Below are 226,556 nucleotides of genomic sequence, written 5' to 3' on the forward strand. Positions count from 1 at the left end.
ACCACCACGATCTCCGACGCCACGCCCTTTTCCTTCAGGCGGATCGCCTCTTCGACCGCGATCTCGTCGAACGGGTTCATCGACATCTTCACGTTCGCCAGATCGACCCCCGTGCCGTCGGGCCGCACCCGCACCTTGACGTTGTAATCAATCACCCGCTTCACCGGGACGAGAACCTTCATGTCTCTCTCCTTCAGACACGTTCCACAAGCAGCGCGGCGCCCTGACCGACGCCGACGCACATCGTCGCCAGACCATAGCGCCCGCCGCGGCGTGCCAGTTCGAGCGCCACCGACCCTGCGAGGCGCGTCCCCGACATGCCGAGCGGATGGCCAAGCGCGATCGCGCCGCCGTTCGGGTTCACCCGCGCATCGCCATCGGCAAGACCGAGGCCGCGGGTGACGGCAAGCGCCTGCGCGGCGAAGGCCTCGTTCAGCTCGATCACATCGAGCGCCTCGAGGCCGATCCGGGCGTTGGCCAGAAGCTTGCGCACGGCAGGCACCGGGCCATAGCCCATCACCCGCGGCGCGACACCGGCCGAAGCCGCGCCGACCACCCGCGCGCGCGGTCGCAGCCCGTGCCGGCGCGCCGCCGCGGCCGAGGCGACGATCAGCGCCGCGGCGCCATCGTTCACGCCGGAGGCATTGCCCGCGGTGACCGAGCCGTCGGGCCGGGTGATCGGCCGGAGGCGCGCGAGATCCTCGAGCGTGGTGGCGCGGGGGTGTTCGTCCTGCACCACCTCGACCGTCTTGCCGCGGCCGAGCGGCACGGTGACCGGCACGATCTCGGCGGCAAAGCGGCCGTTTGCCTGCGCCGCCGCGGCGAGGGTCTGCGAGCGCAGTGCGAAAGCGTCCTGATCGGCGCGCGAGAGGCCGTGCTCGTCGGCGAGGGTCTGCGCGGTTTCCGGCATCGAATCGGTGCCGTAAGCCGCCTGCATCTTCGGATTGACGAAGCGCCAGCCGATCGTGGTGTCATGCAGCTCCGTCGCCCGCCCCTAGGGGCTCGCGGATTTCGACATCACGAAAGGGGCGCGGGTCATGCTTTCGACGCCCGCGGCGATGGCCAGTTCCATGTCGCCCGCCTGCACCGCACGCGCCGCGGCCGCCACTGCCTCGAGCCCCGAGCCGCAGAGCCGCAGAGCCGGTTCACGGTGACGCCCGGCACCGTCTCGGGCAGGCCGGCGAGCAGAAGCGCCATGCGCGCCACGTTGCGGTTGTCCTCGCCGGCCTGATTGGCGCAGCCCATCCAGACCTCCTCGATCACGGCCGGATCGAGGCCGGGGGTGCGGGCAAGCAGCGCGGCCAGCGGAATCGCGGCAAGATCGTCGGTGCGCAGATTGGCGAGCACCCCGCCATAGCGGCCAACCGGCGTGCGGATATAGTCGCAGATGAAGGCGTCGGTCATGGTGTCCTCGCAAGGTCGGCGCAAGGCTGCGCCCGGTCTCCGTCGCGCGGCGCAGGAGGTCTGGCAGCGCCCAGGAGAGCGGGTCCCCGGCGGCGAAGGCCTCGATCCGGGCGCGGATCTCGGGCAGGCCCAGCCGTTCGGCATAGTGCATCGGACCGCCGCGCCAGCGCGGGAAGCCGTAGCCATGCACCAGCACCAGATCGATGTCGGCGGGGGTTTCGGCGATGCCCTCCTCGAGGAGACGCGCCCCCTCTTCGATCATCGCCGCCGTGGCGCGCGCGACGATCTCGGCCTCGCCGAAGGCGCGGCGGGGGAGCCCGGCACGCGCGCTTTCGGCCACCACCATCTGCTCGATCGCGGCCGAGGGCACGGGCTTGGCCCCCTCGTAATCATACCAGCCGGCGCACGTCTTGCGGCCAAGCCGGCCCGTCTCCCCGACGATGCGGTCGGCGATGGCGATGTAGCGGATGCCGGGTTTCGTCTTCCAGCCCATGCGCTTGCGGTTCGCATGGGCGATGTCGAGGCCCGACAGATCCTGCACCTCATAGGGCCCCATCGCCATGCCGAAACCGCGCATCGCGGCATCGACCTGCGCGGGCAGCGCGCCCTCGATCAGCATCACGTCGCAGATCTGGCGATAGCGGGTGAGGATGCGGTTGCCGATGAAGCCGTCACAGACGCCCGCCGGCACCGCGATCTTCCCCAGCCGCGCCGTCAGCCGCAGCACGGTCGCCAGCGTCTCGGGTGTGGTCGCGGCGGCGCGGATCACCTCGACCAGCTTCATCACATGGGCGGGCGAGAAGAAATGCAGCCCGAGGAAGCGGCCGGGGTTGCGCAGCCCCGCGGCGATGAGATCGGGGTTCAGATGGGAGGTGTTCGTCGCAAGGATCGCGGTTTCCGGCAGCGCGGCATCAAGCGCGGCAAAGACCTGTTTCTTCACCGCGAGATCCTCGAACACCGCCTCGATCGCGATCTGGGCGGGGGGCAGATCGGCATAGCCCACATGATAGGCGTGGCGCGCGGCCTGGGCAGCCGCGGCCGCCTCGGCGGAGGATTTGCCGCGCGCCACGGCCTCGGCGTAGAGCGTGGCGACATTGGCCCGTGCCCGCTCCGCCCCGGCCGCATCGGTCTCGACCAGCGCGACCGAGATGCCGACGCCGCCGAGCGCATAGGCGATCGCCGCGCCCATCGTGCGGCCGCCGACGACAACGGCGGTCTCGATCGCCGCGCCGCCTGCGCGGCCACGTGCCAGCGCCGCGCGCTCGGCAAAGAAGATGTGACGCAGCGCCGCGGCCTGATCCGAGGTCTTCAGGCTGAGGAAGGTCTCGCGCTCGCACGCCAACCCCTCGGCGAGCGAACGCGTGGCCGAGGCCGCCACAAGGTCGATCGCGAGGCCGGGCGCCACCTGCCCTTTCGCGCGTTTCGCCGCCTGCGCCCGCGCGGCCGCGACCGCCGCCGGATCGGCCGCAGGCGCGGGCCGCGCGTCGGGCAAGGGGCGCGCGGGCAGCGCGAGGGTTTCGGCCACTGCTACCGGATCTTCGGCCAGTGCATCGACAAGGCCAAGGCGCGCCGCCTCGGCGGCACCGATCACCCTGCCCTCGGAAATCAGCGCGAGCGCCGGGGCAAGGCCCACAAGCCGCGGCAGGCGCTGCGTGCCGCCCGCGCCCGGCACCACGCCGAGCGTCACCTCTGGCAGGCCGAGCGTCGCCCCGGGCGCGGCCACGTGCGCGGCACAGGCCAGCGCCAGTTCCAGCCCGCCGCCCAGCGCCGCGCCGTTGATCGCGGCGATCACCGGCACCGGGAAGGCGGCGATCCGCGCCAGCAGATCGGGCAGATGCGGCGCAACGGGGGCGGCATCGAACTCCGTCGCATCGGCACCGGCGACGAAGGTGCGCCCGGCGCCCGTGAGCACCACGCGGGAAACGCCCGCCGCAAGCGCCGCATCGAGCGCCGCACTCAGCCCGGCGCGCACCGGCTGCGCGGTGACATTGACGGGCGGGTTGTCGATGGTGATGCGCGCAATGCCGCGCTGCGCGGTGAAGCGCACCGGATCGGTCATGGGAACCTCTCGGACAGTCTGGAAACTGGGGGGCAAGGCCCCCCGCTCAGGTCATCGCCGCGCGGCTTGCCTCGTATTCGGCCTTCAGCGCGTTGCGCAGCGCGAATTTCCGGATCTTGCCCGAGGCGGTCGCCGGCAGCGTCTCGCGCAGTTCCAGCCGCTCGGGGAAATATTGCTTCGCCAGATGCTGCCCCTCGAGGAAGGCGATCATGCCGGCGAAATCGAGGTTTTGCCCAGGTTTCGGCACGATGAAGGCGCAGGCGCGCTCGCCCAGACGCTCGTCGGGATAGGCGACGATGGCGACCTGATGCACGGCCGGGTGCTTGTAGAGCAGCGCCTCGACCTCGACGACGGGGATGTTCTCGGCGCCGCGGAGGATGACGTCCTTCGAGCGGCCGCAGATCCGGATATAGCCCGCCGCATCCATCCGCGCGATGTCGCCGGTGTCGAACCAGCCCTGCGCGTCGGTAGAATTCCATTGCGGGCGCTGCAGATAGCCCACGAAGTTCGAGCAGCCGCGGACGTAAAGCTCGCCCTCGTGGCCCGGCGGCACCGGCACACCATCGGCGCCGCGGATCTGCAGTTCCATCCCCGGCAGCACGAAGCCGTCGGTATGCACCGAGCGCGCGTCGGGGTCGGTGGGGGCCACCACCGTTACCGCGCCGTTCTCGGTCATCCCCCAGGCGGAAATCACCTTGGCGCCAAGGATCGCATGCGCGCGCTCGACCAGCGGCCCGGGGATCGCGGTGCCGGCGCACAGGAAGATGCGCAGGCTCGACATGTCGGCGCCGCCCGCCTCGACCGCGGTCGCAAGGTCCATCAGGAACGGCGTCGAGGCCATGGTGAAGGTCACCCCTTCGGACGCGATCAGCCGCGCGCCGAGATCCTTGCCCCAGCTGTCCATCAGCACCATCCGCGCACCGAGCATCACCGGCGCCAGGAAGCCATACATGAAGCCCGTCTGGTGCGCCATCGGCGAGGCCATCAGGATCCGGTCCTGCGCCCCGAGCCCCAGCCGCGCCGCATAGGCGACAAGGTTCGAATACATCGTGTTTGCCGTGTGCATCACCCCCTTCGGCTCGCCCGTCGTGCCCGAGGTGTAGATCAGCTGGCACACGTCATTCGCATCGCCGCGCAGCGCGGCCGAGCGGGCGCGCAGCGCGTCATCGACCACAAGCGCCGGGTCGAGCAGAGCCGCCTCGAAACTGTTCGCGCCCTCGCCCCCCGCGACGATCAGGTGCTCGAGCCCGGGCAGGTCGGGGCGCATGCCCTCGGCCATCGCCTCGTGATCGAAATGGCGGAAGGTCTTCGGCACGACGAAAGCCTTCGCCTCGCCATGGCGCAGCATGAACAGCAGCTCGTGTTCGCGGAAGATCGGCATCACCGGGTTGAACACGATGCCGAGCTTGCGGCAGGCGATGTAGAGGACGATGAACTCCCACGAGTTCGACAGCTGGCAGGCCAGCACGTCGTTCTTGCCCAGCCCCGGCCGGTCGAGCCCCGCCGCCGCGCAGCCGCTGCTCGAAGGGCAGCGCGGCGGAACAGGCGGCATGGCCGTGGATCAGAAGACAGGCATGGATCGCCTCATAGGCCAGCAGCGGCGGTCCCCATTTCGCCATCGCCGCCTCGGCCACATGCAGCCGGCCGGTGTCCTTGAGCCAGAGCGCATTGAGGCACATCAGCCGCGCCGCCTCGACCTTGGTGTCGAAATCGGCGAGCTGGTGGATGATGCCCTGGAACGCGGCAAGCGGCTTGCCGAAGGCGTGGCGCTCGCCGATATAGGCCCAGGCCTCGTCCAGCGATTGCCGCGCCGTGCCGAGGCATTGCAACCCGATGAGCGAGCGCGAGAAATCGAAGCCCTGCATCACCTGGACAAAGCCCTTGCCCTCCTCGCCCAGCAGGTTCGCCACCGGCACCCGGACATTGTCGAAGAAGATCGAGCCGCGGCCGATCGCGTGCTGGCCGAGATCGGAGAACCGCGTGGTCGAGATCCCGGGCGTGTCCATCGGCACGAAGATCGCCGAGATGCCGCGGGCGCGGTCCTCGGGCCGGCCGGTGCGGGCAAAGACCACCGCGCCCTTGGCCTGATCGGCCGCCGAGATCGAGGTCTTCTCGCCGTTCAGCACGTAATGCGCGCCCACCCGCTCCATCTTCAGCCCGAGGTTTGCCGCATCCGAGCCGCCGCGCGGCTCGGTCAGCGCGATCGCCAGCATCAGCTCACCCGCGGTCAGCTTCGGCAGCCAGTCACGCCTGATCTCGTCATTGCCGAAACGCGCGAGGATCTGCCCGTTCAGCGAGGCGAGGATGTTGATGTAGCCCATGTTGAAATCGGCACGGGCGATTTCCTCGATGATCACGCCCGAATAGATCGAGCCGGCGCCGAGCCCACCCAACTCCTCGGGCAGTTCCGGCGCGATCAGGCCAAGGCCGCCCATCTCGCGCAGGATGTCGGGGCCGAAGGCGCCGGCGGTCTCGCGCGCCTTGTAGCCGGGGGCGAGTTTCTCGCTGGCGAACTTGCGCGCCATCTGGCGCAGCGCGCTCAGTTCCTCGGTGTCGAAGATCGTGGGGTTCATCGCTTTCCTCCTCAAGCATGGGACGGGTCCGGCCCCCTCAGACCGGACCCGCCAGCCCGCGCCCTCCCCAGGGGGGCGCGGCGCGTCGTCACTTGCCGAACTTGCGGAAGTCGGGCTTGCGCTTCTCGCGGAAGGCGACGCCGCCTTCCTTGCTCTCGTCGGTATCGTAATAGAGGCTGAGCGCGCGCATCCCCAAGGCCGAGATCCCGCGGATGTTCTCGCTGTCGGCGTTGAAGCTGACCTTGGCGAGCGCCAGCGCGGTCGGCGAGCGGTCCATCAGTTCGGCGACCCAGCGGTCGACCTCGGCGTCGAGCTCCTCATGCGGCACCACGGCATTTGCAAGGCCCCAGGCCAGCGCCTCGGCGGCAGAGTAGCGTTTGTTCAGATACCAGATCTCGCGCGCCCCCTTCTCGCCCACGACCCGGGCCAGATAGGCGGTGCCGAAGCCCGGATCGACCGAGCCGACCCTGGGCCCGACCTGACCGAACTGCGCCTTTTCCGACGCGATCGTCAGGTCGCAGATCGTGGCGAGCACGTTGCCGCCGCCGATGGCAAAGCCGTTCACCCGCGCGATCACCGGCTTCGGCACATCGCGAATGAGGCTTTGCAGCTCGTCGATCGGCAGGCCGATCACGCCGCGCCCGTCATACTGCCCGTCATGCGCCGACTGGTCGCCGCCGGTGCGAAACGCCTTGTCGCCCGCGCCGGTCAGCACGATCACGCCCACCTTGCGATCCCAGCCCGCGGTCTGGAAAGCGTGGATCAGCTCGTCGACGATCTGGCCGCGGAAGGCGTTGTACTTGTCGGGGCGGTTGATGGTGATCCAGGCAGCACCGCCGCGGATTTCATAATTTCATAGAGGATATCTTCGTAGGTCATCGGTCGTCCTCAGCCGTGCATGGTCAGGCCGCCAGACACCGAGATGGTCTGGCCAGTGATGAAGGCAGCGTCGTCGCTCGCCAGGAACAGGATCGCGCCGGGCAGATCCTCGGGCTTGCCAAGCCGCCCCATCGGCACCGCCTTGGCAAAGGCCACGCGCAGCTTTTCCTTGTCGCCCGCGGCTTCCATGAAATTCTCGAGCATCGCGGTCTCGGTCACGCCGGGGCAGACGGTGTTGAAGGTGATGCCGTGGCGCGAATGCTCGCGCGCCAGCGTCTTCATCAGCGCGATGACGCCGGCCTTGCAGGCGGAATAGACGCTCTCGCCCGAGGAGCCGCCGCGGCCGGCGTCGGACCCGATCGAGACGACCCTGCCGCCCGCCTTGCGCTCGACCAGTAGTCGGGTTCCGATTTCAGGAAGGGCACGAACAGGTCCCAACCCGCGTTGTTCACCAGCACGTCGATCGGGCCGAACTCGGCCTCGACGCGCGCGACGGCGGCGCAGGTGGCGGCGTAATCGGTCAGGTCGACGACCATCGCCGTGGCCTCGCCGCCCTGCGCCTCGACCGCCGCGGCCGCGGCCGCGGCCGCCGCGCTGATATCGGCGACGATGACCCGGCTGCCCTCCTCCGCGAAGCGCCGGCAGGTCGCCGAGCCGATCCCGCCGCCGCCGCCTGTTACGACAATGGCTTTCCCTTTCAGACCACGCAAGATGTTCTCCTTCCCCTGTGCCAGGCCATGCGGACCCGATGGCGGAATCGGGTTCCCCCGTGATTTCCGCGCCGAATCGCCTTTCCGAATGCCGGATGCCCCCCTGCGCCAAACATGCTCTGCACGGAATTTTATGTCAATATATTTACCTTCATTGCCCGAGACGCCATCGCTTGACCGCGCCCCGGACTGCAGCCATTCTGGCGGGCATGATGCAGAATGGCGAAAAACCCAAAGATCAGGCCCCGCGGCTGAGCAACCGGCTCTTCTTCCGGCTCTACCAATGCGCCAACATGTTGCACAAAACCGGGACGCGGGCGCTTGATGCGCATCACATCACCACGCAGCAATGGGCGGTGCTGGGCGCGTTGACCCGGCCCGCCTTCGAGCCCGGCGTGGCGGTGGGCGACCTCGCCGCTTTCCTGCTCGTCAGCCGGCAGAACCTGACCGGCGTGCTGACCCGGCTCGAGGCGATGGATTACATCGAGCGCACCGTCGACGAGAACGACAACCGCTCGCGGCTGATCCGGCTGACGATGAAGGGCCGCAGCCTGTGGGACGAGGACATGCGGCCGGTGATCTCGGATTTCTATGATGATGCGCTGCGCGGGTTCTCGACTGAGGACCGCATCCACATGATCCATTACATCGACAAGATGCTGCGCAATTTCAAGGACATAGACACCGAAATTCAGACAGGCAAGAAGGCCGCCGAGTAGCCGAGTAACCGGCGACCTTTGGCGCCTCACCGCCCCGCGGCCGCGCGCGCCTCAGACACCAGCGCCTTCGCAATGACGATCTGCTGAATCTGCGTCGTGCCCTCGTAGATCCGGAACAGCCGGGCATCGCGGTAAAGCTGCTCGGCGCGGTAGTCGCGGATATAGCCGTTGCCGCCATGCACCTGCACGTTGCGGTCGGCGATCCGCCCCACCGCCTCGGAGGCGAACATCTTCGCGCAGGAGGCCTCGACCGAGACATTGAGCCCCGCATCGCGCTTGCGCGCCGCGTCGATCACCATGCAGCGCGCCGCATAGGCCTCGGCCTTGCTGTCGGCAAACATCGCCTGGATCAGCTGGAAATCCGCAAGGGTCTTGCCGAATTGCCGCCGCCCGACGGCATAGGCCAGCATGTCGTCGAGGATCCGCTCCGACAGCCCGGCGCAGGCCGCCGCGATATGCAGCCGCCCCTTGTCGAGCACCTTCATCGCGGTCTTGAACCCCTGCCCCTCGACCCCGCCGATCAGCGCCGAGGCGGGCACCCGGCAATCCTTGAGGATCACGTCGCAGACATGCGCGCCCTGCAGGCCCATCTTCTTCTCGGGCTTGCCGAGGCTGAGGCCGGGCGTGCCGCGCTCGACCGCGAAGGCGGACACGCCCGAGGCGCCCTTCTGCGCCGGATCGGTGCGCGCCATCACGGTGAAGAGGCCCGCATGCGGCGCATTGGTGATGAAGCGCTTGGCGCCGTTCAGCACATAGGTGTCCCCCTCGCGCCGCGCTGTGGTGCGCACCGAGCCGGCGTCCGAGCCGACCTCTGGCTCGGTCAGCGCGAAGGAGCCGATCAGCTCGCCCGAGGCCAGCCGCGGCAGGTATTTCGCCTTCTGCTCGGGCGTGCCGTCGATCGCGATACCCTGCATGCCGATGCCGACATTCGTCGCGAACATCGAGCGGAAGGCGGGCGCGGCGCGGCCAAGCTCGAAGATCGCGCGCACCTCCTCCTCCATCGTCAGGCCGAGCCCGCCGAACGCCTCGGGCGCGGTCAGGCCGAACAGGCCGAGTTCGCGCATCTGCGCGACGATGCGCCCGGGGATCGCGTCGGTTTCGGCCACCTCGGCCTCGGCCGGGATCAGCTCTTCGTCGACGAAGCGGCGCAGGGCGGCACAGAGCTGCGCGAGCGCATCGGAATCCAGCGCCATTTCACCCCCCCATTTATGGCAATATATTTACATAAAATGAGGCAAAGCACGTCGAGCAATATGGAACGTGTTATGTCTGACAGGATAAGTCTGACAGGATAACAGGACGACAGTTCTCGATGCCCCTTGCCGATAAATGACAATGAATTTACATTTTACGCAGGGAGCCCCCCGCATGATGGCAATCGTTCCGAGCGAACGCGGGCGCGCCGGTGTCGCGCTGCACGACATGCCCCGGCCGGACTGCCCGCCGGGGGGCGGTGCGGGTGCGGAGGATCGCCGCCTCGGTCAACCGGGTCGATCTTTATCTGCGCGACAGCGGCGCGGGCGCGGATCTGGGTGATCGACACCGTCGGCGCGACGGCCGGGGGCGCATCCGTCCGCCGACATCCGGCGTCTCTTCCTGCGCCAGCCCTCGATCCACGGCTCGACCATGGGCTCGATGGAGGAGTTCCGCCGGCTGATCCGCGTCCGGGAGGCCGGCGACTTCGCCCCGCGCATCGACAGCATCTTCCCGCTTGCCGAGGTGCCCGCCGCCTTCGGGCACCTCGAAGACCCCGCCCGCCTGGGCAAGATCCTGATCCGCATCGCCTGAGGTATCCATGGCTTACGACAATATCCTCGTCACCACCGACGGCGCCGTCGGTCTCATCACCCTGAACCGGCCCGAGGCGCTGAATGCGCTGAACAGCGCGATCACCGCCGGGATCTCGGCCGCCGCCGGCGCCGACATCAAGGAGCTGAAGGACAAGACCTTCGCCGAGGTGTTCGAAGAGAACCTGATCACCGCCACCTGGGAAGGAATCTCGCGGCTGCGCAAGCCGGTGATCGCGGCGGTCTCGGGCCATGCGATCGGCGGCGGCTGCGAACTCGCGCTGATGTGCGACATCCTCATCGCCGCCGAGACCGCCCGCTTCGCCCTGCCCGAGACCGCGATCGGCGTGATCCCGGGGGCGGGCGGCACGCAGCGGCTGACACGGATCGTCGGCAAGACGGTGGCGATGGACATGATCCTGAGCGGCCGGGCGCTGAGCGCGGCCGAGGCGCTGGCGCATGGGCTGGTCAGCCGCGTCGTGCCCGCGGGCACCCAGGTGGCCGAGGCGGTGGCGCTTGCCGCAAGCCTCGCCGCGCGCTCGCGCCCCGTTCTCGCCCTCGCCAAGGAGGCGGTGAACAAGGCCTACGAGACGCATCTGCAGGAAGGCATCTATGTCGAGCGGCGGCTGCTCTATGCCACCTTCGCGCTCGAGGACCGGCGCGAGGGGATGACCGCCTTCGCCGAAAAGCGCCCGCCGGTGTTTCGCGACCGCTGAGCGGCGCCCGGCAGGCGGACGCCCCGTCGCCGCCACTTGACGGGCGGCGGCGGCGGCGCTTCCCTGCACGGACACACCGAAAGGCCCGCCATGCCCCCCTGCCCGCCCCTCCCCGACGCAACCTGGCCCGCCGAGATCGACGATTTGCGCACGGGCTTTGCCGGGCGGCTGAACGTCTATCGGGTGATGGCGCATCACCCGGCGCTGGTTCGGGCCTGGGCGCCGCTGCGCGCCCATGTCGTCACCGACAGCGCGCTTGGCCCCGACCGCTCCGAGGTGGTGATCCTGCGCTGCGCGGTGCGGATGGGGGCAGAGTATGAATGGGCGCATCACGTCACCCGCGCCCGCGCGCTTGGCTTTTCCGACGCGAGGATCGCCGCGATCGGCAGCACGCCTGAAGGCGAGGACGGGCTGATCGCCGCCGCGGTCGATGCGCTCTTCACCGTGCGCCGGCTGCCCGCGCCGCTCGAGGCCACACTCGCCGCGGCGATCGGGCAAAAGGCGGTGCTCGACCTGATTGCCACCGTCGGCTTCTATTCGGTGCTCGGCTATCTGCTGATGACCTATGAGACGCCCGTCGATGCCGATGTCGCCGCCGCGATGGCGTGCGCACCGCTGCCGCTGCCGCTGCCCCGGCCCTAGGCCGAAAGCCCCGCCGCGATCTTGCCGACAAGCTCGACCAGCGGCGCGCCATAGCTGTCGAGCACCTTGCGCGTGCTCATCGCGGTGCGGATCCAGATCATCGAGACGCAGCCCGCCACCGCCCCCTCGATCAGCACCGGCGCGGCGATCGAGGCGGTCTGCGCGCGGAACTCGCCCGCGTCGCGCAGCGCAAACCCGGCCGCCCGGGTCTCGCCCATCATCCGCTCGAGCCGATGGGGTTCGAGGAACAGCATATCCGCCGGGTCGCCCAGCCGGCGCAGGTGGTCAAGGATCAGCTCCCGCTCCTCGGTGCCGCAGAAGCTGAGATAGGCGCGCCCGGCCGAGGTGCGCAGCATCGGCAGCCGATAGCCGATCATCGCCCGGTCGATCGACAGCGGCGAGCGGCCATGCGTCGTCTCCTGGATCACCATCGCGGCGTTGTCGTAGACGGAGAGGTCGAGCGGCCAGACCAGCCGCGCGCCGTAATCGGCGAAAAGCGGTCCGGCGATCTGGCACAGGTCCGAGGTCAGCGCCCCGGCATCGCCGAGCGAGGCCGCAAGCCGCGTCACCCGCACCCGGTTCGAACTGGCGGAAAAGGCGACATAGCCCGCCTCCTCGAGCGTCTCGAGCAGGCGATAGACCGTCGGCCGCGGCAGGCCAAGGGCCGCGGCGATCTCGCCCGGGCGGCAGGCGCCCTCGGCATTCACATGGCGCAAGATCGCAAGCCCGCGGGTCAGGGACCGCACGGACTCGCTTTTCTTCTGGGTGGGGTCACGCATCGTCATCGGCGCACAGTGGCATGGCGCGCGCGGCCCGGAAAGGCTCAGACTTCGTTCGCGACCGGGTTCGACAGCGTGCCGATGCCCGAGATCTCGACCTCGCAGACATCGCCGTCGCGCATCCACAGGGGAGGATTGCGCCGCGCGCCGACCCCGCCCGGCGTGCCCGAGACGATCACGTCGCCCGGCAGCAGCGGCAGGATCGTCGAGCAATAGGCGATCAGCCGCGGGATCGAGGTGATGAGCAGCGACACGTCGGTGTCCTGCACCACCTGCCCGTTCAGCCGCGTCTGCAGGTGCAGCGCCGCGGGATCGGGGATCTCGTCCGCCGTCACCATCCAGGGCCCGAAGGCGCCGGTGCCGGCAAAGGTCTTGCCCGGCATGAACTGATGCGTATGCTTTTGCCAGTCCCGCACCGAAGCGTCATTGTAGCAGGCATAGCCCGCGACATGATCGAGCGCCTCGGCCTCGGGGATGCGCCGGCCCGCCTTGCCGATGATCACCGCAAGCTCGCCCTCATAGTCGAACTGATCGCTTTCCAGCGGCTTCACCAGCGCCGCGCCATGGCCGATCTGGCTGCCGGCGTAGCGCGCGAAAAGCACCGGGTTCGGCGTCTCCTCGCGGCCGGTTTCCTGAATGTGGTCGTGATAGTTCAGCCCGACGCAGATGATCTTGTCGGGGTTCGGGATCACCGGGCCATGGGCGACGGCGTCGAAGGCATAGTCGGCCGGCTCCGCGGCCAGTGCCGCTGCCGCCGCCAGATCGCCCGCGGCGAGGAAGTCGCGCAGCGTCGGCGCGGCGAAGCGGCGGCCGAGATCGACGATGCCGGCCTCGGTGACAAGGCCATAGCTCGCGGTGCCGTCTTTGGTGAAGGAACAAAGTTTCATGGGTCAGACCATCTCCGGTTCAGGAAGGGGGATCGGGTTCGGCAAGATCGCGGCAATCAGCGCCGCAAGCTCTTCGGGGGTATCGGCGCCGCCAAGCGTGTGGCGGTCGGGGCGCAGCACCGCGGCGCGGGCGCCAAGCCGCGCCAGGTGCTCGGCGGCGTTGCTGGTCTCGGTCGTGACCAGACCGACGCCGGGCGGCAGGGCAAGGCCGCGGGCCAGATCGGCCTCGGCCACCACCACCCATTGGTGGCGGAAGGCCTCGTCCATCCGCCGGCCGTCGGCAAGCCGCGGCTGACCGAAGAGCCGGCCGGCCTTCGGCCCGATGCCAAGCCCCGGGCCGATCGGCGGCGCGATGCTTTCCATCCGCGCCGAGCCATTGCCCGCGGGCAAGGCCGCGCGCAGCGCGGCCTCGGTGCCCGCGGTGTTGATGAGGCCGCCAAGCCGCACCGCGGTCTGGATGTATTCGCGGGCATTGGGCTTGCGCTCGCTCTCGTAGCTGTCGAGAAGCGCCTCGGCCGCCGGCCCCGTCACCTTGCCCTGACACAGAAGTGCGAGCTTCCAGTAGAGGTTCGCGACATCGCGCGTGCCCGCGCACATCCCCTGCCCCATGAAGGGCGGGGTCTGGTGGCAGGCGTCGCCCGCCAGCAACAGCCGCCCCTTGCGCCAGTCCTCGGCGACGAGCGAGTGGAAGACATAGACCGCGGTGCGCTCGAGCACCGCCTCGTCCGGGCCGAGCCAGTCGGAGAGCAGCTCCCACACCCGCTCGGGGCGGGCGATCTCGGCGCTGTCTTCGCCGGGCTTCACGGTGATCTCCCACCGCCGCCGCATCCCCGGGCAGCGCACATAGGTCGCCGGCCGGTCGGGCACGCAATACTGGATCGAGTGATCGCCCAGCTCGGGCTTGTCGGCGTTCAGGATCACGTCGACGACCAGCCAGCGCTCGTGGAAGCCGTAATCCTCCATCCCGCTCTCGATGTAGCGACGCACGAGCGAGCGCGCGCCGTCGCAGCCGACGACATATTTCGCCGTGACATGCTCGACCTTGCCGCGCGACATGTCCTCGAAGCGGATCTCGACCCGTTCGCCCTGATCCTCGACGAAGAAGGCCTCGCAGCGGGTGCAGACGGTGACGCCCGGACGCGTCGCCATGTCCTCGCGCAGGATCCGTTCTAGATCGGGCTGGTGGAAGCGGTAATTCGCGCGCCAGCCCTGCGGCCCCTCGCCCTGCGGCCGCGGCCAGTCGAGCAACAGATCGCCCTCGGGCGAGACGAAGCGCATGCCCGGATGCAATGCGGTCAGCGGCTCGATCTTCTCGGCGATGCCGATCCACTGGAACACCCGCATCACCTCGGCATCGAAATGCACCGCGCGCGGCAGGTGATAGGCGGCGCTCTCACGTTCGAGCACCAGAACGCTCAGCCCGCATTGCGCCAGCAGATGGGCGAGCGTGGCGCCCGCCGGCCCGTAACCGATGATGGCAACGTCATAGTCCTGCATCAGCCCCTCCCGTGCTTGGCAAGTTCGCCGTAAAGCCAGGGGCAATCGGCCACCGGCGGCGAGCGGCGCCCGTTCTGTGCCGCCTCGAGCCGCATCTCGCGCAGCGCGATCCGGGCCGGGTCGCCTTCCTCCAGATAGAGCCGGTCATGGCCCCAGAAGCTCGGGCCGACGGTGGTCTCGTGCGGCTCCCAGCTTGCCTGGTCGATCAGCCGCCCGCCCCAGCCGTTCTCGACGAAGAAGCCCGAGGGCGAGTTGGCGTAATAGCTGGTCATGTAATCGTTGGTGTGGCGCCCGAGGGTATAGGCGACGCGCCCCTCCTGCTGCTGGGCAAGGTCATAGCCCTGGCCGAGATCGTCGAGGTTGCAGAACTCGACCATGAAGTGGTGGAAGCCCTCGCGCCCCGAGCCGACCATGGCGAAGGAATGGTGCCGGTCGTTGAGGTGGAAGAAATAGAGCCCATAGGGCACCCGCCCGAAATCCGAGACCCGGAAGTCGAGGATATCGCGGTAGAAGGGCATCATCACCTCGATGTCCTTCACATGCAGCACCGCGTGCCCCATGCCGAGCGGGCCGGTCATGAAGCCGTCGATCGGGCGGCCCGGCACGAAGGGATCGGCGGCGATCATCGGCGCGTGAAAGAGTTCGACGCGGTTGCCCATCGGGTCCTCGAACCAGATCAGATCGCCCACGAGGCGGCGGTCGGCAAGCGCGCCGGTGCCCCAGTGCACCGCGGTGCCGGCGGCATCGAGCCGCGCGGCATAGGTCTCGAGATCGGCGCGATGCGCCACCTCGAAGCCGAGGAAGGCCAGCGTCTCGCCCGGCTCGTCCGAGACCAGAAGCCGCTGCGCCTTGTCGTCCATGCGGAAGGCAAGCGCCTTGCCGCCGCGGTCGATCTTCTGCATTCCCAGAAGCTTGCCGGCGAAATCGCTCCATGCGTCGAGCTTGTCGGAGCGCACGCCAAGATAGCCCAGTGCAATGATTGCCATGGTCACCTCCATCATCGGTCGGGGTTTCCCCCGGTCTGGGCGGCGCGCCGCGCGCGCCCGGGAAAGGGCCCCGCCCCGTCCGGCAAACGGACGGGCCGGGCCCGGCTCATTCGCCCGCGATCGCCTGCGCGCGGCTCAGCGCCGCCTCGGCGGCGGTCTTGTCGGTCTGCTCGGCCAGCCATTTCGCCGGCGCCCCGGCGAGCGCGGCGTCCCACTCGGCCTGCGTCGCGGCGTCGAGTTCGGTGAAGGTCACCTTGCCATCGGCACGGAAGGCCGCCTCGATCTCGGCATCGGTGCCGTCGACCACGGCCGCGATCCATTCCGCCGCGGCGCGCCCCGACATCGCGTCGATCACCGCCCGGTCGGCCTCGGGCAGGCTCGCATAGGTCGCCTTGTTCATCAGGATCGCCATCGGCGAGGCGGTGAAGCGGGTGTCGGTGACATAGGGCGCCACCTCGTTCAGCCGGAAGGTGCGATAGGCGTCCATCACCCAGACCGCGCCCTTCACCACGCCGCGCTCGAGGTTCTCATAGACCTGCGGCGCGGGCACCGAGACGCCCGAGGCGCCGACGAGATCGAAGAGGGTCGAGCCGAATTTCGACGGCGTGCGCAGCTTCAGCCCCTTCAGGTCGGACGGATGCAGCGCCGGCGCCCCGGTCATGAAGACCCGGTAGCCGGGCGTGGTGAACAGCGCGATCACCTTGTAATCGGCATATTCCTTGCCCAGCAGCCCCTCATCCGCGAGGGTGTCGAGGATCTTCGCCCCGCCCGACGCGCTTTGCACAAGGCCCGGCAGCTCGACCACGCTGCTCATCGGGAACAGCCCCGGGGTGTAGGTCGGCACCACCAGCGCAACATCGGCGACGCCCGCCTTCACCAGCTCGGCCTGTGCCGGCGCCGCGCCGAGCATCGCGCCCGGGTAAAGCTTGAAGGCATTGCCCTTCGAGAGCTGCGGATTGATCCGGTCGATCCAGGCCTGCAGGATTTTCGCCGAATAGAAGCCCTGCGGCGGCTCGTGGCTCGACACCCGCATCTCGCGCGCCTCGGCCATCGGTGCGGCCAGCACCAGCGCCAGTGCCGCAGTCTTCAGGAACGTGTTGAACATGGAAATCCCTCCCTTGGATGTCCGGATGTCAGATTGCTGCATGGGGAAGCCAGGTCACGATCGCGGGCACGGCGATGACGATCGCCACGCGCAGCAGATCGGCCAGCACGAAGGGGGTGACGCCGCGCCACAGGTCCATCATGCTCAGCTCGGGGTTCGTCGTCTTCAGCACGAAAAGGTTCATCCCCACCGGCGGCGTGATCAGCCCCATCTCGACCACCATCACCGCGAAGATGCCGAACCAGATCAGATCGATCCCTGCCGCCTGCGCCACCGGCACGAAAAGCGGCACGGTCAGCAGCAGCATCGCCAGGCTGTCCATCAGCGTGCCGAGGCCGAGATAGATCGCCAGCATCAGCAAGATCACCAGCAGCGGGTGGTCGAGCAGCCCCGAGAACAGCCCGGTGAGCGAGAACGGCAGCCCCGAGAGCGCGAGGAAGAAGTTGAAGAGGTTCGCCCCGATCAGCACCAGATAGAGCGCGCCGCAGGTCAGCGCGGTGTCCATCGCCGCGTCGAAGAAGCCGCGTGCGCTCAGCCGGCGCGACAGCACGCCATAGGCCAGCACCACCGCCGCGCCGATCGCCGCGGTCTCGTTCGCAGTGAAGAGGCCGGAATAAAGGCCGCCCATGATCAGCCCGAAGATGCCAAGCGGCGGCACCAGCTCGCGCAGCGCCTCGCGCCGCTCGGCGCCGGTCGCGCGCTCCCGGCTGGGCGCCGAGGACAGGCCGAGCCAGATCGGCACCCAGATCGCGAGGCAATAGAGCGTGATCGCGACGACGATCGGCCCGGCGGTCGCCAGCAGCAGCGAGCGGATCGACTGCTCGGCGATGAAGGCATAGATCACCAGCACCGTCGAGGGCGGGATCAGGATGCCGAGCGTGCCGCCCGCCGCGATCGCGCCCGCCGAAAGCGAGGACGAATAGCCCGCGCTGCGCATCTCGGGCAGCGCGATCCGGCCCATCGTGGCGGTGGTGGCGAGCGACGAGCCCGAGATCATCCCGAAGCCCGCCGAGGCGCCGATCGTGGCCAGCGCCAGCCCGCCGCGGCGGTGCCCGATCAGCACCGACATCGAGCGGTAGAGCTTCGACGACAGCCCGCATTGCGCCGCCAGATTGCCCATCAGCACGAACAGCGGCAGCATCGTCAGGGTATAATTCGTCAGGCTGTCCCAGACCGTGGTGGCGCCGATCGTCATCGCGCCCGAGACGCCGATGATCATCGCCGCGCCGCCAAGCCCGACAAGGCCAAGCGCCACCGCGACCGGCACCTCGAGGAAGATCATCACGATCGCGGCGAGAAAGCCGAGCCCGCCCAGCACCAGCCCGCTCATGCCGCGGCCCCCCGGCGCCATTCCAGCCAGACCCCGACACCGGCGGCGAACAGCGCCGCCGCCAGCGTCACCGCGACGACCGAGAGCATCGCCGGCATCGGCAGGCCCAGATCGGCCGAGGTCTCGGGCGAGCCGAGCTTCGAGACTGCATTGGCGCCGACGATCCACACCATCAGCCCGGCAAAGACCAGCGAGGCCACCGCGCCGAGCCGGCCGAGCGGGCGTAGGAACAGCGTCGGCATCAGCTCGGACAGCAGTTTCGCGGTGACATGGCTGCGCAGCGCATAGCACACCGGCATCGACAGCAGCGCCCCGAAGCCGATCGAATAGGAGGTCAGCTCGATCGCGCCGCGGACGTTGATGCCGCCCAGCTTGCGCAAGATCACATCGGCCACGGTGACCCCGGTGCCAAGCAGGAAACAGCCTGCCGCCGCGCTGAGAAGCGCCACGGAAATCAATGGATTGGTCTTGCGCACCATGCCCCGCGCCCTCCCAAGCGCCGCGCCGCCGCACTGTCGCGGCGCGCTCGTCCCGATGTCTTTGCAGGTGGCCGCCAGTTCTCCCAAACCGCAGGCCATCACTCCCGCCTCCGAGATAGCGGAGGCATGGCGCGGAAACGAAGCCTGATGCCGGAAGTGTCCGCCTGACGGACACGGCGGCGCGGCGCGCCACCGCCCCGGCCTCTCAGCCCCGCGGCACTGCCGAGTCGCAGCGGCCGCTCCGCGGCCGCCACGAGCACGCTCTGCCGCGGTCCCCGCGCGACGATGGCGCCGGTTTGTTCGCCATCCGCACGAAAATTTTCAGAATACGAACAAATATCGCAATGCGCACGAAAGGGCTTCGCCGGGCGGCCGGTCCGCGCCTAGGCTCGCCCGATCCAATCGGAGGAGACCATGGACAAACGCATCGCGACACTGGCCGAGGCGGTGGCGGGCATCGAGGACGGGGCGACGGTGATGATCGGCGGCTTCGGCGGCTCGGGCGCGCCGATCGAGCTCATTCACGCGCTGATCGACCGCTTCATCGCCACCGGCCACCCGAAGAACCTGACCGTCGTCAACAACAACGCCGGCAACGGCCATGTCGGGCTTGCGGCGCTGATCGAACAGGGGATGGTGGCGAAGCTGATCTGCTCCTTCCCGCGCTCGGCCGACCCGAAGGTATTCACCGAGCTTTACCTCGCCGGGCAGATCGAGCTGGAACTGGTGCCGCAGGGCACCTTGGCCGAACGCATCCGCGCCGGCGGCGCCGGCATCCCGGCCTTCTACACGCCGACGAGCTATGGCACCGATCTGGCGCAGGGCAAGCCGGTCGAGGAGTTCGACGGCCGGCCTTACGTGCGCGAACGCTGGCTCAAGGCCGATGTCGCGCTGATCAAGGCGGAACTCGGCGACCATTATGGCAACCTGACCTACCGGATGGCGGCACGCAACTTCAACCCGCTGATGGCGATGGCCGCCGCGCGCACCATCGCGCAGGTCAGCCGCGCCGTCGCGCCGGGCGGGATCGACCCCGAGCAGGTGATCACCCCGGGCATCTTCGTGCAGGGCCTCGTCGAGGTGCCCGCGCCCGCGCAGGAAGAGGTTCTGAACCGCGCCAATGCCCATTACCCGGAGGTGACAGAATGACCGCGAAACTCTCGAACGCGCAGATCGCCTGGCGCGCGGCGCAGGACATCGCCGATGGTGCCTATGTCAACCTCGGCATCGGCTTCCCCGAGATGGTGGCGAAGTTCCAGCCGCCCGGCCGCGAGGCGGTGTTCCATACCGAGAACGGCGTGCTCGGCTTCGGCGCGGCACCCGCGCCCGGCGCGGAGGACTGGGATCTGATCAACGCCGGCAAGAAGGCGATCACGCTGAAGCCCGGCGCCGCCTTCTTCCACCATGCCGACAGCTTCGCGATGGTGCGCGGCGGCCATCTCGACGTGGCGATCCTCGGCGCCTATCAGGTGGCCGAGACCGGCGATCTGGCGAACTGGTCAACCGGGCCGAAGGGCGTGCCCGCCGTCGGCGGCGCGATGGATCTCGTGCATGGCGCGAAGCGCGTCGCCGTCATCACCGACCACGTCACCAAGGACGGCAAGCCGAAGCTGCTTCAGGCCTGCACCCTGCCGCTGACCGGGGTGGGCTGCGTCACCCGGGTCTACACCAGCCTTGCGGTGATCGACATCGAGGACGGCCATTTCGTGCTGCGCGAGAAGCTGCCCGCGCTTTCCTTCGATGACCTTCAGGCCGTCACCGGCGCCACGCTGCACCTTGACGGCGCGGTCGCCGACCTCATCACTCCGGAGCTCTGAGATGACCGACGTTTTCATCTGCGACTACATCCGCACCCCGATCGGCCGCTTCGGCGGATCGCTTGCCATGGTGCGCGCCGACGATCTGGGCGCCGTGCCGCTGCGCGCGCTGAGGACGCGCAACCCGGGCCTCGACTGGGCCGCGGTCGATGACGTGATCTTCGGCTGCGCCAATCAGGCGGGTGAGGACAACCGCAACGTCGCGCGGATGTCGCTGCTGCTTGCGGGCCTGCCGGTCGAGGTGTCGGGAACGACGATCAACCGGCTGTGCGGCTCGGGCATGGACGCTGTGCTGACCGCCGCCCGCGCGATCAAGGCGGGCGAGGCCGATCTGATGATCGCGGGCGGGGTCGAGAGCATGTCGCGCGCCCCCTTCGTGATACCGAAGGCCGAAAGCGCCTTTTCGCGCGCGGCCGAGGTGCATGACACGACGATCGGCTGGCGCTTCGTCAACCCGCTGATGAAGGCGCAATACGGCGTCGACTCCATGCCCGAGACCGCCGAGAACGTCGCCGAGGACTTCGCCATCTCGCGCGCCGATCAGGACGCCTTCGCGCTGCGCAGCCAAGCCAAAGCCGCCGCGGCACAGGAAAACGGCCGGCTCGCGCAGGAGATCACCCCGGTCGAGATCCCGCAACGCAAGGGCGATCCGAAGATCGTCGACCGCGACGAACATCCGCGCGCGACGACGATCGAGGCGCTCTCGGGCCTCAGGGCCATCGTGAAGCAGGGCGGCACGGTCACCGCGGGCAATGCCTCGGGGGTGAACGACGGCGCCGCAGCGCTGATCCTTGCCTCGGAGGCGGCAGCAAAGCGGCACGGGCTGACCCCGATCGCGCGGGTGCTGGGCGGGTCGGCGGCCGGCGTCGCACCGCGGATCATGGGCTTCGGCCCGGCGCCCGCCTCGCAGAAACTGATGGCGCGGCTTGGCCTGACGCAGGCCGATTTCGACGTGATCGAGCTGAACGAGGCCTTCGCGAGCCAGGGCCTTGCGACGCTGCGCGCGCTTGGCATCGCCGATGACGACGCCCGGGTGAACCCGAACGGCGGCGCCATCGCGCTTGGCCATCCGCTTGGCATGTCCGGCGCGCGGATCACCGGCACGGCGGCACTCGAGCTGCTGAAGACCGGCGGCCGGCGCTCGCTCTCCACCATGTGCATCGGCGTCGGTCAGGGCATCGCCATCGCGCTCGAGCGGGTCTGAGGCCCCAAAAGAAAACGGCCGGCCCCGGGACGAGGGGCCGGCCGCGGACGCAGGACGCGGAATGTGGGATCAGTAGCGCGCGTCCTTCGGTTTCGGGTCTTTCGGCCAGTCCTTCACCTTGTCGGGGAAGTCGGGCCGCGGCATGTGGGAGAAGTATTCCGCCACGTCGATCGCGTCCTGATCCGACAGCCCCCCCTGCCCGAGCGGGAACTTTCCATGCGCCGCGATCGGCATGTTCTGCTTGACGAAGGCGGCGGCGGTGAAGGTGCGGGCCATGCCGGCGCCGATGTTGAACGAATGATCGCCCCAGAGCGGCGGGTAGACCATGCGCCCGGCGGCATCGGTCAGCCCCTCGCCATTCTCGCCATGGCAGGCGGCGCATTGCTCGGCATAGATCGTCTTGCCCCGCACCGGATCGGGGATCAGCGAGGTATCGACCTTGCCCACGCCGCGGCCCTCGACCTTGTCCTCGGGCTTGGTCTCGCCCTTCATCCAGTCGAAATAGGCCAGCATCGCCTTCATGTCGGGGCTGTCCTTCGCCAGCGGCTTGCCGTTCATCGAGCGGCGGAAGCAGCCGTTGATGCGGTCCTCCATGTCGATCACCTTGCCCGCCCGCTTCTGGTAGGAGGGGAAGAAGGCGGTGATGCCGACATAGGGCGAGCCGTTCGCCACCGTGCCCGCATTCAGGTGGCACGAGGTGCAGTTCAGCGCGTCGCCGACATGCTCGGGCAGCAGGTCGCGGGTCTCGGCATTCAGCCGCATGCCGCGCACCAGTTGCTCGGCGTTCGGCGCGCCGAGCATCGCGGCGAGCCGCGGCGTCTCGAAGGTCGAGCTGTCGACCGCGGGGCCGATCGCCGCACGGGCCTTGGCCACCGCCTCGGGCGTCACCGGCGCGGCGCCCGCACCGAAGTTCTCGCGCACGAAGCTGAGGATCTGCGCGATCTCGTCATCGCCGAGCTTGGCAAAGCCCGGCATGTGGAAGGCGCGCGGATGGGCCGCGGTCATCGCGCTTTGCCCGCCGGTCAGGGTGATGTGAATGAGCGTCGCGGGATCGTCGGCCGCGATCGTGTGGTTGCCGCCGAAGGGCGGGAAGACGCCGGGCACGCCCTCGCCGTTCGGGCGGTGGCAATCCGAGCAGAACTGCGCATAGCCAAGCCCGCCCGGCGTGGTCCAGGTGGTCTCGGGCACCAGCGCGGCCACCACGTCGGCGGGGCTTGCCGGCTGCTCCGGCCGGTCGGCGGGCAGCGATTTCATGTAGACCGCCATCGCCGTCAGATCGAGATCCGAGAAATGCTGCGTCGAATGCGAGATCACGTCGACCATGCTGCCCGAGACGGTGGCAAAGCGGTTCTGCCCGGTCTTCAGCAGGCGCACCATGTCGGAGACGGTCCACAGGTTGCGCAGGTTGACGGCGTTCCAGTTCTCGACCTGCGCACCCGACAGGAACTTGTCGCCATGCGGCCCGGTGCCGTCCATGGTGACCTCCTGGAAGCCGATGCCGCGGGGCGTGTGGCAGGCGCCGCAATGGCCGAGGCTCTGCACCAGATAGGCGCCACGGTTCCACACCGCATCCTTCGTCGGATCGGGGCTGAAGGGGGCGCTTTGCAGGAAGGCGGTGTTCCAGTAGGCCATGCCCCAGCGCTGGTTGAACGGGAAGCCGAGGTTGGTTTCGGGCGTCACCTGTTTCACCGGCGCAAGGCCCTGGCTGAGATAGGCCCAGAGCGCGCCCATATCCGCCTCGGTCATCTTCGCATAGGAGGGATAGGGCATCGCCGGATAGAGGTGACGGCCATCCGCCGCCACGCCCTTGCGCATCGCGCGGTCGAACGCGGCATAGCTCCAGCCGCCGATGCCGGTCTCGGGATCGGGGGTGATGTTGGTCGAGTAGATCGTGCCCATCGGGCTTTCGAGGGCAAGGCCCCCCGCCATCTCCACCCCGTCCTTCGCGGTGTGGCAGGCGACGCAATCGCCAAGCTCGGCGATGTAGCGGCCGCGCGCGATCAGATCCGCGCTTGCCGCGCCGGTGAAGCCGGGCGTCACCGCCTCGAGTGCCGGCGGCCGGGCGAGGAACAGCGCCGTCCCCCCGGCCAGCACCGCAACCACCCCGACGGCGGCTGCATATTTGCCCTTGCGACTTTTCTTATCCGTAGCCATGGCGATCACTTCCACTCTTCTGCGCTTGCCCGAGGCTAGAAAGAGCCCCCCTTGCGAGCAATCCGGGGTTAGCCCGCAGCCTCTAGGGGTTTACCCGAGGGGGAAGCATGCGGGCGTCAGGGAAAGGCGCTGGCGCCCAGCCGTAATACTGCGCTCAATTAATTGATAATACAATGAATTTATGAAGTTCAGCCGGCCCCGGGTCGCCTGCCCGCCGCAGCCCCGCTTCCGGGCGCGGCACAATGCCACGGGCGCCGCCCCGGTGGATGCGAAAAGGCCCGCGCGACACCTTGCGGCATGACGCGGGCCCGAGGTGGCCACGGGGCGCCCTGCCCCGCCGCCAGGGGATCAGAGCGCGATCATCACATGCCGCACGACCGAGTAATCCTCGAGCGCATAGATCGACATGTCCTTGCCATAGCCCGACTGCTTCAGCCCGCCATGCGGCATCTCGTTGGTCAGCATGAAGTGGGTGTTCACCCAGGTGCAGCCGTATTGCAGCCGCGAGGCGACCGAGAGGCCCTTGCTCACGTCCTTGGTCCAGACCGACGACGCCAGACCATAGTCCGAGTCATTCGCCCAGCCGATCGCCTGTTCCGGCTCGTCGAAGCGGGTGACCGAGACCACCGGGCCGAAGACCTCGCGCCGGACGATCTCGTCCGACTGCAGCGCGCCCGCGATCACGGTGGGCTTGTAGAAGAAGCCCTTGCCCGCGGGGATCTCGCCGCCGGTCGCGACCTCGATGTGGTTTTGCTCGCGGGCGCGGGCGACGAAGGAAGCGACGCGGTCGCGCTGGCGCGGCGAAATCAGCGGCCCCATCTCGTTCAGGCTGTCGTCCTCGTTGCCGAAGCCGATGGTCGAGACCGCCGCGGCCAGTTCCGCCACGAACTTCTCGTAGACCCCGGATTGCGCATAGATCCGGCAGGCCGCGGTGCAGTCCTGCCCGGCATTGTAATAGCCGAAGGCGCGCAGCCCGGCGACGGCGGCCTCGATGTCGGCATCGTCGAACAGGATCACCGGCGCTTTGCCGCCCAGTTCCAGATGGGTGCGCTTGATCGTGCGGGTCGCGGCCTCGAGCATCTTGCGCCCGGTCGCGATGTCGCCGGTGAGCGAGATCATCGCCACCTTCGGGTGGTTGATCAACGCCGACCCCACCGTCTCGCCACGGCCAAGGACGATGTTGACCACCCCCTCGGGCAGCACCTCGGCGAAGATCCGCGCCATCGCGAGCGCCGTGAGCGGCGTCTGTTCCGAGGGCTTGAAGACCACGGTGTTGCCCGCCACGATCGCCGGCGCGATCTTCCACGCCATCATCATCAGCGGATAGTTCCACGGCGCGATCGAGGCGACGACGCCGATCGGGTCGCGCCGGATCATCGAGGTGTGGCCCGGCAGATATTCGCCCGCCACCGGCCCGTGCATGGTGCGCACGGCGCCCGCGAAGAAGCGGAAGCAGTCGATGATCGCCGGCAGCTCATCGCCAAGCGCCATGTGGCCCGGCTTGCCGCAATTGAGCGCCTCGAGCCCCGCGAGCGTCGCCGCCTCGGCCTCGATCTTCTCGGCGATCTTCAGCAGATAGCCCGAGCGGGCGGCCGGCGTGGTGCGCGACCAGGTGGTGAAGGCCGTCGTCGCGGCTGTCACCGCCGCCTCGACCTGCGCCAGCGAGGCCTCGGGAAGGGTGACGATCACCTCGCCGGTGCGGGGGTTGAGGATCTGTTCCTCGGTCTCGGTGCCCGAAACGAGGTCGGCGCCGATCAGCATCTGCGTTTGCATGGAGGTCTCCCAGTCAGTCATTTCTCGGAACCGGCGGTGTTTTCGCCGTCTTTGGTCAGGTAATAGGCGGCAAGGATCGGCAGCACCGTCACCAGCACCACGGCCATGGCGACGACGTTGGTCACCGGGCGCTGGCGCGGGCGGACGAGCTCTTCCAGCATCCAGATCGGCAGGGTCGACTGGTTGCCGGCAGTGAAGGTGGTCACGATCACCTCGTCGAAGGACAGCGCGAAGGCGAGCATCCCGCCGGCCAGAAGCGCCGTGCCGATGTTGGGCAGGATCACCAGACGGAAGGTCTGCACCCCGTCCGCGCCCAGATCCATCGCCGCGTCAATGAGCGCGCCCGAGGTGCGGCGGAACCGCGCCACGGCATTGTTGTAGACGACCACGATGCAGAAGGTCGCGTGGCCCAGCACGATGGTCCAGGTGCTGAACGGGATGTCGAGCAGCGCGAAGGCCGAGCGCAGCGAGATCCCGGTGATGATGCCGGGCAGCGCGATCGGCAGGATCACGAGAAGCGAAATCGCCTCGCGTCCGAAGAAGCGCGAACGGGCGACGGCGGCGGCCGTCAGCGTGCCGAGCACCAGCGCGATCGTGGTCGAGATCGCCGCGACCTTCAGCGACAGGCCAAGCGCCTGCCAGACGTCGCCGCGCCCGAGCGTCACGCCCAGCCACTTCGTGGTCAGCCCCGGCGGCGGGAACTGATAGCTCTTTTCCTCGGTGGTGAAGGCGTAAAGGAAAATCAGCGCGATCGGGGCGAGCAGGAACACGAGCCCGCCGATCGCCGAGAGTTTGAGCGCAAGCGGCGCCTTGGTGTCAGACTGCATCGAAAGCCCCCATCTTGCGCGCGCCCCACAGATAAAAGCCCATGAGCACGATCGGAACCACGGTGAAGGCGGCGGCAAGCGGGATGTTCCCGGCCGTGCCCTGCTGGGTGTAGACCGCCTGGCCGATGAACAGCCGGCCCGAGCCGATGATCTGCGGGATGATGTAATCGCCAAGCGTCAGCGAGAAGGTGAAGATCGAGCCCGCGACGATGCCCGGCAGGGCGAGCGGGAACAGCACCATGCGGAACGACTGCCGCGGCGTCGCGCCAAGGTCCGAGGCGGCCTCGAGCAGCGGCGCCGGCACCCGTTCGAGCGAGGCCTGCACCGGGATGATCATGTAGGGCAGCCAGATATAGACGAAGACGATGAAGGTGCCGAGATAGCTGACCGAGAGCGAGTTGCCGCCGATGACCGGCAGCGACAGCAGGCCGTCGAGCGCCCAGGTCAGGTGCAGCTTGGCAAAGACCCAGTTCAGGATGCCCTCCTTCGCCAGCACCAGCTTCCAAGCGTAGACCTTGACCAGATAGCTCGACCACAGGGGCAGCATCACGCCGATGTAGAAGAGCGCCTTCCATTTCCCCTTCGCATAGCGCGCGGCGAAATAGGCGATCGGGAAGGCCAGCACCGCCGAGGCGAGCGTGACCGAGCCCGCCATCACCACGGTGCGCGCGATGATGTCGAAGTTCGAGGGCCGCAGCAGCTCGGCATAGGTGGCGAGGGTGAATTCGTGCTGCACGACGCCCGAGAACTCGTCGATCGAGAAGAAGCTCTGCAGCAGCAGCGCGATCAGCGCGCCGATGTAGACGATGCCGAGCCAAAGAACGATCGGCAGGATCATCAGGAAGGTGAACATCCGCGGATGGCGGATCACCCAGTCGACGCCCCGCGCGACAAGCCCCGCGCGCGGCGGGAAGATCGCGGCCTCGCTCATGCGCCCGGCTCCATCACATGCACCTTGGCCGGGTCCCAGCCGATGCGGGCGGTCTGGCCGGGTTCGGGCAGGGTCTCGGCGGGCGGGACGAGCGCGGTCAGCGCCTGACCGTCCAGCTCGAGACCGAGCTTCACCACCCGGCCGTGATAGGCGCGCGCGGTGACCCGGGCCTCGCGGCCGGCGGGATCGAGGCGGATGTCCTCGGGGCGCAGGCTGGCCCAGCGGCCGGCGGGGCCGGTGCCGACGAACTCGGCCGGCAGCACGTTCGAGGAGCCGACGAAATCGGCGACGAAGCGGCTTGCCGGGCGGCGGTAGATCTCTTCCGGGGTGCCGACCTGCTGGATCGTGCCCTGCGCAAAGACCGCGACGCGATCGGCCATCGACAGCGCCTCTTCCTGGTCATGGGTGACGAAGACGAAGGTCATGCCAAGGGAGCGCTGCAACCGGCGCAGCTCCTCCTGCATCTGCTCGCGCAGCTTCAGATCGAGCGCGCCGAGCGGCTCGTCCAGCAGCAGCACGCGCGGCTTGTTGACGAGCGCACGCGCAAGCGCCACGCGCTGCCGCTGGCCACCCGAAAGGGCCCCCGCGCGGCGGTCGCCATAGCCCGCGAGTTCCACGAGATCGAGCGCCTCCTCGGCGGCGCGGGTGCGCTCGGCCCGGCCCACGCCCTTCACCCGCAGCCCGAAGGCCACGTTGTCGCGCACGTCCATGTGCGGGAAGAGCGCATAGTTCTGGAACACGGTGTTGACGTTGCGCCGGTAGGGCGGCACGCCCTCGGCGCGCTCGCCATAGATCTCGATATGGCCGGCGGTCGGCTGCTCGAAGCCCGCGATCAGGCGCAGACAGGTGGTCTTGCCGGAACCCGAGGGCCCCAGCATGGCGAAGAACTCGCCATCGGCGATGTCGAGGTCAACACCGTCGACGGCCCGGACGATGCCGAAATGCCGACAGACGCCGCGGAAACTCACAGCTTGGGTCATGCTTGGTCTTTCAGGGGAGGAAGTCAGGAAGGAGGGCCCGGGCGTCACCGCCCGGGCGCCGGACGGATCAGCCGCCCATCACGGCGATGTAGTCGGACACCCAGCGGTGATAGGGCACGCAGCCGCCGGCCTCGCATTTCGAGGTCGGGGTGCGCCAGAACCAGATCTTGTCGAAGTCCTTCAGCCCGTTCGCATCGCAGCCCTCGGCAGTCTGCATGCCCGACTTGTCGGTGCAGGCCTCGGGCACCGAGGGCACGGCGCCGAACCACACCGACAGATCCGACTGCAGGTTCGAGTTCAGCGCATGCTCCATGAAGAGATAGGCGCAGGTCGGGTGCTTGGCGTCCGAATGCAGCATCAGCGTGTCGGCCCAGCCCGAGGCGCCCTCCTTCGGCACCACCGAAGCGACCGGCGCGCCGTCGGCCTTCAGCAGGTTGACCTGGAACGGCCAGGAGGACGAGGCGACGACGCCCTCGTTCTTGAAGTCGTCGATCTGCACCATGGCGTCGTGCCAGTAGCGCGAGACGAGCTTGCGCTGGCCCTTCAGGAGTTCAAGCGCCGCGGCATACTGGTCCTCGTTCAGCTCGAAGGGGTTCTCGATGCCGAGCTCTGGCTTGTGCGCCTTCAGATACATCGCCGCATCGGCAATGTAGATCGGGCCGTCATAGGCCTGCACCCGGCCCTTGTTCGACTTGCCGTCGGGCAGCGTCTGCTCGTTGAACACGACATCCCAGCTGTCGGGCGCGGTCTTGAACACCTCGGTGTTGTACATCAGCACGTTCGGCCCCCACATGAAGGGCACGCCGTAATGGGAGCCGTCGACGGTGTGCCAGGGGGCATCCTTCAGCCGGTCGTCGACGCGCTTCCAGTCGGGGATCAGCTCGATGTTGACCGGCTGCACCTTGCCGCCCGCGATCAGCCGCAGCGAGGCATCGCCCGAAGCGGTGACCAGATCGAAGCCCCCCTGGTTCATCAGCGACACCATCTCGTCCGAGGTGCCCGCGGTCTTCACCTCGACCTTGCAGCCGGTCGTCTGCTCGAACTTGGTGACCCAGTCATAGGCCGGATCGGTCTCGCCGCGCTCGATATAGCCCGGCCAGGCGACGATCGACAGCGCGCCCTCGGGCTTGCTCAGTTCCTTCAGCATCTCGGCCTGTGCCGGCAGCGACAGCGCTGCACCAAGGGCGATCCCCGAGGCGCAGAGGTTCAGAAGCTTTTTCATCAAAGTGTTCCCTGTTGTCGCGGGGCACATTGGGGCCCCTCGCACGGAAGCGTGAGCGAGATGGCACGTTTTCGCAAATTCAATTGTCAGAAGCCCGCTATCGGAAAAGTCGATATCAGAATTTATCGTTGCACCGAATGGCTTTGCGCGGCGCGAATGAATTCCCGCGCGGTCTCGGGAAGGGGCGCGCCCTTGCGCCAGACGACGCCCACCTGCACCACCGGCAGCTTGCCCGAGACATCGCGCGAGACGATCCGGTCGCCTTCAAGCGACCAGCGGCGATAGACAAGCTCGGGCAGAAGGGCGATTCCCGCGCCGGTCGCCACCAGCGAGCGCACCGCCTCCACAGACCGCGTGCGGAAGGCGACGCGCGGGCGCGCGCCAAGGGCGCTCAGCAGGGTGCGGGTCGCCTCCTCGATCTCGTCGAGGCGCAGCATGATCATCGGCTCGCCCACCAGATCCTCGATCGCGACCGAGGTCGCCTCGGTCAGCCGGTGGCCGTTCGGCAGCCACAGCTGATAGGGCGAGACCTCGAGGATCTCGGTCTGCAACGCCATCCGGTCGCGCAGCGCCGAGGTCACCATCACCGCCACGTCCAGCTCGCCGCCGATCAGCAGGTGCTCGAGGTAATCGCCGCTGTCCTCGAGTGCGGTGACCTCGACATTCGGATTGGCCCGGCGGAACCGCGCGAGGATGTCCGACAGCACATAGCCCGCGACCAGCGAGGTCACCCCCACATGCAGCGAACCGCCAAGCTTCTCGGTGTCGGAAACCACCGCCTGCCGGGCGTCGGCGATGCTGGCCAGAATGCCCTGCGCATGGCGCAGGAACTGATGCCCCTTCTGGGTGATCTCGAGCCCGCGCGGGTGGCGGGCGAAGAGCGCGACGCCAAGGTCGGCCTCGAGATCGCGGATCGCCTCGGTCACCGCCGATTGCGAGATCGACAGCGCCAGCGCCGCCCCCGAGACCGTGCCGCTTTCGGCGGCGGCGATGAAATAGCGCAGCTGGCGGATGGTGAAGGCCATGCGGGGGCTCCCTCTCTTGCCCGGGACAAGACCCGCCCGCGCCGGCGCGGTCAAGCCCCGCGGAGGGCGGGCCTCAGGGCAGCTCGGCCGGCTCGCCCCAGTCATAGCCGCGCACCAGATCGAGCCAGGCCTGCGCCGCGGCCGACAGATAGGCGCCGCGGCGCCAGACCATCGCCATCACCCAATCCGTGCCCGGCTCGCTCAGCGGCACGCAGCGCACCGCCTTGCCGGCGCGCTGCAGCGCGATCATCCGCGGCAGGAAGGTGGTGCCCATCCCCGCCGCCACCAGCTTCACCATGAAGTCGATCTGGCTGCTGACCGCGACCACCTTCGGCTCGAGTTCCGCCCGCCGGCAGGCGTCGAGGATCACCCGATGCAGTGCGAAGCCGCTTTCGAACATGATGAAGGGGGTCTCGCGCAGCTCGGCCAGCGCGATCCGCCGCCGCCGCGCCAGCGGATGGCCGGGCGGCAGCAGCGCCACCAGCGGCTCGCGCCGAACGAGCTGCACCTCGAAATCCTCCGAGGTCGGCAAAAGCGCACCGGCAAAGTCGATCTCGCCCGCGCGCAGGCTTTCCTCGAGCCGGTCGCTGCCATGCTCGGTCAGCTGCACCTCGACGCCGGGATAGCGCTGCCGGTAGGTGGCGAAAAGCGGCGCGAAAAGCGTGCTCGACCCGATCGGCGGCAGCCCAAGCCGCAGCACGCCGCGGCCAAGCCCGCGCAGATCGTCGAGCTCGGCCAGCAGGTCGTCACGGTCCGCGAGCAACCGCACGCCGCGGCGATAGACGATCTCGCCCGCCGTGGTCAGCACGCTGCGATGCCCGATCCGGTCAAGCAGCGGCACGCCGATCTCGTCCTCGAGCTGCTTCACCGCCTTGCTGATCGTCGATTGCGTCGCATTCACCTCGCGCGCGGCCTGCGAGAACCCGCCCTGCCGGACAACCTCGACGAACATGCGCAGCGGCCGGAATTCCATCATCATTCTCCATTAGAATAGTTTGCAGTCAATCAATTCATTTCACTCATGGCAAGCCCTTCCCTAGATAAGAGCGATCGAAAGGAGGGCCGCGATGTCGACTCACTATGCTGTTTCAAAGCGGCTGCACCGCAGCACGGTGCTGCAGATCGGGGCGGTGCTTTTCTTCTGGGGCCTCGGCACCACGCTTGCCATCGCCTCGGGCGCGCCGCTGCCGGGGGGCATCCTCGGCCTCGCGCTGCTGCTCGCGCTGCTGCTCAGCCGCCGCCTCAGCGCGCTCAGCCTGCGGCGCGGCACGAACTGGTTCCTGGCCGAGATGCTGCTGTTCTTCGTGCCCGCCGTGCTTGCGGTGCTCGGTCATCGCGAGTTCTTCGGCCTGATCGGGCTGAAGATCCTCGCCGTCATTCTGGTCAGCACGATCTCGGTGATGGTGTCGACCGCGCTCGCCGTCGAGGCCTGCTATCGCTGGATGTCCCGCCATGCCTGATCTGCCCGCCATGCCTGATCTGTCTCTCGCCACGCTCGATCCGATGGCGCTGACCGGCGCGAATGTGCTGCTGTGGTCGGTGCTGACGATCGGCTCCTATGCGATCGCCAAGCGGATCTACCGGCGCTGGCCGCATTGGTGGCTGATGCCGCTTGCGGTGGCCCCCGTGCTGGTCGCCGCGGCGGTGCTGGCGCTGCATGTCAGCTATCGCGACTACATGCGCTGGACGCATTGGCTGGTGCTGCTGCTGGGCCCGGCGACCGTCGCCTTCGCAGTGCCGATCTACGAACAGCGCGTGCTGATCCGCCGGCACTGGCCGGTGCTGCTGGTCGGCATGATCGCCGGCAGCCTGACCGCGATCGTCACCAGCTGGGGCCTCGCCTCGCTCCTCGGCCTTGACGAGGCGCTGCGGCTGAGCCTGGTGCCGCGCTCGATCAGCACCCCCTTCGCGATGGAGGTCTCGGGCGACATCGGCGGCGTGCCGGACCTGACCGCGGTCTTCGTGGTGATCACCGGCATCACCGGCGCGGCGCTTGGCGACATGATCCTCGCCCGCCTGCCCTTCGCCTCGGCGCTGGCACGCGGCGCGCTCTTCGGCATGGGCGCGCATGGTGCGGGCACCGCGCGCGCGCATCAGATCGGCTCGGCCGAGGGCGCGATTGCGGGGCTGGTGATGGTGCTCGTGGGCATCCTCAACGTGCTGATGGCGCCCGTCGTCGCGATGATCCTCGCCTGACAGACACGGCGCGCCGGCCGGCCCTGCGGCGCGCCGCCCGCAGGGGCTGAGCGCGGGGATCCCCGCGCGGGACGACGGAACGCCGGTGTTCCGCCCCGGGCGGCTTGGCACCGCCGCCGCGGCGCTCGCCCTGGCCGGGGCCGGCGCCCCACGGCGCAGCTCGCTTGACAGCGGCGCCCCGGATCCCGCATCTGGGCGCAGGCTTGAGGAGGCCGGAGGACAGGCATGACCCGCATCCCCCGACAGCAGCAGGGCGCCAAGCGCGACCTGGTGCTGTGCTCGTGGCTGCGCTCGCAAGGCGGGCGAGGACTCGACACACGCACCCATGCGCCGAGCGTGGCGCAAGATGAGTTCCGCCGCATCCTCGGTGGCAGCGACCGGCTGCGCGGCGCGGCGGGCGAGCTCTTGCAGCGCACCCGGGCGATGCTCGACACCAGCGACGCGATCGTGCTTTTGTGTGACCCGGGCGGGGTGGTGATGGACGCCGTCGGCGGCGCGCAGGGACAGCGCCGGGGCGAGCGCAACAACCTGCAACCGGGCGGCTGCTGGAGCGAAAGCGCGATCGGCACCAATGCGATCGGCACCGCGCTGCACCTGCGCCGGCCGGTGACGATCAGCGACGACGAGCATTTCTGCGCAGCGATCCGGCACTGGGCCTGCGCCGCCGTGCCGCTGCATGATCCGCTCGACGGCAGGCTTCTGGGCGCGCTCGACATCTCCGGCACACCCGGGGCGGGGTTCGGCAACGCGGGGGCGCTGGCCACGGCACTCGCCGCGCAGATCGAGGCCTCGCTGCGCGACGCCGATCTGCGCGGGCACCGGGCGCTGATCGAGAAATTGCTCGACAGCCGGCCGCGCCGGCAGGGCGACGAGATGATGCTGCTCGACCGCTTCGGCCGGCTGGTCTGGGCGAGCGACGCCTTCGAGCGCTGCGCCGCGCAAAGCGGGCTGCCCGCGCCCGAGGCCCTGCGCCGGCTCGCCGCACAGCGCGAGGGCGATGCCGAGCATGCCGCGACCCTGCTGCGCGACCGGCTGCCCGGCGCCGATGTCGACGTGCTGGGCGGCCCTGGCGCGGCGCTTGGCCTGGTGGTGACGCTGCCGCCCGCGCCGGCGCGGCGCCGCCCCGCGCCGGACGCCGCGGAGGGGCTGACACTCGACGCGATCGCAGCGGCGAGCCCGACCCTTGCGCCGCTCTGCGCCGCAGCCCGCAAATTCCATGACCGCGCCATCGCCCTGACCATCGAGGGCGCGCCGGGGGCCGGCAAAAGCACCTTCGCCCGCGCCCTGCACGCCGCCTGCGGCGGCCCGACCCGGCCATTCGAGACCCTCGATTGCGCGGCGCTCGACGCCGAGACCCTGCGGCGCGACCTGCGCGAGGGAACCGGCCCGTTGCGGCAGGGCACGCGCGGCGGCGCGCTGTGCCTGGGCGAACCCGCACACACCCCGGCCGAAGCGCAACCGCTGCTCGCGCAGCTTCTGGACCGGCTGACGGAGCGCAGCGTGGCGCCGGTGCGGCTGATCGCCCTCGCCAGCGCGCCGCTGGCCGAGGCGGTGCGGCAGGGCAGGCTCTGCCGCGAGCTGCAGCTGCGCTGCGCCGGCGCGGTGATCCGTCTGCCGGCGCTCGCTGAACGGCGCGACGAGATCGGCCCGCTCGTGCAGCACTTCGCCCGGCTCTGCGCCCCGGCCGGGCGGCGCCCGCTGCGCTTCAGCCCCGCCGCGTTCGAGGCGCTGCGCCGCTACGACTGGCCCGGCAACCTGTGGGAGATGCGCGATCTGCTCGCGGCGCTGGAAACCGGGCGGGCCGAGGCGCGCTCGCGGGTGGTCGAGCCGGCCGACCTGCCCGCCGACATCCGCGCCAGCACCGGCCCGACCCCGCTGCGCCTGCACGAGAGCGAAAAGACCGCGATCCTGAACGCCGTGTCCGAGGCGGACGGCAACCTCAGCCGCGCCGCCCGCCGGCTCGGCATCGCGCGCTCGACGCTCTATCTCAAGCTCGAGCAATACGGCCTGCGCCAGCCGCCGCGGCGCTGACCGCCACCCGGCCCCGCCGGACTGTCCGAAAATCGGACAGAAGCCGCGGCCGCGCAGCCCTTCCGGCGCCTCTCGCCCGCCTTCTATGCTTCGGCATGCAATCGCATGCTGCAATCGAGTGAGGAGGCTCCGACATGAAAGCACTGGTGTTCCAGGGTCCCGGCCAGAAGGACTGGATCGAAAAAGACAAGCCGACGATCCAGAAACCGACCGACGTGATCGTGAAGATCAGCAAGACCACGATCTGCGGCACCGATCTGCACATCCTGAAAGGCGACGTGCCCACCGTGACCCCGGGCCGCACGCTCGGCCACGAGGGCGTCGGCATCGTCGAGGAGGTCGGCGACGCGGTGGTGAACTTCAAGACCGGCGACACGGTGTTGATCTCCTGTGTCACCTCCTGCGGCAAATGCGCGAACTGCAAGCGCAGCCTCTATGCCCATTGCGCCGACGGCGGCTGGATTCTCGGCCATACGATCGACGGCACCCAGGCCGAATACGTGCGCATCCCGCATGCCGACCACTCGCTGCACCCGATCCCGGCAGGCGCCGACGAGGAGGCGCTGGTGATGCTGTCCGACATCCTGCCGACCGGCTTCGAGATCGGCGTGCAATACGGCCATGTGAAACCCGGCGACACCATCGCCGTGGTCGGCGCCGGGCCGGTGGGGATGTCGGTGCTGCTGACCTCGCAGTTCCTCTCGCCCGGCCGGATCATCATGATCGACATGGACCCGGCACGGCTCGAGCTCGCACGGCAGTTCGGCGCCACCGACACGATCCAGGTCGGCGCCGAGGACGTGGTGGCCCGGATCATGGAGATGACCCATGGCAAGGGCGTCGACGTGGCGATCGAGGCGGTCGGCGTGCCGGCGACCTTCGACACCTGCCAGAAGATCGTCGCGGCCGGCGGCAACATCGCCAACGTCGGCGTGCACGGCAAGCCGGTCGAGCTGCATATCGAGGAGCTCTGGATCAAGAACATCAACATCTCGATGGGGCTGGTGAACACCAACACCACGCCGATGCTGCTGAAGACGCTCGGCAACGCGCGCGTCGATCCGGCGAAGCTGATCACCCACCGCTTCGCGCTCGACGAGATGATGAAAGCCTATGAGGTGTTCGGCAACGCCGCGCGCGAAAAGGCGATGAAAGTGATCCTGAGCGCCTGAGCGCCTGAGCGCCGTCTGAGCGAAATCCGGCCGGGATGCCCCGGCCGGATCCTGCGCGGCCGCGCGGCTCAGAGGCCCGCGGCCTCGATCCCGGTCAGGAAGTCGGACACGGTGCGCAGGCACAGCTCCTTTTCCTCGACATGCGGCATGTGGGCCGAGTGCTCGAACAGCACCCAGCGGGCGTCGGGGATATTCTCGACCAGCGGCTTCGTCACCAGCGGCGTCGCCTCGTCATATTTGCCCGAGATCACCAGCGCCGGCACATTCACCAGATGCAGCCGGTCCTCGATTGTCCAGTCCTTCATCGTGCCGATGACGTGAAACTCGGTCGGTCCGTTCATCGAACGGTAAACGGTGTTGTCGAGATCCATCAGGTCGAAGGTGCGGGTCACCTCGGGCGGCCAGGGGTCCAGACGGCAGACGTGGCGCAGATAGAAGACGCGCGAGGCAGCCAGATATTCCGGGTCGGTCAGCGTGCCCGCGGCCTCGTGGCGCAAGAGCGCCTGCTGCACCTCGGCCGGCAGTTCGGCGCGCAGCCGGTTCGCCTCGGCGACCCAGGTCGGCATGCTGGCGAGGCTGTTCGCAAAGATGATCGCCTTCAACCCCGCGGGCCGACGCACCGCATGTTCGCCCCCCAGCATCCCGCCCCAGGACTGGCCGAGATAGGCATAGCGGTCGCGGATGCCCAGATGGTCGAGCAGCTGGTCGAGCTCGTCGAGGAACAGATCGACCGTCCAGAACTCCGGCCCCTTCTCGGGCAAGTGGGTGGAATTGCCGTTGCCGAGCTGGTCGTAATGGATCACCGCCCGGCCATCGAGCGCGGTGATTTCCTTGAAGCTGTCGACATAGTCATGCGTGCAGCCCGGCCCGCCATGCGCGATCACCAGCGGCAGCTTGCCGTTTCCGAGATCGCCGGTGACCCGATACCAGGTCTGCCACGCGCGAAACGGCATGAAGCCCTCGCGCGTCGGGATTTCCGCCTGCGTCCGATCCTGCATCTTCGCCCTCCTGTGCCGGTTCCCCGAAACTCTATCGGCGGCGGCAGGCGGCGAGCAGCTATCAAAAATGAGGGGGTCAGATCAGCCCGCGCCGCACCGCCTCGGCAACGGCATGGCTGCGGTTGCGCGCACCAAGCTTGCGCACCGCGGCGTTGAGATGCATCACCACCGTCGGCACCGAGCGCTCGATCAGCCGCGAGGTCTCCTTGGCCGAAAGCCCGCGCGCGGCATGGTCGAGGCATTCGCGCTCGCGCGCGCTCAGCACCGGGCGGGCGGCGGTCAGCCGCCGGCCGGGCGAACCGATCTCGTTCTGGAACGCCTGCGCCATCAGCGCGAAGCCCGGCAGCACCTGCAGCGCGACGCGGCCGAAGGCCTGCCCGGGCCCGTTCCACAGTCCGTTCACCGTGACATAGCCGCCATCGGGCAGATGGATCGGCACGGTGATGCCGTTGACGAAACCGCTCGCCGAGATGAACTCGACCACCGGGCGGGAATGCTTGGTCAGATAGCTCTGGCTCAGCTCGCCCGCCTCGGCGTCATAGCTCCAGATGAAGGGCGCGACCGAGTTCACCGCGACCGCCTGCACCGGATCGTGGCGCGCATAGCCGCGCCCGCACCAGTAATCGATCATCCCCGGGTCGAGGTTGCGCACCACCATCACCGAGGGCGGCATCACCGCCCCGTCCGCCTCGTGCCGCGCGGGTGTGAAATCATAGATCAGCGCCGCCGCACCGAAGCCGCGCGCAACCTCGAAGAAGCGGTCAACCCCGCCCTCGAGCGTCTCCGCCCCGAGCCCGGGCCCGAAGCCTCCGACCAGATGCGAGGCAACCGTCAGCATCGCCGTCCCCCTGAACTGCCCCGGTCGCCGGACCGGACCACTATCATTTTTGATAGGTTACGCGGGACCGAGCCTTGCCACAATATCGACAGGCAGAGCGCCCGGTGCGCCCGAAACGTGAGAAACGATGCCGACCCGTGGCGAATGGCCTGAAATTCGAGCAGTCTTCTTGTGCGATCCGACCTGCTCCGGCCGCCGCCGCGACTCAAAAAACACCGCGCAGCGCCGGGCCCTTCCCCGCCCTGCCCGGACAAGACGATCCAACAAGGAGTTGACGATGAATTCCAGGCTCACCCCCGCGCGCCCCGGACGCTGGGCAGCGACGGTCGCGACGGTCGCCCTGCTTGCCGGGCTCACGCCCGGCTTCGCCACGGCCCAGGACGCGCACCGCGGCGGCACGCTCCGGCTGGTGTCGGTGTCCTCGCAGGGCACGCTCGACCCGCATGTGAACTACACCTCGCAGTTCTGGCAGCTGTACGCCTTCCTCTATGACGGCCTTGTCGGCTTCAAGAAGGTCGGCGGCCCGGAAAGCAAGGAGGTCGTCGCCGATCTCGCCGCGGCCCTGCCCGAGGTGTCGAACGACGGCAAGACCTATACCTTCACCCTGCGCAAGGGGGTGAAGTTCTCGAACGGCAAGGAGATGACCACCGACGACGTGGTGGCCTCGTTCCAGCGCATCTTCAAGGTGCTGGGCCCGACCGCGGGCACCTTCTACAACGGCATCGTCGGCGCCGATCAGTGCCTTGCCGCGCCGGCCGACTGCACGCTTGCGGGTGGCATCGTGGCCGACAAGGCCGCCGGCACGGTGACGATCAACCTCGTCGCGCCCGATCCCGAATTCCTGTTCAAGCTGAGCGCGCCGCATGCCTCGATCCTGCCGGCCGAGACCACCGCCAAGGACAATGGCAACGCGCCGATCCCGGGCACCGGCGCCTACATGGTGAAAAGCTACGATCCGAACAACGCAATGGTGATCGTGCGCAACCCCGCCTTCACCGAATGGAGCAAGGACGCCCAGCCCGAGGGCCATGTCGACGAGATCGACTATACCTTCGGCGGCACCGAGGAAGCCGCGGTGAACGCGATCCTGAACGGCCAGGCCGACTGGATGTTCGACCAGCCGCCGGCCGACCGCCTGGCCGAGCTGAGCACCGCCGCCCCCGACCAGATCCACCTCGCGCCGCTGTCGGCCTGGTGGTACGCGCCGATGAACGTGAACCTCGCGCCCTTCAACGACGTGCGGGTGCGCCAGGCGCTGAACTATGCCATCGACCGCGATGCGCTCGTCTCGCTCTTTGGCGGGCCGGCGCTCGCGCAGCCCGTCTGTCAGGTGCTGCCGCCCGAGTTCCCGGGCCATGTCGATCAGTGCCAATACACGCTCGATCCCGGCGAAAGCTGGAGCGCGCCCGACATGGACAAGGCGAAGCAGCTGGTCGAGGAAAGCGGCACCAAGGGCGAGAAGGTCACCATCGTGACCGAGGACAACGCCGCCTCGCGCGGGATCGGCACCTATCTGCAGTCGGTGCTGTCCGACCTGGGCTACGAGGCCGCGGTGCAGACGATCTCGGGCGACATCCAGTTCACCTATATCCAGAACACCAACAACAAGGTGCAGCTGTCGATCAGCCAGTGGTATGCCGACTATCCGGCCGCCTCGAACTTCCTCAACGTGCTCTTCGGCTGTGACTCGTTCCACCCCGGTTCGGATGCCTCGATCAACATCGCGGGCTTCTGCGACAAGGGCATCGACGACCGGATGAAGGCCGCGATCGCGCTTGGCGCGACCGATCCGGCGGCGGCCGATGCGGAATGGGCGAAGATCGACGGCGCGGTGATGGAGGCCTCGCCGGCGCTGCCGCTCTTCACCCCGAAGCAGGTCGACCTGCTCAGCACCCGGGTCGGCAACTATGCCTTCTCGAACCAGTATCACTGGCTGATCGCGAACGCCTGGGTGCAGTGAGCCGCGGCAAGGACAAGGGCCCGAGATGACGACTGACGAAACCGAAACGGGCTCCCTGCCCCCGGCCGAGCCGGCCGGGGGCGCGCTGCCGCCACCCGCCGGCCCCTGGCGCCGCGCGCTTCAGGGCCTTGCCTCGAGCCGCACCGCGGTGCTCTCGGGGCTGGGCCTTGTGCTCATCGTGCTGGCGACGGTGCTGGCGCCGGTCTATGCGAAACATGTCGCGCAGACCGATCCCTTCCGCTCGGGGCTGAGTGCCAAGATCATGATCGACGGCAAGCGCAGCCCGGTGATGGAGCGCTCGACCGAGGGGCTGGGCCTTGGTGTCACGCCGATCGGGCCGACCTGGGGGGCGAAATACTTCCTCGGTGCCGACAGCCAGGGCCGCGACGTCGCGGCGCGGCTGCTCTATGGCGGGCAGAATTCGCTGATCATCGCCGGGGCGGCGACGCTGCTGTGCCTCGTCTGCGCCGCGGTGATCGGCATCGTCGCGGGCTATGCCGGCGGCAGGGTCGATACCGTGCTGTCGAACCTGATCGACATGATCTGGGCCTTTCCGGTCTATCTGCTGGCGATCTCGCTTTCGATCGTGATGCTTGGCAAGACCTTCGAGATCGGGCCGATCCACATCAGTTCCTCGAGCCTCGTGGTGCCGATCATCATCATCGGGCTGGTCTATGTGCCCTATGTCGCGCGCCCGGTGCGCGGCCGGGTGATCGCCATCACCAACAGCGACTTCGTGCTGGCGGCGCGCGGGCTCGGCATCCGCCCCTCGCGCATCCTGTGGCGCCACATCCTGCCCAATGTCGCGACCACGCTGATCGTCTTTGCGCCGATGCTGATGGCGCTGAACATCGTTACCGAAAGCTCGCTGTCGTTCCTGTCGGTGGGCGTGCAGGCGCCGAATGCCAGCTGGGGCACGATCTTGCAGGACGGTCAGGCGCTGCTCTACTCGCGCCCGGTCGTGTCGATGGCGCCCGGCATCGCGATCATGGTGACGGTGATGCTGCTCAACCTGTTCGGGGACGTGCTGCGCGACATCCTCGACCCGAAATCCGTGCGGGGGCGCTGATGCTGGCCGTGATCCTGTCGCGCCTCGCGCGGATGGTGGTGGTGATGTTCGGCATCAGTGTCATCACCTTCCTGATCTTCTTCGCCACCCCGGGCGCCGACCCGGCGGCGCGCATCGCCGGCCGCAACGCCGCCCCCGAGACGGTCGCCGCCGTGCGCCACGACTTCGGCCTCGATCGGCCGATCTGGGTGCAATACGGGGTGATGATGCGCAAGATGTTCGTCACCGGCGATCTGACCTCCTTCGTCAACCGCGGCCAGAAGATCGTGCCGACGCTGACCGCCGCCGCCCCGGTGACGCTGTCGCTCGTGGCAGGAGCCGCGGTGCTGTGGATGGCGCTTGGCGCCGCCACCGGGATCATCGCCGCCGCCTTCAAGGACCGGCTGCCCGACAAGATCCTGATGGGCGTGTCGATGATGGCCGTCGCCATGCCGGTGTTCTGGGTGGGCGAGATGGTGAACCTTGTCACCCAAAGCCGGCTGCATGACACCTGGGCCTTCTCCTGGGTGCCGCCGCTTGGCTATGTGCCGCTGAGTGAAAGCCCGGTGCGCTGGTTCCTTGCCCTCGTCTTCCCCTGGATCACGCTCTCGTTCCTCTACATCGGGCTTTACGGCCGGATGCTGCGCACCGGCATCATCGAGACCTATCAGGAAGACTATATCCGCACCGCCCGCGCCAAGGGGCTGACGGCGCGCCGGGTGCTGCTCAAGCACGCCACCCGTGCCGCGATCATCCCGGTCGTCATCATGTTCGGCATGGATTTCGGCGTGCTCGTCGGCGGCGCCGCGGTGCTGACCGAGGTGGTCTTCGGCCTGAACGGCGTCGGCCGGCTGACCTATCAGGCGCTGAAGGTGCTCGACCTGCCGATGATCATGGCCGCGGTGCTCTACGCCTCCTTCTTCGTCGTGCTCGCGAATGCGGTCGTCGACCTTCTGTGCATCCTGATCGACCCGAGGCTGCGGCGCAAATGACCGAAAGACCGACCTTCCCCATGCCTGACCTCCCCGCCCCCGGCGCGCCCTCCCCGATCCTGTCGATCCGTGACCTGCGCGTCGCCTTTCAGGGCGCACGCGGCGCCTGGAACGAGGTGGTGCACGGGCTGTCGCTGACCGTCGCGGCGGGCGAGACCGTCGCGCTGGTGGGTGAATCCGGCTCTGGCAAAAGCGTCACCTCGCTCGCGCTGATGCGGCTGCTCGACCCCGCGACCAGCCGGATCACCGGCCAGGTCACGCTCGACGGTGCCGAGGTGCTGTCGCTCTCCGAAGCCGAGATGGTCGCGCGGGTGCGCGGCCGCATTGCCGCGATGATCTTTCAGGAGCCGATGACCAGCCTGCACCCGATCTACACGGTCGGCGACCAGCTGATCGAGGCGCTGACCTGCCACCGCCCGATGCCGCGCGCCGAGGCCCACCGCGCCGCCGTCGCGCTGATGGAGCGGGTGCGCATCCCCGATGCCGCGCGCCGGCTTGACGACTATCCGCACGCCTTCTCGGGCGGGATGCGGCAGCGGGTGATGATCGCGATGGCGCTGGCCTCGCGGCCGAAGCTGCTGATCGCGGACGAGCCGACGACCGCACTCGACGTCACGGTTCAGGGCGAGATCCTGTCGCTTCTCAAGGAGTTGCAGGAAGAATACGGGATGGCGATGCTGTTCATCACGCATGACATGGGGGTGGTGGCCGAGATGGCCGACCGCACCGTGGTGATGCTGCGCGGCGATGTCGTCGAGGAAGGCCCGACGGCGCAGGTGTTCCACGCGCCGCGCGCGCCCTACACCCGCGCGCTGCTCGCAAGCGTGCCGGCGCTCGGCTCGATGCGGGGCGAACCGGTGCCGCTGCGCTTTCCCGCGATCGACGCGGCGAGCGGGGCCGCGACACCGGGCCTGCCCCTCGCCCGCCAGCCTGACCTGAGCGCGCCGCTGCTCGAGGTGCGCGACCTCGTCACCCGCTTCGATGTGCGCGGCGGGCTGCTGCGGCGCAAGGTGGCGCGCGTGCACGCGGTCGAGAACGTCTCTTTCGCCATCCACCCGGCCGAGACGCTGGCGCTGGTGGGCGAGTCGGGCTGCGGCAAGTCGACCACCGGGCGCTCGATCATCCGCCTTGCAGGCGGCACTTCGACGGGTTCGGTGCGGCTCGATGCGACCGAGCTTTTCACCCTGCCGCCCGGCCGGCTGCGCCTGCAGCGGCGCGAGATCCAGATGATCCCGCAGGATCCGCTGGCCAGCCTCAACCCGCGCATGACGATCGGCGAGGCGCTGGTCGAGCCCTTCCTCGAACACCGCATGGGCTCCGCTGCCGAGGCCCGCGCCAAGGCCACACGGCTGATGGAACAGGTCGGGCTGAGCCCCGCCATGCTCGAACGCTTCCCGCATGAATTCTCGGGCGGCCAGCGGCAGCGGCTGTGCATCGCCCGCGCGCTGATGCTCGACCCGCGGGTGATCATCGCCGATGAAAGCGTCTCGGCGCTCGATGTCTCGGTGAAGGCGCAGGTGGTGAACCTGCTGCTTGATATTCAGGAGCGCACCGGCATCGCCTTCCTCTTCATCTCGCATGACATCGCGGTGGTGGAGCGGATCAGCCACCGCATCGCGGTGATGTATCAAGGCGAGATCGTCGAGATCGGGCCGCGCGCTGCGGTGATGGAGACGCCGCAGCACCCCTATACCCGCCGCCTGATCGAGGCAGTCGCCGTGCCCGACCCGGCCCGGCGCCACCTGCGCCGCACGCAGCCGCCCTCCGAGCTGATGAACCCGATCCGCCCGCTCGATTTCGTGCCGCCCGAACGGCGCTACCGCGAGGCCGGCCCCGGCCATTTCGTGCGCGAGGACTGATCCGGGCGGCCAGTCCGGTCGCCCGCCCTTCGTTTTTCCCTGAGGTCTTGATCCCATGCCCGTCACCCTTTCCCCTGTTGCCACCGCCACCCGCACGCTCGTGCTGCCGCTCGATGCGACGCTCGCCCTTGGGCCGCGCGCCGCGGCCCTCGACGCCACGGCGGGCGGTGCGATCACCCGCGCGCTCACCGCCGCCCGCTTCACCGCGGCCGAGGGCGCCTGCCTCGACCTCTTCGCGCTGCCCGGCGCTGACGCTGCGCGCGTCGTGGTGCTGGGCCTTGGGGCACCCGGCGCCGGGGCGCTGGTCCCCGCGCGCGCCGGCGCCGCGCTTGCCCGCCATCTGGAAGCGGCCGGTGAAAGCGCCGCGACGCTCGTCTTCGACGGCACGGATGCCGCGCAGCTCGCGGCGCTGGTGCACGGCGTCCGGCTGGGGAACTACCGCTTCGGGCTGACCGCGCAGGGCGAGAGCCCCTTCGCGCTCGACCTAGCGCTTGCCACCGATCTCGAGCCCGGCGCGGCACTCTCGCGGATGGAGGCGGTGGCCGAGGGCGTGTGCTTCGCCCGCGATCTGGTGAACTATCCCGCCAGCCACCTGAACCCCGACAGCTTCGCCGATTTCCTCGCCCCGCTCGCCGCCGCCGGCATCGCGATCGAGGTGCTCGATGCCGAGGCGCTGGCACGGATGGGGATGAACGCGGTTCTGGCCGTCGGGGCGGGCTCGGCCCGCGCGCCGAAGGTGATCGTGCTGCGCTATCGCCCGACGGGCAGCCCCGCCGCGCCGATCGCCCTGGTCGGCAAGGGGATCTGCTTCGACGCCGGCGGGCTGGCGATCAAGTCGGGCCCGCAGATGTTCGACATGCGTGCCGACATGAGCGGTGCCGCTGCGGTCGCGGGCACGATGCTGGCCCTTGCCCGGCAGGGCAGCCGCGAGCATGTCGTGGGCGTGCTGGGCATCGCCGAGAACCTGCTCTCGGGCACGTCCTACAAGCCCGGCGACATCGTCACCACCTTCGCCGGCAAGACCGTCGAAGTCTATGACACCGATTGCGAGGGGCGCATGGTTCTTGCCGACATCCTCGCCCTTGCCGCGCGCAGCGAGCCGCGGGTGATCGTCGATCTCGCGACGCTGACCTATTCGGTGATGCAGGGGCTGGGCCATGTCTTCGCCGGGCTCTTCGCCACCGACGACGGGTTGGCCGAGGCACTGCTGCGCGCCGGCGAGACGGTGGGCGAGCGGTTCTGGCGGCTGCCGCTCGATCCGGCCTATCAGGAGGCGCTGCGCTCGCCGGTCGCCGATCTGCGCCAGCATGCCGAGGACCTGCACGATGGCGACGCGCCCCATGCGGCGGCGTTCCTGCACGCGTTCACCGGCGGCTTCCCCTGGGCGCATCTCGACATCGCCGGCAAGGAGCTTGCGGCGAAGGAGATGCCCCTTGCCCGCCGCGGCGGCACCGGCTTCGGCGTGCGCCTGCTCGAGGAATGGATCGCCGGCCTCGCCCCCGCCGAGGGCTGATCCCCGACTCCGCCGCGGGCGGGCGCCCCGGACAGGTCCGCCCCCGGCACCGAACGAGATCCGGAATCAGCCCGTTTTCGGATCACTTTCGGGGTAAAGAGATCAAAAAACAGGCTAAAAACCGCGATATCGCAGCGCAGCACCTGTCGATTCAGACCATCGGCCGATTTTGCACTTGTCTCGCCCGACCACCCGATGCCAGCTTCAGGGCACATCGGACACACCCGAACGGCATTCGCGCCTCGCTTCGACACCGCCTCCCGCGGCTCGTCGGCGGGGCGTTTTTGCGTTTCGGGCATCGCACAGGCGACAGCAGACATGACGGCACAGGTCGAACTCGGATTGCTCTATTCCCGCTCGGGCAGCTACGCGCTGATCTCCGAGGCCTGCCGGACCGGAGCGCTGACAGCGATCGCCGAGATCAACGCCGATCCGGCGCGTGCGCTGAACTTCGTCCCGGTCGAGCGCGACCCGTGCGGCAATACCGACGCCTACGGCCCCTTGTGCGAGGAGATCCTGCGCGACAGCTCGGCGCGGCATGTGATCGGCTGCGTCACCTCGTGGAGCCGCAAGGAGGTGATCCCGACGCTCGAGAGGGCGGGCGGCACGCTGTGGTATCCGGTGCCCTACGAGGGGTTCGAGGCCTCGGACCATGTCGTCTACACCCATGCCTGCCCGAACCAGCACCTGTTGCCGCTGCTGGGCTGGGCCTTCGCCCGGCTCGGCCGGCGCGGCTATCTGACCGGCTCGAACTACATCTGGGGCTGGGAGATGAACCGGCTGGCGCGCGAGGTGATCTCGGGCGCTGGCGGCGAGGTGCTGGGCGAGCGCTATCTGCCGCTCGGCTCGGTCGATGTCGGGCGGATGATCGAGGAGATCCGCGCCACCCGCCCGGCCTTCATCCTGAACAACCTGATCGGCCCGTCGCAATACGCCTTCCTCGCCGCCTATCGCCGGCTTGGCGAGGAGATCGCGCATTTCCGCCCCGAGACCTGCCCGATCCTGTCGTGCAACCTCACCGAATGCGAGCTTGCCGCGATCGAGCCCGCCGCGGCCGAGGGGCTGATCGCCGCCGGCCCCTATTTCCGCGGCGCGACCGGCTGGCCCGGGGCGCGGCGCAGCTTCGGCTCCTCGCACGAAGCGGCGGCCTGGTCGGCGGTGCACCGGCTGGCGCGGCTGCTCTCCGGGCACGCGGGGGCCGCGACGGAAAGTCTTGCGCAGCTCCTCGCCCATGCGCCGGGCGGCACCGAGGGCATCGACCCGGCGACCCATCACACCGAGCTGCCGGTGCTGATCGCGCAGATCGAGAACGGCGCCTTCGTCCTGCGCGAACGCTTCGAGGCGCGGATGGGCGACCCCTATCTCTCGCACGGGCGCGAGGCGGTGCTGCCAGCCGCGCCGCGGCTGAAGGTGGTGTGATGAAGCGCAAGGTCCGGATCGCGAACCTCGGCGGCGCACGCGCCTATATCCTGCACCGGCCACACCCGACGGTGCAGGCGCTCGAACGCCAGCTGCGCGCGATCGGGCTCGAGGTGGTGCAATGCTGGCCCGAGCTGCCGGCCGAGGCGATCGCCGCCGATTTCCTGTTCTTCGACGTCGATCAGGGCTTTGACGAGCAATTCCCCTGGCGCCCGGGCGAAAGCCCGATGCCGATGATCGCGCTGATCGGATCGGAGGCGCCGGGCCGGATCGAATGGTCGCTCGAGGCGGGGGCGCATGCGCAACTGCTGAAGCCCGTGGGCGACGGCGGCGCCTATTCGGCGCTGCTGATCGCCCGGCTCGCCTTCGAGGCGCGGCAGTCGCTCTCGGCGCAGATCGCCGATTTGCGCCGCCGCCTCGACGAGCGCCAGACCGTGGTGCGCGCCGTCACCCTGCTGGCCGCGCGCGGCAAGGACGAGGCTGCGGCCTATGACCAGCTGCGGCAGATGGCGATGGCCTGGCAGGTGAATTTCGAGGATGCGGCGCGGCGCGTCGTGGCCAGTCATGACAGGCAGGAGAACGGCAATGACCGACGTGACCTCGGCTGAGGCCGCCGCGCGGCCGCAAGGCGCACTGCGCCGGCTGCTGCAGCGCAAGCTTGCCCTGATCGGGCTGGCGCTGATCGTGGTGGTGACGGCGGGGGCGATCTTTGCCCCCTGGATCGCCCCCTTCGCGCCCGAGGACCAGATGTTCGACGGGCTCACGCTCGAGGGCGCGCCGATGCCGCCCGGTGACAAGTTCTGGCTCGGCACCGACCTGCTCGGCCGCGACCTGTTCTCGCGCATCCTGTTCGGGGCGCGCACCTCGCTGGTGATCGGCGTGGTGGCGAACGGGCTCGCGCTGCTGATCGGCACGCTGATCGGCGTCACCGCGGGCTATTTCCGCGGCTGGATCGGCACCGTGCTGATGCGCTTCACCGACCTGATGATGGCCTTCCCGGCGCTTTTGCTGGCGATCTGCCTCGCGGCGATCTTCACCCCCTCGCTGTGGATCGTGGCGATGGTGATCGCGCTGGTGAACTGGGTGCAGACGGCGCGCGTCGTCTACACCGAGACCTCGGCGCTGGCCGAGCGCGAATTCGTCGCGGCCGAGCGCACGCTCGGCGCCGGCACCGGGCGGATCCTGTTTCGCCACATCCTGCCGCATCTGGTGCCGATGATCATCGTCTGGGGCACGCTCGGGATCTCGACCACGGTGCTGCTCGAGGCGACGCTCAGCTATCTCGGCGTCGGGGTGCAGCCGCCGACGCCGAGCTGGGGCAACATCATCTTCGAGAACCAGACCTATTTCCAGGCCGCGCCGTGGCTTGTCTTCATCCCCGGCGCTGCGATCCTCGCGCTCGCGCTGGCCTTCAACCTTGTGGGCGATGCGCTGCGTGACGTGCTCGACCCGACCCAGCGGGGGCGTGACTGATGCTGGCCTATCTGATCCGCCGCCTCGTGCAATCCGCGCTGATCCTGCTTGGCGTGTCCTTCATCACCTTCCTGCTGCTCTACGTGCTGCCGGCCGACCCGGTGCGCCAGATCGCCGGGCGCTCGGCCACGCCCGAGACGGTCGAGAACATCCGCCGCCAGCTTGGCCTCGATCAGCCCTTCGTCGTGCAATACGGCCGCTACCTTGCCGGGCTGGTCCACGGCGACATGGGGCGCAGCTATCTGCAGAAGACCGAGGTCGCGGCGCTGATCATGGCGCGGCTGCCGGCGACGCTGCTGCTGATGCTGGGCGCGATCGTCGCCGAGCTGGCGATCGGGCTCAGCCTCGGCGTTCTGGCCGCGGTGCGCCGCGGCGGCGCGCTCGACCAGTCGCTGATGATCACCTCCTTCGTCGCGGTCTCGGCGCCGCAATTCGTCGTCGGGCTGCTGCTGCTTTACGTCTTCGCGGTCAAGCTCGGCTGGTTCCCGATCGGCGGCTATGGCCATGCCTCGAACCTCGTGCTGCCGGCAATGACGCTCGGGATCATGGGCTCGGGCTGGTACAGCCGGATGATGCGCTCGTCGATGATCGAGGTCTTGCGTTCGGACTACATCCGCACCGCCCGCGCCAAGGGGCTCGGCCGGGCCCGGGTGCTGGCGCTGCACGCGATGCCGAACGCGATCCTGCCGATCATTGCGATGATCGGCATCGACATCGGCATCTTCATGTCGGGCATCGTCGTCGTCGAGAGCGTCTTCGGCTGGCCCGGCATCGGCCAGCTCGCCTGGCAGGCGATCCAGCGCGTCGACATCCCGATCATCATGGGCGTCACGCTGGTCTCGGCCTGCGCCATCGTGCTCGGCAACCTGCTGGCCGACCTCGTCACCCCCTTCATCGACCCGCGCATCAAGCTGCGCTGAGCCTTTCCCGAAGACCCCGCCTTACGGGGCCCCACTCACGACCACCACCGATCCAACAGACGGAGACGAAGATGAGCCTGATGAACACGCTGCTGGCGACGAGCGCTCTTGCGGTGTCGCTGTCCTTCGCCAGCCTCGCCGCGGCGCAGGACTATACCCCCGATCCGAACGCCAAACCCGGCGGCAACATCGTCATCACCTACAAGGACGACGTCGCCACGCTCGACCCGGCGATCGGCTATGACTGGCAGAACTGGTCGATGATCAAGTCGATCTTCGACGGGCTGATGGATTACGTGCCGGGCACCACCGAGCTGCGCCCGGGGCTTGCCGAAAGCTATGAGATCTCGCCCGACGGCAAGACCTACACCTTCCACCTGCGCAAGGGCGTGAAGTTCCACAACGGCCGCGAGATGACCGCCGAGGACGTGAAATACTCGCTCGACCGCGTCACCACGCCCGCGACGCAATCGCCCGGCGCGGGCTTCTTCGGCTCGATCGCCGGCTATGACGCGATGGCCGATGGCTCGGCCACCAGCCTGTCGGGCGTGACCGTCGTCGACCCTGCCACCGTGAAGATCGAGCTGTCGCGCCCCGACGCCACCTTCCTGCATGTGATGGCACTGAACTTCTCCTCGGTCGTGCCGAAGGAAGAAGTCGAGAAATGGGGCGCCGATTTCGGCAAGCACCCGGTCGGCACCGGCGCCTTCAAGCTGAGCGACTGGACGATCGGGCAGAAGCTGCTGCTGACGAAGAACGCCGACTACTGGCGCGCCGGCCTGCCCTATCTCGACAGCGTGACCTTCGAGGTCGGTCAGGAGCCGATCGTGGCGCTGCTGCGCCTGCAGAAGGGCGAGGTCGACATCCCCGGCGACGGCATCCCGCCGGCGAAGTTCACCGAGGTGATGAACAACCCCGACGAGAAGAAGCAGGTCGTCGTCGGCGGCCAGCTGCAGACCGGCTACATCACGCTGAACGTCGAGATGAAGCCCTTCGACAACGTCGAGGTCCGCCGCGCGATCAACATGGCGATCAACAAGGACCGGATCGTGCAGATGATCAACGGCCGCGCCACCCCCGCGACGCAGCCGCTGCCGCCCTCGATGCCGGGCTATACCAAGGATTACGCGGGCTATGCCTTCGATCCGGCGAAGGCCAAGGCGATGCTCGCCGAGGCGGGCTATCCCGACGGCTTCCAGACCCAGCTTTACGTGATGAACACCGACCCGAACCCGCGCATCGCGCAGGCGATCCAGCAGGATCTGGCGGCGATTGGGGTCAAGGCCGAGATCAAGGCGCTGGCCCAGGCGAATGTGATCGAGGCCGGCGGCACGCCGAAGACCGCGCCGATGATCTGGTCGGGCGGCATGGCCTGGATCGCCGACTTCCCCGATCCGTCGAACTTCTACGGCCCGATCCTCGGCTGTGCCGGCGCGGTCGAGGGCGGCTGGAACTGGTCGTGGTACTGCAACAAGGATCTCGATGCCGAGGCGGCCAAGGCCGATTCCATCGTCGATCCGGCGAAGCAGGACGAGCGGCTGGCGCTGTGGTCGGACGTCTACATGAAGATCATGCAGGACGCCCCCTGGGTGCCGGTGTTCAACGAGAACCGCTACACGATGAAGTCGGCGCGCATGGGCGGCAGCGATGACCTTTACGTCGATCCGGTCTCGATCCCGGTGAACTATGATTATGTCTATGTGACGGAGTGAACGCATATGTGCAAAGCCTGCGGCTACACGATCCACGGCGCGCAGCACCATTTCGGCTGGGACAATTCGCTTGTCCCGGTCGAGACGGTGGCGCCGGGCGCGACCATCCTCTTCCACTGCCTCGACGCCTCGGCGGGCCAGCTGGGACCGTCCTCGACCGTCGAGGGCGTGAAGACCCTCGATTTCGGCAAGATCAACCCGGTCTCCGGCCCCGTCTATATCGACGGGGCGATGCCCGGCGACGTGCTGAAGGTGACGATCGACAGCTTCGCCCCGCGCGAGCAGGAGGGCACCGCATGGGGCTGGACGGCAAACATCCCGGGCTTCGGCCTGCTCGCCGACCAGTTCACCGAACCGGCACTGAACATCTGGAAATATGACGCCGCCGCGCCCGGTCAGGCGCTCTGGGGCCGCCACGGCAAGGTGCCGCTGAAGCCCTTCTGCGGCACCATCGGCGTCGCCCCCGCCGCACCGGGCCCGCAGTCGATCGTGCCGCCGCGCCGGGTCGGCGGCAACCTCGACATCCGCGATCTGGCAGCGGGCACCACGCTCTACCTGCCGGTCGAGGTGGAAGGGGCGTTGTTCTCGGTGGGCGACACCCATGCCGCGCAGGGCGACGGCGAGGTCTGCGGCACCGCGATCGAAAGCCCGATCGACACCGTGCTGACCTTCGACGTGGTGAAGGGCGAAAGCCTGAAGTTCCCCCGCTTCACCACGCCCGGCCCGGTCACCCGCCATCTCGACACCGCGGGCTACGAGGTCACCACCGGCATCGGTCCCGACCTGATGGCCGCGGCGCGCGATGCGGTCGCGGGCATGGTCGACCTGCTTACGGCGCGCCACGGCATGGCGGCGGTCGACGCCTACATGCTGGTCTCGACCTGTGGCGATCTGCGGATCTCGGAAATCGTCGACATACCGAACTGGGTGGTCAGCTTCTACTTCCCGCGCAGCGTGTTCGAATGAGCGCCACAGCGGAACTCCGGTCCGGGGCGGCGACCGCCCCGGATGCCCCGCCCCGCCCGGTGCTGTCGGTCGAGGGGCTGACGATCTCGGTCCGGGCCGAGGGGCGCGAGCGGGCGCTGGTGCGCGATCTCAGCTTCACCCTTGCACCGGGCGAGACCATCGCCATCGCCGGCGAGAGCGGCTCGGGCAAGTCGCTGACCTCGCTCGCGATCATGGGGCTGCTGCCGCCGCCCGCGCTGCGCGTCAGCGCCGGGGCGATCCGCCTTGACGGCGAGGATCTGACCCGCCTGCCCGAGGGCCGGATGCGGGCCATTCGCGGCAACCGCATCGCGATGATCTTCCAGGAGCCGATGACCTCGCTCAACCCGGTGCTGTCGATCGGGCGCCAGCTTTGCGAGGCGATCCGCGCCCATGCGCCGGTCTCGCGCGCCGAGGCCCGCCGCCGCGCCCTCGGGGCGCTGACGGCGGTGCGGATCTCCGAGCCCGAGCGCCGGCTCGGCCAGTTCCCGCACGAGCTGTCGGGCGGTATGCGGCAGCGCGTGATGATCGCGATGGCGCTGGCGCTGCGCCCCGACGTGCTGATCGCCGACGAACCGACCACCGCGCTCGACGTCACCGTGCAGCGCGAGGTGCTCGACCTGCTGCGCGATCTGCAGCGCGAGATGGGCACCGCAATCATCCTCATCACCCATGACATGGGCGTGGTGGCCGAGATGGCCGAGCGGGTGATCGTGATGAAACAGGGTCAGGTGGTCGAGACCGGCCCGGTCGCGCAGATCTTCGCCGCGCCGCAACAGCCCTACACCCGCGACCTGCTGGCCGCGGTGCCGCGGATGGGCGACGGCAGCGGCGCCCCTGCCCCCGCCACCGAGGCCGACCCCGTCGCCCGGCTGCGCGATCTCTGCGTGCGCTTCGACATCCGCGGCGGGCTGCTGTCGCGCGTCACCCACCGCGTCCATGCGGTCGAGGGGGTCAGCTTCGACATCCGCGCCGGCGAGACCTTCTCGCTCGTCGGCGAAAGCGGCTGCGGCAAGTCGACGATCGCCAAGGCGCTGACCGGGCTCGTGCCCCATCAGGGCAGCATCGAGGTGGCGGGGCATCGGCTCGGCGGTCTGTCCCCGCGCGAGATGAAGGCGCTGCGTCGCGACGTGCAGATCGTGTTCCAGGACCCGATGGCGGCACTCGACCCGCGGATGCGGGTGGGCGATCTGGTGAGCGAACCACTCCTCATCCACGGCATCGGCACCCCCGAGACCCGGCGCGCGCATGTCGCGACGCTCTTCGAGCGGGTCGGGCTCGCCCGCGATCAGCTCGACCGCTATCCGCACGAGTTCTCGGGCGGTCAGCGCCAGCGGATCTGCATCGCCCGCGCCCTTGCGCTGCAGCCGAAGCTGATCATCGCCGACGAGAGCGTCTCGGCGCTTGACGTCTCGGTGCAGGCGCGGGTGCTCGACCTGCTTGCCGCGCTGAAGCGCGAATTCGGCATCGCCTATCTCTTCATCAGCCATGACATGGCGGTGGTCGAGAACATCTCGGACCGGGTGGCGGTGATGTTCATGGGCCAGATCGTCGAGATGGGCACCCGCGCGCAGATCTTCGGCACCCCGCAGCACCCCTATACCCGGCGGCTGATGGCGGCGGTGCCGGTGCCCGATCCGGGGGCCGAGCGGCCGCCGCTGCCGCGTCTGGCGGGCGAGGTGCCAAGCCCGGTCTACCCGCTGGGTGCGGCGCCGCAACGCCACCGGCTGCGCGACATCGGGGGCGGACATCTGGTCGCCGAGACGGAGATCACCCCCGCGGGCGGGCGCTGACACCCCGCCCGCGCCGCGCGCTGGCCCTTGCCGGCGGCGGCGGAACTTGCCAGAACTGCGCCCATCATGGCCCTGCCCTCCGCCCCCCGCAGCTATACGGTCGACACGCTCGTGCGGATGCACGGTTTCCGCGACTGTCTGGCCTCGGCGGCCCATGATCTGCTCGAGACGCATCTGGCGCTGCCGCGCGAGGTCCATTACGTCGCCGACCTGCAACGCTGGATGCTGAGCCAGATCACCATCGCGCTGCATTTCGAGCACCGGCGCGATCCGGCCCGCCCGCCGATCTCGCCCGCCAATCTGGTGCGGGCGATCGGCGACAGCGGCATCGCCAGCCGCAACACCGCGCACACCTTCCTGATGGAGATGCGCCGCTATCACTTCGTCACGCCGCTCGCGCGCGCCGACGGCCGGCAGCGCGCCGTCGAGGCGACGGAGATGAGCGAAGGGCTGATCCGGCGCTATTTCGACATCCACCTGCGCGCGCTTGACCGGCTCGATGACGGCGGGCGCGCGGCACTTTCCCGCGCCCGGCCCGATCTGCTGCACGCCGCCCAGCCCCGCTTTGCGCGGAAGCTGGCCGCCCGCCGCGACTGGCACAGGCCGCCCGCCAGCATCGCGAAATTCGTCAGTTCCGATTCCGGCAGCAGCATCCTGCACGACCTGATCGCGGACGTGCCCCCGCCGGCCGAGGACGCGACCGCGCCGATCTGGGTCGGCACCGTCTCGCCCAAGGTGCTGTCGAGCCGCTACCGGATCTCGCGCACCCATGCGGCGCGGCTTTTCGCGCAGGCCCGCGAGGCCGGGCTGATCGGCTGGGCGCGGCCCAGCAACCGCGGTGCATGCTGGATCTCGCCGCAGCTCGTGCGCGACTATCGGCGCTGGCAGGCGATCAAGTTCGCCTGCGCCTCCTCGGCCTTTGCCGAGGCCTGCGCCGGCACCGGCTCTGCCGCGACCGAAGCCATCGGCTGAGACGCCACGGAGGGCCCGAAGGCCCCCCGCGCATCCCTCATTCGTGGATCGTGTACTCGCCCAGCTCGCACAGGTTCTGCGTGTCGGTCGTGGTGTCGAGTTCGTCGCCCTGGAATTCGAAGCGCATGTCGTAGTCGCACACCGAGCGGCCATCGGCGATGGTGATCTCCATTGATTCACCGGGCTCGAGAACCTGGTCGCCGAAGACGTCGTCTTCCCAGGCATTGACGCCCACCGGGGAAGTGTAGAAGTTGTTCAGCACGGAATGGGTGCCGTTTTTCAGCGTGAACACGAGGTCCTCGGCGAGCGCCGGGGTCGACACGCACAGGGCGACGGCCGCAGCGACCAGCGCAGCGTTAAACTTTTTCATTTCTTCAGCCTGTTTTGGGATGGTGGAGCGAAGCTTCGAGGCGAACCCTAACCGAGCGGCACGCGGAACAGAAGCCGCTTCCGGTCCCATATTTGGGTTTAATTTTCCCGCCGTCAGAGCCGGCGACGGCGTGCCATCAGGGCGGCCGGCCCCCTCGCACGCCCCGGCTTCGCCAGGGCCCGCGAGGGGGGCTTGCGTCTTAGGCAATCTTCGCTTATCGACGATCAACGATAATGGAGCCGCCATGCAGATCCGGAGCGACGACGGGCAGACCCGGGACGCGGAGATTGCCGTGCTGGCAAAGGCACTCTCGCATCCGGCGCGGATCCGGATCCTGCGCATGCTGCAGGCGGCGCCGGGCTGCATCGGGGGCGAGATCGTCGAGGCGATCGGCCTCGCCCAGTCCACGGTTTCCGAACATCTGCGCATCCTCAAGGCCGCCGGCGTGATCTCCGGCGAGATCGACGGGCCGCGCATCTGCTATGCGCTGACCCCCGCCGCCCTTGCACCGCTGACCGATCTCATTTCCGGCCTGACGCCGTCGCCGGCCGGCGCCTGCTGCCTGCCTGCCGCGAAGGACATCGCATGAGCCTCTTCGAACGCGGACTGACCCTGTGGGTCGCCCTGTGCATCCTTGCCGGGCTGGTGCTGGGCAGCCTCGCGCCCGGCCTGTTCGGCGCACTGGCCGGGCTCGAATACGCCTCGGTGAACCTCGTCGTCGCGGTGCTGATCTGGGCGATGGTCTATCCGATGATGATCGGCATCGACCTCGGCTCGCTCAAGGATGTCGGGCGGCGCCCGAAAGGTCTGGTTATCACCCTGGTGGTGAACTGGCTGATCAAGCCTTTCACCATGGCCGCGCTGGCGGTGCTGTTCTTCGAGCATCTCTTCGCCGCGCTGATCGCGCCCGACCGGGCGGCCCAATATGTCGCCGGGCTGATCCTGCTCGGTGCGGCGCCCTGCACGGCGATGGTCTTCGTCTGGTCGCAGCTGACGAAGGGGGACCCGAATTACACGCTGGTGCAGGTCTCGGTGAACGATCTGATCATGGTCGTGGCCTTCGCACCGATCGTCGCCTTCCTGCTTGGCGTGACCGAGATCGCGGTGCCGTGGGAGACGCTGATCCTGTCGGTCGTCCTTTATATCGTGATCCCGCTGATCGCCGGCACCGTGACGCGGCACCTGCTGATCGCGCGCGGCGGTGTGGCGGCGGTTTCGGCCTTCACCGCCCGGATCAAGCCCGCCTCCGTCCTCGGGCTGCTGCTGACCGTGGTGCTGCTGTTCGGCTTTCAGGGGCCGGTGATCGTGTCGCAACCCCTGCTGATCGCGCTGATCGCCACCCCGATCGTGCTGCAATCCTATGGCATCTTCGCGCTTGGCTATGTCTGGGCCTGGGCCTGGAAGCTGCCGCACCGGGTGGCGGCGCCCTGTGCGCTGATCGGCACCTCGAACTTCTTCGAGCTGGCGGTCGCCGTCGCCATCGGCCTGTTCGGCCTGAACTCCGGCGCGGCGCTGGCAACCGTGGTCGGCGTGCTGGTCGAGGTGCCGGTGATGCTGTCGCTTGTCGCCATCGCCAATCGCACCCGGGACCGGTTCCCGGCATGAGTGCCCGCATCCGGCCCCCGCAAGGCGCCGCCCCGCCCTCCCCTCCGGCCGGAAAAGACGGCCGGAGGATCCCTGATCCGGAAGGAAACCGCCTTGTCTGAACCTCCGACGGAGACGCCCAACCTCGACGACGCCCTGTTCCCCGGCATCGACCGCGACCGGCTCTTTGCCGCCGCGACCGCGCCGCACCCGCCGCGCATCCTGCTGCTCTACGGCTCGCTGCGGCCACACAGCTTCTCGCGCCTTGCCGCCGAGGAGGCCGGGCGTATCCTCGTCCGTCTCGGTGCCGAGGTGCGGTTCTTCACCCCCTCCGGCCTGCCTCTGGTCGATGACGGCGCCGATGCAAGCCACCCGAAGGTGCGCGAGTTGCGCGACCTGGTGGCCTGGTGCGAGGGCATGGTCTGGTCGAGCCCCGAGCGCCACGGAGCGATGACCGGGCTGATGAAGACGCAGATCGACTGGATCCCGCTTTCCGAGGGCGCGGTGCGGCCGACGCAGGGCAAGACGCTGGCGCTGATCCAGGTCTCGGGCGGCTCGCAAAGCTTCAACGCGGTCAATCAGATGCGCATTCTCGGGCGCTGGATGCGGCTGCTGACGATCCCGAACCAGTCCTCGGTGCCGAAGGCGTTTCAGGAATTCGACGAGGCCGGACGGATGCGCCCCTCGCCGCTTTATGACCGGATCGTCGACGTGATGGAGGAGCTGATGAAATTCACTCTCCTGACCCGGGACCGGGCCGATTACCTCGTGGACCGCTATTCCGAGCGCAAGGAAAGCGCCGCGGCGCTGATCGCGCGGGTGAACCTCTCCGCCGCGACCTGAGGCGCGCGGCACGACCGGCCCGCGCGGGCCGCGCCTTGCGGCAGAAGAAAGGCCCCGGGGGTCCGGCCCGGCCGGAACCGGCCCCGACCCCCGGGCAGGGAGGAAACCTGCCGCGGCGCGCGGCGGGGGGGCGATTTCCCGGCCGCGCCGCCGCCTTGTCAGCGCACCGCCGCCGCCCGCGCCGTCTCGCGCAGCACATGCTTCATCACCTTGCCCGATCCGGTCCGTGGCAGCTCGGGAACGAGGCGGAAATCCTTCGGAACCTTGTAATGGGCGATCAGACTGCGGCAATGCGTGACCAGCTCGGCCGCCTGCGGCGCCTGCCCCGGCGCCGGCACGATATAGGCACAGCCGACCTCGCCCCAGCGTTCATCGGGAATGCCGATCACCGCGACCTCGCGCACCGCATCATGCTGGATCAGCGCCGCCTCGACCTCGACCGGATAGACGTTCTCGCCGCCCGAGATGAACATGTCCTTGCGGCGATCGACGATGGTGATGTAGCCGTCCGCATCGCGCACGCCAATATCGCCCGAGCGCAGGCCGCCCTCGGGGGTAAAGGCCCGGTCGCGCTCTTCCGGCCGGTTCCAGTAGCCCGGCGTGACGTTCAGCCCGAAGATCACCACCTCGCCCGGAACGCCGTCGGGCACTTCCTCGTCGTTCTCGTCGACGATGCTCACGCTGGTCAGCGGCCCTGCCACCCCCACCGCCCCGGCCTTCTCGCGCAGCATCTCGGGCGACAGCGGCATGCCAAGCGTGGTGCCGGTCTCGGTCATGCCGTAGCCGTCGACCATCTTGACGCCGTGATCGAGCCACCAGCGGATCTGCGAGGGCGGGTTCGGCGCGCCGCCGGTGAACAGGGCCTTGAGCCTGCGCCAGCGCGACGGATCGAAATTGCCGGCGTGGCGCAGCGCCTCGGCCATCTGCGGGACGCAGAAGTAATGCGTGACGCCCCAGTCGGGGTGGCCGAGGCGCTCGTTCGTCGCCTCGGGGTCGAAGCCGGGCGACACGATGAAGGTTCCGCCACGCAGGATCGGCGGCCAGATCTGCGTGACGATGCCGATCACATGGAACATCGGGCTGTCGCACAGGAAGACGCAGCCGGTGTCGACCTCGCCCAGAACGTTGAAGTTCACCGCCGTCGCAAGCAGGAACTGCGAGGTCAGCAACGCCCCTTTCGGCACCCCCGAGGTGCCCGAGGTGTACAGGATGATGCAGGTGTCAAAGCCCGAGTGGCGCGGCGGGCGCGGCGCCGGATCGGCGGCGCGGACCTCGTCGATGAAGGTCGAGACCTGTTCCAGCCGGCAGCCATCCGGCAGGACCGGCGCCGCATCGAAATCGGTATAGACCAGCTTCGGCGTGCAATCGGCCAGCAGCCGCGCAAGTTCGGGCCGGGACAGCCGCCAGTTCAGCGGCACGAAGATCGCACCGAGCCGCATCAGCGCCTGCTGCAGCACGATCAGATCGACGCAGTTGCGTGCGATGACGGCGACACGTTCACCGCGCGAAATCCCCTTGCCGGCGAGCACCCCCACGGCGCGCAGGATGTCGGCGTCAAGCGCGCCATAGCTCCAGCGCCGGCCGGTCGCGAGATCGATACAGGCAAGTGCCGCCGGTCGCAGCCGCGCATGCATGGCGACCGGATCCGGTGTGATGAAATCGAGCATGGTCCTCCTCCCGTGCTGTCAGATGTCGCGGCGGCCGGACAAATCTCCCCTGCGCCCGGCCGCCCGATGGGCCTCAGCTCTTGCGGCTCTTGTCGTAGGCGCCGAGCCCCGGCTTGTAGGACTTCTCGTCGATGAACTGGCGGATGCCCTCCTTGCGGCCCTCGTTGTCGTAGGAATTCGCCGCCTCCTGCGCCCGGACGAGGTAATCCTCGGCCTCGTCATAGGTCATCACGCCGACGCGGCGGACCGCGTCCTTCGTGGCCTTGAGCGCGACCGGGTTCTTCTGCAGCAGGGTCTGAGCCACTGCCGTCACCCGGTCCTGCAACGCGGCAAGCGGTATCGACTCGTTCACCAGCCCCCACTCGGCCGCGGTCTTGCCGTCGATCGGCTCGCCCAGCATCGCGTGATACATCGCCTTGCGGAACGGCAGCAGCTCCACCGCCACCTTGGTCGCGCCACCGCCGGGCAGGATGCCCCAGTTGATCTCCGACAGGCCGAACTTCGCCTCGTCGGCGCAGAACGCGAGGTCGCAGGCAAAGAGCGGGCCATAGCCGCCGCCGAAGCACCAGCCGTTGACCATCGCGATCGTCGGCTTCTGATACCAGCGCAGCCGCCGCCACCAGCCGTAGGATTCGCGCTGCGACTTGCGCACGCCCTTCAGCCCGTCCTTTTCGGTCTCGCGGAAATATTCCTTCAGATCCATGCCGGCGGTCCACGAGCTGCCCTCGCCGGTGAGCACGAGCACCCCGACATCCTCGCGGAACTCGAGCGCGTCGAGCGCCTCCATCATCGCGCGGTTCAGCGCGGGCGACATCGCGTTGCGCTTCTCGGGGCGGTTGAACTTCAGCCAGGCGATGCCGTTGCTGACCTCGTAGACAACCGTGTCGTGATCGTTAGCCATGGTCTTCTTCCTTTTGTTTTCCGTAAAGGGGGGCGATGCCGGGGCCGCTTCGGCCCCGCCCGCCACCGCATGTCGCGGGCCCGCTCAGAGCGGGTAATGCCCGGGCTGGGTTTCGAAGGTGATCCAGCGCAGCTCGGTGAATTCCTCGATCCCCGCCTTGCCGCCGAAGCGGCCATAGCCCGAGGCCTTGGTGCCGCCGAAGGGCATCTGCGCCTCGTCATGGACGGTGGCGCCGTTGATGTGGCACATGCCCGAGCGGATCCGCCGGGCGACGGTCAGACCGCGGGCGATATCGGTGGTGAAAACCGCCGCCGACAGGCCGTATTCGGTATCATTCGCCAGCCGGATCTGATCGTCCTCGTCCGTCGCGCGCAGGATCGCGACGACCGGGCCGAAGCTTTCCTCGGCATAAAGGCGCATCTCGGGGGTCACCCGGTCCACCACCTGGGCCGGCATCAAAACGCCCTCCGCCGGCCCGGCGGAATGGATCTCCGCCCCCTTCGCCCGGGCATCCTCGATCAGCTCGCTCACCTTCGCCACGGTCCGGGCGTCGATCACCGCGCCGAGCGGGCAATCCCCGATCGCCGGGTCACCGGCCTTGAGGGTGGCGGCACGGGCGATGAACCGCGCGACGAAGGCGTCGGCGATCTCCGGGGCGAGGATGATCCGCTCGGTCGACATGCAGATCTGTCCCTGATTGAAGAAGGCGCCGAAGATCGCGGCATTCACCGCCTCGTCGAGATCGGCGTCACGCAGCACCAGCAGCGGCGCCTTGCCGCCAAGCTCCAGCAGGCAGGGCTTGAAGTGGCGCGCGGCGCGTTCGGCAATGATCCGGCCGACCTTGGTCGAGCCGGTGAAATTGATGCGGCGGATCGCCGGGTGGTCGATCAGCGCGCCGACGATCTCGGCAGCGTCTTCCGGCGCATTGGTGACGAAACTGACCAGCCCGGCCGGCAGCCCGGCCTCTTCCAGCGCCTCGACGATTAGCGCATGGGTGCGCGGGCACAGCTCGGAGGCCTTGAACACCACGCCGTTGCCGCAGGCGAGCGGCGTCGCCAGCGCCCGCACGCCAAGGATCACCGGCGCGTTCCAGGGCGCGATGCCAAGCACCACCCCCGCCGGCTCACGCAGCCCCATCGACACGCAGCCCGGCTTGTCGGAGGGGATCACCTCGCCGGCAATCTGCGTCGTCAGCGCCGCGGCCTCGCGCAGCATCGAGGCGGCGAGCATCACGTTGAACCGCGCCCACATCTCGGTCGCCCCGGTCTCGGTCGCCATCGCCTCGACGAAGGCATCGCCCTTGGCCGCAAGCGCATCGGCCGCCTTCAGCAGCGCGGCGCGGCGCGCGTTCGGGCCGAGCGCCGCCCAGGCCGGGAACGCCGCATCGGCCGCCTCGGCGGCCGCAACCGCATCCGCGACGCTTGCCGCCGCGGCCTCGGTGGCGACAGCGCCGGAAACCGGATTGTGCCTGCAGTACCGGCGCCCGTCCTGTGCGGCGCGGGACATGCCCGCAATCCTCATGTCAACGACAGTCATTCGCTCCTCCCCAAGATTGCGCCGAGATTCCATCTCCCCCGAATCATCGGCCGCCTGACTGCTATACGATATAGCGATTGACTGTTATGCTGTATAGCATTAATCCTGTTCACGTTCTGGTTGCCGATGACACAGGAGAACTGGCAATGGCTGCCCCCCACAAGACCGCCCCCAAGCCCGAACCCGGGGAGGAACGGCTTGAATTTCTTGCCGATCTGGTGGGGTATCACCTGCGCCGCGCCTCGATCCGCGACATGCAGGGAATGAGCGCCGCGCTCGAATCGCTGTCCCTGCGGGCGGTGCCGCTCAGCGTGCTGCTGATGATCGTCGAGAATCCGGGCATCTCGGCCGCCGACATCTGCCGCGCGATCGGCCTGAAACGGGCGAACATCGTGTCCATCCTCGCCGAGCTGGAACAGCGCGGTCTGTTCCTGCGGGAGGCGGACCCCAACGACAACCGGGTCCAGAAGCTGTTCCCGACCAGGACCGGCAAGGAGCTGACCGCCGAGGCCCTCGAGCGGCTGAAGGACCATGAAGACCACCTTCTTTGCGCGCTTTCCGGGTCGGAGCGGGCAGAGCTGCGGCGCCTGCTGATGAAGGTGTGGCAGGGCGACGAGGGAGACTGACCCAGATCACGACACACGGCGGGGAGGGAGAGAGCCCCGCCCAGGGAGGAAAATCCATGCATAGTTTATCCGACAGCCGCCACGGCGGTCGCCGGGCGCTGACGCTTGTCTGCCTCGCCGCGATCATCGAGGGCTTCGACCTGCAATCGGCAGGCGTCGCAATCCCGAAGATCGTCCCGGAATTCGGGCTCAGCGGTCCGCAGATCGGACTGTTCTTCTCGGCCGCCACCTTCGGGCTGATCTTCGGCTCGTTCCTCGGCGGGCGAAGCTCGGACGCCTGGGGCCGGCGCAATGCGCTGGCGCTCTCGCTCGTCACCTTCGGCATCTTCTCGATCGCCACGGCGATGACCTCGAGCTTCGAGCAGCTTCTGGTGATGCGCTTCCTGACCGGTGTCGGCCTTGGCGGTGCCTTTCCGATCCTGGTGACGATCGCCGCAGAGACCAGCACGCCCGATTTCCGCGGCCGCGCGGTGTCGATCATGTATGCCGGGGTGCCGCTTGGCGGCGCCACCGCGAGCCTCGTCGCGATGCAGGGCTGGCATGGCGGCGGCTGGCGCGAGATCTTCCTCATCGGGGGCATCCTGCCGATCGTGATCACGCCGCTGATCCTTGCGCTGCTGCCGCCGCTCAAGGTCGAGAAGGCCAAGTCGGAAAAGATCTGGGAAGCGATCGGCGACATCCTGGCGCCGTCCTCGCTCGCGCGCACGGTGCTGCTGTGGCTGTCGTTCTTCCTCGGCCTGATCGTCGTCTATGCGCTGCTGAACTGGATGCCGCAGCTGCTGGTCTCGCGCGGGCTGAGCAAGCCGGACGCCTCGCTGGTGCAGGTCCTGTTCAACATCGGCGGCATCCTCGGCAGCCTGATCGGCGGCAAGGTGCTTGACCGCGACAACCCGCTCGCCACGGTGGCACTGTGCTTTGCCGCCGCGGGTCTTGCGCTGCTGATGCTCGCGATGCTGCCGGCGGCGCTCGGCTGGATGCTGCTCGGCGGCTTCATCGTCGGTGCCGGCATCCTGTGCATCCAGGCGATCCTCTATGGCATCGCGCCGCGCTGCTATCCCTTCCAGATCCGCGGCACCGGGGTTGGCGTCGCGGTCGGCGTCGGGCGCCTTGGCTCGATCGCCGGGCCGTTGCTGGCCGGGGCCGTCGTGGCCTCGGGGGCGGGCCCCGAGGGGGTGATGTACACGCTGTTCCCGATCACCCTGCTGGCCGGTGCGGCGGCGGTGGTCCTGTTGCGGCGGCGCGACGCCAGGCCCACGGCGCAGGACTGAGCCGATGATTGCACCAAGCACGGTCCGCGCCATCGACATCCATGTCCACGCCGAGGAGCCCTGCGGCTGCCATGCCGACGACGGCTATGACGCGCTGCAGGCCGAGATGGCGCGGTATTTCCACGCGCCCTGGACACATCCGCCGACCCTGCACGAGACCGCCGCCGCCTATCGCGAGAAGAACATCGCCGCGGTGGTCTTTCCCGTCGATGCCGAACGCGAGACCGGCTATCGGCGCTACCCAAACGAGGAGGTCGCGCAAGCGGCCTCCGACCATGCCGACATCCTGATCCCCTTCGGTTCGATCGACCCGGCGCGCGGCAAGGCCGGCGCCCGCGCGGCGCGGCGGCTGGTCGAGGACTTCGGCATCCGCGGTTTCAAGTTCCATCCGACGATGCAGGGGTTCTTCCCGAACGACCGCGCCGCCTACCCGCTTTATGAGGCGATCGAGGCGGCCGGCGTGCCGGCGCTGTTCCATACCGGCCAGACCGGCGTCGGGGCGGGGATGCGCGGCGGCAACGGGATGCGGCTGAAATACTCGAACCCGATGTTCCTCGATGACGTGGCGGTGGATTTTCCCGACCTGCAGATCATCGCCGCCCATCCGTCCTTTCCGTGGCAGGAAGAGGCGCTCGCGATGGCGGTGCACAAGCCCAATGTCTGGATCGACCTGTCGGGCTGGCGCCCGAAGTACTTCCCGCCGATCCTGATCCACTACGCAAACACCCTGCTGCAGGACCGCGTGCTGTTCGGCTCGGACTGGCCGATGATCCCGCCCGAGGGCTGGCTTGCCGAATTCGACGCGCTGCCGATCCGCGACGCGGTCCGCCCGAAAATCCTGAAAGACAATGCCGCCCGGTTGCTCGGGCTGAAGGAAACGCCATGACCCCGTTCAGCGCCCCCGTCGATGACATTCTTTTCACCCTCGAGCATGTCGCCGGGGCGTCCCGCCTGCCCGGCTGGGACGGCGATCTCGCCCGCGAGATCGTCGCGCAGTTCGGGCGGCTCGCGGCGGCCGAGATCGCCCCCGCGGACGAGGCCGGCGATCTCGAGGGCTGCCGGCTCGAGAACGGCCGCGTGGTCATGCCGGCCGGGTTGCGGGCCGCCTATGGCAGCTTCGTCGCGCAGGGCTGGCACGCGCTCGCGCTGCCTGAAGAAAGCGGCGGCCAGGGCATGCCCGCCGCCCTCGCCGGCGCCGTGACCGAGATCTTCGCCGCCGCCTCGCATGCATTGCAGATGGTCGTCGGGCTGGTGCCCGGCGCGGCGCGCACCATCGCCCGCTTCGGCACCGAGGCGCAGCGCGCCCTGTGGCTGCCGCGGCTGGCCTCGGGCGAGTGGCTCGCGACGATGGCGCTGACCGAACCCGGCGCCGGCTCGGATCTTTCGGGGGTGCGCACGCAGGCGGTCTTGCGTGACGGGCACTGGCAGATCGACGGCGAGAAGATCTTCATCTCCGGCGGCGATCAGGACCTGACGCCGCACATCCTGCATCTGGTGCTGGCGCGCAGCGGCACCGCACAGAGCGGGGTCAAGGGGCTGAGCCTGTTCCTCGTGCCCTCGCATGGCGAGGACGGCCAACGCCTGCCGGTCACCGTCAGCCGGATCGAGGAAAAGATGGGGCTGCACGGCTCGCCCACCTGCCAGATGCTGTTCGACGCCGCCCCGGCGCAGCTTCTCGGCCGCGAGGGCGACGGGCTGCGCGAGATGTTCACGATGATGAACCATGCCCGGCTCGACGTCTCGCTGCAGGGCGTAGGCCATGCCGCGCGGGCGGCCGCGATCGCCCGCAGTTATGCCGCGACGCGCCGGCAAGGCCGCAGCGGGCTGGCGCTGGACGCCCATGCCGACGTGCGCCGGATGCTCGACGAGGCCGAGACCATCGCCCTCGGCCTGCGGGCCCTGGTGCAGATGGCGCTGGTCGAGATGGATCTGGACGAAAGCGCCCCGCTGCTCGATTTCCTGACGCCGGTGTGCAAGTTCGCCGGCACCGAGGGCGGCGTCGCGGCGGCGGATCTCGCGATCCAGGTGCTTGGCGGCTACGGCTACCTGCGCGAATACCGGGTCGAGCAGATCCTGCGCGACGCGCGGATCGCGCCGATCTACGAGGGCGCGAACGGCATTCATGCGATGACCCTGGCCGGGCGACTGCTGCGCCACGACGAAGGCGCCGCGGCCCAGGCTTTCGCCGACTGGCTCGCCCCGGTGCCGGCCACGCAGGCCGCCTGGCAGGCGGCGCGGCACAGGATGCTGGCGACCGAGGATCCCGGCGCCGGCGCGACCGCCTTCATGCGGCTGACGGTGGCCGCCGCATCAAGCCGTGTCTGGGCCTGCCTCGCGGCCGCGGCGCAGCATGCGCCCGATCCCGACCGGCTGCGCCACCTCGCCGCGCGCGCCGCCGCGCAGCTGCCCGCGCAGATCCGCCATCACGCCGAGATGCTCGAGATCGAGCTCGGCTGAGGCGGTCCGGTCGCGGCGGGGCCGGCGCGCCCCTGAAGGAAAAGCGTGTCGTGCCGTCGGGCATCAGCCCCCTGCCCCGGGTGGCGCGCACCGCGACGCAGAGGTTGGTCTTGCCGGACCTGCAGAAGTCGCATGTGCCGCATTCCGCGGTGTAGAGCGGGATCACGTGATCGCCGGGCCGGACCGGGGTCACGCCGTCGCCGACCCCGATCACGATCCCCGCCCCCTCATGCCCGAGCACGACGGGAAAGACGCCCTCCGGATCGTCGCCGGACAGGGGGAAGGCGTCGGTGTGGCACACGCCGGTATCGGTGATCCGGATCAGCACCTCGCGCTTTTGCGGCGGGGCGACGTCGATCTCGACGATTTCAAGCGGCTGGCGGGGCGCGACGGCGACGGCGGCACGGGATTTGATCGGTTTTCTCTCCTTGGTCAGGCCGCACAGCGCGGCAAGCGGGCCCGGGCCGCCGGATCGCAGCGGCACCGGGCGATGTGTCCTTGCGCGGCCTCCGGCGCCGGCCGCCGGTCTCAGCGCTCGGCGCCCGCCAGCAGCGCCTGCCGGAGGTCGAACCCCGCCGCGGCGATCAGCGCGCGCGGCGCGCCGATCAGCCTGCGCGCCGCGACATGCTGCGCCGCAAGCCCCACCGTCTCGACCGCGGCCAGCCGGTCGCCGGCCCAGGCCAGCGCCATGAAGCAGCCCTCGGCCGGCTGCGGCACCGGCTGCACCGCATCCGCCCCGGCGGCAATCCCGGCGATCTGCAACCTCGCCTTGCCCTGATCGCTCCAGAACCACGGCACCATCGCGAAGGCGGTCTCTGCGCCGGTCGTGATCGCGCGCGCGATGTGGCGGGCGTGCTCGACCGCCGCCTGCACCGATTCGAAGCGCACCTGCCCGGTGCCCGGCAGCGGGAAGGCGGCGCAGTCGCCAAGCGCGAAGATCGCCGGATCCGAGCTGCGCAGACAGCCGTCGACGACAATGCCGTTGTCGACCGCCACGCCGGCCTCGGCGGCCAGCTCGACATTCGGCCGAACGCCGGCGGCGACGAGGATCAGATCCGCCGCGACCCGCCCGCCATCGGCCAGTGTCACCGCACAGGCCCTGCCGGCCGCGTCCGTCTCCACCCCGGCCGCAGCGCAGCCAAGCCGGACCTCGGTGCCCATCGCCCGGTGCAGCGCGGCAAACCAGTCCGAGCAGACCGGGCTGACGGCGCGCGCCATCAGCCGCTCCCCGGCCTCGAGCACCGTCACCCCGAGCCCCGCCTGCCGCGCCATCGCCGCGAATTCGAGACCGATGAAGCCGCCCCCGATCACCACCGCAGCACGCGCGTGCACAAGCGCGGCGCGGAGCCGCGCGGCATCGGCGAGGGTGCGCAGTCCGAGCACCCCCGGCGCGTCGAGACCGGGCAGAGGCGGGCGCAGGTTGCGCGCCCCCGTCGCCAGCACCAGCTGCGCATAATCGCGATGCGTGCCGTCGCTCAGCGCGACCCGCCGGGCCGCCCGGTCGATCGCGGTGACGCGCAGCCCCGCCAGCCGCTCGATCCCCGCGCGCTCGAAGAAGGCGGCGGGCTTCAGCACCAGCCGCTCGCCCGCCCCGTCCGCCATATAGGCCTTTGACAGCGGCGGGCGCTGATAGGGCAGGCCCGGCTCCTCGCCGATCAGGGTGACGGGACGGTCGAAACCGTCCTGACGCAGGCTCGCGGCAAGCTGGAACCCGCCCTGCCCCGCGCCCACGATCACCACCCCGGCCGTCACAGCTGCGCCTCGGGAAGATGGATGACCACCCCGTCGAGCTCGGCCGTCATCCGGATCTGGCACGACAGGCGGCTGCCCGGCCTCACCTCGGACACGGCGCAGTCGAGCAGATCGGATTCGCCGTCCTGTTGCGCCCCGACCCGCTCCGCCCAGGCCTCGTCCACATAGCAATGGCAGGTGGCGCACATCATCGAGCCGCCGCATTCGCCGATGATGCCATCGACATCATGGCTCACCGCGGCCTGCATCAGGCTCTGCCCCTCGTCCACCTCGACCTCGGTCGCGGTGCCGTCTGCGGCAATGAAGGTCACTTTCATCTCGTCTGTCCTTTCACTCGGGATCGAAATCAGTTCAGCCGCAGCGGCAGGTTGATCGGGCCGCGGAAGCCGAAGCCGCGCCACTGCACCGCCTCGGGCTCCGGCAGGCTCAGGTTCGGGAACCGCTCGAACACCAGGTCCAGCATCACCTGTCCGACGGTGCGGCGCGCGACATGGGAGCCCGCGCAATGGTGCGGGCCGGAGGCGAAGGACTGGTGCGGGTTCTTCGCCCGGAAGGCGTCGAAGCGCTCGGGATGCTCGAACAGCTCCTCGTCGTGATTGGCCGAGGCCTGGATCGTCATCACCGTGTCGCCCTTCGGAATCAGGCAGCCGCGGATCTCGACATCCTCGGTGGCACGGCGCGACGAGGCCTGGATCGGCGCGACCCATCGCACCCCCTCTTCGAAGGCCGCCCCCCAGCTGCCGCTGCGCCGGATCTCCTCGAGCTGCTCGCGCTCGGTGAGCAGGCCGAAAAGCGTGGTCGAGAGCGCATCGCGCGGTTCGTTGATGCCGCCGCCGATGGCGATCTTGATATTGGCGTAGATCTGGCTCAGCGGGATCGGCGTCTCGGCATTGACCATCACCGAGAAGGCAGAGGCATCGGGCTCGGCCCGCACCCGCTCGACCGCCCGTTCGAACAGCGCGTTCATCTCTGCATTGGCGCGGTCGCAGGCCTCGAACGGGCCCGGCCGCCAGGCGAAATTGCCCGCCCCGTCCATCAGCGTCTGGCTCCAGCGCATCATCTCGGCATCGCTCGCCTCGGGAATGCCGAGGATATGGGCGAGGATGCGCGCCGCGATCGGGCCGGAGATCTCGGTATGGAAATCGACGATCCCGTCCTTCGGCAGGCGGTCGAGATAGGCCTCCGCCAGCTCGCGGTAGAGCGGCTGCCAGACCTTGTGGATGGTGCCGGGCATCAGCGCCGGCGCCATCGCCATGCGTTCGGACAGGTGATCGGGGCCGTCCTTGCGCATCAGCGTATGCGCCTGGAAGGCCGGCTTCATCGGCGTGTTCGGATCGTCCGACGAGAACAGCGCCGGGTTGTCCTTCACGAACTTGGTGTCGGCGGCCCGGGTCAGAAAGGTCCGCCCGATCGAGCGGACCCGCAGCACCGGCGCCTCGGCGCGCAGGCGCCGATAGATCGGGTAAGGGTCGAGGTGAAGCTGGTCGAAGGTGATCTCCTCGTCGAGCGGCGCGAGATCCGGGGTCGTGAGCATGATGATCTCCCTTTCAAATCTGGGTGTCACAGGTGATTTCCGCCGCGCGGTCAGGCCGGCGCGGCCCGGCGCTCGACCACCCCGAGATGGGCTTCGAGCGCCGCGGGATCGGTCAGCAGCGCGGCACTGGTCGCCGCGTGCACGATGGTGCCGCGATCGAGGATCAGCGCACGGTCGGTCACCCGCAGGACCTTGCGCGCGTGCTGTTCGACGATGATCGTGGCGATGCCCTCCTCGCGGTTGATCCGGCGGATCGCGGCAAGAAGCTGTTCGATGATGATCGGCGCCAGCCCCTCGGTCGGCTCGTCGAGAAGCAGCACCTTCGGGTTGAGCATCAGCGCCCGGCCGACGGCCAGCATCTGCTGCTCGCCGCCCGAAAGCTGATTGCCCATGTTCCGCCGCCGCTCCTGCAGCCGCGGAAACAGCGCATAGACCGCGGCGAGGTCCCACCGACCCCGCCGTGCCGTGGCGGTGAGGTTTTCCTCGACAGTGAGCGAGCGGAAGATGTTGCGCTCCTGCGGCACCCAGCCGATCCCCGCGGCGGCGCGCCGCTCGGGGCTGAGACCGGCGAGCTCGCGCCCGGCAAGTCGGAGCGAGCCGCCCCTGTGCCGGGTCACGCCGATGATGCTGTCGAGCAGCGTGGTCTTGCCCACGCCGTTGCGCCCGAGCACCGCCAGCGCCTCGCCCTCGGCCAGCGACATCGACAGGCCGGGGATGACCACCGCCGCGCCATAGCCGGCGCGCAGATCGTCGAGAACCAGCAGCTCAGACATGGTTGTCACTCCCCAGATAGACGTCCTGCACCCGCGGGTCGTTGCGCATCGCCTCGGGCGTGCCCTCGGCGAAAAGGGCACCGTTGACGAGAACCGAGATCCGGTCCGCGAAAGAGAAGACCAGATCCATGTCGTGCTCGATCAGCAGGATCGAGACGTCGCGCGGCAGCGCCGCAAGGGTGTCGAGCAGCTCGCCGCGCTCGGCCTCGGGCACCCCCGCCGCCGGTTCGTCGAGCAGCAGCACCCGCGGCTGCGAGGCCAGCGCCACCGCGATCTCGAGCAGGCGCTGCTTGCCGTAGGGCAGCCGCGCGGTCGGTTCGTCCATCACCTCGATCAGCCGGAACTGCCGCAGCAATTCGACGATCTCGTCGACGATGTCGGTGCGCTTGCCCAGCCGGCGCCAGAACTGGCCGCCGCCGCCCATGCGCTCGGACACCGCGAGCCCCACCGACTCGACCGGCGTCATCGCCCCGAAAAGCTGATTGATCTGGAACGTCCGCCCGAGCCCGCGTCGCGCGCGCTGCTGCTGCGGCATCCGCGTGATGTCCTCGCCCTCGAGCAGGATCGTTCCCTCGTTGGCGCTCAGCACCCCGGTCAGGAGGTTGATGAAGGTGGTCTTGCCCGCCCCGTTCGGCCCGATCAGCGCGTGGCGCGCGCCGTGCCCGAGCGTGAAGGAGACATCGTCGGTCGCGGTGAGCCCGCCGAAGCGCTTGCTCAGCCCGATCGTCTGCAGCGCGGCGCTCATGCCTCGCCCTCCCCGGCCGCGGCCTTGCGGCCGGACAGCCCTGCGCGCAGCCGCACCGGCACCGCCGCCAGCCGGTCGCGGCCGATCAGCACGATCACGACAAGGATCAGCCCGATCCAGAACTGCCAGTATTGCGGCGAAAGCGTCGCCAGCCGGTCCTGCAGCACGGTGAAGATCACCGCACCGATCAGGCCGCCATAAAGATAGCCGACGCCGCCCAGCACCAGCACCAGCAGCACGTCGGCAGAGCGCTCGAAGCCAAGCACGTCGAGCGAGGTGAACATCGTCACCTGAGTCAGCAGCGCCCCTGCCACCCCGGCGATGAAGGCCGAGAAGGCATAGATGCCGACCAGCCGCGCCGCGACCGGGATGCCCATTGCGCGGGCCCGCAGGGCATTGTCCCGGATGGCCCGCAGCGACAGCCCGTAGGGCGAGGTCACCACCCGGCGCGCGGCAAGGAACAGCACGAAGCTGACGACCAGGCAATAGCCATAGCCGGTGGTGCCGATCAGGTCGAACTCGAAGAGGCCGAAGATCGGCGCGACCGTCACCCCGGACAGCCCGTCCGCACCGCCGGTGAGCCAGGTCAGCTGGTTCGCGCCCTCGTGCAGCAGCGTGGCAATCCCAAGCGTCACCATCAGCCGCGACAGATCGGTGGCGCGCATCGTCAGAAGCGGCCCGGTGAGCGCGCCCGCCAGCGCTGCGACCAGCCCACCGAGCACCAGCCCGCTGAGCGGCTCCTCGGTCAGCCGGACCGAGACGATGCCGGCGGTATAGGCGCCAAGGCCGAAGAACGCCCCGTGCCCGAGCGAGACGATCCCGGCATAGCCGATGATCAGGTCCAGCGAGAGCGCGAAGAGGCCGAGGATCGCGGTCTGGCTCAGCAACAGATGGCTGCCGGGCAGGACCAGGAAGCTTGCCAGCGCCGCCCCCCAGAACAGCAGCTCGGCGGGCCTGAGGCGCCCGACGCGCCGCAGGTCGTCAAGCGCGCGCCGGGTGGCGGCATCGCCGTCGTGGCGGGGCTTCGAGGTCGAAAGGAAAATGGATTGATCCGTCATCTCGCGCTCCTTCTCAACGCGCCCGTGCGATCAGGCCCTGCGGACGCAGGACCAGAAGCACGATCATCAGGAGGGTGATCAGGAAGGAACCGAGCTCGGGCAGATAGTATTTCCCGGCCACATCCGCGACGCCGATGATCAGCGCCGCGAGGAACGGGCCGGCCAGCCCGGCGGTGCCGCCGATGGTCACCACGATCAGAAAATAGACCATGTATTTCAATGGGAAGGTCGGATCGAGGCCGAGCATCGGCACGCCGAGGGCGCCGCCCAGACCGCCCAGCCCGGAGCCGACGGCAAAGGTCGCGGCGAAGATCGTCTCGACCCGGATCCCGAGCCCGCGCGCCACGCGGCGATCGTCGACCGCGGCACGCAGTCGGCTGCCGAAGCGGGTCCGGGTCAGCACCAGTTGCAGCGCCACGACCAGCGCCGCGCAGACCACGATCAGGAAGGCGCGATACCGGCCGATGGCGATGCCGAAAAGCTCGAACCGGCCCTCGAGCCAGCCCGGCAGCGAAATCAGCTGCTGCTGCGATCCCATCGCCCAGGTGGTGGCGGACACCGCCATGAAGGTCAGGCCGATCGAGAACAGGACATGGTCGAGATGGCCGCGCTCGTAAAGCGGGGCATAGAGCGTGCGCTCGAGCACCGCCCCGACCAGCGCCGGCACCACGAAGGCGACGGGCAGCGTGACGAGGAAGGGCATGCCATGGCTGTTCATCAGAACCGACGTGACATAGCCCCCCGCCATCGCGAAGGCGCCATGGGCGAGGTTGATGAAGTTCATCAGCCCGAGGGTGACGGCAAGGCCGGACGCCAGCACGAAGAGCAGCATGCCGTAAGCGATCCCGTCGATCAAAATGGGTATCATTCCAGGTCTCCGGAGTGAGCGGTGCCGTTGCCGGAAGGGGCGACCTTCCGGGACGGGACTTGCATTCGGGAAGGGCTCTTCCCGCTGCGGGGAAGAGCGTGGTCGGGACGGTCAGGAGGGCGTCTTGCCCGGGTCCTTCACCGCCTCGAACGTCTCGAATTCGACGTTCCACAACGCACCGTCCACACGCTCGACCTTGCGCATGTAGACGTTCTGCACGATCTCCCGGGTTTCCGGGTCGATCGCGATCGGGCCGCGCGGGCTCTCCCAGGACATCCCCTTCATTGCCCCGATCAGCGCATCGCCATCGCCGCCGCCGCCGGTCTTCTCGAGCGCCTTGTAGATCAGCGCCATCCCGTCATAGCCGCCGACGGCCATGAAATTCGGACGCATGCCGGGATTGGCCGCCATGAACGCCGTCACGAAATCCCGGTTCAGCGCGCTGTCATGTGCCGCCGAATAGTGAAATCCGGTGATCGCCCCGAGCGCCGGATCGCCTTCGGAGTCGAGGATCTCGTCATCGGTGATGCCGCCCTCGGAAATCAGCCTGATCCCGGAGCGGTCGAGCCCGCGTTCGATATATTGCTTCATGAACGGCGCCCCGACCCCGGAGGGCACGAAGACATAGACGCCATCGGGCTTCAGATCCGCCAGCTTCTGCAGGAACGGGGCGAAATCGGGATTTTGCAGCGGCACCCGCAGCGTGCCGAGCATCTTGCCACCGGCCGCCTCGAAGCTCCGGGTGAAGCTCGCCTCGGAATCGAGCCCCGGGCCGTAATCGGAGACCAGCGTGACCATCGTCTTGATGCCGCTGCCCGCCGCCCATCTGGCGATCACCGAGGCCACCTGCGGCGTGGTGTAGCTGGTGCGGGTGACATAGGGGCTTTTCTCGGTGATCGCCGAGGTCGCCGCGGCCATCACCACCATCGGCACCTTCGCCCGCACGGTCAGCGGCGCGGTCGCAAGGGCAAGCGGGGTCAGGCCAAAGCCTGCCAGCACGCTGACCTTGTCATGCACGATCAGTTCCTGCGCGATCCGCTTGGTGGCGTCCGCGACGCCGCCATCGTCCTTCAGGACCACCTCGATCCGGCGCCCGGCGACGGTCTCGCCATGCTGGGCGACATAGAGCCTCACCGCGGCGTCGATCTCCTTGCCGGTCGAGGCGAAGGGCCCGGTCATCGGCAGGATCAACCCGATCCGGAACGGATCGTCGCCCGCAGCGGCAGGCATTGCGGTCAAGCTGGCACACCCCGCCGCAAGCGCGGCCAGGAGCATCTGGCGTCTGTACATCTGTTCTCCTCCCTCAGGGCGCAGTCTCCCCCCGCGCCCGCATGCCGATCCTTCTAGGGTCTCAGGCTCTCCTCCTCGCGGCGGATCAGCGTAGCGCCGCGAATTCCTTTCAGCGCCTCGGCGCCCTCGCCGTCGCGCAAGACGCGACGCAAATTCCGCAGCGACATCCGCGCGTGTTCACGCATCACCGCCTCGGCCCGCGCACTTTCGTGATTGCGGATCGCCTCGAGCACCGCCCGGTGCTGATCTTGCGCGGTGATCAGGTGGCGCTGCACCTCACCCTCCGTCACCCCAAGCTGCACCAGCGCACTCGGCCCGGCGAAGGGATGCTTCCCGGCCCGCTCGACCTCCTGCGCGATGAGCGCACTGCCGTTCGCGACAAGCAGCTGTTCGTGAAACCGGGCGTTCGCGGCAATGTAGACCGGCAGATCGGCGGCGGTGAACACCCGCCCGACGAGAAGATCGTCGATCGCATCGAGCCCGTCCTCCATCTGCGCCAGCAGCGCAGCGGCACAGCCGCGCTCGGCCAGCTGGCGCACGCAGAGCCCCTCGAGCATGCCGCGGATCTCGATCGCCTCGCCGATCTCGCGCAGGGAAAAGCCCCGCACCGCATAGCCGCGCGCCGGCAGCGCCTCGAGCAGCCCCTCCTCATGCAGGCGTTGCAGCGCGGCACGCAGCGGCGTGCGCGACAGGTTCAGCCGGGCCGCCGTCTCGATCTCGGAGACGCGGCCGCCAACCGGAATCTCGCCGCTCACGATCAGATCGCGCAACCCGACAAGCGCCCGCTCCGTCTGCGACGTCGCCGGCCCCTGCCAGTTCAAAGTTGCATCCCGTTGCGGCATGATCCCGTCCTCCCTGACCATTATTGTGTACAACGAATCTGAGTCCGGCAATAAAATCTTGCCTGACTCGCAATAAAATCGCCAAATTTCTGCAACGCACCCCAAACATTGTACACAAAATGCCGGGAAGGCGGCAGGGGCAGAGGCACGTCACCCGGCCCATGCCCGGGATCGTCTGCGCCGTGCCCCCCCGCCGCGGCCCCGTGCGGATGTTGACTTTTGTTCACCGCTTGCAAATGGTCCGGGGCATGGCCACCAAAACCGACATCATCGGCTCTCTGGCGAAAGGGCTGCGCGTTCTCGAGGCCTTCGGCGCCGAGCATCCGCGCCTCAGCATCGCCGAGACCGCCGAGCGCACCGGGCTCGACCGGGCCACCGCGCGGCGCTGCCTGCTGACGCTGCATGCCGAGGGCTATGCCGATTACGACGGCAAGTTCTTCACCCTCACGCCGCGGGTGCTGCGGCTCGGGATGGGGGCGCTTGCCGCGCTGCCGCTGGCGCAGCTGGTGCAGCCCTGGCTCGACCAGCTCTCCGAGCGGATCGGGCAGTCGACCTCGGTGTCGATCCTCGACGAGACCGAGATCGTCTATCTTGCCCGCGCCGCGCAGCGGCGGGTGATGTCGATCGGGTTGCTGCCGGGCTCGCGCCTGCCGGCGCATTGCACCTCGATGGGGCGGGTGCTGCTGGCCGCCCTGCCCGAACCCGAGGCGCGCGCGGTGATCGACGCCTCCGACCTGAGCCCGCGCACGCCGTTCTCGCGCACCGATCCCGAGGAAATCATCGCCGAGATCGGCCGGGTGCGGACGCAGGGCTATGCGCTGATCGACCAGGAAGTGGAGCTTGGCCTGCGCTCGCTCGCGGTGCCGCTGATCTCGGCGCGCGGTCGCGTGGTCGCCGCCCTCAACACCGGGGTTGCCGCCGTCCAGGCCGAGCCCGACGCGCTTGCCGCGCTCTACCTTCCGGCGCTGTTGAAGGTGCAAGACGGGCTGCGCCGGATCCTGCCCTGACCGCAAGACCGCAGCGGCGGCCGGCCCGGCTAGTCCGGGCTGCCGATCCGCACCACCTGCCCGAGCAGCGTCTGCGCCGCCGCAAGCGCGCGCCCGGTGGCCAGCGCCATCTGCGGCAGGATCATCCATTCAAGCGACCAGGCCGCGCCGGAGCGTTCCTGCTCGTGCACCAGCGCCTGATGCAGGCCCGAGACCTGCGTGGCGTTGAAGCGCGCCAGCGTCACCAGCAGTTCGGCAAGGACCGGGTTTTGCTTGTGCGGCATGGCGGAGGAGCCGCCGCCGCCCGACAGGGCAATCTCGTCCAGCCCCTGCTGGGCCATCAGCGCCACGTCCTGCCCGATCTTGCCAAGGCTGCCGGAGACGAGCGACAGGAACGAGCCATACTCCACCACCCCCTCGCGCATCGCATGCCAGGCCTTGCCCGTCGAGCCGAGCCCGAGCTCGCGCGCGACCCGGTCGGTCATCGCCTGCGCCTGCGCGCCAAGCGCGGCGCGGTCGCCCGCGGCACCGCCCACCTGCACCCGCTCGACCACCGGGCGCAGCGCGGCCAGCCGGGCGCGGTGGCCCTCGAGCGGCAGGCGCCAGCTCAGCAGCCGGTCGCGCACGGTGATCCGGGTCGCCGCCTGCATCCGCGTCCGCCCCATCAGCGGCGCCGCCCCGAAGCGCGCCTCGAGCCCCGCCAGGGCCTCGCCAAGCGCCACAAGCCGCCGCTCAAGCAGCCCGGAGCAGTCGCGCAAGGTCAGCGCCAGTGCCGTGTCGAGCACGTCCTGCGAGGTCGCGCCGTGATGGATCGCCCGCGCCACCGGCCCGGGCTGGCCGGCACGCAGCAGCGCGACCAGCGCCACCGTCGGCACGCCGTCGGTGCCCATCCCGGATCGCAGCGCCTCCGGCGCGATCCGCGCCGCGGCAAGGACCGCGCCCGCCCCGGCGGCGGCCTCCGGCGGGGCCAGTCCGCATGCCCCGAGCGCCACGCTCCAGGCACGTTCGAAGGCCAGCATCTGCGCAAGGTGCCGCTCCGGCCCCCAGATCGCCACCATCTCGGGATCGGCAAAAAGCCCCCCGAGCCAGGGATGTTCAAAGACGCTCACCGCCCCGCCTTTCTCCGTCGCACCGGGGGACCGCCCCCTCGGCGCAGACAATCACAGCCCCGCTCAGAGGTCGAGAAACACCGTCTCGCCCGCGCCCTGCAGGCGGATGTCGAAACGGTATTGCCCCGGCCCGAGCTTCTTCGCGATCAGCGTCTCCACCCGCGGGCGCTGCTCGATCCGGGCCAGCAGCGGGTCGGCGGAATTGTCCTCGTCCTCGAAATAGATCCGGGTCTGCAGACCGATGTTGATGCCGCGCGCCACGATCCACAGCGAGATATGCGGCGCCTGCCGCCCCCCCGCCCGATGCGGCACCGGGCCCGGCTTGACGGTGCGCAGGGTGAACTCGCCGCTCACCGCATCGGCGGCGAAGCGGCAATGGCCGGAAACCCCGGGATCGGCGCCCTCCTGTCCCGGAAAGATCCCCGCAGCATCGGCCTGCCAGCTCTCGAGCAGCGCATCGCGCATCGCCCAGCCGGTGCCGTCACAGACCGAGCCGACGATCTCGATGATCTCGCCCCTCGCGCCTGCCGCGATCGGGCTCACGCCGATCTCCTCGTCGTAGATCCCGCCATTGTCGGTATAGGACGGCATCAGCCCGATATGGACATAGGGCCCGGCGGTCTGCGAGGGCGTTTCCTGCAGCATGTCGAGTTTCTGAACCATTCTCACATCCCCTCGAGCTTGTTTTCGAACATGGTCTGGCGACGCCCGCGCAACACGATGTCGAACTTGTAGGCCAGGAAATCGAGCGGTCGCGAATACGCCAGATCGAGCGGCGCCACCAGACGGTCGAGCTGGCCATGGCTCTTGATCGTATGCGCGATCGGGCAATGCGCGATCAGCGGGTCGCCCTCGAAATACATCTGGGTGATCAGCCGCTGCCCGAAGCTGTGACCATAGACCGAGACATGGATGTGCATCGGGCGCCAGTCGTTGCCGCGGTTCGGCCAAGGATAGGCGCCCGGCCGCACCGTCAGGAACTGATAATACCCGTTCTCGTCGGTCAGCGTGCGCCCGCAGCCGCCGAAATTCGGATCGAGCGGCGCAAGGTAGCTGTCCTTCTTGTGCCGGTAGCGGCCGCCGGCATTGGCCTGCCAGATCTCGAGCAGGGTGTTGCGCACCGGCCGCGCAGTCTCGTCAAGGACATGGCCATGCATCAGGATCCGCTCGCCCACCGCCGGCGCGGCGCCCTTGGTCCAGTTCAGGATCAGGTTGTTGTCGAGCGCACCGATGCGGCCATGCCCGAAGACCGGGCCCGTCTCCTCCGACGGGCCGCTCTCCATCGACAACAGCGGCAGGTTCGGCGAACGCGCCACGCTCGTCTTGTAATCGGGATCGTAGGGGACGGGGTGGATCGCGCGGTTGCGCGGGATCAGGGGACCGAGATCAGTCACGTTTGGCTTCCTCCTCCATGTCGGCATAGGTCTGCCGGGCGAGCTTGAGCGCATGGTTCGCGCGCGGCACGCCGGCATAGATCGCCACGTGCTGGAACGCCTCGAGCACGTCGCGCTGGCTCGCCCCGGTGCGCGCGGTGGCGCGGATATGCATCGGGATCTCCTCGAAATTGCCGGTCGCCGCCAGCAGCGCCAGCGTCAGCATCGAGCGCTCGCGGCGCGAGATCCCGTCCGAGGCCCAGACCGTACCCCAGGCCGAGACGGCAATCAGCTCCTGAAACGGCGCGTCGAACCCCGTCTTCGCGGCCTCGGCGCGGTCGACATGGGCATCGCCCAGCACCTCGCGCCGCGTCTTCATGCCCCGTTCATAGCGTGCGTCGGTCAAAGCTCAGGTCCTTTCCAGAAACTCGGCGATCTTGCGCGCCGTCTGCGCCGGCTGCTCGACACAGGGGAGATGGCCCGCCCCCGCGATCAGCGCGAAATCCGCACCGCACAGCGCGGCGGTGGCGCGCACCAGATCGGGCGGGGTCGAACCGTCCTGATCGCCCGCCAGCGCCAGCACCGGCAGGCTCAGCGCGCGGGTGCTCTCGGTCAGATCGGCGCCGGCGATCGCGGCGCAACACCCGAGATAGCCCTCGCGCGGGGTGCGGGTGAGCATGTTGCACCAGAGCCGGAACTCGGGCACCGAGGCGCGATAGGGCGCGGTGAACCAGCGTTCCATGATCGGCCCCTCGAGCGCCGCGATCCCGCCCGCGCGAATGGCCTCGATCCGCTGCGTCCACATCTCGGCCGTGCCGATCTTCGCCGCCGTGTCCATCAGCACCAGCGCGCGCAGCAGCCCCGGCCGCCGCGCCGCCAGTGCCTGCCCGATCAGCCCGCCGATCGACAGGCCGACGAAGGTCACCTCGCGCAGCCCCAGCCCGTCGCAGACCGCCGCCGCGTCGTCGGCCAGATCGGCAAGCGCATAGGGCGCGGGCGGGCAGTCGCTGAGCCCATGGCCACGCTTGTCGAAGCGCACCAGCCGCAGCCCGGCGGGCAGAAGCGGCAACAGCGTATCCCAGACCCGCAGATCGGTCCCGAGCGAGTTCGCGAAGATCACGGCGCGGCCGTCGCGCGGCCCCTCGTCCCTGACATGCAGGGTTACGCCCGTTGTCGTTTTGATGGTGTGCATGGTTCCTCCGGCGGCCAGAGTAGATTGAACTATCCGGCACGGAAATTATAATCTTGCACAGATGTCATAACCTACAGGTTATAGGATGCTGCATCCCCACCTTCGCATGCGCCATTTCCGCTGCTTTCTCGAAACCGCGCGCCTTGGCAGCCTGTCCGCCGCGGCAGCGGCGCTGAACGTGTCGCAGCCCGCCGCCTCGAAGACGATCCGCGACCTCGAGGAGATCGTCGGCACCGCGCTCTTCGACCGCTCGGGCCGCAGCCTCAGCCTGAATGCCGCGGGGCGGGTCTTCCAAAGCCATGTCGGCGCCGCGATGGCCGATCTCGAGCTGGCGCAGCGGCTGGTGCTCGATCCGCCGCAGCCGCGTCCGGTGGTGCGCGCCGGCGTGCTGCCCACCGCCGCAACCGGGCTCGTGCCGCGCGCGGCGCTTGCCTATCACGCCGATTTTCCCGAGGTTCTGCTCGACGTGATGACCGGCCCGAACTGGCTGCTGCTGTCGCTGCTGCGCGAGGGACAGCTCGATCTCGTCGTCGGCCGGATGCCGCCTGCGGGAAGCGCCGACACGCTGCGCTTCCGTTCGCTCTATTGGGAGCGCGTCGTCCCGGTGGTGCGCGCCGATCATCCGCTGCTGCGGCAGGACTGGGACTATGGCGCCCTGACCCATTACCCGCTGATGCTGCCGCCACGCGGCGCACTGATCTCGGCCTCGGTGCGGCAATGGCTGCAATCGGTCGGCATCGGCGATCCGCAGCCCGCCTTCGAGAATGTCTCGCTGGCCTTCGGCCGCGAGGTGGTGCGGCAGTCCGATGTGGTGTGGTTCATCTCCGAGGGGGTCGTGCAGACCGAAGTCGAGGCCGGCACCCTCGCCATCCTGCCGATCCGCAACGAGTTGCTCGGCGGGCCGGTCGGCATCACCTTGCGCGACACCGACGAGCCCTCGGCCCAGACCCGCGCCCTGATCGCGGCGATCGACCGCGCGGCGGAAGGGCTGATCGTCTAGGCCGGCCCGGCCCCGCACGCGGCAGCGGCGGTCAGTCCGGCACCGGCACGCCCCCCGATTTCAGACAGCGCAGCGCGAAGCTCGAGCGGGAATTGCGGATCCCCGGCACCCGGTAAAGACGTTTGTGCAGGAATTCCTCATAGCCGCGCGTGCCGTTCACCGCCACCTTGAGGATGTAGTCGTATTCGCCGGTGACCAGCCAGACCTCGATCACCTCGGGCATCCCCGCCATCTGCCGCCCGAAGGTTTCCAGCACCGCGTCGTCGTGGCGGTCGAGCGTGACCTCGATCAGCACCGTCTCGGGAACGCCAAGCTTCGCGCCGTCGAGCACCGCCGCATAGCCGCGGATATAGCCCTCGGACTCGAGCCGGCGGGTGCGCTGCCAGCACGGGCTTGGCGACAGCCCCACGCGCTCGGCCAGCGCCGCATTCGACAGACGGCCGTCGCGACTCAGCTCGCGCAGGATGCGCCGGTCGATCGCATCAAGCCCCCCTCCGGATGTTTCATCTTTCATTCCGGCTTCCCTCCAGAATTTTCTTTTGACGGGAGGCTAGAATATAAAATCATTGAAAGGAAATTTTTCCGGACTCGGCCCACTCTTTTCCCATCGTATCGGAATTGGGAGAGGCCGATGCACTTCGCGACATTCACCGCAGACACGGCCATCGAGGCGCTGCAGCGCGCCCTCGACGAGCTGGCCCGTGCCGGCTTCGCCCTCGAGGCGATCAGCCTCCGGGCACAGGCGCCGCGGGCCGAGGTCCGGCTCGAATTCCACCCGCGCGGCGGGATTTCCGCCGACACCTATCTGGCGCGGCTGGCCCGGATGCCGGGTGTGGCCGGCGTCGCCGGCGGCCCCGCGGCCGGGGCACAGGCGGAGGAGGTCTGAGCATGGATCCTGCCGCCCCGCCGCTGCGCCTGACCTTCGGTGCCCCGCACGCGCGCCCCGGCACCGCGCCCGATTTCTCGGATTTCCCGGTGCCCGAGGCCGGCGCCATGCGCCGCCCGCCGGTCGACACCCCGGCCGAGGAGATGCGCGATCTCGCCTTCGGCATGATCCGCATCCTCGACGATGCAGGCGCGGCGCGCGGCCCCTGGGCCGAGGCGCTGGCGCTTGACGATGCGGCGCAGCTCGAAGGGCTGCGCCACATGCTCACCCTGCGCGCCTATGACGCGCGGATGCTGCTCGCGCAGCGCCAGCAGAAGACCTCCTTCTACATGCAGCACCTCGGCGAGGAGGCGATTTCCTGTGCCTTCCAGCGCGCGCTGCGCCCGGGCGACATGAACTTCCCCACCTATCGCCAGGCGGGGTTGCTGATCGCCTCGGGCTATCCGATCGGCACGATGATGTGCCAGGTCTACGGCAACGACGGCGATCCGGGGCGCGGCCGCCAGCTGCCGGTGCTCTATTCGTCGAAGGCGCACGGCTTCTTCTCGATCTCGGGCAACCTCGGCACGCAATACATCCAGGCGGTGGGCTGGGCGATGGGCTCGGCGCTTTCGGGCGCAGAGGCGATCGCCGCGGCCTGGATCGGCGACGGCTCGACCGCGGAAAGCGACTTTCACGCCGCACTGGTCTTCGCCTCGAGCTATCGGGTGCCGGTGATCCTCAACATCGTCAACAACCAATGGGCGATCTCGACCTATCAGGAGGTGGCGCGCGGCAGCGTCGGCACCTTCGCCGCACGCGGTCATGGTTTCGGCATTCCCGCCCTGCGCGTCGATGGCAATGACTACCTCGCCGTCGTCGCGGCGGCCCGCTGGGCGGCCGAGCGCGCGCGGCGCAACCTCGGCCCGACACTGATCGAGCATGTGACCTACCGCGCCGCGGGGCATTCGACCTCGGACGATCCCTCGGCCTATCGCCCCTCGGACGAGGGCGCGAGCTGGCCGCTTGGCGATCCGGTCGCGCGGCTGCGCGACCACCTGATCGCGCGCGGGGTCTGGAGTGCCGAGCGCCACGCCCAGGCCGAGGCCGAGATCCTTGCAGGCGTCATCGAGGCGCAAAAGCAGGCCGAGGCGATCGGCACCCTGCACCAGGGCCGCCGGCCGAGCCCGGCCGAGATGTTCGACGACGTCTATGCCGAGATGCCGCCGCATCTGCGGCGCCAGCGCCAGCAAGCGGGGTTCTGAAATGGCCACGATGACGATGATCGAGGCGATCCGCGACGCGCTCGACCTGGCGCTGACCGAGGATCCGCGCGTCACCCTGTTCGGCGAGGATGTGGGCTATTTCGGCGGGGTCTTCCGCTGCACCGCCGGGTTGCAGCAAAAGCACGGCGTCGCGCGCTGCTTCGACACGCCGATTTCCGAGCTGGGCATCGTCGGCGCGGCAATCGGCATGGCCGCCTTCGGCCGCCGCCCGGTGGTCGAGATCCAGTTCGCCGATTACATGTACCCCGCCTATGACCAGATCGTCTCCGAGGCGGCGCGGATGCGCTATCGCACCGCGGGCGAATTCACCTGCCCGCTCGTGGTGCGGATGCCGACCGGCGGCGGCATCTTCGGCGGGCAGACCCACAGCCAGAGCCCCGAGGCGCTGTTCACCCATGTCACCGGGCTGAAGACGGTGGTGCCCTCGACCCCTTACGACGCCAAGGGCCTGCTGCTCGCGGCGATCGACGACCCCGACCCGGTGATCTTCCTCGAGCCGAAGCGGCTCTACAACGGCCCCTTCGACGGGCATCACGACCGCCCGGTGACGCCCTGGCGCGGCCATCCGCTCGCCGAGGTGCCCGAGGGGCGCTATCACCTGCCGCTCGGGCAGGCGGCGATCCGGCGCGCGGGGACGCAGCTCACCGTGCTCGCCTATGGCACGATGGTGCATGTCGCGCTTGCCGCGGTCGCCGAGGCCGGGATCGACGCCGAGGTGATCGACCTGCGCACGCTGCTGCCGCTCGATCTCGAGACGATCACCACCTCGGTGCGCAGGACCGGGCGCTGCGTGATCGTGCACGAGGCGACGCTGACCTCGGGCTTTGGCGCCGAGCTTGCGGCGCAGGTGCAGGCCGAGTGCTTCTGGCATCTCGAGGCCCCGGTCGAACGGGTCGCGGGATGGGACACCCCTTACCCGCATACCGCGGAATGGGATTATTTCCCCGGCCCGGCGCGGGTTGCCGCCGCCTGCCGGCGCGTGATGGAGGCCTGAGCATGGGAGTTTACCTGATCCGGGTGCCCGATATCGGCGAGGGCATCGCCGAAACCGAAATCGCCGAATGGCTCGTTGCGCCGGGGGATCTGGTGGCCGAGGACCAGCCGGTCGCGGCGGTGATGACCGACAAGGCGACGGTCGAGATCCCGGCCCCGGTCGCGGGCCGGGTGATCGCCTGCGCCGCCGCGCCGGGCACGGTGCTTGCGGTCGGCGCCGAGCTGATGCGCCTCGAAGTCGAGGGCGCGGGCAATGCCGACGCGACGCCGCCCGCAACCCGGCCCGAGGCCCCGCCGGCCCCCGCCCCGGCTTCTGCCGCGGCTCCGGCCCGGCCCGAGCCCCCCCCTCCGTCCCGCCCGGCCGCGGCACAGCCCTCCGCCGCCCCGGCACAGCCCTGCGCGATCCCGGACCGGCCGCTCGCCGCGCCCTCGGTGCGTGCCCTCGCCCGCGAGCGCGGCCTCGATCTGCGGCAGATCACCGGCACCGGCCCCGGCGGGCGGATCCTGCGCACTGATGTCGAAAGCTTCGAGCCCGCGGCGGCCAGGGGCGGGCGGCGGCGCAACCTGTCGGTCGAGGAGATCCCGGTGATCGGGCTGCGCCGCAAGATCTCGGACCGGATGCAAGCCGCAACGGCGGTGCCCCATATCACCATCGTCGAGGAGGTCGAGGTCAGCGCGCTCGAAACCCTGCGCGCGCGACTCAATGCCCGCGCCGCTGCCCGCCCCGGCGCGGCGCGGCTGACGCTGCTGCCCTTCCTCGCGCGGGCAATCGTCTGCGCCGTGGCCGATCAGCCCGGGCTGAACGCGCATCACCTGACCGACGCCACACAGGGGCCGGCGCGGTTGCGCCGCTTCGGGGCCGTCCATCTCGGGATCGCAACGCAGACGCCCTCGGGTCTCGTCGTGCCGGTGCTGCGCCATGCCGAGGCGCTCGGGCTCGGCGAGACCGCGGCCGAGATCGCCCGCCTGGCCGAGGCCGCGCGCGGCGGCACCGCCACCCGCGAGGAGCTGAGCGGCTCGACCATCACCATCACCTCGCTCGGGGCGCTTGGCGCGATCGCCACCACCCCGATCCTGAACCTGCCCGAGGTCGCGATCATCGGGGTGAACCGGATCGCCCAGAGGCCGTTCTGGACCGGCACCGGCTTCGAGCCGCGACCGATGATGAACCTGTCGTGCAGCTTCGATCATCGCGTCGTCGACGGCTGGGACGGCGCCGTCTTCGTGCAGCGGCTCAGGGAGCTGCTGGAAACCCCCGCCCTTCTGTTCGCCGAGGTGTGACATGCGCGAGATCTCCTGCAAGCTGCTGGTCGTCGGCGGCGGCCCCGCCGGCTATGTCTGCGCGATCCGGGCCGGGCAGCTCGGGCTCGACACCGTGCTCGTCGAGGAGGCGGCGCTCGGCGGCACCTGTCTGACCGTGGGCTGCATCCCCTCGAAGGCGCTGATCCACGTCGCGGCCGAATACGAACGCGTCGCGCGCCTGTCCGAGACCGCCGTGGCCGGGGTGCGCTGCCACGGCGCCACGCTCGATCTCGGCGCCGCGATGGCCTGGAAGGACGGCATCGTGCAGCAGCTTTCGACGGGCGTCGCCGCCCTGCTGCGCAAGGCCGGGGTGCAGGTGGTGCACGGGGCCGCGCGGCTGCGCGACGGCAAGAGCGCCGATGTCGAGACCGCCGGGGGGCCGGTCTCGATCCGCGCCGAAACGCTGGTGATCGCCACCGGCTCCGAGCCCGTCGCGCTTGCCGCCCTGCCCTTCGGCGGTGACATCCTGTCCTCGAGCGGCGCGCTTGCGCTGACCGAGCTGCCGTACAGCCTCGCCGTCGTCGGCGGCGGCTATATCGGGCTCGAGCTCGGCATGGCCTTCGCGCGGATGGGCAGCCGCGTCACCGTGATCGAGGCGGGCGAGCGGGTCCTGCCGGGCTGGGACGCCGAGCTGACCGCCCCCGTCGTCAGGGCGCTCGGCCGGATCGGCGTGACGGTGCACACCAAGGCACGGGCCGAAGGCTATGCCGCGGGCGTGCTGCGGATCCGCCGCGGTGACAGCACCGAGGAGATCGCGGCGCAGAAGGTTCTCGTCACCGCCGGCCGCCGGCCGCGCGCCACCGGCGCCGGGCTCGACCGGCTCGATCTGGCGATGGCGGGGCCCTTCCTGCGCATCGACGCGGCCTGCCGCACCTCGATGCAGGGGGTCTATGCGATCGGCGACGTCACCGGCGAGCCGATGCTCGCCCATCGCGCGATGGCGCAGGGCGAGATGGTGGCCGAGCTCGTCGCCGGCACCCGGCGGCACTGGGACCACCGGGCGATCCCGGCGGTGTGCTTCACCGATCCCGAGATCGTCTCGGTCGGGCTGTCGCCCGCCGAAGCCGCGGCGCGCGGCCCGATCCGCAGCGCGGTCTTCCCGTTCCAGGCGAATGGCAAGGCGCTGACCGAAGATCGCGACGAGGGCTTCGTGCGGGTCACCGCTGATGCCGCGGCAGGCGAGATCCTCGGCATTCAGGCGGTGGGGGCCGGGGTGGCCGACTTCGCCGGGGAATTCGCCCTGGCGATCGAGATGGGCGCGACGCTCGAGGATATCGCCGCGACGATCCACGCCCACCCGACCCGCGGCGAGGTGTTCCACGAGGCCAGCCTGCGCAGCCTCGGGCGGGCGCTGCACCTCTAGCGCGGCTCAGCCGAGGCGCGCGCAGACCGCCTCGGTGATCTCGGCCGATCCATACCGGCCACCGAGATCGCGGCCGAGGATGCCCTCGGCGATCGCCGCCTCGACCGCCTGCCGCAGCCGGTGCGCCCCCGCCCCGAGCCGGGCATCGGCGTGCCGCGTGGCAAGCCAGTCGAGCATGGCCGCCGCCGAGAGCAGGGTGCCATAGGGATTGGCGATCCCCTTGCCGGCGATATCGGGGGCCGAGCCATGCGAGGCCTGAAACAGCCCCTGCGTCACGCCGATCTCGGCCGAGGGCGCGAGCCCCAGCCCGCCGATCGTCGCCGCCGCAAGATCGGAAAGGATGTCGCCGAACATGTTCTCGGTGACGATCACGTTGTAATGGCCGGGGCGGGTCACGAGATACATCGCCATCGCGTCGATCAGCCCGTGCTCGGCCTCGATCTCCGGATACTCCGCCGCGACCTCGTCGAACACCGCGCGGAAGAAGGCATAGCTGCGCAGCACATTCGCCTTGTCGACGCAGGTCACCCGCCTGACCCCGTCGGCCGGCGCCCCGCGCGAGCTCCGCGCCAGCTCGAAGGCCTGCCGCACGATCCGCTCGACGCCCTTGCGGGTCTGCACCAGCGTGTCGACGGCCAGCTCGCCGCGCAGCTGCGCGCCGGCGCCGCGGGCGGCATAAAGCCCTTCGCTGTTCTCGCGCACGATCACGTAGTCGATCCCACCCGGCGCGACCTCGGCAAGCGGCGAGCGCACCCCGGGATAGAGCCGGATCGGCCGGATATTGGCAAAAAGGTCCAGCTCGAAGCGCAGCCGCAAGGTGAAATCGAGCCCCGCCTCGGTGCCGTCCGGATGCACGATGCCGGGCAGACCCGCCGCGCCGTGCAAGATCGCATCGGCGTCGCGGCAGGCGGCATAGGTCGCCGCGGGAAAGCTCTCGCCGCTGCGGCGATAGAGCTCGGCCCCGGCAGGGTGCTCGCGCAGCACGAGCGGCCCGGCCGGACCGAAAAGCGCGTCGAGGCAGCGCACCGCAGCGGCCGCGACCTCCGGTCCGATGCCGTCGCCCGGCACCACGGCGATCTGGTAGATGTCCTTCATCCCGGCCCCTCCCCGCTCAGATGCAGCGCCCGCCGTCGACTTCCATCGCGACGCCGGTGATCATCGAGGCCTCGTCCGAGCACAGGAAGGCCGCGGCATTGCCCATGTCGGCGGGGGTCGAGAACCGCCCGAGCGGAATCGTCGAGAGGAACTTCGCCCGCGTCTCGGGCGTGTCGGCCCCCATGAAGGTCGCCAGCAGCGGCGTGTCGCCGGCGACCGGATTGATTGCGTTCACCCGGATGCCGAAGGGCGCAAGCTCGACCGCCATCGCCCGCGTCGCGGTGATCACCCAGCCCTTCGAGGCATTGTACCAGGTCAGGTTCGGCCGCGGCGAGACCCCGCCGGTCGAGGCGACATTCAGGATCGCCCCCGATTTCTGCACCTTGAAATGCGGTACGATCACCCGCGCGCCGTGATAGACCGAGCGCATGTTGACAGCGGCGATGCGGTCGAAGGTCGCCTCGTCGAGCGCGTCGAGCGGCGTCGGCACATGGCCGACACCCGCGTTGTTCACCAAGATGTCGAGCCCGCCGAAGGCCGCCAGCGCCAGATCGCGCGCCGCCTCGAAACCCGCCGCCTGCGACACGTCGCCGGTGATCGCCCGCGCCGCCAGACCGACCGCCGCCGCCACGCGCCCGGCCGCCGCACCGTCGCGGTCCATCACCACGACCCGCGCCCCCTCCGCCGCCATCTTGGCCACGATGCCCTCGCCGAACCCAGATCCGCCGCCGGTGACGATCGCCACCTTGCCTTCCAGACGCATGTTTTCCTCCCCTGGCCCCGAAACGGCCCTGCCGCGCAGAATGGCCAAGGGGGCCTGGCGGGACCAGTCGCTTTATCTGAACGCGGGATCAGTTTTCCTTCCTTGAGCCGCGGGGGCCGGGGCGGGCATGATCCGGCCCGAGGGAGGACTTTCAGATGACGGACTGGGCTGCGCGCGCGGGCGCGCTTTATGACGGCGGCTTTCGCCCGATGTTCATCGGCGGGGCCTGGGTGCCGGCGCGCTCGGGGGCGGTGATCGAGGCACGCAACCCCGCGACCGGGGCGCGTCTAGCCACCGTGCCGCGCGGTGCCGCTGCCGATGTCGAGGCCGCGGTCGGCGCCGCGCGCCGTGCCTTCGAGGGGCCGTGGTCGCGCTTCACCCCGTTCGAGCGTCAGGCCCTGCTGCTGCGCATCGCCGAACGCTTCGAGGCGGAATGGGAGACGCTGTGCCTGTCGGACACGCTCGACATGGGCATGCCGATCGTGCGCACCCTTGCCAACCGCCGCCGGGTGATCGGCATGCTGCGCTTCTATGCCGGCCAGGCGGTGGCGCTGCACGGCGCGACGATCCCGAATTCCTTCCCCGGCGAGATCCTGTCGCAGACGGTGAAGGAGCCGGTCGGCGTCGTCGGCGCGATCATCCCCTGGAATGCGCCGATCGCGGGGTCGGTGTGGAAGCTGGCACCGGCGCTCGCCACCGGCTGCACCGTGGTGCTGAAACCCTCCGAGGAGGCCTCGCTCACGGTGCTGCTGATCGCGCGGCTGATGCAGGAGGCGGGCCTGCCCGAGGGCGTGGTGAACATCGTCACCGGCACCGGCGCCGAGGCGGGCGCGGCGCTCGCCGCGCATCCGGGCGTCGACAAGATCGTCTTCACCGGCTCGACCGCGACCGGTCAGGCGATCGCCCGCGCCGCGACCGGCAATCTGAAACGGGTGTCGCTCGAGCTGGGCGGCAAGTCGCCGGTGATCGTGTGCCGCGATGCCGACATCGACAAGGCAGTGCCGGTCGCGGCGATGGCGGTCTTCGCCAATTCCGGGCAGATCTGCATCGCCGGCTCGCGGCTGTTCGTTGCGCGCGAGATCCACGACAGCTTCGTCGCCCGCGTCGCCGACTATGCGCGCGGGCTGCGCATCGGCCATGGTATCGAGCCGGAAACCGAGATCGGTCCGATCATCTCGGCCCGGCAGGCCGACCGGATCGAGGATTTCCTCGCCGCCGGCCCCGACGAAGGCGCCGAGCTGCTTGCCGGCGGCCGCGCGCTGTCGGGCCCGGGCTTCGAGGGCGGCCGCTTCATCGCCCCGACGGTCTTCGGCGGCGTCACCGACGAGATGCGCATCGCGCGCGAGGAGATCTTCGGCCCGGTGATCTCGGCCCTGCCCTTCGACACGCTCGAGGAGGTCGTGGCGCGCGCCAATGCCACGCCCTACGGGCTTGCGGCGGGGGTCTTCACCACCCATCTCGGCACCGCGCACAAGCTGGCGCGACGGCTGCGGGCGGGCTCGGTCTGGGTGAACATGTATCACGCGATCGACCCGGCGGTGCCGTTCGGCGGGGTGAAGATGTCGGGCTACGGGCGCGAGGGCGGCATCGAGCATCTCGACGAATATCTCGACACCAAGGCGATCTGGATCAACACCGACTGAGGCGGCCACCGGCGGCACCGGGCGCGGCGGGGCGGCTCAGCCCTTGCCCAGCTCGGTGCGGATCAGCGCCATCAGCTGCTCGGAATAGCTGTGCTGGACATAGCCGCGCGCCGTCAGGATGCCGACCGCGCGCCCCGCGCTTGCATCGCTGATCGGCACCACGCGGAACTCGGCCGAGGGCAGCATCGGGATCGCGATATTGGGCACCACCGCGACGCCGAGCCCCGCCGCGGCAAGCGCGATCGCGGTATAGGCGTTCTGCACCTCGTACTGGATATTCAGCCGGATCTGCGCCTCGCCCGCGATGCGGTCGACCAGCGTGCGGATCGCGGTCTGCCGGTCGAGCACGATCAGCGGGAACTGCGCCACCTCGGCAAGGGTCAGCGCCGCACCGCCCTCGTCGAAGTCGGCCGGCAGGCAGGCGACGAGCCGGTCCTCGAGGATCGGCTCGAAATTGAACTCGGCAAGGCCCGGGATCTCGGGTCCGATATAGAGCTCGACCTCCTGTTCCTGCAGCAGCGTCAGCGCGCCGCTCGGCGGTGTCTCCCGCACATCGACCACCGAACGCGGATAGCGCAGCTTGAAGGTGGCGAGGATGGTGCCGAGCCGGGTCGAGGCGAGGGTCGGAGCGCAGGCGATCTTGACATGGCCGCGCCGGTTCGCGGTGACCTCGGACAGCCGCAGCAGCGCGGTCTGCACATCCGACATCGCGCGGCTGACCTGCTCGTAAAGCATCTTGCCCTCGGGCGTCAGGTTCGCACGCTGCGGGGTGCGCACGAACAGGCTGATGCCGACCTGTTCCTCGAGGTCGCGGATCTGCATCGACACCGCGGAGGGCGAGCGGTTGCTCTCTTCCGCGGCCTTGCGGAAGCTGCCGTATTCGGCGGCCAGCAGAAAGGTCTGCAGCAGCTTCAGATTGACGTTGTTCGCGGCCATCGGCGGTTTCGGTCCCTCCCCCCTGTCCCGATACGGGGCGACGGGGCCTGCGGCAAGAGCCTCCACGAGTTCAGTGCACCGCAGCGAACATGATCTTTTCCTCGCTCGCCTCGGCCATCGTCATCTCCTCGACGATCTTGCCGCGCTTGGCGACGAGGACACGGTCGGAAACCGCCATGATCTCGGGCAGGTAGGAGGAGATCACCACGACGGCAAGGCCCTGGTCGGCAAGTTCGTGGATCAGCTGGTGGATTTCGACGATGGCGCCGACATCGACGCCGCGCGTGGGCTCGTCGAAGATCACCAGCCTCGGTTTCTGGATCAGCGATTTCGCGATCACCACCTTCTGCTGGTTGCCGCCCGACAGCTCGATCATCCGCGCCCGATCGGAGATCTGCCGCAGTCGCAGCCGCCCGCCCCATTCCCTTGCCAGCTCCGCCGCCCGGCGCAGCGGCACCGGCGTGAGCGGGTTGCGCCCGGTCGAGAGCTCGCCCAGAAGCAGGTTCTGCCCCGCGGTCATGGTCTCGAAGAAGCCGTCGAGCTTGCGGTCCTCGGTGACATAGACGATGCCGTCGCGCATTGCCGGGCGCGGCACGCGGTAGCGCACCGGGCGGCCGTTCAGCCGGATCTCGCCGCCATGCATGAAGTCGCGCTTGAGCACGCCGGCGACGACCTTGGCCATCTCGCTGCGCCCGGCCCCGACCAGACCGAAAATCCCCGTCACCTGCCCGCCGAAGACGGAGAAGGAGGCGTTGCGCACCATCGTGCCGCACGACAGGTTCTCGACGCTCAGCACCTTCTCGCCATAGGGGCGCGGCTCGCGCGGGGCGGCGCCGTGCAGGGTCTCGGTCAGGCTGCGCCCGACCATCGCCTGCACGATCGAGGCGCGGGTGAAGTCGCGCGCCGGGCCGGTCGCCGCCAGCGTGCCGTCGCGCAGCACGGTGATCCGGTCCGACACCTGCAATGCCTCCTCGAGTGCATGGGTGATGAAGACGATCGCCGTGCCCTGCGCCTTCATCCGCTCGAGCAACATGAAGAAATGCTTCTTCTCCTCGGGGGTCAGCGTCGCCGTCGGCTCGTCGAAGATGATCACCCGCGCCTTGTGATGCACCGCGCGGGCGATCTCGACCATCTGCTTCTGCGCCGCGCCGAGGGTCGAGACCTGCGCCGTCGGATCGACCTGAAAGCCCATGCCGACAAGGAACTGCCGGGCCTCGATGTAAAGGCCGCGCAGCCGGTTGAACATCTTCTCGTCGCCGAGATAGATGTTCTGCGCCACAGTCATCGCCGGCACGAGATTGGTCTCCTGAAAGACCATCACGATGCCCTGCGCCAGACCGTCGGCCGGCCCCTTCAGCGTGATGTCCCGGCCGTCGAGCAGCATCTGCCCGCGGCTGAGCCGATAGACCCCCGCCATCACCTTGGTCAGGGTGGACTTGCCCGCGCCATTCTCGCCAAGCAGCGCATGGATCTCGCCCTTGCGCAGGGTGAAGTCGATGTCCCGAAACGCCGGGATGCCGGCAAAGCTCTTGGTCGCGTTGCGAAATTCGATGATCGTGCTCATCCGTGCCTCAGCTTTCCCGGGCCACGCCCCGAAGGCGCAGCAGCTTGCCATTGCCCTTCGCCGCCACGAACAGGTCGTCGCCCCGCTCGCAGGCCGAGACGCAGCCATGCGCCGCGCCATCGGCGCGCGAATGGAAGCTGCGCAGCGGCTGCATCTGCGGCGAGCACTGCACGACGAGCCCGTAGGAGCGGGTTTCCGAGAAGGGTTTCGTCACCCCCATCCGGCGCAGCTGGCTGCCCTGCATCGGCTCGCGGAACGAGGCCCCGGAGACGAGCGCGGGCGCCATCCAGTAAGGTTCCGGCACCTCGGCCAGCATCCGCCGCCGATAGCCGTCCTCGCGCAGGATGAACTCGACGAGCTGGTTGCGGCAGGAATAGAAGCTGAGCCAGAACCCCGCCCCGGTCGCCGGCGCGATCCGTGCCGGATAGGCCGGCAGATGCGGCAGCACGGTCTCGGTCCGGCCGCTGGCCAGATCGACCGCGACGATGCGGTGGCGCCAGCTTTCGGCAAGCCAGACCCGGCGCGAGCCGGTCGCCGCCACCCCCGCGGCCCAGTGCAGCCCGGTGACGATGCGCTCTGCCCTGCCGCTCGCCAGATGCAGTTTCCACAGGCTGCCGCTCGCCCCCTTCTCCATCAGGTCGCGCCGCCAGTCGCGTGCCCGGTTCACCGCCGAGCCCTCGGTGACCAGAAGCGTCTCGGTGTCGAGGAAGGCAAGCGCGGTCGGGTGGCGCGGCCCCGCCCCGTCGTCGCCGAAGCTGCGCCCGTCATGGGCCCCGCCGAGGATCGTCACCCCGGCGCCGTCGAGGCCGATCGCCAGCATGCCCTTGCCGGCGGCCAGCGCGGTGATCTCGCCGGCGCGGGTGGCAATCTCCTCGGCCGGGCGCCCGCTCCAGCTCAGCCGCAGCACCCGCCCGCCCGAGGAGGCGATCAGCCCCTTTTCGGTCGCACAGAGATTGTCGACGCCGCGCAGCGTCGCGAAGACCTCGGCCTCGTCGAGCGCGGCATCGGGCAGCAGCGGCCCGTCGAAGATCGGCACGGTGATCGCGGCCTCGCCGCGGCCGAGGCGGCGGTCGATGAAACGGCGGATGGCGGTGGTCATTTTGCCCTCCAGTAGGTGTCCACGCCGCACCAGCTCTGGTCGGCCTGCGGCAAGGCGAGCCGGCCCATGCGGTTGTTGAAGATGCCGCACAGATAGAGCGCGCCGCGGTGCTCGCGCATCGAGGTGATCATCGGGTGCCGAGTGCCGCCGAGATCCCAGTAGCTTTCGAGGATCTCGCCCTGCTCGTTGAACTTGAGCACGCAGCCGGTGTTCAGGTTCGGCATCAGCCAGGCGTCCTGCGACACCCGCCGCGCCATCCGCCGGCGAAACCCCGGCATCTCGAGCGCGAGGTCGAGCGCGGGCGTGCGCGAGCCCATCAGCGCCAGCCAGTAATTTCCGTCCGAGGCGCGGTTGATGTTGTCGGGATAGCCCGGCAGCCCCTCGATCACCCGCTCCATCCGGCCCTTCTTCGGCCCGGCGTAATAGTAGCGGTTGATCCGGCAGCCCCAGCTTTCGGCGAAAAGCACCGAGACCCCGTCATAGGAGGTGCATACGCCGTTCGGGAAGACGAGGTCGCCGAGCACGGTGCGCGTCGCTTTCGTCTTCGGGTCGTAGATGATGAGCCGGCCGTTGCCGCGGCTTTCGAGCGCGTCGGCGTACCAGTCATGCATCTCGAAGCGCACCGTCGCCTCGGAGAAGATGATCCGGCCGTCGGGCAGGATGTCGCAATCGTCGGCGAGCTTCATCACCGAATCGTCGGCCACCGAGGTCCAGCTGCGGTTGGTCTCGGCGGTGAGCAGGCTGACCTCGCCGCCCGGGGTGACCTGATAAAGCCCCATGCCGCCGACACAGACCGCCATGTTGCCCTCGGCGTCGAAGGCCATCCCCTGCGGTGCGCCGCCGGTATGGGCGAAGATCTCGTGCCGGGTGTAGTCGGGGGCGAACCAGCGCACGATGTCGCCGTCGCGCGAGCCGGTGTAGAGGTTGTCGTCGCGGTCGAAGATCACGTCCTCGGCCCCGTCCATGATGCCGAGCCCGATCGGTTCGGCGGCGCGCAGCCGGTCGTTGGGCTGCATCACCCCGCTGTCGGTCGGGATCGCCTCGGGCAGCTTGGCGAAGGTCGGCGAGATATAGACCGCGCGCAGCAGCTTGTGGCGGTTCTTCACCCAGCGCACATCGAGAAAGACCGCCGCCACCAGCACCAGCCCCAGCAGCAGCTGGTTCACTGGCCCGGGGATCGCAAGGGCGAGCAACGCGCTCGACAGGATCAGCACGAAGACCGTGCCCATCAGCGCCTTCGCCACCGAGCCGCGCCCGCCGCCCAGCGAGATCCCGCCGAGCACCGTCGCGGTCAGCGCCTGCAGCTCGAGCCCGGCGCCGATGTCGGAGGCCGCCGAGCCGATCCGCGCGGCAAACAGGAAGCCGCCGAGCGCCACCAGGACCGAACACAGCACATAGGCCGAGAACACCGTCCGCCGCACATGGATGCCCGCATTATGGGCCGAGCGCCGCGCCCCTCCCACCGCGAGCAGCCGCCAGCCATAGCGGCCGCGCGACAGCACGACATGCAGCGCAAGCGCAATCGCCGCCATCCCCCAGAACGAGATCGGCAGCCCCGCCAGATGCCCCATGCCGAGCAGGTCATAGGCCGGAGAATTCGGCGCGTTCATCACGATGTCGGTCGAGATCTTCGGGAACACGATATCGAAGATCGAGCGGCCGATGATCAGCGTCACGAGCGTGGTGAGGAAGGCGCGCATCCGCAGCACCCCGACCAGGAAGCCGTTCACCGCACCGCAGGCGGCGCCGACGGCCAGCGTCAGCGCAAGCCCTGCGGGCAGGCTCAGCCCGAGCACGTTCATGCCGTAAAGCGCCGCCGTCACCGCCAGCGCATAGGTCGAGCCCACCGAAAGGTCGATCCCGCCGGAGATCATCACCACGGCCAGGCCCAGCACCACGAGCCCGAGTTCGGCCAGCTCGCCCGAGAGGATCGACAGCGTGCCGAATTCGAAGAACCGCGGCACGATCGGGCCGAAGATCGCGATCATCAGCACGAGGGCGAAGAAGGGGATCGCACTGTCGACCCATTTCTTCGTCAGGATCTCGCCGAAGACGTGATCGGGCAGCAGCCGATAGCGCAGTCGGACGAAGGAGTCGGTCAGGCTCATGGTGGCGTCCTTACTTCAGCTGGTCGAGGGTCCAGCAGTTGCGCCCGGTCGCATTGCTCTTGTCGACGCGGGTGATCGGGCCGAAGAACACGGTCTTCTCGGCGCCGGCCTGGCGCTCGGGGTGTTGCAGCAACTCCGAGATCTGCTGCGCCGCGATCTCGGCCTGAATCGGCGCGTTGAAGTTGTAGACGACGTCGAGCAGGCCCTTGCCGATGCTGTCGCAGGCGGTCGCGGCGCCCGCGCCATTGGTCACGATCGTCACCTGATCCTGCTTGCCCGCCGCCAGCACCGCCGCGCCCGCGCCGACCTCGGCATTGTCCCAGATCCCCATGATGCCGCACAGATCGGGGTGCTGCTGCAGCACCGTCTCGGTGATCTGGCGCGCCTTCTCGCTGTCGTAATCGGCGGGCTGGTCGGAGACGAGCTCGAGCCCCGGGTTCTCGGCGAGGATCTGGTTCAGCCCCTCGCGCATGTAGATGTTGGCTGCCCCGGTCTGCACCCCGGCGAGCCAGACGATCTTCTTCGAGGGCGCGCCCGGCGCCATGCAGGTCTTTGCCAGCTCGCCCGCCTCGAGCCGGCCCATCTCGATCCAGTCATTGCCGACATAGCTGTCGGTCTGGGTGATCGACTGCATGTTGATCTGCAAGATCTTGATCCCCGCCTGCTGCGCCTGCTTCAGCGCGCGGGCATAGGTCTGCACGTCGGGGTTCTGCACGATCAGCACATCGGGCTTCTCGGCGATCGCGCCCTGCAGCGCCCGGATCCCCGCCGCGGTGTCCATGTTCGGATCGCGCACCTCGAAGCTGAAGCCGTAGCGCGCGGCGTGGCGCTGCCAGACCGCGGTCCAGGCCTGGTTCAGGTCCATCCCCTGCGACAGCGGCACGAAGATCACCTTCTTGCCCTTCGTCGCCTCGAGATAGGCGGCGCGGCCGACCTGCTCGATCTGTTCGGCCATGAGCGGCTGCGCGCACAGGGCAGCCGTCGCCAGCGCCGCGAAGGCGGCTTTCTTCAGGAACGTCATCGCTTTCCTCCCTTGGATGATCCGGCGATCAGATGTCGCCGCTTTGAGATGTCTGCTCGTCGCGCGGGTTGATCACCGCATCGAGCGCCAGCGCCGCCAGCAAGATCACGCTCTTGATCAGGTTCTGGCTGGTGTAGCTGAAGTTCAGGATGGTCATGCCGTTGATCAGGATGCCGACCAGCACGGTGCCGACCAGCACGTTGCGCACCCCGCCCTGGCCGCCCGACAGGCTGATCCCGCCCAGCACGACGACGAGCAGCACGTCATAGATCAGCGTCGAATTGTAGAGCCGGGTGTTGATGCTCGAGACGAGGCCGGTGAGCAGGATCCCGGCGAGATAGGCGATCAGCGCGGCGACGACATATTGCGCGATCAGCACCGGCCGCGTCGGCAGCCCCATGGTGCGCGCGGCATGGGGGTTGTCGCCGGTCGCATAGACGAAGCGGCCGAAGCGGGTGAGCCGCAGGAAGGCCGCCACCAGCGCCGCGAGCCCGAGAAAGATCGCCACCGAGGCCGGCAGGCCAAGGACGGTGCCCGAGCCGATGAAGCTCAGCCAGGCGACATTCGCCGGCGCATAGAGCACATCCGAGCTGAACGCGACCCGGCCGCCACCATAGATCACCGAGGCCATGGCCAGGGTGGCGAAGATCGGCGGGATCTCGGCCACCGCGATCAGCAGCCCGGTGACCAGTCCGCAGACCGCCACCAGCCCGGCGCCGATCACGATCGCACCGAAAAACCCCTGCCCGAGCGTCGACAGCCAGATCGCGAAGGCGACGCCGACGACCATCACCGCGACCATCGTCAGGTCGATGCCGCGCCCGACGACGATGAAGCCCATCCCGGTCGCGAGCGTGCCCAGGATCGCGACATTCTTCAGCAGCGCAAGGATGTTGCCCTGGGTCAGGAAGTTGTTGAGAAATATCGAAAACACCACGAAGAGAAGCGCGGCGATCGCGGTGACGACGCTTTCTTGCGTGATCTTGACGCGCCGACCGGAACCGGTCGGCTGCGGGGTATCCCCGGCCATGTCTTGTCCTCCCCTGACATCGCCTGCCGCGGCGCGCGCTCCCTCACGCGCCTGCGGCCGGCCTGTCCTCCGGGTCGGATCATCCCGCCTGACCCCGCCGGGCTCAATTGCGTTTTTCTGATGGGCCGTTAAGAAAACGCCGCCCGGCGCCGCAATGCGGATACCCGGCGGCGCAACCTCAGAACCGCAGCGAGCGCAGCCCGACGGTGCGATCGACGATCAGCACCGCGACAAAGGTGACGCCGATGCTCACCGTCGCGATCGCCGCCGCGGTGGGATCGAAGTTGAACCGCAGATAGTCGAAAAGCTCGAGCGGCAGCGTGTTCATCCCCACCGATTTCAGCAGGAGCGAGATGTTGAAGATGTCGAAGGAGATCACGAAGGCGAAGAGGCAGCCGGTGATCAGCCCCGGCTTCACCGCGGGCAGCGTCACCCGGCGGAAGGTCATCCAGCCCCCCGCACCAAGCGAGCGCGCCGCCTCCTCCTGCGAGCGGTCAAAGTTGAACAGCGCCGAGGAGACATTGAGGAAGACATAGGGGAAGGTGACGATGATATGGCCCACCTGGATCGCGAGGCCGTAACTGTTGCCCACGCCGAGCTCGAAGAAATAGAAAAGGAGCGCGATCGCGGTGAGGATCTCGGGCACCAGAAGCGGCGCCGACATCAGCAGACGCAGCGGATTGGCCAGCCGCGGCCCGGCGAAGCGCACGACATAGATCGCGGCAAGCGTGCCGATCACCCCGTTCACCACCGCCGCCACCGCGGCGAGCAGCAGCGATTGCAGCGTCGCGTCGAGGAAGCGGGTGTTGTGGAAGAGCGCCACGAACCAGCGCAGCGACAGCCCCTCGATCGGCAGCGAGAGGAACTCGCCCGAGTTGAAGGACAGGATCACCACAAGGAGGATCGGCGACATCAGGAACAGATAGATCGCCGTCACCAGCAGGGTGAAGAGATGGTCCCAGACGGTCTTGCGCCCGTTCATGGCAGCCTCCGCATCGCGCGCGCCGTCAGGCGCAGGTAGACGACGATGATCGCGAGCGTGATCGCCGACATGAAGATCGCAAGCGCCGCCCCCGCCGGCCAGCGGAAGCTGTCGACGAGATATTGCACGACCAGCACCGACATCGTCCGCCCCTTGGTGCCACCGAGCATCGCCGGCGTCACATAGGCCGAGATCGAGAGCACGAAGACGAGGATCGCCCCGGCCTGAATGCCGGGCAGGCTGAGCGGCAGCGTCACCTTGACGAAGGTGCGCAGCCGCGAGGCGCCAAGCGAGCGCCCGGCGGCGGCAAGATCGGGGCTGATCGCCTGCAGGTTGCCCAAGAGCGGCAGGATCACGAAGGGCAGGAAGACATGGATGAGCGCGATGGTGACGCCAAGCGGCGTGTTGAGCAGCAGGATCGGCCGCTCGATCACGCCCAGCGATTTCAGCGCGCCGTTGATCACCCCGTTGTTCGACAGGATGATCATCCAGGCGAAGGTGCGCACCACCATGCCGACGAGCAGCGGCGAGATCACGAAGATATAAAGCATCGAGGCCCAGCGGCTGCGCAGGTTGGCCAGATGGTAGGCCACCGGATAGCCAAGGAGCAGCGTCACCACGGTGACCGTCAGCCCCATCCGCAGCGAACGCCCGACGATGCCCCAGATGAAGGGATCGGTGACGATCTGCGCGTAATGCGAAAGCGTGAAGCCATCGCCATAGACCGCGCGGGTGTCGGCGGTGCGCAGGCTCATCACCACGATCGAGGCATAGGGCAGCACGAGGAAGCCCACCAGCAGCACGAGCGCCGGCACGATCATCCACCACACCCGCTTGCGTGTCGCCGCGATCATGGCGCGATCACCCAGCCATGGCGCGCGGCAAAGCCGAGCGTCAGCTCCGCCCCCACCGCCACCGCGGCATCCGCGTCGAGCAGCGCCGAGATCTCCTGACCCGAAGGCAGCGCGACCACGACCAGCAGCGCCGAGCCCTGATAGACCGCCTTCGTCACCCGCCCGGTCATCGCGTTCTCGGTCAGCCCCGGACGCAGCTTCTCGGGCCGGATCATCAGATGCACCGCGCCCGAGACCCCTTCGGGTCCGGCCGCGCGCAGCCGCCCCGCGGCGGTCTCGACCACGATCATCGCACCCTCGCGGCCAAGCACGGTGCCCTCGATCACGTCGGAATGGCCGATGAACCCCGCCACCATGCGCGAGGCGGGACGCTCGTAGATTTCCTTCGGGGTGCCGCATTGCGCGACCACGCCCTTTTCCATCACCACGATGCGGTCGGACATCACCAGTGCCTCGCTCTGGTCATGGGTGACGTAGATCGTGGTGATGCCGACGCGCTGTTGCAGGTCGCGGATGAAGAAACGCATGTCATCGCGCAGCGAAGCGTCGAGATTGGCGAGCGGCTCGTCGAGGAGCAGCACCGCCGGTTCGATCACCAGCGCGCGGGCCAGCGCAACGCGCTGCTGCTGCCCGCCGGAAAGTTCGCGCGGGAAGCGCGCCTCGTAGCCCGCAAGCCGCACCATCTCGAGCACCTTGGCGATGCGGGCGGCGCGCTCGGCGGGGGCGACCTTGCGCACCTCGAGCCCGAAGGCGAGGTTTTCCGCCACCGTCATGTGCGGGAAGAGCGCGTAGGACTGGAACACCATGCCGAGGTCGCGATGCTCGGGCGCGACATTGGTCATCTCCCGCGTGCCGAACAGCAGCCGGCCGCGGTCGATCGGCTCGAAGCCCGCGATGCAGCGCAGCGTCGTCGTCTTGCCGCAGCCCGACGGCCCGAGCAGCGAGATGAACTCGCCCTGCCCGACCTCGAGATTGATGTCTTTCAGAATGTGCAGATCGCCATAGAACTTGTCGATCCCGTCGAGGGTCAGGGTCGTCATCTGGATGCCTTGTGTGCATGGGACCGGGCACCAGAGCGGCGCCCGGTGCCTGTGGTGCCCGGCTCAGCCGATCTCGCGGTTCCAGCGGTCGGTCACCGCGGGGGCGAGATCGACATAGCTGTCCCAGTCGAAGCGGATGATCTCGCTCATCTTCGGCCCGTTGATCGGCAGTCGCGCGGCCAGCGCCGGCTCGAGCACCGAGTCCTTGTTGGACGGCGAGGTGTAGAACGCCTGCGCCATGTTGGCCTGCACGTCCTTGTCGATGAGATAGTTGATATAGGCGTGTGCCTCGTCCTTCATCGCGCCGGTCTTGACGATGTTGAAGCTCTGCTCGAAGGCAAGCACGCCCTCCTTCGGCGCGACGATCGCGACCGGGGCGCCCTTGTCCTGCAGCATCATGATCTCGGTCCAGTCGACCGGCGCGACGATCACGTCGCCGCGCATCAGCCCGGCCGCGACCTCGCCCGACCACGACGCCTGGGTGAACGGCACGAGCTCCTGGATCTTCTTGAAGGCGGTGTCGAAATCGGTGTCGCCCGAGCCGAAGAGCTTGCCGGTGAGCCGCAGGAAGAGCTGTGCGCCGGTGTTGCCGATCTGGTAAAGGCCGATGCGCTCCTTGAACTCGGGGTTTTCCCAAAGGTCGGTCCAGGAGGTCGGTGCGTCCTTCACCATGTCGGTGCGATAGGCGAGACCGATCGGCGAGACGATCGCGCGCAGCCCGTTGTTGCCCGTGTTCACCAGCCCGTCGTGCAGCTGCGCGGCATTGGGCAGCTTGGCCATGTCGAGCGGCTCGAAGAAGCCTTCGGCGCGCAGCATGGCGGCGATGTTCTCGTTGCCCATGAAGACGGAATAGGGCGCCTGATCGCCACCGGCGCGGATCTTCGAGACGAAATCCTTGCCAAGACCGATGTCGAGCTGGGTCGGAATGCCGGTGGCCTTGGTCAGGCCCGGCATCAGGGTTTCTTCCCAGAACTTGGCCCAGGTGCCGCCGTAGGTCGGCACCACGAAGGGGGCGTTGGCGAAGGCCCGCGAGCCGAAGGCGGCAGCACCCGCGCATGCTCCGAGAGCCGTCAGGAATTGACGTCGTTCGAGTTTCATTGCTGTCTCCCTGTGCGGCCCGTCGTTGCAGGCCGATTGGTCTTGTTGGTGAACCGATTCGTCCCGGCTCTGAAGGAAGCCTACACCTTCCGGGGCACGGGTCAATATTTTGATATTTAAATACGGAAATCATGGGGCTATGATGGGCCCAACGCGAGGGAGAGAGAAATGCCACCGATCGACCGCAGCCAGGGGCTGGCCCGCCAGATCGCCGACAGCCTGCAGGAGGAGATCATGCAGGGCCGCCTCGGCGTCGAGGACCGCCTGCCGTCGGAACAGGATCTGGCCGAACGGTTCGAGGTGTCGCAGCCGACCGTGCGCGAGGCGATGAAGATCCTCGCAGCGAAAAAGCTCGTGCGTTCGAAGCGCGGGCCGAAGGGCGGGGTCTTCGTCGCCGCGCCGTCCCTTGGCACGGCGTCGCAGACGCTGTTCGAAACCACGAACTGGCTCGTCTCGCTCGGCGTCTTCGGGCTGGGCGACATCGTCGAGACCCGGCGCCTGCTGGGCGCGACCTGCGTGCGACTGGCGGCCGAGCGCGCCACCGAAGAGGACCTCGCCCGGATCGAGGCGGCGTTGCAGGACGTCAATCACAGCGAGGTCTCGGACGAGGAGTTCTGCCGCCTCGACGTCGCCTTCCACCACGCGGTGGCAGAGGCCTGCCACAATGCCGAGCTGAACTTCATCATGGTGATCGTGAACGATTCGCTCATTCCCGCGACCAACATGATCTCCTTCAAGTTCCGCGAGCGCGACAAGGTGATCGCCTTCCACCACGAAATCCACCGCGCGATCGCGGCGCATGACCCGGTGGCGGCCTGTGCCGCCTTCGACGGGCTGATCTCCTATCAGAGCAACGTCTATGACAACGCGCTGCACGCGCGCGATCGCAAGGCCGGGAAATGAGCGCCGGGCTGATCGAGACGCGACGCGAGGACGGGGCGCTCGTGCTGCGCACGCCGGTCGCGCTGTCCGACGATCGGCCCGACATTCTTGACCGGCTCGCGGCCGTCGATCCGCAGCGGGTGCTGATGACTGCGCCCGCGCCCGGGGGGCGCGACAGCATCACCTATGGTGCGGCGCTGGCCGAGGCGCGGCAGCTGCGCGACTGGCTCGTGGCGGCACACGGCCTGCGCCCCGGCGCGCGGGTGGCAACGCTGCTGCCCGCCGGCCTCGCGGCGCTGCGGCTGCGGCTTGCCTGCCTGTGCGGCGGCTTCGTCCATGTCGCGCTGCCGCCCTTTCCGTTCCGCGAACCGGGCGGCGAGGAAGCAGCGCGGCTCCTCGCCATCGCCAGGCCCGATCTGCTGGTGCGCCCGCAGGGGCATCCGGCCGCGGGGCTTGTCCTGCCCGACCGCCTGCCCCCTGCCCCGGCATGCGCCGATGCCCCCGCCCGGCCCGAGGAGCGCAGCGCGATCTTCTTCACCGCCGGCAGCACCGGCGCGGCGAAGGGCGTCGCCGTCACCCGCGGCCAGATCTCCGCCTGCCAGGCCGCCGCGGTCGCGCTCTGGCCCTTCCTTGCCGAGGGGCCGGCGCTGATCGACTGGATGCCCTGGAACCACGTCTTCGGCGGGCTCGACACCCTGTTCAAGGTGATCTGGAACGGCGGCACGCTGCATCTCGACCGGCCGCCGTCGGAGCACACGATCGGCGCCACGCTCGATCTGATGGAGGCGGTGCGCCCGACGCTCTACATCGGTGTGCCGCTCGGGATGAAACTGCTGCTCGCCGCGCTCGAGGCCGCCCCCGGGCGCCAGCCCCGGGCCCTCGCGCGGCTGCGCCACGTCTTCCTTGCGGGGGCGGCGATCGAGCCCGCGCTCTGGGACCGGCTTGCTGCCTTCGCCCGCCGCAGCACGCCACCGATCGCTCTCCTCTCGGGCTATGGCGCCACGGAAACCGGCTCGACCATGTGCCTCAGCCCCGGCGGCGTCGACCGGCCCGGGCTGCTCGGCTGGCCGTTGCCGGGCCACGAGGTCGCGCTCTGCCCGGTCGAGGACCGGACCGAGATCCGCTTCCGCGGCCCGGTGCTCGGCTCCGCCTATCTGACCGAGACCGGCGAGGTGCCGCTGCCCTGCGACGATTTCGGCTTCTACCGCACCGGCGACGCGGGCTTTCTCGACCGCGAGACCGGCTGCCTGCGCTTCGACGGCCGGCTTTCGGAGGATTTCAAGCTTGCGAGCGGGATCAAGGTGCGCACCGGCATGCTGCGCAGCCAGATCGTCCGCGCCTGCGCCCCGGATCTCGAGGACATGGTGCTGGGCGGCGCCGGGCGCGAGGCGCTCTCGGCCGTTCTCTTCGCCGCACCCGGAGCGGGTCGCGACCGGATCCGCGCCGCGCTTGCGCAGTGGAACCGCGAGAACCCCGCCTCCTCGACCCGCATCGCCGCGATCGACTGGGCCGAGGCGCCGCCCGAGGTCGCGCGCGGCGAGGTCTCGGCCAAGGGGCAGATCGTGCAAAGCCGCTTCCTGCGCAATCACGCCGCGCTCTTCGATGCGCTGGCGGAAGGCACGCGGGGCGAACCCCTTCCCCCGGCACGAGGCTGAACGCGCCCCCGCGGGGGCGCGCCCGGGTCAGTCGAGCTCGCGGAAGGGCGCGTCGCGCTCCTCGAGGAAACCACGCAGCGATTTCTCCTTCAGCAGGCGCATCCAGTACTTGCCCTCTTCGGTGCCGTGCAGGATCGCCGTCGTCTCCCGGTTGTAGCTCCACGAGCTGTCAAGTCCGGCAGTCTGCTGCATGTGGTTGAGCGCGGCCTTCGCGTATTTGATCGCCGTGCCCGGCATCCGCGCGCATTTGCGCGCAAGCTTCTCGGCCTCGGCCATCAGCTGCGCCGCCGGCACCGCCTTGTTCGCCAGATGGATCCGCGCCGCCTCGACCCCGTCGATCAGATCGCCGGTGTACATCAGATAGCGCGCATGCAGCATCGGCACCGTCCAGGGCAGCATCAGCGTCGGCGGGGCAGAGACATGGCGCACCTCGGGCTCGCCAAGCTTCGCATCCTCGGCCACCACGATCAGATCGCAGCACATCATCAGCTCGAGCCCGCCCGCAAGCGCAAACCCGTTCACCGCCGCGATGATCGGGATCGGCACCTCGCGGATCACGCCGAAGCGGCGCATGTTCTCGCCGATGTCCTCGCGCCAGCGGTCGGCGTCCATCTCGAAATCCTCGCCACCGAGGTCGAAGCCGGCCGAGAACGCCTTGCCCGCCCCGGTCACGATCACCGCGCGGATCTCCGGGTCCTTCGCCGCGCGCAGGATCGCCGCCTCGAGCGCGTCGCCCAGCTCCTGGTTCATCGCGTTCATCTTGTCCGGACGGTTCAGCGTCAGGGTGACGAAAGCGTCGGTCTCATCCTTGTGCCAAAGCACCACATCTTCGTGCATCACAGCCCCCGTCAGGCGATTTCAATGACCGTGCGGCCGCGGGTCTCGCCCGCGACGATCTTCCGTGCAAGCTCGGGCAGTGCCGAGAACGGCGCCACCGTGGTCAGCTCGGCGAGCTTCGCGCGATCGAGGTTTTCCGCCAGATAGGCCCAGGCGCGGTCGCGCTTTGCCGCCGGCGCCATCACCGAATCGATGCCCAGAAGCGCCACGCCGCGCAGGATGTGCGGCATCACCGAGCCGGGCAGATCCGCCCCGCCGGCCAGCCCGCAAGCCGTCACCGCGCCGCCATAGCAGGTCTGCGCCAGCACATTCGCCAGCGTCGTGCTGCCGACGGTATCGACCGCGCCGCCCCAGCGCTCGGCCTGCAGCATCTTGCCCGGCGCCGCCAGTTCGGCGCGTTCGACAAAGGCGCTCGCCCCGAGATCGCGCAGGAAGTCATGCTGCTCGGGCCGCCCGGTCGCCGCGGTGACACGGTAGCCGCGCTTTGCCAGAAGCGAGACCGCGACCGAGCCGACGCCGCCCGCGGCGCCGGTCACCAGCACCTCGCCTGCCCCCGGAACAATCTGTCCCCAGTCCTCGAGCGCGAGCACGCTCAGCGCCGCGGTATAGCCCGCAGTGCCGATTGCCATCGCCTCGGCCGCGCTGAAGCCCTCGGGCAGGCGCGTCAGATGCCCCGGCTTGATCCGCTGGAACCGGCTGTAGCCGCCCCATTCGGTCTCCGACAGGCCCCAGCCATTCACCACCACCCGGTCGCCCGGCTGCCACTCCGGCACCCGCGACTCGACCACCACCCCGGCGAGGTCGATCCCCGCCACCATCGGCAGGCGACGCGCGATCCGGCCCTTGCCCGAGACCGCGAGCCCGTCCTTGTAGTTCAGGCTCGAATGGCTGATCTCGACCAGCACATCATTGTCGGGCAGATCCGCGAGGGTCAGCTGTTCGAAGCCGCCGCGCGGCTTGCCCTCCACATCGCGGATCACCAATGCGGTGAAACTCTCGGTCATGTCGATCTCCATCCCCGGGGGCCCCGGGTCATCCGGAGCTCATTTTGATATTTAAATATCCAATTGACATTAAGTGCAACAGGAATAGCTTCGAGCCACGCCACTCACGGCTCCCTCCGAAGGCCACCGATGACTGACCCCATCTCCGACACCGGACTTGCCGCACGGCTTCGCCGCCCCGCCACGCCGCAGTATCGCGACGATCAGGCCGGGCTTGGCGGGGCCGAGCCGATTGCCGTCTATGCGCCGCGGGATGCGGCGGAGACGGCGGCGGTGCTGCGCGCCTGCCGGGCGGAAGGGCAGAAACTGGTGGTCCAGGGGGGGCGCACCGGCCTCGCCGGCGGGGCACGTGTCCTGCCCGGCGAGGCGGTGCTGTCACTCGAGCGTTGCACCTTCGCGCCCGAGATCGATCCGGTCGCGGCGACCCTGCTGGTCGGAGCCGGGGTGACGCTCGAGACAGCGCAGGCGGCGGCCCGCGACGCGGGGCTGTTCCTCGCCGCCGATCTCGGCGCGCGTGGCTCGGCGCAGATCGGCGGGCTGATCGCGACCAATGCCGGCGGGCCGCTCGCGCTGCGCTACGGCACCTTCCGCCAGCAGGTTCTGGGCCTCGAGGCGGTGCTGCCCGACGGCCGCGTGATCCGTCGGCTCTCGGGCCTTGCGAAGGACAATTCCGGCTATGATCTGAGCCAGCTGCTGATCGGCAGCGAGGGCACGCTCGGGGTCATCACCCGCGCCTGCCTGCGGCTGCACCCGCAACCGCGGAGCCGCCGCGTCGCGCTGTGCGCGCTGGCCAGGCTCGATGATGCCCTGCCGCTGCTGCAGCGCCTGCGGTGCGAGCTTGGCCCGCTGCTTGCCGCCTGCGAGCTGATCGTCGAGCCGCTGCTGAGCGCGGCCTGCGCGGCGCGCGGGCTGCGCCATCCGCTGCCCGGCGCCGCCGCGCTCGTGCTGATCGAGACCGCCGGGATGAGCCCCGAGGCCGATGATGCGCGGCTCGAGGACACGCTCGGCGCCCTGCTCACCGAGGGCATCGCCACCGATGCCGTACTGTCGCAATCCGAACGCGAGAGCACCGGCCTCTGGGCACTGCGCGAGGGCTGCAGCCATTACCTCTTCGAGATCGGGCCGATCACCAGCCTCGATCTCAGCCTGCCGATCCCGGCGATCCCGCGCTTCGTCGCCGAGGGCGCCGCGCTGCTCGCACGGATCGCGCCCGACACCCGTGCCCATGCCTTCGGCCACCTCGGCGACGGCAACCTGCATTACGTGCTGACCGGCCACCAGCCCGAGCCCGTACTGCGCGCGGTCTTTGCGCTGACCGCCGGAATGGGCGGCGCGATCACCGCCGAGCACGGCATCGGCCTCGACAAGGTGGCCTTTCTGCCGCTCTGCCGCCCGCCGGACGAGATCGCCGCGATGCGCGCGATCAAGGCCGCGCTCGATCCCGACACCCTGCTCAACCCCGGACGCATCCTCGGTTGACCCCCGGAGCCGCCATGACCGAACCGCTTGCCCCCACCCCCTCGCTTGATGACCGCTACCGCCAGCCCGACGGCCGCATCCTCGTCTCCGGCACGCAGGCGCTGATCCGGCTGCTGATCGAGCAGGCCCGGCGCGACCGGGAGGCGGGGCTGAACACCGCCGGCTATGTCTCGGGCTATCGCGGCTCGCCGCTCGCCGGCTTCGACCGCGAGATCGCCAAGGCCGGCCCTGCCCTCGACGGCGCGCAGATCGTGTTCCAGCCCGGGCTGAACGAGGATCTCGCCGCGACCGCGGTCTGGGGCACGCAGCAGACCGGGCTGACCAGGGGGGCGAAATACGACGGCGTCTTTGCGATGTGGTATGGCAAGGGGCCGGGCGTCGACCGCTCGATGGACGCGATCAAGCATGCCAATGCCGCCGGCACCGCGCCGCAGGGCGGCGTTCTGCTGCTGATGGGCGACGATCACGGCGCGGTCTCCTCGACGCTCGCGCATCAGTCGGAACATGACCTGATCTCGGCGATGGTGCCGATCCTTTCCCCCGCCGGGATCGAGGATTACGTCGCGATGGGTCTGGCCGGCATCGCGATGAGCCGCTTTTGCGGGGCCTGGGTCGGCTTCAAGTGCCAGACCGAGATCGTCGAATGCACCGCCTCGCTCACCCTGCCGGGACCGGGGCGCTTCGTGACGCCCGAGATCGCGCTGCCCGAGGGCGGGCTCTCGATCCGCTGGCCCGATGCGCAGCTCGATCAGGAACGGCGGCTCGAACACAAGCTGCGCGCGGCACAGGCCTTTGCCCGCGCGAATGGGCTCGACCGGATCTCGGGCGCGGGCAAGCTCGGCATCGTCTCCACCGGCAAGAGCTGGCGCGACCTGATCGGCGCCTTGCGCAAGCTCGGCCTCACCCCCGAGACAGCCGGGGTGAAACTCCTCAACCTCGGGCTGATCTGGCCGCTGGTGCCCGAGACGCTCGAGCACTTCGCCGAGGGGCTCGAGGCGATCCTCGTCGTCGAGGAGAAGCGCCCGGTGATCGAGGACCAGATCCGCGTGCTCTTCTATGGCCGCGCGGGTGCGCCGCAGCTCTGGGGCAAGACCACGCCCACGGGCGAGCCGCTCCTGCCCGCAACCGGCGAGATCGACCCCGCGATGGTGGCCGAGGTGCTTGCCCGCTTCCTCGCCCCCGCCGGCATCCGGCCAAATCTGCCCACCGCCCCCCTCGCCCCGGTCGCGGCGGTGCCGGACCTGCCGACGCGCGAGCCCTATTTCTGCTCGGGCTGCCCGCATTCGGTCTCCACCCGCCTGCCCGAGGGCAGCCGCGCGATCGCCGGGATCGGCTGCTCGATGCTTGCGCTCGGCATGGATCGCGGCGGCAAGACCTTCACCCAGATGGGCGGCGAGGGCGCGAACTGGATCGGCCACGCCCCCTTCACCGAGGAAAAGCACGTCTTCGTGCACATGGGCGACGGCACCTATTTCCATTCGGGCCTGCTTGCGCTGCGCGCCGCGATCGCGGCGAAGGTGAACGCGACCTACAAGATCCTCTTCAACGACGCGGTCGCGATGACCGGCGGGCAGGCCCACGACGGCGAGCTCTCGGTCCCCGCCGTCGTCGCGCAGGTGCAGGCGGAGGGCGCGCGCGAGGTGGTGGTGATCTCGGAAACGCCCGAGGTCTGGACCAGCCTTCCGGGAGGGCTGCGGGCGCTGCCGCGCGACCGGCTCGAGGCCGAGGAACGTCGGCTGCGCGCGGTCGAGGGCGTCACCGTCCTCATCTACGACCAGCTTTGCGCCGCCGAGAAACGCCGCCGCCGCAAGCGCGGCCTGCATCCGAAGCCGGCGGAGACGGTGCTGATCCACCCCGGCGTCTGCGAGGGCTGCGGCGATTGCTCGGTGCAGTCGAACTGCATCGCGATCGAGCCGGTGGAGACCGATCTTGGCACCAAGCGGCAGATCAACCAGTCCGCCTGCAACGCCGATACGAGCTGCCTCAAGGGTTTCTGCCCGAGCTTCGTCACCGTCTCGGGCGGCACGCGGCGGAAAACACTCGCCCCGCTGCCTGCCGAGATCGACGCACCGCTGCCCGAGCCGGAAACCGGCCTCGGCACCGGTGCCTTCAGCATCCTGATGACCGGCGTCGGCGGCACCGGGGTGATCACCGTCTCGGCGATCCTCGCGCAGGCGGCGCATCTGGCCGGGCTCGCGGTGCAGGCGCTCGACCAGACCGGGCTTGCGCAGAAGAACGGCGCGGTGATGTCGCATCTGCGCATCGCCCGCGATCCGGCCGCGCTCGATGCGCCGCGGATCGGCGCCGGGGAAGCGGACACGCTGCTTGGCTTCGACGTGGTCGTCGCCGCCGCCCCGAAGGCGATCGCGGCGATCGCACCGGGGCGCACGCGCTGCGTGATCGACAGCCATTTCACCCCCACCGCCGGCTTCGTGCGCGCCCCCACAGCGCCGCTGTTCGCCGCGCTGCCGATGGCGAGCCTGCGCCGGCGCGCAGGCGCCGAGGGGATCGCCGAGATCGACGCCTCGACGCTTGCCGAGCGTCATTTCGGCGACACCATCGCGGCGAACATCCTGCTCGCGGGTTTTGCCTTCCAGCGCGGCGCCCTGCCGATCCCGCTTGCGGCGATCGAGGCGGCGATCCGGCTCAACGGCGCCGGGGTCGCGCAGAACCTGCGCGCCTTCCGCCTTGGCCGGCTGGCAGCGGTGCAGCCGCAGATCTGCGCAGAGCCCGCCGCCGCAGGAACCGATCTGGCGGCGCTCAAGGCCCGGCACATCGCGCATCTGAGCGCCTGGCAAAGCCCGCGCTATGCGACGCGCTACAGCCGGCTGATCGCCAAGGCCGAGCTGCGCGGCGAGGCCGGGATGGTCGAGGCGGTGATGCGCGCCGCCCATCAGGTGATGAGCTACAAGGACGAGTACGAGGTCGCGCGGCTGCTGAGCGCACCGGAGTTCCTGGCCGGGATCGCCCGTGACTTCGAGGGCGCGCCCCGGCTTGCCTTCCACCTTGCCCCGCCCTTCCTGCCCGGGCGCGACGCCCGCACAGGCCGCCCCGCAAAGCGCCGGTTCGGGCCCTGGCTGCTGCCGGCGCTGCGCCTGCTCGCCCGGATGAAACCCCTGCGGGGCACGCCCCTCGACCCGTTCGGGCTGAGCGCGGAACGGCGGGCCGAACGCCGGCTGCGGGAGACCGTCCTCGGCCGTCTCGAAGCCCTCCTCGATCGCGGCGCGCCCGCCGCCGAGGTGATCGCGACGGCGCAGAGCGCGCTCGCGGTGCGCGGCTTCGGCCCGGTCAAGGCCGCACGGATGGAGAGCTGTTTCAAGGCGCTCGACAGCTGACCGGCGCCGCGGGGCGGCGCGCCGGGGTCACCGTGACAGCGAGCGTCGGTCCCGGCCCCGCCCCTCGGCGCGCAGGCCCCGCACCGGGCGCGGGCCGGGACCGGCAAGCCCGGGGCCGCCGGCCGAGGCCGCCACCAGCCCGTCACGCAGCGCCTTGCCGCGCGGCCAGGGGCCGAAGCCCGAGGCGACATTGACATGGCCGGCGCGGCCGAGGTCGACGAACCCGCTGCCCCAGGCCGTCGCCAGATCCCGGGCCCGGCCGAACTGCATCCAGGGGTCATTGCGACTGGCGACGACGGTGGTCGGCACCGGCAGCCGGATCTCCGGGATCGGGGAGAAATCTGAGATCCGGCGCGAGAGCCCGGTCTCGGCCGGCGCGACCAGAAGCGCCGCCCGCACCCGCAGCCGCGCCCCGCCGGCCAGAACCCGCGCGATCAGCACCGCGCCGAGCGAATGACCGACGAGGATGCTGTCGGGATGGCGCAGGATCATCCCGGCCAGCTCGGTTTCCCAGTCGGCCGGGTCCGGGCGCGCCGGGGCCGGCAGGTCGACCATCAGCGCGCCGGCCTCGGTCGCGGCCCACCATTGCTGCCAATGGGGGGCGGGCGAGCCGTCCAGCCCCGGCACGATCAGCGTTCTGAGTGCGGTCATCTCTGCCTCCATCCTTGCAAAGATACTCTACCACGCAAGTCGTGATTTTCCGTTTCAAAGACGGGCAGCAGAAGAGAAGGCCGTTCCCCGCACGGCGTCAGCGGTGGGTCGTGTTCACCGGATAGGCGGTGCCGAACTTGATCCGCTCCATCGCGAAGGTCGAGGTGACATTCTTGATCGGCACGGCATCGGTCAGCCGCTTGTAGAGCTGGTCGAAGGCCTCCATGCTGCGCACCGAGACGCGCAGCAGATAGTCGATCTCGCCGGCCATGCGATAGGTTTCCATGATCTCCGGGATGGTGCCGACCGCCGCGGCAAAGGCGTCGCGCCACTGCTGCGAATGATCTGGCGCCACGACCCCGACAAAGACCGTCAGCCCGAAGCCAAGCCGCACCGGATCGGCCAGCGCCACCCGCCCGGTCAGCACCCCGCTCGCATCCAGCCGCTGGATCCGGCGCCAGCACGGGGTCTGCGACAGGCCGACGCGATCGGCGATTTTCGCAATCGGCAAGGTGGCGTCCCGCATCAGTTCGGCGACGATCTTGCGGTCGATCAGGTCGAGCTCGTGCACAGTTTCCTCCTTCCGGCAGCGATCTGGTTGCGGATCAGGGTGTCGATTTTAATCTATTTTGTCTACCGGAAATGTCGTCTTTATTCCGACCCCCTCGCGCCGCGCCGCCACGGCGTCTTCCGGCACCGGGCTGGAACGCGACAGGATCGAGATTCCCGCAGCAGATCCGGAAAAGCATTCCGGAAACCGGGCAAAAAAGAAGAAAGAATTCCGTTGAAAAACTACACCAACAATGTCGTCATTATCGTGTATTGACGAGGCGCCCGCCTCGCCGCCGAAAGCCGAGGAACCGCCGATGCCCGCCCTCCCCGCGACCGGCCCCTCCCCGGCCCCGACAGCAGAAAGGTGACAGCCATGTTCCAGGACCCGTCCATGCCGATTGCGGCCTTCCCGCGCGAACCGGGCTGGCGCGACGTGCTGGTGATCGGCGGCGGCGCCAGCGGCGTGCTGTTCGCCGCCAACCTGCTGCGCCACGACACCGACCTGCGCGTCACGGTGATCGAGGGGCGCCACCTGCTTGGCTGCGGCATCGCCTATTCGACCACTGACCCCGATCACCTGCTCAACACCCGCGTCCATCAGATGAGCGCCTTCCCGGACGATGCGGAGCATTTCCTGCGCTGGCTGCAGACGCAGGCGGACGGCGACCGCTATCGCCGCGACAGTTTCGTCAGCCGCGCCACCTATGGCCGCTATCTCGCCGCGCTGCTGACGCCCTGGGCGGAATCCGGGCGGCTTCTGTGCGTCGCCGGAACCTGCGTCGCGATCCGCGAGCGCGCCAGCGGGGTGAAGGTGACGCTCGCAGACGGGCAGAGTCTCGCCGGCGCCTATGCCGTGCTGGCGACCGGGCATGTGGTGCCGAGGCCGGACCCCGCGGGCCTCGTCACCCGGGCCTGGAGCGCCGGGGCGGTCGCTGCGCCGGGCCGCGCGGTGCTGATCGTCGGCACCGGGCTGTCGATGGTCGATCAGGTGCTGTCGCTCGAGCGCGCCGGGCATACCGGGCCGATCATCGCGATCTCGCGCCGCGGCCTCCTGCCGCGCCCCCATGCCGCCGGCACGCCGCTGCCGACCGCGGGCGAGACGCTGCCGCTCGGCGCCCCGCTCAGTGCAATCCTGTCGTGGCTGCGCGACCGCGCGCGCCAGGCCGAGGCCGCGGGCGGCAGCTGGCGCGATGCCGTCGACGGCATCCGGCCCTGGGTCAGCCTGTTCTGGCAACACATGAGCACCGAGCAGCGGGCCCGATTCCTGCGCCACGGCGCCTCCTGGTGGGAGGTGCACCGCCACCGCATCCCGCCGGCCTCGGCCGACAGGATCGCGGCGGCGCGCGCCCGGGGGCGGCTGCGGATCGTGCGGGCGGCCTTCTTGCGCGCCGAACCGGGCCGCGATGGCGCGATCCGGGCGGTGGTCCGGGCCCGGGGCAGCGCCACGCAGGACAGCATTGAGGTGGGCCGGATCATTGATTGCCGCGGCATCCGCAACGATCCGGAGCGCAATGCCGCCCCGGTCATCGCCGGTCTTCTGGCCCAGGGCGCGGCGCGTGTGGACCCGCTGCGCCTCGGCCTGGAGGTGACGGCCGAAAGCCGGCTGATCGGCGCCGACGGCCGCCCGAGCACGCGGCTGTTCGCACTCGGGCCGGTGGCGCGCGCGACCTTCTGGGAGATCACCGCAATCCCCGACATCCGCAGTCAGGCCGGCCAGGTGGCGCACCGCATCGCCGAGCAGAGCGATGGCCGCGCCGTGTCACACCGGGCGCAGCAAAGCTGAGAGGCGCCGCTGCCTGCGGAAGGCGGGGGGCAGGCTCGTCCGGGGCGGCCGCCCGATCTGCCGCAGCCCGGCGCCTGCCCCGCCCCCGCGCCCCCGCAAAACGCCGCTGGCCAGCCGATGCCCGACAAGTTATACTCAAAATAGATAACATCGGCGGACTTATTGGAAAATGCTGACACTCCGACATTACGAGCTGCTGGTGGTGCTTGCGGAGGAGCTGCACTTCGGCCGCGCCTCGGAGCGGCTGAAGATTTCGCAGCCGCAGCTCACGCTTCAGCTCCAGCAGATGGAGGAACTGGTCGGGGCGCGGCTGTTCGAGCGTACACGACGCAAGGTCAGCCTGTCCACCGCCGGGGCGCTGTTGCTGCCCGAGGCGCGCGCCGTGCTGCGCCACGCCGAGCGCGCGGAAGAGGTCGCGCTGCGCGTGGGCCGGGGCATGATCGGCGAGCTGGCTTTGGGCTATATCGGTGCGGCCGCCTATAACGGCGTGCTGACCAACCTGGTGCGCCGCTACCGCCTGCGCGCGCCACAGACCGCGATGCGGCTGACGCTGATGGACCTCGACCGCTCGATCCCCGAGGTCGCGGCCGGAAATCTGGACGCGGGGATCGTCCGCCTGCCCTACCCGGACCTGCCCGACGACCTGAGCACCCGCACACTGTGCGAGGAGAAACTCTGGATCGCGCTGCCCGACACCCACCCGCTGGCGGTGCAGTCCGATCGGCCGGTGACGCTGCAAGATGTCCGCGACGAGCCCTTCATCGCCACCCACCTGCCCCCCAACACCGGGTTTTCGGCCGCCATGCACCGCGCCTGCGCCGGCGCCGGGATCACCCCAGACATCGTGCAGCGCTCGCCGCAATTCGCCTCGATCGTCAGCCTCGTGGCCGCCGGGCTGGGGGTGGCGCTGGTGCCCGAGGCGGTGAAACACGTGCAGATCGCCGGGGTGAGCTACAGGCCGCTGCCGGACCAGACCGAGACCGCCAATATTTCCCTTGTCTACCGGACCGATCACGAAAGCCCGCCGCTGGCGCTGTTCCTGTCCTGTCTGGATGACGCCCCACTCTAGGAGACCCGCTTGCGACACGAGGAGTTCACCGCCCGAGACGGCATCTTTCACGGCTACCGCCCCGCCCTCGGGGACGCCCCGACCCTAGTCTTTGCCAATTCCCTCGGCACCGACCTGCGGGTCTGGGAGCGGATCGTGGCGCGGCTGCCCGACAGCTGGGGCGTGTTGCGCCATGACAAGCGCGGCCACGGGCTGAGTGCGGCGCGCGCGACGCTCAGCATCGAGACCCTCGCCGACGATGTGGAAACCCTGCTCGACCAGTACCGGGTCGGGGCCTTCGCCGGGGTCGGCCTGTCGGTCGGCGGGCTGGTGATGCAGCGCCTGGCGCTGCGCCGCCCGGCGCAGATGACGCATCTGGTGCTGTCCGATACCGCGGCGAAGATCGGCACGCCCGAGATCTGGAACCCGCGGATCGAGACCGTGCTGCGCGACGGCATCGCCGCGATCGGCGCGGCGATCCTCGAGCGCTGGTTTGCCCCGGCCTATCGCGAGACCGAGGATTTCGCGCTGTGGCAGGCGATGCTCGAACGCACGCCGGCGGCCGGCTATGCGCAGGTCTGCGCCGCGATCCGCGACGCCGATTATACCGCCGATCTGGCGCGGATCGCCCAGCCGACGCTGGTTCTGGCCGGGGCCGAGGACAGCTCGACGCCGCCGGCGCTGGTCCGGGCCATGGCCGCGGGCATCGCCGGGGCGCGGTTCGTCGAGATCGGGGCTGCCGGCCATCTGCCCTGCGTCGAACAGCCCGAGCGCTTCACCGCGGAACTGCTCGGCCATCTGCGGGGCTGACATGCAAAAGCGGGCCCACCGGGCCCGCTTTTCTTCCGGCACCGGGGCGCGCGGGCCTCAGCCCACGGTCACCCCGCCACAGACGAAGAGCGTCTGGCCGGTGACGAACCCCGCCTCGGGGGCGCAGAAGAACGAGACCGCATTGGCGACATCCTCCCCCGTCCCGATGCGCTTCACCGGAATGTTCTCGATGATCTCGCGGGTCGGGGCGGCCTCGGGCGGATTGTTGCGCCAGAACGCCTCGGTTCCGATCGGGCCGGGCGCCACGCAATTCACCGTGATGCCGTGCGGCCCCAGCTCCAGCGCCCAGGTCCGGGCCATGGATTGCGCCGCCCCCTTGCTGGCCGAATAGAGCGTGCGCCGCTCCTTGCCCAGCGTCACCCGGCTGGTGTTCATCACGATGCGACCACCGCCAAGCGCCTTCATCCGCGGCACGAAGGCCTGCGCGCAGAGGATCGAGGGCCGCAGATTCACATGCATCAGCCGGTCGAAATCCGCCACCGCCACCTGCTCGAGCGCGGCCGGCAGAACGATGCCGACGTTGTTGACGAGGCAGGTGATCTCCTCCTCGGCGGCCAGCCGGGCGCACTGCGCCGCAAGCGCCCCGGCATCACTCAGGTCGATCCGTTCGAAACGGTCGACCGGCACCGTCGGTTCGGCAATGTCGAGCACCGCCACCCGGAACCCGTCGGCGGCGAGCCGGGCCGCAATCGCGGCGCCGATCCCGCCCGCCCCGCCGGTCACCAGCGCGGTGCGGCGCAGATAGCCGCTCACCGGTCATCCTCCCGCACCGAGGACGGGTGCCGGCAGAGCGGGGTCACGGAGATGTCCATATGGGGATAGAGCGGCAGCCCGGTCAGCACCTCGTGCAGATGGGCGTTGTCGCGGCAATCGAAGATGCTGACATTCTCGTAAAGCCCTGCCACGCGCCAGATATGGCGCCAGACGCCCTGCTGCTGCAGCGCCTGCGAATAGGCTTTCTCGCGGGCCTTGATCTCGCCCGCCACGGCCGGGTCCATGTCGGCCGGCAGTCGGACGGTCATTGCGACGTGATACAGCATTCAGCCCTCTTTCAATGTGTTGCGGCCGTCGAGATAGGCCTTGCGCCAGCGGGTCACGGTGACCCGCTCGAACAGCTTGCCGCGGAAGAACGGGTCGGCCTCGATGAAGGCCTGCGCCTCGTCCCGGCTTTCCACCGCCAGCAGATAGAGCCCGCCGCTCGCGCTTTGCCCGGCATCGTCGAGCTTGGCGCCACAGGCCAGAAGCAGCGCCTTGTTGGCCTCGAGATAGTCGAGATGCTCCGGGCGAAGGCGGCTGCGCAGCTCTGCGCAGCCGGGGGCATCGAAGGTTTCGATCATGTAGGGCATGGCCGGGTCACACTCCCATGACGCCCCAGATCGCGATGGTTCCTGCGAACACAATGCCAAGGTAGAACAGCACCAGCACCATGTAGCCCATCAGGTGCTTCAGCTTCAGCCCGGAGATGGCGAGCGCCGGCAGAAGCCAGAACGGCTGCACCATGTTGGTCCACTGATCGCCGATCTGCACCGCCAGCGCCGTCGCCGGGATCGAGGCGGCCAGCTTTTGCGCCGCATCCATCATCACCGGGCCCTGAATGACCCACTGCCCGCCGCCCGACGGCACGAACAGATTGACCAGACCGGCGGAGAAGAAGGACCAGATCGGCAGGGTCTCGGCGCTGGAGATCGAGACGAACCAGTTCGAGAAGGTCACGATCAGGCCCGAGCCCGCAAGGATCGCGAGGATACCGGCATAGAACGGGTACTGGATGATGATCCCGCCGACCACCTTCACCCCGTCGTTCAGCGCCGCGAGGAACCGGCTCGGGGTGACGAACAGCGTGATGCCGAGGAACAGGAACAGCAGGTTCACGAAGTTCAGCGTGACGGAGCCGCCCTCGTAGAGATAGAGCCCGGCATAGAACAGGCCGAACAGGCCCATGCCCATCCCGACGATCCGCGAATGGTTCAGCCGCTCGGCGAAGGTGAGTTCCCGGATCTCGGGCTCGGCGATCGGCAGCACCGGCGCGGGATGCGCCTCGATGATCTCGGCGGGGTTCTTCGGGTGCAGCATGGCGTTGAACAGCGGCAGCGTGACCAGCAAGAACAGGTTCATCGCAATGAGATAGGGCGAGAAGATCGTCTCGCTCAGCGGCACGAGGCCGATCGCGCCCTCGAGGAAGTGACCGGGGGTGTTGATGAGCAGCGGCACCGAGCCCGAGAGCCCCACACCGTAGACGGCAAAGCCCGAGTAGCCCGCCGCGATCACCAGCGGATAGTGCAGCCCCGCCACCTTGCGCCCGAGTTTCTGCGCGATCAGCGTGCCCAGCACGAGGCCGAAGCCCCAGTTGAGCCAGCTGCCGACGCCCCCGAACAGGGTGGCGACGATGATCGCCGCGCGCGGCGTGTGGATGCCCATGACCACAAGGTCCATCAGCTTGTCGACCGCCGGGGTGCGCGCAAGGATGTAGCCCGCCAGCAGGATCACCGTCATCTGCATGGTGAAGCTGAGCAGGTTCCAGAACCCCTCGCCCCAGTAGCGGGTGGCGTCGACGATCCCGGTGCCCTGGGTGAGCATCGCGATCAGCACGGTCAGGGCGGTCAGCAGGATCGCCACGACCAGCGGGTCGGGCATGTAGCGGTTCACGACTCGCGTGAAGAAGTTGGCAATCGAGTTCAAAGGTCCCTCCCTTCCGGGCCTCCCGCCCGGATTCGCCTCAATTTATACTGATTGCAAATCAGCAGCACTAACTTATATTGTCAACCAATATGATTGAGGGGGGATGGGCATGACCCGGCTGGTCGTCGTCGGCGCAGGCATCATGGGAACGCGGATCTGCCGGCATTTTCTGCGCGCCGGGCATCGGCTGGCGCTGCTGGATCCGTCGCCGGAAGCCCTTGCAAAAGCGGTCGGAAATCTGCGCGCGGAGGGGTTCGACCCGGTCGGCGCCGCGCGGCCGGAGGTGCTCGCCCCGATCTGGGGCGCGGCGGATCTGGTGATCGAGGCGGTGCCCGAAGACCTTGACCTCAAGCGCGCCGTGATCGCGGAACTGGACAGGGTCTTCCGGCCCGAGACGCTCATCGCCTCGAACACCTCCGGCCTGCGCAGCGCCGATCTGGCCGAGGGCCTGCGCCACCCCGGCCGGTTCCTGATCGCGCATTTCTTCAATCCCGCCGATCTGGTGCCCGCGGTCGAGCTGGTCCCGGGCCCGGCCACCCGGCCCGAAACGCTCGAGCGCGTGGCGGCGCTGCTCACGGCCTCCGGCAAGAAACCCGCGGTGCTGAAGGCCGATGTTCCGGGCTTCATCGCGAACCGGCTGCAGCACGCGATGCTGCGCGAATGCTTTCATCTGCTCGAGCAGGGCGTCGCTGATGCCGAGACCATCGACCGGGTGACCCGCTATTCACTCGGCGTGCGGCTGGCGCTGATCGGTCCGCTCCTGCAACGCGATCTGAACGGGCTCGACACGCATCTGAGCATCGCGCGCTATCTCTACCCGGCACTCGATGCCCGGCAGACGCCGCCGGAAGGGCTTGCCGAAAAGGTGCGGGCGGGGCATCTGGGGCGCAAGAGCGGGCGCGGCTTCTACGACTGGGACAGCGGTCGCGACGCGCAGCTCGACGCCGTGGAACGGCTGCTGCCCGAGGTCATCGCGCTGGCAGACCGGGCCGACAGGACAGAGGATATCTGAACCATGCCGCAATGGAAAAACCGCCCCGAAGGCTCGAACTGGGGCGACTTTGGCGCCGATGACCAGCTTGGCACGCTGAATTACATCGGCCCGGCCGAACGGCGCGCCGCGGCGGCCGAGATCCGCGAGGGGCTGGCCTTCTGCCTGTCGCTGCCGCTCGACCTGCCGGGCAAGCTGGTGCTGAACCCGCGCCGCAAGCCGCCCGTTCTGGCTCCGACCTACCTCGGCGAAACGCCCTACATCAATTTTCCGCTGGCCAATCTGGACCCGATCCTGCGCGACGTCATCAGCGACGATCAGGTGCTGCTGTCGACGCAATATTCCACGCAATGGGATTCGCTTGCCCATGTCGGTGCGCTGTTCGACGCCGATGGCGACGGCGTGGCGGAACGGGTCTATTACAACGGCCACCGCGCCGGGCTCGATGTGCTCGGAGCCGGCGGCGAGGCCGGTCACGGCTGCTATGCGCGCCGCCTTTCGGTCTGCGAGATGGCCAAGACCCCGGTGCAGGGCCGTGGCGTGCTGATCGATTTCGTGCGCCATTACGGCCCGGGGCGCAAGCTCATCGGGCTGGCAGAGCTGCAGGAGGTGCTGAAGGCACAGCGGATCGCGCTTTGCCCGGGCGACATCTTGCTGCTGCGCACCGGCTATGCCGAGGCCCTCGTCGAGATGCAGGACGCCCCCGACCCCGAGCGGCTCGAGCAGACCGGGGCGGTGCTTGATGGCACCGATGCGGCCTTGCACGCCTGGATCACCGAAAGCCGCATCGGTGCCATCGCCGCCGACAATTACGCGGTGGAGAACCCGCATTCGGACCCGCAGGCCTGCTGCCTGCGGTTGCCGCTGCATCACCATTGCCTGTTCAAGCTGGGGCTGCCGCTGGCAGAGCTGTGGTATCTGCGCGACCTCGCCCGGGCGCTCGAACCCCGCGGCCGCTCCGCGGTCTTCCTGACCGCGCCGCCGCTCTATCTGCCCGGCGCGATCGGCTCTCCGGTGACCCCCGTCGCGACGCTCTGAGGCCGGGCTGCCCGGCTCTCAGGCCGCGTCCCCTGCCCCGGCCCCGACCGTGCGCGCAATCGCCTGACCAAGGTTCGCCGCCGCCGCCACGCCGTCGATCACCGGCAGGTCGGTGAGTTCCGCCAGCGCGCCGCGCAGCCCGCACATGCCCGCGCAGCCAAGCGCGATCGCCCCCGCCCCCTCGGCCCGGGCGAGCCGGATCTCCTCGGCCAGCCGCGCGATCACCACCGCGCCGCCCTTCTCGACGGCAAGCACCGGCAGCCCGCTCGGCCGCACCGAGACACAGCCGGTCGCAAGCCCGTAACGGCCAAGGTTGTCCTCGAGCACCGGCACCGAGACGGCCAGCGTCGTGACCACCGAGAACCGCCCGGCCACAAGCGCCGCCATGTGATAGGCGGCCTGGCCGATGCCGATCACCGGGCAATGCGCGGCGGCGCGCAGCTCGCCGAGCCCGGTGTCGTCGAAACAGGCGATCACCAGCACATCGGCGCCTTCCGCGCGCGCCGCGGGCAGCATCGCCAGCAGCCCCGCCACCGCCTGCCGCCCGTGCTCGGGCCCCTCGATCGCCGGCGGCCCGCCGGCATTGGTCCAGCCGAGGATCTCGGCCCCGGGGGCGGCGGCACGCGCCGCCTCGACCACCTGCCGGGTCATCGACTCGGTGGAATTGGGGTTCATGAAGATCAGTTTCATGTCAATCGTCCGTTCTGCGCCCGCGCCTCAGCCCGCCTTCGCAAGGCTCGCCAGCCGCCGCGCCCGCCGCCGCGCGGTAATCCAGACGGCCAGCAGGAAGGCACCGATGATCAGCAGCGAGAACGCCGTGGTCAGCGTGCCGAGCGCATAGATCACTGGCTTCGTCACGTTCGTCGTCATCCCGAAGATCTCGAGCGGCAGGGTGTTGTAGCTGCCCGCGGTCAAGAGCGTGCGGGCGAACTCGTCATAGCTGAGCGAGAAGCCGAACAGCGCCACCCCGACCACCGAGGGGAAGATGATCGGCAGCACGACATGGGCAAAGGTCTGCCAGGCGCTGGCGCCCTGATCGCGCGCCGCCTCCTCGTAGGAGGGGTTGAAGCGGTTGAAGACCGCGAACATCACCAGAAGGCCGAAGGGCAGCGTCCAGGTCAGCTGCGCGCCGAAGCCCGAGGTCGCCCAATGCACCTTCAGCCCGAAGCGGTCGAAGATCAGCCCGACGCCGAGCGAGACGAGGATCGAGGGGATCACCAGCGAGGCGATGGTCAGGTAAAACAGCGCTGCCGAGCCGCGGAAACGCTTGCGGAAGGCGAGCCCCGCCATCACCGAGATCACCACGGTCGCCACCATCACCATCAGCCCGAGCACGAAGGAGCGGCGGAACGAGCCCCAGATATCGCCCACCGCCTGCTGCTCGAACAGGTTGTGGAACCAATAGGTCGAGACCCCGTTCATCGGGAAGGTCAGCCCGCCTTCGGGCCCCTGGAAGGACAGGATCGCGATGGTGATCGTCGGGCCGTAAAGGAAGATCACGAACAGCACGAAGACGGCGGTGAGCACGTAGAAGCTGCGCGGGCGCGGTTCCATGTCAGAGCTCCTTGCGGATGTTCACGAAGCGCATCAGCGCGCCGATGATCAGAAGGACGACCGCCAGAAGCACGATCGAGGTGGCGGAGGCGGAGGGATATTGCAGCAGCGCGATGTCATTCGAGATCAGCCGCCCGACGTTCGCCGATTGCGAGCCCGACATGAACCGCACGGTGATGAAATCGCCCATCACCAGCGCCAGCACGAAGATCGTGCCGATCATGATCCCGGGTTTCGAGAGCGGGATGATGACATGGGTCAGGATCTGCCACCCCGAGGCGCCGTTGTCGCGCGCCGCCTCGACCAGGCTGCGGTCGATACGCATCATCGTGTTGAAAATGGGCGTGATCATGAACAGGGTGTTCAGATGCACGAAGGCCAGCACCACCGAGAAATCGGAGTAAAGCAGCCACTCGACCGGCGCATCGACGATGCCGAGGCTCATCAGCGCCTGGTTCGCCAGCCCGTTGCGCCCGAGGAAGGGAATCCAGGAAATCATCCGGATGATGTTCGAGGTCAGGAAGGGAATGGTGCACAGCAGGAACAGCACCATCCGCGTCGCCTCGGAGCGGATGTGGAAGGCGAGGTAATAGGCCACGGTGAAGCCGATCGCGAGCGTCAGCCCCCAGACCAGCGCGGCATAGATGAAGGTCTTGAAGAACACCTGATAGGTCACCGGCGAGGTCAGCAGGAACTGGTAGTTCTCGAGGCTGAAGGCCGGGATGATCGAGAATTCCGTGGCCTGCCAGAAGCTCACGATGAAGATGGTGAGGATCGGCAGCACCAGAAAGCCCGCCAGCACCGCGGTGAGCGGCGCGGCCAGAAGCCAGCCCTGCAGATTGCGTGAAACCGCCATGACGCGCCCTTTTCCTTGGCCAAATACTCGCGGGGGGTGCGGGGGGCCGCCAGCCCCCCGCGCGGGGTCGTCACGAGGCGATGAACTCGTTCCACTTGCGAACCATGTACTGGTTCTCGTCCATCACCGAGTTCCAGCACGCGACATGGCCCATGCGCTCGTAGAACGAGCCGCCGTCGCGGGTCTCGCCGGCCTTGGCCATGACCTTGCCGAACGGGTCGGCGATGTCCTCGGCCGCGGGCTTGCCCTCGAACCAGTAGCCCCATTCGTTCGCCGTCATGAACTCCTTCGAGGTCTCCGGCACCGCCGAGTAATAGCCCTGGCGCATCAGGAAGGCGCCGACCCAGCCCGAGAGATACCAGTTGATGTATTCGTAAGCCGCCTCGAGCTTCATCCCGGTCAGCGATTTCGACAGGCCCAGACCGCCGCCCCAGGCGCGATAGCCTTCCTTCAGCGGCTGGAACACGCAAGGAATGCCGCGCGCCTTCACCGCGGTAACGGCGGGCGACCACATCGACTGGATCACCACCTCGCCCGAGGCCATCAGGTTCACCGATTCATCGAAGCTCTTCCAGAAGGCGCGGAACTGGCCGGCCTTCTTCGCCTCGGTGAAGATCGCGATGGTCTGGTCGATCTCGGCGCGGGTCATGTTGCCCTTGTCGCCGTATTTGATCTTGCCCGCGGCCTCGCAGACCATCGCCATGTCCATGATCCCGATCGAGGAGATGTCGAGGATCGAGGCCTTGCCCTTGAACTCGGGGTTCAGCAGTTCCGCCCAGCTTTCGATCGGACGGCCGATCAGGTCGGGGCGGATGCCCAGCGTATCGGCGTTGTAGATCGTCGGGATCAGCGTCATCCACTGCGTCTGTTCCTTGGCGAAGGCGGTCGAGCCCGGACCCTCGGCAAAGCCCACGGTGTTCGGCGCGGTGCCCTGCGCGACCACGCTGTCGGGGGTCAGCTTGCCGTCCTTGAAGATGCCGACGATCTTGTCGTAATTCTTGATCTTGGTCGTATCCATCGCCTGCAGGTTGCCGGTCGGCCAGACCTTCTTGCAGATCCAGTATTCGATGTCGGCAATGTCGAAGCTGTCGGGCTGGGTCGCGGCGCGCTGCGTGACGCTGTCACTGTCGAGCGCGGTCATCTCGAGCGAGAAGCCGAGCTCTTCCTTCACCTTCTGGCCGACCTCGTTCAGGTTCGACACGCCGGTGCCGAACTGGCGCAGGGTGATGTCCTTGATCTCCTGCGCCCAGATCATCGGCGCGGGAAGGGCCGAGGCGGCGGCGACGGCGGCGCCCGATTTCAGGATGGAGCGGCGCGAGTAGCGCATCTTCGACATGGGAATTCCTCTCTGTTTTGGGGGAGTGTCAGGCTTCGAGGCGGTGCAGCCGCCCCTCGTCCCAGCCAAGGCGCACGGCCTCACCCGGGTTGATCGGTTGCGCGAAGAAGGCGGCGTCGGGCACCAGCGCGGTGATTTCGTCGCCGCCCTCGAGCACGGCGGTCAGCGCGACGCGGTCGCCCTGGTATTCGACGGCACTCGCGGTGGCGGCGACGCCACCGCTTGCGACAAGGCGCACCTCGTCCGAGCGGATCGCGACGCGCGCGCCGTGCCAGTCGAGCACATTGTGCCCGCCCATGAAGCGGGCGACGAATTCGGTGCGCGGCGCGCCCCAGACCTCGCGCGGCGGGCCGGCCTGCTCGATCACCGCGCGGTTCATCACCACACATTCATCGGCGAGCGCCAGCGCCTCGTCCTGACCGTGGGTGACATGGAGGAAGGTGATGCCCAGCTCGCGCTGCAGCCGCTTCAGCTCGGCCCGCATCCGGATCCTGAGGAACGGATCGAGCGCCGAGAGCGGCTCGTCGAGCAGCAGCACCCGCGGCTCGGTGATCAGCGCGCGGGCCAGCGCCACACGCTGCTGCTGCCCGCCCGAGAGCTGCGCCGGCAGCCGGTCGGCCAGATGCGCCATGTCGACAAGGTCGAGCAGCGCCATCGCCTTCCTGTGCCGCGTCGCCTTGTCGACGCCCTTCATCCGCAGGCTGAAGGCGACGTTGTCGCGCACGGTCAGATGCGGAAAAAGCGCATAGTTCTGGAACATCATCGCGGTGCCGCGCTGCGCCGGCGGCAGGTTCGAGATATCCGCGCCGTGCAGCACGATCCCGCCCGAGCTGACGCTTTCATGCCCCGCGATCATCCGCAGCGTCGAGCTCTTGCCGCAGCCCGAGGGGCCGAGCAGGCACACATAGCTCGCCGGCGCGAAGATATGGCTGATGTCGTCGACGGCGACGGTGTCGCCATAGCGCTTCGTCAGATGCACGAGTTCGAGATCGCCCTGAGTTCTCATCTTCGCTCCTGTCGGCTCAACTGCGCCCACCTTGCGGCGGCCGGTTGCCCAAGCGGGAACGGATTCGATCCGGGCAGACGGGCAAAACACGATCTGCGCAGATTTTATGCAGAAGATGATACGGATTGCCCGATATCCGGCACATTATCGTATACAATCTTGTGTTCGAAGCTCACCCCTTGCCCCGAGGCCGCCCGCCCCCCAAGAATCGCAGGGAAGGAGACACGCATGGACCTGCCGAACCGAGACACCAGTTCCGACACCATCGCCGAGGATATCGCGCTGGCGATTCACGAGCATCGCCTGCCGCCGGGCTCGAAACTGTCGGAAGACGAGGTCGGCGAGATCTTCGGCGTCTCGCGCACCGTGGTGCGCGCGGCGCTGCAGCGGCTGGCGCATGACCGGCTGGTCGAGCTGCGGCGCAACCGCGGCGCCTTCGTCGCGCAGCCGAGCCTGCGCGAGGCGCGCGAGGTGTTCGAGGCCCGCGCCCTGCTCGAGCCGCGCACCGCGCGCTCGGCCGCCGAACGGATCACCGAGGCCGATCTTGCCCTGCTGCAACGCCATATCGACGCCGAGCATGCCGCGCTGGCCGCGGGCGAAGCCGGGCGCGCGCTCTATCTTTCGGGACAGTTCCACATCGAGATCGCCCGCATCGCCGATCAGGACACGATCGCCGAGTTCATCACCCAGCTCGTGGCGCGTTCCTCGCTGATCATCGCCGTCTACTGGCAGCGCCGCGGCGCGCTGTGCGAACGCCACGCCCATCACGCGCTGATGCGCGCGCTTGCCGTCCATGACGGCGCGCTGGCCGAGGAGCTGATGAAAAGCCACCTGCTCGACCTGCTCTCCTCGCTCGACCTGCGCAGCCGCGTGGCCGCCCCCTCGAGCCTGCGCGAGGCACTTGGCGGCTGAGCCCGGCCCATGGCATTTCCCGCCGTTCCCGGCTACTCCGGGGGCGCACCGGATGCGGCGGGATCAACGCCCCCGGGACGCCAGCAGCGGAGAGGAACATGCGCAGCACCAAGGTCATCCACGTCGTCTCGTGCCATGCCGAGGGCGAGGTCGGCGATGTCATCGTCGGCGGCGTCGCCCCACCTCCCGGCAATACCGTCTGGGAGCAGCGGGCCTGGATCGCGCAGGATCAGGGTCTGCGCAATTTCATGCTGAATGAACCCCGCGGCGGCGTCTTCCGGCACGTCAACCTGCTGGTGCCGCCGCGCGCCCCCGAGGCGCAGGCCGCCTGGATCATCATGGAGCCCGAGGACACGCCGCCGATGTCGGGATCGAACTCGATCTGCGTCTCGACGGTGCTGCTCGACAGCGGCATCATCCCGATGCAGGAGCCGGTGACCGAGATGGTGCTCGAGGCGCCGGGCGGGCTCGTGCGGGTGCGGGCCGATTGCGCGAATGGCAAGGCCGAGCGCATCCATGTCGAGAACCTGCCCTCGTTTGCCACCCGGCTCGGCGTGCCGCTCGAGGTGCCGGGGCTCGGCACGATCACCGTCGACACCGCCTTCGGCGGCGACAGTTTCGTGGTGGTCGACCCGGTGGCGCTTGGCGTCACGCTCGAGGCTGACCGGGCGCGCGAGATCGCCGAGCTCGGCATCCGCATCACCAATGCCGCCAATGCCCGCTATCGCTTCGAACATCCGGAAAAGCCCGACTGGGCGCACCATTCCTTCTGCCTGTTCGCCGGCCCGATCACCCGCGAGGGCAACCGGCTGAGCGCGCAATCGGTGGTGGCGATCCAGCCCGGCAAGCTTGACCGCTCGCCCACCGGCACCGCGGTCTCGGCGCGGATGGCGATCCTGCACGCGCGCGGCGAGATGGGAATTGAAGACCGCTTCACCGGGATCTCGATCATCGGTTCGCAATTCGAGGGGCGTATTCTGGGCACCACGCAGGTGGGCGATGTGGCGGCGATCCGGCCCGAGATCAGCGGCCGCGCCTGGATCACCGGCACGCATCAGCACATGCTCGACCCGGCCGATCCCTGGCCCGAGGGCTACCGGATCTCGGACACCTGGCCGCGCCTCTTCTGAGGCACCGGGCCGGGGCGCAGCTGCGTCCCGGCCCGTTTTCTGTCAGGGCCTCAGAACCGCTCGGCCGCGAAGGGCGCAAGCGAGATCGCCGGCGCGCGGCGCGCCACAAGCGCCGCCACCAGCTCCGCCGTGCCCGCCGATTGCGTCAGGCCGAGATGGCCGTGGCCGAAGGCATAGATCACCCGGTCCGACTTCGGCGAACGGCCGATCACCGGCAGGCTGTCGGGCAGTGAGGGGCGGAAGCCCATCCATTGCGTGCCGCCGGTCGGATCAAAGCCCGGCAGGAACTCGACGGTCTTGCGCACCAGGATCTCGGCGCGGCGGTAGTTCGGCGGCAGGTTCAGCCCGCCGAGTTCGACCGCCCCGCCGACCCGCAGCCCCTCGCCGATCTTGCTGACCACGAAGCCGTGGTTCGCGAAGGTCAGATGGGTGCGCAGATCGAAGCTCGCGGTCGGGAAGGTGGTGTTGTAGCCGCGTTCGGTATCGAGCGGGATCCGGTCGCCCAGCGTCCGCGCCAGCCGGTGCGACCAGGCGCCGGCGGCAATCACCACCTGCGCCGCACGCCGCAGCCCCGCGCTTGTGGCCACCTCGACCCCCGCCGCGCCCGGCGTCACCGACTGCACCTCGGCCGTCTCGATCACGCCCCCCGCATCGGTGAAGGCGCGGGCCAGATGCTCGGTCCAGAGCGCCGGATCGACGGTGTTCATCCAGCTCGGCGTGTAACCGCCATGGGTGAAGCGCGGGCTCAGCCCGGGCTGGATCTCGGCCAGCGCACCGGCGCTTTCGATCAGCCGGAAGTCGATGCCGTGGCGACGGCGCTGTTCCCAGGCGGGCAGCGACGCCTCGAACTGGCCGCGCCCCTCATAGACCTGCAGCTGCCCCTCGCGCCGCATCAGCGGCTCGCCCGAAACGCGGCCGATGAGCCGCTCGAGCGCCTGCGACGAAAGCTGCATCATCGCGGATTGTGCCGCCACCGCCGCCTCGTAGCGCGACCGCGAGGTGGCGCGCCAGAAATGCACCATCCAGGGCAGGATCTGCAGCGCATAGGCCGGGCGCAGCGACAAGGGCCCGAGCGGATCGAGCAGCCATTTCGGTGCCTTGCGCATGATGCCCGGGGTGGCAAGCGGCTCGACCTCGGCAAAGGCGAAGGCGCCGGCATTGCCGCGCGAGGTCTCGGCGGCGACGCCCTTGCGGTCAAGCAGGCGCACCCTGTGCCCCTCGCCCACCAGTGCAAGCGCGGCGGCGACGCCGACGATCCCCGCGCCGATGACCAGAATTTCAGTGTTTTCGGACTGCCCCATCTCGGACCTCGATCATGCTCGCAGCTGCAAAAAGAACCGCCGCCCGGCACCACAGGGGCGCCGGGCGGCCGGGATCACAGGACGATCCCGTTTCGGAATGGATCGTTTGGCAGGAAGATCAGCGTGCTTTCCGCCATCACATAGGCCTGGCCGGTGATCGAGGGGATCACCCCCCCGGTCGGCCCCTTGGCGTAGGACAGCCGGTAGCTGCTGCCGATGGTGCTTTCCTGCACGATCTCCTCGCCCTCGGCGAGCAGGCCGCGCGCGGCCAGGCACGACAGCCGCGCCGAGCTGCCGGTGCCGCAGGGCGAGCGGTCGTAATCGTCGTCCGGGCACAGCACGAAGTTACGGCTGTGGCCTTCGGGCGTCTCGGCCGGACCGTAGAAGATGACGTGGTCGATCAGCATCCCCTCGCCGCAGCCGACGCCGCGCGCGCGCAGCGCCTCGCGCACCGCCACCGTCACCTCGGTGAGCTGGCGGATGTTCGAGGAGGCCACCGGGACCGGGCTCGGGTCGACGATGAAGAAGCAGTTGCCGCCATAGGCGACATCGCCCGTCACCGTGCCGATGCCCGGCACCTCGACCGAGACATCGGCCTCGACGCGGCGGCTTTCGATGTTCGTCACCTTGACCGTGTTCGCGTCCTGCACGTCGACGGTCACCACCCCCACCGGGGTCTCGATCCGGCTTTCGCCAAGCCCGATGCGCCCCATGTAGAACAGCGTCACCGCGAGACCGATGGTGCCGTGGCCGCACATGCCCAGAACCGCCTCGGCGTCGAAGTAGATCACCCCGGTGACGCAGCTCGGATCGACCGGCGGCACCAATAGCGCACAGACCATCGCCGCCTGCCCGCGCGGCTCGAGAATGACCGAGCGGTAGAAATCGCGGTGCTCGGTCGCAAGCCGGCGCGCGCGCTCGGCCAGCGGCCCGGACCCGAGGTCCGGACCACCGTCGAGGATCACCCGGGTGGGCTCGCCCCCGGTGTGACTGTCGATCACATGCATTCGGCGATCACCCCGCCCTGCTTCGACCAGTTCGCGAACCAGCGGTTGAACTGGTGGAACTGCGCCTCGCAGAATTTCGCCTGCGAGCGCGACAGCGCGTCGGTCTCGTTGATGTTCAGTTCGTACTCCGTCTCGCCCTTCAGCACCATCAGATGCTTGAAGTAGAGCACGAGATCGACGCCCTCGTCGAACTTCGCCAGAACCGAGAAGGCCTCGGCCAGCTCACGGGCGCGCAGATCGGCCTCGGGGCAGCCCTCGGCGGCACGGCGCGACAGCGCGACCTGCAGCAGCGCCTCCTTAGGGAAGATCGTGCCGATGCCGGTGATCGCGCCGACCGCGCCGCATTTGGCGAAGCCGTGATAGACCTCGGTGTCGACGCCGACCATCAGGATCACCTCGTCGTCCTGCGAGGTGATGTGCTCGGCCGCATAGCTCAGATCGGCCTTGCCGCCGAATTCCTTGAAGCCGATCAGGTTCTTGTGCTCGGCGCGCAGGGCGAAGAACAGGTCCGCCTTGGTCGAGTAGCCATAGTAGGGGCTGTTGTAGATGATCGCCGGCACGTCCGGGGCGGCCTCGAGGATCGCCTTGAAGTGGTTGCGCTGCGCCGCGACCGAGAGGCCGCGCGACAGCACCCGCGGGATCACCATCAGACCGGCGGCGCCGACCTTCTGGGCGTGGGCGGCATGCGCCACGGCCGATTTGGTGTTGATCGCGCCGGTGCCGACGACGACCGGCACGCCGGCCTTGGTCAGGCGCTCGACGCCTTCCATGCGCTGTTCGTCGGTCAGCAGCGGCCAGTCACCGCAGGACCCGCAATAGACCACGCCGGACATGCCGGCCGCCATCATTTCCTGGCCCTTGCGCACCAGCGCGTCGAAGTCGGGCGCGCGGTCGGGGGTGCAGGGGGTGAGCAGCGCCGGGATGGTGCCGAGGAAGACGTCTTTCTTCATGGGAAGCTCCTTTGAATGGTCGTGGTGTCGGGATCGTCGCGCCGCCAGGCGCAGCGCCCGGGTGTCAGGGCGCGCCGCCGGAAATCCAGGCGGGCGGGGTTGCGGGGGCAAGGCCGGTTCGGGCAGCCTCGGCGCAATGGGCGAGCGGGCCGAAGCGGACGGCACGATTGCTCAGCCCCGGCGCGTAATGGGCGTATTTGCCGGAATTGGTCATCAGCACCTGCGCCGCGGGCGGGAAGACGGGCTCGGAGATCGAGCACCAGCACAGATCGGGCACGATCCGCACCCCCGCCGCCTCAAGCGCCGCCTTCACCCCGGTCGCGGTGATGGTGGCAAGCGTGGCGCGGCCGAGGGTGACGATGGCGGTGACGCCCGGTGCGACGCGGCTGCCCGCCATCAGCGCGGCGAAGGCCGCACATTCGGCGGCCGAGAAATGCGGGCTGCCAAGCGCGACAAGGTCGATCTTCTCGCCGCCGCGGTTGAACTCGTCCCAGAGCCGGGCGAAATCCCCGGGCCCGATCGTGACGCGATCGGCGCCCGGTGCGGGCGGCAGATCCGCCTCGGGCGTGTGGCCCGCGACATGCAGCATCGGTGCGGCCGAGGTGGTGCCATAGGCCGCGCAAAGCGCCTTCAGGCCGTCCTCGCCCGGGCGCGCGGCCTCGAGCCCGCGGATCAGCGGGATGCGGTCGGGCGCGGCCTGGCCGACGAGCCAGCCGAGCATCGGCCAGAAGGCATCGTCGGCGCCCGCGGGCATCGTCACCTCGATGATCCGGCGCGGCGCGCGGTTTTCCGTGAGATAGACCCCGGCGCGCGCGGTGCGGCCGGTGAGCGCGATGCACAGGTCCATGAAATCGGCGTGCTTCACCGTGCGCGCGCCCAGCACGCTGTTGGCGTAGATCACCGCATTGCTTTCCGCCCAGGCGATATCCTCGCCCGCGGCGGGACGATCCTCGAGCAGATAGGGCGCGCAGGTGAAGCTTGGCCGCGCCCCCATCTCGACATAGGCATCGGCCAGCCCCGCAGCGCCCGCGCCGAAGGCCGGATCGACGCCTTGCTTGCGCCAGTTCGCATGATCGACCGAGATCGCGTTCATCGTCGTCGGCACCCGCACCCGGGCGCCCTTGTCGGCCATCGCCCGCGCGAAGGTCAGGAAGGCCGGGCTGGCATAGATGCAGCCGTCGATATGCACGCGGCTGACGTCGGTCAGACGGGGTGCGCCCTGCGCCGTGGCCATGGTGACGATGATCTCCATCGCCAGCTGCGCGGCCTCGCCCGCCTCGCCCGCCAGCATCGCGCGGTCGCCATCGCTCAGCTCGATCTCCCCCGCCCCGGCCGGAGCCAGCGGCCAGAGGTGATCGCCCGCGCGCAGATGCGTTGCGCTGATCTCGGCCACCGGCTCGCGGGCGAGCGCGTCATATTCCTCGGCCGTGAGCCGCAGCACGGCGATGTCATGGTCGAACAGCCGCCCGGCGACCAGCGCGCCGAGAGTGAGAATGTCTTCGCCTTCGCGGAAGATCAGCGCCCGCGGCGCGGTGCCGGCGAAGGCAAGGCCGAGCAGCACACCGCTGCCGGTGCACGAGCCGCGACTGGTCGGCATCATCACGATCCGGCCGGCCAGCGACTGGCCGTGCTGCGGGTGATGGGCGTCAATGATCCGGCCGCTCTGCGGGTGCACACCACCCCAGACGCTCAGCCCCTCGTCGCACACGAGGATCGGCCCTTCCACCGAAGCGGACACGATCACGGTCGCCATGACTCACCCCTCCGCAGTCCAAAAATCCAGCAAGTCGAGTGCCCTGCTCCATTCCGGACCGGCACGGCCGACTTTTGGATACCCTTTCCGTTTCGCTGACTGCTAATGTTGCAATCAGCGCAAAAATATGCTTAAACGATCACAACTGGTAAGAAAAGAAAAATATGGCACAAATGGAAAAATCCCCCGGAGATGAGGCCGAGGGCGACGATTGGGAAGCCGAACGGCTGCAATTGCGCTCGGAACTGGGCAGCCGGATGAAGGCGGTGCGCCAGGCCTGCGGTTTCACCCTCGAAGTCGCGGCGCAACGCACCGGGCTCGCGCTCTCGACCATCCACAAGATCGAGAACGGCCGGGTCTCGCCGAGCTATGAGAACCTGGTGCGAATCGCCCGCGCCTACGACATCGGCATGGAACGGCTGTTCTCCTCGGACCACGAGGCGCAGCAGACGACGCGGATGACCGTCACCCGCGCCGGCCAGGGCCGCAAGGTGCGCTCGCGCAACTTCGAATACGAGGTGCTGTGCAACGCGCTGGCCGAGAAGAAGATCATCCCGCTGGTGACGCTCGTCGAGAAACGCGCGCCGCTGAAGCCCGAAGACCTCGAATCGCATGACGGCGAGGAAACGCTTTACGTCATCTCCGGCCGCATCGAGCTGGTGGTCGAGCATTACGAGCCCGTCATCCTCGAACCCGGCGACTGCGCCTATTTCGACAGCACGCTGAAGCACGGCCTGCGCTCGGTCGCCGACGAGGAAGCCAAGATCTTCTGGGCCTGCACCTACGTCGACGTCGACAAATAGGGTCGCCGCCCGCCCCTGATCGCCCCGGGAGCCTGCGGCCCCCGGCCCCAGACTGCCCAGACTGCAAGGAGACTGCCCCGATGACCGACCCGACCCTGATTTCCTTCGAGGCGCTTCTGGCGCGCGTGCAGGGCATTCTCGAACGCTGCGGCGTGCGCCCCGAAAGCGCCGCCGCCGTCGCGCAGGTGATCGTCGCGGGCGAGCGCGATGCGTGCAAGTCGCACGGCATCTACCGGCTCGAGGGCTGCCTGCGGGTGCTCGCCGCAGGCAAGGTCGATCCGCAGGCGGTGCCGCAGATCCATGACGCGGGCCGCGCGGTGATCGAGGTCGACGCCGGCGGCGGCTTCTCGAACCCGGCCTTCTATGCCGCCAAGGACCTGCTTGCCGCGCGGGCGAAGGAGATGGGCCTTGCCGCGCTGGTGATCCGCGACTGCCTGCATTTCTCGGCGCTGTGGCACGATGTCGAGGCGCTGGCCGCCGACGGGCTTGCCGCGCTCTCGATGTGCCCGAGCTATGCCTTCGTGGCGCCCGCTGGCGGGCGCGAGCCGCTTCTGGGCACCAACCCGATCGCCTTCGGCTGGCCGCGGGCGGGGGCGACGCCCTATGTCTTCGACTTCGCGACGAGCGTCGCGGCACGCGGCGAGATCGAGCTGCACCGCCGCGCCGGCACGCCGATCCCCGAGGGCTGGGCCGTCGACCGCGAGGGCAAGCCCACGACCGACCCCGAGGCCGCGCTCGATGGCGCGATGCTGACCTTCGGCGCGCACAAGGGCTCGGCGATCTCGACCATGGTCGAGCTGCTCTCGGGCGCGATGCTGGGCGAGTTCATGAGCCGCGAGGCGCTCGATTTCATGGGCGGCTCGGCGGCACTGCTGCCGCGCCACGGGGCGCTGGTGCTGGCCCTCGATCCGCAGGTCTTTGCCGCCCGCAGCGGCCGCGATCCGATCGCCGAGGGCGAGAAGCTGCTCACCGCGATCGGTGCGCAGGGCGCCCGCCTGCCCTCCGAACGCCGCTTTGCCGCCCGCGCGAAGGCGCTGCGCGACGGCATCCCGCTGAGCGCGGCGGAACTTGCGCAGCTCGAGCGCTTCGAGCGCCTCGGCCTCGCCGCGCTCGACGCCTGAGGCTTTCGCCAGACACGAAAAAGGCGCGGGTTTCGGCCCGCGCCTTTTGTCATTGAAGGGCTCCCGGCGGCCCGAGGCCACCGGGACAGGATCTCAGCGCACGCTGGCGAGGAACTTGCGCGTCTCGGGGTGCTGCGGATCGTTGAACAGCTGATCGGGCACGCCGATCTCGGCCATGATCCCCTTGTGGAAATAGGCGACCCGGTCCGACACGTCGCGCGCGAAGGCCATCTCGTGCGTGACGCAGATCATCGTCATGCCTTCCTCGGCCAGCATCTTCAGCGTCTCGAGCACCTCGCCCACCAGCTGCGGGTCAAGCGCCGAGGTGACCTCATCGAACAGCATGTAATCGGGCGACATGGCAAGCGCGCGGGCAATCGCCATGCGCTGCTGCTGGCCCCCCGACAGCCGGGTCGGATAGGTCGAGAGCTTCTCGCCCAGACCGACGTGCTTGAGCTGCTTCTCGGCGATCGCCTCGGCCTCGGCCTTGCCCATGCCCAGCACCTTGCGCGGCGCGAGGGTGACGTTTTCCAGCACGGTCAGATGCGGGAAGGCGTTCCACTGCTGGAACACGATGCCGATCTTCTGGCGCAGCTTGTTCAGGTTGGTCGACTTCGCATGCACCTCGGTGCCATCGACGAGGATCTTGCCCTTGTCGATCGGCTCGAGCCCGTTGATGCAGGTCAGCAGCGTCGACTTCCCCGAGCCCGAGCCGCCAATCACGGTGACCACCTCGCCCTTCTGCACGGTCAGGTCGATGCCCTTGAGAACCTCGAGCTGGCCAAAGGATTTGTGGACGTTCTGGATCTCAATCATTGGACCACCTTTTTTCGAGATATCCGCCGAACCGCGCAAGCGGGAAGCTGATGATGAAGTAGAAGGCGCCGCAGATCAGGAGCAGGAACAGCGGCTCCTGCAGGCGCGTGATGAGGATCTGGGTCGATTTCAGCAGCTCGGTGACCTGCACGACATAGACGAGCGCCGAGTCCTTCATCACCCCGAGCGCGAGGCCGATCCAGGACGGCAGCGCGATCCGCGTGGCGAGCGGCAGCACGATATAGCGCATGTCCTGCAGCCAGCTCATGCCGAGCGAGCGCGCCGCACGGCGGGTGGTGGCAGGCACGGCATGGATGCCGCCGCGCACGATCTCGGTGCAATAGGCCGCGGTATAGAGCGACAGCACCATGCAGGCGACGGTCAGCCCCGAGATATGCAGCCGCAGCACCATGCCGACGAAGGCATTGGCCAGCACCAGCTGGATCAGCAGCGGCACCGAGCGGAAGATGTCGAGCACGAAGGTCACCGGCGCGAACCAGATCGGGCCGAGCTGGCCGCGCAGCACGCCGAAGACGATGCCGAGGAGCGTGCCGATGCAGACCGAAATCGCGGTGACGAAGATCGTCATCCCCGCGCCCTTGGCGAGGAAGATCAGATCGGCCGAGGTGAGGGCGGTGTGAAACATGATCGGTCCTCCCTCAGTACCGGAACAGGCGCGACGCGATCAGGCGCGCACCGAGCGTGATGATCTTGGTGATGACGTAGAAGATCACCGCCGCGATCGCGAAAAGCTCGAAGGTGCGGAAGGTCAGCGCGTTGAGGTCCTGGGTGACGCCGTAAAGGTCGGTGTTCATCCCCACGGTGACGCCAAGCGAGGTCATCAGCACCGCCCAGACCATCTGGTTGGTCATCGGCAGGAAGGCGATGCGCAGCATCTGCGGCAGGATGATATAGCGGAAGGCCTGCAGCTGCGACATGCCGAGCGACCGGCCGGCGCGGGTCTGGGTGTCGGGAATGGCCTTGAGTGCGCCGCGGAAGTTCTCGGCGAGATAGCCCGCGTTGTTGAAGGTGATGCCGATCAGCAGCGAGGTGAAGGGGCTGAAGTGGATGCCGAAGCTCGCCACGCCGAAATGCGCCATGTAGATCTGAAAGAGCGCCGGCGTGTTGCGGGCGATCTCGACCCAGGTGGTTGCGATCGCCTTGAGCGGGCGCGAGCCGGACAGGCGCAGCAGCGTGAGAAGGATGGCGAGCGCGATGCCGATCAGCATCGACAGCACCGCCACTTCCATCGTCACCGCCGCACCGTCCAGCATCTTCGGAAGCCGGGCGAGCGCCTGGTTCCATTGGAAGGTGTAACCGAACATTGCAGGGTCCTGCCTGTTGGGGAGCGAAAGGAAAGACGGCGCGGAAGGTCCGCGCCGCCGGTATTCCCGTTTCCGCTCAGCGGTAGGCGTTCGGAACGGTCAGCGAGGGCAGCGCGCCGCCGACCCACTTCTCGTAGAGTTCCGCATAGCGGCCGGTGCGGACCTGCTGGTTCACGAAGAGGTTCAGATAGTTGATCAGCCCGTATTCGTCGCGGTTGGTGAACAGCGCGACATAATCGGTGTCGAAGGGCGCCTTGCCGACGACCGAGATGCCCGGGAAGTTGCCGGTCTTCACGTTCGCCATCGCCACGGTCGAGGTCGAGACGGTGGCGTCGATCTGGCCCTGGCTCAGCGCGAGGAAGACGTCGGCCTGGGTCTGGTAGGGACGGAACTCGCCCGTGCCCCATTCCTGCACCTGCTTTTCAAGCGCGATCGCCTCGAAGGTGCCGGCGGTGGCGCCGACGGTGTGGCCCTTCATGTCGTCGAAGGACTTGATGCCCGACTTTTCATTCGCGGTCACCGCCATCTCGAAGGCGAAGTAGGGGACCGAGAAGCCCACGGTCTTCGCGCGTTCGAGCGTGTCCGAGGTCGAGGCGACGCCGACATCGACGCGGCCCGACATCAGCGCCGGGATCCGCTCGGGGAACGGCGTCTCGACGATCTCGGCCTTCACGCCGAGCGCCTTGGCGAGGTCGTTGCAATAGTCGACGTCGAAGCCGATCGGCTCGTTGTTGGCGTCGCGCATGCCCATCGGCGGGAAATCGAGCACGACCGCGCAGCGCAGCGTGCCCGAGGAGATGATGTCATCGAGCTTGTCAGCCTGGGCAACACCGGCAAAGCCGGTCGCGGCGACCAGTGCGGCGGCAAGGGTGATCATTTTCATTGGTTGGGAACCCCTCTGTTGATTCTGGAGTCAAGATGAAGCGTTTTTCCCTTTCTTGCAAGAAATTTTCATATAAGAAAAATACTGGTGTATCGGGAAAATTTTGACTATGAGCAGCTCAAGCGTAATCGCTTGAATTCATGCGCTTGGAACCCGACGATGGCGGCGTTTTCCGCGCCGACATGTCGCCGTGAAGCGCCCGTCGCGGGCCCGCCCCGTCGGACGGCCCACCTGAAAGGACACGCAATGACCTTTACCCCCCATGGCAAGCACCTGATCGCCGGTGACTGGATCGGCACCGAGGAGACCTTCCTCTCCGCCCCCGCCCACGGCACCGCCCATGCCTTCTCGGTCGGCACGCCCGAGCTGGTCGACGCCGCCGCCCGCGCCGCGGAAGAGGCGTTCTGGAGCTATGGCTATACCACCCGCGCCGAGCGCGCCGCCTTCCTGAACGCCATTGCCGACGAGATCGAGGCCCGCGCCGAGGCGATCACCGAGATCGGCACCTCGGAAACCGGCCTGCCCGTCGCCCGCCTGCAGGGCGAGCGCGGCCGCACCACCGGCCAGCTGCGGCTCTTTGCCGAGCACATCCTGAAGGGCGCCTATCTCGACCGTCGCCATGACGTGGCGCTGCCCGACCGCGCCCCCCTGCCGCGCCCGGACCTGCGCATGATGCAGCGCCCGATCGGCCCGGTCGCGGTCTTCGGCGCCTCGAACTTCCCGCTCGCCTTCTCGACCGCGGGCGGCGACACCGCGGCCGCGCTTGCCGCCGGCTGCCCGGTGGTGGTGAAGGGCCATGGCGCGCATCCCGGCACCGGCGAGATCATCGCCGAGGCGATCCATGCCGCGGTGGCGAAATGCGGCATGCCGAAGGGGGTGTTCTCGCTCGTGCAAGGCGGCAACCGTCGCGTCGGCGAGGCGCTGGTGCAGCATCCCCGCATCAAGGCGGTGGGCTTCACCGGCTCGCTCGGCGGCGGCCGCGCCCTCTTCGACCTCTGCGCGCAGCGCCCCGAGCCGATCCCCTTCTTCGGCGAGCTCGGCGCGGTGAACCCGATGTTCATGCTGCCGCAGGCGATCGCGCGGCGCGGGGCCGAGCTGGGCCGGGGCTGGGCGGGCTCGCTCGCCATGGGCGCGGGCCAGTTCTGCACCAACCCGGGCATCGCGGTGGTGATCGCCGGCCCCGAGGCCGACGCCTTCGTCGAGGCCGCCCGTGCGGCGCTGTCGGAAACCGGCGCGCAGGTGATGCTGACCGACGGCATCGCCCAGGCCTATTCCAAGGGCGCATCGGTGATCGGCGAACAGGCCGGGGTGCAGACGCTGATCACCTCGATGTGCGACCGGCGCGAGGCGAAGCCCTTCCTGTTCCGCGTTCAGGCAGAGGACTGGCTTGGCAATCACGCGCTCTCCGAAGAGGTGTTCGGGCCGCTCGGCCTTGTGGTCGTGGCGCGCGACGCCGACGAGATGGACCGCGTCGCGCGCAGCTTCGTCGGCCAGTTGACCACCACGCTGCACATGGATGACGACGACGCCGCCCTCGCCCGCCGGCTGCTGCCGGTGCTCGAGCGGATGGCGGGCCGGGTGCTGGCGAACGGCTTCCCGACCGGTGTCGAGGTCTGCGACGCGATGGTCCATGGCGGGCCCTACCCGGCCTCGACCAATTTCGGCGCGACCTCGGTCGGCACGCTGTCGATCCGCCGCTTCCTGCGGCCGGTGTGCTACCAGAACCTGCCCGAGGCGATCCTGCCCGCCGATCTGGCCTGACCCCCGCGCCTGCGGCCCTGACCGGGGCCGCAGGCCGTCCCTCTTGCCCCGGCGACCCGCGCCCGGCTATAGCGAGAGCATGACAGACACCCTGCCCCCGTGCCCCGAATGCCGTTCCGCCTATACCTATGAGGCGGATTCCCTGCTTGTTTGCCCCGAATGCGGGCATGAGTGGTCGCGCGACGCCGCGCCCGAAGGCGGCCTCGAGGTGCGCGACAGCGTCGGCAATCCGCTCGCCGACGGCGACAGCGTGACGGTGATCAAGGATCTCAAGCTCAAGGGTTCCTCGACCGTCATCAAGGTCGGCACCAAGGTGCGCGGCATCCGTCTGGTCGACGGCGATCACGACATCGACTGCAAGATCCCCGGCATCGGCCAGATCGGCCTGAAGTCGCAATTCGTGAAGAAGGTCACCGACTGAGCCAGCCGGCGCCCGCCCCGGCACCGGGGCGGCATGCGCTGCGGGCGCGCCGGCCGCCTCCCGCCTCTCCTGCCCCTCCCGCCCGCTGACCCGCGCCGGGGGCGGCTCTGCGCTGCGGGGCCCTCCCGGCCTGACCGGGGGCGCCAGCCCCGGCCCCCGCACCCGCACAGATCCCCGCTTCATCGCCGCCCCGATCCGCGCCGAGGCTCCGCCCCCCGGAGGGCCGGGCCGAAACGCAAAAACCGCGACACGGGTGTCGCGGTCGCAGGCGGCCGCCGAAGGCCGCAGAGCAGGTGGCGCGCCGCCCTCGAAGGGGAAGGACGGGGCGGCGCGCCGGGCGGGGCCTCAGTCGGCCTCGTCCATCTCTTCGCCGGCCTCGCCGTGGCGGGCGGCCTGCATCCGGCTGCGCATCACCTTGCCCACCACCATCGGCAGGATGAAGCCGACGATCGCGATGCCCCACAGGATCCAGTCGAGCGGGCTCGAGAGCAGCACGCCCCAGTCGCCGTTCGAGATCGTCACCGCGCGGCGCAGGTTGTTCTCCATCTGGTTGCCGAGCAGCGTGCCGAGAATGACCGGCACCAGCGGCACGTCGAGCTTGCGCAGCGCCCAGCCCATCACCCCGAAGCCGACCATCAGGTAAAGGTCGAAGGGCGAGCCCGAGATGCCGTAGATGCCGACGAAGCTGACCATCGCAACGGCCGGCATCAGGATCCGCGGCGGGATCAGCAGCAGACGCGAGAACAGGCCGACCATCGGGATGTTGAGCGCGAGCAGCATCACGTTCGCGATGAAGAGCGCCGCGATCAGGCCCCAGACGACATCCGGGTTCTTGGTGAAGAGCAGCGGACCGGGGGTGATGTTCAGGCTCAGCAGCACGGCAAGCAGCACCGCCGTGGTGCCCGAGCCCGGCACGCCAAGCGCCAGCATCGGCACCAGCGCGCCACCGGCGGCGGCGTTGTTGCCCGCCTCGGGGGCGGCGACGCCGCGCGGATCGCCCTTGCCGAAGGTGCCCTCGCGGTCGACGAGCTTCTTCTCCATCGAATAGCTGAGGAAGGCCCCGAGCGAGGCCCCTGCCCCCGGCAGCACCCCCGCGATGAAGCCCAGAACCGAGCTGCGCAGCATCGTCGGCGCGGTCTTCATCAGGGTCTTCGCCGAGGGCGTGAGACGGCCGATCACCATCGACTTGTGCGCCGCGTCGCTGTCACCGTGGCGGTGCTCGAGGAAGACGAAGACCTCGGACAGCGCAAAGAGGCCGACGATCGCGACGAGGAAGTCGATGCCGTCATAGAGATGCACCTCGCCGAAGGTGAAGCGCGGCACGCCGGTCTGAGTGTCGACGCCGACCATCGCAAGGCCAAGGCCAAGCGCGGCGGCAAAGGCGGATTTCGCCTGGTTCGAGGCGCTGACGCCACCGAGCGTGGCGAAGGCCAGCGCGAAGAGGGCGAAATACTCGTCCGGCCCGAACAGGAGCGCGATCTTCACCAGCTGCGGGGCGAGCAGGATCAGCCCCCAGGTGGCGATGAAGGAGCCGACGAAGGAGGCGATGCCCGACAGCGACAGCGCCTCGCCGGCGCGGCCGGCCTTGGCCATCGGATAGCCGTCGAGACAGGTCATCACCGCCGGCTCGTCGCCCGGGATGTTGAGCAGGATCGAGCTGATGCGCCCGCCATACATCGCCCCGTAATAGACCGAGGTCAGCAGGATCAGCGCGGGCGTGGCGCCCAGACCGAGGGTGAAGGCGAGCGGAATGAGGATCGCGACGCCGTTCGAGGGCCCAAGCCCCGGCAGCGCGCCCATGACCGTGCCAAGCGCCGCGCCGAGAAGGGCGAGCGCCAGATTCTGCCAGGTGATCGCGATCGCGAAACCGTCGGCAAGGTGGGAAAGCGTGTCCATGATCTCTCCTCAGAAGCCAAGCGGGCCGCGCGCGAGCGACAGCCCGAGCGCGAGGTGGAAGATGGCATAGATGCCAAGCGCGATGCCGACGCCGACGATCGCGCTCTCGAGCGGGCGCGAGCCGAGCCGCCAGGCGAGATAGGCCGAGGCCAGCGCCGTCGCGACGACGAAGCCCAGAACCGGCAGCAGCGTGGCGTAAAGGATCAGCACGACGCTTGCGGCGGCAAGCTCGGCCAGCCGCTTCAGGCCCGGCCAGACCGGGTCGGCATCGGGTTTCAGCGCGATCGCGGCCGAGGCGAGGCCCAGCACCGCAGCGATGATGAGGGGGAAGGCCTTGGGCCCGACCGCATCCGAGAGGAAGCTTTCCTCGATCGAAAGGGCCGAAAGCGCGAAGCCGATGGCGAGCAGGACGCCGAAGATACCGAAGATACGGTCGCTCATGGAAGTCTCCCGAGGCTGGCGGACCCGTCGGGAGAAACGGGCGGCACGATGTGCCGCCCGCCCCCTGCAACGGATCGGATACGGGTTACCGGATCACTTGATGATGCCGATCTGGCGCGAGAGGTCGGCGATCTGGGTCACCGAGTCGGCGACGAACTTGTCGAAGTCGGCGCCCTTGAGGTCGAGCGGCGCGAGGCCGTTCGTCTCCATCACCTTCTTCCACTCGTCCGACGCATAAAGCGTGGCGATCTTGTCGACCCAGGCGTTATAGGCCTCGTCCGACATGCCCTTCGGCGCATAGAAGCCGCGCCAGTTCGCGCCGAGCGCGTCGATGCCCTGCTCCTTGGCGGTCGGGAACTGCGCGAATTCGCCCGGCAGACGCTCGGGCGCGAGCACGGCCAGCACCTTGATGTCGCCCGAATCGACAAAGCCCTTGGCCTCGGAGAGATCGCCGGTGAAGGCCTGCACCGAGCCCGCCAGCAGCTGCGTCACCGCCTCGCCGCCGCCGTCGAAGGCGACATACTTGACGCGCCGCACGTCCTCGACGCCATCGGCGCGGGCCGCGATCAGAACCTTCAGGTGGTCCCAGCCACCGACCGCCGAGCCGCCCGCGAAGGCGACCGAGGTCGGATCGGCCTTCACCTTGTCCAGCAGTTCCGGCAGCGTGTTGATCGGGCTGTTCTTGGCCACGGCGATCACGCCGTAATCGGCACCGACCGAGGCAACCCAGCGGACCTGATCCATGGTGTTGCCCGGATAGGCGTTCTGCGCGAGCCGCGTCGAGGTCGAGGACGAGGCCGCGACGATCAGGTTGTTGTCGTCGCCACGCTTGTTGACGACTTCGGCGAAGGCCACGCCACCGCCGCCGCCGGCCAGGTTCGTCACCTGCATCGTCTTGTTGATCAGCCCCTCGTCCTGCATCACCTTGCCGACCTGACGGCAGGTGAAGTCCCAGCCGCCGCCGGGGTTCGCGGGGGCGATGCATTCGGGGTTCGACGGCATCCAGCCGTCGGCGACGGCGGTCAGCGCGCTCGCACCGAGAAACAGGGCGGCAAGCGAAAGCCGGGTTGCCTTGATCATGGAAGCTCCTCCAGTCGTGTTGAATTCCTCGAACCGGCGCACCGCTCTTTGCGGCCTCCTCGCGCTCGGCTATGAGACAGGACTAGGGGCGAAACCTGTCACGAACCTGTCAGGAGATGTGAGGCCCCCGGGGAGGGAACGATGCGCGTGCTGGTGGTCGAGGATGCACCCGACATGGCGGAGGCGGTGGCCACGCGCCTGCGTCAGGCGGGCATGGTGTGCGACATCGCCGAGACCGCGGACGCCGCCGAGGATTTCCTCGCCGTGCAGCGCTATGACGTGATCGCGCTCGACATCAACCTGCCCGACCGCTCGGGCACCGAGCTGCTTGCCGATCTGCGCCGGCGCGGCGAGCGGGTGCCGGTCCTGATGCTGACCGCCGCCTTCTCGGTCGAGACCCGGGTCAGCGCGCTCGACCTCGGCGCCGACGACTATCTGGTGAAGCCCTTCGATCACCGCGAGCTGGTGGCGCGGCTGCGCGCGCTGCACCGGCGCGACGCCGAGGTGAAGAGCGACGAGATCGCCTTCGGCGCGCTCGTCTTCAACCCCGCCGCGCGCGAGGCGCGGCTCGCTGGCCGCACGCTCGACCTGACGCGGCGCGAGCTCGCCCTGCTTGGCCTGCTGATCCGCCACACCGGGCATGTGATGAGCAAGGAACGGCTTTACGAGGGGCTTTACTCCTTTGCCGAAACCGATGTCGGGCTGAACGCAGTCGAGCTCTATATCGCGCGTCTGCGCAAGAAGCTCGCTGGCTCGGGCGTGGCGATCGAGACGCAGCGCGGCCTCGGCTACCGGCTGGTGCGCGATGACTGAGGCCGGCCCCGCCCTGCCGGCCTCCGTCGCCGCGACGCGCTCGCTGAAATCGCGCGTGGTGCGGGCGGTGCTGTCGCTGCTGGTGGTCGGCGGCATCGTGATGGCACTGGCGGCCTTTGCCTATGGCCGGGTCGCGGCGCGCGCCTCCTATGACCGGCTGCTGCTCGGCGCCGCGAACGAGATTGCCGGCGCGATCACGATCAGCGGCGGCGTGCCGCTCGTCGATCTGCCCACCGCGGCGTTCCAGCTGCTGGCCCTCGCCCCCGACGACCGCATCACCTATTCCGTGCGCAGCCCGGGCGGCCAGGTCATCACCGGCCAGGACACCCCCCTGCCCGAGACCGTCCGTCAGGCCGGCGGCGGCTTTTTCGATGCCGAATTCACCGGGCTTGCCGCGGCCGAGCGGGCGCGCTTCGTCACCGTGCCGCGCCGCTTCGCCGAACGCGACTTCTCCGGCACGATCCTTGTCACCGTTGGCCAGACCCTGCGCGCGCGCAACGCCATGGCACTTGGCCTGACCCGTGACGCGCTGATCGTGCTCGGCTTTGCCGGGGTGCTGCTGATCGTGCTCGGCGCGCTGGTGGTCGAAAGCGCGATGCGCCCGCTCGTCGGCCTTGCCCGCGATCTTGCCGCCCGCGACCCCTACGACCTGACGCCGATCGACACGCCGGTGCCGGCCGAGGTCGCGGGGATGATCGGCGCGCTGAATGACTTCATGCTCCGGCTCGAGCGGCAGATCGCCTCGATGCGCAACCTGATCTCGGACAGCGCGCATCAGCTGCGCACGCCGGTCGCGGCGCTGCGGGTGCAGGCCGAGCTTGCCGCCGAGGAGACCGACCCCGAGATCGCCCGCGCGACGATGGTGCGGATCGTGCGGCGCTCGCGCTCGCTCGGCGATCTGCTCGACCAGATGCTGTCGCGCGCCCTGGTGATCCACCGCACCGCCGAGGCGCGGCGGGTGGCGGTCGACCTGCGCGACGTGGCGCTGGCGGTGATCGAGACGCAGGACCACGCGCTGATCGCCCCCGGACGCGACGTGGCGCTCGAGATCGGCGCGGCGCCGGTGCTGGTGCTGGCCGACGATCTGTCGCTGACCGAGGCGGCGAAGAACCTGCTGGCGAATGCGCTGCGCCACGGCGCCGGGGCGGTGCGGATGGGCGCCGGGATCGAGGACGGCGCGGCGGTGCTGTGGGTGCGCGACGCGGGCCCCGGCCCCGATGCCGCGACGCTTGCCCGCATCGGCGCGCGGTTCGAGCGCAACGCCGCCTCGCGCGGGCGCTCGGCCGGGCTGGGCCTGTCGATCGCGCGGGCGGTGGCCGAGGCCTTTGGCGGCCGGCTGGCGCTCGACCCCCGCCCCGCGGGCTTCCGCGCCGCCCTGATCCTGCCCCTGTCGGAGGAAATGCCATGATCCGTGCCCTGCTCTGCGCGCTTCTTCTTGCCCAGCCGGTGGCGGCTCAGGAGCTGCCTCCCGGGCTCGAGGACATGGCGCAATTCGGCCCCGCGCCCGACCAGCCGGCCGAGGCGGTGCGGCCGCTGCGCCTGCGCTCGACCACCGACATCGACGTGCTGCGCCCGGCGATGCAGGCTTTCGCGGCCCGCCACCCCGAAATGTCGGTGACCTACGAGCAATGGTCCTCGAACGGGCTTTACGAGGTGACGCGGCGCGAATGCGCGGCGGGCACGGCGGGGGCGGACGCGGCCTTTTCCTCGGCCGTCGACCAGCTGGTCGAGCTGGTCGATCTGGGTTGCGCCGAGCCCTACCGCTCGGCACTGACCGCCGCGCTGCCCGACAGCCGGCGCTGGCGCGACGAGATCTGGGGCCTCACCCGCGAGCCCGCCGTCATCATCTACAACGCCCGCCTCGTGCCGCCCGAGGACGTGCCGCGCGACCGCTTCGCGCTGCTCGACCTGATGCGCCGCCCCGATCGCCGCTATGACGGGCGGATCGCCACCTATGACATCTCGCGCTCGGGGCTCGGCTATCTCTTCGCCTTCGCCGACAGTCTCGAGGCCTCGACCTTCGGCGCGCTGCTCGAGGGCTTCGGGCGCTCGCAGGCAGTGGCCACCTGCTGCTCGGCCGAGATCATCGACGCCGTGGCGCGCGGCGAATACCTGATGGCCTACAACGTGCTCGGCTCCTATGTCGAGGAACGCCACCTGCCCGATGTGGCGACGGTCTGGCCCTCGGATTACACGCTGTTCCTGTCGCGCGCCTACATGATCCCGCGCGGCGCGCGCGGCGCCCCTGCGGCGCAGGAGCTGCTTGATTTCCTGCTCTCGACCGAAGGGCAGCAGGTGCTGACCCGGATCGGCCTTGTGGCGCGCGAGGATGCAGCCGAGGCCGGGCGCCACGATTCCGCCGAGCGCCCGATCCGCACCGGCCCGGTGCTGCTGGTCGCGCGCGACACGCACAAGGCCACGGCGCTGCTGCGGCGCTGGCGCGAGACCTTCGTCGAGCGCGGCGCGAGACCCTGAGCCCGCGCCGCCGGGTCAGTGGCCGCCGTCGTGGACCGGCGGCGCTTCCCGGAAGCGCAACAGCCGCAGCGCATTCAGCGTGACGATCGCCGTCGCGCCGGTATCGGCAAGCACTGCAATCCACAGCCCGGTGAGGCCGAGCATGGTGGTGACCAGGAAAAGCCCCTTCAGCCCCAGTGCAAAGGCCACGTTCTGATGGATATTGGCCATCGTCGCGCGCGACAGGGCGACAAGATGGGCGACATCCGTGACCCGGCTGTTCAGCAGCGCGGCATCCGCCGTCTCGATCGCCACATCGGTCCCGCCGCCCATGGCGATGCCGACATCGGCCGTCGCCAGAGCCGGCGCGTCATTGATGCCGTCACCGACCATCGCCACCCGGGAACTCCGCTTCATCTCGCGGATGATGTCGAGCTTGTCTTGCGGCAAAAGCCCGGCGCGGCACTCGAGACCAAGGTCCTCGGCAATCGCCTCGGCCGTGCGCCGGTTGTCGCCGGTCAGCATGACCGAGCGAATCCCCATCGCCGCGAGCCGGGCCACCCCGTCGCGCGCATCCGGCCGCGGCTCGTCGCGCAGGCCGACTAGGCCGATGACCTCCCGCGTCTGCCGATCGAAGAGAACGGCAACCGTGTTGCCGCGCTCTTCGAGCGCCTCGATGGCGGCACGCTCCGCCGCGCCGAGGGCGGCGACCTCGGCGGCATGGGCCGGCGAGCTGACGGCAAGGCGGCGCCCCTCCACCGTGGCATGGACCGCCTTGCCGGCCGTGGCCGAGGCCTCTGTCGCGACCGGAACCACGATCCCGTCGGCAACGGCGCGGCCGAGGATCGCCCTTGCCAGCGGATGCCCCGAACCAGTCTCGACCGCCGCCGCAAGCGCAATCACCTGCGGCGCCGCGACCGCCCCGAAAGCGCGGATTTCGGTGACGCGCGGCCGCCCCTCGGTCAGGGTGCCGGTCTTGTCGAAGGCGATCGCGCGCACCTTGCCGATGGTCTCGAGCGCCTTGCCGCCCTTGATCAGCAGACCGCGGCGCGTGCCGGCGGCCAGTCCCGAGGCGATGGCAGCAGGCGTCGAGAGCACGAGCGCGCAGGGGCAGGCGATCAGCAGCAGCGCAAGGCCGCGGTAGATCCAGGTTTCCCAGTCGGCGCCCGTCGCCAGCGGCGGAACGATGACGGTCAGTGCCGCGATCAGCATCACCGCCGGGGTATAGGAACGGCTGAAGGTCTCGATGAAGCGGGCGGTCGGCGCCTTGGCGGACTGCGCCTGCTCGACGAGCTGGATGATGCGGGCGATGGTGTTGTCGGCCGCGGCCTTCTCGACGCGGACCCGCAGCACGCCGTCGACATTGATCGAGCCGGCAAACACGGGCGCGCCCGGCCCTTTCGCGCGCGGCACGGATTCGCCGGTGATCGGCGACTCATCGAGGCTCGAGCTGCCCTCGAGGATCTCGCCATCGGCGGGCACCCGGTCGCCCGGCCGGACCAGAACGCGATCGTTCACCCGCAACGAGGCGGCCGGAACGCTGCGCAGGCTGCCGTCGGCCGCAAGTCGCAGCGCGGTCTTCGGAACAAGCGAGGCAAGGGCCTTGATGCCGGCCCGCGCCCGCCCCGCCGCCACGCTTTCGAGCAGCTCGCCCACGGCGAAGAGGAACACGACCGCCGCCGCCTCCCCGGCCGCGCCGATCAGCAGCGCACCGAGACATGCGACAACCATCAGCGTTTCGATCGAGAACGGGGAGCCGGACCGGGCAAGGGCCGCCGCCTTGCGGGCAAAGGGCAGCACGCCCGCCAGCACCGCCACGGCGAAGATCCAGTCGGCATGGCGCGGGAGGCCGAGGGCCACGGCATAGGCCACCCCCATCAGCAGGCCGAGGCCGACAACCAGCCGGCCCTTGCGGCTTTGCCACCAGCGCGCAGAGCGCGGCTCCGGCGCCGGCACCGCATCGGCAGGGGAAGCGCCGCCGGCACCGGGGGCGCGCGTGGCCGTGACGCCGAAGCCGAGACCGCGGATCGTCTTCTCGATCTCGGCGACCGCGGTCCTGCCGCCTTCGGCCAGGGTCAGCTCCAGCGTTTCAGCGGCGAAATTCACCCGAATGTCGGAAATGCCGGGCATTCGCGCCAGCGCCGTCTCGATCTTGCCCGCGCAGCTTGCGCAATCCATGCCCTCGACCCGCATCGACACATTGGGCGGCAAGAGCGGAGCGGCGCAGGAAACCGGCGCCGCGTCGGCAGGCTGCTGCCCGCAACAACCGCCGCCGCAACAGTCATGGCCGGCCTCATCGGCGTCATGGTCATGGTCATCGCCATGCGCCGCCCCGCAAGGCGCGCAGCCATGCGCCGGACCGGCCGCGGGCTGCGCGGAGGCCGGCAGCGCCGTCACCTCGAAGCCCAGCGTGCCAATCTTCCGGACGATGTCGGTCGCCGTCGTCTTGCCGGCAAGATCGCGGGACAGCCGCAGCGTCTCGGTGGCGAAACTGACCTCGACATCGGAGATCCCGTCCAGTCGGTTCAGCGCCGTCTCGATCTTGCCGGCGCAGCTCGCGCAATCCATGCCGCCGACATGAAAGCCAAGCCGTTCACCACCCGGTTGCGTCGCATGTTCAGGTGCCATTTCCGATCTCCCGCCCCGCCGGCACGACAGATGCACGGCCGTGACGGCCAACTGTGGCCGCAGAACGAATCTATACAACAGTTGAACACTTATTCAAATGTTTTCCTTTTGGCCGAGGATCACTCGTCGCCGTGCTCTTCTGCAATATGCGTCGCCATATCCTCGAGAACCTGACGGACGTGCTGATCGGCGATCGCATAGAAGATCTGCTTCGCCTGACGCTCGCCCCTCACCAGCCGCGCCCCGCGCAGAAGGCGCAGATGGTGGCTGACCAGCGACACCGACAGATCCAGCCTGCCCGCGATGTCACCGACGGAGATCGGACCGGACATGCAGCTCAGCAGGATCTTCAGCCGGGACGGATCGCCGAGCAGGCGAAAGGTCTCGGCCAGAATCACGATCTCGTTTTGCGCGAGAGCCGCGTGATCCGGCTGACCGGGCGCCGCCCCGTCCGCGCATCCTGCGGTCTCGGTCGGGTTCCCGACCTGCGCTGTCGGCTTCTGAGCAGTCATCTTCGGTCATCACCCGTGCTCGGGACCGCGCCCGCCTCGTTGCCGAAGAGCCGCTGTCCGCATTGATCTGTCGGCGCCAATCTAGCGAAAGAGAGCCGGCGGCGGAAAGCCGAACCGCCGCGGCGCGCGGATTTTCCGCATCGCGGCGGCGGGATGGCGCAAGCGCGGCCCGCCCGGAGAGAGGCCGGCCCCCGAACCGCGGCGCACGGCCGGGGCGCCGGATCGGGCCACGGCGCACCCGATGCCGCTGCCATCGCGATCACGATCACGATCACGATCACGATCACGACCGTGAAGCGCACCAAGACGGCGGCGTTTAGCACTCTTTTAGCAAGCGCGGCGGTGTCCTTCGCATTCTCTTAGCATCCGGATCGGCCCCGTGTGGCCTAGAGTCCGGCCATCAGGACATCCCTGCCCCACGCCTCCTGCCCCACGCCCGGCCCCACCCGCCGCCCGGCAGGACGGGACGGCCCCTGCCCTTTCATGGAGACACAGATGACCCTTCGGATCCTCGCCCTTGCAACACTGTCGCTCGTCATCCCGACGCAGACCGTCCACGCCGAAACCCCCGATCCCGTCGCGCGCGGCGCCTATCTCGCGCGCATCATGGATTGCGCCGGCTGCCACATGCCGCGCGGCCCCGACGGCACTCCGATCGTCGAGAACGGGCTGGCGGGCGGCACCGTCGGCTTCGAACTTCCCGGCCTCGGCACGTTCTGGCCCGGCAACCTGACGCCGGCCAGGACCGGGCTCGGGGACTGGAGCGAGACCGAGATCGCCACCGCGCTTACCACCGGGGTGCGCCCCGACGGGCGGGTGCTGGCCCCGGTCATGCCCTGGGCGAGCTATGCCGGGCTGAGCGCCGAGGACCTTGCCGCGCTGGTCGCCTGGCTGCGCGCGCAACCACCCGTCGAAAACCCGGTGCCGGAACCGGTCGGACCCGGCGCCCCGGCCCCCGCGCCCTTCTACCGGGTGACGATGCCCGCGCCCTGAGCACGTCGGCCGGGCGGCCGCAGGCCGGCCCGGCTCAGGCCTGCCCCTCGCCGGGCGCCTCAGCGACCAGCTCGGGGGCCCCGTCGAGCACCAGCCGGACCTGCCCGCGCCCCGCCGACACCAGCCGGATCGGGGCGGATTTCTCCTCGAGCCGCCGGCGCAGCAGGATCAGCCGGGTCTCCAGATTGTCGCGATAGCCCGGCAGCCGCAGCGACGCGGCCAGGCGGATCTCGCGGTTGCTGAAGACGTCGCGGCCCTCGGCCAGATGGCTGCCGATCAGGAAGGCGAGGATGCGGCCGGCGACGCCCTTGATGATATAGGCATCGTCGAGGAAGATGCTGTCGTCATAGCCGTAATGGCGCACGCGGATGGGGCGGCCGCCATCGCCCGGCGTGGCGGCGGGCAACGGCTGTTCGACCGCCGGGACCGGGCCCTGTTCCGGGGCCCGCATCGCCGCGGCGAGCAGCCGGGCTAGGATCATCGCCGCGGCTTCCTGCTCGCGGCCGAAGGCAAGGCGCCGGCGCGCCTCGACGAACAGCACCCCCGCCAGCGTGCCGCCGCTGCACAGCGGCACCGCCATGTGGCTCAGCGCCCCGCCAAGGCCGGGCAGGCGGATGCGGCGGCTGCGCGCCTCGGGCTCGGAACTCGCCTCGATCGCCGCGCTCAGCCGCCGCACCCGGCCGAGATCGCCACCCCGGATCACCTGCCGCGTCGCCGCCGCAATGCCGATGGCGCCGATGCCGAAGGGCACCTCGGCCCCGGCGCCGCCGGTCTCGTAGCCGCGGCTCAGCACCGTCATCAGCACCTCGCGCGGGTGGTCGCGCATCAGGATCATCGCGGCCTCGGCGCCAAGCAGCGCCGTCGCGGCATCGAGCGCCGCCTCGCAGGCGCCGCCCAGATCGGGCGCGACGTCGATCGCCGCCACCGCCCGGGCCAGAGCGCTCAGCTCGGGGCGGATGGCGCGATCGGCGGGCGGCACTGGGGCCTGCGTCGGCGTTGCCTGCAGCGACAGCACCCGGAAGACGTCGACCGCCTTCAGCTGCATCGTCGCCTCCATCCCAACCTGCGCCGAACTTGCGGCAAGCTGCGCCGCGACCCGATCGAACAGCGCCCCCTCGGTCTCCGAGCGCACGAAGATCGCCTCGACGCGGATCTGCGCGCCGGTGCGGCCATCGACCAGCAGGATCGTCGCGCAGGGATTGCGGCGCAGGTTCGCGGCGGTCTTGCCGAAGAACTGGTTCGACAGCGCGATGTGGTCGTCGTCGACCCGGGTCACATGCGACAGGTAGGAGATGTTGGGCAGGCCATCGGCGCCGCCCGTTGCCACGACCGAGGGGATCACCCCCTCGAAGCAATCATCGAGATCGGCCAGACGGATCATGCGCCCCCTCCGATCCGCTGCCCGGCAAGCGGCCCGGGTGTCTGCGAAAAGACCTCGTCCACCGACAGCGACACGACGGCCAGATCACGCACCGAGTGCCAATGCGCGACCAGCTCGGGTGCGATGCCGAGCTCCATCAGTGCGGCCAGCGTATCACGGCAATAGGCATGGGCCAGCTCGGCCTCGGCGGCACCCGCCACACGCAGGCAGGCGCGCCCCTTGATCTGATAGGTCTCGTAATCGGCGGGGCGGGAAAAGGTCGCCGCGGCGCGCCCTGCGCTTTCGACATTGGCGATCGTCGCGGGCCATTGCCAGCGCGACACGAGGAGGTCGATCTGCCCGGCTTCGGGCCGCACGATGCTGCCAACACCGCGGCCGATCTCGGGGCGGGCGGCGGGATCGACCGTGCCCACGAGGATCATCACGGGCCGTTGCAGAAACCGGACAAGCGAGGCGTCCACGGCGATGTCCTTGTGTTCCAATGTCCGTTCATTAGCAGAATTTTAGCCGAAGCCGGCCGCCCTTAGCAGGCATTTAGCAAGCCCCTGCACGCGCTTTACCCCAAGGAAGGCACATGTCAATCATCGGAGGCTTAGATGACCCATTCTTCCGCATCCCGCCCCTCGGTCGCGATCATCGGCGCCGGGCCTGCCGGGCTTGTCACCGCGCGCTGGCTCAGGGCGCGCGGCTTCGCGCCCGCCCTGTTCGAGGCCTCGGGCGATCTTGGCGGGCACTGGAACCCGAACGGGCTCCACAGCGCCACCTGGCCCGGCATGGTCACCAACACCAGCCGGGTGATGACGGCGTTTTCCGATCTCGATCATCCGCCGGGCACGCCGACCTACCCGAACCGCGAGGACATGCACCGCTATCTCGACCGCTACAGCGCCCGGTTCGGCCTGCGCCCCGCGATCCGCTTCGGCACCCGGGTCGAACAGCTGGCGCGGGCCGAAACCGGCGGGTGGGAGATCCGCTCGAGCCGCGGCGGCGAGACCCGGACCGAGCGTTTCGACCGCGTTGTCGTCGCTTCGGGCCGCTACCTGCGCGGCACGATCCCGCAGGTGCCGGGGCTCGAGACCTTCTCGGGCAAGTTCGGCACCGGCCATTCGGGCCAGTTCAGCGGTGTGGCGCGCTACCGCGATGCTTCGGTGCTGGTCGCCGGCTGTTCGATCAGCGCGCTCGAGATCGCGACGACGCTGGCACAGGCCGGGGCGCGGGTGACGCTCAGTTCGCGGCGCCAGCGCTACGTGCTGCCGAAGCTGATCGCCGGGGTGCCGGCCGAGCATGTGCTGTTCACCCGAGCCGCCGCCCTTGAAGGCGCGCGCGGGCCCGCTGCGGCCGCGGCGGCGCTCAAGGCGCAGATCCTGCAGGCCGCGGGCACGCCCGAGCAATATGGCGCCCTTGCCGCCGATCCCGATGTCTTCGTGGCCGGCGTCACCCAGTGCCAGGGCTTCCTGCCCGCCGTCGCCGAGGGCCGGATCGCGGTGCGTCCCTGGATCTCGTCCGTCTCCGGCCGCCGCGTGCGCTTTGCGGACGGCCGCGAGGGCGACTTCGACAGCCTCCTCTTCGGCACCGGCTTTGCGCTGTCGCTGCCCTGGCTCTCGCCCGAGATCGCCCGGGCGGTGGCGCTGTCGCCGCAGGGGCTGACGCTCTTTGCCGACAGCTTCCACCCCGATCTCGACGGGCTTGCCTTCGTCGGGCTTTACGATCTTGTCGGCCCCTATTTCCCGGTGCTGGAGCTGCAGGCGCGCTACATCGCCGGCTGCTGGGGCGACCGCGGCCTCATGCCAGCGCCCGCCGAGATGGCCGGGGGGCTGGCCGCGGCCCCGCCGGCGCGGCCGATGAACGTGGTGGCGCTCGATTTCGCGCGCCGCGCCGGGGTCGCGCCGCAGATCCCGCGCCGGCCCTATCTCGAACAGGCGCTGCTGTTCGGGCCGCTCTCGCCGGTGTCGTTCCGCATCGACGGGCCCGATCCGCTGCCCTGCGCCGAGGAGATGACGCTCGCCGCAGCCCGGGCCTTCGGTGCGGTCCATGGCCCCGGCTACACGCCCGAGCAGGCCCGCCGGCGCACCGCGCTGCGCCCGCCTGCAGCGCCGGCGGCGGCGACACCCTGAGCCCGCCCCGGGAGGCCGCCGCGCGGCGCGATCGGAACAGGCGGGCAGTCCTGCGACTGCCCGCCTGCCATGTGCCGTGTGCCGCCCGGACCGGCTCAGGCCCGTTCGGGCACGGGCAGCCCCAGCCAGTCCTTGTAGAAGGTGTCGATATCCGGTTCGAAGTCATGGATCACCGGATACCAGGGCGTCGGCGCCTCGACATCGAGCAGGTCGCCCGAGATCGGGCAGAAATATTCCCGGATCACCTGCCAGTCGGGCGACGGCGCCATCAGGCGGGGATAAAGCTCTTCCATCTGCGCGGCGGTGTCGCGCACCCGGATCCGGGCGTGCAGCTTCCAGTTCTCGTTCCAGGGGCAGAAGTCATAGCCGGCCTGGCTGCGGATCATCCATTTCCGGTCGGACTTGCGCTGGACGATGTAGAGTTTCGGGCCGAGCGGCAGGATGATCGGGTCGTCCCATTCCACCTGCTCCTGCAAGATCTCGAGATAGATCTGGAAGCGCTCCTTGTCCTTCGGCGTGGACAGCATGGTGTGCAGCGTGTCGCGGTCGATCTTGCCGTCCACCAGGTCCTTGATCTTGGTTTTCGTATAGGCCATCGGTTCCTCCCTTGATCTGGCCTTGTCGGGGGGCGGCGCCGGTCGGGGCGCCGCCGCAACGGTTCATTCCTCGACGAACTGGACGGTCTTGACGTCGGGCAGTTCCGAGATGTCCATCGAGTATTCCCGGCCATAGGAGGGGATCGGCAGGTCCGCCTCCATCAGCTTCCACTCCGCGGGCAGGTTCCAGAAGGCGCGGAAGTCCTGCTCGAAGCGGGGCCCGAGCTTGAACGAGGCCGCGAACATCTGCTGCACATGCACGCCCGCCTCCTTGTTCAGGATCTTCTCGCGCTCGCCGGCCATCCAGTCGCTGACCGGCACCGACTCCTCGAGCCGGGCCCTGCGGATGGCGCGACGCCGGGCCTCGGTCGCAGCGACATCGACGCCCTTCATGCCGTCGCCGGCATCGACGAGAACCACGCCATAGACGCTGTCGGCGAAGCGCGCGAGCAGGTAGCCGCCGTTCACGTCGTCGGCCACCTTCTGCGGCTCGCGGTCGAGCGGATCGCCGAAGCCGGGCCCGCCGCGCATGTAGTTGAGGTAGAGGTCATAGTCCTTGAACATCGCCTCGGTGGTGATCGCCTGCTTGTCGCGCTTGATCCGGGCGTCGGGCAGCATCGCCTCCCAGGTCGGGTGTTCCGGGTCGGTGTCGCCGCCGCAGGGGATCGTGCCGCCCTCGGCGATGATCTCCTTCAGCCGGGTATCATGCGCCTCGAAGCGATAGCCCGAGGCCGCGGGATAGCCGCCCATCAGCCCCCAGTCCGAGGAGATATGGCCGTTGCCCATGAAGAACATCGTCCAGTCCTTGGCGTTCCAAACCATGCGCAGGCTCTCGAAGCCGCAGCCGCCGCGATACTTGCCCGCGCCGCCCGAGGAGGCCTTGATCTGCCGGCCGAGATAGACGAGCGGCTCGGCCAGTTCCCAGATCTCCATGTCGCCCATGTCGCCTTCGGGGTTCCACACCGCCGCCGCATGGCTGATCCCGTCCATATGCGCCGAGGCGCCGACCCCGTTCGCCGCGCATTCGAACGAGTTCACCGCGTGGATCTCGTCATACTGGTTGAAGCCCCCGCCCTGCAGCCAGTTCGAGGTATTGGCGTTGCCGGCGTTGACCTCCTCGAGATAGCCGCGGCCGAAATAGGCGCGCGAGAGGCCGCGCCAGAGCGCCGTCCAGCTCGACACCAGGAAGTGCCACGAATAGCTGAAGGCGACGCGGCGGTCGTCGGGGTTCATCCAGGTGCCCTTCGGCAGACGGAACTCGGTGCCATAGGCGGCGCCGTCGTTGATCATCTCGGTGGGGATCAGCGATTGCGTCATCATCACCCAGATCCCCGAGGTGAAGCTCACCTGATGGGCGTTGTAGGTGTGCCAGCCCCAGCGCGAGGAGCCCTCGAAATCCAGCCGCCAGGTGCCGTCGCCGCGGATGGTGATTTCCGAGGGCGTGTGCATGATCGTGTCGACCTTGGCGAAGTCCGAGGGGACGCGGACGTCCTCGTGCGCATAGGGCACATCGACGAAACCGACCTGGCGATACTTGCCCGGAATGGTCATCGCCTTGATCCGGGCCTGCAGGCCGACGCGGCCGTGCTCGACCGATTCATAGGCGAATTTCCAGTAGGATTCGATGCCCTCGTCGGCGATCACCTCCTTCACCAGATCGCGGATCATGTGGCAGCCGGCGACGCGGGTGCGCTCGTCCAGCATCCAGTAGCGCGTGGTGCGCACCATCCGCTGGCTCTCGTGCAGCCAGTCGCGGAACAGCGTGTCGTTCTCGCCGATCTTGCGGCAGGTGATCGAATAGCCGTCGCCGAAGCGCTGCACCTGCCCCGTCGACATCGAGCCCGGCCCGACCGAGCCGGTGTCGATCACATGGGTCACGCCGCCGACCCAGCCGATCAGCTCGCCCTCGTGGAAGATCGGCACGATGGTGTGGATGTCGCAGGGGTGGACATTGCCGATCAGGCTGTCGTTGTTGCAGAAGATGTCGCCGTCACGGATGCCCGGGTTCTCCTCCCAGCCGTTTTCGATCATGTATTTGATCGCCGCGCCCATGGTGCCGACGTGGATGATGATCCCGGTCGAGGTCAGGATCGAATCGCCCGCGGCATTGTAGAGGGTGAAGCACAGTTCCCCCTCCTGCTCGACGATCGGCGAGGCGGCGATCTTCTTCGCGGTCTCGCGCGCATCCACCACCCCGGCGCGCAGGCGCGAGAACAGCTTGTTGTACTTGATCGGCTCGGCGTCGCGCAGCGCCATCTTCGACAGGCCGGCGTAATGCTTGGTCCGCTTCGTGGCCTCCATCAGCCGATCGCGGTGCTCCTTCAGGGTCTCGCCGCCGCGCACGATGCCGCGGGTCTTGACCGAGGTCTGCATGTTCATGACTTATCTCCTCCCTGAGACCGTCAGACTTCCTTGAGGTGGAACAGGCGGTGCCCGTCGAGCCAGGTCTCGAAACCGCCGGGCACGACGAAGGTCGTGGCGTCGGATTCGATCACCGCCGGGCCGGTGATGCGGTTGCCCGGCTGCAGCTTTTCCATCTGGTAGAGCTGCGCATCGACCCACTGCTTGTGGCGATAGAACTTGCGGCTGCCGAGCTTCGCCTCTTCCGGCGGGGTCGCGCCCTGAAGCTCTTCCTTCGGGATCTTCGGCTTCGGGATCGGCACCGTGCCGCGCATGATCGCGCCGGTCACCGAATAGCCGAGCTCGGGCGAGCGGGCCGAGGCGGCATAGACGCGGCCATAGGTGTCGTTGAAGGCCTCGACCAGCTTGTCCCAGTCCTCGGCACCCTGCGCCTCGATGATCGGGGATTCGATCTCGAGGTCGTTGAGCTGGCCGCGATACTGCATGCGGAAGCCCGGTTGCAGCTGCACCTTGTCGGGGCTGTAGCCGTTGATCTCGAATTCCTCGAGCACGCGCTCCTTCAGCTCCTGCCAGGCCGCCTGCAGGGTCTGTGCCTGCGCCGTCTTCAGGTCCTCGCTGGCATCGGTGGCGATGTTGATGTCGAGCGACTTGTCATAGCGGTATTCGAAATCCGCCGCCGCACAGCCGAAGGCCGAGAAGCCCGCGGCCCAGGCCGGCACGATCACGTCCTCGAAGCCCAGCCCCTCGGTGTAGCCGTAGGTGTGGACCGGCCCCGCGCCGCCATAGCTGAAGCACACGAAGCTGCTCGGGCTGTAGCCCTTGCCCGAGATCATCGAGCGCAGATAGTCGCGCAGGTCGCTGTCGAGCAGCTCGATGACGCCCGCGGCCGCATCCTCGACCGACAGGCCGAGCGGGTCGGCGACCTGTTCCTTCATCGCATTCCAGGCGCGCTCGCGGCTGAGCTTGACCTGACCGCCGAGGAAGTTGTCGGGGTTCAGGTAGCCGAGGATCACGTGGCAGTCGGAAACGGTCACCGTCTCGATCCCCGAGGCCTCCCAGCAGACGCCGACGCGATAGCCCGCCGAATCCGGGCCGAGCTTGATCGCCTTGGTGTAGGGATCGAGCCGGATGAAGCTGCCCGCCCCCGCGCCGACCGAGTCCATCGCCACCAGCGGCAACGACAGCAGCAGCCGCGCCATGTCGGGGTCGTTCTTGATCGTCAGCTCGTTTTGCGTGATCAGCGCCACGTCGAAGGAGGTCCCGCCGATGTCGGAACAGGCGATGTTCGAATAGCCCAGCACCTCACCCAGATACTTCGCCCCGATCACCCCGCCGATCGGCCCCGAGACGATGGTGCGCGCAAGCTCCTTCGCCTTCCACGAGATCGTGCCGCCATGCGTCGCCATCACCCGGAAGTCGAATTTCGAGCCGTTCTCCTTGAAGGCGGTGGTGATCTTCTTCAGCGTCTGGCGCGACGGCTCGGCGGCGAAGGCCTCGAGGATCGTGGTGTTGGTGCGGTGGGTTTCCTTGCGCACCGGGTAATAGTCGGTCGAGGCGAAGACCGGGATGGTCTTGCCCGCGGCCGCGACCTCTTCCTCGACCAGATCGCGCACCCGCCGCTCATGCGCGGGGTTGCGGTAGGAGTGCAGCAGCGAGATCACGATGCCCTCGACCTCCTGCGCGATCAGCTCGCGCGCCGCGGTCCGGGCGCTGTCCTCGCGCAGCGGGATCACCACGTTGCCCGACATGTCGATCCGCTCCATCACGCCACGGGTCAGGTGGCGCGGCACCAGCGGCTCGTCGTAGTAATGGGTGTTCAGGTGGATGCGGTCCTCGTAGGCGAAGCCGAGATAGGCCTGCGCGGCGCGGCCCATGCGGTGGAAATCCTCCATCCCCGCATTGACGATCAGCCCGGTGCGCAGCCCCTTGCGCTGCACCACGCGGTTGAGCATGGCGGTGCCGGAATAGACGCCGGTCTGGATCCCCGAGAGCGCCTCCTCGAGCGTCAGCCCCCACCGTTCCAGCCCTTCCTTCGAGCTGGCGATCAGGCCGAGCGCCTCGTTTTGCGGCGTCGATTGCGATTTGCCGACAACGAAGTCGCCGTCGCTGTCGACGAAGAACGTGTCGGTCATCGTCCCGCCGGCATCGATGCCAAGCACCTGAACGCGGCGGTGTGTCTGTTTGTCCAATGGCACGGGTCTGTCCTCCTCCCCTGGCGCCACCTCCCCGTGGCGTCAGAAAAGGATGCAACCCGGCCGGGAGCGGATGTTGTCCGGTTTTCGGACATCCGCCCGGACATGCTGCGGACGCCATGACGCGCCGCGGCAAGGAGCTCAGCGGTGCCGGCCGCGCGGCACGCCGTATTGCTCGAGCTTGAGATAAAGCGTCGAGCGCGAGATGCCGAGGCGCCGCGCCGTCCCGGTCATGTTGCCGCCGCATTCGGCCAGGGCGTCGAGGATTTCCGCCCGCTCCCGGTCGCGCAGCGTCGGCTCGCGCCCGGCGGGCCGGCCCTGGGCAATGGCGGGCGGCAGGTCGGCGACGTCGATCAGCCGGCTGAACGACGTCGCCGACAGCCGTTCGACCATGTTGCGCAGCTCGCGCAGGTTGCCGGGCCAGTCATGCGCCTGCAGCCGCAGCATCGCCCCCGGGGTGAAGCGCAGCGCGCCGCCACGCCGCCGCTCGGGGCTGTGCGCGGCAAGATCGGCGACCAGCGCTGGCAGGTCCTCGCGCCGCCCGGCCAGACCCGGCAGATGCACCACCGCGCCCGAGAGACGGTAATAGAGATCGGGCCGCAACCGTCCCTCGGCCAGCCGCTCGGACAGCGGCACCGAGGACAGGCTGATCACCTGCACCCGCCGCTCTGCGCTGCGCGCGAGCTGGGTCAGGCTCTGGACCAGCAGCGGCTGCACGGCGGCGGGCGTTTCCGCCGGCTCGTCGAGGATCAGCGTGCCGCCCCTTTCGGCAAGCCGCAGCACCGCATCCGTCGCCGCCCCGCCGCGCAGCGCCACGTCATCAAGCAGGCTGCAATCGAGCGCCGCGAGCGGCAGATCGGACAGCGGCCCGTCGGCATGCAGCGCGCGCGCAAGGGTTTCCTTGCCGCTGCCGGTCGGGCCCTTGAGCAGCAGCGCAACGCCTGCCTCGACAATCCGCTGCGCCTCGGCGCAGATCCCCGCCATCGCCTGCCCCGACCGGGCGACCGCCGCGAGATCGGGCTCCGCGGCCGCGGGCCGGCGCCGGCCCGCCCGGGCCAGCGTCACGATCAGGCCGATCGGGTCCTTGCCGTCCGAGACGATGTCGACCCCCGCACCGGGAAGCGCCGCACGCATCCGCTCGGCAAGCTGACCGACATCGCCGTCCAGCTCGGGCACGGGGTCCGGCAGCACGCCCCCGTCGGCGCCCGCCGCGCCCGCGCCGGCGCCGGCGTCGCGCAGGCTTGACCAGATCTGCTGGCCGTGCCGGTTCAGCAGCATGATCTCGTCGCCGCGCGACACGCCGCGCGACAGCAGCTGATCCACCAGCCGCTGGTGCTCCTGCAGCCCGATGCTGCGCAGCGCCTCCTCGATCTGCAGCGCCAGGCTGACCGAGAAGGCCGCGCCCCGGCGCAGCGCGTCGGTCGAGGGCGAGGAGATGTTGATCAGCCCGAGCACCCGGCCGGTGCGCGGGTCGCTGATCGGTGCGGCGGCGCAGGACCAGCGCTGGATCGCCTCGCAGAAATGCTCGACCCCCGAGATGGTGGTGGGTTTCGCCAGATGCAGCGCGGTGCCGATCGCATTCGTGCCGATGGCGTCCTCGCCCCATCGCCCGCCCGGATGCAGGTGGTTCTCCTCGCCGCGGGCGCGGATGCGGGAATCCCCCGTCGCGTCGAGGATCACGCCGGAGCGGTCGGCCAGCAGCAGCATCGCGCCGGCGTCGTCGAGCATGTAGCCCGTGCGCCGCACCGCTGCCTGCGCAGCCTGACGCAGCCGCGCGTTTCGGCCGCGCAGCTCGTCCAGTTCATTGCCCGCCACACAGGGCGCCTGCCGCAGGGCATGCACGTCGTCACGCCGCTGCGACCGGATCCAGGACCGGAATACGATTTCGCGGATGCTTGGGGGCACGCTCCCCAAGGCCCGAAAGCGTTCCCAGTCCTCCTTCTGGATGCTCTCTGCCATGTCTGAAGCCCCTTTTGGGTGCCGCATGGTAAGGTGGCGAGGCGTGCTGTTGTCAAGAAAAAGGGCCTCGACGCTCTCCCGGGCGGGCGGCAACGGACCGATCCCCGCCGCCCGCCGCCGCGATCGCGGTCACACCGCCCGCATCGCCAGATAGGCCCCGCGCAGGAAGGCCGCGCCGATCTCCATCGTCTGCGGCACATAGCGCTGCGACAGATCCTGCAGTTCGGTGACGTGGCCGTGGGTGTGGAACCAGCCGACGAGCAGCATCCGGCGCAGCATCACCATCGCCGGCAGCACCGCGAGATCGGCAGCATCGAGCGGGCGCAGGCGGGTGTAGCCCCGCAGCCAGGCCGCGACCAGGGCCGGCGTCTCCGGCGCATGCTCGACGAAGGTCAGCGCGCAGGCGAGCTCGTAAAGATGCCAGCTGATGCCGCAATCGTCGAAGTCGATGAGCTGGATGCCACCGGGGTCGACGATGAAATTCGCCATCCGCATGTCGCCATGGATCAGCCCGTGCCGGGCGGGCGGGCGGCCATAGGCACCGATCTCGGCGCGGATCTTCGCATCGACCCGCGCCAGCAGGTCGCGCTCGGCCGGCCCGACGGTCGCGTTGTCGCCCCAGTAGCCCCAGCGCCCCTGCCGCCCCATCGCCGTCTCGATGTCCCAGTGCGGGCGCACGAACCCGGGCGGCCGGCGCCAGGTCTCGTTGAAGCCATGCAGCCGCGCCGCGGTCTCGCCAAGCTCGACAAAGGCCGCCTCGGCATTGGTCTCGTCGAGCATCCGGCCGGGCACGAAGTCGAAGAGCGTGGCGAATTGCGTGGCGCCGGTCGCGTCGTGAAAGCTGGCGATCGGGGCGCCCGCAAGGGTGTCGATCACCGCCGGCGTGCGCGCCGTGCCGCTCGCGCGCAGCGCCCGGATCCAGGCGATCTCGCTCAGGATCTCGGCGCGGCTGCGCTCGCCCGGCCGGCTCAGCCGCAGCACCGCGACGCGGCCGCTGTCGGGGTCGCTCACCCGGTAGGTGGCGTTTTCCGAGATCGAGAAGATCTCGAGCTGACTGCGCGGACTGAAGCCGTATTGATCAAGCACCGCGGCGCCGTTGTCGTGCCAGATCCGCAGCGGCGGGGAAGTCGGGGTCATCGCCGCCTCCTCAGAGATGCGCGGGCGCGCTGGCGGAAACCGCCTCGGCCAGCCGCGCGAGGATCTCGTCGATCTCGGCGGGTGTCGCCAGCACGCCGGGCTTGAACTGCAGCACGCTCGGATCGAGGGTCGAGAAGATCGCCCAGATGCCGCGTTCGTAAAGCGCGCGCATCACCGGCTTCGCCCCCTCGCGATCGGCGAATTCGAGCCCGACGACCAGCCCGTCCTGGCGCACGCCGGTAAGCCAGTTGCCATGCGTCTCGCGGATCGCGGCAAAGCCCGCGGCAAGGCGCGCGCTGTTCGCATGCACATTGGCGATCACCTCCGGGCGCAGCGAGATCTCAAGCACCTTGAGCGCGACATGGGCGCCAAGTTCCGAGCCCGAGAAGGTCGACATATGGGCAAAGCCGTCGCGTTCGAGCCAGCCGCCCGCCTGATCGGTCATCACGATCGCGCCGATCGGATAGAGCCCGCCGCCGAGCCCCTTCGAGGTGACGAGGATGTCGGGCGAGAAGCCGTGCTTCTCGATCGCCCAGAGCCGCCCGGTGCGCATCAGCCCGGCCTGCACCTCGTCGGCGATGTAGAGCGCGCCGGTCTCTGCGCAGAGCGCCTTCACCGCCGCAAGGTAGCCCGGCTTCGGCATCGGAAAGCCATAGGTCGCGGGGATCGTTTCCATGATCACCGCCGCCGCGGGCTCGGCGCGCAGCATCGCCGCCATCGCGTCGATGTCGTTGAAAGGCACCGCGGCGAATTCGTCCGGCCGGTCGGCGAGGAACAGCTTCGAGAACCGCGGATTGCCCGTCGCCACCGCAAGGCCGGTGTGGCCGTGATAGGCATTCTCGATCGAGATGATCCTGCGCCGCCCGGTGCCGTAGCGCGCCGACTTGATCGCGAGGTCGATCGCCTCCGACCCGCTCGTGGCGAAGGCGACGCGGCTCAGCCCGGCGGGCGCGGTGGCAATCAGCCGCCCGGCGAGCGCGGTGCGCGCGGGCGCGGGGAAATGGTGATTGCCGATGTCGACGTGATCGAGCGCGGCCTTCAGCACCGCGACGAGTTCCGGGTTGCGGTGGCCGAGGTTGTAGGTGCCGCCGTTCAGATGCACGTCGATCAGCGCCTTGCCGTCGATGTCGTAAAGCCGGTAGCCCTCGCGCCGGCCGATCACCAGCGGCACCCCGGCCTGTTGCCAGAACCGGGTCTTGTCGGGGTTCCAGTCGCGCTCGGAGGCCTCGAGGATCGCGTGCTTGTCGGCAAATCCCGCCCGCAAGAGCGCGTCGTCATCGTCTTTCATCGTCCAGCTCCTTGATCCGCCCCTCGCGGGCCCTCGCAGACAGAATGCGGCCGCACGGGCGGGCGAACTTGCCTTGGCGTGACAAGTTTTTGGCCAGCCGCCACAGTGTCGCCGGGTGACGCGCGGCACCCGACCCCCCGTTTTTTGCCGGATCGGCGCCGCCCCGCTCGAACTTCCGGGCAAAAATCGGGCATTGCGGCGCCGATCTGCGCAATCAGGCACAGAATGCGAAAGCAGCCCGCACAAACCCGCTGACGACCGCAGACGCCTTCGGGGCGAGTGGTGAAGCTGCCGGATGGCCTTCGGCGAAGGGGAGATTCGGCCGTGAATCTGACACCGCTCGACAAGATCCGCGCGACCGCCGTGACCGGCTCGCATGTCCTCGCCAGCGTCACCAGCGGGCTCGAGGAGTTCATCCGCACGAATGGCGGCGACCCGCACCGGGTGCTGGCGCGCGCCGGTCTCGACATGGGGCTTGCCGAGCAGCCGACGAGCCCGATCCCGATGCGCGACTTCTGCAACGTGCTCGACGGCGCGGTGGAGGCGACCGGCAACGAGCGCTTCGGCCTGTGGTTCGGACATCAGTTCCGCCCCGAGGCGATGGGGCTGCTCGGCTATCTCGCAGTGTCCTCGGCGACGCTCGGCGCGGCGCTCGGCAGCATCGAGCGCGCCTTCCCGGTGCATCAGAGCGACAGCATGTTCCGCGTCAGCGTGACCGGGGGCATCTGCCGCATCGACTATCAGCTGCGCGACGGCTCGATCCTGAACCGGCGGCAGGACGCCGAGCTGTCGCTGGGCATGTTCTGCAACATCCTGCGCCAGCCGATGGGGGGCCGCTGGGCGCCGCTCGAGGTGCATTTCGAACATGCGCGCCCGCTCGGCACCGAGGAATACCGCCGCGCCTTCGCCTGCGACCTGCGCTTCGATCAGCCGATGAATGCGATCCTGCTGCGCGCCGAGGCGCTCGACCGGCCGATGCCGAACAGCGATCCGATCCTGCATGCGGTGCTGGCGCAGATGCTTGCCGGGATCACGCCGCGCGCCGCGGCAAGCGGCATCATCAGCGCGGTGCGCAACGAGATCGTCGACCTGCTGCGCGCGGGCTATCCGCGGCTCGAGGATGTCTCGGCCCGGCTTGCGCTGCCGTCCTGGACGCTGCAGCGCCGGCTCGGGCAGGAGGGCTGCCGGTTCAAGGATCTGGTCGACGAGGTGCGGCGCGAGCTGTCGCTCGTGCTGCTCGCGGAAGCCTCGCTCAGCGTGTCCGAGCTTGCCTTCCGGCTTGGCTATTCCGAGGTGAGCGCGTTTTCGCGCGCCTTCCAGCGCTGGCACGGGCTGTCGCCGCGCGACTGGCGCAAGCGCGCCGGGGCAGCGCAGATCGGCGCCGGGGCGGTGCTGCACTGAGATGCCCGCAGCCAGAGCGCGCAGCAGGACACGCGCCACCGCACGACGGGCGGCGCAGGCCGTTTCGCCCCCGCCGCCCGCGATGCCCTGCCGGGCGCCGTCAGAGGTAGCTGACCGGCTCGATCAGATCCGAGGGCTCGTCCATCATCTGCCAGTAGCGGGTGCGGATCTTCCGCGTCCAGCCCCCCGGCACGCCCGCCCCCACCGGCGCACCATCGAGCGTGACCACCGGGGTGATGCCGCCCGCCGTGGTCGCGGCAAAGATCTCGTCGGCGCCGCGCAGCATCTCGGGGGTGATGTCGCCGATCACCGTCTGCAGGCCGAAATCGCGCGCGATCTCGAGCGCGGTGCGCCGGGTGATGCCGGGCAGCACGTTGCGCGCCGCGGTAAAGACGGTGCCGTCCTTCACCATCAGCACGTTGAAGCCCGGCCCCTCGGTGACGAAACCGTCGCTGTCGAGCAGGAAGGCGGTGCGCGCACCGCGCTCCTGCGCCTCGAAGGTGGCGCGCACCAGATCGCCCCACTGATAGTTCTTGATCCAGGGATCCATCACATTCGCGGGCGAGCGGCGCACGCTTTGCGCGATCACCGCGTCGATGCCCTCGATCTGCCTGATCGGCGAGAACACCCACAGATAGGGGATCGCATAGACGTAAAGCTGCGAGTCCAGCGCCTCGAGGTTCTTCTCGCCGGGCTTGCGGCCATAGCCGCGCGTCACGCAGACGTTCACATAGGCCTCGCGCAGCCCCGACCGCGCGACGCAGCCGTGCATCAGATCCATGATCTCGGTCTTCGTCGCCGGCATCGGGATGCGCATCTTCTCGGCCCCGGCGAGGAAACGCTCGACGTGATCCTCGAGGCGGAAGAAATTCCCGTGCCAGACATGGGCGACGGTATAGGTCACGTCGGAATGGCCGAAGCCCGCATCGAAGATCGAGATCCGCGCCGCGGCGGCGGGCATGAACGCGCCCTCGATCCAGGCGCAGCCACCGGCAAGCGGGCTCGTCCGGTCAAGGCTGTAGCGGCTGTACTGGATCGCCTCGCCCGGCACCGTCTCGCAAATGATTTCGTCGAGGCCGGCCTCGAGGATCGTCAGCTGGTTCATCGTCATCTCCCGTGTTGGCGTGACGCGGGAAGGGCTCCGCGCGTCCGATGCGCCAAGCCTAGGGGCAGCAAGCCGCGCGCCGCTTGACCGCAGAGGACAAGCTTCTGACTTCGCCGCGAGGCCGTGACCGGACCGTGGCACCGGATTTTCCCCGGCCCGCCGCTGCAGCGGAAATTGTGCACTGAAGTTTTCGAATCGTCGTCCCAAGTCAAGTCGCCGGTCCCGCCCCGTCGCAGGATCGGCTCAACGAAACCGTTCCGACCCCGATGGAGGGCGTGATGAGCGCGCAAGCGAAACCGGCCGAGACGGCCCCCGAAACACCGCCGCCCTTCAAGAGCTGGGGCCTCTCCGTGCGCGGGCTGACGAAGCATTTCGGCGGCGTCTACGCGATCAACGGCGTGAACCTCGACTGCAAGGAAGGCGAGATCGTCGGCCTGATCGGGCCGAACGGTGCGGGCAAGACGACGCTGATGAACATCGTCTCGGGCACGATGGCGCCGACGAGCGGTGCGGTCTATCTCGACGGCACGCCCTTCGCCCCCTCCTCGGCGGTCGATTGCGCCGAACGCGGCATCGCCCGCACCTTCCAGAACATCCGCCTGTTCAAGCGGCTCTCGGTGCGCGACAACATCCGCGTCGCCGCGGTGACCCGCGCGCGGGTGAAGCGTGCCCCGATCGACGAGGCCTTCATCGACGAGCTGATCGGTTTCATCGACCTCGGCGCGCTGGCGGGCAGCCCGGCGGGGGCGCTGCCCTACGGCCACCAGCGCCGCGTCGAGATCGCCCGCGCGCTGGCGCTGCGGCCGCGGGTGCTGCTGCTCGACGAGCCGGCGGCGGGGATGAACGAGCAGGAGACCGAAGCCCTGACCGGCACCGTGCGCGCGATCCGCGACCGTTACGGCTGCGGCATCGTGGTGATCGAGCACGATCTCACCTTCATCATGCAGGTCTCGCAGCGGCTTTACGTGATGCACCTCGGCGCGCTGCTGACCGAGGGCGCGCCGCAGGCGGTGCGCCACGATCCGCGGGTGATCGAAATCTATCTCGGAAGGAAAAAATGACATGACCAGACAGGGAAGCTCCGCAATGCAGAAACTGACCGCCGGCGTAGCCGTGGCCGCGCTCCTCTCCGCCTCTCCGGTGTTCGCCGAGGGCAAGCCGATCCGGCTCGGCTATGCCGCGGCGATCACCGGCGGGCTCTCCCCCTATGACAGCGTGCCCGGCGCCGAATGCGCGATCGAGCGGATCAACGCGGCGGGCGGCGTGCTGGGCCGGCCGCTCGAACTTGTGGCGCGCGACATGAAATCGGATGCGGTCACCTCCTCGGTGGTGGCGCAGGAGCTGGTGGACATGGGCGTCACCGCGATCCTCGCGCCGCCCACCGACGACACCGCGATCCCGGTCGCCGCACTCGCCGCCGCGCGCCAGATCCCGGTGATCTCGGTCGGCTCGACCCAGGTGCAGCTGCCGATGGCCTCGCCCACGAACACCTACCTTACTGCCTATGGCGACAACCTCGCCGCGGGCGCCGTGGCCGAGATCGCGATCGACCGCGGCATGACCACCGCGGCCACCATGGTCAGCCGCGACTACGGCGCCTATGGCATCGTGATCCCGCAATATTTCAGCGATGCCTTCACCCATCTCGGCGGCAAGATCGTGGGCTCGGTGAACTACAACATGGGGCTTTCGGACTACAGCGCGCAGGTCGCCGAGGTGAAGGCGATGGATCCCGCGCCGCAGCTCATCGTCGGTGGTTTCCTGATGCCCGAGGCCGGCGTGATCCCGCGCCAGTTCAAGGCGGGCAATATCGATGTCGCCTTCATGGGCACCGACGGCTTCGACGACCCGGGCCTGATCGAGATCGCCGGCCAGGGCGGCGCCTCGGTCACCTTCGTCACCCATGGCTTCCCCTCCGAGGGCAGCGATCTGAAGGCCTTCTACGACGATTGCACGGCACGCGGCCACAAGATCGAGAACGTCTTCTTCGCGCTTGGCGGCGAGGCAGTGATGCTGGTGGCCGACGCGATCACCCGCGCGGGCAGCGATGATCCGGCGGCGGTGAACGCGGCGCTTGCCGAAACCGAGGGCTTCCACGGCATCACCTCGAGCTCGATCACCTACAAGGGCCAGCACGGCGTGCCGATCAAGGAAATGTCGATCGTCACGATCAAGGACGGCGCCTTCACCTCGGAAGGCACGATCTTGCCGAAATACATCCCGGCACCGTGATGGCAGGGGCTGCGATGACCGGGCCGGCGCTGCTCGAAATCGAGAACCTCTCCGTCCGCTACGGCGCGATCAGCGCCGTGCGCGGCGCCTCGCTGCGGGTGGAGAAGGGCGAGATCGTCTCGTTGCTCGGGGCGAACGGCGCGGGCAAAAGCTCGCTCGTCAATGCCGCCGTGGGGATCGTCCCCGCGGCCGGTGGCCGGATCTGCTTCGAGGGGCGCGACATCACCCGCGCGCCCGCCGAGACCGTGGTTGCCCGCGGCATGACGCTGAGCCCCGAGGGGCGGCGCGTCTTCGCCGATCTCACCGTGCGCGAGAACCTGCTCCTCGGCGCCGCGCTGATGCGCGACCGCGCCCGGGTGCAGGCCGATATCGAGACCTATTTCGAGATGTTCCCGATCCTCGGCGCGCGGCAGCAGCAGCTCGCCAAGACGCTGTCGGGCGGCGAGCAGCAGATGCTTGCCATCGCGCGCGCGCTGATGTCGCATCCGCGGCTCTTGATGCTCGACGAGCCCTCGCTCGGCCTCGCGCCGCGGATCGTCGACGGCATCTTCGATCTGATGGTGCGGCTGCGCGACGCGGGGCTGACCATCCTCGTGGTCGAGCAGAACGCGAGCGAGGCGCTCGGCATCGCCGACCGCGCCTACATCATGACCACGGGCGCCGTCGTCTATGAGGGACGGGCCGCCGATCTGATCGGCTCCACCGACCTGATGGACGCCTATCTCGGGTCCGGGGTGAGCTGAGGAGAGACAGATGGATTATGTCCTGCAACAGACACTGAACGCGCTGAGCGTGGGCTCGGAATATGCCCTGCTCGCGCTTGGCCTCGCGATCGTGTTCAGCATCGTCGGGCTGGTGAACTTCGCCCATGGCGAGCTGATCACCGTCGCGGGCTATGCGATCTATTTCGCCGCCGCGCTGATGGCGCCGAACCCCTGGGTGCTGGTGGCGATCGGCATCGCGGCCTCGGTCGGCGCCGCCTGGGCCTTCGAGCGCGTGGCCTTCCGCGCGATCCGCAACGCGCCGGTGAACACCGGGATCCTGACCGCCTTCGGCGTGTCGATCATGGTGCAGAACGCCTTCGTGATCTTCGTCGCGACCCGGCCGAAGCCGGTGCAGACGCCGGAATTCCTCGCCTCGGTGGTGCAGCTCGGGCCGCTGCGGCTGCCGGTGCTGCAACTGGTGGAAACCGGGGTGACGGCGGTCGCGATCCTCGCGCTGGTGGCGCTGCTGCGCTTCACCACGCTGGGCCTTGCGATGCGCGCGGCGGCAAAGGATTTCACCGCGGTGCGGCTGATGGGGATCCGCGCGAACCGGGTGATCCAGGCGGCCTTCATGATCTCGGGCTTTCTGGCCGGGCTGGCCGCGATCTTCATCCTGTCGCGGCGCGGCGCGGTCGACCCGTTCATGGGCTTCGTGCCGGTGCTCAAGGCCTTCGTCGCCTGCGTTCTGGGCGGGCTCGGCTCGCTGCCGGGCGCGGTCGTCGGCGGGCTCGTGCTCGGCATCTTCGAGGTGGCGCTGCAGGTGGTGCTGCCGCAAGACGTCGCCGCCTATCGCGACGCGATCGTCTTCGCCGTCGTCGGGCTGACCCTGGTGCGCTTTCCCGCAGGCCTGCTCGGCCGCACCGTCGAACTGGGAGACAAGGACACATGACCGCCCATATCCTCGCCACCGCGCGCCGCTCCGCCCTGCCGATCGGCGTTCTGGCCCTGCTCGCCCTGGCCGTCGGCCTGTTCGCCGAGGCCTATCAGGTGCGCCTCGCCTATGCCTTCCTGATGAACCTCGTGCTGGCCCTCGGCGTGCAGATCTTCATGGGCAATTCCGGGGTGATCTCGTTCGGTCACATCTCCTTCATGGGGGTCGCGGGCTATGTCACCGCGATCCTGACGATCCCCGCCGCGCTGAAGATGTCGCTCATTCCCGACGCCCCCTTCGGCCTTGCGCAGGCGACGGTGCCGGTCGTCGTCGCGGCCGGAATCGCGTTTGCGATCGTGCTCGTGCTCGGCTGGCTGACCGGCTATCTGATCATCCGCGTCAGTGGCTCCACCGCCGAGATCCTGACCCTTGCGCTGCTCGTCATCGCCTATGTGATCTTCACCGCCTGGATCGACCTCACCCGCGGGCAGCGCTCGCTTTACGGAATCCCGGTGGTCTCCTCGCTCGCCACCGGCACGGTGATCGCGGCGCTGGTGATCTTCGTCGCCAAGCTGTTCCGCGACAGCCCCGCCGGGCTGCAGCTGCGCGCCTCGAGCGAGGACATGCTTGCCGCGCGCGCCATGGGCGTGCCGATCGCCCGGCTGCGCCACCTCGCCTGGACGCTCTCGGCGGTGGTCGTCGCGCTTGGCGGGGTGATGCACGCCACCTATCTGGGGGTGATCGGGCCGAACAGCTTCTACTTCAACCAGACCTTCCTGACGATGGCGATGGTGATCCTTGGCGGTGCGCGCTCGGTCTCGGGGGTGATCGTCGGCACGCTCGCGATCTCGCTCGGCAACGAGATCGCCCGCACGATCGAGAACGGCCCCGAAATCCTCGGCCTGCAGCTGCCGGAGATGTTCGGCCTCACCGGCTTCTTCCTCGGCGCGGTGATCGTCGGCACGATGATCCTGCGCCGCGACGGGATCCTCGGCGATCTCGAATTCGAGGATCTGATCGCGGCGCGGCGGCGCCGGCGCGCGAAGGCGCCGAAGCCGCTCGTCCCGCTGCGCGAGGGGCAAAGCTGACCCGAAACCCGGCCGGGGGATGAACCGGCCGGGCTTTCCGCAATGGCGCGGCCCCCGGGGCCCCCGCCTCAGATCAGATGGCGCGGGATGGTCTCGGACCAGTCGCGGCGCGCCACTTCGCTGTCGCCCTCGCGCGCGACCAGATGGCCGCTGAGGTGGAAATGCGTGGCATCCGAGGTCATCTCGGTCACCGTCTCGACCCGGGTGCGCCAGCCCTCGCGCCCCATCTCGTAGCTTTGCGTCAGGACATAGCGCGCCGAGAGCGGGTCCTCGGGCCGGATCGTCAGCTCGCGCCGCAGGTTGTGTTCCAGCTCGGTGCCGATCTCGTCGAAGCGCACGACGCCCTCGCCGAAGAGGCCACCGCGGCCCTCGGTGACATAGGTCGCGACGCCGGTCAGGTGATCGAAACTCGACTGCCGCAGCATCAGCCCCGGGTCGGTCTGGGTCATCGGCGTGCGCGGCCCGTGCGCGGGGGGCGCGAAACGCACCTCGGCCTGCGGCGCCTCAAGGTCGCGCACCGGCAGGGCGAGCGTCGAACCCGCCGGCGTGAGGGTGACGGTGGCGGCGCTCGGCGCGGGCCAGATCGCCGGCCAATAGGCGGTGCCGACCGAGACCCGGATCCGGTGCCCGGGCAGGAAGCGATGGCCGCAGGCCGAAAGCGTCACCCTGACCCGATAGGGTTTGCCGGGCTCGAGCGGCGCGGGCGTCTCGTGGCTGTCGCGATGGGTCAGGTTCAGCACCTGATACGAGACCCGCAGCACCTCGCCCGAGGGCAGCACGTCGCACAGCCGCACCGCAAGCTGCGCCACCGGCGCATCGGCGCTCAGCTCAAGCATCAGCTCGGGCGCGCCGAGGATCTCGATCGCCTCCTCGAGCACCGGCGTGGTGAAGTTCAGCGAGCCGCCATCGTCGAGCCGCTGGTCGGTCGGCATCTCGCCATCGCAGCCGGTGCCCATCCATTCGCCCGCCGCGCGGCCGTGGTCCTGCGGCGAGCGCACCGGCAGCGCCGCGTCCGAGGGCTCGGGCGTCGCCGCCAGCGCGCCGTCGGCGCGCAGGTGCAACAGCCGGTCGGCGATCGCCGGGCTCGGCCAGGACGCCTCGCCGACCCAGCGGCCGGGCTGCATCTTGCGGGTGCCGGTGGGCGCGACCGGGTCGTTGATGAAGGCGCGCAACTGCGGCTCGTCCATCACCCCGGTGTCGACGCCCTTCAGCCACTGGTCCCACCAGCGCACCGCCTCCTGCAGGAAGCCGATCGCCGGGCCGGGCACGCCGTCCATCGGGTAGATATGCCCCCAGGGGCCGATGATCCCGCGCGCGGGCACCTGCAGGTTGGCCAGCAGCCGCGGCACGGAGTTGGTGTAGCTGTCGGCCCAACCGCCCACGACGAGCACCGGGCACTGGATCGCCGACCAGTCTTCCTGCACCGAGCCGTGCTTCCAATAGGCGTCATAGCTCTGGTGTTCGGTCCAGAGCGCCGGGAAGAACGGCAAGGTCGCGATCCGGTCGAGCCAGCGCGCGCGCCAGCCCTCGCCCACGATCTCGGGATCAAGCGGGCGCGACTGATAGGCCAGCATGATCGAGCCCCACCACAGGTTGTCGTTCAGCAGGCAGCCGCCCATGAAATGGATGTCATCGCGGAAGCGGTCGTCGGTGGAATAGCAGGTCAGGATCGCCTTCAGCGCCGGCGGGCGGCGCATCGCCACCTGCAGGCAGTTGAAGCCCGACCAGCTCTTGCCCATCATGCCCACATTGCCCGAGCACCAGTCCTGCGCCGCGATCCAGGCGATCACCTCGAGCGCGTCGTCCTGCTCGAGCTTCAGGTATTCGTCGGCCATGTGCCCGTCGGACTCGCCCGTGCCGCGGATGTCGACGCGCACCGCGGCATAGCCGTTTTGCGCGAAATAGCCGTGCATCGGCTCGTCCCGGCCGCGGGTGCCATCGCGCTTGCGGTAGGGAATGTATTCGAGAACCGCCGGCACCGGCTTTGACCGCGCCCCCTCCGGCAACCAGATCCGGGCCGCGAGGCGGGTGCCGTCGCGCAGGGTGATCCACGTGTTTTCAATGACTTCCAAGTTCATTCTGCCCTCCGCAGGCATGTCGGGAAACGGGGGGCGCAGCACGCCCCCTGCAGGATCTTGATGGAATTCGGGTCAGCGCCCGGCCAGCACCTCGTCGAGCCAGTCGGTGCGCAGCTGCGGCACCGCGTCGAGCAACCGGCGGGTGTAGGGGTCCTGCGGATCGGCGAACAGCGCGGCCGTCTCGCCGGTCTCGACGACCCGGCCCTTCTGCATCACCATCACCCGGTCGGCGAGGCGCTGCACCACCGAGAGGTCATGGGTGATGAAAAGATAGGTCATCCCCAGCTCGTCCTGCAGCTTGCGCAGAAGCCGCAGGATTTCCTCGGCCACCAGCGGGTCGAGCGCCGAGGTCACCTCGTCGCAGATCATCAGCTCGGGCTCGGCGGCAAGCGCGCGGGCGATGCAGACGCGCTGCTTCTGCCCGCCCGAGAGCGCCGAGGGCAGGCGCTCGGCAAACTCGGCGGGCAGGCTGATCTGCTCGAGCAGCCGCGCCACCTCATCCGCCAGCGCCTTGCCGCGCAACCCGCGAAACAGCGCCAGCGGCCGGCCGATCGCCTCGCCCACGGTCTGGCGCGGGTTCAGCGCCACGTCGGGCAGCTGATAGACAAGCTGGATCCGGCGCAGCTGCGCCGCGCTCCGGTCGCGAAACCGCGGCGGCAGCGGCGCGCCGTCGAAGGCGACGGTGCCCGCCCGCGGCGGCAACAGCCCCGACACCAGCCGCGCCAGCGTCGACTTGCCCGAGCCGGATTCCCCCACCACTGCCAGCGTCTCGCCGCGCTTCAGTTCGAGCGAGACCTCGTGCAGCACCGGCGTCTGGCCATAGCTTGCATCCACTTTTCCGACCGAAAGCAAGACCTTGCCGGTGCGGTGATGGGCGCCCGAGACCGCGCCGAGGCTCTCGCGCCGCTCCGACACCAGGGCGCGGGTATAGTCCTGCTGCGGCGCCTCGAGCAGCGCGGCGGTGGGCCCGGTTTCCACCTCGCGGCCATGGCGCAGCACCATCAGCCGGTCGGCGATCTGCGCGATCACCGCAAGGTCATGGGTGATGTAGAGCGCCGCGGTGCCATAGCGCCGGATCACCGCGCGCAGAAGCGCCAGCACCTCGATTTGCGTGGTCACGTCAAGCGCCGTCGTCGGTTCGTCGAGCACGAGGATGTCGGGCTTGCCCGCCATCGCCATCGCGATCATCGCGCGCTGCAGCTGGCCGCCAGAGACCTGATGCGGATAGCGCGCGCCGAAATGCTCGGGGTCGGGCAGTTGCAGCGCCCGGAACAGCTCGAGCATCCAGGCGCGGGCCTCGGCCTCGGGCATCAGCCCGTGCAGCAGCGGCACCTCGAGGATCTGGGTGTCGAGCCGCATCGCCGGGTTGAAGGCGGCGGCGGCGCTTTGCGCGACATAGGCGATGCGGGTGCCGCGCAGGGCCTCGCGGGTGGGGCGCGACGCGCCGCGCATCTCGGTGCCGACGAGGCGGATCTCGCCGCCGGTGATCCGGCAGCCGCCGCGGCCATAGCCCATCGAGGCCAGACCGATCGTCGACTTGCCGGCGCCGGATTCGCCGATCAGGCCGAGCACCTCGCCCGGGTTCAGATCAAGCGACACCCCGTGCAGCAACACCGCGCCATTCGGCGCATCGACCTGCAGGTCGCGGATTTCAAGCACATGGCTCATCGGTTTTCCCCCTGCGCGGTGGTGCGGCCGGCCAGCGCCCAGTCGACGACGAGGTTGACGCCGATGGTGACAAGCGCGATCGCCCCGGCCGGGAACAGCGGCGCATAAAGGCCGTAAAGAATGCCCTGCTGGTTGTCGCGCACCATGCCGCCCCAGTCGGCGAAGGGCGGCTGCACGCCAAGGCCCAGATAGGACAGGCCGGCGACGAACAGGAAGGTGAAGCAGAACCGCATGCCGAATTCGGCCAGCAGCGGCGGCAGCGCATTGGGCAGGATCTCGCGGCGCAGCATCCACCACAGCCCCTCGCCGCGCAGCCGGGCGACCTCGGCATATTCCATCACCACGATGCCCTGTGCCACCACCCGCGACAGCCGGAACACCCGGGTACTGTCCAAAAGCGCGATGGTGCCGATCAGTACCGGCAGGCTGGAGCCCAGCGCCTGCAGCACCACGAGGGCCGAGATCAGCACCGGGATCGACATGATGACGTCGATCAGCCGCGCCCCCACCAGATCCGGCCAGCCGCCGGTGAGGGCGGCGAGAAAGCCGAGCGGCACACCGATGCAGAACGAGATCAGCACCGCCGCGAGCGAGACGCCGACCGACATCCGCGCGCCGTAAAGCAGCCGCGAGAGCATGTCGCGCCCGTTCTGGTCGAGCCCCAGAAGATGGCCCGCCGAAGGGTCGGCGAAGGGCGTGCCCAGCACCTCTTCCTGCCCGAAGGGGGCAAGCATCGGCCCGAACAGGAACAGCGCCGCGGTGGCGGTCACGATCAGCAGCCCGAGCAGGGCAGAGAGCGGCAGCCGCCCGAAAACCGGAAGGGTCATCTCAGACCTCCTTCGCGCGCGGATGGCGCAGGCGCGGGTTCAGCGCGATCGCGGCGACATCGGCCACCAGATTCAGCACGACATAGACCGCGGCAAAGACCATCGCCGCCGCCTGCACCATCGGCAGGTCGCGCTTCGACACTGCATCGACCATGAACCGGCCAAGCCCGTTGTAGTTGAAGATCGACTCGACCAGCACGACACCGGCGATCAGATAGGTCAGGTTGAAGGCGACGACGTTGACGATCGGCGCCAGCGCATTCGGCGCGGCATGGCGCAGCACGACGCGGCCGTTCTTCATGCCCTTGAGATAGGCGGTCTCGATATAGGGCTGGTCCATCACCGCAAGCACGGTGGTGCGCGTCATCCGCATGATCTGCGCCACGGTGACCAGCACCAGCACCAGCATCGGCAGGGTGGTCGCCTCGAGCCAGGCCGCAAGCCCCATCCCCGACCAGGTGTCGGCAAGGCTGGGCAGCAGCCCGTATTGCACCGAGACGAAGAGGATCAGCAGCAGGCCGAGGAAATATTCCGGCAGCGACACCGTGGCCAGCGCCACCACATTCGCCACCCGGTCGAAAAGCGAGCCGCGGACCGCCGCCGAGACGATGCCGAGCCCGACGGCCAGCGGCACCGCGATCACCGCGGCATAGCCTGCAAGCGCCATGGTGTTCCAAAAGCGCGGCCAGAGCAGATCGCCCACCGGCTGCCGGCTCGCCAGCGACAGGCCCAGATCGCCGTGCACGATGCCCGCGGCCCAGCCGAGGTAGCGCGCCACCGGCCCGGCATCGAGGCCGAGCTGCTCGCGCAGCGCGGCAAGGGATTCCGGCGTCGCATTCTGTCCCAGGATCGCCGCGGCGACGTCGCCGGGCAGGAGTTCCGTGCCGGCGAAGACCAGCACGGACACCAGGGCGAGGGTCACGACCCCCAGCCCCAGACGATGCACGATCAGCTTGCCCATCAGCTGTCCAGCCAGACCTTTTCGGCGAGCCGGGCGCCCATCAGGTTGAACATCGGGTGCGGGGTCACGCCCTTCACCTTCTTCGACACGCCGTCGAGATAGTCGCCGAACATCGGGATCATCGCGCCGCCCTCGTCATGGATCATGCGCTGCAGCTCCCAATAGATCTCGCGCCGCTTCTGGTCGTCAAGCAGCGCCCGGGCCTCGCCCAGCAGCCGGTCGAAATCGGCATTGGCCCAATGCGTGTCATTCTGCGCCGAGGCCGAGGAATAGGCGATGGTCAGCATCTGGTCCGCCGTCGGCCGCCCGCCCCAGTAGGACATGCAGAACGGCGCCTTCATCCAGACATTGTCCCAGTAGCCATCGGCCGGCTCGCGCTGGATCGTCACCTCGATGCCCGCGGGCGCCGCCGCGGTGCGATAGATCGCCGCCGCGTCGACCGCTCCCGGGAAGGCCGCATCCGAGCTTTGCAGCGTCAGCTTCAGCCCGTCCATGCCGGCCTGTTTCAGGAAGAACTTCGCCTTCTCCGGATCATAGGCGCGCTGCGCCAGCTCGGTGTTGAAGAAGCGGTCGGTGACCGGGATCGGGTGGTCGTTGCCAAGCGTGCCATAGCCCAAAAGCGCGGTCTGCAGCAGCTGTTCACGGTTGACCGCGTATTTCACCGCCTGACGCACGTTCACATCGGTGAAGGGCGCCTGCGTGCAATCCATCAGGAAGGTGTAGTGCTGCCCGCCCTTCGAGCGCACGATCTGCAGGGTCTTGTTGCGGGCGAGCAGGTCGACGGTCTTGAAGTCGAGGCTGTTGATCGCCTGCACCTGCCCCGACATCAGCGCATTGGTCCGCGCCGCGATGTCGTTGATGACGATCACCTCGACCGCATCGACATTGGCGCAGCCGGGCTTCCAGTAATTCGGGTTGCGGCTGAAGCGGGCGCGCACGCCGGGCTCGATGCTTTCCGGGATGAAGGGGCCGGTGCCGATCGGGTTCATCCAGTCGGTGAAGCCCGCGGGCACCACCAGGAAGTGATAGTCCGACAGCACATAGGGCAGGTCGGCATTGCCGGAGGCGAGGGTGATCTTCACCTCGTGCTCCGACAGCTTCTGCACCTCGGCGAAGGCCGCCGCGACCGAGCGCGCCGCCGAGGAGCTGTCGCCGCGGTGCAGGTTCAGCGAATAGACCACGTCATCGGCGGTCAGCGCCTTGCCGTTGTGGAAGGTCACGCCCTGGCGCACCTTGAACACCCATTCCAGCGCCCCCGCGCCCGCTTCCCAGCTTTCGAACAGCTCGGGCCGGGCGATGTTGTCGGCGTCGATCTCGACGAGGCCGTTCATCACCATGTAGGCCTGGTTCACCGGCACCCAGTCGTTCAGCTTGCGCAGGTCGAAATCGTCGGTGGTCGAGCCGCCGCCGATGCCCATGCGCAGCAGCCCGCCGCGCTTCGGCGCATCCTCGGCGCGCAGCTGCCCGGGCAGCAGCGACAGCGCCGAAAGCCCCGCGGCGCCGGCCAGCAAGCCGCGGCGCCCGATCTGAAATTCCTGTCCTCGTGTCGTCATCTTGCCCCGCACGCTTTCGCGCCGTCTCCCTGCTGCTGCCCCTGACCGGGGTCGCTTCGTTGTTTCCACGAACCTAGGGAAACCGCCCCGGCGGGCAAATGAATTTCCGTCATACCCCCGTGACGGGCGGTCAGGCGCCCTGCCCCTGCGGCACGGCCACCTCCGTGCCGTGGCGGTTGCCGGCGACCAGCCAGTCGGCCAGACGCCGGGCCGACTGGCGCAGGTGGCGCTGGCTCGAGCGCATCAGGTAATATTGTCCCTGCCCGGTCAGCCGATGCGGATGCGCCTCGACCAGCCGGCCGGCGTCGATCAGATCCTGCACCAGCCAGGTCCAGCCCATGGCGACGCCGATGCCCTGCATCGCGGCCTCGATCGCCAGCCGGTAGCTGCCCATCTTCCAGCGCATGGTGTCAGGCGGCAGCGCGACGTCGGCGCTGAACAGCCAGTTGCCCCAATCCGTCCATTCCTTGAAGGTTTCCTCCATCGTCAGCAGCAGCGGCGCCTCCATCTCGAGCAGCGGCGGCTGGCCCGGGGCGCTGACCGGCACCATCCGCTCGGGGCCGAGCGGCTGCATGACGAAATCGGCCATCCGCACCGGGCGGTGATAGATCCCCAGATCGTATTCGTCGGGCCGCAGCTGCGAGATGTTCTCGTCCACCCGCAGCTTCAGCTCGAGCCAGGGCAGATCGCGGCGCAGCGCGGCAAGCCGCGGCATGATCCACAGATCGGCCACGCCCTGCGAACAGGCCAGCACCACGCGATGGCTGTCGCGCGCGCCCTGCATCCCCTCGCCCAGCACCGAGAGCGCATCCATCGCCTGCCCGACATGCAGCGCATATTCCTGGCCGAGCGCGTTCAGCACCACGCCCGAAGCGGTGCGCTCGAACAGCACCGCGCCGATATGATCCTCGAGCCGCGAGATCTGCCGGCTCACCCCGCTTTGCGTCAGCCCCAGCATCTGTGCCGCGGCCGAGATCGAGCCGCAGCGCGCCACCGTCTGGAAGGCGATCAGGGCGTTGAGCGGGGGAATGCGCTGGCCGGTCGTCATGCGGTCCTCGATTGGGGGCTGGGGTCTGAAATGGCACGAAACCTGTCCGCGCCATGCCATGAAAATTTATCATGCCCCTATACGCAAGCCCCCCGTTCCGTTTTCCGCCGCCGGGGATAAAACGGCGCCACGCAGCGGCGCATTCGCGGTCCGCGCAAGACATCTTGCCGGCCCCATGCCGGCATTCTCGGAGTGACGGGCATGAGCCTGCCTGACCTGATCGGCCTCATCGGGGCCGGAGCCTACCTTGGCGCCTATGCGCTGCTGCAGATGGGGCGGCTTTCCGTCCGCGACGGGCGCTATGCGCTGCTGAACGTGATCGGCGCGCTGGCGCTGATCAGCTCGCTGTTCTGGCAATGGAATCTGGGCGCGTTCGTGTCGCAAGGCGCGTGGCTGCTGTTCACCGTGGTGGGCTTCCTGCGCAACGCGGCGCCGCCGCGGCGCGCCGCCTGAGGCGCACCGCTCGCGAAGACCGGACCGGGCTCAGGCCGGCAGCACGACCGGCACCGCGCCGGTGCGCAGGCGCAGCACCGCACTCGCCCCCTCGGCCGGAAGCTCGGCCGCGGCCGAGCGCGGCACGTCGAGGATCATCTCCTCGCCGCTGGCAATCCGGCCAATCACCCGCAGGCTGCGGCCGTGGAAGACCACGTTCTCGACCCGGATCGGGATGCCGGCACTGGCGGTCGAGATCTCCAGATCCTCGGGACGCAGGCCCAGCACCACCGCGCTGCCCGCGCCAAAGCCATGCGCCTCGGCCGGCATCGGCAGGCTCGAGCCCGGCACCTCGAGCCGGCCATCGGCCGAGACCTTGCCCGGCAGCAGGTTCATCGTGCCGATGAAGCCCGCGACGAAACGGGTGGCGGGCCGGTCATAAAGCTCGGCCGGCGAAGCGATCTGCTCGATCACGCCGCCCTGCATCACCGCGATCCGGTCGGAGATCGACAGCGCCTCGGTCTGGTCATGGGTCACCATCACGAAGGTGGTGCCCAGCCGCGACTGCAGGTTCTTCAGTTCGATCTGCATCTGCTCGCGCAGGCTCGCATCCAGCGCCGAGAGCGGCTCGTCCAGCAGCAGCAGCTGCGGCTCGCAGACGATCGCGCGCGCCAAGGCCACGCGCTGACGCTGCCCGCCCGACAGCGCCGAAACCGGGCGTTTCGCCTTGTCGGCAAGGCCCACGAGATCGAGCGCCTCGCCGACCTTGCGGCGGATCTCGGCCCGCGGCGTGCCGCGCACCGAAAGCCCGAAGGCCACGTTCTCGGCCACGTCCATGTGCGGAAAGACCGCGTAATCCTGAAACACCGTGTTCACCGGCCGGCGGTTCGGCGGCAGATGGCCGATCTCGGCGCCGCCCAGCAGGATCTGCCCCGCGCTTGCCGCCTCGAACCCCGCGACCACCCGCAACGTCGTGGTCTTGCCGCAGCCCGAGGGGCCGAGCAGGCTGACGAATTCGCCGGCCGCGATATCAAGGTCGATGTCCTTCAGGCCGTAATGCCCGTTGCCGAAGATCTTGCTGACCTTGCGCAGGCTCAGGAGCGGGTCATTCGTCATCGCGCACCTCCGATTTCTTGGTGGCATTGATCCAGATGATGAGGCAGCGCTCCTCCCCGTCGTTGCGGAAGGAATGCAGCAGCAGCGAGCGGAAGGCGAAGCTGTCGCCGGTGCGCAGATGATAGGTGGTGCCGTCGATCCCCAGCTGCGCCGAGCCCTGCATCACGAAGCCGAACTCGTGGCCCTGATGCGAATAGGCCTCGGCGGTGCCGCCGCCGGGCTCGATCTCGACCAGCATGCCGGTGAGCGCGGCACCGGGCGGGGAGAGGAGTTGCTTGCGCACCCCCTCGGAATGCACCGGGATGTCGCGCCGGTTGCCCGCGCGCACGCAGTAGATGTCGTTGCTCTCCGCGCTGTCCTCGAGCAGCCGCGCGGCATCGACGCCAAGCGCGGTGGCGAGCGGCCAGAGCGTGCGCACCCGGAGCGAGGAGACGCCGCGCTCGATCTGGCTGAGTGCGCCCACCGAGATCCCCGCCTGCCCGGCAAGCTCGGTCAGCGACAGCCCCGCCTCGAGCCTCAGCGCGCGCAGGCGCCGCCCGACCATGATGTCGGCAAGGCGCTCGTCGCGCGCGGCCTCGGCGGCTTCCGTGGAATTGTCCTGACCCATCATCTCTTTCTTTTCACTGTCCGGCTGCGGACGGGGGCCGCCGGCCCCCGCCCCGTTCCTGGCCTTGCTCAGCCGCCGGCCTTGATCCGCTCGAACATCTTCGCGAGCTCGTCGTTTTGCTTCATCGGCCCGGTGAAGACCGTCGTCGACAGCATCGTCTGCGGATCGGCGGGCAGTTTCAGCGCGTCGAGCTCCTGCTGCGGCACCTCGGCGAAGGCGGTCGCGGTCGAGGCGCCATAGCCGTAGTTCTCAATCAGTGCCTTGCCCGAGTCGGGCTCGAGCCGGCTGTTGATCAGCTCATAGGCGAGATCGACGTTCTTGGCGTCCTTCAGCAGCACGAAGCCGCAGGTCCAGGTCAGCATCCCCTCCTTCGGGTTCATGAACTCGACCGGCACGCCCTGCTTCTTCAGCGCCACCGCCGAGGCGTTCCAGGTCATCGCCGCGACCAGCTCGCCCGAGGCCAGCGACTGCTCGACCGAGGTCATGTCGGTGGTGTAGCTCGACAGCAGCGGGCGCTGTTCGCGCAGCTTCTCCTCGACCTTCTTCAGCCCCTCGGCATCCATGTCGAAGGGGCTCACCCCCGCCAGCAGCGCCGCGACGACCGGCGTGTCATGCACCGCGTCGATGGTCGCGAGGCGGCCGGCATATTGCGGATCCCAGAGCATGTTCCAGCTCTGCTCGGCGTCGGGCGCGACCATGTCCGTGCGGTAGAGCACCGAGGTATTGCCCCAGTCCCACGGCACCATCCAGACCTTGCCATCGCCCGCCTGGATGTCGGGCAGGTTGCGCAGCACCGGGAAGATATTGTTCCAGTTCTTGATCCGCGTGGTGTCGATCGGCTGCAGCAGGCCTTCCTTGTTCCAGCGCGCGATCTTGTCATAGCAGGGGTGCGCGACATCGGGGTGGAAGCCCGCCTTGACCTTGGTGAAGGCGTCGTCGTCATCGCCGAAGACCGAGGTCTCGAGCGCGTCGGGATGCGCCTTCAGGAAGCTCTGGCTGAACTCGGGCAGCTCATAGCCCGACCAGGTGAAATAGCTGAGCTTGTCCTCGGCGAGCGCGGGCGTCGCGACCCCGGCCGCAAGCGTCAGGGTGAGCAGCGTCTTCTTCATTGGTGTGACCTCCATGTCGTTGTCTGTCTTTGTTTTATTGTCTTTCCGGGGATTTCCCGGCCGTTCCGCCGGCTCAGACCCGGCTGCGCCGGCGCAGCAGTTCCGCCAGCCCCGCAAGCAGCACCGAGACCAGCAGGATCAGCGCGCCAAGCGCCATCACCACCGGCAGCGATTTCGGGAAGCGCAGCTGGCTCCAGATGTAGAGCGGCAGGGTGGGCTCGGTTCCGGCGAGGAAATAGGCGACGATGAACTCGTCGAACGAGGTGAGGAAGGAGAGCGTGAAGGCCGAGCCGATCGCCGACCAGGCGAGCGGCAGCACGGCGCGGCGGAACACGGTGAAATCCGAGGCGCCAAGATCGGCCGCCGCCTCGGCGATCGAGCGCGGGATCGCGGCAAAGCGCGCGCGCAGCACGGTGACGGCCGCGGGCAGGCAGACCAGCACATGGCCCAGCACGATCGCGATCCGCGAGGGGCCGAGGCCGGCGAGATTGACGAGGATCAGCAGCGCGATGCCGACGATCACGCCCGGAATGAGGATCGGCAGCCGCGCCAGCACCCCGATCAGCCGCGACAGCACGGGGCGCGGGAAGACCTCGAGATAGGTGATCGTGGTGGCGCAGAGCGTCGCGATGCTGGCCGCGGCGAGGGCGATGACCAGGCTGTTCTTCAGCGCCTGCCCGATCGCCGGGGTTTGCAGCAGCGTGCGATACCACTCGAGCGTCAGCCCCTTCATCGGAAATGCCGCCTGGATCGAATCGTTGAACGAAAACAGCGGGATCAGCGCGACGGGCAGGTAAAGGAAAACGATATAGGCGCCGATGTAGAGCGGCAGCAGACGGCCCTGTTTCATGTCCGGCTCCCCCAGCGGCGATCGGCCTGCCGCACCAGCGCGACGGCGATCAGGATGACGAGCATGGTGGCGGTGGCGAGTGCGGCACCGAACGGCCAGTCGTTGGCCTTGCCGAACTGTGCCTGGATCAGGGTGCCGATCATCGTGCTGGCCGGGCCGCCGACCATCGAGGGCGTGACATAGTCGCCCAGCGTCGGCACGAAGACCACGAGCGCGCCGCCCAGCACCCCGGGCATCGAGATCGGCAGCACCACGCGGCGGAACAGCTGCGCCTTCGTGGCGCCGAGATCCGCCCCCGCCTCGAGCAGCGAGGCCGGGATCGTCTGCAGCGCGACATAGATCGGCAGGATCGCGAAGGGGGCATAGGCATGGGCGAGCGTCAGCACCACCGCCGCCGGGTTATTGAGGAACATCATCGAGGGCTTGTCCCACAGGCCAAGCTCGATCATCGCCGAGTTCAGCACGCCGTTGTAGGCCAGCACGATCTTCCAGGCGAAGACGCGCAGCAGGTAGCTTGTCCAGAACGGCAAGGTGACGAGGAACAGCAGCAGGCCGCGATGCTTGCCGGCACGGAAGGCCAGATACCAGGCGACCGGATAGGCGGTGACGACGGTGGCGAGCGTCACCAGCCCCGAAATCCACAGCGAGCGCAGCATCACCCGTGCATAGAGCGGATCGGTCAGGATCTGCGCGAAATTACCCAGCGTCAGCGGCCCGAGGAGAAGCCCCTGGTCATTCACCCGGAACCCAAGCCCCAGCACGAGCGCGAGCGCGAAGATCACCAGCCCGAAGGTGACCAGCGCCCCCGGCAGTGACATCGCAGACAGGAACCCTGCCCCGTTTGCCAGTCGTCGCATCGTCTCTCCCATCCCTTGTCGGAAAGATCTCGGCGGAGAATCGGAAACCGGATCTGTATTTTTCTGATTTATGAAAATGTATGAGCCATTTTCATTTCTGTCAAATCCCATGGTCCGCGGCGGCCGCCCTGCCCCGGCGCCGCCCGAGGTCGAGGCGCGCGCGCGACCGGACCGGGCATCCGGGGCGCAGGCCGGCGACGGGCAAGCCGCGCCCCGGACAACGTGACCGACGCACCGACAGCGTTTCAATTCCGCGAGATCCGGTACATAGATTGGAAAGCCGCCCCCGTCCGATACCGGACGACGTCGGTTGCATGCGAACAGGCCGACCATGACCGCAAACACGTCCCCCGCCCCCCTCGCAGCGCCGGCAGGCACGGCGAAGCGCTGGACAGCCCGGCTCGCATCGCATCGCGGGCCGCTGCTGGTGCTGCTGCTGTGCCAGCTCGGACAGGTTTCGGCGTCGCTGCTGCTGCCCGGCTTCAGCGCCGATGTCATCGACCGGGGCATTCTTGCCAAGGCGCCCGACGTGATCCTGCGCTACGGCGGGCTGATGGGGGGTGCCGCCCTGACGCAGCTGCTGCTCAGCGTCACGGCGGTCGTGCTGGGCGCCCGGATCTCCTTCCGGGTCGGTCAGGCCCTCCGCTCCGAGATCTTCGACAAGGTCCACCGCCTTGCCCTTGCGCAGGTCCAGAGCTTCGGCATCGGCTCGCTCATCACCCGCTGCACCAATGATGTGCTGCAGGTGCAGACCATGCTGATCATGTCGCTGACGATGATCGTGATCGCACCGATCATGGGGATCGGCGGCGCCTTCATGGCCGCGCGCCAGGACGTGCAGCTGTCGGGTCTGTTGCTGGTCGTGGTGCCGATCCTGGCGCTCATCATCGGGTTTCTGACCCTGCGCGCGACGCCGCTGTTCCAGCGAATGCAGGGACAGATCGACGGGGTGAATGCGATCTTGCGCGAACAGATCGAGGGCATCCGGGTGATCCGCGCCTTCATGCAGCAGGGGCGCGAGGCGCGGCGCTTCGCGACCGCCAATACCGGGCTGACGGACACCGCACTTCGGGCGGGACGGCTGATGGTGACGATCATGCCCGCGGTCACCGCGGTAATGCAGCTCGCCTCGGTGGCGCTGATCTGGGTGGGCGCGGACCGGGTGACCACGGGCGGCCTGCAGATCGGCGCGCTGATCGCCTTCCTGTCCTATGTCTCGCTGATCCTGATCTCCGTGATGATGATGGGGATGCTGATCGTGATGTTGCCGCGCGCGCTCGTCAGCGCGCGGCGGATCACCACCCTGCTTGAAACCGCAATCACCGTCGCCCCGCCCGCCCATCCCGAACCGCTGCCCGCGCGGGGCAGCGGCCTGCCCCTGCGCTTCGAGGGCGTCAGCTTCGGCTATCCCGGCGCCGAAGCCTTGGTTCTCGAAGACATCACCTTCGAGGTCGGGCCCGGGGAGGTTCTGGGCATCATCGGCGCCACCGGCTCGGGCAAGTCCACGATCATCAACCTGATCGCCCGGCTGGACGATCCGACGATCGGGCGGGTCCGGCTGGGCGGGATCGACCTGCGGGCCATCGCCCCCGAAACGCTCGCCGGCCGGATCGGCTACGTCCCGCAGAAATCCTACCTCTTTTCCGGCACCGTCGCCGAGAGTCTGCGCTTCGGCAATCCGGATGCGGATGAGGCCGCGCTGTGGCGGGCCCTCGACATCGCGCAGGCCGCCGATTTCGTCCGGGCCCTGCCCGACCGGCTGCAGGCGCCCGTCGCACAGGGCGGCACGAATTTTTCCGGCGGCCAGCGGCAGCGGCTGGCGATCGCGCGGGCGCTGGCCTGCGATGCCGACCTCTATCTCTTCGACGACAGCTTCTCCGCGCTCGACCAGGCCACGGATGTCCGGCTGCGGACCGCGCTCCGGCAGGCCACCGGCCATGCTGCCACGGTCATCGTCAGCCAGCGGGTCGCCTCGATCCGGGACGCGGACCGGATCCTGGTGCTTGACCTCGGCCGGATCGTCGGGCTTGGCGCGCATGCCGCGCTGCTGGCGGATTGCCCGATCTATGCCGACATCGTGCGCACGCAGCAGGGCCTCGCCGAGGACGCGGCATGAGCGGGGATGGCGATCTGCGCCCGGCCGCCGCACCGCGCCGCACTCCCGGCATGCGCGGCGCAGGAGCGGCACTTGGCGGCGAAAAGCCGAAGAACGCGGCGGGCGCGGCCCGGCGGATCTGGCAGGCCTTCGGCCGCGGCCGCTGGTTCCTGCTCGCCTCCGTCCTCCTCAGCATCGGCAGCGTGACGGCCAGCACGGTGGGGCCATGGCAGCTTGGCAAGGCGACCGACCTTCTGGTCAGCGCCGATTACAGCCGGGCCGCGCTGGTCCACCAGCTTTTGCGGGTGGCGGCGATCTATCTCACCGCGTCCGCCTTCAATCTGGCTCAGGCCCGGCTGATCAACGAGGTGGTGCAGGTGCTGGGCCGCGACCTGCGCCACCGGGCGCAGGAAAAGCTCGCGCGGGTGCCGCTCAACTGGTTCGACGCGCAGCCCCGCGGCGAGATCCTGTCGCGGTTCACCAACGACATCGACAACGTGATCCAGAACCTGCAGCAGGTCGCCAGCCAGATCATGCTGATGCTGCTGACGGTCGTCGGCGTGCTGACGATGATGACCCTCCTGTCGCTGCCGCTTGCCGCCATCGCCGCAGCGGCAATCGGACTGTCCACCTGGCTCAGCCGGCTTCTCACCGGTGCCGCGCGCCCGCAATTCACCGCGCAGTGGCGCGAGACGGGGAATCTGAACGCCACGGTGGAGGAAAGCTTCACCGGCCAGGCCCTGGTGCGGGTCTTCGGCGCGCGGTCGCGGATCGAAGCGCGGTTCGCGGACCAGAACTGGGCGCTGACCAGAAGCAGCATGGCCGCCCAGATCTTTGCCAGCCTGATCCAGCCGTCGACGATGTTCGTCACCAACCTTGCCTATGTCGCGGTGGTGGTCGCCGGGGCGTTGCGGGTGCTCGCCGGGACGCTGAGCCTCGGCGAGCTGCAGGCTTTCATCCAGTATATCCGGCAGATCGGCCAGCCGGTCTCCCAGCTCGGCAGCATGGCCGCACAGGTGCAATCCGCGCTGGCCTCGGCCGAGCGGGTGTTCGCGCTGCTGGATGCGCCGGAAATCGAGCCCGACGATGCCGCGGCCGAGCATCTGCCGCAGCCGGTCAGCGGGCATGTGCGCTTCGAGCGCGTGGGCTTCCGCTACCGGCCCGACCAGCCCCTGTTCGAAGATGTCAGCCTCGAGGCGCGGCCCGGCCAGACGCTGGCCATCGTCGGCCCGACGGGGGCGGGCAAGACCACGCTCGTCAACCTGCTGATGCGCTTTTACGAGATCGACCGCGGCGCGATCCGTCTCGACGGGATCGACATTCGCCGCCTCTCCCGCACCGAACTGCGCGGGGCGATCGCCATGGTGCTTCAAGATACCTGGCTGTTCACCGGCACGATCCACGACAACATCGCCTATGGCCGTCCCGAAAGCAGCCGCGAGGCGGTGATCGCGGCCGCGCGGCGCTGCCATGTCGACGATTTCGTGCGCACCTTGCCGGCGGGCTATGACAGCGTGCTGGAAAATGCCGGCGCAACGCTGTCGCAGGGGCAGCGCCAGCTGATGACCATTGCCCGCGCCTTCCTTCTGGACACGCCGATCCTGATCCTCGACGAAGCCACGAGCTCGGTCGATACCCGCACCGAGATGCTGATCCAGCAGGCGATGACGGAACTGCGCCGGGGCCGGACGAGCTTTGTCATCGCGCACCGGCTGTCGACCATCCGCGACGCCGACCTGATCGTCTACCTCGAGGCAGGCACCGTGCGCGAGACCGGCACGCATGAGGCGTTGATGGCGCTGAAGGGCGGCTACTGGGCGCTCCAGCAAGGCGGGATGGTGGCGCCGCGGCCGTCTTCGCAGGAGCCGGAGAGCCAGACCGCGCCGGCCGCCCCCCGGCCGTCTCCGCCGCGATAGACGCCCCGGCAGAGCCGCTGCCCCGATCGTTTCGCATATTCGCATAATGGCAGCGATCAGGCCTTCCGAGGGAAGCAGGATGCATGGCGTCGCCGAGGGGGCTAAGCTGCCGGAAAAGATGAGGAACACGCATGGACAGGACCATCATTGACGTGCCGGTGATTTCTGCCGGTCTGAGACGTCTCGGAGCCCCGGTTTCGGCGCTCGTCCGGTCCGGCGGCATGCTCTACACCTGCGGCATGCCGCCGATCGACCTGAACAGCGGCGAGATCGTGCGCGGCGACATCACCACGCAGACGCGGGCCGCCCTGGAGGCCCTCGCCTTCACGCTCGACTTCGGCGGCTCGTCGCTGTCGCAAACGGTGAAGGCCACGGTCTATCTCGCAGACAACGCCTTCGCCGCGGCGATGAACGCGGTCTACAGGGATTACTTCCCCGATGGCTTCCCCGCACGCACCTGCGTCGCGATCAATACATGGCCGGACTTCGCCATCGAAATCGAATGCATCGCCCCGGTGCTCCGGCCTGTGGATCGCGCGCCGGACGGAACCGTCCAGATCTGACACGACCCGACCTTGCCCCGTGGCGTTCCCCCTGCATGGCTTTCTTCTTGGCCCAAAGACCTCGGGGGTGAATGCGCCGAAGGCGCAGAGGGGGCAGCGCCTCCTTCCGCCTGCCCCGGGCTCAATGCCCGAGGATCTGGCTCAGGAACTGCTTCGTCCGCTCCGACTGCGGGTTGTTGAAGAAGTCGACGGGGTTGTTCTGCTCGATGATCTGGCCGTCGGCCATGAAGATCACCCGGTTCGCCACCGCCTGCGCGAACCCCATCTCATGCGTCACGCACAGCATCGTCATCCCCTCCTCGGCAAGCTCGATCATCGTGTCGAGCACCTCCTTGATCATCTCGGGGTCGAGCGCCGAGGTCGGCTCGTCAAAGAGCATGATCCGCGGCCGCATGCACAGCGAGCGCGCGATCGCCACGCGCTGCTGCTGCCCGCCCGAGAGCATGCCCGGATACTTGTGCGCCTGCTCGGGGATCTTCACCTTCTCGAGGAAATGCATCGCGGTTTCCTCGGCTTCCTTCTTCGGCACCTTGCGCACCCAGATCGGCGCCAGCGTGCAGTTCTCGAGAATCGTCAGATGCGGGAACAGGTTGAAGTGCTGGAACACCATCCCCACTTCCGAGCGCACCTTGTCGATGTTCTTCAGATCCGAGGTCAGCTCGGTGCCGTCGACGATGATCTTGCCCGACTGGTGCTCCTCGAGCCGGTTGATGCAGCGGATCAGCGTCGACTTGCCCGAGCCCGAGGGCCCGGCGATGACGATCCGCTCGCCCCGGTTCACCGTCAGATTGACGTCGCGCAGCACATGAAACGCCCCGTACCACTTGTTCATGGTCTCGATCTGCACGACGACTTCGTCCGAGATCTGCATCCTGTTGGCCATCGGCTTTCCTTTCGGAGATCAGGCGCCCGCCTGTCGGGTTTCGAGCCATTTCGCGCAGCGGGTCAGCGGGAAGCACATCGCGAAATAGAGGAGCACAACGAGGCCATAGCCCCGGAACGGCTGGAACGTTGCGTTGTTGAGGGCGTCGGCGGTGCGCACCAGCTCCTCGAAACCGAGGATCGAGGCCAGCGCCGTCGCCTTGATGAGCTGGACGAGAAAACCGACCGTGGGCCCGAGCGTGATGCGGAAAGCCTGCGGCAGGATCACCAGGCGCAGCTCCTGCCACCGGGTCAGGCCAAGGCTTGCGCCGGCATCCCACCGGCCTTCGGGCAGCGCCTCGACGCCGCCGCGCCAGATCTCGGCGAAATAGGCCGAGGCGTAGATCGTCAGCCCGAGCGCCGCCGCCATCCAGGGCTCGATGCGCAGGCCGAATTGCGGCAGGCCGAAGAAGATCAGGAACAGCAGCAGCGGCGTGCCCTGGAAGATCTCGATATAGAGATAGGCCACGCGGCGCAGCCCCCGCCGCGACGCGATCCGCGCGAACAGGATCACCAGCCCGACGATCATCCCGCCGATGAAGGCCGCAGCCGAGAGCAGCAGCGTCCAGCGCGCCGCGAACAGCAGGTTGCGCAGCAGGTCCCACAGGGTGAATTCGATCATGACAGCCCCGGCCCCAGATAGCGCCTTGCACAGAAATTCAGCACGCGCCGCAGCAGGACCGACAACCCGAGATAGAGCGCCGCGGCGACGAGGAAGGTCTCGAACGGGCGGAAGGTCTCGCTCTGGATCAGGTTCGCGCGCATCGTCAGCTCGCGCACCGAGATCTGCGAGACGACCGCGGAATCGAGCATGATGATCACCACCTGGCTTGCCAGCGCCGGGAAGATCACCGCCAGCGCCTGCGGCAGCACCACCTTGACGAAGACGATGCGCGGCCGCAGGCCGAGCGCCTGTGCCGCCTCGCGCTGCCCGGCCCCCACCGCCGCAAGGCCTGCGGCGACGATCTCGGTCGCATAGGCGCCGACGTTCAGCGTCATTGCGATCACCGCCGCCAGGATCGGGTCGAGGTTCATCCCGACGCTCGGCAGGCCGAAGTAGATGAAGAACAGCTGGACGATGAACGGGGTGTTGCGGATCGACTCGACATAGAGCCCGACCGCCGCACGCAGCCAGCCGATCCGGCCCCGGCGCGCGGCGGCGCCGAGAACGCTGATGAGAAGCCCCAGGAGGGTGGAGCAGACGGTGAGCCAGAGGGTCATCCCCGCGCCCTCGAGCAGGGCGCGGAAACCGGTCTCCAGCCAGCCGAAATCCAGACCGTTGGCCATGCGTCTTTCGCCGCCGGATCCGGCCGATTACTCGGCGGGCTTCAGGTTTTCGACCTTCAGCGGCGTCTTCAGCCAGGTCTCGGAGGCGGCGTTCAGCGAGCCGTCGTCGATCATCGCCTGCACCGCGGCATTGACCGCCTCGATCATCGCCGTCTCGTCCTTGCGCACCGCGATATGCGAGGGCGAGGACATCAGCTGGAACTTCTCCTCGGGCTGCAGCGCGGCCTGCTTTGCAAGCACCTGCGCACCGACGTTGTTGCCCACCGCCATCAGATCGGTCTGGCCGGTGATGAAGGCCTGAATCACCGCGCTGTAATTCGGGAACCGGCGGATCGTCGCGCTTTCGGGCGCCGCCTCGGTCAGCGAGCTGTCCTCGAGCGTGCCCTGGTTGACCGCGATCGACTTGCCGGCAAGATCGGCCGGCCCCTCGATCTTCGTCGCCTGCGGGCCGATGACGGCGATGTAATAGGGGGCATAGGCCTCGGCAAAGCCGATGACCTTCGCACGCTCGTCGGAACAGCCGACGCTCATCAGCATGTCGATGCGTTTGTCGTTCAGGAAGGCAATGCGGTTCTGGCCGTTCACCGGCACCAGATGCACCTTGACCCCCAGGGCCTTGGCGATGCCGGTCGCGACATCGACATCATAGCCGATCGTGCTCATGTCGGTCGATACCGAGGAGAACGGCGGGAAGTCGGGGAAGATGCCGACGTTGATGACGCCCGCGGCCTTGATATCGGCCAGTTCGTCGGCACTGGCGGCACCGCAGAAGGCTGCGAGCGTGGCGGTCGCGGCAAGAGCGAGGGCGCGGAAACGGGGAGGTGAAGATCATCGATATCCCCTGTCGTGAGGTTTGTTTTGATTGAACGTCAATCTGCAGCTTTCGCGCCCGGACGTCCTGCCCGACGGTGGTCGCGGATTTATGGCTGTCATAGCGTCGGGCGCAGGCGCAGGCCAGTCACCACCGCGTTCTCTCTCCTCAGGCGGGGGCGCCGGCGCAAAGGCAGCGGGCCAGGTGCTGGCCGTGCCTGTGCATCGGCACCGGAGCCTGGCGGCAGACATCGTTGGCCATCGGACAGCGCGGTGCGAAGGCACAGCCCGGCCCGCGATGCAGCGGATCGGCGCTCGCCGTTCCGAGCCCGCTTTCGGGCAGCGCCGCCCCCGGCTCGGGCCGCAGCGTCGCGCCGAGCAGGGCGCGGGTGTAGGGATGGCGCGGTGCGGCAAAGAGCGGCGCAACCTGCGCCTCCTCGACCTTCTCGCCCAGATACATCACCGCCACCCGATCGGCGAGATGCTCGACCACGGCGAGATTGTGACTGACGAACACCATCGTCAGCCCGAGTTCCGCCCGCAGCTCCAGAAGCAGGTTGATGACCTGCGCCTGCACGGACACATCGAGCGCCGAGGTCGGCTCGTCGCAGATCAGCACCTTCGGCCGCGCGATCAGCGCACGGGCGATGGCGACGCGCTGACGCTGGCCACCCGAAAGCTCGGCCGGATAGGCATCGGCAAGCCGCACCGGAAACCCCACGCGGTCGAGCATCTCGCGCATCCGCGGCCCGGGGTCGGTGCCGCGCCCGTGCAGGCGCAGCGGCTGCGCCACGAGCTCGCCCACCCGCCGCGTCGGGTTGAGCGAGGAATAGGGGTCCTGGAACACCGGCTGGATGCGGCGCACCCGCTCGGCCAGCGGCCAGGTGCCGATCTCGCGCCCATCGAGGAAGACCCGCCCCTCGTCCGGAGCGAGCAGGCCCAGCATGACGTTGACCGCCGTGCTTTTGCCACAACCCGACTCGCCCACCAGCCCCAGCGTCTCGCCGGGCATCACCTTCAGCGACAGATCGCTCAGCGCGGTCAGCGTCGCGGGGCGCCGGAACATCCCCTGCGAGACGCGAAAGCGCTTGCCCACATGCTCGAGTTCCAGCGCAGGAACGTGGGTTGCCCAAGTCATTGCATGATCTCCATCGCAGGAAAGTGGCATTCCACCCGGCCGTCCGGCAGGGCAACGTCGGACGGCGGGCGGGCGGCGCAAAGCGTCTCCGCCCGGGCGCAGCGCTCGCAAAAGGCACAGCCGGCGATCGGTTCGATCAGCCCCGGCACCCGCCCCGGGATCGCCGGAAGCGGCGTGCCGCGCGGGGTGCGCCCCGGCACCGGGATCGCCGCCATCAGCCCGGCGGTGTAGGGATGGGCCGGACGGCGGAAGATCCGGCTGGCCGGGCCTTCCTCGACAATCCGCCCGGCATACATCACCGCCACCCGATCGGCGATTGCCGCGACCACCCCGAGGTCATGCGTGATCAGCAGCAGACCCAGCCCAAGATCGCGCTGCAACCCGGCCAGAAGGCTCAGAATCTGGGCCTGGATGGTGACGTCGAGCGCGGTTGTCGGCTCATCGGCGATCAGGAATTTCGGCTGGCTCATCAGCGCCATGGCAATCATCAGCCGCTGCCGCTGCCCGCCCGAGAACTGGTGCGGATACTGCCCGAGCCGCTGCCCCGCGCGGGCGATGCCGACGCGCTCGAGAAGCTCGATCGCCCGCGCTTCGGCCGCCCGTCGCGTCAGCCCCTCGGTGTGGATCACCCCCTCGGTCAGCTGCCGCCCGACCGTCAGCGTCGGATTGAGCGAGGTCATCGGGTCCTGGAAGATCATCGACAGCCCCCTGCCCCGCAACGTCTTCCACGCCGCGCGCCCGCGTCCCGCCATCTCCTGCCCGAGCAGGGTGAAGCGCCCGGACCGGGTCCGTGCGGTCTTCGGGCCAAGCCCCATCAGCGTCATTGCGGTAAGCGACTTGCCGCAACCGGATTCGCCCACGAGGCACAGCGTCTCGCCCGCCGCGAGCCGCAGGTCGACGCCGCGCACGGCGCTCAGCAGCCCGCGTTCGGTCGGGATCGCGACATGCAGGTCTTGCAGATCGAGCAGGGTCATTTCAGCCGTCCTCCGGTGATGTCGCGCAGCCCGTCGCCCAGCAGGTTGACGGCCAGCACCAGCAGGCACAGCGCCGCCCCCGGCAGCGCGGTCAGCCACGGGTCGAACAGGATGTTGTCGCGCCCCTCCGAGATCATCAGCCCCCAGGACGGCGTCGGCGCGCGCACCCCGAGTCCGAGGAAGGACAGCGCCGCCTCGAGCAAGATCACGTTCGCCACCTCGAGCGTCATCACCACGATCAGCGCGGCGCGCATGTTCGGCAGCAATTCGAGGAACAGGATCCGCGCCTGGCCTGCCCCGATCGCGCGCAGCCCCTTGATGAAGTCGCGCGAGCGCAGCGACTGCGCCGCCGCGCGCGAGACGACGGCGAAACGGTCCCACAGCAGGAGCCCGAGCACCGTGATCAGCGTCGTAAGCGAGGCGCCGGCAAAGGCGACCGCGGCCAGCGCCACCAGCACGATCGGCAGCGACAGGCGAGTGGTGATGATAAAGCTGATCGCCATGTCCGTGTGGCCGCCGAAATAGCCAGCCACCAGACCGAGCGAGATCCCGATCAGCCCCGAGACGAGAACCACGCCGAAGCCGACGCCGAGCGAGATCCGCGCCCCGTAAATGAGCCGCGACAGGTAGTCGCGACCGAGATGATCGGTGCCGAGCAGATGCGCGGGGTCCGTGCCCTCGATCCAGAACGGCGGCAGCAGGCGCCGCGTCAGGTCCTGCGCATAGGGGTCATGCGGTGCGAGCAGCGGCGCGAGCACCGCGACCAGCACCATCAGCACGACAACGCCGCCGCCGCTCATCAGCGCCACATTGCGCAGCCCCCTGCGCCACAGGGCGGGTCGCATCACTTCCTCGGCCATCAGCGCGCTCCCCGGATGCGCGGATCGAGCCACGCATTGACAAGATCCCCCGCCGTGGTCAGCACCACATAGACCAGCGACAGGATCAGGATGACGGCCTGCACCACCGGCAGGTCGGCGCGCAGCAGCGACTCCCAGGCGAGGCGCCCGAGCCCGTTCAGCGCGAACACGCTCTCGATCACGATCGAGCCGGACAGCAGCACCCCGAGCTGCAATGCGGCCAGCGACACCAGCGGCAGGATGGCGTTGCGCAGCGCGTGCCCCACGATCACCTGCCACGTCGCCAGCCCCTTGGCCTCGGCGCTGCGGATGTAATCGGTGCCGAGCACCTCGATCATCCCGGAGCGGGTGATCCGCATCATTGCCGGCATCGCCGAATAGGCCAGCACCACCACCGGCAGAATGTAACCTTGCCAGGTGTCCGCCCCCGAGGTCGGAACGAGGCCATACCAGACGCCGAAGACGACGATCGCCATCAGTCCGAGCCAGAAGCTCGGCACCGCCTGGCCGGTCACGGCGAGCAGCAGCGCCAGCCGGTCGGTGAGGCCGCCGGGCTTGCGCGCCGCGACGATGCCAAGCGGCACCGCCACGACCAGCGCCAGCGTGAAGGACAGCACCCCGAGGATCGCCGTCACCGGCAGCCGCGCCCGGACGATCTCGGTCACCGGCATGTTGAAATAGATGCTCTGGCCGAAATCGCCGCGCAGCACATGCCCGACCCAGCCGAGATATTGCACCACATAGGGGCGGTCGAAGCCATAGGCGTGGCGGATCGCCTCGGCGTCCCTGGCCGAGCCGCCTGCACCCGCGATGGCGACGGCGGGGTCACCGACAACGAACATCAGCCCGAAGCTGAGCGCCGAGACGGCCACGCAGACGCACAGCGCCACCGCGAGGCGGCGCAACAGATAGACAAGCATGAAAACCTCCTGGCGACCGGGGGGAAGCTCCCCCCGTGCTGGGTCGGAAGGGTCACTTCCAGGACGACTGCCAGAACCGGGCGAACTCGTCCGGGTAGGGCGTGAAGGACAGGTCTTTCGACAGGCCGTAGTTCACGTTGAAGCTGTACATCAGCACGACCCAGGCCTCGTCCGCGATCCGCGAGAGCGCCTTGGCGTAATCCGCCTTGCGCAGCGTCGGATCGGTCGCGGTATCGGCCTCGTGCAGCCAGCCGCTCAGCTCGGCATCCTGTACCAGATCGTCGGCGCCGCCGCCAAAGAAGTTCGACAGCAGGAAGGCCACATCGCCCACGCCATAGCTGCCCCAGTTCGAGAAGAACGCGGGCGCCTGCCGCTCGCGCCATTTCGAGACACCCGCCGCATATTGCAGCTCGTCGAGCTGGACGGTGATGCCCACCTTCGCCAGATCGGCCGCGATCGCCTCGGCAACCGGGCGCGGCATGGCGGCAAAGGTCATCGGCAGGCTCAGCCCGTCCTTGTAGCCCGCCTCGGCCAGCAGCGCCTTCGCCTTGTCCGGATCATAGGCGTATTGCGTCACCGCATCGGTGCAGCCGAACTGCGCCGGGTTGCAGAACGCCTTCAGCACCTCCGAGGCCCCGCCGGCAAAGGCGCGGGTGATCGCTTCGCGGTCGATCGCATGGGCCACCGCCTGACGCACCCGCACATCCTTCAGCGGCGTGTCTCCGCTGGCCGCGACCGGCGCGAGGTTGAGGAAGGAGATCCGCATGATCGGCGCGGAAACGACCTGGACGCGCGACGCCAGCCGGTCGGCCTGATCGGGCGGGATCCGCCACATCCAGTCGAGCTTGCCCGACATCAGCTCGGCATATTGGGTGTTCAGCTCGGGCATGGTGCGCACGACGATCGTCTTGATCTGCGCCCCGGCCTTCGGGCTTTCGGGGTAGATGCCGTCCCAGCGTTCGAGGACGTATTTCACCCCGGGTTCCTGCGAGACCAGCCGATAGGGGCCGGTGCCGACCGGCGCCTTCGCCATGCCGGCAGAGCCGACCGTGTCGAAATAGGCATGCGGATAGATCGGCAGCGAGCCCGCCAGCATCTCGAAGGCGCCGGCGAAGGGTTTCGCCATGTGGATGCGGACGGTGTAGTCATCCACCTTTTCGACGCGCGCGATCCAGTCGACGGAAATCGCGTAGCGCGTGCCGTAATCGGGCTTGATGACGGTGCTCAGCGTGTCGACCACGTCATCGGCGGTGAACGCCGCCCCATTGTGGAAGGTGACGTCGCGGCGCAGCTTGAACTCGAGCGTGAGCGGGTCGGGCTGGCTCCAGCTTTCGGCCAGAAGACCCTTGAAGGTGCCGCTGTCCATGTCCTTGTAGAGCAGGCCGTCATAGACGTGGCGGGCGAGGATCAGCCCCTCGCGGCCGGCGATCTTGTAGGTGTCGAGCGGTTCAGGCTCGAGCGAGAAGGCGACGTTCAGCGTGTCGCTCGCCTTGTCGGCAAGCACCGGCGTTGCCAGCATCGCGACTGCGGCGCCCGAAAGCAGGATCTGCGTCAGGGATAGGGTCATGGTTGTCCTCTCTGTTGACGGAAGCTCAGGTTCAGAAGGCTGCGCCGCGTCCCGTCGTCGTCGGGCTTCGTTTCGGCCTGGATCGCCTTCAGGGTTTCCCCCGCCTTCAGCCGGCGGAGGATGTCGATTTCGGCATGCTGCATCTGGCGCGCGATGGCGGCGTTCTCGGCCACCGTGGCGGGATCGAGAACCACCACACCGCTTTCATCGGCAAGGATGATGTCGCCACGGCTCACCATCGAGCCGCCACAGGTCACGGTTCCCCCGACATGACCGGCCATCTGCCGGTTGCGCGTGGTGACCGGCGAGCGCCCCCGGCACCAGATCGGCAGACCGAGCGCGAGAAGCGCCGACAGATCGGTCACGAACCCGTCGATCACCACCCCCGCGACGCCGCGCGCAACCGCGGCCTGCGCGGTCACCGCACCGAAACAGGCGTGGCGCAGATCGCCGCAGCGATCGATGACGATCACCTCGCCGGGCGCGGCGATCGACAGTGCCTCGACCAGGGCCGAACCGTCGACCCCCGGCAGCCGCACGGTCAGCGCCGGGCCCCAGATGCGCCGGTCGGGGATCAGCGCCTGGATTGCCGGGGCCATGAAGCCTTCGGTGAGGAAATGGCCAAGCGTGGCGGTCTCGATCGCGCTCAGATCGGGGCAAAGGGCGGGGGGCATGGCATCTCCGGTTCCGGCTGCCCCCCACGGAAAGGGTGCAGCCATAGGCTGTGCTTATTGATGGCAGGCGGCGGTGACGATGAATTCCACCCGGTATCCGGGCGCGGCAAGGCGCGCCTCGCCACAGGCCCGCACCGGCGGGTTCGCCGGGTCGACCCAAGCGTCATAGACCGCGTTCATGGCATCGAAATCTGCCATGTCGGCCAGCCAGACGATCACCTGCAAAAGATGTGCGCGGTCGCTTCCGGCCTCGGCCAGCAGCGCATCCACGGCAGAAAGAGCCTGTTTTACCTGAGTAGTCACGTCGGCCGCAGGATCGCCGACCTGCCCGGCAAGCCAGATCGTGTCGCCATGGATGACGGCCTGGCTCATGCGCGGGCCGGGGTGCAGGCGGGGGATGGTCATTGCTCTGGGCTCCATGTTCACGGGGACCCCCAGAGGCTACGCACCGGGCGGCGTCGAACCTAGATGGCAATTGCCTCCGGTCTTGATCCGAAGCATAGTCCTTGCCTATGCTTCGGCCCCGCCAGACCGTGCTAGAAGCATGCAGCCTACCGGAGACTCGCCCATGCCTCAGCGTCCCGATCTGTCCGATCTGAACTGGAATCTGCTGCACAGCTTCTGCGTCATCGCAGAGGAAAAGGGGCTCACCCGCGCGGCAAAGCGGCTGAACATGAGCCAGCCCTCGGTCAGCCTCGCGCTGCAGAAGCTGGAAGACCAGCTCGGCTGCCAGCTGATCTTCCGCGGCAGCCGGCACTTTGCCCTCACCCTGCGCGGCGAGAAGATCTATCAGGAATGCGCCGAGATGTTCCGCGCCGTCGACCGCATCGGGGTTCTGACCGAGGACCGCAACGACGAGGAATTCGGCGAGCTGCGGCTCAGCATCATCAGCCAGCTGCACTCGCCGCTGATCGACGAGGCGATCCGGCTCTATCATCAGCGCCATCCCTCGATCAGCTGGCGGATCGACGTGCAGAACTCTGCCGAGACGGTGCGCCGGATCACCAACGAGAAGGCCGGCATCGGCATCTGCCTGCTGACCAAGCCGCTGATCACTCTGACCTGCCGCCACCTCTTCCGTGAGGAGTTCGGCATCTTCTGCGGGGCGGAACATTCGCTTTACGGCCGCACCGAGGTGACCTCGCGGGATCTGCAGCAGGAATCCTTCGTTGCCTTCACCTGCGCCACCGAAGGCATGGGGCTTGAGCCGATGATCATGCTGCGCGAGGGGCTGAACCTCGGCAACCGGATCGGCGGATCGAGCCCCGACCTGCAGGAGGTGCAGCGGATGATCACTGCCGGCCTTGGCATCGGCATCCTGCCCCTGCCCGCAGCCTTCGACGAGCAGAAGGCCGGGCGGCTCTGGCCGCTGCGGCTGACCGATCAGCCGCTCGGCGCGGATGTCTTTCTCGTCCACAGCCCGCAGACGCAGCCCACCCCGCCCGAGCAGAAATTCATCCACCTTCTCGAAGAGCTGCTGTCGCTCTATCCGGACATGGGCTGAGAAAACCGACAGGGGGGCGTCACCGCCCCCCTGCCCGCCGCGCCTTCGCCCGGGGCGTCAGCCCGCCGCCACCTGCATCGCCGCCAGCAGGTCTTCCTGCGACAGCCCGACCGACTTGAAGAGCGTGCGCTCGGTCGCGTCGCGGCGCCCCGGGGCGCCGCGCGTCAGTTCGGCCAGATCCGCGACGATCACCGCCGGATCGAAGGCCCCTTCCGCCACCGGCTGGGCAAGATCGCCCGCAAGCAGCGCGCCCGGCCGGCCATCGACGAAGACCCGCGCCTGCGTCACCGCAAGCGTATCGCTTTCGCGCATGTCCGCCTTGAAGGCACCGATCAGATCGAGGTGACTGCCCGGGCGCAGCCACGCGCCACGGATCATCGGTTGCGTCGACGCGGTGACGCAGGACACCACATCCGCCGCGCGACAGGCGCTTTCAAGATCCGCCGCGGCCTCGGCCGCAAGCCCCTTCGCCCCCAGCGCCCGGGCCACGCGCTGCGCCTTCTCCGGGCTGCGCCCCCAGACCAGAACGCGGTCATAGCTGCGCACCGCCGCATGGGCCTCGGCCACCGCCATCGCCAGTTGCCCGGTCCCGGCGACGGTCAGCACGCGCGCATCGTGCCGCGCAAGGTAATCCGCCGCCAGCGCCGAGGCCGCCGCCGTGCGCCGGGCGGTCAGTGCGTCGCCCTCGATTGCGGCAACGCAGTGACCGTCGGCGCCATCAAACAGCAGATAGCCCGCGTTGATCGTCGCCTGCCCCTTTGCGGCATTGCCGGGAAAGAAGGTCACCACCTTGACACCGATCGCGCGCCCGCCTTCCCACGCCGGCATCACCAGCAGCGTCGCGGTCTCGCCCCCCGGCAGCTCGATGGCCAGGGATTGCCGCGCCGGCGCGATCGCCGCACCCCTTGCGAACCCGTCACGCAAAGCGGCGATCAGGCCCGGCCAGTCGAGGGCGGCCTCAACCGCCGCATGATCGAAGACCTGCATCAGCGATCCGCCCGTGCCACGGCCACATGCAGCAGCATGTTCACCCCGGCAACAAGATCGCCGGGGGTGCAGCTTTCGTTGTTGTTGTGGGTGATGCCGCCCTTGCAGGGGGTGAAGATCATCGCGCTCGGGAAGCGCATCGCCATGTGATAGGCGTCGTGGCCGGCCTGGGCCTCGATGTCGCGCCAGTTCCAGCCCTGGCGCACCGCCTCGGCGCGGATCGCGTCGACCAGGCCATGGTCGAAGATATCGCCGCCCCAGGCCCATTCGTCCTCGATCGTGACGGAGCAGCCCGCACGCGCACCGGCCTCATGCGCGGCGCGGCGCATCTTCTCGGCCATCACCTTGGCGGTGATCGGGTCCGGGTGGCGCACGTCGGCGACGCATTGCGCGGTCTCAGACAGGATGCCGGGCTTGTTCGGCCAGGCGGCAAGGCGCGAGCCGGTGGCCTTGCCGTCCATCACCGCGAAATCCCAGCCGATGTCATCGACCGCGGTCAGGAAGCGGGCGCCGGCGATCAGCGCATTGTGGCGCAGGTCCATCGGCGTCGGGCCGGTGTGCGCGGTCTCGCCGTCGAACCGCACGCGGATGCCGTAGCTCGGATAGCCGCCGGTGACCACGCCCACCTGGCGTTTCTCGGCATCGAGGATCGGCCCCTGCTCGATGTGCAGCTCGAAATAGGCGTCGACTTCCCCGGGCGCCGCACCGCAGGGCATCTCCCCCTTGTAGCCGATGCGTTCAAGCTCGTCGCCAAAGCGCGCCCCGTCGTCCGAGATCAGTGCATGCGCCCAGTCCGCCGTGTAGCGCCCGACGAAGACGCCAGAGGCAATCATCGGCGGGGAGAAGCGCGCGCCCTCCTCGTTCGTCCAGTCGACGACGACGATCGGCCGCTTCGTCACATGGCCGAGATCGTTCAGCGTCCGGACCACCTCGAGCCCGGCCAGCACCCCTGCGATGCCGTCAAAGCGGCCGCCGTTGATCTGCGTGTCAAGGTGGCTGCCGATCAGGATCGGCGGCAGGTCGGGCTCGGTGCCCTCGCGCCGGCCATAGATCGTGCCCATCTCGTCGATGCGGACGGCAAGGCCCGCAGCCTCGCACCAGGCGACGAACTGATCGCGCATCTCGCGGTCGCTGTCGGTCAGGGTCAGGCGGGCAAGGCCCCCTTCGCGGCCCTGCCCGATCTCGGCCGAGCGCTGGATGGTCGACCAGTAGCGGTCGAGGTCGATGCGGGCATCGGGGGTAAAGCTCATGGGAACCTCCTGGAGTGTCGGATGTCGCCACCGGGCGCGGCAGCGGGCGGGAGGCGGGCTCCCCGTCGCCGCCAAACAAGCACCGCGGCCGCCGGAACTCAAATAGGTGCAGGCTATGCCTATGATCTGGAAAGGTTATCCTGGGAATTTGGCATGCCGGAACCGCGCCCGGGGCAGTCCCGGACGCGGCTACCGGCTGGCGCCGGGCGGTTCGTCAGGCCGATTGCAGCCCTTCGAGAAGGCTTGTCAGGTTGGCGTGCAGGCTCGGCTGCATGTAACCGCCTTCCTGCACGCTCAGCACCGGCAGGCCGAGGCCGGCGATGGCGCGGCCGATGCGCGCGAAACCCGCCGTGCTCACGCCGAGGCCGTGGAACGGATCATCCTCATGCGCATCGAGCCCCTGCGCCACCACCACGACCGAGGCTCCGAAACAGGCGATCTGATCGAGCGCGCGGTCGAGCGCCGCGAGATACCCCCCGGTCTCGGTGCCGCGCGCAAGCGGCAGGTTCAGGTTGTAGCCGAGCCCCGCCCCGGCGCCGCATTCCTGCGCGCCGCCGGCATAGAACGGGTAGAACTGTTCCGGATCGACATGCAGCGAGATCGTCAGCACGTCGTCACGCTCGTAGAAGATGCCCTGCGTGCCGTTGCCGTGATGCACGTCGATGTCGAGGATCGCCGGGCGGTGGCCACGCGCACGCAGATACTCGGCCGCGATGCCGCTGTTGTTGAGAAAGCAGAACCCACCCGCGACCTCGCGATGGGCATGATGGCCCGAGGGGCGCGACAGCGCATAGGCCCGGCGCGCGCCCGACAGGATCTCGTCCGCACCGCTCAGCGCGGTCTGCGCCGACCAGTAGATCGCCTCCCAGCTTTTCGCCGAAATCGGGCAGGAGGTATCGGTGTTGTGGTAGCCGATCTGCGCCTCGGTGGTCCAGGAATAGACCCGCTCGCGCTCGGGGACGATGCGGCCGGGGACAACCTCGGCAAGGTCGGGCACCTCGGCCAGCCGGCGGTCGAAGATCGTACGCAGGAACGACAGATAGCGCGGCGTGTGCAGCGCGGCGAGCGGTGCCATCCCGTGATCGGTGCTCGGCTCGGGCGTCAGCCCCGCCGCAGCGGCACCGCGCAACAGCTCGGCCACCCGGTCGGGGCGGTCGGGGTTCAGCACCACCTTGCCGTCCTGCAACCGGAAGCGCGGATCGTGCAGCCGCTGCCTCTCGTCGAAAAAGACCTTCATGTCATTCTCCTGTCCTGTTGGCCCCGGCCTGGGGAAGGGTCTTGCCGGGATTGAGGATACCGTGCGGATCCAGCGCCGCCTTGATCGCGCGCATCACGTCGAGCCCCACCGGATCCTTGTAGCGCGCCATCGGGGCGAGCTTCGACAGCCCCACCCCGTGCTCGGCCGAGAAGGTGCCCTGAAGCTCCATCGCCAGCGCGTCGATCTCGGCGCGCAGACCGGCCATCAGGGCGGGCTCGTCGCGCGTCGGATAGCAGGTGTAATGGATGTTGCCGTCGCCCAGATGCGCGACCGACATCAGCCCGCAGCCCGCATCGCGGGCCTGAAGGCGCGGTTCGATCCGGCGCAGGTAGTCCGCCACCAGGTCGCGCGGCACGGCGATGTCGGTGTCGATCACCGGGTGCCGGCGGAACGAGATTTCCGCCGCCGCCTCGCGCCGGGCCCACATCTGGCGCCGCTGCGCCTCGTTCTGGGCGATGACCGCATCGGTGACGGTGCCCGCCTCCATCGCCGCGGCGAGAACGGATTCAAGCGCCATTCCCGGCCCCTCGCCCGGCTGCGGCGCGGCAAGCTCGACCAGCAGGTTGACCGGATGGGGGGCGTCGAACGGCTCGCGGCTGTCGGGGGCGATCTCCAGATACCCCTCGACGAAGCTGCGCGGCATGAACTCGAAGGCGACGACGGCATTGCCCGAGGCATCCTGCAACGCGTTCAGCAGCCCCGGGGCGGGATCGAGCGTCTCCATCGCCACCATCGCGGTGACCACCGTCGCCGGCAGCGGATGCAGTTTCAGCACCGCCGCGGTGATGATACCAAGCTGCCCCTCGGCACCGATCACCAGATCGCGCAGATCGAAGCCGGCGTTGTTCTTGTGCAGCGCCGTCATCAGATCCATCACCCGGCCGTCGGCCAGAACCACCTCGACGCCCAGACACAGATCGCGGGTATTGCCGTAGCGCAGCACATTCGCCCCGCCCGCATTGGTCGACAGCACGCCGCCGATCATCGCCGAACCCGAGGCGCCGAAGGACAGCGGGAACATCAGCCCCTGTTCCGCCGCCGCCGCGTTCAGCGCATCGACGATCACCCCGGCCTCGACCACCGCGATGCGCGCGCCCGCACGGATCTCGCGCACCCGGTTCATCCGCCCGAGCGACAGCGCAATCGCCCCTGCGCCAAGCGCGCCGCCGTTCAGCCCGGTGTTGCCCGAAACCGGCACCACCGCCACGCCCTGCGCGACCGCAAGACGCAGCACCGCCGCCACCTCGTCGCGGTCGGCCGGGCGCACCACGGCCACAGGCGCGCCGCGGTAATGCCCGGTCCAGTCGCTGTCCCAGGGCGCGGTCTCGGCCCCCGTCAGCACATGCGCAGGCCCGACGATCGCCGCCAGAGCGGCCAGAAGATCGCTCATCGCTGCACCTCCAGCCCCGGCGCGGCATCGAGCAGGCTGCGCGTATAGGCCTCGCGCGGGGCGCGGAACACCTGTTCGACGGAACCGAGTTCGACCACACGCCCCTTCTGCATCACCGCGATCCGGTCGCAGATCTTGCCCGCGACGCGCAGGTCGTGGGTGACGAACAGCAAGGTCAGCCCGAGGCGCTGCTTCAGATCCTCGAGCAGATCGAGAACCTGCGCCTGCACCGAGACATCGAGCGCCGAGACCGCCTCGTCGGCGACGATGATCTCGGGTTCGAGGGCGAGCGCCCGGGCGATGCCGATGCGCTGGCGCTGACCGCCCGAAAACTCGTGCGGGAAACGCTCCATCGCCGAGGGCTTCAGCCCGACGAGGTCCAGCAGTTCGCGCGCCCGCGCCTCGGCCTCGGCGCGGGGGCGGCCGTGGGCGATGGGGCCCTCGGTCAGGATCCGGCCGATGCGCGCGCGCGGGTTGAGCGAGGCATAGGGATCCTGAAAGATCATCTGGATGCGCTTGCGATGTGCGCGCAGCGCCGCGCCCCGCAGATGCGAGATGTCCTTGCCGTCCATCTCGATCGTGCCGGAATCGGGTGTGACCAGCTGCACGATGGCGCGCCCGAGCGTCGACTTGCCCGAACCGGATTCGCCCACGATCCCCAGCGTCTCGCCCCGCATCAGATCGAGCGTGACGTGATCCGAGGCCTTCACCACCCGCGCCCCGGTGCGGAATTCCTTGACCAGATCGCGCACCCGCAGCAGCGGCACCTCGCGCGCCGGTTCGTCGCGGAACTCGACCGTCGGGATCGCCGCGATCAGCCGGCGGGTATAGGGATGATCGGGCGCCTTCAGCACCTTTTCGGCCGGGCCCTGCTCGACCAGCTCGCCCAGCTCGATCACCGCGACGTCATCGGCGATCTCGGACACGACGCCGAAATCATGGGTGACGAACATCACCGCCATCCCGTGACGGGTCTGCAAGTCCTTGATCAGACGCAGGATCTGCGCCTGCGTGGTGACATCGAGCGCGGTCGTCGGCTCGTCCGCGATCAGCACCCGCGGCTCCAGCGCCAATGCCATCGCGATCACCACGCGCTGCCGCTGCCCGCCCGAGAGCTGGAACGGATAGGCGAAGCGGGCGCGCTCGGGGTCGGGGATGCCGACCTCGCGCAGCAGCTGCAACGCCCGCGCCGCGCGTTCGGACGGCGTGAGGCGGCCGTGGGCCTCGAACACCTCGGCGATCTGCGCGCCGATCCGCATCAGCGGGTTCAGCGCGGTCATCGGCTCCTGGAAGATCATCGCGATGCCCTGGCCGCGCAACTCCTGATACTGCGCCTCGCTCAGGTGGGTGATGTCGCGGCCGCCGAACAGGATGCGGCCGGCGCCGACGCTGACGCCCTTCGGCAACAGCCCCATGACCGCATTCGCCGACATCGACTTGCCGGAACCGGATTCGCCCACGATGCACAGCGTGCGCCCGGGCCACAGCTGCAACGAGACGTCGCGGATCGCGTGCGGACGGTCGGCGCCCTCGGGCAGATCGACGGTCAGATGTTCGATGCTCAGGGTGGGTTCGATGTCCATCTCAGCTCCTCCGGCGCGACAGGCGCGGGTTCAGCGCATCGTTCAGGCTTTCGCCGATCAGGTTCAGCGCCAGCACCGTCAGCACGATCGCCACGCCCGGAAACAGCGACAGCCACCACGCCTGACGGATCACCGTGCGCGCCGCGCCGATCATGTAACCCCAGCTCATCAGGTTCGGGTCGCCAAGGCCCAGAAACGACAACGAGCTTTCGAGCAAGATCGCCGAGGCCACCATCAGCGAGGCCATCACGATGATCGGCGAGACCGCGTTGGGCAGGATCTGACGCAAGATGATCGCCGGCGTCGACAGGCCCTGCAAGATCGCCGCCTCGATATATTCGCGCTGGCGCAGCGACATCACCTCGCCGCGCACCAGCCGCGCCACCGGCGGCCAGGACACGATGCCGATGGCAAGCGTGATCGACACCACCGAGGGCTGGAAGATCGCCACGATCACGATGGCGAGGGCGAAGCTCGGCACGGTCTGGAAGAACTCGGTCACGCGCATCAGCAGATCGTCGATGCGGCCGCCGAAATAGCCCGCGAGCGCGCCGACCGGGATGCCGATCAGCAGCGCGGCAAGCGTCGAGACCAGCCCCACCAGCAGCGACACCCGCCCGCCATAGGCCAGCCCCGCCGCCACGCTGCGCCCGACCGTATCGGTGCCGAGCGGGAATTTCATCCCCTCGAACGGCGGCACGAAGGGACGCGCCACCATCTTCCACGGATTGCCCGGAAACAGCAGCGGCGCCAGCAGCGCGACCGCCACGATCAGCGCCAGCAACACCAGCCCGATGATTCCGCCCTTGTTGGCGCGGAAACGATGCCAGAAATCTTTCATCGCAAACCTCACTGCGCGCGGATGCGGGGATCGACGATCCCGTAGATCAGATCGGTGATCAGGTTGAACACGATCACCATCGCCGCCGAGACGAAGAACACCCCGAGCAGCACGTTGTAATCGCGCTGTGTCAGCGCCTCGAACATCAGCCGGCCGATGCCGGGCCAGGCGAAGACGGTCTCGGTCAGCACGGCGCCGCCGACCAGCTGGCCGGCCTGCAACCCCGCCAGCGTCACGATCGGCAACAGCGCGTTGCGCAGGATGTGGCGCCGCTCGATCAGGCCCGGGGACAGGCCCTTGGCGCGCGCGGTCTTGACGAAATCGAGCTGCGCCACCTCGAGCATCGAGGCCCGGGTCATGCGCGAATAGACCGCCATGAAGAACAGGCCGAGCGACAGCGCCGGCAGCGCCAGATGCTGCGCGATGTCGAGCGCGCGGCGCATCCCGGTGAAGCCCGATCCGACGGTTTCATAGCCGAACGGCGGCAGCCAGCCGAGCACCACCGAAAACAGCAGCACCCCCATCAGCGCCGCCCAGAACAGCGGCGTGGCGTAGAACAGCAGCGCCACCGTGGAGATCAGCGTGTCGGACCACTTGCCCACCCGCGACGCCGCCAGCACCCCCGCCGCGACACCGAGGATCAGCGACACCGCGAAGGCCGAGCCGGTCAGCAACAGCGTCGCCGGAAGCCGGTCCATCAGCAGATCGAACACCGGCATCTGCTGGCGATAGGAGAAGCCGAGATCGAGGTGCAGCACATCCCAGACGTATTTCCCAAGCTGCAGGTAAAGCGGCTGGTCAAGGCCGAACTTCTCGCGCAGCTGCGCAAGGAACACGTCGTCGGTCGCCCCGGCCTCGCCCGCCATCACCACCGCCGGATCGCCCGGCGCGGCATGGATCAGCAGGAAATTCAGCACCAGAATGGCCAGCAGCACCACGGCGGCCTTGGCCAGCCGGGCGGCAATACGGGTAGCGATCTTCATGAATGTCGTTCCGCGCATGAAAGTCCCCGGCGCGCTTGCCGCGCACCGGGGAACGGGGTCACTTCTGGATCCAGGCGTTCTTGAACCCGTCGTTCAGGCCGATGCCCGTGGTGACGAGATCCTTGACCGAGCAGCGGCTGATCGTCGGCATGCCCATGTCGAGAAGCCAGGCGTTCGGCACGTCGTCGACGAGGATCTTCTGCACCGCGTCATAGGCGGCCTTGCGTTCGGCCGGATCGACGGTGCCCGCGCCCTTGTCGAACAGCGCGTCGACCCTCGGGTTCGAATAGCCCTCGACGTTGTTCCAGGGCGAGCCCTTCTTGATGTTGCCCGACACATAGCTGCGCGACACGCCAAGCGCCGGATCGCCATACTGATACAGATAGGTCGTCGACAGATCGAAATCCCAGTCCGACAGATGCTGGTTCCAGCCCGCGACATCGGTCGAGACGATCTCGACCTTGACCCCCACATCGGCGAGGTTCTGCTTGATGACCTCGGCGAGGCGCATCCAGGTCTCGCCATAGGGCATCGGGACAAGTTTCAGCACCTCGCCCTTGTAGCCCGAGGCCTTGACCAGTTCCTTCGCCTTCTTCGGATCGTAGGGCCAGGGCTTCAGATCGGTGTCGTTGTAGCGGGTGGAGCCGGCGAAGGGCCCGTTCGGGATCTGCCCGAGGCCGTTGAACAGCGAATCGCGGATGAACTCGCGGTCGAGCGCATACAGGATCGCCTGACGGAATTCCTTGCTCGCGGTCGGGCCCTGACGGTTGTTCAGCCACACCCAGGACTGCGGGCCGAAGAACTCCCAGCCGGACTGGGTGATGCAGGTATCGGGCAGCGCCTTCACCCGGTCGATGTCGAAATTCTCGATCGAGCCGGCGGGCAGGATGTCGACCTGCCCGGTCTCGTAGGCCACCGCGCGCGAGGCGGCATCGGGGATCACGTGCCAGTAAACCTCGTCGAGGTAGGGCTTGCCCTGATCCCAGTAGTCGGGGTTCTTCACCAGCTTGATATACGACCCCTTCACCCATTCGGCGAACTTGAACGGACCGGTGCCGATGGGGGTGTTGTTCGCCGGGTTGGTGGCGAAATCGGTGCCTTCGTAGATGTGCTTCGGCACGATCGGCATCGAGCCGACCTCGAAGCTGTTCAGGAACGGACCGAAGGGCGATTTCAGGCGGAACACCACGGTGTCGGCGTCGGGCGCGGTGATGCTTTCGACATGATCGAGAACGGCACGGAACCGCGGGTGGGTCTTGCGCAGGAACACATCGGCGCTGAACACCACGTCATCGGCCGAGAACGGCTGACCGTCGTGCCACTTCACCCCGTTCTGGAGGTGGAAGGTATAGGTCAGACCGTCGGCCGAGACCTCCCAGCTTTTCGCCAGCGAGGGCATCGGGTTCAGCCTGGTGTCGTAGCGCAGCAGCCCTTCGTAGATGTTGCCCGCGACCTGCTGGGCCGGGGCGTTCTGCACGAGGCCGAGCATCAGGCTCGGTGGTTCGGGCTGGATGACGACATTCGCCCGCCCGCCCGCGACCGGATCAGCCAGCGATGGCGCCACGGCCAGGAAACTCGCGACGACGGCCGCCAGAATGCGCTTCATGAAAATTCTCCCTTGTCGTTTGGACATATTCTTGTGCCTTCATGGCGCGAAGTCGCCCCCGCGCCCGAGGATGGAGAAATCATTCGGCCATCGCCGTCAGCGGCGCAAATAGGCCTGAGCTATCGCTGCGATAAGCGAGACGCCCCCGTCACCGAAGCGTCATGTCGAGCCCCTGCCCCGCAAGCCGCCTTTGCCATGTGCACGGAGATGTCTCGGGGAAATCCGTGCGCTGATGCACGCCCCGGCTTTCCGTCCTGGCAAGGGCGGCGCTGGCGCCTGTGCGGGCGTGGAACAGCATGCCCGACAGTTCCCGCGCAAAAAGCGCGCTGCGCGCGTCGCCGGCGCCCGGGGCGGCCTGCAGCTCATCTTCGAGTTCGGCGGTGAGCGCCAGAGTCTCGTTGAGTGTCCGGGCGCGGCGAAAGCCATTGCGGCGGATCGGCAGGACCTCGGCCTGAAGCGCCTGCAGCAGCGGCCGCACCGCCGCGATCCGGCGCCCGGGCACGGGCTCCCTTGCCCGCTCCCCGCGCCCCGGCGCGCCCTCGCGGGCCGAGCGCGCAGCCGCCAGCCCCGCCCATCTGCCGGAGGCAAGCGTCCAGGCCGCGTTGATCGCGCCCGCCCCCGAGGAAGCGCCGACCAGCATCTCGCGCGAAGCGGCATCGCCCGCCACCCACAGACCGGGCACCGACGAGGCACAGTCCGCGGTGACGACAATGCCGCCGGAGCCGCGCACCGAGCCTTCGAACATCGGCTCGACCTCGAACTTCTGGGTGAACGGGTCCACACCAAGCCGGTCGAACTGGGTGAAAAGATTGGGTTGCCCGGCGCGCAGGAACGGGCGGTTCGCCTCCGGCACCTGGGTGAACTGGCAAAAGACCGGTTCGTGCCCGAAGAGAGGGGCCGCCGCGGTGCCGATGACGCCATAGGGCGAGGACCAGCCCAGATGCACCTGATGCCCGGCCGCATCGAAGAACGCCGCCTGCAGCAGATAGCCGTTCTTGTCGACCGACCCGCCTTTCGGCACGATGCCGTAATAGTTCGAGAATTCCATCCCCGACCACTCGGCGCCAAGCTCGGCCGCCATCAGCAGCGCATCGCCGGTATTGACGCTCGAACCGATGCAGCCGCTGCGCAGCGCCGAACCGCCGGCCGCCATCACCACGGCACGGGCGTCGATCCGCCAGCGCTGGTCCTTCTGCCGCAACACCCCCTCGGCACCGGCGCAGCGCCCTGCGGCATCCCGAAGCAGTGAAAGTGCCGGCGCATGATCGAGGATGGTGACCCCCGCCCGGTGCACGAGCCGGCGCATCTCGCGCAGATAGACCGGCCCCTGCACCACCACCTGCCCGCCGCGCCCGCTGCGATAGGTCGGATCGCCGATATAGCCGCGGCTCTCGGCAAAGCCCGGCCAGCTTGCCCATGTCTCCGCAAGAACGCGCTCCATCCACGTCTCTTCGGCAAGCCCGCAGGCATCGACGGCCTTCGCCGCCATCGCTGCCGCGCGCCCTTCCGGCGCCACCCACCAGTGGCCGATGGTCGCCGCGGCGCCAACGCCGGAGGCCCCGCACCAGCCCTTGTCCACCAAGATCACCTCGGCCCCGGCCGCGCGGGCGGCGAGGGCGGCCCAGGTGCCGGCCGGGCCGCCACCGATCACGAGGACATCGGTCGCAAGATGCAGCTCCGCGCCGAAATGCCCGGTTCCGTCAGCCATGATATGCCTCCTTCCGGGGCTGTGCGCCCGGTTGCGCGCCCGCGGGGGACACCCCGGCGGCGGCCTCCGGCCGCTGTGAGAGCGCGAGCGCCTCGTCGAAACTTCGGGGCGGACGGCGGCCCTTGCCCCAGCCAAGCCGCGCCCGATAGCTGCCGAGAAGCTGACGCTCCGCAAGCTCCGCTTCCGCCGGCGTCGGTGCCGGCCGGCGTTCGGCCGCCACATAGAGCGCATCGGTCGGGCAATGCGCCTCGCACAGGAAGCAGGTCTGGCAATCCTCCTTGCGGGCGATCACCGGCAGCCCGTCTTCGGCCCGGTCGAACACATCCATCGGGCAGACCTTGAAGCACAGGTCGCAGCGCACGCAGCGGTCGGGGGAAACAAGCTCGATCATGCCACGACCTCCGCCGGCGTATCGGCCAGCGCCGCCAGAAGATGGCCGCGCAACTGCGAGAATGCCTCGGTGTCGCGGCTGCGTGGCCGCGGCAGGACGACCTCGACCACCTCGTGGACATGGCCGGGGCCGGGCCGCATGACGACCACCCGATCCGCCAGATAGAGCGCCTCCTCGATGTCATGGGTGACGATCAGGATCGAGACCTGATGCGCGCGCCAGATCTTCAGCAGCTCCTCCTGCATCCGGGCTCGCAGGATCGAATCGAGCGCCCCGAACGGCTCGTCCATCAGCACGAGATCGGTTTCCACCGCCAGCGCCCGGGCGATCGCGGCGCGCTGCGCCATGCCGCCCGAAAGCTGCCGCGGATAGCTTTCCGCAAAGGCGTCGAGCCCGACGAGGGCGATATAGCGCGCCGCCCGCGCCTGCCGCTCGGCCGCGGTCATGGCGAGCGGTTCGAGCGCAAGCTCGACATTACCGCGTACCGTGAGCCAGGGCAGCAGGCGGTGGTCCTGAAACACCACCGTGCTGCCCTGCCCGGCCGTGGTCACCGGCACGCCCGCAATCGCGAGCGCGCCGCTGTCCGGGGTTTCAAGCCCGGCGATGCAGCGCAGCAAGGTCGACTTGCCGCAGCCGGATGCGCCGATCACGGCGATGATCTCGTTGCGCCGCAGCTCCAGTCCGACGTCCGCGAGCGCGCGGAAGGGCACGCCGTTCACGGGGAAGGACTTGGAGAGGCCGGAAACGGTGAGAAGGGAGGAGGAGCTCATGTCAGGTAGCCTTATCGAGATGACGGATCAGACGGGTGCCGAGCGCGTGGAGCGCGACACCAATCAGGGCGAGCGCGAGCACCCCCACGAGGGTGATATCCATGCGGAACTGCTCGCGCCCGCTGGCGATATAGGCGCCAAGGCCGCGGCCGTTGCCGATCGCGTATTCCGCGCCCACGGTTCCGATCCAGGCCGAGATCAGCGCGATCTGCACGCCCACGGCGATCGCCGGCAGCGCCGAGGGCAGATAGAGCGCGGTGATCCGCCGCCGCGGCGACAGGCCGAGCACCCGCACCAGCTCGACGAGCCCCGCCGGCGTGGCGCGCACCCCCTGCTGCGTCGCCAGCACCAGCGGAAAGAACGTGCCGAGGGCGATGAAGACGAGTTTGGCCGCCTCGCTGGTGCCGAACCACGCTGTCAGCAGCGGGATCCAGGCGAAAAGCGCGATCTGGCGCAGGGTGTCGACGCTTGGCGACAGCGCGCGGCCGAGCGGCCGCGACAGGCCAAGGATCAGGCCAAGGCTGATCCCGGCGACAGCCCCGAGACTGCCACCAAGGGCGAGCCGCGCCAGACTGGCACCAAGGGCGGCCCAGATCTCGCGCCCGTCCGGGTCGGTGAAGGGCACTTGCAGAAGTGCTAGGGGCGACACCGCCATCGAACCGCTCAGCAAGTGGTTTTCGAAGGCGAGCGTCCAGGCGGCAAGCGCGGCCGCGGGAAGCACCAGCCCCTTCCAGGACAGCTCAGCCATCGTCGCCCATCCTTGCACGCAAGGCCCGCTCGCCCCCGCGCAGCAGCCGGTCGAGAGCGATGCCGGCGGCGCCGACGGCGATCATCCCGACGATGACCATGTCCATCTGAAACAGCGTCCGGCCCCAGACCATGAGATAGCCAAGGCCATCGGTGGCGGCGAGCATCTCGCAGGTGACCAGCGACACGAAGGCCTGACCGGAGGCGAGGCGCAGCCCGGAGAACAGCGTCGGCACCATCGCCGGCAGGTGGATCCGCCAGAGCTGCCGCCCCGGCGAGAGCCCCAGCACGCGCCCAAGCTCGGCGTAGCGCGCCGGCACGGCGCGCCAGGCGTCGCGGCCGGCAATCGCCACCGGCACGAAGCAGGCCTTGATCAGGATGATGACCTTCAGCGCCTCGTCGATGCCGACAAGCAGGATCAGCACCGGAATCCAGCCCAGCGCCGGCACCGCGGCGATGGCGCGGAAACTGGGGCCGAGCCAGTCTTCGGCGCGAGGCGAGGCGCCGAGCAGCAGCCCGAAGAGAAAGCCGAGCGGCGCACCGATCATCAGCCCCACCGCCAGCCGCCACAGGCTGATGCGGATCGCCGACCACAGCTCGCCGCTGCGCGACAGCTCGAGAAGCGTCGCAAGGACGCGGCTCGGCGCCGGCAGGATATGCCCGGACACCAGAGCGAACTGCGCCGCGAGCTGCCACAGCAGCAGACCCGCAAGCGGCGCGAGCCAGGGCAGCGCGCGGAAGGCCAGGCGCCCGGGGTGACCGCCGCGGCGCGAGGCCGGCCGAGGCACGGGCCTTGCGCTGTGCGCGAGAGGCGCCGCACCCTGCCCCGGGACCGAGATGACGGAAAGATCGCTCATCACTCCGCCTCAGTTCGTGCCGGCAGCAGGCCGGTCGGGCCAGAGCGCCGCGAGCCCGTCGTTTTCAAGCGCCTTCGCAAGGAAACTGCCGTCCGCCCAGGCGGCAAGATCCGGGGTCTTGCGCGTCAGCTTCTGCGCCCTGGTGAACTCGAGCGCACTCGCGAAGCGCTGCTCGAACACCGCATCGAGGCGCGGATCGTAGGCTTGCCTGAAGTCGGTATCGGCGTTCGACCGGCGAATGAGATCGACCGGCGTGCCCGCCCGGTTCCAGATCTGGAAGGCTTCTTCACGGTTGGCCGGATCGGCCAGCCAGGCCGCCGCCTTGACATAGCCGTCGACGACTCGCTGCGTGGCCTCCGGATAGGCGTCGCGGAACTTCCGCGACACGAGGAAACCGCCGAAGCCCGACACCTCGCGATCATCGCGGGCCGAGGAGAAGACGACCTTCGCCACCCCCTTCTGCTCGAGCGGCAGCAGGAAATCGGCGCCGAACACCGCATCGACGCTGCCCGCACTGATCGCGGCGAGCTGATCGGCGTTCTTGAGGTCGATGAGGGTGATGTCCTTTTCACTCAGCCCGGCGTGCCGCAGCGCCTCGAGCGCCGCCCAGTGGATGATCGTCGCCTTCTGCAGCGCGACGCGCTTGCCCTTGAGATCCCCGAGGCTCTCGATGCCGCTGCCGGTGCGTGCGACGGCGAAGATATTGGTGCCCTGCGTCGAGGCGACGATGACGGTGTCGAGCCCGCTCGCCGCACCGACGATATTCGGCACCGCACCATAGGAGGCAAAGTCCACCTGCCCGTTCGCGAAGGCCTCGTTGATCGCCGGGCCGGTGCCGGTGAAATAGGTCCAGTCGAGCTTGACCTCCGTGCCCTTGAATTCATCGGCGATGAAGCCCTTGGCATCGGCGATGGCCAGCAGCCCGACACCGAAGGGCTTGCCGAACCCGAAGCCGACATCGCCGAAGCGGATCTCCTCCGGGAGCCCGCCGGCAATGGCGGCGGCACCCGACATCACCGCAGCGGCGAGGGCCGACAGCACTGTAAATTTCCTGAACATCGTCATCTCCGGCTGGTTGGATCTGACGACAGATTAAAGACGATAATAACGATCGCAATTATAGATGAATGATGTGGGCGAATTCGCTGAATCTGTTCTGCCGGACGATGGTCGCAAGAAAGAGGACGCGCGACGTTGCATCGCGCAGACGAATATTTTTCCTTCTTGCTGCGGCCAACCGGGCCGGTGAACCGCCACAGCTTTGCCGCAGGCGCCGACTCCTGAATAGGATGGCGCCTCATCAGCAAGACGACGAACAGGTTTTTCCCCGGCATGCACGAACGCGCGGTGCGGCGGGTCCTCGACACCGGCGAGCCGTGGCTTCCGGGTGCGGTGTCGCAGAATGGAGCGGGATCTGCCTTGGCAGGCGAAGACTGCAGAGCAGTCCCCACGGCAGGGCCGGCGCGCGATCCGCGCCCCGTCTTGCGTTCGCGCCAGAACGGCGGCACGTCACCGGCCATGAGACACCCGTAGGGGGATCTCGGCCGGCCCGTAGGTTCCGATCTGCGCCCAGTGGTCCGTGCTCAGCTCGAGCTGCGTGCACATCCGGAACGGCACATCGGGAACCGCGCTCACGCCGATGGCCTTGAAGCTCAGCCAGTCCTGCTCCGCCCGCGGCAGCCGCGCGACTTCGCAGGGCCGCCCGAAAATCCAGGCGAACAGCGCCTCCCGCTCCGGGCTTTCCGGCTTCGGGTGGACCATCCGGATCACATCGGCCAGCGACGGATCGTTGCCGACCGCGGCGTGCAGCAGCGCCCGGTCGGACGCGCCGTTCAGCCAGGCCTGGACCCTCGCCCTGGGCGCCGAACCAAGCGACTTGCGCCCGGTGCGGCCCGAGCGCAAGGCCTGCACGAAGCTGCGCAGCATCTTGCCGGTGCCGACCACGCGGCCAAAGACCGTCCGGAACAGGGCCAGCACCGCCAGCAGCACTGCCGGCATGTCCTTCATATGGGCCCGCCCGGCGGACATGGATCTTCGTGCACCTGACCACCGGCACGCATGTCGCACAGATCTGCTGGTTTCAGCTGACGGAAAGTCGGCATGTGCCCACCCGTCTCGCCCAGACCGGTCCGCCGCGCGACGACACCGACGGTGCGGGCAAGCGCGACATCACCGACCTCGACCTGAGCCGCCGCAATGCTCTGCAGCAGCGCGTCGATCTTGCGTCGCGCGATGACAGCAACCTGCAGAAGGGCGGGATCGAGACGCGCAGTCCCGCCGATGACGCGGGGACCGACCGGATCGAGCGGATCGAGCGGATGGCCGGGGCCTCGGATGCGCCGATCCTTCTGCTGGGCGAAAGCGGCACCGGCGCGGATCAGATCGCCCCGTTCGACCGCGTGCAACTGGCTGAGGTGCGCCGCACCTGCCGCGGCTCGACCCGTCTGAGCGACGCCGGGCGGCATCTGCTCGCGGTGTCGCGCGGCCACAGGACGAGCACGAATGATGCCGACCGCTTGCGGAAATACACCCAGCGCTTCGGTCTCGACCGGGCCACGGTGACGTCATAGCTGCCACAATCCTGGCCGGGCGCGGCGCAGCGGATGAACGGCAGGCGCGGAAAGTCGTACTGCGGCAAGGGCGGGATCCGGGCTCTCAGCCAATGGGCGGGTCTTTCATCCGCTCATGCGCCAGCCCCCTCCCCCAGCAGCCTCTGCATGCTTTGGCGAAGCGCGGTCCGGCCTGGCCTATCTGTCGGCCAGGCGATAGCCGACCCCCGGCTCGGTGAAGATCCAGCGCGGGTCGGCGGCATCATCGCCGAGCTTGGCGCGCAGCTGGCGGATATAGACGCGCAGATACTGGCTGTCCTCGGCATGGGCCGGCCCCCAGATCGCCTTCAGGATCATGTCCTGCGTGACCAGCCGCCCGGCATGGCCGGCCAGAAGCCACAAGAGGTCGAATTCCTTGCGGGTCAGCTTCAGGTCTTCGCCCGACAGGCTGGCGCGATGATCGGCCGCATCGATGACCAGCGGCCCCAGCGTCAGGACGGCCGGGGCCGCGTCTGTGGCGCGGTCGCGCAGAAGGCCGCGCAGGCGCGCCAGCAGCTCTCCGGTCGAGAAAGGTTTGGTGACATAGTCTTGCGCGCCGGCATCCAGCGCGGCGATCTTGCCGGCCTCGTCGCTGCGCACGGACAGCACCAGAACCGGCACCTGCGACCATTCCCGAACCGCCTTCAGCACCGAAATCCCGTCCGCATCCGGCAGGCCGAGATCGAGAATGATCGCCGCCGGCGCCTCGCGCGCGGCGAGCGCGATGCCGTCCCGCGCCGTCCCCGCCTCGGAGACGAGATGGCCTTCGGTTTCCAGCGCGACGCGCAGAAAGCGCCGGATCGGCGCCTCGTCCTCGACGATCAGGATGCGGGCAGCGGCGGTCACGCGGACACCTCCGGGTTCCAGAGCGGCAGTTCCATCACGATCCGCGTGCCGCGCCCGTCGGGATGCACGGCCTCGGCGCGGATCGCGCCACCATGGGCTTCCACGATCCCCTTGCAGATGGCAAGGCCAAGGCCCGTTCCCGCCTGCCCGCCGTCGCCCTGCTCGGCGCGCCAGAACATGTCGAACACATGGGCGGCCGCGCCCGGCGGCAGGCCCGGCCCCTCGTCCTCGACCGACAGCACCGCCCGCCCGCGCGACTGATGCGCCGCGATCCGGATCGCGCGGCCCGGACCGGCATATTTGCAGGCATTGTCGAAGATGTTGACCAGAACCTGTTCGATCAGCACCGGATCGACCTGCGCCGGCGCCATGTCGACGGGGATCGCCACCTCCATCGGATGGCCCCGCAGCGGGCCGCGCAGCCGGTTGCGGGCCGACCCCACCAGCTCCCGCAGGTCGGTGGCATGGGTCTTCAGCGTCAGCGCGCCATGGCCGAGACGGGTCATGTCGAGCAGGTTCTGGATATAGCGGTCGAGCCGGTCGCCCTCGTCGCGGATGGTCTCGGCAAGGGTGCCGCGCGCCTCGGCGGTCAGGCCCGGCTGCGTCAGCCCCTCCGCCGCGCCGAGGATCGACACCAGCGGCGTGCGCAGATCGTGACTGACCGAGGACAGCAGCGCGGTGCGCAGCCGTTCGGTCTCGCTTGCCACCCGGATCTGCGCCAGATCATCGGCAAGTTTCACCCGTTCCAGCGCCAAGGCCACCTGATCGGCCAGCGCCTCGACCAGCCGCCGGTCGCCGGGCGGCGGTTCGTGCCCGTCCTCGTAGGCAAGGCCGAGAACACCGATCCGCCGGTCGGCGGACAGCAGCGGCAGGAACAGCCAGCGCGAGGCGGGCAAGGTGGCCGAGCCCTTGCCCGTGGGTTCGCCATGCTCGAAGGCATAGGTCGCCGCGGACAGCTCGCGCGGTTCCATCCGGTCTTCGGGCGGAAAGGCCCCGACGATGGCAAGCTGCCCATTTTCATTTGGCAACAGCAGGATCGACTGGCATTCGAGCACCGCGGCGACATGGCTGACCGCCGCCCAGACGACATCATCGACGGAGGCCGCCGCGGCGGCCCGGCGCGAAAAGTCATAAAGCTTGCGCGTGCGGTCCGAGATCGCCCGTTGCGCCACGGCCCGGTCGCGCAGCCGCGCCGCAAGATTGCCGGTCAGGATCGAGACGGCAAGGAACAGCAGCAGCGTCACGAACTGGCCCCGGTTCCAGATGTGCAGCGTCATCCGCGGATCGGTGAAGAACAGATTGTAGGCCAGAAAGCTGAGCAAGGCGGCCGCGACAGAGGGCCAGCGCCCCAGTTTCGCGGCAATGGCAACCACCACCGTCATGTAGAGCAGCGACAGGCTCAGCACCGGGATCAGCCGCTCGGCGCCAAGGGCGATCAGCGTCGTCGCACAGACCGCCAGCGCGACGAGACCGAGCGGGCGCAGCTGGGCCGGAACATCGGCCCGGGCCGGGCGGCGGCGCTGACGCTGGCGCGCCGGGCTTTCCTCGTCGGTGACGAGGGTCAGCTCGAACTGCGTCGCGCCACGCAACAGGCCGGCGACCACGGCCTCATGTGGCGAGGGCGACAGCCAGCGCGCAAGCCGCGCCCGCGGTGCGGGCCGTGGCACGACGATGCGGCGGACATTGTGCTTTTGCGCGAAGTCCAGCACGTCCTGTGCCGCGTCGCGTTCGGTCTGCAGCACCGTCACCTCGGCCCCCAGCCGTTCGGCCAGACGCAGGGACGAGGTGCCCGGCTCGCCCGCAAGATCGCGCTGCGTCTCGGCGCGCAGGCTGGTCAGCGCCACCGCCAACCACTCGACCCGCGCCCGGTCGGCCGAGCGCCTGGCGATCCGCACCGCATCGCGGCCGACGGCGCCTTCAGGCAGGACGACGAGGATCCGCTCCTGCGTCGGCCAGGGGCCCTCGATCGCGTTTGCCGCCATGTGTTCCTTGAGCTGCGCATCGACCCGATCGGCGGCGGTGCGCATGGCAAGCTCGCGCAGCGCCGTCAGGTTGCCCTTGGCGAAGAAGTTCGCCACCGCCCGCGCCGCCTGATCCTGCACATAGACCTTGCCCGCACGCAGCCGCGCGATCAGCTCGTCCGGCGGCAGGTCGATCAGCTCGATCTCGTCGGCGAGTTCAAGCACCTGATCGGGCACCGTCTCGCGCACCCGGATCCCGGTGATCCGCGCGACGGTGTCGTTCAGCGTCTCGACATGCTGGACATTCATCGTGGTGTAGACGTCGATCCCGGCCGCCAGCACATCCTCGACATCCTGCCAGCGCTTCTCGTGCCGCGCGCCCGAGAGATTGGAATGCGCGAGCTCGTCGATCAGCGCGAGACCGGGAAGGCGCGCGATCAGGGCATCGACATCCATCTCCTGCAGGATATGGCCCTGATGATAGACCGTCCGGCGCGGCAGAACCTCGAAGCCGCGCAGCATCGCCTCGGTCTCGGCGCGGCCATGGGTTTCCACCACGGCGGCCAGCACGCTGACGCCTTCGGCCGCGCGATCGCGCGCGGCCTGCAGCATGGCGAAGGTCTTGCCCACACCGGGCGCGGCGCCGAGAAAAATCTTCAGCCGTCCCCGGCCTTCGCGGCGGGCCTCGGGCAGAAGGGCCTCGGGTTCGGGGCGGGAGGGTTCGGACATCTGACCTCTCAGTTTGCCGCAGCAGGCGCCACCGGCGTCGCGGCGTCAAGGGCGAGGTTGGCCAGCAGGACGTTGACGCGCGGCTCGCCATAAAGGCCAAGCCACCGGCTTTCGGTATGGGCGGCGATGATCCGGTTCACCTCGGCGAGGGGAAGACCTCGGGCCGCGGCGATGCGGGCGGCCTGGCCATGGGCGTTGGCCGGCGAGATCTGCGGATCAAGACCGGACCCCGACGCGGTGACCGCATCCATCGGGGCTGTGCCGCCATTCGCGGCCTCCCAGGCGCTGCGCCGGGCCGCCACCTCGCGGCGCAGCGCCGCCGAGCTCGGGCCGAGGTTCGAGGCGCCCGAGGGCATGGCGCTGAACGCCGCGGCCGAGGGGCGCGGATGCAGATAGCGCTCCCCCGCGAAGTCCTGCGCGATCAGCCGCGAGCCGATCACGGTGCCGTCCTTCACGATCAGGCTGCCGTTGGCGGCGGCTGGCACCAGCGCCTGTGCGATCGCGGTGATCGCCAGCGGATAGGCAAGGCCGGTGAGAAGGGTCATCCCCGCAAGCAGGACAAGGGCGGGGCGGAATTGGGTCAGCATGGAAGCCTCCTTACACAAGGCCAAGGGCGGTGACGGCCATGTCGATGGCCTTGATCCCGATGAAGGGCACGATCAGCCCGCCCAGCCCGTAGATCGACAGGTTGCGCCGCAACAGCGCCGCGGCGCTCGAGGGCTGGTATTTCACCCCGCGCAGCGCGAGCGGGATCAGCGCGACGATGATCAGCGCGTTGAAGATCACCGCCGACAGAAGGGCGCTTTGCGGCGAGGCGAGCCCCATGACGTTCAGAACGCCCAGCCCCGGAAAGGCGGCGACGAAGATCGCCGGCAGGATGGCGAAATATTTCGCCACGTCATTGGCGATCGAGAAGGTGGTCAGCGCGCCGCGCGAGATCAGGAGCTGCTTGCCCACCATCACCACCTCGATCAGCTTGGTCGGATCGCTGTCGAGGTCGATCAGGTTCGCCGCCTCCTTCGCGGCGGGCGTGCCCGAGTTCATCGCCACCCCCACATCTGCCTGCGCCAGCGCGGGCGCGTCGTTCGAGCCGTCGCCGCACATCGCGACCAGCCGCCCGCCCGCCTGTTCGCGGCGGATGTAGTCAAGCTTCATCTCGGGCGTCGCTTCGGCCAGGAAATCGTCCACCCCGGCCTCGGCGGCGATCGCGGCGGCGGTCAGGGGATTGTCACCGGTGATCATCACCGTGCGGATGCCCATGGCGCGCAGCTCGGCAAAGCGTTCGCGCACGCCGGGCTTGATCACGTCCTTCAGATGGATCGCGCCGAGGATCACGTCGTCCTGCGCCACCAGAAGCGGCGTGCCGCCGGAGCGGGCGATCTCGTCGATCCTCGCGCGCAGCGCCGGATCGGCGGAGCGCCCGACGAACCGCTCCACCGCATCCACCGCGCCCTTGCGCAGCTGCCGGCCCGGCAGATCGACGCCGGAAAGCCGGGTCTGGGCGGAGAAGGCGACGGGCTCGCCCCGTTCCACGCTCTCGCCGGTCAGGGCGGGGAGCAGCCGGCGCGCCAGATCGACGATCGACTTGCCTTCCGGCGTGGCATCGCTGAGCGAGGCAAACCAGGCGGCACGGACCAGTTGCGTCTCGATCACGCCATGGGCCGGATAGAAGGCCTCGGCCATCCGGTTGCCGAAGGTGATCGTGCCGGTCTTGTCGAGCAGCAGCGTGTCCACATCCCCCGCGGCCTCGACCGCACGCCCGGATTTGGCGATGACATTGGCGCGCACCAGCCGGTCCATGCCGGCGATGCCGATGGCCGACAGAAGCCCGCCGATGGTGGTGGGGATCAGCGTCACGAACAGCGCCGCAAGCGTGATGACCGGGATCGCGATGCCCGAATAGCGGGCGAAGGGGGCGAGCGTGACCACGACGAAAAGGAAGATCAGCGTCAGCCCGGCAAGCAGGATGTTCAGCGCGATCTCGTTCGGGGTCTTCTGTCGCTCCGCCCCCTCGACCAATGCAATCATCCGGTCGAGGAAGCTTTTGCCCGGCTCGGCGGTGATTCTCAGGATCAGGCTGTCCGAGACGATCCGGGTGCCGCCGGTGACCGAACAGCGGTCGCCGCCGGATTCGCGGATGACGGGTGCGCTTTCGCCGGTGATCGCGCTTTCGTCGACCGAGGCGACGCCGCGGATCACCTCGGCGTCGGTCGGGATCAGGTCGCCGGCCTCGACGCGCACGAGCTGCCCGGCCCGCAACGCCGAGGACGGCACCGATTTCGGCGCAGGGTCGTCCTCGCGGGTGAGCAGCCGGACCATGGTTTCGGCCTTGGTTGCGCGCAGGCTGTCGGCGCGGGCCTTGCCGCGGCCTTCGGCGAGCGCCTCGGCGAAATTGGCGAAGAGGACGCAGACCCAGAGCCAGAAGGCCAGCTGAAGGGTCACGCCCCAGCCCGGCGCGCCGATGGCAAGGTCGCGCAGGGCGAGCACGCTGGTCAGCCCGGCGGTGACGGCGGTGACGAAGATCACCGCGTTGCCCATCAGGGCGCGGGGGCGAAGCTTGCTGAAGGCGGCTTTCAGCGCCGCCATATAAAGGCCCGGATGGGCGGTCGAAGAGATGGACATGGGGTGTCCCTGAACTGAAGGGGGAAGGCGTGGCCCCTCGGGGCCGCGCGGGATCAGAAGCTTTGCCCTGCCGCCAGGGCGGTCTGTTCTGCGATCGGGCCAAGCGCCAGCACCGGGAAGAACGTCAGCGCGCCCAGGATCGCCACGGTCAGGATCAGCAGCGTCACGAACAGCGGCCCGTGCGTCGGGAAAGTGCCCGAGGTGACGGCGGCGCGCTTCTTCGCGCCGAGCGAGCCGGCGATCGCCAGCATCGGCACGATGATGGCATAGCGGCCGAGGAGCATCAGAAGGCCAAGGGCCGTCGTCTGCCACTGCGTCGCGGCGCCGAAGCCCCCGAAGGCCGAGCCGTTGTTGCCGACCGCCGAGGAATAGGCATAGAGGATCTCGCTCAGCCCATGCGGCCCCGCCTGCTGCACCGAGGCCAGCGCCGCCGGCACCGTGGCCGAGATCGCCCCGCCTGCCAGAATGCCGAGCGGCATCGACAGGAAGGCCAGCATCGCGAGCGTCACCTCGCGCGCCTCGATCTTGCGGCCGAGGTATTCCGGCGTGCGCCCGACCATCAGCCCGGCCAGGAAGACCGCCAGCACGACATAGAGCAGCATCCCGTAAAGCCCGGCGCCGACACCGCCGAAGATCACCTCGCCGATCATCATGTTGACCATCTCGACAAGGCCCGAAAGCGGCATGAAACTGTCGTGCATCGCATTGACCGAGCCATTGGAGGCCGCCGTGGTCGCCGCGCCCCAGAGGGCGGAGAGGCCCGCGCCGAAGCGCTGTTCCTTGCCCTCCATGTTGGCGCCGAGACCGAGGGCCGCGTTGCCGCCCGCCTCGCCCCACCAGATCACCACGAGACCAAGGACGAACATCACGCCCATGGCGGCAAAGATCGCCCAGCCTTGCCGGCGGTCTTGCGCCATCCGGCCGAAGACGAAGCAGAAGGCGACGGGGATCAGCAGGATCGACAGGCACTGCACCATGTTCGACAGCACCGTCGGGTTCTCGAACGGATGGGCCGAGTTCACGCCGAAGAAGCCGCCGCCATTGGTGCCAAGCTGCTTGATCGCGATCTGTGCGGCGGCGGGGCCGCGCGCGATCACCTGATCGGCGCCTTCGACCGTGGTTGCGTGCACCGCGCCGAGCAATGTCTGCGGCACGCCCTGCACGACCAGCACCAGCGCCACCACCACCGACAGCGGCAGCAGCACATAGAGAACCGAGCGCGTCATGTCGGCCCAGAAATTGCCAAGCCCCGCGCCCCTCTCGCCGGTGAAGCCGCGGATCACCGCGATACCGACCGCCATGCCGGTTGCGGCGGAGACGAAGTTCTGCACCGTCAGACCGGCCATCTGCGCGAGATAGCTGAGCTGCGCCTCGCCGGAATAGGCTTGCCAGTTGGTGTTGGTGACGAAGCTGATCGCGGTGTTGAAGGCCAGATCGGCCGGCATGCCGGCAATGCGATCGGGGTTCATCGGCAAGGCGCCCTGCAGGCGCAAGATCGCATAGAGGGCAACGAACCCCGTCAGGTTGAAAACCAGAACGGCAAGCGCATAGGCCTTCCAGCCCTGCGAAACATCGGCCCGGATGCCGGCAAAGCGGTAGAAGCCGCGCTCGAGCGGGCCGAAAACGGGCGAAAGCGGCGTCGGCTGTGCCGCATAGACGCGGGTCATCAGGCCGGCCAGCGCCCACCCGCCGGCCGTCAGCACCGCGCAAAAGAGGAGATATCCCAGAAGGTCTTGCATCGTCGCCCCTTCAGAAACGGTCCGGGCGCAACAGCGCCAGGATCAGGAAGCCGAACACCCCCGTCGCGACGGCGAGGCCCAGGATGATGTCGAACATGCCGCCCTCACATCCTGTCGATGAGGCGCAGGGCACCGGCAAAAAGGCAAAAGCCCGCCAGCCCGAGCGCGAGATAGATGAGGTCTGCCATGGCAGTCTCCCGCTGTTGTCATGGCCGGGTGATCGCGCGGAGGGGCGTGAAGGAGATATATGAAAGGCAGCGCCGGCGCATAAAGATCGCGTAAAACCGCGCCGCGAGCGCGCAAGGCCCGGGGCGCAGAGCGCGGCTGCAGTGGTTTGCGACCGCGCGCCTCCAGGGCGTCGGCCATGCCGTCCGTGCCACCGACGGGCGCCCGTTCGGGGCCGGAACGGCGTGTTGCCGCTTGGGTCTTCTGCCGCGGCGTGCTACCCGGGCGGGTATGTCTCCGCTCCCCCCGCCCGACCCGTTCAATGCTCTCGTGGAGGCGCTTGACCTTCGGCCGCTGAAAGACGGCCCGCTGAGCGGGACGCGCTTCACGGTGAAGGACAATATCGACCTCGCCGGACATCGCACCTCTTACGGCAGCCCGGCCTGGCGCGACGCCCATCCCGCGCCGGTCCACAATGCCCTTTGCGTCGATCAGCTGCTGGCCGCCGGGGCGCGCTGCGTGGGCAAGGCCATCGCGGATGAATTCACCTACAGCCTCGATGGCGAAAGCCAGTTCTTCGGCACGCCGCGCAATGCGCGGGCTCCGGACCGGGTCCCGGGCGGATCGTCGAGCGGTTCGGCCGCCTCCGTCGCCAACGGGCTGGCCGATTTCTCGATCGGCACGGATTCGGGGGGCTCGGTGCGGGTTCCGGCAAGCCTGTGCGGGATCTGGGGCATGCGCCCCTCGCTGCACCGCATCTCCGAGGCCGGGGTGCTGCCCTTCATGCCGAGCGTCAGCACGGTGGGGATCCTCGCCGCGGGCCTGCCGCTGCTCGCGGCCGTGGCGCGTGTCCTGCTGCGCAGCGGGACAAGGCCGGCGCCCTCCCCGCGCCGCCTGCTGGTGCTGAGCGACGCGGTCGCGCTTGCCGCCCCCGCCGTGCAGACACAGGTGCGCACGGCTCTGGATGACATCGCGCGGCGCACCGGCCTTGTCGCCGAGCCGATCCGTTTCGCGCAGCTCATCGGCGAGGACCGGCCGCTGAGCGACTGCAATCTGAAGGCGCTGCGCGACCTGCAGACGGCGGAAGTCCAAAGCACGATCGGCAACTGGATCGAGACCGCCCGGCCCAAGCTCGGCACCACCTTCTCGCTGGCTTATGGCAATGTGCGCCGGTTCGACCGGATCTCGGCCCTGGAAAGCCTGACGCGCTGCGAGCGGCTGTTCGAGCAGATCAACGCGGCGCTTCCCGCGGGCACGATCATCTGCTTCCCCACCACCCCCTGCATCGCGCCGCCGAAGGGGTCGCTCAGGACGTTCGAGGCGGTGACGGCCTTCTACGATCCCACGATGACCCTCACCGCGTTCTCCGGCGTCGCCCGCCTTCCCGAGATCTCGGCGCCGCTGCTGACCGTCGCGGGGTGCCCGGTCGGGCTGTCCTTCGCCGCCGGGCATTATCAGGACGAGGCTCTTCTTCACGCGCTGTCCGAGTTTTTCCGGCCGCGGGATCGTTGAGGGCGGCTCGGAGCCGATCGCCCCGCTGCAGCCCCCGCACCGCGCATGGCGGTCAGGGCCGCAACGGGCCCCTTCCCGGCCCGAAAAGACGGAGCGAACAACTCCCGCACCAAGCGGTCCGGCTCTCTGCGCATCAGATCAGGCCGGCAGGCCTCGCCGTTTCCGCGCAACCGGGGGCGTCACCCGCGCGCGGAAACGGAGGACACAGGCGTTCACCCCAAGGTGCGGCCTCCGTCCACCACCAGATCCGCGCCGGTGATGATCGCCGCCTCGTCCGAGGCGAGGAAGGCCACGGCATTGGCAATATCGGCAGGGTCGGGCAGACGGTCGACGCAATGCTGGGCCAACAGGACCTCAAGCGCCTTTTCTTTCGATCCGAAACGCTTGACCAGCATCGCCTCGACCAGCGGCGTCCAGACCCAGGTCGGATGCACCGCATTGACCCGCACGCGATAGCCGCTCTTGCCCGCGCTGAAGGCGGCGTTGCGCGTCAATGCCCGCACGCTCGCCTTGCTGACATTGTAGGGGATCGCGTCCAGACTGCTGACGAAGGCCGTGGTCGAGCCGATATTGACGACGGCGCCGCCGCCGCTGTCCTTCATCACCCGGATCGCCTCGCGGGTGCCCAGAAAGGTGCCGTCCACGTTCACCGACATGATCCGCTGCCATTCGGCGGTCGGCAGCGCGTCGATCAGGAAGCTGCCATTGCCGACGACCCCGGCGGCATTGACCAGAACGTCAAGCTTGCCGGCCTCGGCCACCACCGCATCGAGGGTCTGGCGCCAATCCGCATCCGACGTGACGTCGAGCGGCACGATGACCGGCGCGGCAAGCCCCTCGAAGGCCGCGGCGATGCTGTCGGTCAGTTCCGGTTTCAGATCGGCAAGATAGACCTTGCCGCCCTCCTGCGCGATGCGCTTGCCGATCGCGGTGCCAAGCGCCCCGGTGCCGCCGGTGATGAAGGCGGTCTTGCCTGCAAACCTTTTGTTCATTCGGTCTGTATCCTTCTTTGAAATCCGCCCGGGCCCGGTGCGGGGCACGGGCCGTGGCAGTCATTCGTCGACGACACCATTGCCCAGCGTGCCGATGCCGGTGATCTCCACCTCGACCTGCATCCCCGGGGCGAGGTAAAGCTGCGGCTTGCGGAATTTGCCGACCCCGCCCGGCGTGCCCGTCGCGATCACATCGCCCGGCTGCAAGGTGAGCACGCTCGAGATATAGGCGATCATCTCGGGGATCGAGAACGCCAGATCGTCGAGCCCGGCCTGCTGCACCACCACGCCGTCGACCCGGGTGGTCAGGGTCTGCGCGGTGATATCCTCCACGTCGTCGGCGGTCACGATCCACGGCCCGATGGAGCCCGAGGCCTCGAAGCTCTTGCCCGGCCAGAACTGGGTCGTGTGGATCTGATAGTCGCGGATCGACCCTTCGTTCATGCAGGTGTAGCCCGCCACATGATCGAAAGCCGCCTCGGCCGGAATGTGGCGCCCCGCCTTGCCGA

Annotated in this window: 204 protein-coding genes and 6 pseudogenes (1 of these 210 running past the window's edge); 72 read left to right on the forward strand and 138 right to left on the reverse strand. The window is 68.8% G+C overall.

All coding sequences use genetic code 11. The features are described 5' to 3' along the window. The 7 genes and pseudogenes from EOW66_RS20280 to EOW66_RS00030 form a co-directional block, all read right to left on the reverse strand. A pseudogene (locus EOW66_RS20280) lies at positions 1-182 on the reverse strand (electron transfer flavoprotein subunit beta/FixA family protein); the annotation flags it as partial. An 11-nt stretch (positions 183-193) separates the two neighbouring features. After that, positions 194-1,404 (reverse strand): annotated as a pseudogene (gene pcaF, locus EOW66_RS00005) (3-oxoadipyl-CoA thiolase). A gap of 37 nt (positions 1,405-1,441) precedes the next feature. Further along, positions 1,442-3,463 (reverse strand): annotated as a pseudogene (locus EOW66_RS00010) (3-hydroxyacyl-CoA dehydrogenase NAD-binding domain-containing protein); the annotation flags it as partial. Positions 3,464-3,509: 46 nt separating this feature from the next. Then, complete coding sequence (locus EOW66_RS20580; protein WP_128153962.1) at positions 3,510-5,015, reverse strand: AMP-binding protein; 1,506 nt, start codon at positions 5,013-5,015, stop codon at positions 3,510-3,512. A gap of 13 nt (positions 5,016-5,028) precedes the next feature. Then, positions 5,029-6,036, reverse strand: a pseudogene (locus tag EOW66_RS00020) (acyl-CoA dehydrogenase family protein); the annotation flags it as partial. An 88-nt stretch (positions 6,037-6,124) separates the two neighbouring features. Next, positions 6,125-6,880 carry an enoyl-CoA hydratase-related protein gene (locus EOW66_RS00025; RefSeq protein WP_128153963.1) on the reverse strand — a complete coding sequence of 252 codons (756 nt, stop codon included), beginning with the start codon at positions 6,878-6,880 and terminating at the stop codon, positions 6,125-6,127. Between the two features lie 44 nt (positions 6,881-6,924). Further along, positions 6,925-7,625, reverse strand: a pseudogene (locus tag EOW66_RS00030) (SDR family NAD(P)-dependent oxidoreductase). Between the two features lie 212 nt (positions 7,626-7,837). Between EOW66_RS00030 and EOW66_RS00035 the strand changes: the two are divergent. Further along, positions 7,838-8,344, forward strand: coding sequence for a MarR family winged helix-turn-helix transcriptional regulator (locus EOW66_RS00035; RefSeq protein ID WP_239017447.1), 507 nt, complete (start codon positions 7,838-7,840; stop codon positions 8,342-8,344). Between the two features lie 26 nt (positions 8,345-8,370). Here the strand turns inward: EOW66_RS00035 and EOW66_RS00040 are convergent, their stop codons facing one another. Continuing rightward, the gene (locus EOW66_RS00040) at positions 8,371-9,537 is read right to left on the reverse strand and encodes an acyl-CoA dehydrogenase family protein (RefSeq protein ID WP_128153965.1); all 1,167 of its coding nucleotides are present in this window, start codon (positions 9,535-9,537) and stop codon (positions 8,371-8,373) included. A gap of 418 nt (positions 9,538-9,955) precedes the next feature. On the opposite strand from EOW66_RS00040, the gene EOW66_RS00045 reads away from it, so the two are divergent. From EOW66_RS00045 to EOW66_RS00055, 3 genes are all read left to right on the forward strand, one after another. Then, on the forward strand, positions 9,956-10,132 hold the full coding sequence (locus EOW66_RS00045; protein ID WP_338054808.1) for a zinc-binding dehydrogenase: 177 nt from the start codon (positions 9,956-9,958) through the stop codon (positions 10,130-10,132). Between the two features lie 7 nt (positions 10,133-10,139). After that, positions 10,140-10,847, forward strand: coding sequence for an enoyl-CoA hydratase-related protein (locus EOW66_RS00050; protein WP_128153967.1), 708 nt, complete (start codon positions 10,140-10,142; stop codon positions 10,845-10,847). A gap of 90 nt (positions 10,848-10,937) precedes the next feature. Then, positions 10,938-11,489: a carboxymuconolactone decarboxylase family protein gene (locus EOW66_RS00055; RefSeq protein WP_128153968.1), complete on the forward strand. Its 552-nt coding sequence runs from the start codon at positions 10,938-10,940 to the stop codon at positions 11,487-11,489. Here the strand turns inward: EOW66_RS00055 and EOW66_RS00060 are convergent. The 7 genes from EOW66_RS00060 to EOW66_RS00090 all read right to left on the reverse strand — a co-directional run bounded on the left by EOW66_RS00060 (position 11,486) and on the right by EOW66_RS00090 (position 18,552). Then, positions 11,486-12,274: a DNA-binding transcriptional regulator gene (locus tag EOW66_RS00060; protein ID WP_128153969.1), complete on the reverse strand. Its 789-nt coding sequence runs from the start codon at positions 12,272-12,274 to the stop codon at positions 11,486-11,488. The genes EOW66_RS00055 and EOW66_RS00060 overlap by 4 nt on opposite strands. Before the next feature lie 38 nt (positions 12,275-12,312). Beyond that, positions 12,313-13,155 carry a fumarylacetoacetate hydrolase family protein gene (locus EOW66_RS00065; protein WP_128153970.1) on the reverse strand — a complete coding sequence of 281 codons (843 nt, stop codon included), beginning with the start codon at positions 13,153-13,155 and terminating at the stop codon, positions 12,313-12,315. Positions 13,156-13,158: 3 nt separating this feature from the next. Beyond that, a complete protein-coding gene (gene mhpA, locus EOW66_RS00070; protein ID WP_128153971.1) occupies positions 13,159-14,652 on the reverse strand; it encodes a bifunctional 3-(3-hydroxy-phenyl)propionate/3-hydroxycinnamic acid hydroxylase MhpA in 1,494 nt (497 codons plus the stop codon). Beyond that, complete coding sequence (locus EOW66_RS00075) at positions 14,652-15,638, reverse strand: VOC family protein (RefSeq protein ID WP_128153972.1); 987 nt, start codon at positions 15,636-15,638, stop codon at positions 14,652-14,654. The genes mhpA and EOW66_RS00075 overlap by 1 nt, the downstream gene beginning before the upstream one ends. Positions 15,639-15,744: 106 nt before the next feature. Beyond that, positions 15,745-16,743 carry a TRAP transporter substrate-binding protein gene (locus tag EOW66_RS00080; RefSeq protein ID WP_128153973.1) on the reverse strand — a complete coding sequence of 333 codons (999 nt, stop codon included), beginning with the start codon at positions 16,741-16,743 and terminating at the stop codon, positions 15,745-15,747. Between the two features lie 28 nt (positions 16,744-16,771). Further along, positions 16,772-18,073: a TRAP transporter large permease gene (locus EOW66_RS00085; RefSeq protein WP_128153974.1), complete on the reverse strand. Its 1,302-nt coding sequence runs from the start codon at positions 18,071-18,073 to the stop codon at positions 16,772-16,774. Further along, positions 18,070-18,552, reverse strand: a complete 483-nt coding sequence (locus EOW66_RS00090; protein ID WP_128153975.1) for a TRAP transporter small permease — start codon at positions 18,550-18,552, stop codon at positions 18,070-18,072. The genes EOW66_RS00085 and EOW66_RS00090 overlap by 4 nt, the downstream gene beginning before the upstream one ends. A 414-nt stretch (positions 18,553-18,966) precedes the next feature. Here EOW66_RS00090 and EOW66_RS00095 point away from each other — a divergent pair, with 414 nt between their 5' ends. The 3 genes from EOW66_RS00095 to pcaF (EOW66_RS00105) are packed head-to-tail and all read left to right on the forward strand — an operon-like array spanning position 18,967 to position 21,573. Then, entirely contained in the window at positions 18,967-19,701 is a 735-nt protein-coding gene (locus tag EOW66_RS00095) for a 3-oxoacid CoA-transferase subunit A (protein WP_128153976.1), read from the forward strand. Continuing rightward, entirely contained in the window at positions 19,698-20,369 is a 672-nt protein-coding gene (locus EOW66_RS00100; protein ID WP_128153977.1) for a 3-oxoacid CoA-transferase subunit B, read from the forward strand. The genes EOW66_RS00095 and EOW66_RS00100 overlap by 4 nt, the downstream gene beginning before the upstream one ends. Before the next feature lies 1 nt (position 20,370). Further along, positions 20,371-21,573: a 3-oxoadipyl-CoA thiolase gene (pcaF, locus tag EOW66_RS00105; protein WP_128153978.1), complete on the forward strand. Its 1,203-nt coding sequence runs from the start codon at positions 20,371-20,373 to the stop codon at positions 21,571-21,573. 69 nt (positions 21,574-21,642) lie between these two features. Here pcaF (EOW66_RS00105) and EOW66_RS00110 read toward each other — a convergent pair whose 3' ends face one another. From EOW66_RS00110 to EOW66_RS00145, 8 genes are all read right to left on the reverse strand, one after another. After that, a complete protein-coding gene (locus tag EOW66_RS00110; protein WP_128153979.1) occupies positions 21,643-23,727 on the reverse strand; it encodes a c-type cytochrome in 2,085 nt (694 codons plus the stop codon). A gap of 348 nt (positions 23,728-24,075) precedes the next feature. Continuing rightward, the gene (locus EOW66_RS00115; RefSeq protein ID WP_128153980.1) at positions 24,076-25,500 is read right to left on the reverse strand and encodes a gamma-aminobutyraldehyde dehydrogenase; all 1,425 of its coding nucleotides are present in this window, start codon (positions 25,498-25,500) and stop codon (positions 24,076-24,078) included. A gap of 17 nt (positions 25,501-25,517) precedes the next feature. After that, positions 25,518-26,327, reverse strand: coding sequence for an ABC transporter permease (locus EOW66_RS00120; protein WP_128153981.1), 810 nt, complete (start codon positions 26,325-26,327; stop codon positions 25,518-25,520). Beyond that, positions 26,317-27,258: an ABC transporter permease gene (locus tag EOW66_RS00125; RefSeq protein ID WP_128153982.1), complete on the reverse strand. Its 942-nt coding sequence runs from the start codon at positions 27,256-27,258 to the stop codon at positions 26,317-26,319. Before EOW66_RS00125 ends, EOW66_RS00120 begins: the two co-directional genes overlap by 11 nt. Then, positions 27,255-28,238 carry an ABC transporter ATP-binding protein gene (locus EOW66_RS00130; RefSeq protein WP_128153983.1) on the reverse strand — a complete coding sequence of 328 codons (984 nt, stop codon included), beginning with the start codon at positions 28,236-28,238 and terminating at the stop codon, positions 27,255-27,257. The genes EOW66_RS00125 and EOW66_RS00130 overlap by 4 nt, the downstream gene beginning before the upstream one ends. 67 nt (positions 28,239-28,305) lie before the next feature. Then, a complete protein-coding gene (locus EOW66_RS00135) occupies positions 28,306-29,460 on the reverse strand; it encodes an ABC transporter substrate-binding protein (RefSeq protein ID WP_128153984.1) in 1,155 nt (384 codons plus the stop codon). Between the two features lie 122 nt (positions 29,461-29,582). After that, a complete protein-coding gene (locus tag EOW66_RS00140; RefSeq protein WP_128153985.1) occupies positions 29,583-30,485 on the reverse strand; it encodes a LysR family transcriptional regulator in 903 nt (300 codons plus the stop codon). Between the two features lie 73 nt (positions 30,486-30,558). Continuing rightward, a complete protein-coding gene (locus EOW66_RS00145) occupies positions 30,559-31,458 on the reverse strand; it encodes a LysR family transcriptional regulator (protein ID WP_113900495.1) in 900 nt (299 codons plus the stop codon). Between the two features lie 94 nt (positions 31,459-31,552). Here EOW66_RS00145 and EOW66_RS00150 point away from each other — a divergent pair, with 94 nt between their 5' ends. From EOW66_RS00150 to EOW66_RS00165, 4 genes are all read left to right on the forward strand, one after another. Then, complete coding sequence (locus EOW66_RS00150; RefSeq protein WP_128153986.1) at positions 31,553-31,945, forward strand: CidA/LrgA family protein; 393 nt, start codon at positions 31,553-31,555, stop codon at positions 31,943-31,945. A gap of 10 nt (positions 31,946-31,955) precedes the next feature. Further along, positions 31,956-32,681: an LrgB family protein gene (locus EOW66_RS00155; protein ID WP_206363645.1), complete on the forward strand. Its 726-nt coding sequence runs from the start codon at positions 31,956-31,958 to the stop codon at positions 32,679-32,681. Positions 32,682-32,906: 225 nt separating this feature from the next. Beyond that, complete coding sequence (locus tag EOW66_RS00160) at positions 32,907-34,712, forward strand: sigma-54-dependent Fis family transcriptional regulator (RefSeq protein ID WP_128153987.1); 1,806 nt, start codon at positions 32,907-32,909, stop codon at positions 34,710-34,712. 134 nt (positions 34,713-34,846) lie between these two features. Continuing rightward, a complete protein-coding gene (locus tag EOW66_RS00165; protein ID WP_128153988.1) occupies positions 34,847-35,884 on the forward strand; it encodes a zinc-dependent alcohol dehydrogenase family protein in 1,038 nt (345 codons plus the stop codon). Positions 35,885-35,952: 68 nt separating this feature from the next. Here the strand turns inward: EOW66_RS00165 and EOW66_RS00170 are convergent, their stop codons facing one another. Further along, a complete protein-coding gene (locus tag EOW66_RS00170; protein WP_128153989.1) occupies positions 35,953-36,882 on the reverse strand; it encodes a proline iminopeptidase-family hydrolase in 930 nt (309 codons plus the stop codon). 76 nt (positions 36,883-36,958) lie between these two features. Beyond that, positions 36,959-37,720, reverse strand: a complete 762-nt coding sequence (locus EOW66_RS00175) for a helix-turn-helix transcriptional regulator (protein ID WP_128153990.1) — start codon at positions 37,718-37,720, stop codon at positions 36,959-36,961. Between the two features lie 277 nt (positions 37,721-37,997). On the opposite strand from EOW66_RS00175, the gene EOW66_RS00180 reads away from it, so the two are divergent. The 13 genes from EOW66_RS00180 (at position 37,998) to EOW66_RS00240 (ending at position 54,365) form a co-directional block, all read left to right on the forward strand. Beyond that, on the forward strand, positions 37,998-39,680 hold the full coding sequence (locus tag EOW66_RS00180) for an ABC transporter substrate-binding protein (RefSeq protein WP_128153991.1): 1,683 nt from the start codon (positions 37,998-38,000) through the stop codon (positions 39,678-39,680). Positions 39,681-39,705: 25 nt separating this feature from the next. Then, the gene (locus tag EOW66_RS00185) at positions 39,706-40,749 is read left to right on the forward strand and encodes an ABC transporter permease (RefSeq protein ID WP_239017450.1); all 1,044 of its coding nucleotides are present in this window, start codon (positions 39,706-39,708) and stop codon (positions 40,747-40,749) included. Beyond that, on the forward strand, positions 40,749-41,720 hold the full coding sequence (locus EOW66_RS00190) for an ABC transporter permease (RefSeq protein ID WP_128153992.1): 972 nt from the start codon (positions 40,749-40,751) through the stop codon (positions 41,718-41,720). Before EOW66_RS00185 ends, EOW66_RS00190 begins: the two co-directional genes overlap by 1 nt. A gap of 20 nt (positions 41,721-41,740) precedes the next feature. Continuing rightward, positions 41,741-43,579, forward strand: a complete 1,839-nt coding sequence (locus EOW66_RS00195; protein ID WP_128153993.1) for an ABC transporter ATP-binding protein — start codon at positions 41,741-41,743, stop codon at positions 43,577-43,579. 55 nt (positions 43,580-43,634) lie between these two features. Beyond that, entirely contained in the window at positions 43,635-45,092 is a 1,458-nt protein-coding gene (locus EOW66_RS00200) for a leucyl aminopeptidase family protein (RefSeq protein ID WP_128153994.1), read from the forward strand. A 318-nt stretch (positions 45,093-45,410) separates the two neighbouring features. After that, positions 45,411-46,511, forward strand: a complete 1,101-nt coding sequence (locus EOW66_RS00205) for a transporter substrate-binding protein (RefSeq protein WP_128153995.1) — start codon at positions 45,411-45,413, stop codon at positions 46,509-46,511. Further along, complete coding sequence (locus tag EOW66_RS00210; protein WP_128153996.1) at positions 46,511-47,119, forward strand: ANTAR domain-containing response regulator; 609 nt, start codon at positions 46,511-46,513, stop codon at positions 47,117-47,119. Before EOW66_RS00205 ends, EOW66_RS00210 begins: the two co-directional genes overlap by 1 nt. After that, a complete protein-coding gene (locus EOW66_RS00215) occupies positions 47,097-47,984 on the forward strand; it encodes an ABC transporter permease (RefSeq protein WP_128153997.1) in 888 nt (295 codons plus the stop codon). Before EOW66_RS00210 ends, EOW66_RS00215 begins: the two co-directional genes overlap by 23 nt. Continuing rightward, on the forward strand, positions 47,984-48,904 hold the full coding sequence (locus tag EOW66_RS00220; RefSeq protein ID WP_128153998.1) for an ABC transporter permease: 921 nt from the start codon (positions 47,984-47,986) through the stop codon (positions 48,902-48,904). The genes EOW66_RS00215 and EOW66_RS00220 overlap by 1 nt, the downstream gene beginning before the upstream one ends. A gap of 80 nt (positions 48,905-48,984) precedes the next feature. Beyond that, a complete protein-coding gene (locus EOW66_RS00225) occupies positions 48,985-50,616 on the forward strand; it encodes an ABC transporter substrate-binding protein (RefSeq protein WP_128154730.1) in 1,632 nt (543 codons plus the stop codon). A 6-nt stretch (positions 50,617-50,622) separates the two neighbouring features. Continuing rightward, positions 50,623-51,582 (forward strand): acetamidase/formamidase family protein, encoded by a 960-nt coding sequence (locus EOW66_RS00230; protein ID WP_128153999.1) that lies wholly within the window; start codon positions 50,623-50,625, stop codon positions 51,580-51,582. After that, positions 51,579-53,393 carry an ABC transporter ATP-binding protein gene (locus tag EOW66_RS00235; RefSeq protein ID WP_128154000.1) on the forward strand — a complete coding sequence of 605 codons (1,815 nt, stop codon included), beginning with the start codon at positions 51,579-51,581 and terminating at the stop codon, positions 53,391-53,393. Before EOW66_RS00230 ends, EOW66_RS00235 begins: the two co-directional genes overlap by 4 nt. A 66-nt stretch (positions 53,394-53,459) precedes the next feature. Then, positions 53,460-54,365 (forward strand): hypothetical protein, encoded by a 906-nt coding sequence (locus tag EOW66_RS00240; RefSeq protein WP_128154001.1) that lies wholly within the window; start codon positions 53,460-53,462, stop codon positions 54,363-54,365. 37 nt (positions 54,366-54,402) lie between these two features. On the opposite strand, the gene EOW66_RS00245 is transcribed toward EOW66_RS00240, so the two are convergent. Then, the gene (locus tag EOW66_RS00245) at positions 54,403-54,735 is read right to left on the reverse strand and encodes a hypothetical protein (protein ID WP_128154002.1); all 333 of its coding nucleotides are present in this window, start codon (positions 54,733-54,735) and stop codon (positions 54,403-54,405) included. A gap of 244 nt (positions 54,736-54,979) precedes the next feature. On the opposite strand from EOW66_RS00245, the gene EOW66_RS00250 reads away from it, so the two are divergent. The 3 genes from EOW66_RS00250 to arsH all read left to right on the forward strand — a co-directional run bounded on the left by EOW66_RS00250 (position 54,980) and on the right by arsH (position 57,162). Further along, a complete protein-coding gene (locus EOW66_RS00250) occupies positions 54,980-55,324 on the forward strand; it encodes an ArsR/SmtB family transcription factor (protein ID WP_128154003.1) in 345 nt (114 codons plus the stop codon). Continuing rightward, positions 55,321-56,340 (forward strand): ACR3 family arsenite efflux transporter, encoded by a 1,020-nt coding sequence (gene arsB, locus EOW66_RS00255; protein ID WP_128154004.1) that lies wholly within the window; start codon positions 55,321-55,323, stop codon positions 56,338-56,340. Before EOW66_RS00250 ends, arsB begins: the two co-directional genes overlap by 4 nt. Positions 56,341-56,433: 93 nt before the next feature. Continuing rightward, complete coding sequence (arsH, locus tag EOW66_RS00260; RefSeq protein WP_128154005.1) at positions 56,434-57,162, forward strand: arsenical resistance protein ArsH; 729 nt, start codon at positions 56,434-56,436, stop codon at positions 57,160-57,162. Between the two features lie 158 nt (positions 57,163-57,320). Here the strand turns inward: arsH and EOW66_RS00265 are convergent, their stop codons facing one another. From EOW66_RS00265 to EOW66_RS00275, 3 genes are all read right to left on the reverse strand, one after another. Continuing rightward, positions 57,321-58,829: an AMP-binding protein gene (locus tag EOW66_RS00265; protein ID WP_128154006.1), complete on the reverse strand. Its 1,509-nt coding sequence runs from the start codon at positions 58,827-58,829 to the stop codon at positions 57,321-57,323. A gap of 73 nt (positions 58,830-58,902) precedes the next feature. Then, complete coding sequence (locus EOW66_RS00270; protein WP_128154007.1) at positions 58,903-59,730, reverse strand: p-hydroxycinnamoyl CoA hydratase/lyase; 828 nt, start codon at positions 59,728-59,730, stop codon at positions 58,903-58,905. An 84-nt stretch (positions 59,731-59,814) separates the two neighbouring features. Continuing rightward, positions 59,815-61,266 (reverse strand): aldehyde dehydrogenase, encoded by a 1,452-nt coding sequence (locus EOW66_RS00275; RefSeq protein WP_128154008.1) that lies wholly within the window; start codon positions 61,264-61,266, stop codon positions 59,815-59,817. A gap of 146 nt (positions 61,267-61,412) precedes the next feature. Between EOW66_RS00275 and EOW66_RS00280 the strand changes: the two genes are divergently transcribed. From EOW66_RS00280 to EOW66_RS00295, 4 genes are read left to right on the forward strand one after another with little or no spacing between them, the layout of a single operon-like run. Next, positions 61,413-61,892 (forward strand): MarR family winged helix-turn-helix transcriptional regulator, encoded by a 480-nt coding sequence (locus tag EOW66_RS00280; RefSeq protein WP_164880980.1) that lies wholly within the window; start codon positions 61,413-61,415, stop codon positions 61,890-61,892. A gap of 56 nt (positions 61,893-61,948) precedes the next feature. Continuing rightward, entirely contained in the window at positions 61,949-63,160 is a 1,212-nt protein-coding gene (mhpT, locus tag EOW66_RS00285; RefSeq protein ID WP_128154010.1) for a 3-(3-hydroxy-phenyl)propionate transporter MhpT, read from the forward strand. A 4-nt stretch (positions 63,161-63,164) separates the two neighbouring features. Beyond that, entirely contained in the window at positions 63,165-64,046 is an 882-nt protein-coding gene (locus EOW66_RS00290; RefSeq protein WP_128154011.1) for an amidohydrolase family protein, read from the forward strand. Next, positions 64,043-65,617 (forward strand): acyl-CoA dehydrogenase family protein, encoded by a 1,575-nt coding sequence (locus tag EOW66_RS00295; RefSeq protein WP_128154012.1) that lies wholly within the window; start codon positions 64,043-64,045, stop codon positions 65,615-65,617. The genes EOW66_RS00290 and EOW66_RS00295 overlap by 4 nt, the downstream gene beginning before the upstream one ends. A gap of 22 nt (positions 65,618-65,639) precedes the next feature. Here EOW66_RS00295 and EOW66_RS00300 read toward each other — a convergent pair. The 10 genes and pseudogenes from EOW66_RS00300 to EOW66_RS00345 all read right to left on the reverse strand — a co-directional run. Next, positions 65,640-66,032 (reverse strand): annotated as a pseudogene (locus tag EOW66_RS00300) (alcohol dehydrogenase catalytic domain-containing protein); the annotation flags it as partial. 113 nt (positions 66,033-66,145) lie between these two features. Then, entirely contained in the window at positions 66,146-67,369 is a 1,224-nt protein-coding gene (locus EOW66_RS00305) for an NAD(P)/FAD-dependent oxidoreductase (protein WP_128154013.1), read from the reverse strand. After that, the gene (locus EOW66_RS00310; protein WP_128154014.1) at positions 67,366-67,686 is read right to left on the reverse strand and encodes a 2Fe-2S iron-sulfur cluster-binding protein; all 321 of its coding nucleotides are present in this window, start codon (positions 67,684-67,686) and stop codon (positions 67,366-67,368) included. The genes EOW66_RS00305 and EOW66_RS00310 overlap by 4 nt, the downstream gene beginning before the upstream one ends. Positions 67,687-67,715: 29 nt before the next feature. Further along, entirely contained in the window at positions 67,716-68,903 is a 1,188-nt protein-coding gene (locus EOW66_RS00315; protein ID WP_128154015.1) for a cytochrome P450, read from the reverse strand. Positions 68,904-68,953: 50 nt separating this feature from the next. Continuing rightward, complete coding sequence (locus EOW66_RS00320; protein ID WP_128154016.1) at positions 68,954-69,676, reverse strand: ABC transporter ATP-binding protein; 723 nt, start codon at positions 69,674-69,676, stop codon at positions 68,954-68,956. Next, a complete protein-coding gene (locus tag EOW66_RS00325) occupies positions 69,669-70,421 on the reverse strand; it encodes an ABC transporter ATP-binding protein (protein ID WP_128154017.1) in 753 nt (250 codons plus the stop codon). Before EOW66_RS00325 ends, EOW66_RS00320 begins: the two co-directional genes overlap by 8 nt. Next, positions 70,418-71,479 (reverse strand): branched-chain amino acid ABC transporter permease, encoded by a 1,062-nt coding sequence (locus EOW66_RS00330; protein ID WP_128154018.1) that lies wholly within the window; start codon positions 71,477-71,479, stop codon positions 70,418-70,420. The genes EOW66_RS00325 and EOW66_RS00330 overlap by 4 nt, the downstream gene beginning before the upstream one ends. A gap of 13 nt (positions 71,480-71,492) precedes the next feature. Continuing rightward, positions 71,493-72,347 (reverse strand): branched-chain amino acid ABC transporter permease, encoded by an 855-nt coding sequence (locus EOW66_RS00335; protein WP_128154019.1) that lies wholly within the window; start codon positions 72,345-72,347, stop codon positions 71,493-71,495. Between the two features lie 111 nt (positions 72,348-72,458). Further along, positions 72,459-73,637: an ABC transporter substrate-binding protein gene (locus EOW66_RS00340; protein WP_128154020.1), complete on the reverse strand. Its 1,179-nt coding sequence runs from the start codon at positions 73,635-73,637 to the stop codon at positions 72,459-72,461. A 53-nt stretch (positions 73,638-73,690) separates the two neighbouring features. Then, the gene (locus EOW66_RS00345) at positions 73,691-74,479 is read right to left on the reverse strand and encodes a GntR family transcriptional regulator (protein ID WP_128154021.1); all 789 of its coding nucleotides are present in this window, start codon (positions 74,477-74,479) and stop codon (positions 73,691-73,693) included. Between the two features lie 248 nt (positions 74,480-74,727). Here EOW66_RS00345 and EOW66_RS00350 point away from each other — a divergent pair, with 248 nt between their 5' ends. Continuing rightward, positions 74,728-75,486 (forward strand): IclR family transcriptional regulator domain-containing protein, encoded by a 759-nt coding sequence (locus EOW66_RS00350; RefSeq protein WP_113900465.1) that lies wholly within the window; start codon positions 74,728-74,730, stop codon positions 75,484-75,486. A 29-nt stretch (positions 75,487-75,515) separates the two neighbouring features. Here the strand turns inward: EOW66_RS00350 and EOW66_RS00355 are convergent, their stop codons facing one another. The 5 genes from EOW66_RS00355 to pcaD (EOW66_RS00375) form a co-directional block, all read right to left on the reverse strand. Next, positions 75,516-76,574 carry a 3-carboxy-cis,cis-muconate cycloisomerase gene (locus EOW66_RS00355; RefSeq protein WP_128154022.1) on the reverse strand — a complete coding sequence of 353 codons (1,059 nt, stop codon included), beginning with the start codon at positions 76,572-76,574 and terminating at the stop codon, positions 75,516-75,518. Between the two features lie 63 nt (positions 76,575-76,637). Further along, positions 76,638-77,237, reverse strand: a complete 600-nt coding sequence (pcaG, locus tag EOW66_RS00360) for a protocatechuate 3,4-dioxygenase subunit alpha (protein WP_128154023.1) — start codon at positions 77,235-77,237, stop codon at positions 76,638-76,640. 2 nt (positions 77,238-77,239) lie between these two features. After that, positions 77,240-77,968 carry a protocatechuate 3,4-dioxygenase subunit beta gene (pcaH, locus tag EOW66_RS00365; protein ID WP_128154024.1) on the reverse strand — a complete coding sequence of 243 codons (729 nt, stop codon included), beginning with the start codon at positions 77,966-77,968 and terminating at the stop codon, positions 77,240-77,242. After that, the gene (gene pcaC, locus EOW66_RS00370) at positions 77,961-78,353 is read right to left on the reverse strand and encodes a 4-carboxymuconolactone decarboxylase (protein WP_128154025.1); all 393 of its coding nucleotides are present in this window, start codon (positions 78,351-78,353) and stop codon (positions 77,961-77,963) included. Before pcaC ends, pcaH begins: the two co-directional genes overlap by 8 nt. A 3-nt stretch (positions 78,354-78,356) precedes the next feature. Next, positions 78,357-79,139 (reverse strand): 3-oxoadipate enol-lactonase, encoded by a 783-nt coding sequence (gene pcaD / locus EOW66_RS00375; RefSeq protein WP_128154026.1) that lies wholly within the window; start codon positions 79,137-79,139, stop codon positions 78,357-78,359. An 85-nt stretch (positions 79,140-79,224) separates the two neighbouring features. Between pcaD (EOW66_RS00375) and EOW66_RS00380 the strand changes: the two genes are divergently transcribed. Then, a complete protein-coding gene (locus tag EOW66_RS00380) occupies positions 79,225-80,139 on the forward strand; it encodes a LysR substrate-binding domain-containing protein (RefSeq protein WP_113900523.1) in 915 nt (304 codons plus the stop codon). Positions 80,140-80,170: 31 nt separating this feature from the next. Here EOW66_RS00380 and EOW66_RS00385 read toward each other — a convergent pair whose 3' ends face one another. Next, a complete protein-coding gene (locus EOW66_RS00385; RefSeq protein ID WP_113900459.1) occupies positions 80,171-80,653 on the reverse strand; it encodes an Lrp/AsnC family transcriptional regulator in 483 nt (160 codons plus the stop codon). Positions 80,654-80,770: 117 nt separating this feature from the next. Here EOW66_RS00385 and EOW66_RS00390 point away from each other — a divergent pair, with 117 nt between their 5' ends. The 5 genes from EOW66_RS00390 to lpdA are packed head-to-tail and all read left to right on the forward strand — an operon-like array spanning position 80,771 to position 85,948. Next, a complete protein-coding gene (locus EOW66_RS00390) occupies positions 80,771-81,025 on the forward strand; it encodes a hypothetical protein (protein ID WP_128154027.1) in 255 nt (84 codons plus the stop codon). A 2-nt stretch (positions 81,026-81,027) separates the two neighbouring features. After that, the gene (locus tag EOW66_RS00395) at positions 81,028-82,269 is read left to right on the forward strand and encodes a thiamine pyrophosphate-dependent enzyme (RefSeq protein ID WP_128154028.1); all 1,242 of its coding nucleotides are present in this window, start codon (positions 81,028-81,030) and stop codon (positions 82,267-82,269) included. A gap of 1 nt (position 82,270) precedes the next feature. After that, entirely contained in the window at positions 82,271-83,284 is a 1,014-nt protein-coding gene (locus EOW66_RS00400) for an alpha-ketoacid dehydrogenase subunit beta (protein WP_128154029.1), read from the forward strand. Positions 83,285-83,286: 2 nt separating this feature from the next. Then, positions 83,287-84,564, forward strand: a complete 1,278-nt coding sequence (locus tag EOW66_RS00405; protein WP_128154030.1) for a dihydrolipoamide acetyltransferase family protein — start codon at positions 83,287-83,289, stop codon at positions 84,562-84,564. Position 84,565: 1 nt separating this feature from the next. Further along, complete coding sequence (lpdA, locus tag EOW66_RS00410; RefSeq protein ID WP_128154031.1) at positions 84,566-85,948, forward strand: dihydrolipoyl dehydrogenase; 1,383 nt, start codon at positions 84,566-84,568, stop codon at positions 85,946-85,948. Between the two features lie 6 nt (positions 85,949-85,954). Here the strand turns inward: lpdA and EOW66_RS00415 are convergent, their stop codons facing one another. Together EOW66_RS00415 and EOW66_RS00420 are read right to left on the reverse strand one after the other, a co-directional pair. Further along, entirely contained in the window at positions 85,955-87,043 is a 1,089-nt protein-coding gene (locus EOW66_RS00415) for an isocitrate/isopropylmalate dehydrogenase family protein (RefSeq protein ID WP_128154032.1), read from the reverse strand. Between the two features lie 16 nt (positions 87,044-87,059). Continuing rightward, a complete protein-coding gene (locus tag EOW66_RS00420) occupies positions 87,060-87,806 on the reverse strand; it encodes a glucose 1-dehydrogenase (RefSeq protein WP_128154033.1) in 747 nt (248 codons plus the stop codon). Between the two features lie 155 nt (positions 87,807-87,961). Between EOW66_RS00420 and EOW66_RS00425 the strand changes: the two genes are divergently transcribed. Further along, positions 87,962-89,449, forward strand: a complete 1,488-nt coding sequence (locus tag EOW66_RS00425) for an aldehyde dehydrogenase family protein (protein ID WP_128154034.1) — start codon at positions 87,962-87,964, stop codon at positions 89,447-89,449. A 36-nt stretch (positions 89,450-89,485) separates the two neighbouring features. Here the strand turns inward: EOW66_RS00425 and EOW66_RS00430 are convergent, their stop codons facing one another. The 10 genes from EOW66_RS00430 to EOW66_RS00475 form a co-directional block, all read right to left on the reverse strand. Next, entirely contained in the window at positions 89,486-90,385 is a 900-nt protein-coding gene (locus EOW66_RS00430; RefSeq protein WP_128154035.1) for a LysR family transcriptional regulator, read from the reverse strand. Between the two features lie 70 nt (positions 90,386-90,455). Next, positions 90,456-91,949 (reverse strand): sugar ABC transporter ATP-binding protein, encoded by a 1,494-nt coding sequence (locus tag EOW66_RS00435; RefSeq protein ID WP_128154036.1) that lies wholly within the window; start codon positions 91,947-91,949, stop codon positions 90,456-90,458. 7 nt (positions 91,950-91,956) lie between these two features. Next, the gene (locus EOW66_RS00440; RefSeq protein WP_128154037.1) at positions 91,957-93,048 is read right to left on the reverse strand and encodes a YncE family protein; all 1,092 of its coding nucleotides are present in this window, start codon (positions 93,046-93,048) and stop codon (positions 91,957-91,959) included. Then, positions 93,045-95,156 carry an ABC transporter permease gene (locus EOW66_RS00445; protein WP_128154038.1) on the reverse strand — a complete coding sequence of 704 codons (2,112 nt, stop codon included), beginning with the start codon at positions 95,154-95,156 and terminating at the stop codon, positions 93,045-93,047. The genes EOW66_RS00440 and EOW66_RS00445 overlap by 4 nt, the downstream gene beginning before the upstream one ends. Positions 95,157-95,166: 10 nt before the next feature. Further along, the gene (locus EOW66_RS00450) at positions 95,167-96,177 is read right to left on the reverse strand and encodes a sugar ABC transporter substrate-binding protein (RefSeq protein WP_113900447.1); all 1,011 of its coding nucleotides are present in this window, start codon (positions 96,175-96,177) and stop codon (positions 95,167-95,169) included. Between the two features lie 28 nt (positions 96,178-96,205). Continuing rightward, a complete protein-coding gene (locus tag EOW66_RS00455) occupies positions 96,206-97,207 on the reverse strand; it encodes an ABC transporter permease (RefSeq protein WP_128154039.1) in 1,002 nt (333 codons plus the stop codon). A gap of 178 nt (positions 97,208-97,385) precedes the next feature. After that, positions 97,386-98,189, reverse strand: coding sequence for an ABC transporter permease (locus EOW66_RS00460; RefSeq protein ID WP_128154040.1), 804 nt, complete (start codon positions 98,187-98,189; stop codon positions 97,386-97,388). After that, a complete protein-coding gene (locus EOW66_RS00465; protein WP_128154041.1) occupies positions 98,186-99,043 on the reverse strand; it encodes an ABC transporter permease in 858 nt (285 codons plus the stop codon). Before EOW66_RS00465 ends, EOW66_RS00460 begins: the two co-directional genes overlap by 4 nt. Continuing rightward, positions 99,040-100,083 carry an ABC transporter ATP-binding protein gene (locus EOW66_RS00470; RefSeq protein WP_128154042.1) on the reverse strand — a complete coding sequence of 348 codons (1,044 nt, stop codon included), beginning with the start codon at positions 100,081-100,083 and terminating at the stop codon, positions 99,040-99,042. The genes EOW66_RS00465 and EOW66_RS00470 overlap by 4 nt, the downstream gene beginning before the upstream one ends. 63 nt (positions 100,084-100,146) lie before the next feature. Beyond that, on the reverse strand, positions 100,147-101,181 hold the full coding sequence (locus EOW66_RS00475) for an ABC transporter substrate-binding protein (RefSeq protein ID WP_128154043.1): 1,035 nt from the start codon (positions 101,179-101,181) through the stop codon (positions 100,147-100,149). 168 nt (positions 101,182-101,349) lie between these two features. Here EOW66_RS00475 and EOW66_RS00480 point away from each other — a divergent pair, with 168 nt between their 5' ends. Both EOW66_RS00480 and EOW66_RS00485 read left to right on the forward strand, forming a co-directional pair. Continuing rightward, positions 101,350-102,084 carry a FadR/GntR family transcriptional regulator gene (locus EOW66_RS00480; protein WP_113900441.1) on the forward strand — a complete coding sequence of 245 codons (735 nt, stop codon included), beginning with the start codon at positions 101,350-101,352 and terminating at the stop codon, positions 102,082-102,084. After that, on the forward strand, positions 102,081-103,718 hold the full coding sequence (locus EOW66_RS00485) for an AMP-binding protein (RefSeq protein WP_128154044.1): 1,638 nt from the start codon (positions 102,081-102,083) through the stop codon (positions 103,716-103,718). Before EOW66_RS00480 ends, EOW66_RS00485 begins: the two co-directional genes overlap by 4 nt. Before the next feature lie 27 nt (positions 103,719-103,745). Here EOW66_RS00485 and EOW66_RS00490 read toward each other — a convergent pair whose 3' ends face one another. Beyond that, on the reverse strand, positions 103,746-104,555 hold the full coding sequence (locus EOW66_RS00490; RefSeq protein WP_128154045.1) for an enoyl-CoA hydratase/isomerase family protein: 810 nt from the start codon (positions 104,553-104,555) through the stop codon (positions 103,746-103,748). Positions 104,556-104,566: 11 nt separating this feature from the next. Next, complete coding sequence (locus EOW66_RS00495) at positions 104,567-105,559, reverse strand: MDR family oxidoreductase (protein ID WP_128154046.1); 993 nt, start codon at positions 105,557-105,559, stop codon at positions 104,567-104,569. A 129-nt stretch (positions 105,560-105,688) separates the two neighbouring features. Between EOW66_RS00495 and EOW66_RS00500 the strand changes: the two genes are divergently transcribed. Further along, positions 105,689-107,038 (forward strand): FAD-binding oxidoreductase, encoded by a 1,350-nt coding sequence (locus EOW66_RS00500; RefSeq protein ID WP_128154047.1) that lies wholly within the window; start codon positions 105,689-105,691, stop codon positions 107,036-107,038. Positions 107,039-107,052: 14 nt separating this feature from the next. Beyond that, complete coding sequence (locus EOW66_RS00505) at positions 107,053-110,373, forward strand: indolepyruvate ferredoxin oxidoreductase family protein (RefSeq protein ID WP_128154048.1); 3,321 nt, start codon at positions 107,053-107,055, stop codon at positions 110,371-110,373. A 27-nt stretch (positions 110,374-110,400) separates the two neighbouring features. Here the strand turns inward: EOW66_RS00505 and EOW66_RS00510 are convergent, their stop codons facing one another. Both EOW66_RS00510 and EOW66_RS00515 read right to left on the reverse strand, forming a co-directional pair. Continuing rightward, a complete protein-coding gene (locus tag EOW66_RS00510) occupies positions 110,401-111,024 on the reverse strand; it encodes an RBBP9/YdeN family alpha/beta hydrolase (protein WP_239017451.1) in 624 nt (207 codons plus the stop codon). 97 nt (positions 111,025-111,121) lie between these two features. After that, entirely contained in the window at positions 111,122-111,595 is a 474-nt protein-coding gene (locus EOW66_RS00515) for an Lrp/AsnC family transcriptional regulator (RefSeq protein ID WP_113900435.1), read from the reverse strand. A gap of 354 nt (positions 111,596-111,949) precedes the next feature. On the opposite strand from EOW66_RS00515, the gene EOW66_RS00520 reads away from it, so the two are divergent. The 3 genes from EOW66_RS00520 to pcaD (EOW66_RS00530) all read left to right on the forward strand — a co-directional run bounded on the left by EOW66_RS00520 (position 111,950) and on the right by pcaD (EOW66_RS00530) (position 115,217). Then, complete coding sequence (locus EOW66_RS00520) at positions 111,950-113,359, forward strand: FAD/NAD(P)-binding protein (RefSeq protein WP_239017452.1); 1,410 nt, start codon at positions 111,950-111,952, stop codon at positions 113,357-113,359. 169 nt (positions 113,360-113,528) lie between these two features. Continuing rightward, positions 113,529-114,428: a LysR family transcriptional regulator gene (locus EOW66_RS00525; RefSeq protein WP_128154049.1), complete on the forward strand. Its 900-nt coding sequence runs from the start codon at positions 113,529-113,531 to the stop codon at positions 114,426-114,428. A gap of 9 nt (positions 114,429-114,437) precedes the next feature. Then, positions 114,438-115,217 carry a 3-oxoadipate enol-lactonase gene (gene pcaD, locus EOW66_RS00530; protein ID WP_239017453.1) on the forward strand — a complete coding sequence of 260 codons (780 nt, stop codon included), beginning with the start codon at positions 114,438-114,440 and terminating at the stop codon, positions 115,215-115,217. Between the two features lie 57 nt (positions 115,218-115,274). Here the strand turns inward: pcaD (EOW66_RS00530) and EOW66_RS00535 are convergent, their stop codons facing one another. From EOW66_RS00535 to EOW66_RS00550, 4 genes are read right to left on the reverse strand one after another with little or no spacing between them, the layout of a single operon-like run. Continuing rightward, complete coding sequence (locus tag EOW66_RS00535; protein WP_128154050.1) at positions 115,275-115,991, reverse strand: SDR family NAD(P)-dependent oxidoreductase; 717 nt, start codon at positions 115,989-115,991, stop codon at positions 115,275-115,277. Then, positions 115,988-116,278, reverse strand: coding sequence for a muconolactone Delta-isomerase (gene catC, locus EOW66_RS00540; protein WP_128154051.1), 291 nt, complete (start codon positions 116,276-116,278; stop codon positions 115,988-115,990). The genes EOW66_RS00535 and catC overlap by 4 nt, the downstream gene beginning before the upstream one ends. Continuing rightward, on the reverse strand, positions 116,279-116,584 hold the full coding sequence (locus tag EOW66_RS00545; RefSeq protein WP_128148268.1) for a YciI family protein: 306 nt from the start codon (positions 116,582-116,584) through the stop codon (positions 116,279-116,281). Between the two features lie 7 nt (positions 116,585-116,591). Continuing rightward, positions 116,592-117,917 (reverse strand): short-chain fatty acid transporter, encoded by a 1,326-nt coding sequence (locus EOW66_RS00550; protein WP_128154052.1) that lies wholly within the window; start codon positions 117,915-117,917, stop codon positions 116,592-116,594. 109 nt (positions 117,918-118,026) lie between these two features. Between EOW66_RS00550 and EOW66_RS00555 the strand changes: the two genes are divergently transcribed. Further along, the gene (locus EOW66_RS00555; protein WP_128154053.1) at positions 118,027-118,929 is read left to right on the forward strand and encodes a 3-hydroxyacyl-CoA dehydrogenase family protein; all 903 of its coding nucleotides are present in this window, start codon (positions 118,027-118,029) and stop codon (positions 118,927-118,929) included. A gap of 3 nt (positions 118,930-118,932) precedes the next feature. After that, positions 118,933-119,946, forward strand: coding sequence for a cyclase family protein (locus EOW66_RS00560; RefSeq protein ID WP_113900428.1), 1,014 nt, complete (start codon positions 118,933-118,935; stop codon positions 119,944-119,946). Between the two features lie 18 nt (positions 119,947-119,964). Here the strand turns inward: EOW66_RS00560 and EOW66_RS00565 are convergent, their stop codons facing one another. The 5 genes from EOW66_RS00565 to EOW66_RS00585 all read right to left on the reverse strand — a co-directional run bounded on the left by EOW66_RS00565 (position 119,965) and on the right by EOW66_RS00585 (position 124,698). Next, positions 119,965-120,636: an aspartate/glutamate racemase family protein gene (locus EOW66_RS00565; protein ID WP_128154054.1), complete on the reverse strand. Its 672-nt coding sequence runs from the start codon at positions 120,634-120,636 to the stop codon at positions 119,965-119,967. 27 nt (positions 120,637-120,663) lie between these two features. Next, entirely contained in the window at positions 120,664-121,500 is an 837-nt protein-coding gene (locus EOW66_RS00570; RefSeq protein ID WP_128154055.1) for an ABC transporter permease, read from the reverse strand. 1 nt (position 121,501) lies between these two features. After that, the gene (locus EOW66_RS00575; protein ID WP_128154056.1) at positions 121,502-122,356 is read right to left on the reverse strand and encodes an ABC transporter permease; all 855 of its coding nucleotides are present in this window, start codon (positions 122,354-122,356) and stop codon (positions 121,502-121,504) included. A gap of 70 nt (positions 122,357-122,426) precedes the next feature. After that, positions 122,427-123,692 (reverse strand): ABC transporter substrate-binding protein, encoded by a 1,266-nt coding sequence (locus tag EOW66_RS00580; RefSeq protein ID WP_113900424.1) that lies wholly within the window; start codon positions 123,690-123,692, stop codon positions 122,427-122,429. Positions 123,693-123,720: 28 nt separating this feature from the next. Continuing rightward, positions 123,721-124,698: an ABC transporter ATP-binding protein gene (locus EOW66_RS00585; RefSeq protein ID WP_128154057.1), complete on the reverse strand. Its 978-nt coding sequence runs from the start codon at positions 124,696-124,698 to the stop codon at positions 123,721-123,723. 228 nt (positions 124,699-124,926) lie between these two features. On the opposite strand from EOW66_RS00585, the gene EOW66_RS00590 reads away from it, so the two are divergent. Both EOW66_RS00590 and EOW66_RS00595 read left to right on the forward strand, forming a co-directional pair. Then, positions 124,927-125,610, forward strand: a complete 684-nt coding sequence (locus EOW66_RS00590; protein WP_128154058.1) for a GntR family transcriptional regulator — start codon at positions 124,927-124,929, stop codon at positions 125,608-125,610. A 98-nt stretch (positions 125,611-125,708) separates the two neighbouring features. Next, the gene (locus EOW66_RS00595; RefSeq protein WP_128154059.1) at positions 125,709-126,740 is read left to right on the forward strand and encodes a trans-3-hydroxy-L-proline dehydratase; all 1,032 of its coding nucleotides are present in this window, start codon (positions 125,709-125,711) and stop codon (positions 126,738-126,740) included. Positions 126,741-126,790: 50 nt separating this feature from the next. Here EOW66_RS00595 and EOW66_RS00600 read toward each other — a convergent pair whose 3' ends face one another. The 4 genes from EOW66_RS00600 to lhpI form a co-directional block, all read right to left on the reverse strand. After that, the gene (locus EOW66_RS00600; RefSeq protein ID WP_128154060.1) at positions 126,791-128,041 is read right to left on the reverse strand and encodes an NAD(P)/FAD-dependent oxidoreductase; all 1,251 of its coding nucleotides are present in this window, start codon (positions 128,039-128,041) and stop codon (positions 126,791-126,793) included. 74 nt (positions 128,042-128,115) lie between these two features. After that, a complete protein-coding gene (locus tag EOW66_RS00605; protein ID WP_128154061.1) occupies positions 128,116-129,048 on the reverse strand; it encodes a 4-hydroxyproline epimerase in 933 nt (310 codons plus the stop codon). Continuing rightward, complete coding sequence (locus EOW66_RS00610) at positions 129,039-129,998, reverse strand: dihydrodipicolinate synthase family protein (protein ID WP_128154062.1); 960 nt, start codon at positions 129,996-129,998, stop codon at positions 129,039-129,041. Before EOW66_RS00610 ends, EOW66_RS00605 begins: the two co-directional genes overlap by 10 nt. Before the next feature lie 64 nt (positions 129,999-130,062). Further along, the gene (lhpI, locus tag EOW66_RS00615) at positions 130,063-131,751 is read right to left on the reverse strand and encodes a cis-3-hydroxy-L-proline dehydratase (RefSeq protein ID WP_128154063.1); all 1,689 of its coding nucleotides are present in this window, start codon (positions 131,749-131,751) and stop codon (positions 130,063-130,065) included. Between the two features lie 173 nt (positions 131,752-131,924). On the opposite strand from lhpI, the gene EOW66_RS00620 reads away from it, so the two are divergent. Beyond that, on the forward strand, positions 131,925-132,554 hold the full coding sequence (locus tag EOW66_RS00620; protein ID WP_239017454.1) for a helix-turn-helix domain-containing protein: 630 nt from the start codon (positions 131,925-131,927) through the stop codon (positions 132,552-132,554). Positions 132,555-132,634: 80 nt separating this feature from the next. Then, a complete protein-coding gene (locus EOW66_RS00625) occupies positions 132,635-133,675 on the forward strand; it encodes an Ldh family oxidoreductase (protein WP_128154065.1) in 1,041 nt (346 codons plus the stop codon). Between the two features lie 93 nt (positions 133,676-133,768). On the opposite strand, the gene EOW66_RS00630 is transcribed toward EOW66_RS00625, so the two are convergent. The 4 genes from EOW66_RS00630 to EOW66_RS00645 form a co-directional block, all read right to left on the reverse strand. Continuing rightward, complete coding sequence (locus tag EOW66_RS00630) at positions 133,769-134,491, reverse strand: amino acid ABC transporter ATP-binding protein (protein WP_128154066.1); 723 nt, start codon at positions 134,489-134,491, stop codon at positions 133,769-133,771. Further along, the gene (locus tag EOW66_RS00635) at positions 134,484-135,137 is read right to left on the reverse strand and encodes an amino acid ABC transporter permease (RefSeq protein WP_128154067.1); all 654 of its coding nucleotides are present in this window, start codon (positions 135,135-135,137) and stop codon (positions 134,484-134,486) included. The genes EOW66_RS00630 and EOW66_RS00635 overlap by 8 nt, the downstream gene beginning before the upstream one ends. A gap of 13 nt (positions 135,138-135,150) precedes the next feature. After that, entirely contained in the window at positions 135,151-135,816 is a 666-nt protein-coding gene (locus EOW66_RS00640) for an amino acid ABC transporter permease (RefSeq protein ID WP_128154068.1), read from the reverse strand. A 76-nt stretch (positions 135,817-135,892) separates the two neighbouring features. Beyond that, on the reverse strand, positions 135,893-136,699 hold the full coding sequence (locus EOW66_RS00645; protein WP_128154069.1) for an ABC transporter substrate-binding protein: 807 nt from the start codon (positions 136,697-136,699) through the stop codon (positions 135,893-135,895). A gap of 246 nt (positions 136,700-136,945) precedes the next feature. Here EOW66_RS00645 and EOW66_RS00650 point away from each other — a divergent pair, with 246 nt between their 5' ends. Then, positions 136,946-138,460 (forward strand): aldehyde dehydrogenase (NADP(+)), encoded by a 1,515-nt coding sequence (locus tag EOW66_RS00650; RefSeq protein WP_128154070.1) that lies wholly within the window; start codon positions 136,946-136,948, stop codon positions 138,458-138,460. 79 nt (positions 138,461-138,539) lie between these two features. Then, the gene (locus tag EOW66_RS00655) at positions 138,540-138,881 is read left to right on the forward strand and encodes a zinc ribbon domain-containing protein YjdM (RefSeq protein ID WP_128154071.1); all 342 of its coding nucleotides are present in this window, start codon (positions 138,540-138,542) and stop codon (positions 138,879-138,881) included. A 345-nt stretch (positions 138,882-139,226) separates the two neighbouring features. On the opposite strand, the gene EOW66_RS00660 is transcribed toward EOW66_RS00655, so the two are convergent. The 3 genes from EOW66_RS00660 to EOW66_RS00670 all read right to left on the reverse strand — a co-directional run bounded on the left by EOW66_RS00660 (position 139,227) and on the right by EOW66_RS00670 (position 142,298). Continuing rightward, positions 139,227-140,777, reverse strand: coding sequence for a tripartite tricarboxylate transporter permease (locus tag EOW66_RS00660; RefSeq protein WP_128154072.1), 1,551 nt, complete (start codon positions 140,775-140,777; stop codon positions 139,227-139,229). A 9-nt stretch (positions 140,778-140,786) separates the two neighbouring features. Continuing rightward, positions 140,787-141,218 (reverse strand): tripartite tricarboxylate transporter TctB family protein, encoded by a 432-nt coding sequence (locus EOW66_RS00665; RefSeq protein WP_113901379.1) that lies wholly within the window; start codon positions 141,216-141,218, stop codon positions 140,787-140,789. Positions 141,219-141,311: 93 nt separating this feature from the next. Further along, positions 141,312-142,298: a Bug family tripartite tricarboxylate transporter substrate binding protein gene (locus tag EOW66_RS00670; RefSeq protein ID WP_128154073.1), complete on the reverse strand. Its 987-nt coding sequence runs from the start codon at positions 142,296-142,298 to the stop codon at positions 141,312-141,314. Between the two features lie 141 nt (positions 142,299-142,439). On the opposite strand from EOW66_RS00670, the gene EOW66_RS00675 reads away from it, so the two are divergent. The 3 genes from EOW66_RS00675 to EOW66_RS00685 are packed head-to-tail and all read left to right on the forward strand — an operon-like array spanning position 142,440 to position 145,586. Then, positions 142,440-143,111, forward strand: coding sequence for a response regulator transcription factor (locus EOW66_RS00675; RefSeq protein ID WP_128154074.1), 672 nt, complete (start codon positions 142,440-142,442; stop codon positions 143,109-143,111). Continuing rightward, positions 143,104-144,519 (forward strand): sensor histidine kinase, encoded by a 1,416-nt coding sequence (locus tag EOW66_RS00680; protein ID WP_128154075.1) that lies wholly within the window; start codon positions 143,104-143,106, stop codon positions 144,517-144,519. The genes EOW66_RS00675 and EOW66_RS00680 overlap by 8 nt, the downstream gene beginning before the upstream one ends. Continuing rightward, on the forward strand, positions 144,516-145,586 hold the full coding sequence (locus EOW66_RS00685; RefSeq protein ID WP_128154076.1) for an ABC transporter substrate-binding protein: 1,071 nt from the start codon (positions 144,516-144,518) through the stop codon (positions 145,584-145,586). The genes EOW66_RS00680 and EOW66_RS00685 overlap by 4 nt, the downstream gene beginning before the upstream one ends. Positions 145,587-145,601: 15 nt before the next feature. Here EOW66_RS00685 and EOW66_RS00690 read toward each other — a convergent pair whose 3' ends face one another. Continuing rightward, positions 145,602-148,193 carry a heavy metal translocating P-type ATPase gene (locus tag EOW66_RS00690; RefSeq protein ID WP_128154077.1) on the reverse strand — a complete coding sequence of 864 codons (2,592 nt, stop codon included), beginning with the start codon at positions 148,191-148,193 and terminating at the stop codon, positions 145,602-145,604. Between the two features lie 119 nt (positions 148,194-148,312). Beyond that, the gene (locus EOW66_RS00695; protein ID WP_128154078.1) at positions 148,313-148,705 is read right to left on the reverse strand and encodes an ArsR/SmtB family transcription factor; all 393 of its coding nucleotides are present in this window, start codon (positions 148,703-148,705) and stop codon (positions 148,313-148,315) included. Between the two features lie 495 nt (positions 148,706-149,200). Between EOW66_RS00695 and EOW66_RS00705 the strand changes: the two genes are divergently transcribed. After that, positions 149,201-149,698: a c-type cytochrome gene (locus tag EOW66_RS00705; protein WP_128154080.1), complete on the forward strand. Its 498-nt coding sequence runs from the start codon at positions 149,201-149,203 to the stop codon at positions 149,696-149,698. A 34-nt stretch (positions 149,699-149,732) separates the two neighbouring features. Here the strand turns inward: EOW66_RS00705 and EOW66_RS00710 are convergent, their stop codons facing one another. Then, positions 149,733-151,079 (reverse strand): pyridoxamine 5'-phosphate oxidase family protein, encoded by a 1,347-nt coding sequence (locus EOW66_RS00710; RefSeq protein ID WP_128154081.1) that lies wholly within the window; start codon positions 151,077-151,079, stop codon positions 149,733-149,735. Next, complete coding sequence (locus EOW66_RS00715) at positions 151,076-151,540, reverse strand: hypothetical protein (protein WP_164880981.1); 465 nt, start codon at positions 151,538-151,540, stop codon at positions 151,076-151,078. The genes EOW66_RS00710 and EOW66_RS00715 overlap by 4 nt, the downstream gene beginning before the upstream one ends. A 135-nt stretch (positions 151,541-151,675) precedes the next feature. Between EOW66_RS00715 and EOW66_RS00720 the strand changes: the two genes are divergently transcribed. Next, positions 151,676-153,193 carry a flavin-containing monooxygenase gene (locus EOW66_RS00720; RefSeq protein WP_128154083.1) on the forward strand — a complete coding sequence of 506 codons (1,518 nt, stop codon included), beginning with the start codon at positions 151,676-151,678 and terminating at the stop codon, positions 153,191-153,193. Positions 153,194-153,288: 95 nt separating this feature from the next. Here EOW66_RS00720 and EOW66_RS00725 read toward each other — a convergent pair whose 3' ends face one another. The 6 genes from EOW66_RS00725 to EOW66_RS00750 all read right to left on the reverse strand — a co-directional run bounded on the left by EOW66_RS00725 (position 153,289) and on the right by EOW66_RS00750 (position 162,726). Further along, positions 153,289-153,789, reverse strand: a complete 501-nt coding sequence (locus EOW66_RS00725) for an acetone carboxylase subunit gamma (RefSeq protein ID WP_128154084.1) — start codon at positions 153,787-153,789, stop codon at positions 153,289-153,291. A gap of 63 nt (positions 153,790-153,852) precedes the next feature. Continuing rightward, positions 153,853-156,168, reverse strand: a complete 2,316-nt coding sequence (locus EOW66_RS00730) for a hydantoinase B/oxoprolinase family protein (RefSeq protein ID WP_128154085.1) — start codon at positions 156,166-156,168, stop codon at positions 153,853-153,855. Between the two features lie 23 nt (positions 156,169-156,191). Beyond that, entirely contained in the window at positions 156,192-158,339 is a 2,148-nt protein-coding gene (locus EOW66_RS00735; protein WP_113901366.1) for a hydantoinase/oxoprolinase family protein, read from the reverse strand. 144 nt (positions 158,340-158,483) lie between these two features. After that, complete coding sequence (locus EOW66_RS00740; protein WP_239017456.1) at positions 158,484-160,157, reverse strand: sigma-54-dependent Fis family transcriptional regulator; 1,674 nt, start codon at positions 160,155-160,157, stop codon at positions 158,484-158,486. Between the two features lie 273 nt (positions 160,158-160,430). After that, positions 160,431-161,438 carry a phosphotransferase enzyme family protein gene (locus EOW66_RS00745; RefSeq protein ID WP_128154087.1) on the reverse strand — a complete coding sequence of 336 codons (1,008 nt, stop codon included), beginning with the start codon at positions 161,436-161,438 and terminating at the stop codon, positions 160,431-160,433. A gap of 10 nt (positions 161,439-161,448) precedes the next feature. Continuing rightward, positions 161,449-162,726, reverse strand: coding sequence for a class-III pyridoxal-phosphate-dependent aminotransferase (locus EOW66_RS00750; RefSeq protein ID WP_128154088.1), 1,278 nt, complete (start codon positions 162,724-162,726; stop codon positions 161,449-161,451). 324 nt (positions 162,727-163,050) lie between these two features. On the opposite strand from EOW66_RS00750, the gene qhpR reads away from it, so the two are divergent. After that, positions 163,051-164,127, forward strand: a complete 1,077-nt coding sequence (qhpR, locus tag EOW66_RS00755; protein ID WP_128154089.1) for an AraC-like transcriptional regulator QhpR — start codon at positions 163,051-163,053, stop codon at positions 164,125-164,127. A 100-nt stretch (positions 164,128-164,227) separates the two neighbouring features. Here the strand turns inward: qhpR and EOW66_RS00760 are convergent, their stop codons facing one another. Continuing rightward, positions 164,228-165,232: an aminotransferase class IV gene (locus EOW66_RS00760; RefSeq protein ID WP_206363647.1), complete on the reverse strand. Its 1,005-nt coding sequence runs from the start codon at positions 165,230-165,232 to the stop codon at positions 164,228-164,230. Between the two features lie 278 nt (positions 165,233-165,510). On the opposite strand from EOW66_RS00760, the gene EOW66_RS00765 reads away from it, so the two are divergent. From EOW66_RS00765 to EOW66_RS00785, 5 genes are read left to right on the forward strand one after another with little or no spacing between them, the layout of a single operon-like run. Continuing rightward, positions 165,511-166,293, forward strand: coding sequence for an ABC transporter ATP-binding protein (locus EOW66_RS00765; RefSeq protein WP_128154091.1), 783 nt, complete (start codon positions 165,511-165,513; stop codon positions 166,291-166,293). A gap of 25 nt (positions 166,294-166,318) precedes the next feature. Then, the gene (locus EOW66_RS00770; RefSeq protein ID WP_164880982.1) at positions 166,319-167,464 is read left to right on the forward strand and encodes an ABC transporter substrate-binding protein; all 1,146 of its coding nucleotides are present in this window, start codon (positions 166,319-166,321) and stop codon (positions 167,462-167,464) included. Between the two features lie 14 nt (positions 167,465-167,478). Continuing rightward, positions 167,479-168,207 (forward strand): ABC transporter ATP-binding protein, encoded by a 729-nt coding sequence (locus EOW66_RS00775; protein ID WP_128154736.1) that lies wholly within the window; start codon positions 167,479-167,481, stop codon positions 168,205-168,207. Positions 168,208-168,217: 10 nt separating this feature from the next. Then, positions 168,218-169,117, forward strand: coding sequence for a branched-chain amino acid ABC transporter permease (locus tag EOW66_RS00780; RefSeq protein ID WP_128154093.1), 900 nt, complete (start codon positions 168,218-168,220; stop codon positions 169,115-169,117). Continuing rightward, positions 169,114-170,187 (forward strand): branched-chain amino acid ABC transporter permease, encoded by a 1,074-nt coding sequence (locus tag EOW66_RS00785; protein WP_128154094.1) that lies wholly within the window; start codon positions 169,114-169,116, stop codon positions 170,185-170,187. Before EOW66_RS00780 ends, EOW66_RS00785 begins: the two co-directional genes overlap by 4 nt. A gap of 68 nt (positions 170,188-170,255) precedes the next feature. Here the strand turns inward: EOW66_RS00785 and EOW66_RS00790 are convergent, their stop codons facing one another. The 6 genes from EOW66_RS00790 to EOW66_RS00815 all read right to left on the reverse strand — a co-directional run bounded on the left by EOW66_RS00790 (position 170,256) and on the right by EOW66_RS00815 (position 178,322). Next, positions 170,256-172,265, reverse strand: a complete 2,010-nt coding sequence (locus EOW66_RS00790) for a CocE/NonD family hydrolase (RefSeq protein WP_128154095.1) — start codon at positions 172,263-172,265, stop codon at positions 170,256-170,258. Positions 172,266-172,337: 72 nt separating this feature from the next. After that, positions 172,338-173,933 (reverse strand): ABC transporter ATP-binding protein, encoded by a 1,596-nt coding sequence (locus tag EOW66_RS00795; protein ID WP_128154096.1) that lies wholly within the window; start codon positions 173,931-173,933, stop codon positions 172,338-172,340. Then, the gene (locus EOW66_RS00800) at positions 173,930-174,760 is read right to left on the reverse strand and encodes an ABC transporter permease (RefSeq protein WP_128154097.1); all 831 of its coding nucleotides are present in this window, start codon (positions 174,758-174,760) and stop codon (positions 173,930-173,932) included. The genes EOW66_RS00795 and EOW66_RS00800 overlap by 4 nt, the downstream gene beginning before the upstream one ends. A gap of 1 nt (position 174,761) precedes the next feature. Further along, positions 174,762-175,721 carry an ABC transporter permease gene (locus tag EOW66_RS00805; protein ID WP_128154098.1) on the reverse strand — a complete coding sequence of 320 codons (960 nt, stop codon included), beginning with the start codon at positions 175,719-175,721 and terminating at the stop codon, positions 174,762-174,764. Next, complete coding sequence (locus EOW66_RS00810) at positions 175,721-177,274, reverse strand: ABC transporter substrate-binding protein (protein WP_128154738.1); 1,554 nt, start codon at positions 177,272-177,274, stop codon at positions 175,721-175,723. The genes EOW66_RS00805 and EOW66_RS00810 overlap by 1 nt, the downstream gene beginning before the upstream one ends. 130 nt (positions 177,275-177,404) lie before the next feature. After that, on the reverse strand, positions 177,405-178,322 hold the full coding sequence (locus tag EOW66_RS00815; RefSeq protein WP_128154099.1) for a LysR family transcriptional regulator: 918 nt from the start codon (positions 178,320-178,322) through the stop codon (positions 177,405-177,407). Between the two features lie 201 nt (positions 178,323-178,523). Here EOW66_RS00815 and EOW66_RS00820 point away from each other — a divergent pair, with 201 nt between their 5' ends. After that, on the forward strand, positions 178,524-178,775 hold the full coding sequence (locus EOW66_RS00820; protein WP_128154100.1) for a CBU_0592 family membrane protein: 252 nt from the start codon (positions 178,524-178,526) through the stop codon (positions 178,773-178,775). Between the two features lie 30 nt (positions 178,776-178,805). Here EOW66_RS00820 and EOW66_RS00825 read toward each other — a convergent pair whose 3' ends face one another. The 5 genes from EOW66_RS00825 to EOW66_RS00845 form a co-directional block, all read right to left on the reverse strand. After that, positions 178,806-179,870, reverse strand: coding sequence for an ABC transporter ATP-binding protein (locus EOW66_RS00825; protein WP_128154101.1), 1,065 nt, complete (start codon positions 179,868-179,870; stop codon positions 178,806-178,808). Further along, positions 179,860-180,480: a cupin domain-containing protein gene (locus EOW66_RS00830; protein ID WP_128154102.1), complete on the reverse strand. Its 621-nt coding sequence runs from the start codon at positions 180,478-180,480 to the stop codon at positions 179,860-179,862. Before EOW66_RS00830 ends, EOW66_RS00825 begins: the two co-directional genes overlap by 11 nt. Before the next feature lie 65 nt (positions 180,481-180,545). Beyond that, positions 180,546-181,586, reverse strand: a complete 1,041-nt coding sequence (locus EOW66_RS00835; protein ID WP_206363648.1) for an ABC transporter substrate-binding protein — start codon at positions 181,584-181,586, stop codon at positions 180,546-180,548. Positions 181,587-181,659: 73 nt separating this feature from the next. Continuing rightward, a complete protein-coding gene (locus tag EOW66_RS00840) occupies positions 181,660-182,436 on the reverse strand; it encodes an ABC transporter permease (protein WP_128154104.1) in 777 nt (258 codons plus the stop codon). Beyond that, positions 182,433-183,293 (reverse strand): ABC transporter permease, encoded by an 861-nt coding sequence (locus EOW66_RS00845; RefSeq protein ID WP_206363649.1) that lies wholly within the window; start codon positions 183,291-183,293, stop codon positions 182,433-182,435. Before EOW66_RS00845 ends, EOW66_RS00840 begins: the two co-directional genes overlap by 4 nt. 331 nt (positions 183,294-183,624) lie before the next feature. On the opposite strand from EOW66_RS00845, the gene EOW66_RS00850 reads away from it, so the two are divergent. From EOW66_RS00850 to EOW66_RS00860, 3 genes are all read left to right on the forward strand, one after another. Then, entirely contained in the window at positions 183,625-185,409 is a 1,785-nt protein-coding gene (locus EOW66_RS00850) for an ABC transporter ATP-binding protein (RefSeq protein WP_128154106.1), read from the forward strand. Next, a complete protein-coding gene (locus tag EOW66_RS00855) occupies positions 185,406-187,304 on the forward strand; it encodes an ABC transporter ATP-binding protein (protein WP_206363650.1) in 1,899 nt (632 codons plus the stop codon). Before EOW66_RS00850 ends, EOW66_RS00855 begins: the two co-directional genes overlap by 4 nt. Positions 187,305-187,435: 131 nt before the next feature. After that, positions 187,436-187,867, forward strand: a complete 432-nt coding sequence (locus EOW66_RS00860; protein ID WP_128154107.1) for a RidA family protein — start codon at positions 187,436-187,438, stop codon at positions 187,865-187,867. A 121-nt stretch (positions 187,868-187,988) separates the two neighbouring features. Here the strand turns inward: EOW66_RS00860 and EOW66_RS00865 are convergent, their stop codons facing one another. The 11 genes from EOW66_RS00865 to EOW66_RS00915 form a co-directional block, all read right to left on the reverse strand. Next, positions 187,989-188,750 (reverse strand): amino acid ABC transporter ATP-binding protein, encoded by a 762-nt coding sequence (locus tag EOW66_RS00865; RefSeq protein ID WP_128154108.1) that lies wholly within the window; start codon positions 188,748-188,750, stop codon positions 187,989-187,991. 18 nt (positions 188,751-188,768) lie between these two features. Continuing rightward, on the reverse strand, positions 188,769-189,410 hold the full coding sequence (locus tag EOW66_RS00870) for an amino acid ABC transporter permease (protein WP_128154109.1): 642 nt from the start codon (positions 189,408-189,410) through the stop codon (positions 188,769-188,771). Further along, positions 189,407-190,075 carry an amino acid ABC transporter permease gene (locus EOW66_RS00875; RefSeq protein WP_128154110.1) on the reverse strand — a complete coding sequence of 223 codons (669 nt, stop codon included), beginning with the start codon at positions 190,073-190,075 and terminating at the stop codon, positions 189,407-189,409. The genes EOW66_RS00870 and EOW66_RS00875 overlap by 4 nt, the downstream gene beginning before the upstream one ends. Positions 190,076-190,102: 27 nt before the next feature. Beyond that, the gene (locus EOW66_RS00880; protein WP_128154111.1) at positions 190,103-190,819 is read right to left on the reverse strand and encodes a transporter substrate-binding domain-containing protein; all 717 of its coding nucleotides are present in this window, start codon (positions 190,817-190,819) and stop codon (positions 190,103-190,105) included. 235 nt (positions 190,820-191,054) lie between these two features. Then, complete coding sequence (locus EOW66_RS00885; RefSeq protein ID WP_128154112.1) at positions 191,055-192,023, reverse strand: oligopeptide/dipeptide ABC transporter ATP-binding protein; 969 nt, start codon at positions 192,021-192,023, stop codon at positions 191,055-191,057. After that, complete coding sequence (locus EOW66_RS00890; protein WP_128154113.1) at positions 192,020-192,997, reverse strand: ABC transporter ATP-binding protein; 978 nt, start codon at positions 192,995-192,997, stop codon at positions 192,020-192,022. Before EOW66_RS00890 ends, EOW66_RS00885 begins: the two co-directional genes overlap by 4 nt. Next, positions 192,994-193,857 (reverse strand): ABC transporter permease, encoded by an 864-nt coding sequence (locus EOW66_RS00895; RefSeq protein ID WP_128154114.1) that lies wholly within the window; start codon positions 193,855-193,857, stop codon positions 192,994-192,996. The genes EOW66_RS00890 and EOW66_RS00895 overlap by 4 nt, the downstream gene beginning before the upstream one ends. Continuing rightward, on the reverse strand, positions 193,857-194,777 hold the full coding sequence (locus EOW66_RS00900; protein WP_128154115.1) for an ABC transporter permease: 921 nt from the start codon (positions 194,775-194,777) through the stop codon (positions 193,857-193,859). The genes EOW66_RS00895 and EOW66_RS00900 overlap by 1 nt, the downstream gene beginning before the upstream one ends. Positions 194,778-194,829: 52 nt before the next feature. Then, a complete protein-coding gene (locus EOW66_RS00905) occupies positions 194,830-196,344 on the reverse strand; it encodes an ABC transporter substrate-binding protein (RefSeq protein ID WP_128154116.1) in 1,515 nt (504 codons plus the stop codon). Further along, a complete protein-coding gene (locus tag EOW66_RS00910; protein ID WP_128154117.1) occupies positions 196,341-197,018 on the reverse strand; it encodes an RraA family protein in 678 nt (225 codons plus the stop codon). Before EOW66_RS00910 ends, EOW66_RS00905 begins: the two co-directional genes overlap by 4 nt. A gap of 54 nt (positions 197,019-197,072) precedes the next feature. Next, positions 197,073-197,423, reverse strand: coding sequence for a RidA family protein (locus tag EOW66_RS00915; protein WP_128154118.1), 351 nt, complete (start codon positions 197,421-197,423; stop codon positions 197,073-197,075). Between the two features lie 163 nt (positions 197,424-197,586). Here EOW66_RS00915 and EOW66_RS00920 point away from each other — a divergent pair, with 163 nt between their 5' ends. Further along, entirely contained in the window at positions 197,587-198,522 is a 936-nt protein-coding gene (locus EOW66_RS00920) for a LysR family transcriptional regulator (protein ID WP_128154119.1), read from the forward strand. Between the two features lie 57 nt (positions 198,523-198,579). Here the strand turns inward: EOW66_RS00920 and EOW66_RS00925 are convergent, their stop codons facing one another. The 16 genes from EOW66_RS00925 to EOW66_RS01000 all read right to left on the reverse strand — a co-directional run bounded on the left by EOW66_RS00925 (position 198,580) and on the right by EOW66_RS01000 (position 214,921). Then, positions 198,580-199,509: an ornithine cyclodeaminase family protein gene (locus tag EOW66_RS00925; RefSeq protein WP_128154120.1), complete on the reverse strand. Its 930-nt coding sequence runs from the start codon at positions 199,507-199,509 to the stop codon at positions 198,580-198,582. Then, a complete protein-coding gene (locus EOW66_RS00930; RefSeq protein WP_128154121.1) occupies positions 199,509-200,759 on the reverse strand; it encodes a Zn-dependent hydrolase in 1,251 nt (416 codons plus the stop codon). Before EOW66_RS00930 ends, EOW66_RS00925 begins: the two co-directional genes overlap by 1 nt. A gap of 214 nt (positions 200,760-200,973) precedes the next feature. Then, positions 200,974-201,996 carry a histone deacetylase family protein gene (locus EOW66_RS00935; protein ID WP_128154122.1) on the reverse strand — a complete coding sequence of 341 codons (1,023 nt, stop codon included), beginning with the start codon at positions 201,994-201,996 and terminating at the stop codon, positions 200,974-200,976. Between the two features lies 1 nt (position 201,997). Further along, complete coding sequence (locus tag EOW66_RS00940; RefSeq protein WP_128154123.1) at positions 201,998-203,407, reverse strand: FAD-binding oxidoreductase; 1,410 nt, start codon at positions 203,405-203,407, stop codon at positions 201,998-202,000. Further along, a complete protein-coding gene (locus tag EOW66_RS00945; protein WP_128154124.1) occupies positions 203,404-204,990 on the reverse strand; it encodes an ABC transporter ATP-binding protein in 1,587 nt (528 codons plus the stop codon). The genes EOW66_RS00940 and EOW66_RS00945 overlap by 4 nt, the downstream gene beginning before the upstream one ends. 1 nt (position 204,991) lies before the next feature. Continuing rightward, positions 204,992-205,831, reverse strand: a complete 840-nt coding sequence (locus tag EOW66_RS00950; protein WP_128154125.1) for an ABC transporter permease — start codon at positions 205,829-205,831, stop codon at positions 204,992-204,994. An 8-nt stretch (positions 205,832-205,839) separates the two neighbouring features. Beyond that, a complete protein-coding gene (locus EOW66_RS00955; RefSeq protein WP_128154126.1) occupies positions 205,840-206,814 on the reverse strand; it encodes an ABC transporter permease in 975 nt (324 codons plus the stop codon). Between the two features lie 58 nt (positions 206,815-206,872). Continuing rightward, positions 206,873-208,420, reverse strand: a complete 1,548-nt coding sequence (locus EOW66_RS00960; RefSeq protein WP_128154127.1) for an ABC transporter substrate-binding protein — start codon at positions 208,418-208,420, stop codon at positions 206,873-206,875. A 148-nt stretch (positions 208,421-208,568) separates the two neighbouring features. Then, positions 208,569-210,128 (reverse strand): FAD-dependent oxidoreductase, encoded by a 1,560-nt coding sequence (locus EOW66_RS00965; RefSeq protein ID WP_164880983.1) that lies wholly within the window; start codon positions 210,126-210,128, stop codon positions 208,569-208,571. Further along, positions 210,121-210,519, reverse strand: coding sequence for a 4Fe-4S dicluster domain-containing protein (locus EOW66_RS00970; protein WP_128154129.1), 399 nt, complete (start codon positions 210,517-210,519; stop codon positions 210,121-210,123). Before EOW66_RS00970 ends, EOW66_RS00965 begins: the two co-directional genes overlap by 8 nt. After that, a complete protein-coding gene (locus EOW66_RS00975) occupies positions 210,516-211,289 on the reverse strand; it encodes an ABC transporter ATP-binding protein (RefSeq protein WP_128154130.1) in 774 nt (257 codons plus the stop codon). The genes EOW66_RS00970 and EOW66_RS00975 overlap by 4 nt, the downstream gene beginning before the upstream one ends. A gap of 1 nt (position 211,290) precedes the next feature. Next, a complete protein-coding gene (locus EOW66_RS00980; RefSeq protein ID WP_128154131.1) occupies positions 211,291-212,037 on the reverse strand; it encodes an ABC transporter permease in 747 nt (248 codons plus the stop codon). Continuing rightward, entirely contained in the window at positions 212,030-212,893 is an 864-nt protein-coding gene (locus EOW66_RS00985; protein ID WP_128154132.1) for an ABC transporter permease, read from the reverse strand. Before EOW66_RS00985 ends, EOW66_RS00980 begins: the two co-directional genes overlap by 8 nt. Before the next feature lie 9 nt (positions 212,894-212,902). Continuing rightward, positions 212,903-213,952: an ABC transporter substrate-binding protein gene (locus EOW66_RS00990; RefSeq protein WP_128154133.1), complete on the reverse strand. Its 1,050-nt coding sequence runs from the start codon at positions 213,950-213,952 to the stop codon at positions 212,903-212,905. A gap of 2 nt (positions 213,953-213,954) precedes the next feature. Continuing rightward, the gene (locus EOW66_RS00995; protein ID WP_128154134.1) at positions 213,955-214,413 is read right to left on the reverse strand and encodes a hypothetical protein; all 459 of its coding nucleotides are present in this window, start codon (positions 214,411-214,413) and stop codon (positions 213,955-213,957) included. After that, positions 214,403-214,921, reverse strand: a complete 519-nt coding sequence (locus tag EOW66_RS01000) for a hypothetical protein (RefSeq protein ID WP_206363651.1) — start codon at positions 214,919-214,921, stop codon at positions 214,403-214,405. The genes EOW66_RS00995 and EOW66_RS01000 overlap by 11 nt, the downstream gene beginning before the upstream one ends. 8 nt (positions 214,922-214,929) lie before the next feature. Between EOW66_RS01000 and EOW66_RS01005 the strand changes: the two genes are divergently transcribed. Continuing rightward, the gene (locus EOW66_RS01005; RefSeq protein WP_239017458.1) at positions 214,930-215,463 is read left to right on the forward strand and encodes an RNA repair transcriptional activator RtcR family protein; all 534 of its coding nucleotides are present in this window, start codon (positions 214,930-214,932) and stop codon (positions 215,461-215,463) included. Between the two features lie 177 nt (positions 215,464-215,640). Here EOW66_RS01005 and EOW66_RS01010 read toward each other — a convergent pair whose 3' ends face one another. Genes EOW66_RS01010 through kdpF form a run of 6 tightly spaced genes read right to left on the reverse strand, consistent with a single transcriptional unit; the run spans position 215,641 to position 223,475 of the window. Further along, positions 215,641-216,327 (reverse strand): response regulator, encoded by a 687-nt coding sequence (locus EOW66_RS01010; RefSeq protein ID WP_128154136.1) that lies wholly within the window; start codon positions 216,325-216,327, stop codon positions 215,641-215,643. After that, positions 216,324-219,017: a sensor histidine kinase gene (locus EOW66_RS01015; RefSeq protein ID WP_128154137.1), complete on the reverse strand. Its 2,694-nt coding sequence runs from the start codon at positions 219,015-219,017 to the stop codon at positions 216,324-216,326. The genes EOW66_RS01010 and EOW66_RS01015 overlap by 4 nt, the downstream gene beginning before the upstream one ends. Positions 219,018-219,025: 8 nt before the next feature. Beyond that, positions 219,026-219,604, reverse strand: coding sequence for a potassium-transporting ATPase subunit KdpC (kdpC, locus tag EOW66_RS01020; protein WP_128154138.1), 579 nt, complete (start codon positions 219,602-219,604; stop codon positions 219,026-219,028). A 10-nt stretch (positions 219,605-219,614) separates the two neighbouring features. After that, entirely contained in the window at positions 219,615-221,639 is a 2,025-nt protein-coding gene (kdpB, locus tag EOW66_RS01025; RefSeq protein ID WP_128154139.1) for a potassium-transporting ATPase subunit KdpB, read from the reverse strand. Between the two features lie 53 nt (positions 221,640-221,692). Further along, entirely contained in the window at positions 221,693-223,378 is a 1,686-nt protein-coding gene (gene kdpA, locus EOW66_RS01030) for a potassium-transporting ATPase subunit KdpA (RefSeq protein ID WP_128154140.1), read from the reverse strand. A 10-nt stretch (positions 223,379-223,388) separates the two neighbouring features. Next, a complete protein-coding gene (kdpF, locus tag EOW66_RS20885; protein WP_128154741.1) occupies positions 223,389-223,475 on the reverse strand; it encodes a K(+)-transporting ATPase subunit F in 87 nt (28 codons plus the stop codon). A gap of 359 nt (positions 223,476-223,834) precedes the next feature. Here kdpF and EOW66_RS01040 point away from each other — a divergent pair, with 359 nt between their 5' ends. Next, positions 223,835-225,055, forward strand: coding sequence for an amidase family protein (locus tag EOW66_RS01040; RefSeq protein WP_128154142.1), 1,221 nt, complete (start codon positions 223,835-223,837; stop codon positions 225,053-225,055). A 212-nt stretch (positions 225,056-225,267) separates the two neighbouring features. Here the strand turns inward: EOW66_RS01040 and EOW66_RS01045 are convergent, their stop codons facing one another. Then, positions 225,268-226,047 (reverse strand): SDR family NAD(P)-dependent oxidoreductase, encoded by a 780-nt coding sequence (locus EOW66_RS01045; RefSeq protein WP_128154144.1) that lies wholly within the window; start codon positions 226,045-226,047, stop codon positions 225,268-225,270. A 60-nt stretch (positions 226,048-226,107) separates the two neighbouring features. Next, positions 226,108-226,556: the 3' portion of a fumarylacetoacetate hydrolase family protein gene (locus tag EOW66_RS01050; RefSeq protein ID WP_128154146.1), read on the reverse strand. Its footprint extends 391 nt past the window's final position; only the last 449 of its 840 coding nucleotides appear in the window; its start codon lies off the right edge, out of view; the stop codon is at positions 226,108-226,110.

Source organism: Paenirhodobacter huangdaonensis (genome assembly GCF_004022465.1).
Taxonomy (GTDB): domain Bacteria; phylum Pseudomonadota; class Alphaproteobacteria; order Rhodobacterales; family Rhodobacteraceae; genus Rhodobacter; species Rhodobacter huangdaonensis.

Bases quoted from the DNA above. Each gene is read 5' to 3' on its own strand.
- EOW66_RS20580 (WP_128153962.1), bottom strand. From the start codon at position 5,015: ATGCCGCCTGTTCCGCCGCGCTGCCCTTCGAGCAGCGGCTGCGCGGCG.
- EOW66_RS00035 (WP_239017447.1), top strand. From the start codon at position 7,838: ATGCAGAATGGCGAAAAACCCAAAGATCAGGCCCCGCGGCTGAGCAAC.
- EOW66_RS00040 (WP_128153965.1), bottom strand. From the start codon at position 9,537: ATGGCGCTGGATTCCGATGCGCTCGCGCAGCTCTGTGCCGCCCTGCGC.
- EOW66_RS00050 (WP_128153967.1), top strand. From the start codon at position 10,140: ATGGCTTACGACAATATCCTCGTCACCACCGACGGCGCCGTCGGTCTC.
- EOW66_RS00055 (WP_128153968.1), top strand. From the start codon at position 10,938: ATGCCCCCCTGCCCGCCCCTCCCCGACGCAACCTGGCCCGCCGAGATC.
- EOW66_RS00060 (WP_128153969.1), bottom strand. From the start codon at position 12,274: ATGACGATGCGTGACCCCACCCAGAAGAAAAGCGAGTCCGTGCGGTCC.
- EOW66_RS00065 (WP_128153970.1), bottom strand. From the start codon at position 13,155: ATGAAACTTTGTTCCTTCACCAAAGACGGCACCGCGAGCTATGGCCTT.
- mhpA (WP_128153971.1), bottom strand. From the start codon at position 14,652: ATGCAGGACTATGACGTTGCCATCATCGGTTACGGGCCGGCGGGCGCC.
- EOW66_RS00075 (WP_128153972.1), bottom strand. From the start codon at position 15,638: ATGGCAATCATTGCACTGGGCTATCTTGGCGTGCGCTCCGACAAGCTC.
- EOW66_RS00080 (WP_128153973.1), bottom strand. From the start codon at position 16,743: ATGTTCAACACGTTCCTGAAGACTGCGGCACTGGCGCTGGTGCTGGCC.
- EOW66_RS00085 (WP_128153974.1), bottom strand. From the start codon at position 18,073: ATGAGCGGGCTGGTGCTGGGCGGGCTCGGCTTTCTCGCCGCGATCGTG.
- EOW66_RS00090 (WP_128153975.1), bottom strand. From the start codon at position 18,552: ATGGTGCGCAAGACCAATCCATTGATTTCCGTGGCGCTTCTCAGCGCG.
- EOW66_RS00095 (WP_128153976.1), top strand. From the start codon at position 18,967: ATGGACAAACGCATCGCGACACTGGCCGAGGCGGTGGCGGGCATCGAG.
- EOW66_RS00100 (WP_128153977.1), top strand. From the start codon at position 19,698: ATGACCGCGAAACTCTCGAACGCGCAGATCGCCTGGCGCGCGGCGCAG.
- pcaF (WP_128153978.1), top strand. From the start codon at position 20,371: ATGACCGACGTTTTCATCTGCGACTACATCCGCACCCCGATCGGCCGC.
- EOW66_RS00110 (WP_128153979.1), bottom strand. From the start codon at position 23,727: ATGGCTACGGATAAGAAAAGTCGCAAGGGCAAATATGCAGCCGCCGTC.
- EOW66_RS00115 (WP_128153980.1), bottom strand. From the start codon at position 25,500: ATGCAAACGCAGATGCTGATCGGCGCCGACCTCGTTTCGGGCACCGAG.
- EOW66_RS00120 (WP_128153981.1), bottom strand. From the start codon at position 26,327: ATGCAGTCTGACACCAAGGCGCCGCTTGCGCTCAAACTCTCGGCGATC.
- EOW66_RS00125 (WP_128153982.1), bottom strand. From the start codon at position 27,258: ATGAGCGAGGCCGCGATCTTCCCGCCGCGCGCGGGGCTTGTCGCGCGG.
- EOW66_RS00130 (WP_128153983.1), bottom strand. From the start codon at position 28,238: ATGACCCAAGCTGTGAGTTTCCGCGGCGTCTGTCGGCATTTCGGCATC.
- EOW66_RS00135 (WP_128153984.1), bottom strand. From the start codon at position 29,460: ATGAAAAAGCTTCTGAACCTCTGCGCCTCGGGGATCGCCCTTGGTGCA.
- EOW66_RS00140 (WP_128153985.1), bottom strand. From the start codon at position 30,485: ATGGCCTTCACCATCCGCCAGCTGCGCTATTTCATCGCCGCCGCCGAA.
- EOW66_RS00145 (WP_113900495.1), bottom strand. From the start codon at position 31,458: ATGGAATTCCGGCCGCTGCGCATGTTCGTCGAGGTTGTCCGGCAGGGC.
- EOW66_RS00150 (WP_128153986.1), top strand. From the start codon at position 31,553: ATGTCGACTCACTATGCTGTTTCAAAGCGGCTGCACCGCAGCACGGTG.
- EOW66_RS00155 (WP_206363645.1), top strand. From the start codon at position 31,956: ATGCCTGATCTGTCTCTCGCCACGCTCGATCCGATGGCGCTGACCGGC.
- EOW66_RS00160 (WP_128153987.1), top strand. From the start codon at position 32,907: ATGACCCGCATCCCCCGACAGCAGCAGGGCGCCAAGCGCGACCTGGTG.
- EOW66_RS00165 (WP_128153988.1), top strand. From the start codon at position 34,847: ATGAAAGCACTGGTGTTCCAGGGTCCCGGCCAGAAGGACTGGATCGAA.
- EOW66_RS00170 (WP_128153989.1), bottom strand. From the start codon at position 36,882: ATGCAGGATCGGACGCAGGCGGAAATCCCGACGCGCGAGGGCTTCATG.
- EOW66_RS00175 (WP_128153990.1), bottom strand. From the start codon at position 37,720: ATGCTGACGGTTGCCTCGCATCTGGTCGGAGGCTTCGGGCCCGGGCTC.
- EOW66_RS00180 (WP_128153991.1), top strand. From the start codon at position 37,998: ATGAATTCCAGGCTCACCCCCGCGCGCCCCGGACGCTGGGCAGCGACG.
- EOW66_RS00185 (WP_239017450.1), top strand. From the start codon at position 39,706: ATGACGACTGACGAAACCGAAACGGGCTCCCTGCCCCCGGCCGAGCCG.
- EOW66_RS00190 (WP_128153992.1), top strand. From the start codon at position 40,749: ATGCTGGCCGTGATCCTGTCGCGCCTCGCGCGGATGGTGGTGGTGATG.
- EOW66_RS00195 (WP_128153993.1), top strand. From the start codon at position 41,741: ATGCCTGACCTCCCCGCCCCCGGCGCGCCCTCCCCGATCCTGTCGATC.
- EOW66_RS00200 (WP_128153994.1), top strand. From the start codon at position 43,635: ATGCCCGTCACCCTTTCCCCTGTTGCCACCGCCACCCGCACGCTCGTG.
- EOW66_RS00205 (WP_128153995.1), top strand. From the start codon at position 45,411: ATGACGGCACAGGTCGAACTCGGATTGCTCTATTCCCGCTCGGGCAGC.
- EOW66_RS00210 (WP_128153996.1), top strand. From the start codon at position 46,511: ATGAAGCGCAAGGTCCGGATCGCGAACCTCGGCGGCGCACGCGCCTAT.
- EOW66_RS00215 (WP_128153997.1), top strand. From the start codon at position 47,097: ATGACCGACGTGACCTCGGCTGAGGCCGCCGCGCGGCCGCAAGGCGCA.
- EOW66_RS00220 (WP_128153998.1), top strand. From the start codon at position 47,984: ATGCTGGCCTATCTGATCCGCCGCCTCGTGCAATCCGCGCTGATCCTG.
- EOW66_RS00225 (WP_128154730.1), top strand. From the start codon at position 48,985: ATGAACACGCTGCTGGCGACGAGCGCTCTTGCGGTGTCGCTGTCCTTC.
- EOW66_RS00230 (WP_128153999.1), top strand. From the start codon at position 50,623: ATGTGCAAAGCCTGCGGCTACACGATCCACGGCGCGCAGCACCATTTC.
- EOW66_RS00235 (WP_128154000.1), top strand. From the start codon at position 51,579: ATGAGCGCCACAGCGGAACTCCGGTCCGGGGCGGCGACCGCCCCGGAT.
- EOW66_RS00240 (WP_128154001.1), top strand. From the start codon at position 53,460: ATGGCCCTGCCCTCCGCCCCCCGCAGCTATACGGTCGACACGCTCGTG.
- EOW66_RS00245 (WP_128154002.1), bottom strand. From the start codon at position 54,735: ATGAAAAAGTTTAACGCTGCGCTGGTCGCTGCGGCCGTCGCCCTGTGC.
- EOW66_RS00250 (WP_128154003.1), top strand. From the start codon at position 54,980: ATGCAGATCCGGAGCGACGACGGGCAGACCCGGGACGCGGAGATTGCC.
- arsB (WP_128154004.1), top strand. From the start codon at position 55,321: ATGAGCCTCTTCGAACGCGGACTGACCCTGTGGGTCGCCCTGTGCATC.
- EOW66_RS00265 (WP_128154006.1), bottom strand. From the start codon at position 58,829: ATGCTCGATTTCATCACACCGGATCCGGTCGCCATGCATGCGCGGCTG.
- EOW66_RS00270 (WP_128154007.1), bottom strand. From the start codon at position 59,730: ATGGCTAACGATCACGACACGGTTGTCTACGAGGTCAGCAACGGCATC.
- EOW66_RS00275 (WP_128154008.1), bottom strand. From the start codon at position 61,266: ATGACTGTCGTTGACATGAGGATTGCGGGCATGTCCCGCGCCGCACAG.
- EOW66_RS00280 (WP_164880980.1), top strand. From the start codon at position 61,413: ATGGCTGCCCCCCACAAGACCGCCCCCAAGCCCGAACCCGGGGAGGAA.
- mhpT (WP_128154010.1), top strand. From the start codon at position 61,949: ATGCATAGTTTATCCGACAGCCGCCACGGCGGTCGCCGGGCGCTGACG.
- EOW66_RS00290 (WP_128154011.1), top strand. From the start codon at position 63,165: ATGATTGCACCAAGCACGGTCCGCGCCATCGACATCCATGTCCACGCC.
- EOW66_RS00295 (WP_128154012.1), top strand. From the start codon at position 64,043: ATGACCCCGTTCAGCGCCCCCGTCGATGACATTCTTTTCACCCTCGAG.
- EOW66_RS00310 (WP_128154014.1), bottom strand. From the start codon at position 67,686: ATGAAAGTGACCTTCATTGCCGCAGACGGCACCGCGACCGAGGTCGAG.
- EOW66_RS00315 (WP_128154015.1), bottom strand. From the start codon at position 68,903: ATGCTCACGACCCCGGATCTCGCGCCGCTCGACGAGGAGATCACCTTC.
- EOW66_RS00320 (WP_128154016.1), bottom strand. From the start codon at position 69,676: ATGTCTGAGCTGCTGGTTCTCGACGATCTGCGCGCCGGCTATGGCGCG.
- EOW66_RS00325 (WP_128154017.1), bottom strand. From the start codon at position 70,421: ATGAGCGCCGCGCTGCAGACGATCGGGCTGAGCAAGCGCTTCGGCGGG.
- EOW66_RS00330 (WP_128154018.1), bottom strand. From the start codon at position 71,479: ATGACGGATCAATCCATTTTCCTTTCGACCTCGAAGCCCCGCCACGAC.
- EOW66_RS00335 (WP_128154019.1), bottom strand. From the start codon at position 72,347: ATGATACCCATTTTGATCGACGGGATCGCTTACGGCATGCTGCTCTTC.
- EOW66_RS00340 (WP_128154020.1), bottom strand. From the start codon at position 73,637: ATGTACAGACGCCAGATGCTCCTGGCCGCGCTTGCGGCGGGGTGTGCC.
- EOW66_RS00345 (WP_128154021.1), bottom strand. From the start codon at position 74,479: ATGCCGCAACGGGATGCAACTTTGAACTGGCAGGGGCCGGCGACGTCG.
- EOW66_RS00350 (WP_113900465.1), top strand. From the start codon at position 74,728: ATGGCCACCAAAACCGACATCATCGGCTCTCTGGCGAAAGGGCTGCGC.
- pcaG (WP_128154023.1), bottom strand. From the start codon at position 77,237: ATGGTTCAGAAACTCGACATGCTGCAGGAAACGCCCTCGCAGACCGCC.
- pcaD (WP_128154026.1), bottom strand. From the start codon at position 79,139: ATGCACACCATCAAAACGACAACGGGCGTAACCCTGCATGTCAGGGAC.
- EOW66_RS00380 (WP_113900523.1), top strand. From the start codon at position 79,225: ATGCTGCATCCCCACCTTCGCATGCGCCATTTCCGCTGCTTTCTCGAA.
- EOW66_RS00385 (WP_113900459.1), bottom strand. From the start codon at position 80,653: ATGAAAGATGAAACATCCGGAGGGGGGCTTGATGCGATCGACCGGCGC.
- EOW66_RS00390 (WP_128154027.1), top strand. From the start codon at position 80,771: ATGCACTTCGCGACATTCACCGCAGACACGGCCATCGAGGCGCTGCAG.
- EOW66_RS00395 (WP_128154028.1), top strand. From the start codon at position 81,028: ATGGATCCTGCCGCCCCGCCGCTGCGCCTGACCTTCGGTGCCCCGCAC.
- EOW66_RS00400 (WP_128154029.1), top strand. From the start codon at position 82,271: ATGGCCACGATGACGATGATCGAGGCGATCCGCGACGCGCTCGACCTG.
- EOW66_RS00405 (WP_128154030.1), top strand. From the start codon at position 83,287: ATGGGAGTTTACCTGATCCGGGTGCCCGATATCGGCGAGGGCATCGCC.
- lpdA (WP_128154031.1), top strand. From the start codon at position 84,566: ATGCGCGAGATCTCCTGCAAGCTGCTGGTCGTCGGCGGCGGCCCCGCC.
- EOW66_RS00415 (WP_128154032.1), bottom strand. From the start codon at position 87,043: ATGAAGGACATCTACCAGATCGCCGTGGTGCCGGGCGACGGCATCGGA.
- EOW66_RS00420 (WP_128154033.1), bottom strand. From the start codon at position 87,806: ATGCGTCTGGAAGGCAAGGTGGCGATCGTCACCGGCGGCGGATCTGGG.
- EOW66_RS00425 (WP_128154034.1), top strand. From the start codon at position 87,962: ATGACGGACTGGGCTGCGCGCGCGGGCGCGCTTTATGACGGCGGCTTT.
- EOW66_RS00430 (WP_128154035.1), bottom strand. From the start codon at position 90,385: ATGGCCGCGAACAACGTCAATCTGAAGCTGCTGCAGACCTTTCTGCTG.
- EOW66_RS00435 (WP_128154036.1), bottom strand. From the start codon at position 91,949: ATGAGCACGATCATCGAATTTCGCAACGCGACCAAGAGCTTTGCCGGC.
- EOW66_RS00440 (WP_128154037.1), bottom strand. From the start codon at position 93,048: ATGACCACCGCCATCCGCCGTTTCATCGACCGCCGCCTCGGCCGCGGC.
- EOW66_RS00445 (WP_128154038.1), bottom strand. From the start codon at position 95,156: ATGAGCCTGACCGACTCCTTCGTCCGACTGCGCTATCGGCTGCTGCCC.
- EOW66_RS00450 (WP_113900447.1), bottom strand. From the start codon at position 96,177: ATGACGTTCCTGAAGAAAGCCGCCTTCGCGGCGCTGGCGACGGCTGCC.
- EOW66_RS00455 (WP_128154039.1), bottom strand. From the start codon at position 97,207: ATGGCCGGGGATACCCCGCAGCCGACCGGTTCCGGTCGGCGCGTCAAG.
- EOW66_RS00460 (WP_128154040.1), bottom strand. From the start codon at position 98,189: ATGAACGGGCGCAAGACCGTCTGGGACCATCTCTTCACCCTGCTGGTG.
- EOW66_RS00465 (WP_128154041.1), bottom strand. From the start codon at position 99,043: ATGATCGCGGCGACACGCAAGCGGGTGTGGTGGATGATCGTGCCGGCG.
- EOW66_RS00470 (WP_128154042.1), bottom strand. From the start codon at position 100,083: ATGACGACCCTGACCCTCGACGGGATCGACAAGTTCTATGGCGATCTG.
- EOW66_RS00475 (WP_128154043.1), bottom strand. From the start codon at position 101,181: ATGAAACTCGAACGACGTCAATTCCTGACGGCTCTCGGAGCATGCGCG.
- EOW66_RS00480 (WP_113900441.1), top strand. From the start codon at position 101,350: ATGCCACCGATCGACCGCAGCCAGGGGCTGGCCCGCCAGATCGCCGAC.
- EOW66_RS00485 (WP_128154044.1), top strand. From the start codon at position 102,081: ATGAGCGCCGGGCTGATCGAGACGCGACGCGAGGACGGGGCGCTCGTG.
- EOW66_RS00490 (WP_128154045.1), bottom strand. From the start codon at position 104,555: ATGCACGAAGATGTGGTGCTTTGGCACAAGGATGAGACCGACGCTTTC.
- EOW66_RS00495 (WP_128154046.1), bottom strand. From the start codon at position 105,559: ATGACCGAGAGTTTCACCGCATTGGTGATCCGCGATGTGGAGGGCAAG.
- EOW66_RS00500 (WP_128154047.1), top strand. From the start codon at position 105,689: ATGACTGACCCCATCTCCGACACCGGACTTGCCGCACGGCTTCGCCGC.
- EOW66_RS00505 (WP_128154048.1), top strand. From the start codon at position 107,053: ATGACCGAACCGCTTGCCCCCACCCCCTCGCTTGATGACCGCTACCGC.
- EOW66_RS00510 (WP_239017451.1), bottom strand. From the start codon at position 111,024: ATGACCGCACTCAGAACGCTGATCGTGCCGGGGCTGGACGGCTCGCCC.
- EOW66_RS00520 (WP_239017452.1), top strand. From the start codon at position 111,950: ATGTTCCAGGACCCGTCCATGCCGATTGCGGCCTTCCCGCGCGAACCG.
- EOW66_RS00525 (WP_128154049.1), top strand. From the start codon at position 113,529: ATGCTGACACTCCGACATTACGAGCTGCTGGTGGTGCTTGCGGAGGAG.
- catC (WP_128154051.1), bottom strand. From the start codon at position 116,278: ATGCTGTATCACGTCGCAATGACCGTCCGACTGCCGGCCGACATGGAC.
- EOW66_RS00545 (WP_128148268.1), bottom strand. From the start codon at position 116,584: ATGCCCTACATGATCGAAACCTTCGATGCCCCCGGCTGCGCAGAGCTG.
- EOW66_RS00555 (WP_128154053.1), top strand. From the start codon at position 118,027: ATGACCCGGCTGGTCGTCGTCGGCGCAGGCATCATGGGAACGCGGATC.
- EOW66_RS00560 (WP_113900428.1), top strand. From the start codon at position 118,933: ATGCCGCAATGGAAAAACCGCCCCGAAGGCTCGAACTGGGGCGACTTT.
- EOW66_RS00565 (WP_128154054.1), bottom strand. From the start codon at position 120,636: ATGAAACTGATCTTCATGAACCCCAATTCCACCGAGTCGATGACCCGG.
- EOW66_RS00570 (WP_128154055.1), bottom strand. From the start codon at position 121,500: ATGGAACCGCGCCCGCGCAGCTTCTACGTGCTCACCGCCGTCTTCGTG.
- EOW66_RS00575 (WP_128154056.1), bottom strand. From the start codon at position 122,356: ATGGCGGTTTCACGCAATCTGCAGGGCTGGCTTCTGGCCGCGCCGCTC.
- EOW66_RS00580 (WP_113900424.1), bottom strand. From the start codon at position 123,692: ATGTCGAAGATGCGCTACTCGCGCCGCTCCATCCTGAAATCGGGCGCC.
- EOW66_RS00585 (WP_128154057.1), bottom strand. From the start codon at position 124,698: ATGAGAACTCAGGGCGATCTCGAACTCGTGCATCTGACGAAGCGCTAT.
- EOW66_RS00590 (WP_128154058.1), top strand. From the start codon at position 124,927: ATGGACCTGCCGAACCGAGACACCAGTTCCGACACCATCGCCGAGGAT.
- EOW66_RS00595 (WP_128154059.1), top strand. From the start codon at position 125,709: ATGCGCAGCACCAAGGTCATCCACGTCGTCTCGTGCCATGCCGAGGGC.
- EOW66_RS00600 (WP_128154060.1), bottom strand. From the start codon at position 128,041: ATGGGGCAGTCCGAAAACACTGAAATTCTGGTCATCGGCGCGGGGATC.
- EOW66_RS00605 (WP_128154061.1), bottom strand. From the start codon at position 129,048: ATGCATGTGATCGACAGTCACACCGGGGGCGAGCCCACCCGGGTGATC.
- EOW66_RS00610 (WP_128154062.1), bottom strand. From the start codon at position 129,998: ATGAAGAAAGACGTCTTCCTCGGCACCATCCCGGCGCTGCTCACCCCC.
- lhpI (WP_128154063.1), bottom strand. From the start codon at position 131,751: ATGGCGACCGTGATCGTGTCCGCTTCGGTGGAAGGGCCGATCCTCGTG.
- EOW66_RS00620 (WP_239017454.1), top strand. From the start codon at position 131,925: ATGGAAAAATCCCCCGGAGATGAGGCCGAGGGCGACGATTGGGAAGCC.
- EOW66_RS00625 (WP_128154065.1), top strand. From the start codon at position 132,635: ATGACCGACCCGACCCTGATTTCCTTCGAGGCGCTTCTGGCGCGCGTG.
- EOW66_RS00630 (WP_128154066.1), bottom strand. From the start codon at position 134,491: ATGATTGAGATCCAGAACGTCCACAAATCCTTTGGCCAGCTCGAGGTT.
- EOW66_RS00635 (WP_128154067.1), bottom strand. From the start codon at position 135,137: ATGTTTCACACCGCCCTCACCTCGGCCGATCTGATCTTCCTCGCCAAG.
- EOW66_RS00640 (WP_128154068.1), bottom strand. From the start codon at position 135,816: ATGTTCGGTTACACCTTCCAATGGAACCAGGCGCTCGCCCGGCTTCCG.
- EOW66_RS00645 (WP_128154069.1), bottom strand. From the start codon at position 136,699: ATGAAAATGATCACCCTTGCCGCCGCACTGGTCGCCGCGACCGGCTTT.
- EOW66_RS00650 (WP_128154070.1), top strand. From the start codon at position 136,946: ATGACCTTTACCCCCCATGGCAAGCACCTGATCGCCGGTGACTGGATC.
- EOW66_RS00655 (WP_128154071.1), top strand. From the start codon at position 138,540: ATGACAGACACCCTGCCCCCGTGCCCCGAATGCCGTTCCGCCTATACC.
- EOW66_RS00660 (WP_128154072.1), bottom strand. From the start codon at position 140,777: ATGGACACGCTTTCCCACCTTGCCGACGGTTTCGCGATCGCGATCACC.
- EOW66_RS00665 (WP_113901379.1), bottom strand. From the start codon at position 141,218: ATGAGCGACCGTATCTTCGGTATCTTCGGCGTCCTGCTCGCCATCGGC.
- EOW66_RS00670 (WP_128154073.1), bottom strand. From the start codon at position 142,298: ATGATCAAGGCAACCCGGCTTTCGCTTGCCGCCCTGTTTCTCGGTGCG.
- EOW66_RS00675 (WP_128154074.1), top strand. From the start codon at position 142,440: ATGCGCGTGCTGGTGGTCGAGGATGCACCCGACATGGCGGAGGCGGTG.
- EOW66_RS00680 (WP_128154075.1), top strand. From the start codon at position 143,104: ATGACTGAGGCCGGCCCCGCCCTGCCGGCCTCCGTCGCCGCGACGCGC.
- EOW66_RS00685 (WP_128154076.1), top strand. From the start codon at position 144,516: ATGATCCGTGCCCTGCTCTGCGCGCTTCTTCTTGCCCAGCCGGTGGCG.
- EOW66_RS00690 (WP_128154077.1), bottom strand. From the start codon at position 148,193: ATGGCACCTGAACATGCGACGCAACCGGGTGGTGAACGGCTTGGCTTT.
- EOW66_RS00695 (WP_128154078.1), bottom strand. From the start codon at position 148,705: ATGACTGCTCAGAAGCCGACAGCGCAGGTCGGGAACCCGACCGAGACC.
- EOW66_RS00705 (WP_128154080.1), top strand. From the start codon at position 149,201: ATGACCCTTCGGATCCTCGCCCTTGCAACACTGTCGCTCGTCATCCCG.
- EOW66_RS00710 (WP_128154081.1), bottom strand. From the start codon at position 151,079: ATGATCCGTCTGGCCGATCTCGATGATTGCTTCGAGGGGGTGATCCCC.
- EOW66_RS00720 (WP_128154083.1), top strand. From the start codon at position 151,676: ATGACCCATTCTTCCGCATCCCGCCCCTCGGTCGCGATCATCGGCGCC.
- EOW66_RS00725 (WP_128154084.1), bottom strand. From the start codon at position 153,789: ATGGCCTATACGAAAACCAAGATCAAGGACCTGGTGGACGGCAAGATC.
- EOW66_RS00730 (WP_128154085.1), bottom strand. From the start codon at position 156,168: ATGAACATGCAGACCTCGGTCAAGACCCGCGGCATCGTGCGCGGCGGC.
- EOW66_RS00745 (WP_128154087.1), bottom strand. From the start codon at position 161,438: ATGACCCCGACTTCCCCGCCGCTGCGGATCTGGCACGACAACGGCGCC.
- EOW66_RS00750 (WP_128154088.1), bottom strand. From the start codon at position 162,726: ATGAAAGACGATGACGACGCGCTCTTGCGGGCGGGATTTGCCGACAAG.
- EOW66_RS00760 (WP_206363647.1), bottom strand. From the start codon at position 165,232: ATGAACCAGCTGACGATCCTCGAGGCCGGCCTCGACGAAATCATTTGC.
- EOW66_RS00765 (WP_128154091.1), top strand. From the start codon at position 165,511: ATGAGCGCGCAAGCGAAACCGGCCGAGACGGCCCCCGAAACACCGCCG.
- EOW66_RS00770 (WP_164880982.1), top strand. From the start codon at position 166,319: ATGCAGAAACTGACCGCCGGCGTAGCCGTGGCCGCGCTCCTCTCCGCC.
- EOW66_RS00775 (WP_128154736.1), top strand. From the start codon at position 167,479: ATGACCGGGCCGGCGCTGCTCGAAATCGAGAACCTCTCCGTCCGCTAC.
- EOW66_RS00780 (WP_128154093.1), top strand. From the start codon at position 168,218: ATGGATTATGTCCTGCAACAGACACTGAACGCGCTGAGCGTGGGCTCG.
- EOW66_RS00785 (WP_128154094.1), top strand. From the start codon at position 169,114: ATGACCGCCCATATCCTCGCCACCGCGCGCCGCTCCGCCCTGCCGATC.
- EOW66_RS00790 (WP_128154095.1), bottom strand. From the start codon at position 172,265: ATGAACTTGGAAGTCATTGAAAACACGTGGATCACCCTGCGCGACGGC.
- EOW66_RS00795 (WP_128154096.1), bottom strand. From the start codon at position 173,933: ATGAGCCATGTGCTTGAAATCCGCGACCTGCAGGTCGATGCGCCGAAT.
- EOW66_RS00800 (WP_128154097.1), bottom strand. From the start codon at position 174,760: ATGACCCTTCCGGTTTTCGGGCGGCTGCCGCTCTCTGCCCTGCTCGGG.
- EOW66_RS00805 (WP_128154098.1), bottom strand. From the start codon at position 175,721: ATGGGCAAGCTGATCGTGCATCGTCTGGGGCTGGGGGTCGTGACCCTC.
- EOW66_RS00810 (WP_128154738.1), bottom strand. From the start codon at position 177,274: ATGACGACACGAGGACAGGAATTTCAGATCGGGCGCCGCGGCTTGCTG.
- EOW66_RS00815 (WP_128154099.1), bottom strand. From the start codon at position 178,322: ATGACGACCGGCCAGCGCATTCCCCCGCTCAACGCCCTGATCGCCTTC.
- EOW66_RS00820 (WP_128154100.1), top strand. From the start codon at position 178,524: ATGAGCCTGCCTGACCTGATCGGCCTCATCGGGGCCGGAGCCTACCTT.
- EOW66_RS00825 (WP_128154101.1), bottom strand. From the start codon at position 179,870: ATGACGAATGACCCGCTCCTGAGCCTGCGCAAGGTCAGCAAGATCTTC.
- EOW66_RS00830 (WP_128154102.1), bottom strand. From the start codon at position 180,480: ATGATGGGTCAGGACAATTCCACGGAAGCCGCCGAGGCCGCGCGCGAC.
- EOW66_RS00835 (WP_206363648.1), bottom strand. From the start codon at position 181,586: ATGAAGAAGACGCTGCTCACCCTGACGCTTGCGGCCGGGGTCGCGACG.
- EOW66_RS00840 (WP_128154104.1), bottom strand. From the start codon at position 182,436: ATGAAACAGGGCCGTCTGCTGCCGCTCTACATCGGCGCCTATATCGTT.
- EOW66_RS00845 (WP_206363649.1), bottom strand. From the start codon at position 183,293: ATGCGACGACTGGCAAACGGGGCAGGGTTCCTGTCTGCGATGTCACTG.
- EOW66_RS00850 (WP_128154106.1), top strand. From the start codon at position 183,625: ATGACCGCAAACACGTCCCCCGCCCCCCTCGCAGCGCCGGCAGGCACG.
- EOW66_RS00855 (WP_206363650.1), top strand. From the start codon at position 185,406: ATGAGCGGGGATGGCGATCTGCGCCCGGCCGCCGCACCGCGCCGCACT.
- EOW66_RS00860 (WP_128154107.1), top strand. From the start codon at position 187,436: ATGGACAGGACCATCATTGACGTGCCGGTGATTTCTGCCGGTCTGAGA.
- EOW66_RS00865 (WP_128154108.1), bottom strand. From the start codon at position 188,750: ATGGCCAACAGGATGCAGATCTCGGACGAAGTCGTCGTGCAGATCGAG.
- EOW66_RS00870 (WP_128154109.1), bottom strand. From the start codon at position 189,410: ATGATCGAATTCACCCTGTGGGACCTGCTGCGCAACCTGCTGTTCGCG.
- EOW66_RS00875 (WP_128154110.1), bottom strand. From the start codon at position 190,075: ATGGCCAACGGTCTGGATTTCGGCTGGCTGGAGACCGGTTTCCGCGCC.
- EOW66_RS00885 (WP_128154112.1), bottom strand. From the start codon at position 192,023: ATGACTTGGGCAACCCACGTTCCTGCGCTGGAACTCGAGCATGTGGGC.
- EOW66_RS00890 (WP_128154113.1), bottom strand. From the start codon at position 192,997: ATGACCCTGCTCGATCTGCAAGACCTGCATGTCGCGATCCCGACCGAA.
- EOW66_RS00895 (WP_128154114.1), bottom strand. From the start codon at position 193,857: ATGGCCGAGGAAGTGATGCGACCCGCCCTGTGGCGCAGGGGGCTGCGC.
- EOW66_RS00900 (WP_128154115.1), bottom strand. From the start codon at position 194,777: ATGCTTGTCTATCTGTTGCGCCGCCTCGCGGTGGCGCTGTGCGTCTGC.
- EOW66_RS00905 (WP_128154116.1), bottom strand. From the start codon at position 196,344: ATGACCCTATCCCTGACGCAGATCCTGCTTTCGGGCGCCGCAGTCGCG.
- EOW66_RS00910 (WP_128154117.1), bottom strand. From the start codon at position 197,018: ATGCCCCCCGCCCTTTGCCCCGATCTGAGCGCGATCGAGACCGCCACG.
- EOW66_RS00915 (WP_128154118.1), bottom strand. From the start codon at position 197,423: ATGACCATCCCCCGCCTGCACCCCGGCCCGCGCATGAGCCAGGCCGTC.
- EOW66_RS00920 (WP_128154119.1), top strand. From the start codon at position 197,587: ATGCCTCAGCGTCCCGATCTGTCCGATCTGAACTGGAATCTGCTGCAC.
- EOW66_RS00925 (WP_128154120.1), bottom strand. From the start codon at position 199,509: ATGCAGGTCTTCGATCATGCGGCGGTTGAGGCCGCCCTCGACTGGCCG.
- EOW66_RS00930 (WP_128154121.1), bottom strand. From the start codon at position 200,759: ATGAGCTTTACCCCCGATGCCCGCATCGACCTCGACCGCTACTGGTCG.
- EOW66_RS00935 (WP_128154122.1), bottom strand. From the start codon at position 201,996: ATGAAGGTCTTTTTCGACGAGAGGCAGCGGCTGCACGATCCGCGCTTC.
- EOW66_RS00940 (WP_128154123.1), bottom strand. From the start codon at position 203,407: ATGAGCGATCTTCTGGCCGCTCTGGCGGCGATCGTCGGGCCTGCGCAT.
- EOW66_RS00945 (WP_128154124.1), bottom strand. From the start codon at position 204,990: ATGGACATCGAACCCACCCTGAGCATCGAACATCTGACCGTCGATCTG.
- EOW66_RS00950 (WP_128154125.1), bottom strand. From the start codon at position 205,831: ATGAAAGATTTCTGGCATCGTTTCCGCGCCAACAAGGGCGGAATCATC.
- EOW66_RS00955 (WP_128154126.1), bottom strand. From the start codon at position 206,814: ATGAAGATCGCTACCCGTATTGCCGCCCGGCTGGCCAAGGCCGCCGTG.
- EOW66_RS00960 (WP_128154127.1), bottom strand. From the start codon at position 208,420: ATGAAGCGCATTCTGGCGGCCGTCGTCGCGAGTTTCCTGGCCGTGGCG.
- EOW66_RS00965 (WP_164880983.1), bottom strand. From the start codon at position 210,128: ATGGCTGACGGAACCGGGCATTTCGGCGCGGAGCTGCATCTTGCGACC.
- EOW66_RS00970 (WP_128154129.1), bottom strand. From the start codon at position 210,519: ATGATCGAGCTTGTTTCCCCCGACCGCTGCGTGCGCTGCGACCTGTGC.
- EOW66_RS00975 (WP_128154130.1), bottom strand. From the start codon at position 211,289: ATGAGCTCCTCCTCCCTTCTCACCGTTTCCGGCCTCTCCAAGTCCTTC.
- EOW66_RS00980 (WP_128154131.1), bottom strand. From the start codon at position 212,037: ATGGCTGAGCTGTCCTGGAAGGGGCTGGTGCTTCCCGCGGCCGCGCTT.
- EOW66_RS00985 (WP_128154132.1), bottom strand. From the start codon at position 212,893: ATGAGCGATCTTTCCGTCATCTCGGTCCCGGGGCAGGGTGCGGCGCCT.
- EOW66_RS00990 (WP_128154133.1), bottom strand. From the start codon at position 213,952: ATGTTCAGGAAATTTACAGTGCTGTCGGCCCTCGCCGCTGCGGTGATG.
- EOW66_RS00995 (WP_128154134.1), bottom strand. From the start codon at position 214,413: ATGGCCGGTGACGTGCCGCCGTTCTGGCGCGAACGCAAGACGGGGCGC.
- EOW66_RS01000 (WP_206363651.1), bottom strand. From the start codon at position 214,921: ATGTCCGCCGGGCGGGCCCATATGAAGGACATGCCGGCAGTGCTGCTG.
- EOW66_RS01015 (WP_128154137.1), bottom strand. From the start codon at position 219,017: ATGTCCGAACCCTCCCGCCCCGAACCCGAGGCCCTTCTGCCCGAGGCC.
- kdpC (WP_128154138.1), bottom strand. From the start codon at position 219,604: ATGCTGACCCAATTCCGCCCCGCCCTTGTCCTGCTTGCGGGGATGACC.
- kdpB (WP_128154139.1), bottom strand. From the start codon at position 221,639: ATGTCCATCTCTTCGACCGCCCATCCGGGCCTTTATATGGCGGCGCTG.
- kdpA (WP_128154140.1), bottom strand. From the start codon at position 223,378: ATGCAAGACCTTCTGGGATATCTCCTCTTTTGCGCGGTGCTGACGGCC.
- kdpF (WP_128154741.1), bottom strand. From the start codon at position 223,475: ATGTTCGACATCATCCTGGGCCTCGCCGTCGCGACGGGGGTGTTCGGC.
- EOW66_RS01040 (WP_128154142.1), top strand. From the start codon at position 223,835: ATGTCTCCGCTCCCCCCGCCCGACCCGTTCAATGCTCTCGTGGAGGCG.
- EOW66_RS01045 (WP_128154144.1), bottom strand. From the start codon at position 226,047: ATGAACAAAAGGTTTGCAGGCAAGACCGCCTTCATCACCGGCGGCACC.